The organism is Rhizobium leguminosarum (assembly GCF_002953715.1).
Classification (GTDB): Bacteria; Pseudomonadota; Alphaproteobacteria; order Rhizobiales; family Rhizobiaceae; genus Rhizobium; species Rhizobium leguminosarum_V.
Map to the genome: position 1 here is coordinate 169,467 of NZ_CP025012.1, position 225,296 is coordinate 394,762.

Consider the following 225,296-nt stretch of genomic DNA (forward strand, 5'->3'; position numbering starts at 1 on the left):
CCTTTGCCCTTGGCATCACGCTGTTCTGCATCACGCTTTGCCTCAATATCTATGCGCTCTACATCGTGCGCAAATACCGGGAGCAGTACGAATGACGGATATTGTTTCTCCCACATCAGGCGTCACCGTTTCCAAGGCGCCAGTGCGCCGCGATATCGGCATCAAGCGCCGCTACGCCGCCGAGCGCCGGTTCCAGGCCTATGGCATCGCCGCCATCACCTTCGGTCTCGTCTTCCTCTTCATCCTGCTGTGGACGGTGATCGGCAAAGGCTACACCGCCTTCCAGCAGACGGCGATTACCCTGCCGATCGAATTCTCCGAGAAGACGATCGACCCGAACAATAAGCGGGCGACCGACCCTTCGGTGCTGATCGCCGCCAACTATCCGGTTCTCCTGCGCGACGCGATCGTCAAGCAGCTGAACGTCAATGCCTCGAGCCGTCCCGATGTGCGCGATGCATCCGCCATGCTCTCCAAGGGTGCGCCGGTCCAGCTGCGCGACATGGTCGTCGCCGATCCGTCGCTCATTGGCAAGACGGTCAATGTCACGGTGCTCGCCGACGCCAATGTCGACAGCGCCAACAAGGGTCAGATCGACCTGTCGGTCGATGAGAAGAACCGCAAGGTCAACGACAAGCAGGTTGCCTGGATGAACGAGCTGAAGGCGAGCGGCGCTCTCCACAAGCAGTTCAACACCGGCCTCTTCGTCAACGGCAATTCCAGCCGTCCGGAGGCCGCGGGCCTTGGCGTCGCCCTGATCGGCTCGCTCTATCTGATGCTGATCGTGCTCGTGCTCGCTCTGCCGATCGGCGTCGCCGCCTCGATCTATCTCGAGGAGTTCGCGCCGAAGAACAAGCTGACGGACCTGATCGAGGTCAATATCAACAACCTCGCCGCGGTCCCTTCGATCGTCTACGGCCTGCTCGGTCTTTCCGTCTTCATCAACTTCATCGGCCTGCCGCGCTCGGCTTCGCTGGTCGGTGGCCTGGTGCTGACGCTGATGACCCTGCCGACCATCATCATCGCCACGCGTGCGGCACTGCGCGCCGTGCCGCCGTCGATCCGCGCCGCAGCGCTCGGCCTCGGGGCGTCGAAGATGCAGATGGTGTTCCACCACGTTCTGCCGCTCGCCATGCCCGGCATCCTCACCGGCACGATCATCGGCCTGGCGCATGCGCTCGGCGAAACCGCGCCGCTGCTCTTGATCGGCATGGTCGCCTTCGTCGCCAACGCGCCGACGACACCGCTCGATCCCTCGACGGCTCTGCCCGTACAGGTCTATATGTGGGCCAACGAGGCCGAACGTGCCTTCGTTGAGCGTACTTCGGGTGCCATCATCGTCCTGCTCCTGTTTCTGATCGTCATGAACATGGGCGCCATCCTCTTGCGTCGTCGCTTCGAGCGCCGCTGGTAAACGGAGTTAAACATCATGAATATGTTGACGGAAGCTGCAGTTGAAAAGGCGCTGGATCACAAGATGAGCAACGTCCCGTATAAGATGATCGGAAAGGATGTCTCGGTTTACTACGGCGAGAAGCGCGCGCTTTTCGATGTGAACCTGAACGTCCGCGAAAACACCGTAACCGCCCTGATCGGCCCGTCCGGCTGCGGCAAGTCGACCTTCCTGCGGAGCCTCAACCGCATGAACGACACGATCGACGGCTGCCGCGTCACCGGCAAGATTACCCTCGACACCGACGATATCTATGATCCCGATATCGACGTCGTCGAACTTCGCGCCCGCGTCGGCATGGTCTTTCAGAAGCCGAACCCGTTCCCGAAGACGATCTATGAAAACGTCTCCTACGGCCCGCGCATCCATGGCCTTGCCAAGTCGAAGGCCGATCTCGACCAGATCGTCGAGACCAGCCTGCACCGCGCCGGTCTCTGGAACGAAGTCAAGGACCGCCTGCACGAGTCCGGCACCGGCCTGTCGGGCGGTCAGCAGCAGCGCCTCTGCATTGCCCGTGCCGTCGCCGTCAGCCCTGAAGTCATCCTGATGGACGAGCCCTGCTCGGCGCTCGACCCGATCGCCACCGCCAAGGTCGAGGAGCTGATCCACGAGCTGCGCGAGAACTACACGATCGTCATCGTCACCCACTCCATGCAGCAGGCCGCGCGCGTCTCGCAGCGCACCGCCATGTTCCACCTCGGCAATCTCGTCGAGGAGAACGACACCGACAAGATGTTCACCAATCCCGACGATCCGCGCACCCAGGACTACATCATGGGTCGCTTCGGCTGATTTTGGCGTCACCAAGCCTTTCCGTTATTCGAGGATAAAGCCCCATGGCATCGACACATATTTATTCTGCCTATGATGATGATCTGAAGTTCCTGTCCAGGCGGATTTCCGAAATGGGCGGCCTGGCCGAGCAGATGGTCGCCGAAGCCGTGCGGGCGCTGGTCAACGGCGATACCGCGCTGGCGCAGAAGGTCATCTCCGACGATGTGATCCTCGATCACGCCGAACGCGAAATCGGCGACAAGGCGATCGTCACCATCGCCCGCCGCCAGCCGATGGCCGCGGACCTGCGCGAAATCATGGGTTCGATCCGCATCGCCGCCGATCTCGAACGTGTCGGCGACCTCGGCAAGAACACTGCCAAGCGCGTCATCGCCGTCCAAAGCACCGGCGTTCCCCGCAAGCTCGCCCGCGGCCTCGAGCACCTGTCCGAGCTGGCGCTCGTCCAGCTCAAGGAAGTGCTCGACGTCTACACCAATCGTTCCGCCGACAAGGCGAATGCGATCCGCGAACGCGATAACGAGATCGACGCGATGTACACCTCGCTGTTTCGCGAGCTCCTGACCTACATGATGGAAGATCCGCGCAACATCACCAGCTGCACGCATCTTCTCTTCTGCGCCAAGAACATCGAGCGCATCGGCGACCACGCTACCAACATCGCCGAGACGATCTTTTACATGACGACAGGCGCGCAGCCGGAAGGCGACCGTCCGAAGGACGACAGCGCCAATACCGTCGGCGCGGTCACCGAATAACCGCCCACACCGCCGCTTGCGTGCGCGCCCATCCGGGCGCGCAAGAGGTCGCAGCCAATTCTGATTTTGCGCAGGATGCATTGCTTAAATCACCCCCGGTTTAAGGATCATGCGCGAGGAGACCGACACGCATGATCCCGAGAGTTGCAGTTGTTGAAGACGAGGAAGCCCTCAGCGTGCTTCTTCGCTACAATCTCGAAGCGGAAGGCTTCGAGGTCGATACCATCCTTCGTGGCGACGAAGCCGAAATGCGGCTTCAGGAGCGCACGCCCGATCTGCTCATCCTCGATTGGATGCTGCCCGGCGTCTCCGGCATCGAGCTCTGCCGGCGCCTGCGCATGCGGCCGGAAACCGAGCGCCTGCCGATCATCATGCTGACGGCGCGCGGCGAGGAGAGCGAGCGCGTCCGCGGATTGTCGACGGGCGCCGACGATTATGTCGTCAAGCCCTTCTCGACCCCCGAGCTCGTTGCCCGCGTCAAGGCGATGCTGCGTCGCGCCCGTCCCGAGGTGCTGTCGACGGTGCTGAAATGCGGGGACATCGAGCTCGACCGCGAGACCCATCGCGTCCATCGCAAGACCCGCGAAGTCCGCCTCGGCCCCACCGAATTCCGCCTGCTGGAATTCCTGATGTCGTCGCCGGGCCGGGTCTTCTCCCGCTCGCAGCTTCTCGACGGCGTCTGGGGCCACGATATCTATGTCGACGAGCGCACCGTCGACGTCCATGTCGGCCGCCTGCGCAAGGCGCTGAATTTCTCCAACATGCAGGACGTCATCCGCACCGTCCGCGGCGCCGGTTATTCGATGGAAGCCTGAGGGCTGGTGGTGACAGTGTGCCGCGTTTTTGCGCCCGGTTCGGGGCGGCTCATTGGGTTGCTGCCTGCGGAGTTGAGGGTTCCATATTCCGGCACGCATCGCTGTATTTGCCCCGTACGTTCCCCCACACTCCGTCATCCTCGGCCTTGAGCCGAGGATCCATGCGGCGAGCGTTGCGAGAAAGGCGATGGCATCCGCGCAGCCCGACCTCACCACAGCGTAAGATAGAGATCGTTCCATTCGGGATTCATGGCCTCGACAAGATCGATCTTCCATTGCCGGTACCAGCGCTTCAACGATTTCTCGCGCTGGATCGCGCTACCGATATCCCAATGTTCGTCGTACCAGACGAGGCGGGTGCAGCCGTATTTCCATGCAAATCCCGGCGTCAGCCCCTCGCGGTGCTCATAGATGCGACGCTCCAGATCGGATGTCACGCCGATATAGAGCGTGCCGTTTTTCTGGTTGGTCACGATGTAAACATATCCCGCCATGCAGGCAGAGTGCTTGTGCCTGGATCCTCGGGTCGAGCCCGAGGATGACGGAGCGCGGGGGAAACTAGAGCAAAAAAACTCTGAGCACTTCCATCCGCGCATAAAAAAACGGGCCACTCGGCCCGTTTTCTGCATTCTAACGATGGTCAGCCCGCGTTCAGCTGGCCCGCGCTGCCGCCCGGCGGCGTTCATTCACCGGCTGGTAGGCGAGCTTCTGGTGATAGCTGCAATAAGGCGAATTGTCGGGGGACTCGCAGCCGCAGAAATGGAAGTCGTCCTTCAGCGGATCGCCGACCGGCCACTTGCAGGTGCGCTCGGTCAGTTCCGTCAGGCCGAGGCGGCGCGAAATCGGCACCACCACGTTGCCTCTCGGCGCGTATTCCATTTCCTCGATCGTTTCGATCTCGATCTCTTCCTTCAGCATCGTCGCGCCCTGCTGGCGGGTAACGGTGCGGGTGGTGATGCGAGAGGCGAAGTTCGGCGCGCGCGGCGCCGATGTATTGCGCTTCGGCGTTCGCGCCGCGGTGTTTGTGCCGCCGGCCTTGGCACGGCCGGGAAGGCACAGCCGGTGCACTTTGCCGATGACCGCGTTTCTGCTGACTCCGCCAAGTTGTGCCGCGATCTGGCTGGCGCTCAGTCCTTCGGCCCAAAGTTTCTTGAGTTTCTCGACCCGCTCGTCTGTCCAGTTCATGCCCTGTCTCCACCTTTTGCGTTGGTGATGGCAGAATCCCTCACCGTTGTCCCGGGAGCTCCGAAACAAGAAACGCTTGATCAATTTTGGTGACTAGTTCCGCCGCATGCAGTCTAGTAATTGATCTTTAACCTAGTGTGAGCCTGACTCCGTGACAAGAGTCGCATGAATCCGGATGAATCGAATTCGTAGTTTTCCCCAACTTGCTGCCCCTGCGTGGCATTTCTGCAATAATGCCTGTTGAAGACTGAAAATGCCGCTGTACACCTGTGCTGCATACGCTAAGGGCGCCGTTTTGTTGACATTGCAGCGCGAAAAGGAAATAGTGCCACTCGCCGCCGCAAGGCGGCATTTTTGATTTTTCGGGCCTGGTTTCCTTAGCCGGAGTCATTGCCCGGCAACTTTGATGGAGATCGCGCCATGGCTGAAGCCGCGCCGCTTTATGACACCTATTCTCGTGCCCCGCTGCGGTTCGAGCGAGGCGAGGGCGTATGGCTGATCACCGAAACTGGCGAGCGATATCTCGATTTCGGCGCCGGCGTTGCCGTCACATCCGTCGGCCACAGCAATCCGCATGTGGTCGGCGCGCTGAAGGAGCAGGCCGACAAGGTCTGGCACCTGTCGAACATCTACGAGATCCCCGGACAGGAACGTCTGGCAAAACGGCTGACGGACGCGACCTTCGCCGACAAGGTGTTCTTCACCAATTCGGGTGCCGAGGCGCTCGAATGCGCGATCAAGACGGCGCGCCGCTATCAGTTTTCCAATGGCCATCCCGAGCGCTTCCATATCATCACCTTCGAAGGCGCCTTCCACGGACGGACGCTGGCGACCATCGCCGCCGGCGGCCAGGAGAAATATCTCGAAGGCTTCGGCCCCAAGGCGCCGGGTTTCGATCAGGTGGCTTTCGGCGACATCGAAGCGGTCCGCGCCGCGATCACCGATGCCACGGCTGGAATTCTCATCGAGCCGGTGCAAGGCGAGGGCGGCGTCCGTCCTGCCACCACCGAGTTCATGAAGGCGCTCCGCCAGCTCTGCGACGACAACGGCCTGCTGTTGATCCTCGACGAGGTCCAGACCGGCGTCGGCCGCACCGGCAAGCTCTTCGCCCATGAATGGGCGGGCGTCACACCCGACATCATGGCTGTTGCCAAAGGCATCGGCGGCGGTTTCCCGCTCGGCGCCTGCCTTGCCACATCAGAGGCCGCCTCCGGCATGAAGGCCGGCACACATGGCTCGACCTATGGCGGCAATCCGCTTGCCATGGCCGTCGGCAGCGCCGTGCTCGACATCATCCTCGCCGATGGCTTCCTCCAGCATGTGCGCGACGTCGCACTGGTCTTCCGCCAGGGCCTCGCCTCGCTGAAGGATCGCTACCCCGATGTGATCGAGGATATCAGAGGCGAGGGGCTGTTGCTCGGCGTCAAGGCTGCCGTTCCCTCAGCTGAGCTGCTGCAGGCGATCCGCGCCGCCCATCTGCTCGGCGTGCCCGCCGGCGACAATGTCATCCGCCTTCTTCCGCCCCTCGTGGTCACCGCCGAGGAAGCCCGCGAGGGCCTTGCCCGCATCGAGCACGCCGCCGAGAGCATTCGCGCCTCCAAGGTCAAGAAGACGGCTTGAAGAGATTGCCGCCTTCGGGCGCAGCACAGGTAAGAAGACGATATGGCTCCTAAACATTTCCTCGATCTTTCGGCGGTCACATCAGCCGATCTCAGAACCATCATGAACGATGCGCTCGCCCGCAAGCAGGCCTTCAAGGCCGGCACGGGTGACAAGCCGCTCGCCGGCAAGATGCTGGCGATGATCTTCGAGAAGCCCTCGACGCGCACCCGCGTCTCCTTCGACGTCGGCATGCGCCAGCTCGGCGGTGAAACGCTGTTCCTCTCCGGCACCGAGATGCAGCTCGGCCGCGCCGAGACGATCGGCGACACCGCCAAGGTGCTGTCGCGTTATGTCGATGCGATCATGATCCGCACCACCGAACATTCGCGGCTGGTCGAGCTGGCCCAGCATGCGACCGTGCCTGTCATCAATGCGCTGACGGATGACACCCATCCCTGCCAGATCATGGCCGATATCATGACCTTCGAAGAGCACCGCGGCCCGATCAAGGGCAAGACCATCGCCTGGACCGGCGACGGCAACAATGTGCTGCATTCGCTGGTCGAGGGTGCCGCGCGTTTCGGCTACCGCATGAACATGGCCGTACCCCTTGGCTCCGAGCCCAAGGATCACTATCTGAACTGGGCCCGCAATGAGGGCGCCGAAATCATGCTCTGCCATGATGCCGACCGTGCGGTCGCCGGCGTCGATTGCGTGGTGACCGATACCTGGGTCTCCATGAATCAGGAACATCGGGCCCGGGGTCACAATGTCTTCCAGCCTTATCAGGTCAACGCGGCCTTGATGGCCAAAGCCGGCAATGATGCATTGTTCATGCATTGCCTGCCCGCCCATCGCGGTGAGGAAGTGACGGACGAAGTGATCGACGGTCCGCAATCCGTGGTCTTCGATGAGGCGGAAAACCGTCTTCATGCGCAGAAGTCGATTCTTGCTTGGTGCCTGGGCGCGATCTGAACCATAATCGGACGTCGCGAGTCACAGACTCGCGACCGCGTGAGCGAAGGGCACGCTGGCCCATCGCTCTGAAACTAGGAGTGAAAAGCCATGGCAGAAGCTGCAGCCGCCCTCGGCCAGTTTGATTTCGCCGGCGATGACCATGTCGTCCCCTTCCAGGTGGAAGGACTGGATGTGCGCGGCCGCGCCGTTCAGCTCGGCCCGATGCTCGATGCGATCCTCGAGCGCCATCATTATCCCGCACCCGTTGCCCGGCTGCTTGCCGAAGTCGTCGTGCTGACGGTGCTGCTCGGCACCTCGCTGAAGTTCGACGGCAAGTTCACGGTGCAGACCAAGGGCGACGGCCCGGTCGATCTTCTCGTCGCCGATTTCTCGACGCCGGAAAATGTCCGCGCCTATGCCCGTTTCGATCAGGCGCTGCTCAACAAGGCGATCGAGTCAGGCGAGACCGAGCCGGAGCAATTGCTCGGCAAGGGCGTGCTCGCCTTCACCATCGACCAGGGCAAGTTCAGCCAGCCTTACCAGGGCATCGTTCCGCTCGACGGCACCACGCTGGAAGAAATTGCCGGCGTCTATTTCCGCCAGTCGGAGCAGATCCCGACGCGCGTCCGCCTTGCCGCGGCCGAACTCTTCGACCGTGACGATGCGGGCAAGCCACGCCATCGCTGGCGGGCCGGCGGCCTCGTCGCCCAGTTCCTGCCAGAAGCGCCGGAGCGCATGCGCCAGCCGGATCTCCACGGCGGCGACGGCGACACCGGCAACCGCCCGCACGGCGAGGACGATGCCTGGGCCGAAGCGCGATCGCTGGTCGAGACCATCGACGCCGATGAACTCACCGATCCGCTTGTCGGCACCGAACGGCTGCTGTTCCGCCTGTTCCACGAGCGCGGCGTGCGCGTCTACGAACCGCGCGCCGTCTTCGACCGCTGCAGCTGCTCGCGCGACAAGATCAAAGGTGTGCTGAAAGGCTTTTCGGCCGAAGAGATCGAAGCCAGCCAGGAAAATGGCGAAATCGCCGTCACCTGCGAATTCTGCTCGACCACCTACCGCTTCGAGCCGGCCGAGCTTCAGCGGGTCGAATAGTTGACACCACCGCTGTCCGGTTGGCGCTAATGGCTGCCCCTCACCCTAACCTTGCCGGGGTCGAGCCACTGGTCTCGACCCGTCCTGCGGACCCCCGTAAAAACGGGGCGACGGGCCGTGCCCTACGAAAGGTTGGTGGGGAACGGAGAGGTCGCGACCCGTGGCTCGACCCCGGTTGGTGCCGGCAGGCGGATGAGGGGCAGGCCTCGGCAATCCCCCAGGAGCCGGGCGTCGAAGACGTCTCAGGAACGTGGCGCTGACGGAATATGACGTCTCAATTGATGCGCCTCAGTTAAGCACGCGCAGCAGCCCCGGGGAATCCAGCGAGAAGGCGGGGATGTCGACATCGAACATCTCGCCTTCGTCCGTTTCCATCTGGTAATGGCCGAACATCAGCCCGGAGGGCGTGTCGAGCGGGCAGCCGGAGGAATATTCGTAGGTGTCGCCGGGGCTGAGCCGCGGCTGCTCGCCGACGACGCCGGGACCGGTGACCTCGTCCACCTGTCCGTTCTGGTCGGTGATGTTCCAGTAACGGTTGACCAGTCGAACGGCTATGCCGGAATTGTTGCTGATGACAATCCGGTAACCCCAGACATAGCGATCGTCTTCCGGGTCGGATTGCTCCTCCAGATAGAACGGTTCGACGACAACTTCGATGTCTCTTGTGAGGGCGCGATACATGCCTTGCACCTTAGTCAAGATATGTTACCCGTATCTTATAAGAGGCCCTGTCCGTCAAGAAACGGAACAATTATCATCGCTGAAATGGCCGTGATCCGAAGGGTTTTCGGTCGTTAAGCCTAATTGTCAGTGTTAATTCCGTTTCGGAACGCCGCGGCGGGCAAACTTGTTCCGCGGTTCCGCGGGCTGATCCGGCCGAACCCTGAGCATGTCGCGCAAAAGTGTGCAGCGGTTTTGCGATAACGACATGCGTAGAAACAAAAACTAAAGCGCGAGGAGCGAATTGCGACGCGCTTTAGTGAGATCTGGGCACGGCCGAACTCCAGATGAGGTCCGGCCGCTTATCCCTAGATCAGGCGGAGACCTTGGCAAGCGCCTTCGCGAAATCCTCGATCAGGTCGTCGGTATCCTCGATGCCGGCCGAAAGGCGGACCGTACCAGGCGAGATGCCGAGTTCGGCGCGCGCCTCATCCGTCAGGTTCTTGTGCGTGGTCGTCGCCGGATGGGTGATCAGGCTCTTGCTGTCGCCGAGATTGTTGGAGATCTTGACGATATCGAGCGCATTCTGCAGCGCGAAGGCCGCATCCTTGCCGCCCTTCAGCTCGAAGGCGACCAGCGTCGAGCCGCCGGTCATCTGCTTGGCGATGATATCGGCCTGCGGATGGTCCTTGCGGCCGGGATAGATCACCTTGGCGACCTTGCCTTGATCGGCCAGGAAATCGGCGATCTTTGCCGCATTCTCGGTCTGCTGACGCACGCGCAGCGGCAGCGTCTCGATGCCCTTCAGCAACGTCCAGGCGTTGAACGGCGACATCGCCGGGCCGGTATGGCGGAAATAGTCGTGCAGGTTCTCGTCGATCCATTCCTTGTCGGAAAGGACGACGCCGCCGAGGCAGCGGCCTTGGCCGTCAATATGCTTGGTGGCGGAATAGACGACGATATGGGCGCCGAGCTCCAGGGGCTTCTGGAAGAGCGGTGTCGCAAAGACGTTGTCGACGACGACCTTGGCGCCGATCTGGTTGGCGAGCTTGGAAACGCCTGCGATATCGATCACTTCGAGCGTCGGGTTGGTCGGGCTTTCCAGGAAGAACACCTTGGTCTTCGGCGTGATCGCCTTTTCCCAGTTCGCCAGATCCCGGCCGTCGATCAGCGTGCAGTCGATGCCGTATTTCGGCGCCAGCGTCTCGACGACCCAGCGGCAGGAGCCGAACAGGGCACGCGCGGCGACGATATGATCGCCTGATTTCAGCTGGCAGAGGATCGCCGCGGTGACGGCGGCCATGCCGGAAGCGGTGGCGCGGGCGTCTTCGGCGCCTTCGAGCATGCACATGCGCTTTTCGAACATGTCGTTGGTCGGGCTGCCGTAGCGGGCATAGATGAAGCCCTCGGTCTCGCCCTTGAAGCGGGCTTCGGCCGCCTCCGACGTCTCATAGACGAACCCTTGCGTGAGATAGATTGCCTCGGACGTCTCGCCATATTGCGAACGCAGCGTGCCACCGTGGACGAGTTGGGTTGCCGGGCGCCAGGTCTTGCTCATGCCATCACCTTCACATAACAAAAAAACCGGTCGCAAAAGCAGACCGGTTTCAACCCGGTCTTTTTAGCCACTTGTTTAACGTGGCTGCAAGCCGACCGGCCAAATCACCACGGGATAATTCTGCAATACTGCTGTTAGCTGCTTGCGTCAATTCCCCGAGTTTGGTTTTGTCGGCGGCAAATGATGGATGAGGCATGATGGCTCGCGAAACGGGAATTCTGGCGGATCGCGCGATCTCCGCGCTGTTCGAAACGGAGCGTCTGATCTCCGAACGGGAGCTGGACCACGACCAGATCCAGCCGGCAAGCCTCGACCTGCGCTTGGGCGGCAAGGCTTTTCGCGTGCGCGCCAGCTTCATGCCCGGCCCCTCGCATCTGGTGTCCGACAAGCTCGACCGGCTGAGCCTGCATGTGATCGACCTGTCCGTAGGCGCGGTGCTCGAGACCGGCTGCGTCTACATCGTGCCGCTGATGGAGAGCTTAGCGCTGCCGGCCGACATGTCGGCCTCGGCCAATCCGAAGAGCTCGACCGGGCGCCTTGATATCTTCACCCGCGTCATCACCGATTACGCCCAGGAATTCGACAAGATCCCGGCAGGCTATTCCGGCCCGCTCTATCTCGAAATCAGCCCGCGCACCTTCCCGATCGTTGTGCGCCGCGGCTCGCGCCTGTCGCAGATCCGTTTCCGCGTCGGCCAGGCGCTGCTCGGCGAGCCGGAACTGTTGAAGCTGCACGAGAGCGAGACGCTGGTTGCCAGCAAGCTGCCGAACGTTTCGGGCGGCGGCATCGCCCTGTCGATCGACCTCGCCGGAGACAAGGACGGCCTGATCGGTTATCGCGGCAAACATCACACTGCCGTCGTCGACGTCGACAAGAAGGCCGAGCACGACCTCTTCGATTTCTGGGAACCGCTCCACAGCCGCGGCCGCAACGAGCTGATCCTCGATCCCGATGAGTTCTATATCCTCGTCTCGCGCGAGGCGGTGCACGTGCCGCCGGATTATGCCGCCGAGATGACCCCCTTCGATCCACTGGTCGGCGAATTCCGCGTCCATTATGCCGGCTTCTTCGATCCGGGCTTCGGCCATGCCCCTGCCGGCGGGCGCGGCAGCCGCGCCGTGCTTGAAGTGCGCAGCCACGAGGTGCCCTTCATCCTCGAAGACGGCCAGATCGTCGGCCGCCTCGTCTACGAACATATGCAGGAAAAGCCGGCAAGCCTCTACGGCTCCGGTCTCGGCTCCAACTACCAGGCTCAGGGCCTCAAACTCTCGAAGCACTTCCGCATCTGAGGCTTCCCGGCGACCGCGACTTGACAGCCGCCCCCATCTGTTGGAAATCTCGCTTCATCGCGGGTGTAGCTCAATGGTAGAGCAGCAGCTTCCCAAGCTGAATACGAGGGTTCGATTCCCTTCACCCGCTCCAATCACCCTCAGGCCAGTTGTCTAGTGACGTCCACAGACGTCCAATAAACCCATGTAAATCAGTGGCATAAAGATGCTCCAAGCCTCGCGCGCGCGTAGCGAAGTGCAACGAGGTGCAGTGACAGCCAGTAATTTTTTCGGTACAAAACTGCGGTACAAGGCTGCTAGCTTAGAGGCCAATACCGTAAATGGCGCTGACCGACGTTCAAATTAAAAATGCCAAAAAAACCGAAAAGCCCTACAAACTGCCAGATGGAAAGGGCCTCTATCTCTATGTTTCGACGGCCGGTGGTAAGTCATGGAGGATCGATTACGCCTATTTCGGTAAGCGGAAGACGCTGACGCTAGGTGCTTATCCTGCTCTCGGACTTGCTGACGCACGCAGCCGGCGAGATGAAGCCAAGAAAAAGCTGTCGGAGGGTTTAGACCCGTCACTGGCAAAAAAGCGGGAACAATTGGCTGCTAAAGCGGCGGCCGGCAACACGTTCGGGCTGATCGCCGATGAATTCATCGCTAAGCTGCGTCGTGACAAGCGAGCTGAGCCAACGATCGATAAGAACACGTGGATGTTAAAGGTTCTCGCTAAGAAGCTTTCGCCCTATCCTATAACCCAAATTTCAGCAAAAGACGTTTTGGACGTCCTCAACGTGATCGAAAAAAGTGGGCGCATAGAGAGTGCGCTCGCCACGCGTTCGGCAATAGGGCGCGTCTTCCGGTTTGGCATCGCAACCGCAAGAGCGGAAAACGACCCAACCTCGGCATTGCGAGGCGCCCTTCAGCGGCATGTGCCGGTTAGCCACCCTGCGCTCACGACACGTAAGGAGCTTGGCGGCCTTATGAGGGCAATCTACGGTTACGATGGTTGGCCGTCGCTTGTCGCAGCGTTGAAAATTCAGGCTCTCTGCTTCGCTCGGCCCGGTGAAACCCGATCAATGGAATGGTCAGAGCTTGATCTCGAAAACGCCATGTGGACAATCCCCGCCGCAAAGACAAAGATGCGCCGTGAGCACCATGTTCCCCTCTCTCGTCAAGCCATCGAGGTCATCAACCATATGAAAGACCTGTTCGGAGACAAGCCACAGGTTTTTCCATCAATGATGTCTGGAAAAACGTTGCTTTCGGAAAACTCAATGAACTCAGCTCTGCGCCGTATGGGGGTAGGGGAGGATGAGCACACAGCGCATGGCTTTCGTTCATCTGCCAGCAGCATTTTAAACGAGTCCGCCGCGTTCAGTCCGGATGCGATCGAGGCGCAGCTGGCTCACCTTGATACGCGAGAGGATGCGGCGCATCTATAACCGAGCGACATATTGGGATGAGCGCGTGAAGATGATGCAATGGTGGGCTGACATGCTCGATGAAGAGCGCACACGAACGCCCATTGCTGGGGCGAGCGGCGGTCCGACGCCTTGACGCATATCAATCGGGCATCGGCTTACTGCGGGATTCGAAGCTATTGCGGCTTCTGAAAGGGGCTACCACCCGCATTGTTTCCGCAGCGGCTTGATTTGCTCATCCATACCAGTCAAGTCGAACTCCACCGTAGAAGTGGACTCGTTGTAGCCAGTAATCTCCGCCGTCAGCGTCTTGTGCCCGAGCAGTTGTTTCACAAACGGTATAGCGGAACCGCCCGACCACAGCCCAAGCGCCTCATTATCAGTCGAGATGACGAAGGACTTGCTTTTCGCCGTCTCGGCATCAAGCCGGTACCGAATGCGCCCGTAGTTCTCAATATCGGCCATAAACGTGCCGCCAAGTGTGAAGTACAGGCTGGTCACTTTCTCTTCGCACCGAATGTTCAACAGCGCACCGTACCTGTCGGCGGTCACGGAAATATTGAAAATATCTGAATCGTCCATTTTGGACGTCTCATTTTCGACTGTCCATTTGGACATAGTGGAAGACGCCGCCGCGGGCTCCGGCTTGAAGATCTTGTCGTAACAAACCAGCCGATCACTATCGCTAGGCATCGCTGCGCATTCTTGGCCAGTGATGGCGTGCGCTGAAGTAGCGATGAGACCCAAAGAAGCAATAGTCAGTGATAGGAAAGGGGCTTTCATTAAGGATGTCCATCATCTCTGCGTCAGTAGTCTATTTTCACGCTAACGGGCCGTTGGCAACGCCTCTACCTAAGCATTCGCGGTTCCATCAGGTTTGACGGCTGCTGGTTCAATCAAGCAGTTTGTATCGAGAGTGAAGGACGCCATCGCGCATCATCCTTGGAGTTTACCAGTGCTCATGAGCGACCTGCTCATTGTAAGCTAGTGCGATACGGTCAAGCTCGATCGCGATCAGCTCATCACGGTTCAAAAAATCTTGGCGCCGCTCCTTGAAACTAGAATAAGCCTCAAGATGAGTGCGCTTTGCTGCAACCAGCATCACATCTTCAATGAGGCCAAGTTCGCCTGACATTGCTGCTAAGAATATTGCGTCAGCCCAGCACTCTATGTCGTCTTCGAGAATAAAAGTTATAGCCAGCTGAGCGCCAAAGGCATTTATAATGTCCCTTGCCGGGAGGGCGACGGCTCGGATGGAATGCAGCTGAGCCCAATCGTTGACCGTCTTCAAGCCATTGTTTTTTGCCCATTTAACAAGCGCCAACTTGAGGCGAACTTCTGCTCCCACCGACGACCCAAGTTCCGCCAGCGGCTGAAATGCTTCGGCGCTAACCTGAAGGTTTCCTGCATATAGCTCTGCGTCACCGAGACAAAAGCGCGTTCGTTCGGTTGGATCGGAGGTAAAGGCGCATTGGTATGCCCTTGCGGATGCCCTGTATCTGGCACTTCGAAAGAGAATCCCGCCAAGCTCTTTCAGGTAATAGGAGCGTGTCCAATAATCTGGTTCGGCTTTTCTTGTCGCATTAAACGCTGCCACGGCGTTGGAGCGTCTGCCTTTTGAGGCCAAGTAGTTCGCATAGGAGTAACGGAGAGCGCCCACGCCCTCGCCCCTTAACTGACATGCCGAAATTGCCGCATTGTAGAACCGATCCGCCGCTTCCCCGGTGCTGTCTTGCGGAATGATAGGGGACACAAGAACCAATCTGAACATCGTATGTCCGAACCCTTGGCTAGTGTGAAGCCCATTCAGTATTGCCAGATCGGTTCCCTCATCGGCGTTTCCATTTCGGAGAAGCGCTATTGCCGCCTTCGCCCCTAGATCGTCCCTCAAAAAAGTGCGCGTTTCATTGAGACAAAGAGTCGCCACTGCGGCAGCTTGGGGTATTTGATCTAGCGTCTCCAACAACGCCGCCAGCAGATAATAGACGCCGTTGGACAGCGCGTCGAAATCATCTTGGTCAATCTCAGCTTTGACGGAGGCGAGACGCTCGATGCTTAGCGTCACTTCTTTTTCAGCGAAAGCTAGTCGGATGGGGACACCGCGTAGGGAGCGTTGATCTATGAAGTGGAACGAAGTCGAAAGACGGCTGCAAATGCGCCCTAAGCTGATAGCGACCTTCGCGGGCATCGGATCCGGCAATAAGAGCGAAAAAGTTGTTCTTGGATCTGAGCGTTTGATAGCCCTGAGAACGGGGATCGTCCGTTCGATCTCCTTTAGCGTGTCGTCATTCCAGAGATGCTGCTCTCCAAACTTTATATTGATCGTTTCTGCATCCGGCTTGCTTTGCCCAAGAGCTTCATTCGCCCACATCCAATATGTGGTATCCTTTGGAACGCAGTAGCGCACAATCATCGCCGGTATTTCGAACGACGTGAGATAGCGCAGACGGTCTGTCTTGATCTGGACCGATTGGGCACTCGCCTCCACATCAGTTGCCTTGGACTGAACGTAGAAGACATCTCCCGTACCACTGTCATTTTCACCTAACCGTTCCGCTTCCCAATCGACGCCGTAATCCCTGTCCTTTGACCGGAGGATCCACCCCGGTTGAACTGCAAGAGTAAACTTCGCTTGAGCGAGGTCTTCAATGACATGACTTCGTGGACGGTTTGGCATCGTAAATATTCGCGGCTTCTAAGTGATTGATGGCTGGGCTTGAGGTGTTTCTTCTATTGATTGTGTGTTTTCGAAGCCGCCCCATGATGCAGGTTGCAGGAAAATGCTATTGCTATGTTCCGATCAGGCATTTGATCCACTCCGGGGGCGATTAGCGGCATCATGGCTTTCAGATCACACGAGAATAACCCGGTGGCGGAGCTGGTGGAACTCCACGCAAGTATTCACGAGACGAACGGCGACTCCTTCGAGATGAGAGCAACCCTGCTGATCAATCCAGACGAAATCGACGTTGGCGACTATACGATACGAGTCAATATCCACGAGGCTTACCTATCCGTAGACGCCTTTGGCTGTGCCGTCGATCTAAACACCAAGCACGGGAAGAGAGTGCATGCCGAGAGCGTGCCTCGCAACGTGGCCACAGAGCGCAGCCTCAAAGTCGGCGTAGGCATCACCGCCGCAACAGAGGCGGCAGCAGAGGTGTCCTTCGCGACACTTGCCGCGGCTCTGAAGGCAAATCAAAAGCACACCAATACGCGCACTACCGACGTATCCCTAAGTGAGCGGCAGGAGAAAACTACTGAGCATAGCCCCGGGTCTAAAGTTCGAGGTTACATCATCTCAAAATCGGTGCTGAGGCATTCATCTTTAAAACGCGATAAGGCGGCGTGTTGATGGAGGTCCCCGGGTGTCACGTCATAGCTCCGCGACTATCGTTCCTGCATCGCTTCCGACGCAACTTCAGCAAGGGGCGAGTAGAGATATTCGAGAATGCGCCGGCTGCCGGTCTTGACCTCGACGGTGACGGACATGCCGGGTGAGAGCGGAACCCGCGTTCCCTCGATGTCGATGCTGGCGACGTCCGGCTTGATGATGATGGGGAAGACCAGGTTCTGGACGCGCTGGGCATTGCCGACCGGGATCATGCTCTGCAGCTCCTTTGCCGGCTGGCCCTCGAGCTGCTGTGCATCCGGCTCGGGAATGGCGTCGGTCGCGACCCTGGTGACCTTGCCGTTGAGGATGCCGTAGCGGGTGAATGGGAAAGCTTCGACCTTGATGACGGCGGTTTCCCCTGGCGAGACGAAGCCGATATCCCGGTTCGGCAGATAGGCCTCGATTTCAAGAGAGGCGTCGTCCGGTACGATCCGCATCAGTTCCGCGCCTGCGGTGACCACCTGGCCGACGGTGGTGATGGCGGATGTCTGGACGACACCTTTGATCGGGCTCTTGATCGTCATCGATTCGAGCCGCTTGGCTGCCTTGACCAGTTGCTGTTCCTTCTCGTCGATCTCCCGTGATGCCTGGGCCTGCTTCTGAGCGTTGTCGGCGACGAAGGTCTTTATGGCTTTCAGGCCTTCGCTGGCAGCCGTAACGATTGCGGTCTGAGCCTCCGCCCGCTGACCGATCTGCTCGGCAAGCGTTGCCTCTTCCTTCTGCCTGATCTCGACGGCGTCGATGACGCCGGATCTCGATCCGGCGCTGAGATCGACGAGGTTGGAACGCATGGTGACGCGATCTGCAAGCGTTGCCACAAGAGCCTGCTGGGCAGCAACCATTTCTGTGTATCGCTTCAAAGCGGCGAATTGCTGATTGCGCTGGGCCGCGAGGCTATCGAGCGTCGATGCCAATTGCTCGAGATCGGAGGTGTAGAGCAGGGCCTCGCGTGCGCGGATCTCCGCCGGTATGGAACCGTCGAATTCGGGGGCGATTTCAATCCGACGCGTTCCACTCCAGAGATCGCCACGCTGCCAGGCGTTAACCTCAGCCAATGCCGCGCCGCGCCTCGTGACCTCGGCCCGCAATGCCGCGAGGCTGGTGGTCAGCGTGTTGACTTCGGCCCTGGCTTCGGTCGGGTCAAGCTCGACGAGAATGTCTCCGGCTTCCACCTTGGCGCCGTTCGAGACCGGGACCGCGGTCGTCTTGCCAACCTCGATCGATTGGATCACCTTGACGCGCCCGGTCGGCTGGATCTTGCCCTGGGCCGTCGCCACGATATCGAACGTGCCGAAATAGCTCCAAATCAGCGCGCTGGCGGTGAGCAGGCAGATGAACCAGATCAGCGCCGTGCGGATCGGTGAAGCCGGCGTTTCGAGAATTTCGAGTGCTGCCGGCAGGAACTCGTTGTCCACCCGCAATCGCTTCTGTGGCTTCGGCGGAAGCGGGGGAGGCTGCACGGTCTGGTTCATGACTGGACTGGCCCCGTCTGCAATTGCCACAGATGGACATAGAGCCCGTTCGGACGGGCAAGCAGCGTCTCGTGTGTTCCCTCTTCGACGATGCGTCCGTCCTTCATGCCGATGATGCGGTTGCAATGCCGCACGGTCGCCAGGCGATGGGCGATGATGATGACGGTGCGCCCGCGGACGATTTCGCGCATATTGGCAAGGATGATGCGCTCGCTCTCATAGTCGAGCGCGCTGGTGGCTTCATCGAGGATGAGGATCGGCGGATTGGTGGCCAGCGCACGCGCAATGGCCAGGCGCTGCCGCTGCCCGCCGGAGAGATTGGCGCCGCGCTCCTCGATCAGCGTGTCGTAGCCGCGCGGCAGCTTGGCGATGAACTCGTCGGCGCCGGACAGACGCGCCATCTGGATGGCGGCGGCCCGCGACATCGCCGGATTGACCATGCAGATATTGTCATGGATCGTCCGGTTGAACAGCATGTTCTCCTGGAGCACGACGCCGATATTCGACCGCAGCCAGGCCGGATCGACTTGGGCGATATCCTGACCGTCGACGAACACCTGGCCGTTGTTCGGGATATAGAAGCGCTGCACCAGCTTGGTCAGCGTCGACTTGCCGGAGCCGGAGGGACCGACAATGCCGATGACTTCGCCCGGCCGGATCGCAAAGGTGATGTCCTTCAGCACGTCCTGGCCATCGGGAGAATAGCGGAAGTTCACCGACTTGAAGGCGATTGCTCCCTTCGGCGGCGGCAGGCTGACGGCAACGCTCGGACGCGGCTCCTGCGGGGCGTTGAGAATATCGGACAGCCTCGCGATGGAGACCTGCACCTGCTGGAAATCCTGCCAGAGCTGCGACAGCCGCAGGATCGGCTGGGAGACCTGTCCGGCGATCATATTGAAGGCCACCAGAGCTCCGACACTCAGCTCGCCATCGATGACCGCCTGTGCGCCGAAGAGCAGCAGAGCGGCCGAGGTGATCTTGTTGACATACTGGATGGCGTTCTGACCCTTCGCCGCCAGCATGGTCGCCAGGAACGACGAGCGCACATAGGCGGCTAGCCTCTCCTCCCATTGCGCGGAGACCACCGGCTCGACTGCCGATGCCTTCAGCGTCTGGATGCCGACGACCGTCTCGACGAGCAGTTGCTGGCTGAAGGCGCCGCGCTCGAACTTCTCGTCGATGCGTTCCTTGAGGAAAGGGCGAATGAGGAAGCCAATCGCCATGTAAAAGGGAATGGAGGCGACAACGATCCAGGCGAGCTTGGAGGAATAGGAAAACAGCACGAAGATGAAGATGATGGTGAAGATCAGGTCGAGGCCGGAAAACAGGCCCTGGCCGGTCAGGAAATTGCGGATGGTTTCGAGTTCGCGGATCCTGGCGACCGTCTGCCCGGTGGCGCGGGTTTCGAAATAGCTGAGCGGCAGGTTGAGGAGATGCCGAAACAGCCGCCGGCCAAGCTCAACGTCGATGCGATTGGTCGTATGCGACAGCGCATAGGTTCTGAGATACTGCAGCACGACATCGAAGAGCCCGACGGCAGCGAGGCCGACGACGAGGACGATGAGTGTCGAATAGCTGCGATGCGCTAAAACCTTGTCGACGACGACCTGGAAGAACAGCGGCGTCACCAGCGCGAAGATCTGGATGACGAGAGAGGCGATCAGCACATGGCCGAATGCCCGCCGATACCGCCAGATCGCCGGCAGGAACCAGCGGAAGCCAAAATTCTGCTGCGAGGCGCCGGGGCCGGCAAAGCGGCGCTGGACGAGGATGAATTCGCCTGAGGTCAGAGCGAGAAGCTCGTCGGCCTCGACATTGCGGGCTGAGAAATCGATGGGATTGATCAGGCGATAACGCCCCTCGGCGGCCACACCGGCGAAGACCGCGAAAGTGCCGTCCTTCAACGAGGCAAGGGCGGGCGCCGGAAGGGTCGCCAGCCGTGCGATCTTGTCCGCACGAACGATGCGCGCCTTCAGGCCGATGATCTTGGCTGCGCGGAGCAGATCCTCGCGCGTCGCCGGCGTGGTCAGCGCAAGCTCACGACTTAGTGTTTCCGGACGCGATGCGATCCGGAAATAACCGGCAACAGCAGAGATCGCCGCCAGTCCGCTGTCGGCGATTGCTGCTTCAGCTGCTGGTGTGAGGTCGTCTCTGGTCTCCGCCTCCGCCTCCGCCGCGTCGCGGTCGGGCGCTGTCTGAATGTCTACCATGTGCGGGATCAACGAAAGGCGGATATGCCGGCGCTGCAAAGCGCCGGCATGAGGCAGGGGATCGTGTTATGCGACATTGGCCGCCTGACTGGAGCGCGAAGCAAGGATGGCGTCACCGACCAGATATTGGTTGGTGCCGTCGACGGTTTGATAGGAGCTGGTGCCGGTGATCATCGAACCATCGGCGAAGGATTGCGCCCCATCGTTGTTCGGTATCAGGTTGATCAACCGGATGCCGGCATCCGTCATCGTCTGCAGCTCGCCGGCGTCGCTGACGCCATTCTGGTTGAGGTCGCGCCAAACTCGGAACTCGCTCCAACGATCGTCGTTCCTGTCGAAGACGTTGTCGTGATTCGTGTCGAAGGCACGACGGAGACCGTCAATGTCGGAGGTCGCACTGTCGCTCCAAAGGCTGAACGCCAGCTCCCGCGCCTGGTCGATCTTTCCATCGGCGCCGGTCGTTCCGTCCGCACCAAGATCGATCGCCAGGAAGCCGTCCTGAGGACCGACCCAGGCGGTTTCATCCGCCACACCATCGCCATCCCAGTCGAAGCCCACCGATGTGGCGAGCGAGTCGAGTGGTCGAAGATCAACATGGCTGTCGGCATTCAGGTCCAGGAGGATAGGAGAATTGGCATCATATCTTTGAATGACACGCCCTTGCGCATCATACTTTTTCCACCAATCCAAGGTGCCACCCTTGTCGGAATGGTACTCGTATTCTATGCGGGTGCCGTCATCGAAATAGGTATCGCCACTGGTTTTGACGCCGTATCTGTCAAAGCGAATGATGTCTCTGGTCCACGACTTGTTATTCAGATAGTCAAAGTATTCGTAATACCACTTCTTGGCCTCATCCATTTGCGTGAATATTTGCATGGGGACGCCGGAAGATGAGTATGATGCAGTCTGGAATCTCCAATTCTGACCGTTTCCGACGTCATAAGTCGTCTTATCGGTTTGACCGCTATCGAAGGTCGTTTCCTCGTAAGTCGTCTGTCCGGCGCTATTCTGGATCACAAGATGGTATGACCAGTTTACAGCGCTCGCCCGATCCCAAGCCTCAAAGCGTTTGTCACCGTTGTCGTAATAAGTGTTCTGAGCTGTGAGTTGATTGCTGGCGTTGTAGGAATAGTCGATGCGAGACCATGCCGCCGCATTGGCGGGATCGTAACTGGCAACATAGCGTGTGCCGTCGTCATTGGCTTGATCGACCCCGACCAGCCTATTTGCAGTGTCATAAGACTGCTTGATAGTCGACCATGACAGGTTGGCGACATCATAGGCGGTCTTCGTTCCGTTGTCGGCCGTTTCAAGCTTGTAAGTCAGCTGTCCAGCCGCATTGTAGTTCTGTTGAATCTGCGACCACGCCGCAGCATTCGATGGATCGAAGCTGATCTCGATCCGCGATCCATCGTCGTAGAACTGCTTTTCCAACGTCTTCTTGCCAGCAGCGTCATATTGCTGCTCGACACTTTTCCACGTCTGCGCACTCAGCGGGTCGTAGAAAGTGACGGTTGTCAGCAAGCCGGCCTTATTTGCATTGGCGACACTCAGCTGTTTGCCGCTCGCTCCGTCATAGGTCGTCGTCACAGAGCTTCCATCAGCGGCGAAGATGGTCTCGGCGATCTTGCGGCCGGCCGAGTCCGTCGTGAGGCTGGAGACAAGCGAGCCGAGGGCGGTGACGATATTAGTGGTCGTCTGCGTCATTGCTCCGCTGGCGTTGAGATCGACCTTGGTCAGGGTGATCGACCCGTCGGCATGCGTCACCGCCGTCTCAGTATGATCGATGGTGCCGTTATTGCCAGCATCCTTCGACAGCTTGGTGATCAGGCCATCGGCGCTGGTCGAGACCGTGCCCTTTGCCGTCACCGTGCCACTGGCGTTGGTTTCGGTCACCGCCGTAACGATGGAGCCGTCGACTTGGATGGTCGACTGCATGACGGTCTCGTACACACCATTGCCGTCATAGTCGTATTTGGCGACCTTGGTGCGGCCGTCTGCTGAAGTGGTCGTCTCGATCTTGGCGGCGATCGCCTGAGTCCAGTAAACGCCGCCCGGCGTCAGGTTAGAGACAGAGCGTGCCGTCGCGTTGTTGGTGACCACGGAGACCGAGGCGCCTGTGGAATCGACGGTGACGGTTTCGAGCTGATCGGGCGTTCCGTCGCCGTTGATATCCTTCGACGTGGTCTTCACTCTACCGTCGGCAGACGTCTGGATCGTCGTCTTTGAGGCCAGGGTATTGACCGGAAGATCCGTGTCCGAGATTACCGTCGTGCTGCTTCCGTCAGCATTGGCGGTGAAGTTCGTCACCCGTTGGCGGTCGATCGTGCCATTGCCGTCGAGATCCCAGGTGGTCGTCGTCAGGCGGCCGTCGGCGGATACGACGACGGTCGACTTGTCCTTGACCGTTCCGTCGGCCTTGAAGTTGGTGGTCACCGATGTCTGGATGCCGGAATTGGCTGTCACCGTCTCCTGGCGCTGATCGACGATGCCGTCGCCATTGCCGTCGCGGTCAACGGTGACCGTCAGCTTATCGGCGCTCGTTAGGGTGACGGTCCTGCCAATCAGGGTTCCGCCGCTATCCTTCGTTTCGACGACCTCGCGAACGGCACCGTCCGCCAGGACCGTGATCGTGTCGGCAACGGTCTGGTTGGTAAAGCCCGGACGCTCCTGGCTCGATGTAACGATCAGGCCGTTCGCGCTTATCGTCGTGGTGGTCCTGGAGATCAACGAGCCATCGGACTTCTTGCTTTCCACCGTCCTGGTCTTCGTGCCGTTGACATTCAAGACCGTGACATCGGTCGCAGTCTGGCTGTAGGTGCCGGCACCCGTCGGATCGATCTGGGTGGTGACGGACAAGCCGTTGGCGCTTGACGTAACGAGGGTGCGGCTGGTGAGTGTCGTGCCGGTCAGGTTGCTAATCGTCCGCGTCGTCGAGCCGTTGGCGTTGAGGACGGTGACGTCGGTCCGGCTCTTGTCGAAGGTGGTGCCGCCGCCGGTGCCGGCCGTATCCCACTTGGTGGTAACGGTCAGGCCGTCTCCCGACACCTCCGTCAGCGTGATGCTTTTGGTGACACCGGCGACGATGTCCTTCGTCGTGGTTGCCGTGCTGCCATTGGCTTTCAGAACAGTCGTGCGGGTCGTCTTCTTGTCGACTGTAGCATTGCCGTCAGTGTCGTATTCGATGGTCTGCGTCAGGCCGTCGGCAGAGGTCGTGATAGTCTTCGAATCCTTCAGGGCGCCGTTAGCACCGAAGTCGCTGAGGGTTTGGATTGTCGAACCATTGGTTTGCTTCGTCGCGACCGATTTTTTGTCGACGATGTTATCGCCGTCGACATCGACGGTGACCGTGGTCGTAAGACCATGAGCTGCTACTGTGGCGACGGTCTTGCTTTCCAGCGTCGTCCCATCCGCCTTGAAGTAGGACAGCGTCTCCGTAGTGCCGCCATCGGCGTTGAGGACGGTGACGTCGCTCATGGAACGAACCGCATTCCCACTGCCATCGGCCCAAATGGTCGTCTTGGTCAAGCCGCTGGCGCTGACATTGGCCGTTGTGCGGGAGATCAGCACATCGTCGATGCCCGTCTTTGAGATGGTCTCGGTGCGGCTGCCGCCGGCGTTCAGCACCGTGACGTCGGTGGTAGCGAGTTCAAAGATGCCGTTACCATCGAGGTCGGAACTCAAGGTCTTCGACAGCCCGTCATCCGAGGTGGTGACGACGGCCTGGCTTTCGAGCACGTCGAGAGCCTTATATTGCTTGACTTCGTCCTTCTGCGTTCCAGCATTGTCGATGGTGATCGTTTCTACGAAGTCATCAACGCTATCGCTGTCGATCTTGGTCTTCACCGTGGTGGTTTTCTGGTCGGCGCTCACAGTGGTGATCTTCTGCGAGATCAGCGTGGCGGCGGCGTCGGTTGCCTTGACCGTTTCGGTGGTGGTGACCGATCCAAGCGGATCGAGCGGCGTCTTCTTCCAGGACAAAGTCTGGTTGACCGTGCCGTCGCCGTCCAGATCGTAGTCGGTCGATCCGGAAAGGCCGTTGAGGTTGGTCGTGACTTTGGTTGTTCCTACGAGCGACGTTCCCCGATAGTCCGATATAGTCTGGAACTGCAGCCCATAGGTGTCGAATGTCGTCACATCGGTCGTCTTGGTATCAACCACCTCGTCTGCGTTGACGTATTCGCTCGTCGTGATCGACATGGCGTTGCCGCTGGTGACGATGGTCTTCTTGTTCAGACGCGTGGCATCGCTGCTCGTCAGAGAGATCGTCTCTGTCTTGCTGCCATCGGCATTCAGTACGGTCTGGTCGCTGGTGATGCGGTCGCCGACGCCATCATGGTTCAAATCCGCCGACACGGTCGTTGTCAGACCATTGCCGCTGATGTCGGTGATTGTCGTGCTGATCGTCGATGCGTCCGCAGCGTATTGCCGCTCCCAGATGTTCACATTGCCGCTGACCGAGACCGTCTCGACCCGGCGCGTATCGGTCCTGCCGTCGCCATCCGCATCCGTCACGATGGTGGTGTTCCGGCGATCGGCGGTGACGTCCGTGACGATCTGAGCCTTGAGCGTTCCGTCGGCGCTCGTGCTCCTCACCGTTTCCTTTCGCGCACCGGTGGCGTCGAGAACGATGGTATCAGTTGTCGTATCCTCAAAGACGCCGTCGCCGTTGCCGTCGGTCTTGACGTTCTGATTCAAGCTGTTGGACGACGTGGTTGTAATAGTCTTTCCGATCGTCGCGCCATTGGCATTCTTCGACGTCACGGTTTCCGTGCGACTGCTGTCGGAATTGGTGGTGATGACATCCGTCACCACGAGATCGTTGACGGTATCGCCGTTCGCATCGACACTCGTTGTCTTCGACAGGCCGTCGGCGGATGTGAGCGTGACGGTCTTGCTGACCAGCGAACCATCGGCGTTCAGCGTGCTGACCGTATTGGTCGTCTTGCCATCGATACCCACCAAGATCTCGGTCAGTCTGTCGTTCTTGGTATCACCATTGGCATCCTCGGAGATCGTGATCTTTTTCCCGTCGAGGCTGGTCGTGGTGATCGTCTGTGACAGCAGCGTACCGGTGATGCCGGTCTTGGTACGATGCTGAACCGTCTGCGTCCGGTTGGTGGCGTCGATTACGGTAACATCGGTATCGGAGAAATCGATGACACCATCGGCGTTCACGTCGCTCGTCGTGGTCTTCGACAGTCCATTGGCGGTGGTGATCGTCGTCGTTTTCGAGCGCAGAATAGAGGATGCGTTGGTGTTGTAGGTCGAAGTGACGAGCGTCACGTCGCCTGATGCCGCCGTGGTGGATGTCGTGACAGTTTTGGTTTCGCGGGGTCCGTTACCGTCCGCATCGACCGAGACGGTGATGGTGCGGCCGTCGGCACTGGTTGACGTGTCGACTTGCGATAGAACCTTGCTGTTGGAGCTTCGATCGATCACTGTTTTGGTGCGGCTGCCGTCCGCCGCGACTGTGGTGGTCTCGGTGACGATATCGTCGTAGACCCCATTGCCGTCGCGATCGAGGCTGGTCGTCTTCACTAAGCCGTTGGCGGAGCCATTGACGACTGTTCCAAACAGGAGCGTGCCATTGACGCTGAGCTGCTGCGTAGTCGTCGTGGTCGAACCATCGGCGCTTTTGACGAAAGTCTGCTGTTGGTCGGTGATGCCGTCGCCGTCCAAGTCGAGCGTCGTCGTCACGGTCAGATGATCGGCGCTAGTCACCGTCGTGGTGCTATCCTTGAGCGATCCATCGGCATTGAAGTTGGAGACCGTCTTCGTCTGCATGCCGGCAGCATCGACGGTCAAGACATTGGTCTGAGAGCGGTCGAACGTACCGTTGCCGTCATCGTCGAATTGGGTCTGAATGCTTTTTCCATCGGCACTGGTGGTGACAATATTGCGGAAGGCCAGGCTACCGTCTTTGTTGTAGGCAAGGATCGTCTTCTCAACCGAGCTGTCGGCCTTCGTAATGGTGGTCGTCTTGACGATGTAGCCGGCATTGTCGCCCATCAACTGCGCGTCACCGACTGCTCCTGTCGTACCGTCGGTGCGGGTGAAGGTGGTCGTTCCCGTGATCGCGGAGCCGTCCTCGAAAGTCTGGCCGCTGCCCTTCGGCGTAAGGTCGATCGACGTGATCCCGAGGCTATCGAGCGTCACCAACTGGCCGTTGACATCCACCCGGAATTTCGACCATTGGGCATCGCCGGCGTCCAACTTGCCGTTGCCATTGGTGTCGAAAACATGCTTCAGCGCCTCGAGGTCGCTGGTCGCGGATGAGTCCCACTCGGTGAAGGCAAATTCGCTCGACCGGCCGATCTTGCCGTCGCCGTCAGCATCAATGACAAGAACGCCAGTGCCCTGGGCTGCCCATGCGGTGCGATGCTGGTAACCGTCACCATCGAGATCCAGGAATTTGGAGGAGGTCGACAGCACGTCGACACCCAAGCCGTTCCCGCTCAGGTCGAGCAGAATTGGCTTAAAATGAGTGTATCCTGATGCCTGGTCATCGGGGATTGAATCAGGATCATCCGCAGAATACTGATCCGAATACTCACTACTTCCAGATAAGTGGAACGTATGGCCGAATGGGTCTGTGAAACCAGGCCTGGATTCAATCTGTGGCCCGTAGTCGGGCGTGCGCTGATACCCGCCTCCTGATTTTCCATGTCCGCCGGACGAGTTTCCGGCACCACCACTGCCGTGAGGTGAACCACCGTCCCCGGAGGCTTCGCCGGAAGAAGATCGGCCACCCCACGAAGAGCTACCGTAGATATCAGATGATCCACCGCGACCAGACGATGTCGAGTAGTTGCCGCCCTCACTATACGATGAGGGGTTCCAGTAATTCCGAAAATCTGGCAGCGATGCAGGTGTAAGCGGTGCAACGGACGTCAGAGGAGCAGGCGCTGTGATTGGTGTGATCGGGTCAGTTGCCGAGATTTTTGTTGGAGAGGGGGTCGGCGTCACGAGTTGCTGGAAAGTCAGATCCACTGCAGGCCGCTGCGGCTTCTCTGGCGGTCCGTACACTGCATCATCAAGAGCATTAGTGACCCCATTACGCACCACTGACCCATACTTGTAAGAATAAACCGCGGCAGTGGCCGCACCCAGAACCCAGGTGCCTGCTAGTGCCCATCCCACAGGCGTGGCGGCAAGAAAAACAGCGGTCGCCGTTGCGGCGGCAGTCACGCCTATGCCCAGGGAAAGGCCAGCAAAATCGTCAGCAGCAATGCCAACTGCTCTCGTCCAATAATGACGTCCCTCGTAAGTAGCAAGGTCCAAGCCATTCTCGGCAAGCATAAGCGGCAACGCGACCTTCCCGAGCGCTTTGCCGACTCCGGCGAGAGCGCGAACGTCCAAGGCATACTTAGAGGCGAATGATGTGATTCCCTCAAATTTCTGGCCGAAGCCAAGTATTCTTCTCGCGTTTGCCGCCTTCTTTGTAAAATATTTATTAGTAGCTTTAGCGCCGTAGGTCGCAACTATAGAGTATGCCGACAAAGCCTTCGCTATATCTACAGTAAACTGGATAGTAGTTGCTGTGTTATTGAGCGCATCTCTAAACTGGTCATTGGAAATGCCATAAGTCTTTGGAGTGTTTTCTATGACAGAATTGTATTGATCGCCCGGGAACAGAGAATTGTATTGATCCGCCATGGTGTCCTGCCTATTTTAATTTTGCTAGAAATCGTCTTGTTAGCGCATTTATAGAAAGGGCGCTCAGTGTTAAAAAAACTACTCCATAGAGATTGGTGAAGTAGTACAGGGTGAAAACGTCATCGCTGCCGAATACAAACTCCAGAGCCCCGCACTTTGCTCCTATGCATCTTGGAGATATATTTTCGACCAACCAATCAATCACGATAACAACTGAGGCTGGCATGAGAGCCATTAGAATGAGCGCTTTCGCTGGCAGGCCGCGGTCCACCAACATGCGCGTCGAACCATCTGCGGCGCGACTCACCGCAAGCCGCACCAAAATAAACATCAATGAAACAGAAAATATTTGCGACATCACTATACTGATGAGGGATTTCGCAATAAAGAAATAGAATATCACGGATATAGAAAATATACTCAGAAACAGAGAAGAAAATGCATACACATAAAAGTCAAATTTCTTAATATAGAAATATCTAGCGTAAGCGTGCAGCCCTATCGCGGCAGTGGCAATAGGAAAATATCCTATGGTAAGTGCGAGGTCGCGCATTAATGAGCTGCTTTAGGTCTATCGCTGTTTATCTGAATCTTGTGAGGCGGACAACCGATATAGGGCAAATCAAAAATAATCAAGTACAAGTCGAAGTTTTCTTGCGGCACTCGTTGGCGACTGGTCTTTGGGATTTACACATCTGGTCGTCGCAAGAGCGCGGCTTTGCTTCATTGGCTTTAAAAATCAGCGGGGCAGTAGACAGTGCATGATAGAACAGAGCTAGTGCTTGCCGAAGCAGGCCTCGAGCCTGGATACTGCCTCACTCGCGCCCTTGAGGCTGACAACAGTGCGCTCACCCTTTGCGCCCGTAATAGCCAATTCCTTGCCGCTTGAAATCTGATCCAGCAAGTCCATCGGCAGTTGGTCAAATTCATGCCAGCCGGAGTAGTCGTTTTGGCCTCCATCGGACACATATGCGGGCTTGTCATCCACGTGCCACGTTGCTCTGGTGTCGCCCTTGAATACGCCCTCAACGAAACCAGTGGGATGCTCGCCGGGTGAGCCCATAAAGCCAACCTTAACATCACGCTTCTGAATTTCGGCGTAGCAGGTTTGTCCCCAGTCTTCCTCTCGGGTACTGAATTGCCATTGCTCCGGGGGAACCATGGCCTCGGCTTGGTCAGCCCCCTTGTTGACGACAGGCGGTGCCGAGGAGGTATCGGCGTTATTCAACGCTTCTGGTTTCAGTGGTGATGTGCTGCTCAAAGGCGCGCTGCCGCCTTGCGCAGGATCCGCTGCCATCTGACTCAGGTCGGACAGGCACTGTTCGTAAGCCTTGAAGGAGACCTGCTGCTCGAATTTTTCGAACGACGCTGGATTCCATGGCGGTTCATTGCCGTCGATAAAGTCGATCAACAAAGTCGAGCCGTACTTAGTCCGTACAAATATGAACGAGTTGGAAACCTTCGGCACTACGTCACTTCGGCAGTTGAGATTTACACGCCGACCAAGACCTAATCCCCGAAAAACCGGATCTGCTTGTACCGACGATGCGCGATGGTCACGCTCCTGTCGGACCGGATGATATAGGCTTCCTCCACGTGCCGGCGCTATTAGTCGATGAAATCATGCGGAAAGGCCGAGCGTTGCGGCCCTTGTAGCCGGCATCGGCGACGATACGGGAAAGCGTTGCAACACATTGTCCGATGCAGCGTGCCGGCTTAAGTATGCGCCCGGTCATTCCGGGGAAGAACGATGGACGGCAAATTCGAAAGTTACGATGCTGAACAGCGGGCCATGATAGATTGGTTGACCGGCCGGTCCCCCGATGCTCGTCATGCTATTGCGCAAGATCTGAACTTCGACTTCGCTGAAGATGTGTTCGAGTGGATCCTGACGCAGCCGGACTGCGATCTGGCAACTGCCGCAAGCTATTTCTGGCGGACAGAACCTTTCGACCTTCTCGAAAATTCTGCCTACAGGAGCGAAGACAGCTTGACGGTGCAGCGGCTGATAGACCGCGTCAATGCGGGTTTTTATAGCCGGTCGGAGATTTTTTATGGCGGGCAGGAGCCGCGAGAAGGCGAAGAGGTGGACAGCTCGACACTTGAAGAAGCCGAACTGCTTCGAGAGTTTGCGCACGACCATAAGGCTTCCAATCTTCCCTGGACTTTACCTGAGGCGTTAGTGCCGCCGTTTGGGCATCGCGCAGTTCGCATCTCGGATGAAGAAGATCCCGATAAATCGGAAGAGCTCGGAAAGCTCTTTGCCGGGCTCGGGACAGGTTCCGGACTAATTCCAGCAGAAGCGATGGGGGCGGATCCGCCTCCAGGAAAGATGCCGCAGCCGGCGCAACAATTCACCGTCGGAAAAAAAGCAGCAGCGTCGAGCAGGTCGCCTTTCACGCCGTTCTACCTTTACATCGCATTCGTTGCGGCGGGATGGGGATTGATCTACGTCTTCGACCCTCCCAGGCACGTATATACGGTGATGCTCTGTTGCTGTCTCGGGTTCGCCCGCGCCACGTTCACGCAAGTGCGATTTGGAATGAAAGAGAAGGCTGACAAACGAGTGCAGACAGTCTCAATGGAGAGAAGCGTGGGTAGCGCCAGGGTGAAGCCTCAAGGAATTTACATACTTGATTCAAATGGGAATTACGGCTGGGAGTTTGCAAACTGGGACAGGCTGCAGCCAGATGGCGGCGGCCTCGGCCTCAATTATAGGGGGGCTCCGTGGCCGGATAGCATGCTCGATTTGCCCCGCGGCCCGTGGCGAATACCCGACTATGTTGAAACGCCAAAGCTGATCTTTGATCCAAAGCGGAAGGTGCAAGACATTTATGCCGTGGATTATTTCCTTTTCATCTCCGACAAAATGAAGACCTTGCTTGAGGAGTTCGCTCCAAAGTCATGCGAATACCTGCTTTGCGAGACCGAGTTTTCGAACGGAAAAACCGGCCCGAGAATCTGGCTGTGCAGCGTTGTTGATTCATATCGCAAGGCGGTTGATGTCGAGAATTCCCCTTTAATTCGCGTCACTCAATGGGGCGGCTATATGATATCGGGCGGAGCTGACTGGCATTTTCTGCCTGATGTCCTCAAGGGCACGCAGCTCTTCCGCCTGGTTGAGTATGCGGGGTCAATTTTTTGCGATCAAACATTCAAGGACCTTTGCAAAGACAGAGGTATTAAAGGCACCTCTTTCCAACAGGTCGGCTTTTTACCGAAATAGGGGCCTCAAACCCCGAAAAACCGGATCGGCTTGTAACGGCGATGCGCGATGATCAGGCTTCTGTCGGGCTGGATGATGTAGGTTTCCTCCACCTGCTGGCCGTATTGATCGATGAAATCATGCGGAAAGGCGGACCAACCGGTGATTTGGTCAGTTTGGTGCGCGGCTGGCTATAGGTCATGCTTCCGGGGATGGGCTCGAGGCCCCGGCCGTCCGTTCGCCGCCTTTTGAAGGCGCTTCGTGATGTTTTATGAAAAGGGTTGCGCGCAGGCATCGGCTCCTACAAGGACACAGATGGCGCCTCGGCCGCGCGCAACCCCTAGCTTCGCCTATTTGGTCTTACTGACGCTCGTCTCAATCCTCCCCAATTGAGAACTCACGTAGTCGCCGTGGCGAAGCTTAGCGAATTCGTCGGTGGCTTGTGCCGGTGCCCTCTTGAAAACGTACCATTGACCGTCCGGTTCGCGTTTCTGATAGATCAGGCCGCCCTTCTTGCGGTGGCTGAAGCAGGTGATTACCGTCGCCGTTCCGGTCTTGGCGTGCCAGTCGGCGTTGAAGCAGAGTTTCCCCGACTCCGTGATGAACCAGCGGCCCATGCCGAAGGACGGCGAGCCATTTTCCCGCGACCAGGCGGTAAAGCGACGCGCCTTTGTGGAGAAGTAGCCGGCGCCGGCTTTCCACATCCAGGAATTCTGGTTGTAGAGCCGATAGATTTCCGCGCTGCTCATCGGCTTTGCGGTCTCGATCCCCGCAGGCTCATTGGTTCCGGCAGCGGACGCGGCCGTGGCGATGCCGCTGGTCAGGGCCGCCGCCAGGAGCATTTTTTGAAGCATGGACATGGTCAGGTTCCTTCTTGTTCAATTGATGCTTTCGCGGACGACCCGCCAGTCGGGGCGGCCATAGCCGTCCGGCCACGGATAGACTTCACGGTCGTTGAAGTAGATAACGGCGCTCAGGGCCGGGAACTGGGGATAGCGCTTCGTTACGCTCTCAGCCCAGTTTCGCACGAAGGAATCGTCGCCTTCGTAGCCGAGTTCGGCAACCATGATGGGCTTGCCGTAACCAGCGACACGGGCGTATCCGGGCGCAAGGTGCTCGGCAAACGTCTGGTCACGGCCAGTCTTGTCCCTGTCGTATTGCTCCAGGCCAAAGACCGAGAGCCCGATGAGATCGACGACATCATTGCCGGGATAAAAGGCTTGAAGCCCCTCATTGCCCTTCGGTGACCACATGTATTTGGCCGTCTTCAGGTGGACCTTGCAGACCTCCACCATCCGGCGATAGGCCTTGGCATAATCGGCGCCCTGCCAATGCGACCAGGAGAACTGGCTGTCGGTTTCGTCCATTTCCTGTCCCCAGCGAATGATGACCGGACTTTTCAGCTTGGCAGCTGTCGAGCAGACGGCGGCCATGTTCGCATCGCGCGAACCGTCCAAGATGCTGTGCAGCAGTTCCTGCGAGGTTTGGCGCCGACCGGTCGACCAGGTCCAGGGCTCGACCGAGATCAGCAGGGTGCGGCCACGCGCTTGCGCATAATCGTCGGCGAGGGCGAGCGTGCGCAGATCGACATCTTCCCAGGGCAGGAAGAGGTGTTCGATCTTCGAATCGGGCGAGGCGCCTAAATCTCCGTGCGGATCATAGGCGCCGAACGTGATCGACTCCTTAGTGACGACCGGCATTTTGGTCGGCGGCGCAATGGACGATGTCGTCATTGCAAGCGGCTGCCCTTCGGCAGAACTGCCCAGAGCGGTCGGCAGGACCGCGACTCCCGACAGCAACAGGCCGGTTAACGACAACAGGGCTATTTTGGATGGGCTATGCATTGTGTATTTCCTCCACGCTCGGCCGCACATCCGGGTGAGCGGCATCCGTTCTCAGTTGGATCTCCTCCGGATCGGAAATCCATCGTGGTTTGAAGAAGATCGTGCGCAGGGCGGTCCCGCCCCGGCCTGCACCGGAGGCGGCGTAGCGCTCTTCGAACAGCTGAAGGCGGCCGCTGCCCCAGGCGAGTGCCTCGGTCGCATCCTTTCCGCGCATGATGGTTGCAGCCCCCGGCAACGCGACAAGCGCAAGAAGCACGGTCGCCATGGCCGGACGGTAGAAACGCGGGGCCGCCGCAACCGTATTTTCCTTCGAATGACGCCCGACGATGACCAACAGCAGCGCGCAGTAGATTGCCGCGTTCAGGATGGTAAAGAAGTAACCACCCTTGGAGGCGCCGGCATCGCCGATTGCCAGGGCGGGCAATACCGCCATGAGCGCCAGCAAAGCGTAGGGCGCCAGGACACGCACCGGCAGCAGATCGACTTCGGACCGGCCTTTCGGCGTGACGCGGAAATCGACGAAGGAGCCTGTCACAAAATCGTGCACCGCAGCCAGCGTGCCGGCGAGCGCCCAGGGCCAGCGCGCGAAGAGAAAGAGCATGCATTCCCAGCTCAGGATCTTGGCGTCGTAGGGGCGGAACGAGCTGCTGGCGCGCCAGCGATAAGCCATCACCACGAGAGCGATAGAAAGCGGTGCGAAATGCGCCAGGAAATCGGGGTAGGTCACCGTCACGAAGTTCTGGCCGCGCACGAGCGCGATGATCGGCAACGCAAACATGAGCAACATGAAGAACGCAAAAAGCGGATACCAGAGTTGCGAAAAGAGGAACTGGAACTTGAGCCGAGGCGGCAGCCGGCCGACGAGGCTCGGCGAGTACCGCAACAGCACCATGACCAGGCTGCGCGACCACTGGAATTCCTGCGTCACGAGATCGCTGAAGGTTCTTGGGCCGTCACCATGGGCGATGGCATCCAGCGCATGCACACCCCGCCAGCCGCCGGCATTCATCATCAATGTCGTCGAATGGTCTTCAGCCAACTCCGGACCGAGGCCGCCGATCTGTTTGAGGGCGACGGTACGCACCGCGTAATGCGACCCTATGCACATCGGCGCCAGGCCGCCATTGTAACCGGCTTGGAGCGAGCCATGCATGCTGGCCTCGGCATAGAGCCTTCCACGTGCCGACCAGCTTTCGGAAGCGTTCTTGTCGCAAATGCTGGGGGCCGAGACATAGCCGACCTTTGGATCGGCGAACGGACGCAGCATGTGGAAGAGATAGTCGGGCGCGGGAACATGATCCGCATCGAGTTGCGCCACGAAATCGTAGCGGCTGTAGCCGTAGTGGTCGTAGAAGAAGGCGAGGTTGCCTTCCTTGCACCGCGTGCGTCGGGGCCACGACGTCCGATGATAATCGGATCGTCCCTTGCGGGTCGAGACGAGGACCCCGTGCCCGGAGCACCAGTCGAGAGTCTCGGGGGAAGGGTCTTCGTCGGCAAGCCAGGTGTCGTGTTCCACCTCCTGGGCAAGCATTGCCAGCAGGGTTTCACTGACGACCGAGAAGGGTTCCGCCGGCGCCTTGGTCACGACCATGGCCACTCGACTGCCCGCCGGCAGGCGCAAGGGACCGTTCGGTCTTGCCGCCCGATAGAAGACGACGATGAAATAGGCCGGCAGAGCGGTAACCCAGGCAAGAACGAGGCTCACCGTAATTGTGCCGAAAGCATCGACGTGATGGCGCGGCTCCAGCCACCAGATCCAGAAATAGGCGAAGGCGCAGGCCCATACGGCCGCCGAGAACAGATATTCGGCCCGCCGATGTCCGGTCAGAACCGGGACAAGAAGCGGCTCGTGGGAGGGTTCCGGAGCATGCGTCGCTTGGGTAATCGCAAGTTCGGTCACGCGCGCGCCTCCAGTCCGAAGAACGGAGCCGCCGTCCGCACGATGGTTTCGAGGTCGGAATATCGAGGCTGGAAGCAGAGCGTCTCGCGGGCCAGACTGGCGTCGGCGTAGAGGCTGGGCGGATCGCCCGGCCGGCGTGGATGGATGACGACCGGGACTTCGCACCCGGTCGTTTCCTGGATCACGCGCAGAACTTCCCTGATGGAAAAACCCCGCCCGGTGCCGAGGTTGACAGCGAGGTTTGCTCCGCCTTTGGCGAGATGGGTGAAGGCCTGAACATGGGCGCGCGCGAGATCTGCGACGTGAATATAGTCCCTTATGCAGGTCCCGTCAGGGGTATCGTAATCATCGCCGAATATTTCCAGGTGCGGAATCCGGCCGGCCGCGGCCAGCAGCGCCCGCGGAATGAGATGGGTTTCCGGAACGTGCCATTCGCCAAGCTCGCCGTCCGGATCGGCTCCACAGGCATTGAAGTAACGCAGGGCAACATACCGCAGGCCGTAGGCCGCCGCATAATCGGCGAGCATATGCTCGAAGATCAGCTTGGTCTTGCCGTAGGGGTTGATCGGAGCCTTCGGCAACGTCTCATCGATCGGCAGCACGGAGGGGACGCCGTAGACGGCACAACTCGATGAGAAGATGATGTTCTGAAGCCCCGTCTGCCGGCAGGCATCGATAAGCGACAATGCACCGCAGACATTGTTGTTGTAATATTTCGCTGGGTTTTGCACGGACTCGCCCACGTAGGCCGAGGCGGCAAAGTGGATGACGGCATCGGGAGCATATTTCTCGATGACCTCGATCAGGCATGACGTGTCGAGGACATCACCTTCGACGAAAGGGCCCCAGCGCACGGACGAACGGTTTCCGGTCGTGAGATTGTCGTAGACGACAGGCTCAATCCCCTCCGAGCGGAGGAGCTTGGCGGTGTGGCTGCCGATATAGCCGGCACCGCCCGTGACCAGGACCCGGCGCGCATCCATCAGACCGCCTCCAGTTCGCGTGCCGGACGGGTGAGAAGGCCATCGAAATAGTCGATCGTCTGACGCAGGCCGTTCGACAGGTCGATCTTCGGCCGCCAGTCGAGTTCCTGCATGGCAAGCGAAATATCGGGGCGACGCTGACGGGGATCGTCAACCGGCAGAGCGCGATGGATGATTTGCGACCGGGAACCGGTCAATCCGATCACCTGCTCGGCTAGCTCCCGGATCGTGAATTCGCCCGGATTGCCGAGATTGACAGGTCCCGTCAGCGACGACGGTGAGGCCATCATGCGGACCATGCCGCCGATGAGATCATCGACGAAACAGAACGAGCGGGTCTGCGAACCGTCGCCATATATCGTGATGTCTTGCCCCGTCAGGGCCTGAACGATGAAATTCGAGACGACGCGGCCGTCGTCCGGACGCATCCGCGGGCCGTAGGTATTGAAGATGCGGATGACCTTGATCTCGACGCCGTGCGTGTTGTGGAAGTCGAAGAACAGCGTCTCGGCGCACCGCTTGCCCTCGTCATAGCAGGAGCGCGGCCCGAACGAATTGACGTTGCCCCAGTAGCTTTCGACCTGCGGGTGGACGTTCGGGTCGCCGTAGACTTCGGAGGTGGATGCCTGAAGGATGCGTGCGCCGGTGCGCGCGGCCAGCTCCAGAAGGTTGAGGGAGCCCAGCACGCAGGTCTTTGTCGTATGGACCGGATCGGCCTGATAATGCTGGGGCGATGCCGGGCAGGCGAGGTTATAGATCTCGTCGACTTCCAGATCGAGCGGGTGGACGATATCGTGGGCGACGACATTGAAGCGATCGACTCGCTTCAGATGGACGATATTGCGCCGCATGCCGGTGGAAAAGTTGTCGAGGCAGATCACCTGGTGTCCGGCGGCCAAAAGCGTCTCGCACAGATGCGATCCGAGGAAGCCTGCACCGCCGGTGACAAGAACTCTCTTGGGAGCACGAGATATTCCGGATGGATAATTTGCATCACGAGCCGAAGTTTGCACAGAGCGCGCACGAATCCTGCCAAGATAGTTCACGACTACCTCCCGTGTTTTCAGATTTTGCTATGGGATCTTCGATCTTTACTTCGCAATCCCGCGAAACTAAGTCGTTCGATCATGCGAATATTTTATTCGTCCGGTTTTTCTTTTGGAAAGTACCGATGTTTATTTAGATACAGCTAAGGGAGGCAATTGTCGTTATCCTCACGTCCTGGAAATTATCGCTCCGTACATTTCAGTGCGAAAAGGAATATGATAAACAACTTATGGAGGTGACTTTTCGAGCACTTCCGCTTTTTCAGATGGAGTTCTGCGGAGATTTCAGCCGCAAAAACAATTGCTTTTCTCAATTTCCATGGCTCGGGTCGGGTTATGTGCTGGAGGAATTGGATGGCTACAGGGTCTGAATCCGACGATGATCCTGCCGCGGAACAGGAACGGCCGGCGCATATGGAGCGGCGGCGCTGGCCGCGTGAACCGGCCATGCGCAAGGAACGCCCACCCCATGCCTCCCCTGCACTCGTGCCGCTGCGATTCTCGACGCAGGACCTGCCACCGGCAGAACAATTCCAGGCCTGGCGGGCACATATGGCGCCGCTCGTGGATGTTCATCTGCCGGAGGGAAAATCACCGGAAGACGGGTTCCTCGCAGAGCAGATCGGCTGGCATCTCGGCGATATCCTCATCGTCCAGCAGCGCGCGCATGCCCACAGATATATCCGCGATCAGGCCATGCTTCGATCGAGCCCCATCGACCATTGGAACGTCGGCCTGCAGCGCAGCGGCCAAGCCTGGACCGAGGTCAACCGTCGTGTCACCGAGACCGGCGCCGGCGAGATACTTTTCATGTCTCTCGGCAGCCCCTATCGCGGACGGATGACCGATACCGAAGCTTTGCTCGTGTTCCTGCCGTATGAGTTGCTGGCTCGCGACGCGAGCCTTCTCCAGAGCGCCGGCAACACGGTTCTTTCGGGCAGCCACGCCGAGTTGCTCACGGGCTATCTCACGGGCCTCGAAACGAACCTCGGCAATCTGACGATAGAGGAAGTGCCCCGGATCATCCAAACCATCGGCGATATGGTCGTTGCGGGCGCCGCATCGTCCACAAGGACTGATACCGGTCAAAACCAGACCAACATGGGACTGATGGAGCGGGCGCACCGCTACATCCACGTCAATCTCCATTCGGAAAACTTGACACCGGACATGATGTGCCGCGCGTTGGGGATTTCGCGTACGCGGCTTTACCAGCTGTTTGAGGCGAACGGAGGCGTGCTCAATTATATTCGCAAGCGGCGATTGCTGCAGGCCTATGCGGATCTCAGCAATCCGGCCGACCACAGGCCGATTTCAGAAATCGCAGAAGCCGCCGGTTTCGAGGTCGCCGCCAATTTTACGCGCGCCTTCATCCACGAATTCAGGCTGAGCCCGCGTGAAATCCGAAGGACGGTGGTAACCCAACAGCGGCCGGCTCCGGCCATCCGCTCCACGCGGCGTTACGGAAAAACGATCGGTGATTGGCTGGCCCTGACGGGTTGATCTAACAAGTTTCAGGCAGATCGTCATCCCACGCCGACCAAGCCTAATCCCCGAAAAACCGGATCGGCTTGTATTGCCGATGCGCGATGATCAGGCTCCGGTCGGGCTGGATGATGTAGGTTTCCTCCACCTCCCGGCCGTACTGGTCGATGAAGTCATGCGGGAAGGCGGAGCCGGGGGGTGATTTGGTGAGCTTGCTGCGCGGCTGGCCACTATAGGTGATGCTGCCGGGGATGGGTTCGAGGCCCGGTCCGCTGTAGCTGACGGTGTTGCATCCCGCGAGAACGAGCGTGCCGACGAGGCCGATGATTGCAGGTTTCATGTCCATCCCTCCCAATGCCGTGAATAGTGTCATTCTACCCCTTGCCGGAGAGAGTTCACGACACGAATGCTCATGCCGCTCTTCAATCCTTTGGGAAGCATCCCCGGGGGACGTCGTGATCGAGCGGCCGGACGCGACATCCACCTATTGATATTAGGGTGAGAATCCCGTTCCTCCAGACGCGCCGACACATCCATTGCCGAAATCGATGCCGTCTGCTAGATCGGCATCGTCGAAAAAGGCAGGATCGGTTGAGGTAAGCCCGATCCCTTCCGTTGGAGCGTTAAGCGTTCTGGCGAAGCTCTGCTCCGTGCCATGGCACGAGAACCCGCGACGTGATCCGCATGAAGATGCGGGATCCCGGCGGCGTGCGGAGACGGCAAAAAGGCAGTCCCGGGATTTTTTCGAACGGAGACTGACATGCGCTTGAACCACCTCGATTTCCACGTACCCGATATTGCTGCCACGGCGGATTTCTTCATCCGCCATTTCGGCCTAACGCTGAAGGATATGCGCGGCCAGAACGGCCTCGCGATCCTGGAGGACGATACCGGCCTCGAAATCGTCCTCAGCCACGCAATCGCAAAATTCGGCACCGCCGATCAGGTGGAGATCGGACGCCAGACCTATCACATCGGCTTCATTCTGCCCGAAAGGGCGGATGTCGATGCGGTCCATGCCGGGCTTGCGGCTGCCGGTGCTGCGCTGTCCGGTCCGCCGGCCGCCATGCGCGGCGGCTGGCTCTTTTATTGCACGGCGCCCGGAAACATCCTCGTCGAGATCGGCTGGCGGCCGGGTTAGACGATACCCAAAAGGCAAGGGCGGCCGCAGCCGCCCTTGCCAATGCCTGTTTTGACTGGCTCAGAATTCCGTCCAGTCGGGATCCTGGCTCGGCGATGTGCTGCCGCCGGCGCCGAAGGCGTTGGCGATCTTCTGGCCGAGCGCGCGGGCCGGTGAGGCGGCCGGGCGGGCAGCACCTTCGCGGGCGACACGGATCGGGGCTGCCCTGGCTGCCGGGCGGGCGGCAGCGCGTGGTACTGCTGTGGCGATTGGCGCACTCGTGGTGAAGCCGCCGGTGCCGGTCAGCCTGAATTGGCCGAGCAGGTTGTTGAGCGCTGCCGCTTCCGTTGCCAGGTTGTGGCTGGCGGCGGTGGATTCCTCGACCATCGCTGCATTCTGCTGCGTGCCCTGGTCCATGGAATTGACGGCGGTGTTGATCTCCTGCAGTCCGATCGACTGTTCGCGGGAGGCTTCGGCGATTGCGTGGACGTGCTGGTTGATCTCCTGCACCTCTTGGACGATCGCGTCGAGTGCCTTGCCGGTTTCGCCGACCAGCGAGACGCCGGTCTGCACATGCGTGCCGGAGGTGCTGATCAGCGCCTTGATCTCCTTGGCGGCCTTGGCCGAGCGCTGGGCGAGCTCGCGCACTTCCTGGGCGACGACCGCAAAGCCCTTGCCGGCTTCGCCGGCGCGGGCCGCTTCAACGCCTGCGTTCAAGGCCAAAAGATTGGTCTGGAAGGCGATGTCGTCGATGACGCCGATGATGTTGGAGATTTCGCCTGAGGACTTCTCGATCTGCTGCATGGCGGAGACGGCCTTGCGGACGATCTCGCCCGATTTTTCAGCGCCGAGGCGTGTGCGGGCGACGAGCTGGCTCGCCTCCTCGGTACGCTTGGCGGCGTCGCGCACCGTCGTTGTGATCTCCTCCAGCGCCGCTGCCGTCTCTTCGACGGAGGCCGATTGCTGTTCCGTCCGCTGGGAAAGCTGGTCTGCGGAAGAGCGGATCTCATTGGCGCCGGCGCCGATCGCCCGGGCATTGGCGCCGACCGTATGCAGGGTTTCGTTGAGCTTCTCGACCGAGTTGTTGAAATCCTCACGCAGCGCATCGAGATGCGCGACGAAGGGTTCGTCGATATGCGAGGCGAGATCGCCGGCGGCAAGGCGGCGCAGGCCGTCACCGAGTGCGGTGACGGCGCGTTCCAGTTCGGATGCTTCACGGACCTTCTGCGCCTCGCGTTCGCGGCGCTCGCTGTCGCTGACGTTGCGGTCGGCTTCGGCGCGCGCTTCAATCCGGCCACGCTCGATCGCATTGTCGCGGAAGACCAAAACGGCCTTTGCCATCTGGCCGACTTCGTCGCCGCGGTCGAGGCCGCTGACATCGCTCGTTGTATCGCCCTCGGCAAGCCGGGTCATGCGCTGGCGCAGCCGCGTCATCGGGCCGGCGATGCCCTTCTGGGCGACGAACACGCTGAAGCCGACGGCGGCGAGAACGGCGATGCCGATCAGCACGAAACAGAAGACGATCCGCCCGTTGACGGAAGCCGAGAGCGCGTCGCCGCCATCGTTGAGCATCACCATCATCGCATCATTGTTGGCGATCATCTTCGGCGTCAGCGCATTGAGCTTGGCATTGATCAGGGCAACATTCGAAAGCGCTCCGGCGCTGTCCTTGGCTTTGCTCTGTTCGATGATCTTGTTGGACAGGGTTTCGATCTCATCGATGCCCGCCTGGATTTCATCGATCGCGGGCTTGCGGCTGGGCACCAGCGCCAGCGCCTGCTTCATGCGGTCACGCGCCTGCGGCAGCTTGCTCGGTGTGGCGAGCGCCGTCTGGAATGCTGGCGTATCGGGCTTCATGTCGGCAAGCAGGGTGACCTGCAGCACCGAGGCCACCGCCGATGCGCTGGCGCGCGCGCTCAGCATCGAAGCCTGTGCCTCGTGATCGATGAAAGCGCTATAGGCGGCGTCCGCACGGCGGAACTCGGAGATGACATAGATCAGCCCGGCCATGGTGATCAGCCCGAGCAGCGCCACGACCGATATGATTTTTGTGCGGATTTTCAGATGTTTCAGCATGGAAATGTCACCCGATTGACGGGGCGCATCGCGCGCCCGGTGCTTTTGAAATCAATTGTTGCAGAAAACGCTGCTTCAATATCGCGGTTGAGGGATTACGTTTGGGCTGACGCTTGCATCATGCGATCGGCTGGCGGGGTCCGATGTCGTCGCAACAAATAAAAGGCGATATTCTTTAATTCCGCGCTAACAGAGGGCGGCGGATGACTGTGATTTTTAGGGGCTGAATTGTCGTCCAGGTGCGTTGCCATGGCTGTCGGTCCGCGCCGGTGGCTGCCCCTCACCCTAACCCTCTCCCCGTAAAAACGGGGAGAGGGGACGTGCCCTCAGCACGACCCAGCTCACCTCCACGCATATTCCCCACCAGGCATGACTCTGATACATCTCGCCGACGCCGCAGTGCTTCGCGCTTAATCCAGAGACCAAGATCACGATGATGCAATCCAAGCCGGCATCCCTGACTCTGAAGGGTTTTTTCGCGTTCGGCCTGTTGCTGGCGACGCTTTTTTCAAGTTTTGCCGCATCCGCCCAGCAGTCGTCCCCCTCGCTGCCGCTGCTCTTCGATGCACGCGAACGTCTTGCGAGGCCCGATCTCTCCTCGCTGGTGCGCCTACGTTTCCTGACGTCGGTCGATTTCCCGCCCTTCAATTTCACCGATCAGAACGGCAAGCTCTCCGGCTTCAATGTCGATCTCGCCCGCGAAATCTGCAGCGAACTGGAGATTTCAGACAAGTGCCAGATCCAGGCGATCCCCTTCGCCGACCTCAGGGACGCGCTCGCCGCCTCGCAGGGCGATGCCGTCATCGCCGGTTTTGCCGTGACCCCGGAGCTGCGCCGGCAATTCGTCTTCTCCAGACCCTATCTGATGCTGCCGGCGCGCTTCGTGCGCAATCTCGCCGTGCCGCTCGACGGAAAGACCGCTGCCGCCCTTTCCAGCCACCCGGTCGGTGTTGTCCGGGGGACGGTGCACGAGGCGATGCTGGCCGCCTTCTTCCCGGCGATCAAGGCCGAGCCATTCGACACAAAGGACGCCCTGCTTGCGGCGCTCAGGGACCGCAAGGTCGATGCCGCCTTTGCCGATGCGCTGCAGCTTTCCTTCTGGGTCTCTTCGCCGGCCTCGGCCAAATGCTGCGCGCTGTTCGACGGCCCCTATCTCTCGGAGCATTTCCTCGGCGAGGGCATGACGATCATGCTGCGGCAGAAGGACAGCGTGCTGACATCCGCCATCGACCACGCGCTCGCCACGCTGTCGCGCAACGGCCGCCTCCAGGAAATCTATCTGCGCTACTTTCCCTACGGGCTCTATTGAAGCCGCTAAAAGACGCGGGACGCGCTCTAAAGCGCGTCGTAATCTTTCAGATTCGCTCCTCGCGCTTTAGGTCTTTGTTTTTTCGCATGTCGTTATCGCAAAACCGCTGCACAGTTTTGCGCGACATGCTTTAGCCTTCAGCCCTTGCGGAACCGGGCAATCGCGCTGCGCTCGATCGCCGCGCAGGTGAGCTTGTCGAGACCGAGCCGGTCGCGCAGCAGGCTGAGCAGCCGCAATTCCTCCGCCTTGACCGAGAGATCGGCAGATGCCACCTCGACGGCCAGCGCATAGGCTGTGTCGTAAAGTTTTGCGGGCAGGGTGTCGCGCACGGTTTCGAGAACGACGTCGAGGCCTTCCGGACCGGCAAGCAGCGAGGCGCAGTCGCGCGCTACCGCAATCAGCTTGTCGTCATCGAAATCCCGGAAAACAGGCAGGAATCCGATCAGTTGGCCGATCCTCTCCAGTTCCCTGTCGTTCATCGTGCTGTCGACGGCGGATGCCATCACCATCACGTAGATCAGCGCATCATGGGCGGAAAGCGGCTTATTCATCTCTGATTCCTTTTTCGATCAGCCGAGATTAGGAATTGGCGACAGCCATTACAAGGGATCGGCCCGATCCGGGCTGTCCGATCGCTTGCCAAGGCTGCCGGTTATTTGCGGCGCGGATCGTCGCCGTAAATGCCTTTTCTTGCCTGCCTGGCCGTCTCGGCGATCTCAGCGAGCGGCGAATTCGCCGCTGCTTCCGCCCAGCCGTTTTCGGCAAGCCATGAGCCGAGATCCTGTGTGCCGAGCCGGCAGGCAGTCGTCGCTGTTTCCTTCCATTCCGCCGTGTCGAGGTCGCAGGTGACGCTGCGGTTGCGCAACAGCAGGCGCAGCGCCGTCTTCGCCATCATGCCGCAAGGCCATTGCCGCTCCGCCGGCCCGCAAATCCTGTCGACCGGCGTCGGCACGATGCCGGCAAGCTGGAGCTTGCGCTCGCCAAAGGAGAGGATGCCGGCATTGTCGACCGCCGGCCGCGCCAGCTCCATCGCCTTTTTCGACGCCGGACTTGCCGTTTTCCCGGCTGCCGTCTCCGCTTGCAGCAGTGCATCGGCCGGTTTGGATGTCACCCCGTCGCCTGGGTCTGGAGCGGGTGGGGCCGCCGGTTCTACCGAGCGAGCAATCATTTCGGCACGGTCGTCCGACATCGCAGCGGGCTTGCCGGCCTCGGGGGCAGTATCCGCCGGTGCTGTCGCCGTCTCCTCTGCGGACGCCGTCTCTTCGCTGGCTGCGCCGCTGCCAAGCCTTGCTTCGCCCGCCATCAGCAGGCCGACCACCACTACCATCCCCGTGATACCTGTGATGAAGGCGGCAGGGCGCATGGAATATCTTCCTATTGGCTGGCCCAGATGATGCGGGCGATCCAGGCGACGTCGGAAAGCTCGAGGATACGGTTGGGATGTTCGGGATTGAGCGACATCAGCTCGATCGATCGCGGGCTCTGGCGCAGCAGCACCTTGGCCATCACCTCGCCCTCGTTTGTGCGCACGACGACGCGGTCGTTGCGGCGCACCTGCGCCCCCGGCTCGACGATCAACACATCGCCGTCGCGGTAGAGCGGCATCATGCTCTCGCCCTGCACCTCCAGTGCATAGACGCCTGATTTCTGTGCCGGCGCGGCCGGAAATTCCACCACGTCCCAGCCCTGGCCGGCCGGAAAGCCGCCATCGTCGAAGAAGCCGCCGGCGCCCGCCTGCGCGAAGCCGAGCAGCGGAATGGAGCCGCCTCGCTGGGGAAATGCGCCTTCCTGCTGTCCGGAAGAGCCGGCATCCGGCCGCATGAAGGCCATAAACTGCTCCATGCTCGCCCCTGTGGCGTCGAGCACCTTGGCGATCGATTCCGTCGAAGGCCAGCGCAGCCGCCCATCGGCGGAAAGCCGTTTCGATTTGTTGAAGGAGGTCGGGTCAAGCCCGGCGCGCCGCGCAAGTCCGGATGGCGTCAGCTCGTGCCGTTCGGCAAGCCTGTCGAGCGCTTCCCAGATCTGGTGGTGTGACAGCATGCGCGATTCCGTCGCGGCTCATTCAACGCCGCGCTCCAACCCGGCGGAATATTAACCGACCGCGCCGCCCGAGTAAAGACAGAAGAGGAATAAAATCCTGTTATCGAATGCTGCGCTCAGGCGACCATCGCCATGTTGATCTTGCCGAGCTGGATCACCGCCTGCGTCCGGCTGTCGACGTCGAGTTTCAACAGGATCGCCGAGACATGCGCCTTGATCGTCGCCTCGGAGACGCCGAGTTCGTAGGCGATCTGCTTGTTCAGCAGCCCTTCGCCAAGCATGGTCAGCACCCGGCTCTGCTGCGGCGTCAGCGTATGCAGGCGGTGGATCAGGTCGGCGACATCGGGATCCTGCTCCTGCCCGTCGCGATAGCTTTCCGGCGTGGCGATGTCGCCGGCAAGCACCGTCTGGATGCTGCGGCGAATATCCTCGATGCCGGAGGATTTCGAAATGAAGCCGGAAGCACCGAGTTCCAGCGCCCGGCGGATCGTCGTCGCGTCGTCGGTTGCCGAGACAATGACGATCGGCAGACTGGCGAATTCGGATCGCAATGCCATCAGGCCGGAAAAGCCGCTGACCCCGGGCATGGCGAGATCAAGCAGCATCAGGTCGGCATCCGCATGGTCGCCGGCCGCCCGGCGCGCGGCAGCAAAATCGCCGGCCTCGACGATCGATTGCCGGCCTTCCATGCCGATCACTGCCTGGCGCAGCGCATCGCGGAAAAGCGGATGATCGTCCGCAATGATGATGGTCTGTTCGTGCATCGAAAACTCCCTCCCAAGAGCCCGATCATGCCTTGCATGCGACGTCATCCCTCCGCGTTGCATGCCGGCTTGCTGGCACGACTATATCAGATCAGGTCTTCTGCGGAAGGGGATTGGTGTTTTCCTCAGCCTGGAACTCCTTCACCATCCCCATGAAACTCTTCATCATCCGCTCCATGATGCTGATCGAACGGTCGACCTCGGCGTCGCTCGGCAGCGCGCGCTGGGCGACATTGCCCTGTTCGAGCGCCGTCACCCGCTTTGCCAGCCGGTCGAGTTCATTCTCATAGGCCGCCCGCTCGTCGGCTGCCATCCGGCAGACGAGGGCGCCGTCCTTGTCCTGGCAGATCGACATCGCGCCGGTCTGCCGGTCGAGCCGGACGAAATGATCGCCGCTCTTCTCCAGCTGAAAGCGGCCGGCATCGGCTTCGGCCGCCGCGGCCGCCAACGGCAGGAGAAAAACGCCAAGCGTCAGAATCAAAACCTTCATCGTCTCATCCTCCGGATTTTCTGGAGCATGATGCCGAAAAGTGTGCGCGGTTTTCGGACGACATCATGCTCTAATTCTGTTCCAGCTGTCCCGTTTTTCGGCGCCGGGGCGTGGACATCGCCGCCTCTTTCCGGCAAAGCCCTCGTGACTAAGGAACAGCCCATCGTGAGGCCATGATGACCCTGACACCGACCCTTTACAAGATCGTGACGGAAACGCTTTGGCAGCAAGCCAGACAAACCGGCACTTTTCATGGCGCCGGCATCGATCTCAAGGATGGCTTCATCCATTTGTCGACGGCGGACCAGGTAAAGCAGACTGCCGCCCTGCATTTTGCCGGCCAGTCCGGCCTGCTGCTGATTGCCGTCGATGGCAGCGGCTTCAGTGACAAGCTGGTCTTCGAGCCCTCGCGCGGCGGCGATCTCTTCCCGCACCTCTACGCCGATCTGCCGCTTGCCACCGTGCTCTGGGAGGCGCCGCTGCCGCTCGACGAAGCCGGCGCCCATGTCTTCCCGGAGCTGCAGCCATGATCGACCCTTTCAAACGTCTCGCCCGCAAGGGTCTCTTCCTGTTCGATCCGGAAACGGCGCACGGCATGTCGATCGCTGCCTTGAAATCCGGCCTCGTGCCCGCCTGCCAGCTGACGCCCGATCCGCGCCTGCGCCAGACCGTTGCCGGCCTTACCTTCGAAAATCCGCTCGGCATGGCCGCCGGCTACGACAAGAATGCCGAGGTGCCGGAGGCGCTGTTGAAGCTCGGTTTCGGCTTTACCGAGATCGGCACGGTGACGCCGAAGCCGCAATCCGGCAATCCGCGCCCGCGCATCTTCCGCCTGGTGGAGGATGAAGGCGTCATCAATCGCCTCGGCTTCAACAATGAGGGCCATGACGCCGCCTTCGGGCGCCTCGCCGCGCTGAGTGGCGGTGGCATGATCGGCGTCAATATCGGCGCCAACAAGGACAGCGAGGACCGCATCGCCGACTATGTCGCCGGCATCCGCCGCTTTTATTCCGTCGCGCGCTATTTCACCGCCAACATCTCCTCACCCAACACGCCTGGCCTGCGCGACCTGCAGGGACGCGAAAGCCTTGCGGTGCTGCTGTCATCAGTGCTTGCGGCGCGTGACGAAATGGCGGCGGCATCCGGCCGGAAGATCCCGGTCTTTCTGAAGATCGCCCCTGATCTGACCGAGGAAGGCATGGACGATATCGCAGCCGAGGCGCTTTCGCATGCGCTCGATGGCCTCATCGTCTCCAACACCACGCTGTCGCGCGACGGCCTCAAGGATCAGCGCCAGGCGAAGGAGGCGGGCGGCCTTTCCGGCGTGCCGCTGTTCGAAAAGTCGACTTCCGTGCTCGCCAGGATGCGCAAGCGTGTCGGCCCGGCCCTGCCGATCATCGGCGTCGGCGGCGTCTCCTCGGCCGAGACCGCTCTGGAGAAGATCAGGGCGGGTGCCGATCTGGTCCAGCTCTATTCCTGCATGGTCTATGAAGGCCCCAGCCTGGCCGGCGATATCGTCCGCGGCCTGTCGAAACTCCTGGACCGCGAAAAGGCCGCCTCGATCCGCGACCTGCGCGACACCCGGCTGGATTATTGGGCGGCGCGGAAGGTCTGATCGGCCCGCGACCGCACCAGCATCGCCAGGAAGAAGCCGCGGAAGAGCAGGAAGGCGTTCATCGCCAGCCACAGGCCGTGATTGCCGAAGAGCGGCACGAAGACCGCGAGCATCAGGAGATAGCCGGCAAAAGATATCAGCATCCGGTTGCGCATGTCGGCCGACCACGTAGCGCCGATGAAGACCCCGTCCATCAGGAAGGCGAGCGCGCCCGTCAGGCCCGTCACCGCCGCCCAGGGCAGATAGGTTTCGGCCGCCTGCCGCACCTCGGGTGAGGTCGTCAGCACCGAGATCAGCCAAGGGCCGGCGAGGAAGAAGAAGGCGGAGCCGAGCGCTGCCAATCCGAAGGACCACAAGGTCGTCAGCTTCAGCCCGCGGTCGAAGGCCGGCCGGTAATGTGCGCCGATCGCCCGGCCGATGATCTGTTCGGCGGCATTGGCAAGCCCATCGAGATAATAGCCGGACAGCAGGAAGAAATTCATCACCACCGCATTGGCGGCAAGCGTCACCGCGCCGAAGCTGGTGCCGATCCGCGTCATGATGGTGAAGGCGCCGATCAGCACGAAGGTGCGGATCAGGATGTCGCGGTTGAGCGCGAAAAGCTCGGCCAGCCGGTGCCGGGAAAAGACCTCGGACCATGCCGGCCGCGCTGCCTTGCCGAAGCCGCGCAGCACGATGAAAAGCCCGGCGAGCGCGCCGACGGTTTCTCCGGCCATCGTTCCCCAGGCGACCCCTGCCACGCCCCAATCGAGCGTCAGGCCGAGATAGATGGAAAGCACGATATTGATGCCGTTGATGATCGCCTGCAGCAGCAGTCCGATATTGCCCTGTCCGCGCCCGAGCACGAAGCCGAGGATGGCATAGTTCGCCAGCGCTGCGGGTGCCGCCAGCATGCGGATCGAAAAATAGGTGCTGGTCGCCTCGGCGATCGCTCCTTCCGCCCCCATCAGCCTCAACCCCGCCGCCATCAGCAGCGGCGAAAGACAGAGCAGCACCAGTCCGCAGCCGAGCGCCGAAATCATTGCCCTGGAGAAGACTGCCTGCTGCTCGTGCTGGTCGCGACGGCCATAGGCCTGGGCCGTCAGGCCTGTGGTCGAAGCGCGCAGGAAGTTGAAGCTGCCGAGGATGAGATCGAAGAGCATAGCGCCGATCGCCAGCCCGGCCAGCGCTTCCGCATTGCCCATACGGCCGACCACGGCGGTGTTCGTCAGCCCAAGCAGCGGCGTCGTCATGAAGCCGAGCGTCATCGGAAGGGCGATCGACAGCACCAGCCGGTGCGTCACGTCAAAAGCAAGCGCGTTGTGATTGCTGCGTGTATCCATGCCGGCCTCGTCGCGACAGCGACACGCGTCGTTTCAGACGCGCAACAGACGCTGCATCACTTGAACTGCTGTAGGCGGAATCACCTCAGCTGGAAAGCACCATGGCCCAATAGGGCAGGTTCCTGGAAGATGCATTATGGGCGACGGCGACGCCAAGGCCGTCATAACGTCCGAGCATGTTTTCCAGGTGATGCGGCGAGTTGATCCAGGCCGTCACCACGGCATCGACGCTCTGCTGGCCGGATGCGATGTTTTCGGCCGCCGGCAGCCGGACGCCGCTCGCCTTGACGCGCGCGCCGAAACTGTCGGTCATCCCCATCAGATGCGCCATCTTGCCGGCGCTCGCCATGCGTTTCGCCTGGAACAGGGCGGCAGTACTCGCCGCCGGATCGACGGCAAGCGGCGGCAGGCCGTTCTTCGCCCTGAGCTGGTTGACGAGCGGCAGCACGCTCGCCGTCTCGTCCTCGCCGTCGGAAGGCGTCCCGGCCATCCGCGGAGTCGTGGTGCAGCCGGCGATGCCGGCGGCGAGCGCAAGTCCGGAAAGGCGCAGCAGGCCGCGCCGGGAAAGATCGATGGATGTCATGTTACCGGCGGTAGCTGAAAAGACGAAGGATGACGAAGAGCGGGATGACGATCGTTGCGCCGAGGATCAGATAGTCGCCGACGCGCCCGAGGGCCGAGAAGCCCCGGTGCCATATTTCCAGGACGAAGTCGCGGACGCCATCGATGATGCTCCAGGGCGTCAGGCCGAAGACCGTCATGACGAAACCGACGATCAGCGACACCACGATAAGCTTTATCAATGTGCGGCCGATTGAATCGCCGAGGAACCTGTTCGCCTGATCGGACATAAGCCATCTCCTGTTTGCCCTTGGAATAAGGTTGCGGCGCGGCGCCCGCAAGCCCTTTCCGGAATTGGCCGCTTCGCCTCTGAAATAGGACTTGAGTTTTTTTGTGGCCGCCGCCAAATGCGGACCGATGCATGTCGCCCGGAAGTGTGCAGCGGTTCCGGGAAAACGACATGCATAAAACAAAGAGCTACAGCATCCTTTGCGTCTCTGAAAAGACGCGCAAAGGATGCTGTAGCCAATAAGGTCCATTGATGCAGTCCCACCAGCTTTCCTCCGGCGATGTTATCGCCGACCGCCGCGCCGATTATGCTCGGATGCTCGAAGAAGGCGGCGAGCCGGAAGCGGCTGCCGAGCTGATGGAACAGGCCCTCGAGCTGGTGCCTGCCTGGGCCGCCGGCTGGTATCGCCTCGCCACCTATCGCGAAAAGGCGGGCAGGGGTGAAACCGCGATCGAGGCCTATCGCAGGACGCTTGCCCTCGATCCCGAAGACATGTTCGGCGCCGCCCTCAAGCTCGCCCTTCTCGGCGACGCGGCCACGCCTGACCTGCCGCCGAGCCGCTATGTCGAGCGCCTCTTCGACGACTATGCCGACCGTTTCGAATCAGCGCTTGTCGAAAAACTCGACTACAGCGTCCCGCAGAAACTTGCAGCGCTCGTCGCCTCCACCGGCAGGCGCTACGAGCTCGCCGTCGATCTCGGCTGCGGCACCGGCCTGCTCGGCCCGGAGATCCGGGCCAATGTCGGCCGGCTCGAAGGCTTCGACCTCTCGCAGAACATGCTGGCGAAGGCCGCCGAGAAACAGGTCTATGACAGCCTCGCCCAGGCCGATCTCGCGCTCGCGCCCGAGCTTTCCGGCGTCTTGGCGGATGCGGCGCGTCATCGCGCCGACCTGGTGACGGCAGCCGATGTGCTGATGTATCTCGGCAATCTCGAGAGCGCCTTTGCCATCGTCGGAGAACTCGCTGCATCAGGCGCCGATATCGCCTTTTCCGTCGAGGATGCAGGGGACGGCGAGGGTTTTCATCTCGCTCCGTCGCTGCGTTACGCCCATTCGGAAACCTATGTCAGGATGCTTCTTGCCCGTCACGGGCTGGAAATCCTGAAGATCGTCAAGTCGGTCATTCGCAAAGATGGCGGAAAACCGGTTTTCGGCATTCTGTTCCTTACGCGCAAGCCCGCGTGAGCGAACATTTCTTGCGATTTTTTAATAGGTCAGCATTGCTTACCTAATTCGCTTGATCGGAAGACCGAAAAACCCGATACTGCACCACATCGGCAGAGAGCCCGGCAATATTACGCCGAAGCGCTCCGGCTTCTTTCATTATGCAAAATTCCGTCGCGCCCGGGTCTTCCCAAGCGCGTTCTTGAACTCGTCTGCCGTGGAGATACTGGCGACATGACACAGATCATCAATGCCCTTGGTTTTTGGAATACGACCGCGACGCGCCACACGCCGATCGAAGACGTGCAGGGCATATTCTCCGGCAGCCTCGTTGCCGCTCTCGGCCTCTATGTGCTCGCCAGCGCCGGCCTTCTCACTGGCAGCACGGCCGGCGTCGCTTTCCTCCTGCATTATGCCTTCGGCGTCAATTTCGGGCTTGCCTTCTTCCTGCTCAACCTGCCGTTCTTCTATCTCTCCTGGAAGCGCCTCGGCATGGCCTTCACCATCAAGACCTTCATCGCCATCGGCCTGACCTCGGTGATTGCCGACGTGCAGTCGCGCTTCCTGTCCATTTCGAGCATCCATCCAGCCTGGGCGGCCCTTCTCGGCGGCCTGCTGCTCGGCTTCGGCCTGCTGGCGCTCTATCGCCACCGCGCCAGCCTCGGCGGTGTCGGCATTCTCGGTATCTACTTGCAGGAGCGGTTCGGCATCCGCGCCGGCCTCGTCCAGCTCGCCATCGATATGTGCGTGCTCGCCGCCGCCTTCTTCGTCACCACGCCGCCTGTCGTCTTTTATTCGGTTCTCGGCGCCGTCGTCCTCAACCTCTTCGTCGCCATCAATCACCGCGCTGATCGCTACATCGCGCTTTAGTTTTACGCCTGTCGTTGTCGCAAAACCGCCGCACACTTTAGCGCGACATGCTCTAACATTACCAATCGGTAAGCCATTCTAAATAAAACGTAACTTGCCTGTCATCGGTCTCGGCGCCAAACTCATCTCGCGCCGGATTTGATGAGGTGAACTATGTCAGATTTGGAAAAACTTGTGAGACGCCGTATGCAGGAAGAATACGCCAAGGGCGCTTCCGCAGAAGAAATTGCGAAAGTCGTCCGAGACCTATTCAATAGCGTCGACCTCTCTGGCAATCGGTTTGACGCCGTTGCCGTACGGGCCACCAGGGATCACGAGTGACCCGATATTCGACCGACCCGAGATTTTCGGGTCGGTTGCAAGGATGATTTCCTCTCAGCAGATATCTCAGGCGGCCTTCGCTGCTGCATCAATCGGATGCTGCGAGCGGAAGCCGACGGCAAGCCGGTTCCAGATGTTGATCGCGCCGATCGCCACCGTGATCTTTGTCATCTCTTCTTCGGAAAAATGCGCCTTCAGCGCCTCGTAGTCGGCATCCGGCGCGCCTGTTTTGGCGATACTGGTCACTGCGTCGACCCAGCCGAGCAGCGCCCGTTCGCGGGCGTCATAGACCGGCGATTCCCGCCAGACGCACATCAGGTTGATCCATTGTTCGGAGAGCCCATCATGGCGGGCTTCCTTCACATGCATGTCGACGCAATAGGCGCAGCCATTGATCTGCGAGGCGCGCAGCTTGATCAGGTGGATGAAGCGGCGCTCCAGCCCGGAGGACTGGACATATTGCTCGAGCGCGGCGACTGCCTTGTAGGCATCGGGAGCGGCTTTGGCGAAGTTGAAACGTGGTTGCATGCTCTTTCTCCTTTGTTATGGCTCAACGAGCCGTCTTGCGTTCATGGATTTCAAGGAAGGCGCAGCCTCTAGCTGCGATCGATCCGTCGTCGACGGTGGCAAGTTCGATGCCGATATCGGCCAGGCTCGTCTTGGCGAGTTCGGCGCGATAGACCCGTTCGGCTTTCAGCATCGCCGCGTTGATGGTGCAGGGCTGGGCGAACAAGCGATCGGAGACCGGGTTCGGTCCGCGCTGGCGGATTTCGGCGCAGCGGAACGCCGGTGTAGACCCCTCGACCGCGAGCACGATGTCGAGCAGCGAAATCTCCTTCGGTGCCTTTGCCAGCCGATATCCGCCCTTCGGCCCCGGTACGGTATCGAGGATGCCGGCGCCCGACAGCGCCTGCAGATGCTTCAGCAGATAACTCGTCGAAACGCCGTGGAATTCCGCCAGCGCGGCCGCCGAAAGCACGCCGCCTTCGGAGAGGCCGGAAAGCATCGCAACGCTGTGAATGGCCTGCTCGACTCCATCGCCCATCTTCATGCATCTGGCCTCCTCAATTCGTGGATAAAAAATATCCACGATTAGGCCAGCTGTCAAGAGGCGTCCTCGTTGCTTGCCACTTGCCTTTATCCTGACCCCGGATAGAAGACGGAAAAGCCGACAGGGGAACATCATGGCATCCAACGCTTTCGCAGGGCTTCTGAATTCCAGCGCCGATCGTCACTCGCTGCTGGACGACGCCCAGGGCATCGTCGCCGGCAGCATGCTCGCCGTGCTCGGCGTATCGCTTCTCTCCGGCGCGGGGCTGCTTGCCGGCGGCACGGCGGGCCTTGCCTTCCTCGCGCATTATGCGACCGGCCTGAGCTTCGGCCTCTGCTTCTTCGTCGTGAACCTGCCCTTCTATTATCTCGCCTTCCGCCGCTTGGGCCTCGCCTTCACCATCAAGACCTTCGCCGCCATCGCGCTCACCTCGGTCTTGTCGGAATTCATCTCGGGCTTCATCAGCATGGCGCATGTCGATCCTATCGCCGGCGCGCTCTTCGGCGGCCTCGTCATCGGCGCCGGCATGCTGGCGCTCTTCCGCCACCGCGCCAGCCTCGGCGGCATCGGCATTCTCGCCCTCTACATCCAGGATCGCTTCGGCTGGCGCGCCGGCTTCGTCCAGCTCGGCTTCGACGGCATCATCCTGGCGCTCTCCTTCTTCGTCGCAAGCCCCTTCATCATCGCCTGCTCGGTGCTCGGTGCGATCGTTCTCAACCTCACGATTGCCATCAACCACCGCAAGGACCGCTATATCGCCATGTGAAAAGCCGCCGCTCTTCTTTTTCCCCGGCGTTTCACTACTTTCAGGGCGTGGACCAGATCGATTCCGAAGCCCATACCCTGCTTCCTGCCACCTTTACCCGCTGGTTTGCGGAAAAGGGCTGGCGACCGCGCGCCCATCAGCTGGAACTGCTCGCCCGCGCCGAGGCCGGCGAAAGCACGCTGCTGATTGCGCCGACCGGCGCCGGCAAGACGCTCGCCGGTTTCCTGCCCTCGCTCACCGATCTCACCCGCCGCGGCCGGATCCCGCCCGGCTCCGCCTTCACCGGCATCCACACGCTCTATGTCTCGCCGCTGAAGGCACTTGCCATCGATATCGAGCGCAACCTGATGAAGCCGGTCGAGGAGATGGGCCTGCCGGTCACGATAGAAAACCGCACCGGCGATACGCCGAACGCCAAGCGCCAGCGCCAGAAGCTCAATCCGCCGGATATTCTGCTGACGACGCCCGAACAGGTCGCCCTGCTTCTGGCGAACCGGGAGGCCGAGCGCTTCTTCAAGGACCTGAAATATATCGTCCTCGACGAACTGCATTCGCTGGTCACCTCCAAGCGCGGCCATATGCTTTCGCTCGGCCTTGCCCGGCTGCGCCGCCTTGCCCCCGGTCTCCAGACGATCGGCCTTTCTGCGACCGTCGCCGAACCGATGGATCTGCAGAAATGGCTGGTCGGCCAGGAAGAGGGTAGCGAGCATCATGCCGGGCTCGTCGTCGTCGAAGGCGGCGCCAAACCCGATATCTCGATCCTGTCGACCGAAGAGCACATTCCCTGGGCCGGCCATTCCGCCCGATATGCCATTCCCGATGTCTACAACAAGCTCCTCGAACACAAGACGACGCTACTCTTCGTCAACACCCGCAGCCAGGCCGAAATGCTTTTCCAGGCGCTCTGGACGATCAATGACGACAACCTGCCAATCGCCCTCCACCACGGCTCGCTCGATGTCGCCCAGCGCCGCAAGGTCGAGGCGGCGATGGCTGAAAACCGGCTGCGCGCCGTCGTTGCCACCTCCACCCTCGATCTCGGCATTGACTGGGGCGATGTCGATCTTGTCATCCATGTCGGCGCGCCGAAGGGCGCCTCGCGTCTTGCCCAGCGCATCGGTCGTGCCAACCACCGCATGGACGAGCCCTCGAAGGCGATCCTCGTGCCCGCCAACCGTTTCGAGGTCATGGAGTGCCAGGCGGCGCTTGATGCCAATTATATCGGCGCCCAGGATACCCCGCCGGTCGGCCGCGGCGCGCTCGACGTGCTTGCCCAGCATGTGCTCGGCATGGCCTGCGCCGAACCTTTCGACATGCTGGAACTCTACGATGAGGTCACCAGCGCCTCGCCCTATGCCGATCTGAGCTGGGAGACCTTCGAGCGCATCGTCGATTTCGTCGCCACCGGCGGTTATGCGCTTCGGACCTACGAGCGTTACGCCCGCATCCGCAAGACCAAGGAGGGCCGTTGGCGCGTCTCCAATCCGGCGGTCGCCCAGCAATACCGCCTCAACCTCGGCACCATCGTCGAAAGCCCGATGCTGAATATCCGCATGGTCAAGCGCGGCGAGGGCGGCAGGATCGGCCGAGGCGGCGCTACGTTGGGCAAGGTCGAGGAATATTTCCTCGAGCAGATGTCACCGGGCGATACCTTCGTCTTCTCTGGCAAGGTGCTGCGCTTCGAGGGTATTCGCGAAAATGAGTGCCTGGCGTCGCAGGCATTTTCGCTCGATCCGAAAATCCCCTCCTATAATGGCGGCAAGTTTCCGCTGTCGACCTATCTCGCCGAGCAGGTGCGGGCGATGATCGCCGATCCCGATCGCTGGCGCCGCCTGCCGGATCAGGTGCGCGACTGGCTGTCGCTGCAGAACGACAAGTCGATGCTGCCGAAGCGCGACGAGTTCCTGATCGAAACCTTCCCGCGCGGCAGCCGCGGCTACATGGTCGCCTATCCTTTCGAAGGCCGTCTCGCCCACCAGACGCTCGGCATGCTGCTGACCCGCCGGCTGGAGCGGATAGGCGCCAAGCCGCTCGGCTTCGTCGCCACCGATTATTCGCTTGCCATCTGGGGCCTCGAGGATATGGGCCTGATGATCCGCAATGGCCGGCTCAGCCTCTCCGATCTCTTCGACGAAGACATGCTCGGCGACGATCTCGAAGCCTGGCTGGACGAATCCTTCCTGTTGAAGCGCACCTTCCGCAATTGCGCCGTCATTGCAGGCTTGATCGAGCGTCGCCATCCCGGCAAGGAAAAGAGCGGCCGCCAGATCACCGTTTCCGCCGATTTGATCTACGACGTGCTGCGCAGCCACGAGCCGGATCACATCCTCCTGCAGGCGACGCGGCAGGATGCGGCGACGGGACTTTTGGATATTGGCCGTCTTGGCGATATGCTGAGACGAATCAGGGGCCACATCACCCACCGCGCTCTCGATCATATTTCGCCGCTCGCCGTGCCGGTGATGCTGGAAATCGGACGCGAAGCGGTGCCGGGCGAGGCCCATGATGCGCTGCTCGCCGAAGCGGCGGACGATCTGATCGCCGAAGCGCTCGCTTGACGAGAATGGGACCTGATGAGAATTAGGGCCCGACGATTTAGGCCTGACGACGGTTTAGGCCCGACGACGATTTAGGAATGACGACCGTGATGAACCGCCTGGCGCTGGCGCGCGACATATCAGGACCGGCCGTGATGCCGGGCATCGAGACGTCGGTCCATGGCGTTGCCGCCATCTGCGATCCGCTCGGCGCCCTCTATCTGCCCGATGCCGGCCTGCTCGTCGTTTCCGACCTGCATCTGGAAAAGGGCGCAGCCTTCGCCCGTCGCGGTATGATGCTGCCGCCTTACGATACGCTGGCAACGCTGACCGTCCTTGCCGCCGTCATCTCGCGTTATGATCCGAAGCTCGTCATCTCGCTCGGCGATAATTTCCACGACCGCATCGGTTCGAAGCATCTGCCGGAGAATTTCCGCACGCTGATCGTCAATATGGCCCGCGGCCGCGAATGGATCTGGATCAATGGCAACCATGATCCGGATGGCATCGTCGATCTGCCGGGCACATCCGCCGACGAGATGCATTATGCCGGCCTGACCTTCCGGCACGAGCCGAAGAACGGCTTGCAGAGGGGCGAGATCGCCGGCCACCTGCATCCGTCGGCGACGGTGCGCCGCCGCGAAAAATCCGTCCGCCGCCCCTGCTTTGCCACCGATGGCGCCCGCCTGCTGATGCCGGCCTTCGGCGTCATGAGCGGCGGTCTCGACCTTCGCCACAAGGCGATGCACGGTCTTTTCGACAGGGCGTCGCTGGTCGCGCATCTGCTCGGCAGAGACCGGATCTACTCGGTGCGGTATGGGAATTTGCAGGGATAGCGCTTGTTATTCCAGGTCGGCGGGCTTTGCGGCTCTACCCAAAACCCACCTGGCACCAAGCTCAATCGCACTCCTGCAGCTGCCGCTGATACGTCCCTGCCATCCGCGCAAACTTCTGCGCCGTCTGCTGCAATTGCCCGTTCGAACGCCAGTCGCCGCGTTTGTATCCCGTCGGCCCGGAATAATAGGCGAGATAGAGATTATAGGCATCGTTCAGCGGAATGCCGGTCTCTACGCTGTTCTGGTAGTGATACCAGCCGATGAAATCGATCGCGTCGGCGAAGTTCGCCCGTCGCGCGGTCCAGTTGCCCGTCTGCGACTGATAGTGATCCCAGGTCCCGTCGAGCGCCTGCGAATAACCGTAGGCCGTCGAAGGCCGGGTCCAGGGAATGAAGCCGAACAACTTGGTGCGCGGCGGCCGCGCATAGGGCTGGAAGCCGGATTCGGTATACATCGTCGCCATCAGGATCGGCACGGGCACGCCGTATTTCTTCTCCGTCCGCTCGGCGGCACTCTGCCAGCTGGAGAAGAGCCCGTCGCGCTCGTCGAAGACGGCACAGATGTTCCTCGTCTGCTTCGGCGCCGTCGCGCAGCCGGCAAGCAGCGCGAGACCCACGGCGGTCAGAACGATACGAGTACGCATAACAAAACCTCTCGTTTCCGAGAGATTACTAACTCGTAAATGTTAAAAACCGGTTTTTAGTCGAATGCGAACTTCCCAGGCTGCTCTCTTGTGCGGCCAGGGATGGATACCCTGGCCTGACCACCGGGACGGCATCGCATCAAAATCCTTAAGCCTTGACGGGCTCGTAGCGCAGGATCACCGCGCCGCCCTCCGTCGTCGAGGACTCGATGAGCTTAAGCGGCACCTGGCCCTCCGCCTGTTTGAAAAGCGGATTGCCGCCGCCGAGGATCACCGGCACCAGGCAAACCCTGATTTCGTCGATAAGCCCCGCTTTCAGAAGGCTGTCGGCAAGCTCGGCGCTGCCGAAGATTAAGATCGTCTTGCCGTCCTCCTGTTTCAGCCTCGTCAGTTCGGGGATTGGATCGCTGACGACACGGGCATTGTTCCAGCCGGGCTCGGTCATCGTCCGCGACACGGCGATCTTGGCGATACCGTTCATATAGGCTTTGATCTCACCTTCGCCCTCGGCGGTCGGCCAGTAGGAGGCCATGCCCTCATAGGTCTTGCGGCCGAATACCAGCAGATCGCTTTCCCTGCCGAATTGTTCGGCATAGCGCTGCAATTCAGGCCCCCAGGCGAGATTGTGGAAGTCGATATCCCACGGCTTCGTGCCTTCGAAGTAACCATCGAGCGTCATCAGGTTCCAGACAACAAGCTTTCTCATTTCCATCCTCCTTCTGAATTGCCAACCAAGATAGAACCGGTTGCGTATAACAACTGGTTGAAAACTAGCTTGACTGATAGCAAAATGCAAGCGGTTTTTCGGGAGGCATGGATGCGCTGCCGCCAAAACATCCGAGCAAGCCGCTGCCGCCTGGCAGGCTCTTCGTGCCCGGGCGTCTTGCCGAGCCTATTTTCAGGACGAAATCCGCTTGAGCGCCTTGCGGCGGATCAGTCCTTGCGGAAGATCAGGCTGGCGCCCCAGCCGGTGATCACGGCGAGCAGCACGGCTGCACAGCCGTAGAGGATCGGCTGATCATGCGCCGCATCGGTGATCGTCTGTTCGATGCCGGTCTTGATAACCCGCAGCGGCAGCGATTTCTCGGTCACGAAAATGCCGCTCTTGAACAGATAGGCGCGCACGCTGTGCACCCCGTTCGGAATGTTTGCCGGCAGGCGCAGGCTCGCCTTGAAGAGGTTGGAGGAAACGAACCGCACGCCGCTCGGGTTGCGGTCGTAAAGGCCGCCGCCCTGCTGCAGTCGCCGGAAGGCCTCGCGGAACTCCCCGAGATTGCTGCCGTCGCCGACGAAGCCGACCGGCGTCAGCGGAATGTGGTCGATGCCGATCCCCTGATCGGTCAGGTCAAGCGGCGTCACGATGTCGTCGATCATGCGCGAACTCGACATCGAATAGGAGTGCGGCACCGCTTCGAAGGTCATCGAGCGGGTGTTCACCCAGATGCCGAAGACGCGTTCCTTCTTGCGCACCGTCGCATCCTCGCGCGGGCCTTCCAGCACCACGACCACGTCATATTGGCCGACGGCGAGCAGCAGCTGGTCGGTGTTCGAGAGCGCTCCGAAGATGGTCAGATCCGCGCCGTGGAAATCCGAGGTGATGGCGATTTCGCTGGTCGACGTGCCGATTTCCAGCCCTTCACGCACCGCCTCCGTTGCCTGCCCCGGCAGCCACTGCGCTCCGGCAGAGGCCGGCAGCAGGCAAAGCAATGCGATGACGAAAACAAGCAGGCGCATCAGTTGCCCGCTCCCATCACCACCGAATAGACATCGGCTGGCGTCACCACCAGCGCGATCGCAAGACGCACGCCGACGGCAAGCACCAGCAAGCCGAGCAGGGCGCGCAGCTGTTCGCCGCGCAGTTTTTGGCCGACGCGCACGCCGTATTGTGCCCCGATGACACCCGCCACCATCAGGATGAAGGCGAGCACGATGTCGACGGAAAAGTTCGTCGCCGCCTGCACGATCGTCGTATAGGCGGTCACGAAGATGATCTGGAAAAGCGAGGTGCCGACGACCACATTGGTCGGGATGCGCAGCAGATAGATCATCGCCGGCACCATGATGAACCCGCCGCCGACACCCATGATCGAGGTGAGGATGCCGATTGCAAAGCCGAGTGCCACGATCGGAATGACGCTGAGATAGATCTTCGATTTCTTGAAGCGCACCTTCAGCGGCAGCTTGTGCACCCAGTGCTGGTGGCCGGGCTTGCGCGGTGCGGGCGGCTCGTTGCGCGCTGCTCGCCGCATGGCATTGATACTTTCGAGCAGCATCAGTCCGCCGACAGTGCCGAGGAAGACGACATACATCAGCGAGATGATCAGATCGAGCTGGCCGATGGCGCGCAGCAGCGAGAAGATCCAGATGCCGACCGTCGCACCCGTAAGACCGCCGACCAGCAGCACCGTGCCGAGCTTGACGTCGAGCGAGCCGCGCCGGAAATGCGTGATCGCGCCCGATATCGACGACGCCACCACCTGGTTGGCGCCGGTCGCGACTGCGACGACGGGCGGGATGTTGTAGAAGATCAACAGCGGGGTGATGAGAAAGCCGCCGCCGACGCCGAACATTCCAGACAGGAATCCGACGGCCGCCCCCATGCCGAGAATGATGAAAATGTTCACCGACAATTCTGCGATGGGCAGATAGATTGTCACAGCCGACCCCGAATGATGACCGCTCCTGCCGGGCGGTTTCTTGTCACGTCCCCGTTCGAATGCGCACCATACTGTGAAATCGTTGCCAGAGGCTTTCGATCGGCCCCGTGATTAGCCATAGAGATTGGCGGAGAGATCGGTGGCAGAGGATTCGCCGGATGCGCGGATCGATATGTCCGGGCATAATCCGGCTTTTTTCAGGTTTTGTGACAGGCGACGGCAAAATTGGAAAAAGCCTTGCGGCATAGTGCCGCCAGGCGTTTTTCATTGCCCGGAACCAAGGGTCGAGAGGATCCCGCGTCGATGCGACGCGCCTTAGATCGCCTTGCCGGCCTGCTTGTTGCGTTCGAGCAGCGCCTTCACGGTCGCATCGGTCACCTTGCCGTCCGGCTCCTGGCCGACCGACTTCTGGAAGTTCTTGATCGCGGTCACGGTCTTCGCGCCCATTTCGCCATCCGGCACGCCGGCGTCGAAGCCGTTATTGTTAAGGATCGCCTGGATGTTGCGGACCGCCTTCTTCATGTCGACGCTCGCCGTCTTCGCGCCGGTGCCTGCCCATTCGTCGGGGATATCGATGGCGTTCGTGCGGTGGTCGACCGGCTCCGGCTTCCAGAGATCGGCCTTGCCGCGTGCCCGTTCCAGCTGGTCTGGCTTCATGGCTTTGGCCACTTCGTCGCGCTTCTGCGCCGCATCCTTGTCGCCGGCCTTGGCGGCGATCGCAAACCATTTGTAGGACTCTTCGAGATCCGCCGGAACGCCGTTGCCGCGCGCGCAGAGGATCGCCAGGTTGAACTGGCTGTCGGTGATGCCGAGGTTCGCTGCCTTGGTGAACCACGAGGCGGCCGTTGCATAATCCTGCTGGCCGAGCGCGCCGGAGGCGTAGAGGACGGCGAGATTGTGCATGGCGCTGGCATTGCCCTGGTTTGCCGCCTGCTCGTAAAAGCCCTTCGCCTTGGCGATGTCGCGTTCGACGCCGTTGCCCTTCTCGTACATGCTGCCGAGCCGGTACTGCGCAGGCGCAAAGCCTTTGTCGGCCGCAAGCTGGTACCAGCTCGCCGCCTGCTTCTGATCGACCGTCATGCCGTTGCGGCCGTCGGAATAACGCGCGCCGATTTCGAACAGCGCCAGCGCATCGCCGCCGCTCGCCGCATCGGCAAGCGATTTCGGCTGGACGGTGTCGGGAATGGTGATGGCCGCCTGCGGTGCGGGTGCGGGAACGAAGCCCGATGTTTCCTGTGCCGTGCCGGACGGAGCGGGAGGGGCAAAGGTCGCTGCCCCTTCGCCGTCAAGCGGTGTCATATCGGTCAGATGGTCGCCGCCGGCCGGTGGGGTTGCTTCCGGCTGCGCCTGTTCGGCAGCGGGCGGGACAGCTTCGGCTGCCGGAGCGGTCGTTCCGAGAGCGGCGGCATCCGGCTGGGCAGGTGTCGCTTCAGGCAAGGCCGGCGCCGGGTTTTCCGCAGCACCGGTCAGCGCCGAGACTTCGGCTGGCGGCTGCGGCGCGCGCTCGCCGCTCGTCAGCGTTCGGGCAAGCGGAAAGGCCATGATGGCAAGCAGCACGGCGCCGACCGCCAGCAGGATCGGCCGCCGGTAGCGCGAAAAGGCGCTGGTCTTGCCCGTCTTGTCAGAAGCCTTGCCGGCCTTGTCGGCGTTTGCGCCCTTCTTCTCGACCTTGACGGCTGCCTGTTTCGGATTGGCATCCACCTCCATCGCGGCCGCCTGCGCCGCACGGCGCGCAGCAGCGATATAATCGGCGCGATCGGTTTCGCCGGCAGGTTTGCCGCGTGCCGCACTCTGGCTGGCGCGAACCCGTTCAAGGATCTTCTTCACGTCAGGTGCGCCCGAGCCCGGCTCGAGCAGTTCGTTTGCCGCATCGGTCGGCACCACGTCGGTGGGATCGATCGACGGCGCGGGATCGATCATCGGGCGTTCGGTCGCCCGGCTCTCGGCTTTCTTGCCGGGCAGCAGCCGCTTGCCGAGGCTGGCGAGCATGCTGGCCTTCGCCGGGGCCTGTGCCCGTGCCGCTGTCGCAACTTCCGTCGTCCTGGTCGCGGCTTCGATGGCAATCGCGCTCGTTCCGCTCATGGCGGTGGCTTGCGCCGGGGCGGCAGGTTCGGCGGCGACCTCGGCCGTGCGGATAACAGGAGAAGCCTTCGCTGTCGGGGCAGCGGCCGGCGTCTTGTTCAGCTCCGCTTCGGCCACCATCAGCGCATAGGGATCGACATCGAAATCGACGTCGGCGACCGGCATCTGGGCGAGCGGCCGGCCGCGATCTTCCATGCCGTCGAGGCGATCGGCGATATGCACCAGCGTCTCGTGCAGCGCTTGGAAAGTCTTGTGTGTGCGTTCCTCGCTATCGCGGCTGAGATCCTCGAGGTGGCGCAGATCCTCGGCCAGCGCCGTCAGCGCTGACATGTCGGCGGCGGGCATGACACCCTGCGGACCGCCATGGCGCGAATAGGCTTCGACCACGGCCTCTGCCGCCTGGCGTGCCGCCTCGATGATATATTCATCGCTCGTCGCCATGTAATCTTCGATCGCGCCCATGCGCTGGTCGAGTTCGGGGGGTATTACAGCGCTTTCGCGCGGCGCGCTCATCAGTGCCGAAAGATTGGCGATCTGGTCTTCGAGGTTCTTCAGTGCACGCGGATCGGTCGGCGCTGCCGATGTGCTTTCCTCCAGCCGGGCGGCAATGTCGCTCAGCCGTCCTTCGAGACGCCGGAAGGCACTGTCGTCGACTACCGCGGCGGGTGCCGGTGCCTGCTGCTGATGAGCCATCTCGTCGATGCGCCGGGCAAGATGGTCGAGCCGCTGCGCCAGCACGTCGTTGACGGCGCCGTTCTCAAGCGCGTCGATCTTGCGGGAAATGTCGGAAAGCGTGCCGGTGAGGTCGGGCTGCGGCGCCGTCTCCTGCGTGCGCTCCAACAGATAGGAGAGATGTTCCAGCCGTTCGTCGAGCTGCGACGTCGCTTCCGCCTTCGTCAGCTCCTCGACGCGTCCCGTCAGCGCCTCCAGCCGCATCGCCAGCTCGTCGGCCGGATTCACGCGGCTGGCCGCATCATGGCTCATCAGGTCGATCTGATCGGCCAGCGCCGCAAGCCGGCTTTCCAACCGCTGCATCAGGCCCGGATCATTCGTAGTGGCCGTGCGCCCGCTTGCCGCGATCGCCCGGCTGATCTCGTCGAGCCGCATATCCATGGCGGCGAACTGTTCCGACATCACCCGGTCGTGCGGCTGGATCATATTGCCGAAATGCTCCATCGCCGTGGCGATCGAGATCAGCTTGTCTTCCAGCGCCCGAACGGCCGGGCTTTCACCCATGCCGCCGATATGGCGCTTGATGTCGTCGAGCCGATAGGCGAGCGAAACGAGCTCTTCCTGCAGCCCCTCGGTATCGAGCGCCGCAAGCCGGTTTTCGAAACCGTCCCAGCGGTTTTCCATATGGCGCAGCGAATCCTCGCGCGCCAGCCCGTCCATCAACGAGCGCAGCTCTTCGAAATCCTCGCGAAGGCCCGTGGCCTCCGGCGCGGCGGAACGGCCGGTCAGCTGGGTGATGCTCTGGGCAAGGCGGCCCATATCGGCGCGCATGTCGTCGGCGAAACGGCCGTCGCCGGCATTTGTCTTGATTTCGCGGAGCTCGGCGCGCAGCGCGTTCATCTCGCGGGTGACGCCCTCGGAAATGTCGCGCTTCAGGTCCTGCCGCAGATTGACGAGCGCCTGGGCGATCTCCGTCATCGTGTCGTCGCCGGCGCGGAAGGCGGGTGCCGGCACTGGGGCGGCGGCGCGCGGCGTGGGCTCACGAAGCTGCGGGGCCTGCTCGCGTGCATAGGGCCGCTCGCGGCTGGCTTCGAGTGCGCGCTGGCGTTGACGGATTTCGGCGAGCGGATCCGGCCGCGGCTCGGGCGGGGCCTTTGCGGGCGGGGGAGCGTGGGAGCCGGCATAAGGATCGCGCTCGGTCGGTGCCGTGCGCGGCCGCTGTTCGCGCCCGCTGCCCATCAGCCCTTCGATGCGCGCCTCCAGCCCTTCGATCGTGCGGTTCAGCGCATCGAGCGAGGTCCTGTCGGACTGTCGGGAAGGATTTGATCGCGATCCGTTCATCTTCTTGCTCGCTTCGACTGCTCGACCTCTCGTCAGAGCTCGATCTTTGGCTTTTCGTCTGCTGCCCGCGTCTCTACGCGGACCGGAGCGCATCATTCATAAGACGATAGTCAATTAGACTTTCCTCAAGCTGAACGATGTAGCGGCATCCTTAAGGAACGCGAGACTGGGAAAAGGAATGCGGATCGCTACTGCTCAATCCGCACCTTTCACGAAACGTGGTAAACAAGCCGTTAATGCCGATGAGAATTTTTTAACGGTTGTGTTCCAAACGCCGTTTTTGACGGCAATTGCCGTTCAATTCGTCAGATCGAATGGCCGCTCGCGCGATCAGGCCGGACGCGGATATTGCAGCTCGATTTTCACGCCCTCGGGGCCGTAGACGAAGACCTGGCCGAGATCGGTGTCGGGAATATCGTAATATTCGTAGCGATAGCCGCCAGCCTTGATGCGTTCCAGCGCCGGCCCGAATTCGTAAAGGCTGAAGGCGACATGGTTGAAGATGCCGGGCGGAAAATCGGTGCTGCGTGATGTCAGGCTGAGATGGATGACCGGGCGTTCGTCCAGATAGAGCCAGTGGCCGGGTGAGGGAAAGGGCGGCCGATAGCCTTCGCTAACGCCGAGCACGGCTTCCAGGAAGCCGATCATCTCATGCGCATCGCGGGTCTCGATGGTGACGTGGTCCAGGCGCGGCATTGGTATCCTCCCAGCCAGCGTTGACGGCAAAGTCTAGCCTGTTTGAAACCGCCGCGAAAGTTGCCGTGTTCGCCGCTAGCAGGGGGCTCAGAAGTTCTCCGTCCAGGGCCGGACTTCCACCTCCAGCGACCATGCGCTGCGGTGCTGGCGAAGCACGTCGATATAGGTCTGGGCGATCGCCTCCGGCAGCAGCGTGCCATCCGGCTTCTCCACCCGGTCCGGCCGGGTCTGCGAGCGTACCGCGCCGTCGATGACGAAATGCGCGACATGGATGCCCATCGGCCCGAGTTCGCGGGCTGCACTCTGGGCAAGGCCGCGCAGCGCGAACTTGCCCATCGCAAAGGGGGCCGATTGCGCAAAGCCCTTCACGCTTGCCGACGCGCCGGTGATGAGGATGGCGCCGCGGCCGCGCGGGATCATCCGCCGCGCTGCCTGCTGCACCACCAGGAAACCGCCGAAAGCGGTGGTCGCGATCGCCTTCTCGACCTCGGCGACATCGAGTTCGGCGAGCGGGCCGCGCTGCCGAGCGCTGGCATTGAAGATCACCACGTCAGGCCCACCGATTGCGGCGGCAGCCTCTTCGAAGAGTGCTGCGACGCTCGCCGGCTGCGAGACGTCTGTTGTAAAGGCTCTGGCGCCGGTCTCCTCGATGAGCCCTTGCAGCTTCTCGATATTGCGGGCGGCGAGCCCGACCTTGACGCCCTGCGCCGACAATTGCCGGGCAAGCGATGCGCTGATGCCGGAGCCCGCGCCGACGATAAGCGCGCTCTCATAGGGAAAGTCGGTCATGATGTCTTCCTCGATGAATCGTCCCACAGACGTAGGAAGTCCGAACGACTTGCGCTACTGCCCGGCCGAGACTCCGTTCCGTGATGGACAAGCAAGATGAGATGGCGTCTGCTCCTCTCAGCACTTCATGGCCCGCGGATTCGTGCTCTCGAATTTTTTCAAGAAAAGACGGCACAAGCGCAGAATTTGACGTTTACGCAAACGTCAATATTTTGTAAGACAGTGCCCAACGCCGGCGCGATCCGGTCAGTCGAATGGGAGGAATTTGAGAGATGCCAGTCTACAAGGCCCCGGTGAACGATACGCTCTTCGTCCTGAACGACGTGCTGGGTCTCGAACGCTACAACAATCTGCCGGGCTTTGCCGACGCGACCCCCGATATGATCGAAGCGATCCTCGGCGAGGCCGGAAGGGTTGCCGAGGAAGCTCTCTTTCCGCTGAACTATTCCGGCGATCAGGAAGGCTGCATGCGCCACAACGATGCCAGCGTGTCGACGCCGAAGGGCTTCAAGGAAGCCTATAAAGCCTATCGCGACGGTGGCTGGATCGGCCTTGCGGTGCCGGAGGAATTCGGCGGGCAGGGGCTTCCCTATACGCTGCATACCGCCGTCGGCGAATATACCTCCGCCGCCAACATGTCGCTGATGATGTATCCGGGCCTGACGCAGGGCGCGATCGCTGCGCTCCTCGTCCACGGCTCCGACGAGCAGAAGGCCACCTATCTGCCGAAGATGGTGGACGGCACCTGGTCCGGCACCATGAACCTCACCGAGCCGCATTGCGGCACCGATCTCGGCATGCTGCGCACCAAGGCGGTGCCGCAGGCTGACGGCAGCTACAAGATCTCCGGCCAGAAGATCTTCATCTCCGCCGGCGAGCACGACCTGACCGACAATATCATCCATCTGGTGCTCGCCCGCATCGAGGGTGCGCCCGAGGGCACCAAGGGCATCTCGCTCTTCATCGTTCCGAAATTCCTTGTCGGCAAGGACGGCGCGCCGGGCGCCCGCAACGCTGTCTCCTGTGGCGCAATCGAGCACAAGATGGGCATCCACGCCAACGCCACCTGCGTGATGAATTACGACGAGGCGACCGGCTTCCTGATCGGCGCGGAAAACCGCGGCCTCAATGCCATGTTCGTGATGATGAACGAGGCCCGCCTGATGGTCGGTCTGCAGGGCATCGCCATTTCCGAGATCGCCTATCAGAACGCCGCCAGCTATGCCCGTGACCGCATCCAGGGCCGCTCGCTGTCGGGGACAAAAGCGCCGGACAAGAAGGCCGATCCGATCATCGTCCATCCGGATATTCGCCGCACGCTGATGACCATCCGTGCTTTCAACGAGGGCGGCCGCGCCTTCCTGCTGTGGACCGCGCTCAAGTCTGATATCGCCCACCGCGCTAGCGACGAGAAGGAGCGCCAGACGGCCGACGATATTCTCGGCCTCGTCACCCCGATCCTCAAGGGCGTGATGACCGACAAGGGCTTCGATCATGCCGTCATGGCCCAGCAGGTCTTCGGTGGCCACGGCTATATCGAAGAACACGGCATGAGCCAGTATGTGCGCGATGCCCGCATCGCCATGATTTATGAAGGCGCCAACGGCATTCAGGCGCTCGATCTCGTCGGCCGCAAGCTCGCCTTGAACGGCGGCCGCGCCGCCATGGCCCTCTTCAAGGAGATCGGCGATTTCTGCGAGGAGAACCGCAGCAACGAAAAGCTCTCCTTCTTCACCAAGCATCTGAAGAAGGGCTTGAACGACGTCCAGGGCGCGACCATGTGGTTCATGCAGAACGCCATGGCCAAGCCCGACAATGCCGGCGCCGGCTCGACCGACTACATGCACCTCTTCGGTCTCGTCATTCTCGGGTATATGTGGGTAAAGATGGCGAAAGCCGCCGAGGATGGCCTTGCATCAGGCGATGCGGCTCGCGAGGATTACCTGAAGAACAAGATGGTCACCGCCCGCTTCTTCATGGAACGCCTGATGCCGGAAACCGCACTTCGCAAGGCCCGCATCGAAGCCGGCGCCGACACGATGATGGAACTGGCCGCCGAAGCGTTTTGAGACGAATTCCCTCTTCTGCCCAGCGGGGTCCGAAGGACGGGTCGAGACCGGTGGCTCGACCCAGGCAGAGGTGGCCCGTTGGGCAGAAGAGGGAAGAACGAAATTCACCGGCGCCGCCGCGCCGTCAGGGAGATGAGACAATGACCGAGGTTTTCATTTACGACCACGTGCGTACGCCGCGCGGCCGCGGCAAGAAGGATGGCGCCCTGCATGAGGTGCCCTCCGTCCGCCTCGCGGCAAAGACGCTGGAGGCGATCCGCGAGCGCAACGGGCTCAATACGGAAACGGTCGACGACATCATCATGGGCTGCGTCGATCCGGTCATGGATGCCGGCGCCGTCATCCCCAAGGCCGCCGCCTTCGAAGCCGGCTACTCCACCAAGGCGCCCGGCATGCAGATCTCCCGCTTCTGCGCCTCCGGCCTCGATGCCGTCAATTTCGGCGCCGGCAAGATCGCCCAAGGGGCTGACGACATCGTCATCGCGGGCGGCGTCGAAAGCATGTCCCGCGTCGGCCTCGGCATGTCCGGCGGCGCCTGGTTCATGGATCCTTCCGTGAATTTCCCGGCCTATTTCATGCCGCAGGGTGTCTCGGCCGACCTGATCGCCACCAAATACGGCTTCAGCAGAACCGATGTCGACGCTTACGCGGTCGAGAGCCAGAAGCGTGCCGCCCATGCCTGGGAAGAGGGCTGGTTCGACAAATCGGTCATCCCGGTCAAGGACCAGAACGGCCTGACGATCCTGGCAAGGGATGAACACATGCGCCCCGGCACGGATATGCAGGCGCTCGCCTCCCTCAATCCTTCCTTCCAGATGCCCGGCGAGATGGGCGGCTTCGAGGCCGTCGGCATTCAGGCCCATCCCGAGATCGAGCGTATCAACTATGTCCACCATGCCGGCAATTCCTCCGGCATCGTCGATGGCGCCAGTGTCGTCCTGCTCGGCTCCAAAACCGGCGGTGAGAGCATGGGCATAAAGCCGCGCGCCCGCATCAAGGCTTTCGCCAATATCGGCTCCGATCCGGCCCTGATGCTGACCGGGCCCGTCGACGTCACCGAGAAGCTGTTGAAACGATCAGGCATGAGCCTTTCCGACATCGACCTCTTCGAGTTGAACGAGGCCTTCGCTGCCGTGGTGCTGCGCTACATGCAGGCCTTCGACATCGACCATGACAGGATCAACGTCAATGGCGGCGCCATCGCCATGGGCCATCCGCTCGGCGCCACCGGCGCGATGATCCTCGGCACCGTGCTGGACGAGCTCGAACGCCGCGACCTCAACACCGCGCTGGTGACGCTCTGCATCGGCGCCGGCATGGGCACGGCAACGGTAATCGAAAGGGTCTGACCATGGGCTTCAACACCGGCACGATCGAAACCGAATATGCCGAGGTCACCGAGCACTGGTCGCCCCGCGTCATCGCCGATCTCAACGGCCAGAGCGTCAAGCTCGCCAAGGTCCAAGGCCAGCTCGCCTGGCATTCCCACCGCGACGAGGACGAGCTTTTCCTCATCTGGAAGGGGTCGCTTACCATCGAATATCGCGACCGCCCGCATGTGCATCTGAGCGCCGGTGATTTTCATGTCGTGCCGAGGGGCGTCGAGCATAATCCGGTTGCGCCGGAGGAATGCTGGATCGTGCTTTTCGAGCCGTCGCTGACCAAGCACACCGGCGATGTCGTCACCGAAAAGACGAAGACCTTAGACGCGCAGCGCAGCCATTTGCCGGCCTGATCGGGGAGGAAACCCAATGACCTACACCAATTTCACGCTCGAAACCGACGCCGACGGCATCGCTCTCGTCACCTGGGACATGCCCGGCAAATCGATGAACGTCTTCACCGCCGAGGTGATGGTCGAACTCGACGCCATCATCGACGCCACGACCGCTGATGCCGCCGTCAAGGGTGTCGTCTTCACCTCCGGCAAGTCCTCCTTCTCCGGCGGCGCCGATCTGTCGATGATCAAATCGATGTTCAGCTCCTATCAGGAGGAGAAGGCAAAGAGCCCGCAAACGGCCGTGCAGAACCTCTTCGGTCTGGTCGGCCGCATGAGCGGCCTGTTCCGCAAACTCGAAACATCGGGCAAGCCCTGGGTGTCCGCCATCAACGGCACCTGCATGGGCGGCGCCTTTGAACTGTCGCTCGCCTGCCACGGCCGCGTCGCCTCCAATGCCAAGAGCGTCAAGATCGCGCTGCCCGAGGTGAAGGTCGGTATCTTCCCCGGCGCCGGCGGCACGCAGCGTGTGCCGCGGCTGGCGAACGCCCAGGATGCGCTGCAGATGATGACGACGGGCCAGTCGCTGACCGGCTCCCGCGCCAAGGCGATGAACCTCGTGCATCAGGTGGTCGAGCCGGATCAGCTCATCCCCGCCGCCAAGCAGATGATCAAGGATGGCCTGAAGCCGGTCGCCCCCTGGGACGAGAAGGGCTTCAAGGCGCCGGGCGGCGGCATCTGGACGCCGGCTTCCGCCCAGCTCTGGCCGGCAGCTCCGGCAATCCTGCGCCGGGAAACATCGGGCAATTATCCGGCAGCGCTTGCCATCCTGAAATGCGTCTATGAAGGCCTGCAGGTGCCGTTCGATACGGGCCTGAAGATCGAGCAGCGTTATTTCACCGAGGTGCTGCAGACCCGCGAAGCCTTCTCGATGATCCGTTCGCTGTTCATCTCCATGCAGGAGCTCGGCAAGGGCGCCCGCCGCCCCGCCGGCCACCCCAAGACCGAGCTGAAACATGTCGGCGTCGTCGGCGCCGGCTTCATGGGCGCCTCGATCGCTTATGTCACCGCCGCCGCCGGCATTCCCGTGACGCTGATCGACCGCGACATCGACGCGGCGACCAAGGGCAAGACGGTCTCCGAAGGCCTGGTCAAGGATTCTGTCGGTAAGGGACGTCTTACGCAGGATGAAGCGGCCGCATTGCTCTCCCGCATCACGCCCTCGGCAGACTATGCCGATCTCGCCAATGCCGATCTCGTCATCGAGGCGGTCTTCGAGGATCGCGAGGTGAAGAAAGCGGTCATCGAGGCGGTCGAAGCCGTGCTGCCGGAAGGCGCGATCTTCGCCTCCAATACCTCGACCCTGCCGATCTCAGGTCTCGCCAGGAATTCGAAACGCCCGGCCGATTTCATCGGCATCCACTTCTTCTCGCCTGTCGAGAAGATGATGCTGACCGAGGTCATCCTCGGAAGCGACACCGGCGACAAGGCGCTGGCCGTCGCTCTCGACTATGTCGCAGCCATCAGGAAGACGCCGATCGTCGTCAACGACACCCGCGGCTTCTTCGTCAATCGCTGCGTGCTGCGCTACATGTCGGAAAGCTACGACATGCTGATCGAGGGCGTACCGCCTGTCATGATCGAGAATGCCGCCAAGATGGCCGGCATGCCCGTCGGTCCGCTGGCGCTGAACGACGAGGTCGCCATCGACCTCTCGCTGAAGATCCTCAAGGCCACGGTCGCCGATCTCGGCGAAAAAGCCATCGACCCCAGGCATATGGACCTCATTTCCCGCATGGTGGAAAAGGAGGGCCGCTTCGGCCGCAAGAATTCCAAGGGTTTCTACGACTATCCGCCGAAACCGGCGAAGAAGTCCCTCTGGCCCGACCTCAAGACCCTCTACCCGCAGAAGCGGGCGGACGAGGTTGACGTCAACGTCCTCAAGCAACGTTTTCTCGTCACCATCGCGCTGGAAGCCGCCCGCACCGTGGAGGAAGGCATCGTCACCGATCCGCGCGAGGCGGATGTCGGTTCGATCCTCGGATTCGGCTTCGCGCCCTATACCGGCGGGGCGCTGAGCTATATCGACGGGATGGGTGCGAAGGCTTTCGTGGAATTGGCGGAAAAGTTAGCTGGTGCTTACGGAAGTCACTTCAAGCCGACGCCGCTGTTGAAGGACATGGCCGCGAAGGGCGAGACGTTTTACGGTCGGTTCGACCCCTATGCGAAGGTGGTAAAGGCGGCTTAGGCCGCCTTTACCATCCTGCGACGGCACGACGTCAAAGAATGCTCCATCAGCCCGACCGACTTTCCCTTGCTGCGGCCTTGTCACGGACACAATTTCCGATTACATATCCGCGCATCGATCTTGCTAGATGAACTTTGAAACGGCCTCGCGTCGTTCCTGGCGAACTTCCTCCAAAATCGGTTTTCATCGCCGCTTGGCATTTATCCGAGCTGCAATCTTCTATGAACGATTCGAAAAGGATATCGTCATGAGCACAGGTACCGTAAAGTGGTTCAACGCAACCAAGGGCTTCGGCTTCATTCAGCCGGATGACGGCGCAGCCGACGTTTTCGTCCACATCTCCGCCGTTGAACGCGCTGGCATGCGCGATCTCAAGGATGGCCAGAAGCTGTCTTACGAGCTCGTCCGCGACAACAAGTCCGGCAAGATGTCGGCAGACCGCCTCCAGGCGGCCTGAGCCTTTAAGGCTTTTGAATATCATCTCCGGATCGTGACCACGGATGTACTGGCACGGTTCGTTGAGATAGCAGGGAAGGTCGGGTTAACCCGGCCTTTTTTCGTTTCTGGCCGGTTGATGCTGTGCCCTTCCCAAGAAATGCGTCCGCGACAGCGGCCACGGCACGTTCTTAAAGAATCTTTCGTTTCGCCAAGCTGAATACGTCGCTGGCGACAACAAGCCTCGCAAGACAGGTAAACCGCTCAGCCGCGGGACGTTTCATTAGTCTCCAGCATCTCCATGACCCGTGCCATCACCGCCCGCGCCGCATCGAGTTCCGCTGACGTAAACGCTGCGCCGAGCTCGTCGGCCCATCCGGCTTGCGCGATTTCGATGACGCTGAGCCGCGCCGCCCCTTCTTCGGCCAGCCGCACCAGTTTGGCGCGTTGATGCTGCGGGTTGTCGGCATAGGCGATCAGCCCTTCACCCTCCAGCACGTCCGCGAGCCGCTGCACGCCCTGGCGGGCGACGCCGAGCGCGCGGGCGATCTGCGCCACCGACATGCCGCCGCGTCGTGCCGCGGCCAGCACCTGCCAGCGCGCGCTCGTCTGTCCTGCCGGCTTTGCCAACTGGTCGCCTGCCGCAGTCAAATGGCCGGCGAGGCGAAGGGCGGTGATCGCGAAAGCGGAAAAAGCATCCCCCTCCATCGTCCGCTCCGGTCGATTTTGTTTGACAACATGTTGTCGATTTTGTATCTCATCCATAATGACAACATATTGTCATATCGGGAGACTGAAGGCAACGCCGAAGGAGGAGAGCGCCGTGAAGAAAACTTACAGAGGAAGCTGCCATTGCGGCAAAGTGCACTACGAGGTGGACATGGACCTCGAGGAGGGCACCGCCCGCTGCAATTGCTCGATCTGCGCCAAGCGGCGCTATTGGGGCGCCAACGTCAAGCCGGAAGATTTCCGGCTGATGTGCGAAGAGGCGGAAACGGCCGACTACCAGTTCAACACCAGGAGCGGTCATCACCGCTTCTGCCGCACCTGTGGTGTATCAGCCTATGGCGACGGTTATGTCGAAGCGATTGGTGGCGCCTATGTCTCGATCAACATCGCTTGCCTCGACGATATCACCCCTGAGGAACTGGCAGCACTGCCTGTCCGTTACTCCGACGGCAGGCACGATGCCTGGTGGAACGAACCGGCGGTGACGAGTTATCTCTAGGGCAATTCCAGCAAAGCTGCGCAGCAGTTTTGCTGGAATTGCGCAAACGGAAATGCATCCCTGTCGGATCCTCGTCCTCCCCTTCGTCCTCTGTCCACAACGGAGAAGGAGAACGATCGTGAAAGACGAAGCGAATGCCAGGATCGAGGAAGAGGCGATCATCGCCATGCTGATGATGCGCGCCAAGGCGCTGGGCGAAAAGAACGCCAAGGACGCGCTTTCCTACGAGACCGAGGATGAGATCGAATTTTCGCTGGCGCCGCCGCTGGTCGGCATTGGCAAGGATGAGGCGAGCCTGCAGGCCTGGTTCGATACCTGGGAAGGCCCGATCGGCGGCGATGTACGTGATGCCAAACTGACTGTCGGCGAGGATGTCGCTTTCTGGAGTGGCCTCACGCGCATGACCGGGACCAAGACAGATGGCGCCGCCGTCGATCTCTGGTTCCGCCAGACCCTCGGCCTCGTCAAGCAGGATGGCCGATGGCTGGTTGCCCACCAGCACGCCTCGGTGCCCTTCGCCATGGATGGCAGCGGCCGGGCGCTGCTCGATCTCAAGCCGTGAAGAATGTCAGGCAGCACTCCCAGCGACCTTCCGCCGGTCGGCGCGAATGCTCACCAATCCGACGCCCATCAAAAGCAGGATCGCCGTCGCATAGATATCAGTCGTCAGTGCGTAACCGGCCGATTTCGCCAGGAACCCGGCAAGGATCGCCGGCAGGCTGAAGGCGAGATAGCTCTGGACGTAGAAGGCCGACAGCAGCCCGGCCCGCTCATCCGGTTTGGCGAGCGGCATGATGGTGCCGATCGAACCGAGAAAATTGGTGCCGAAACCGGCACCGGTAAAAATCGTGCCGATCAGCAGCAACGGCACATTGGCAAGATGGACGCCGGCAACGACGGTCAGGATGCCGAGCGTCTTGGCCGACACGCCGAAAGTGAGATTGGCCGATGCCGTCTTGCTGCGCCTGAGATAGACGGCGATCGCCCCGCTCACCATCAATGCGGTGACGACGGCCCCGCCCGTCAGCGGCGCCCGGCTGCCGGTCGTGGTGGCGACCAAGGACGGGACCAGCGAGAGGTAGAAGCCGGCAAGCGTCCAGTTGGCGATGTTGATCGGCGTCACCAGCGAGAGCGGTCGCTTCACCTGCGGCGGAACGGTGACCCGCGGTATCAGCGAGCCGAGCGCGCCGGGTCGCTTGGCCCCGGTCTCGCCTATCAGCCAGATGGCGGCCGCCTGCAGCGTGAAGGCGACGAGCAGCAGCGCATAGATCAGATGCATCGGGAAGGGGCCATATTGGATCAAGGCGCTGGTGCCGACCGCACCCACCGCCATGCCGGAAAGCGGCGCGATCGAGTTGACGATCTGTCCCTTTGCCCGGTCGACATCGACGAGCGCGGCTCCGAGCGAGGCGCCGGCGATTCCTGTTGCCAACCCCTGCACGATCCGTGCTGCGATCAGCCAGCCGGGACCGCTTGCGACAACGAAGAGCGCCATGGCGACGATTTCGAGCACGAGGGCGAAAAAGATCACCGGCTTGCGGCCGAGATGATCCGAGATCGAACCGGCGGTCAACAGCGCCGCCAGCAGCGCGAAGGCGTAGACCGCAAAGATCACCGTGATCAGCACCGGCGAGACGGAAAAACTTTCCTGATAGATCCGGTAGAGCGGCGTTGGCGCCGCGGAGGCGCCGAAGAAGGTCGCGAGCGTCAGCGCATGAAAGCCGATCGAGGGGCGTGGCGAATTCTCGGTGGATTTGGCTGCGGCGAACATATATAAGCCCCTTAAAGCTAAGCCGTTGCGTTAGCTTATGTAGAGCTGGCGCCTCATAAAAGCAAATTATTTGCGTTAATAGTTCTATCAAAGATTTTGAACCAACGGTGTCAAGGGGCGAAGGTCGGGTTGCAGGCATGACGGTGAAAGAGAATCTCCGTCCGGGCGGCAGAAGCGCCCGGGTTCAGGCATCGGTGCACAAGGCAGTCCGTGAGCTGCTGGCTGAGATGAGCCGCGCCGAGGTGACGATCCCGCTGATTGCCGGCAAGGCGGGGGTAACGCCGTCGACCATCTATCGCCGCTGGGGCGACCTGCAGGAGCTTCTCGCAGATGTCGCCGTCGATCGGCTGCGGCCGGATATGCAGCCGATCGATGCCGGCAGCGGCAAGGCCGATCTCGAAGCCTGGGCCGAACAATATGCCGAGGAAATGTCCTCGGGCCCGTGCCGCGAGATGATCCGCGACGTACTGGCGGCGCAGGCGAGCGCAAATGCCTGTAAATGCGCTGAATTTACTCGCCAGCAGGTCGGTCTCATCGCCGAGAGGGCAAAGGCCCGCGGCGAGGCCTTTCCGGATGTCGAGCGCGTCATGGATCAGGTCGTGGCGCCGATCATGTACCGCATCCTGTTCGGCGATGTGCCGGATGCAGCGCGCGTGCGCGATCTCGTCTCACGCGTCATGGGCGCGGCGCTTTAAGCGTGTCTTTTACTCTGCGGCTGCGCGCTTGAGGCCGGAAATCTGGGTGATATAGGCGCGCAGCGCCGCCGGCCGCACTGGTTTGTGCTGAACGGCGATACCGTATCGCTCGGCCTCGCTGCGCACCTCCGGCGTGCGGTCGGCCGTGATCAGCAAGGCGGGAATATCGGCGCCGAACTGCCGGCGCAGATGCAGGATGGCGGCAATGCCGGTGCCGTCGCCGAGATGGTAATCGGCGATGACGATATCAGGCGGGCCCTCCTGGCCATCGAGGGCGGTGACGTCGGCGAGGCAATCCAGTACCTCGACCTCGCAGCCCCAGCCGCTGATCAAGAGCCGCATGCCTTCGAGGATCTTCGACTCATTGTCGATGCAGAGGATCTTCAACCCGTTCAGCGGCTGCCCCGGACGGTCGGTAGGCGTGATTGCCGCCGTGGCCGCGGCCGGGCGCGAGACGTCGAGCGGCATGGCAATGCGGAATTCCGTGCCCTTGCCATGCGTCGACTGCAGCTCGACCGGATGATTGAGCACGCGGGCGATGCGGTCGACGATCGAAAGGCCGAGCCCGAGGCCGGAAGCAGTCTTCGCGCCTTCGTCCAGCCGCGCGAATTCCTTGAACACCGTGCGGAATTTCGACGGCGGAATGCCGATGCCTGAATCGATGACCTGGATGATCACCTGGTTGCCGCGCCGTCGCGCCCCGACCAGCACCTTGCCGTTGATTGTGTATTTGATGGCGTTGGAAACCAGGTTCTGCACCAGCCGGCGCAGAAGATTGGGGTCGGAGCGGACTCTGAGCGACGTCGGCATGACCACCAGCTTCAGCTGCTTTTCGCGGGCGATCGGCGCGAAATCGGTCTGGATACGCTCCAGCAGGTCGGACAGCGCGACGGAGGCGAGCCGCGGCCGCATGGCGCCGGTATCGAGCCTGGATATATCCAGCACCGCCCCGAGAATGGTCTCGACCGATTCCAGCGCGGAATCGATGTTGCGCACGATCGGGCTGTTCTCGGATTGCGCCATGCGCTCGACCAGTGCCGAGGAATAGAGCCTGGCGGCATTGAGCGGCTGCAGGATATCGTGGCCGGCGGCGGCGAAAAAGCGTGTCTTGCCGATATTCGCCTCGTCGGCGGCGGCGCGTGCCTCGCCGAGTTCGCGGTTAACCCGGGTAAGCTCGGCGGTGCGTTCGGCGACGCGCTGCTCCAGCGTCTCATTCGCCTGTTTCAGCGCCTGGTCGGCACTGACGCGCTGGGTGATGTCGGTGAAGGTGGCGACGATGCCCTTGTCGGGCATCGCGTTGGAGCGCACCTCGATGATCCGCTCGCCGCCGCCGAGCACCAGCGAAAAGGGTTTGTCGAGCGTCAGGAAATGCCGCACCGTCTGGCTGAGATCGCCGGGCGCGATATCGCCGCGCTGGCTGAGCGTGGTGACGATATCGGATAGGGGAAAACCGACCTGGCCGGCACTTTCCGGCAGATCCAGCAATTGCCGGAAGCGCCGGTTCCAGATCGTCAGCCGGTTGGAACTGTCGAAGACGGCAATGCCCTGGTCCATCTGCGAAAGTGCCGTCTGCAGCATGTCCTGGTTATATTGCAGCGCCTCGCTCGCCTGATCGAGCAGCCAGGCCGTGTCTGAAGAGGCATCCTCGATCTTCTGCAGGATCAATGACAGCACCAGCCGGGCCGAGGATGAGCCGATGGCGCTGCCGAGCAGCTGTTCGCTGAAATGGATGAGCGCCATATCGGCCGGCTGCTCGTCCTCCAGCTTGCGGCCGGAGCTTTGTTCGTAGGTCGTGAAAGAACGCTGCATGCGTTCTTCGCCGAGATAGCGTGAGATCGCCGCTTTCAGATCGCCGACGCTGATGCGGGTCTTCCAGCCGCGCGTGGCAAATTGCGAGCGCGAATGCCGCTTGACGAAGATGCCGGCCTGAATGCGTTCCAGCGGCTTGGCGTTGCGGGTGAGCGAGCCGACGACGAAAAAGGCGGTGTTGAGGAGCAGGCTCATCGTTGTCGCATTGACCAGCGGATCGGCGTCGGGGGCCGTAAACAGCGTGGTCCCGGGAAAGATGAAGCCGAGCACGGCGCTCGCCACATACGAATAATCAGGCCCGCCGAGCGAGGGCAGGAACAGCAGGTAGACCCAGATGACGAAGCCGGAGGTCAGCCCGAGGATCGCGCCGCGCGCGTTTGCCCGTCGCCAGATCAGCCCGCCGAACAGCGCTGGGGCGATTTGCGCGATCGCAGCAAAGGAGAGAAGGCCGATCGAGGCAAGGCCGGCGGTGCTGTCGGTCGAACGGTAATAGGCGTAGCCGAAAAGCAGCACGGCGAAAATGGCGCTGCGGCGGATGTTGAGCAGCGTCTTGGCGAAATCGTCGCGCTGGCTGGCGCGGCCGGCGAGTTTGCGCCTGAGGAAGATCGGCATGATGATGTCGTTCGACACCATGATCGACAATGCCACGGAATCGACGATGACCATCGCCGTTGCGGCGGAGAAACCGCCGATGAAGATGATCAGCGACACGACGGGCATCTGGCCGGCAAGCGGCAGCGACAGCATGTAGAAATCGGCATTACCGGTGCCGCCGAAGGTCAGCAGCCCGCCGATCGCCACCGGCAGCACGAAGAGATTGATTGATATGAGGTAGGTGGGAAACAGGAAACCTGCGAGTTTCAGCTGTTTCGGGGTTCGGTTTTCGACAACCGTCACGTGGAATTGCCGCGGCAGCAGGATGATCGCAAAGGCCGACAAGATGATCAAGGTGATCCAGCGGCTGATCGGCGTATGGTAGCTGAGCGCCGACATGACCAGCTGATTGTCGACGGTCTTGCGCCACAGATCGGTCGGGCCGTCGAAGAGAAACCAGATGACGCAGACGCCGGCCGTCAGGAAGGCGACGAGTTTGACCACGGATTCCATCGAGACGGCGAGGATCAGGCCATCCTGATGCTCCGTCGCATCCGTATGCCGCGTGCCGAACATGATGGCAAAGCAGGCAAGCACCAGCGTTGCGACGAGCGGCAGATCAAGGAAATAGAGATTGCCGCTGCCGATGCCGTAATCGGACGGATTGACCATGGCGCTGACGGTGCTCGAGATCGCCTTGAGCTGCAGCGCGATATAGGGAATGGCGCCGATCAGCGAGATCAGGGCGACGATCGTGGCGACAGTCGGGTTCTTGCCGTAGCGGGCGGCGACAAAATCGGCAACCGAGGTGAGCTTCTCCGCCTTGGCGAGCTCGATGATGCGGCGAAGCAGCGGCATGCCGAGCGTGAAGACCAGGATGGGACCGATATAGATGCCGGCAAATTCCAACCCGCGCTGTGCCGCAAGCCCGACGCTGCCGAAATAGGTCCAGGAGGTGCAGTAGATCGCAAGGCTCAGCGCATAGACCACCGGCCATCCGCCTTCCAGCGTGCCCCGGCCGCGGTCGAGCGTAGCCGGGCTGCGGTTCTTGCGGTCGCCATAGCTGGCCACGGCGAAAAGCAGGAGCAGATAGCCGAAGGCAGACGCGAATATGACCCAGCCTGGAAGCATTGACCCTCCGCCGGCGGAAAACCCGCCGGGACCTCCCGCAACATGGATCAGCTTAAGTTATTTCAGACACTTTGAGAATTCCCGCAGGTCTAGGCCTTAAGTCAAAGACCGCACGGGGTATCCCCAAACAATTACGATTGCCGATTGATTAATTGCAATGAAGATGTAGCTAATGAAAACAATTGTATCGAAGGGAGACGGATCCGATGCTCAATGAGTTCAAGGCCTTTATCGCTCGCGGCAATGTCATGGATCTTGCGGTTGGCGTCATCATCGGCGGCGCCTTCGGCGGCATCGTCAAATCTTTGGTCGACGACCTTATCATGCCGATCGTGGGCGCCATTTTCGGCGGCTTCGATTTTTCGAATTACTTCCTCCCACTGTCGTCGGCCGTCAACGCACAGTCGCTCGCCGCCGCCCGCGAGCAGGGAGCGGTGTTTGCCTATGGCAGTTTCCTCACCGTGCTCATCAACTTCCTCATTCTCGCCTGGATCATCTTTCTGATGGTCAAGGGCGTGAACACCCTGCGTGCCCAGGTCGAGCGCCAGGAAAAGGTGGCACCGGAAGAGCTGCCAGCGCCGCCGGCAGACGTTCAGCTGCTGACGGAAATTCGCGATCTTCTCGCCACGCGCCCGACGGCTTGATCCGGGCTGGAGCCCGTCCGCTGCGGCCGGGCTCATTCATCACCAAAATCGATATGCCATCACTGGATGTCATGGGATTTGCCGGCGCAAATCCGCTATGAAGGCGGAAACCGGAGATTTGCATGTCGATCGTTAGCAGCCTCAGCCCGCGCGCCCTGGCGGCGCCCGAAAGCGGGATCGTCGAACTCGTCAACTATGCCCGTGGCCGCGAAGGCCTGCTGCCGCTCTGGGTGGGTGAGGGCGACCTGCCGACGCCTGATTTCATCAGCAGGGCGGCGATGGACGCGCTTGCTAGCGGCGAGACCTTCTACACCTGGCAGCGCGGCATTCCGGAGCTTCGCCAGGCGCTTTCCGATTATTACGACAGACATTTCGGAATCCGGCTTCCGGTCGAGCATTTCTACGTCACCGGTTCCGGCATGCAGGCGATCCAGATCGCCGTGCAGGCGCTGACCTCGCCGGGCGACGAACTGGTTTACTTGTCACCTTCCTGGCCGAACATTGCCGCCGCTCTCGAGATAGCAGGTGTGCGCTCGCTCAGTGTCGAGCTGCAGTTCGAAGGCGGCAAATGGGCGGTCGATCTGAACCGCATCGAAACCGCGATCACCCCGAAGACCAAGGGCATCTTCATCAACACGCCGTCGAACCCGACAGGCTGGACGGCAACGAAACAGGACCTTGGCGATCTCCTGGCGCTTGCCCGCAAGCACGACCTCTGGATCATGGCGGACGAAATCTACGCCCGCTACTATTTTGCCGGCGGCCGCGCCCCCTCTTTCCTCGATGTGATGGAACCGGACGACAAGATCATCTTCGTCAATTCCTTTTCGAAGAACTGGTCGATGACCGGCTGGCGCGTCGGCTGGATCGTCGCCCCGCCTGAAATGGGCCAGGTGCTCGAAAACCTCATCCAGTATTCGACATCGGGGGTGGCGCAGTTCATGCAGAAGGGCGCTGTCGCCGCCCTTGATCAAGGCGACGATTTCGTCGCTGCCAATATCGTCAAGGCGGCCCGCTCCCGCGATACTCTCTGCGATGCGCTTGTCGCCACCAACCGCGTCGAGACACTGAAACCGGATGGCGCGATCTATGCTTTCCTGAAGATCGACGGCGTCGCCGACAGCCGCAAGGCAGCGCTCGACATCGTCGACAAGACAGGCGTCGGCCTTGCTCCCGGCACCGCTTTCGGATCGGGCGGCGAACTCTTCCTGCGCGCCTGTTTCCTGCGCGACCCCACGCAGGTGGCGATCGCCGCCGAGCGCCTCTGCGACTATATCCTCAAGCTCTGAGAAGCACTGGCCGCAAGACGCGTCGTGGCGACCGAGGCGTCGATTTTGTGCCGAAATCGCCGGATCGATAAAACTCTAGCAAAGCCCGAAATCGGCCTCTAACCACGACTCCAAACATACCCGTTCAAAGGCCTTCCAAACGCCGTTCGATAAGAAAATTGGAAAGAAAAACCGGCGCCTGATGCCCCTGCTTATAAAAAACGAAAGCAGGGATGCGGGACATGGCGGTTTTGGTGACGGGCGGCGCCGGATATATCGGCAGTCACATGGTGTGGGCGCTGCTCGATGCAGGCGAGGATGTGGTCGTGCTCGATCGCCTCTCCACGGGCTTTCGCTGGGCCGTGGCGCCGGCGGCGCGTTTTTATCTCGGCGACATTGCCGATCCCGACATAGTGAAAAAGGTCTTCATCGAAAACGACATCGAGGCGATCATCCATTTCGCCGGCTCCGCCGTCGTCCCGGTTTCCGTCACCGATCCGCTCTCCTATTACGACAACAATTCCGGCAAGACCCGGGCGCTTCTGAGCGCTTCGGTCAAGGCCGGCATCCGCAACTTCGTCTTCTCCTCGACGGCGGCCGTCTACGGTCAGCAAAAGACCGACCTGCCGGTGAAGGAGACGGCCCCCCTCAATCCGGAAAACCCTTACGGCCAGTCGAAGCTGATGACCGAGTTCATGCTGCGCGATGCCGCCGCCGCCTATGATTTCAACTATGTCGCGCTTCGCTACTTCAACGTCGCCGGCGCCGACCCGCACCACCGTGCCGGCCAGTCGACCTCAGGCGCCACGCACCTCATCAAGGTCGCCTGCGAGGCAGCACTCGGCACGCGCGACAGCGTCAATGTCTACGGCATCGACTATCCCACCCATGACGGCACCGGCGTGCGCGACTACATCCATGTCAGCGATCTCACGGATGCACATCTGAAAGCGCTGCAGCACCTGCGCAGAGGCAAGGGCTCGCTCGTTGCCAATTGTGGTTATGGCAGCGGCTATTCCGTGCTCGACGTGTTGAACATGGTCACCCGCCTGCACGGGCATTCCTTCAAGATCCATATGGCGCCGCGGCGCGCCGGCGATTCGGCAAGCGTCGTCGCGGACGCTTCGCTCGCCCGGCAAGTGCTCGACTGGAAGCCCCGATACGATTCGCTGGAAACCATCGTCCAGAGCTCGCTCGATTGGGAACTGTTCCTGTCGAACAAGAGCGTCGACGACCTGCACAGCATCCACCGGGCACTGGCCGCCGCTTCGTTCTGATGCAGGAGCCTGTTTACCATCCCCGCGGCTGCGGGGGCCGCATGCCGTTACGTGAATAAGGAAAAGTCAAACTTTCTCTGGCTGGCTCTGGCCGACGGAAAGGAGAAGATGAAGAACTTTCTGGCCTCATTGCAGCTGCAAAAAGACAATCCGACGCTTCTGCTGGCGCAGTTCAGGGCCCTGTCGTCGCAGATTCCCATTCTCTATGTCCTGCTGATTATCAACGCCCTTGCGGTGGCGATCACCCACCTCAAATCCGCCCCCCTTTGGCTCTCGCTCTACATTCCTGTGACCTTGAGCGTCGTCTGCGTCTTCCGTCTCTGCTGGTGGGAGATCAGGGGCAAGGAAGATGTGACCGCCGAGCGGGCCTACAGGCTGATGAAGCTCACGATGGCTGGGGCCGGTATCCTGACCGTCGCTTTCGGCGGCTGGGCGATTGCGCTTTACCAATATGGCGATGCCTCCCAGCAGGGCCAGATCGCCTATTTCCTCGTCGTGACAGGCATTTCCTGCATCTTTTGCCTGATGCATCTGCCGATGGCGGCGGCGCTGACCACGGTCATCACCTTCTCGGCCATGGTCGCGACCTTCATGTTTTCGGGCAATCCCGTTTTCGTCGCGACTGCCGTCAGCGGTCTCTTCCTGATCCTGCCCTTCCTCCGGGTGATCAACAGCTATTTCCAGAATTTCGTCGGTCTCGTGCAATTGACCGAGGAACTGAAGCAGAAGCAGGCGGAAGCCGAGGAGCTGAACCTCGTCAACAGCCGCAATGCGCTGCATGACCAGCTGACCGGCCTTGCCAATCGCCGCAGCTTCTTTCTCTCGCTGGAAAAACGGCTGCAGAAAGATCCGTCCTCGCCGCCCGTCCTCGGCATTCTCGATCTCGATGGCTTCAAGCCGGTCAACGACGTCTTCGGCCATGCCGCCGGCGATCTCGTGCTCAAGGAGACGGCCCGCCGCTTCGTCGCGCTGGTCGGCGAAGAGGGCATCGTCTCCCGTCTCGGCGGTGATGAGTTCGGTATCATCTTTCCCTCCTTGATGACGCGCCAGGCGATCGCCGATCTCGGCCAGGCGCTCTGTGCTGCCGTCCGCGATCCCTACGAAATCCCCGACGGCTCGGTCCGCGTCTTCGGTTCCTGCGGTATCGTCTATCCCGATATCGGCGAGTACACCGCCGAGGATCTCTACGAGAAGGCGGACTTCGCCCTTTACCAGGTCAAGAGCAAGCGCAGCAGCGGCGTCGAATTCTTCTCAGCCGACCACGAGAAGATCCTGACGCAGCGCCACCTGATCGAACTCGAGCTGCAGGCGAACGACTTCGCCAAGGAATTGAAACTTGATTATCAGCCGATCGTCGAATTGCGGAGCGGCCGCGTCGTCGCTTACGAGGCGCTCGCCCGCTGGGACAGCGCCCGCTTCGGCCGCATCAGCCCCGACGCCTTCATTCCCGCTGCCGAGCGCACGGCGGTCATCGGCCGCATGACCCGCATCCTCTTCGCCAAGGCGCTCGAAGCGCTGGCGATCATTCCGCGGCATCTCAGGCTGTCTTTCAATCTCTCGGCGCGCGATATCTGCGACCACGAGACCTCGATGGCGCTGCTTGCCATGATCACCCGCTCCGGCATTGATCCCAGGCGCATCGAATTCGAGATCACCGAGACCGCGCTGCTTTCCGATTTCGACACCGCCGACCAGGTGATCACTATGCTGCGCGCTGCCGGCATCTCGATTGCGCTGGACGATTTCGGCACCGGCTATTCGAGCCTCAGCCATATCCATCGCCTCGGCTTCGACAAACTGAAGATCGACAAGTCCTTCGTGATGAACTTCGATCGTGACGCCCGTTGCATGAACATTACCCGCTCGGTCGCCAATCTCTGCCAGAATCTCGGCATTGCCTCCGTCGCCGAAGGCGTCGAAAGCGAAGAGATCGCCGAGGGATTGAAGGCGATGGGCGTTCGTCTGGCGCAGGGCTATCATTTCTCGCGGCCGCTGCCGCTGGAGCTTGCCATCGATTACGCCGCCCGATGCGAGGCGGAAGCCTCCGCCCGCAATTCGCTGTCTGCCTGAGCCGACCTTAAATCGACTGGAGCGATGCGTCATCGTCGTCTATTCATGGTCGTAATAGATGAGGTGAACCATGCAGGACGGCGAACGGCAAGACGAAGTCATTATTGAACGGCGGGGGACTGCGGGCGTCATCCGCCTCAACCGGCCGCGGGCGCTGAACAGCCTGACGTTGCCGATGATCCGCACGATTACCGCGACCCTGCACGACTTTGCCCGAGATCCCGAGGTGGTGAGCGTCGTGATGATGGGGGAGGGCGAACGCGGCTTCTGCGCCGGCGGCGATATCCGCGCCCTGCATGAAAGCGCGCGCGCCGGCGACAGTCTGGCGGCAAGCTTCTGGCGCGAGGAATTCCGCCTCAACCACATGATTGCCTCCTATCCCAAACCCTATGTCGCGCTGATGGACGGCATCACCATGGGCGGCGGCGTCGGCCTGTCGTCGCACGGCCGCCACCGCATCGTCACCGAGCGCACGCGGCTTGCCATGCCCGAAACCGGCATCGGCTATGTCCCGGATGTCGGCGCCACCTGGCTGCTGCCGCGTGGCCCCGGCGAGGGCGGTACATGGCTCGGCCTGACAGGGCTTGATATTGGTGCTGCCGACGCGATCCACGCTGGGCTTGCCGACCTTCAGATCGCGTCGTCGCGGCTCGGCCAAGTGATCGATGCTCTCTCGGGCCTGCCGCGCGGCAGTTCATCCAGCGATGTGGATGCCGTGTTGCAGGCGCTTTCGGAGCCTCAGGGAGAAAGCCGGCTCAGGCAGAACGCAGCAATGATCGATCGCGCATTCCGTTTCGACAACGTCGAGGAAATCCTGGCAGCACTCGCCGAGGAGAAGGGCGAATTTGCCGCCGAGACGCGCCGGGTGATGCTGACGCGTTCACCGACCAGTCTGAAGCTCGCTTTGCGGCTGCTCAGGGCCGGCCGCCGTAGCGCCTCGCTTGCCGAATGCCTCGGCCGTGAACTCGGCGCCTGTCTGCAGATGCTTGATAATCCCGATTTCTTCGAGGGCATCCGCGCCGCCGTCATCGACAAAGACCGCAATCCGAAATGGTCGCCGGCATCAGTCGAGGCTGTTGAAGTCGCAAGGATCGAGCATTTCCTGAAACCGGCCGAGCCGCCGCTTTCACTCTGAACGCTATCCAGTTATCGCCACATGCCGCGCATGCGGGCGCCGACATCGATGCGCACCTGCCGCGCCTGCTGCTGGGCGACGCTGCCGGATTTCACCTGCGGCCAGCTGCAGGCTTCGAAGAACTGCAGCAGCGTTGCCGGAATGAAGCGGCTGCGTGAGGCATAGACATGCCGGTCGCCCTGCGAATTCTGCCCGTAGGTGAAGAAGCGTTGCGGCACGACGAGGTCGAGACCATCCCGGGCGCGTGTCATGGCGACATAGAGCAGCCGGCGTTCCTCCTCGATTTCGGCAGTGGTGCCGACGGCCAGATCGCTCGGTATGCAGCCGTCGACGACGTTCAGCATGAAGACCTTCGTCCATTCCTGGCCTTTGGCGGAGTGGATGGTCGACAGGATGAGATAGTCTTCGTCGAGAAGCGGCACGCCCGCCTGGTCGCTGGTCGCATCCGGCGGATCGAGGGTGAGTTCGGTGAGAAAGCGCTCGCGCGAGGCATAACCGCTAGCGATCTGCTCGAGCTGCAGCAGGTCGGCCTGCCGCGTCGCTGCGTCCTCGTGCAGCCGTTCCAGATGCGGCGCGTACCACTGCCGTGCCAGGCCGATTTCCGCCGGCCAGCCGGCCTTGCCGGTCTTCAGCTCCTGCAGCATCGAAACGAACATAGTCCAGTCCTCGCCGGAGCGCGGTGGCGCGGGCATAGCGGCGAGAGCAGAAATCGGGCTGGCATCCTCGGCCATCAGGTCGAGCGTCTTCTGCGCCGTCGACGGCCCGACGCCCGGCAGGATCTGCATCAGCCGGAAGCCCGCCACCCGGTCGCGCGGGTTTTGCGCGAAGCGAAGGGCGGCCAGCATGTCCTTCACATGCGCGCTGTCGAGAAACTTCAGCCCGCCGAATTTGACGAAGGGGATGTTGCGCCGGGTCAGCTCGACTTCCAGCGGCCCGCTGTGATGCGAGGCGCGGAAGAGCACGGCCTGCTGCTTGAGCGTGAGGCCTTCCTCGCGATTGTCGAGCACCATGTCGGCGACATAGCGCGCCTGCTCGGCCTCGTCGCGCACCGTGACCAGGCGCGGCCGCTCGGACGATTGCCGTTCGGTCCAGAGGTTCTTGGTGAAGCGCTCCGAGGCGAGATCGATGACGGCGTTGGCGGCGGCGAGGATCGGCTGCGTCGAACGGTAGTTGCGGTCGAGCGTGACGATATTGGCGGCCGGGCTGAAGGCGGCGGGAAAATCGAGGATATTGCGCACCGTTGCGGCGCGGAAGGAATAGATCGACTGCGCATCGTCGCCGACGACGGTCAGCCCCTGGCCGCCGGGCTTCAGCGCCAGCAGGATCGAGGCCTGCAGCCGGTTGGTGTCCTGATATTCGTCGACCAGCACATGGTCGAAGCGGCTGCCGATATCCTCGGCAATGATAGTCTCGCCGACCATCTGCGCCCAGTAGAGTAGCAGATCGTCGTAATCGAGCACGTTCTGGCTCTGCTTGGCCTCGACATAGCTGGCGAAAAGTTCGCGCAGCTGTTTCTCCCACGTCGCGCACCAGGGAAAGACGTCGCGCAGCACGAGGTCGAGCGCGGTTTCCGAATTCACCGCCCTGGAATAGATGGCAAGGCACGTGCCCTTTGTGGGAAAACGGCTTTCCGTCTTCGAGAAACCAAGGTCGTGCCGGATCAGGTTCATCAGGTCGGCACTGTCTTCGCGGTCGTGGATGGTAAACCCAGGATCGAGACCGATCTGCTCCGCATAATCGCGCAACAGCCGGGCGCCGATGCCGTGGAAGGTGCCGGACCAGGAAAGCGCATCCGCCATGACGCCGGCATTCGAGCCAAGCACATCGCGGCAGATACGCTCGACGCGTCGCGCCATCTCGGCGGCTGCCCGGCGCGAGAAGGTCATCAGCAGGATGCGGCGGGGATCGGCGCCTTTGACGATGAGATGGGCGACCCGATGCGCCAAGGTATTCGTCTTGCCGGAGCCGGCACCGGCAATGACCAGCAGCGGCCCGGCAATATGGTTGCCGTCGATGAGCGTGCCGTGCTCGACGGCCATGCGCTGCTGCGGATTGAGCTTTTCGAGGTACATCCAGCCGTCCGGTCGGGCTCCCGCAGAATCACTGCGGAAAGATTAGATGTTCCTTGAATGTTCGCGATTGCCGTCCCTGTCAAGCGATCTGGCGCGCGAGCAACATCTCAGTCGGGGAAATCCGGGCCGATCTCGCGCCGCACCAGCTTCAGGCTGCGGTCGGGCTGAAGGATATAGGTTTCCTCCACGCGCTGGCCCGTCTCGTTGTAGAACTGGTTGTAGACGGCGCTGCCGACTGGCGACTTGGTGAGCTTCGTTCGTGGCTGGCCGCCATAGGTAATGCTGCCGGGAATAGGTTCCAGCGCCGGCGTATCGGCCGAGGAGCAGCCGGCAAGCAGTGCCCCGGCAAACAAGGCGGGCAGAAGCGCTTTCATCGTCATCATCCCTCTTTCGACTGCAGCCAGATATGGAAGCCGCGGCGCCTTTCGCCAAGGGGTGCCCATGCCACCGCGCAGGTATCGCTGTCGAACAGGCTCTTCTTTTCCGGGGGACGCAACGAAATGCGTCGCCGCGGCGTTAACAGACATCAACCAACATCAGGAAACGTTCACGGTGCTCGGCTTTCCAGCATTCACGGGGCATGGCGAGCCCGGCCGGCAGGGCCACAGCGATGCCGCGACGCGCGCCTCGGTGGAAAGCGCCCTTCATGCGGCCGGCGATATCGAAGCCGGCGAAATCACCGTCGGCATATCCGGCTCCTATGTCATCCTGGAAGGTTTCGTGTGCCGGCGTGGCGATGTCGAGCGGGCGATCGAGATCGCCGAGGGCGTCGTCGGCCGGGGCTATGTGCGTGCTCGCTTGCTGCGACGCTAATGCATGTCGCCTAAAAGTGTGCAGCGGTTTTAGGACAACGACATTCATCAATAAAAATCCGGCGCCGGTCTGCGCGCTCATCGCTTTGCGCATGAAGGGAACCAAAATGCTCTCTCGCGTGTTGAAAGGCCGGACCTAAACGCTGGAGACTCTCATGCAGTTGCTTCCTCGCCTCTGGGCAACGACCTTGATCGTGGGTTGCGGTGTCTTTGCCGGCTCCGCCCATGCCTCGCTGGAAACCGGCACGAATTATTCCGCTTTGCCGAAGGACCAGATCGCCCTCAACGAATATACCGGGGCCGTCGCCTGCCAGCCGGCAGATCCTCACTATCTCCCCTCCTTCATCCGCGCGGTGGACGGCACGATCATCGGTGTCGGTTATATCGAAGTGGAGAATGAGGGCGGCGCGGACTGCTGAAACATCCGCTTTGCTCGGACGAGGCTCGCCTGCGCTTCCGCAGAGGGTACGAGCCTCTAACCATCATCATGATGGCTGGGCATCTTCTATGAAGACACCTGTACCAGACGCAACGCCTGTTGCACCAAAACCCGGCGCGAGTTCGATGCAGGGTTAAGTAAAATTAAAGCATTGTCCCGTTCCGGCACGTTCCGTTTACGAACGAGCTGAAGCGGCCTGGAAATCCTGACCGAAGTGCAGCGCATAACCCCGAAAATCGGAATCGATTTTCGGAAAGGATTATGCGCCAGTTCAATGAAGCTTCAGCTTCGCCTCTTCGGCTGCCGCCAGAAACTCGGCTCTCGCCTCTTCCACGCTCTTGCGCCCATCGAGCGCTGCCCGGCAAGTGCTGCGGGCCTTGATATAACGAAGCCCGCGCACACTCGGCCAGAGATCCGCCAGGCACTTCAGCGCATCGAACGGACCATTGACCGTTCGCGCATCGGCATTTTCGAAACCAACCTTGACCGGGCTGTTCCATCTTTCAGTTGCCATCGACGCTCCTCCACGATTTTCGATAGAAACGAGCGCAGCATCTCCCAGTTCCTCCGGGGAGACGCCGCCATGATCACCATTCTAGCGTGATTTTCACGGTCAACAATGGTGAATCGTTGGTTGCTAATGAGGCGAAATGTCAGCTTGCGGGTGAGGTTGCGTGCGCACGCACGCCAAGAGGAATTTCTATCGGTCGCAAATAAGTTGTATAGCGCCGGCGCGCTGCCATCGCTACCATGTTGGGCAAGCTGAGGGCTCGACATGCGTTTAGATCGACAATTGATCCAGGCTGCTTTTCTCTACGGGGCGCTGGCAATGCCGGCCCTCGCCGGCGGCGCGCCGCCGCCCGCTGAAGACGCTTTCTTCGCGCGCCTCTCCATCGAGGCCATCCCAAGACTGCAGCGGGAATATTTACGGGCGACTCTGCCTCGGCACGGTGAAGGGACGGCGATCGACCTCACTACCCGTTTCATCTCGGAGAATGCGCCTCGCTGGTATATCGAAGGCATTGATGATGGAGTGTCCCCGCGACCCCACGCGCCGATTCCAGGCGAAGAAATGGTGGTAACCGGAGAACTGTTCGAACTGTGGCAGTTATCCCCGTTCATACCGTATTATCTCGAAGTAAGCGAGCTTCCCGATTGCGCTGCGTGGCTGTCCGGTTCATGCAGATGGCTGCCCCTCACCCTAACCCTCTCCCCGTAAAAACGGGGCGAGGGGACGTGCCCTGCGAGAGGTGAGCGGGGGACGGAGAGGTTGCGGCATATCCCCTTCGCCCCGTTTACGGGGAGAAGGCGGCGGCAGCCGGATGAGGGGCTGGTCTCGCCGATCTACTAAGTCGGGATGTTGCGTGTGACGTTAAATAACGCCCTCCGCCCAGTCCACACTTTTACAGCAGCGAACTGTTGTCCACTTGTCGCCCGCCTCGCTGAGGGAGGAAAGTGATTTCCCGATATCTAAGAGAAAACTGGTGCTGCCGAGTGGGATTGAACCACCGACCTCACCCTTACCAAGGGTGTGCTCTACCACTGAGCTACGGCAGCAGGACCAGTACCCGTGCGAGCCATGTGGCTCAATCGCGAGAACGGGGGGCTATTGCCACAGCTTGGCGGCCAGCGCAAGCCGCAAATTCCAACTTCGCGTCGATTGCAATGACGGGCCTTTTGGATTGGCGCGAATTCGGCTAATCCTGTCGCATGAACCAAAAGACCGAAACCGGCCAGCAGAGCCGCAAGCAAGCGATCGAAGCACAGGCAAAACTGCGCCGCGAGCGCGCCGCCGAAAAGCTCAGGGAAAATCTGGGGCGACGCAAACAGCAGGTCCGCGCCCGCCGTTCGGGCCAGGCCGACGAAACAAATGGGCTGCCCGCCGCAAAAATGGACGAATCGTAATGTTCCGTCCGTCGCGAATTGAAGCGTGTCGATAAATCCCCTAAACACCTCACTCCTTATTCCAAGGCAGAACTTTCAGGAAAGGCGGGCGCTGCCCGTAAGCGCACATGGATCGTATCAGAATCGTCGGCGGTAATGAGCTGAATGGCATCATTCCGATTTCCGGCGCCAAGAATGCCGCACTGCCGCTGATGATCGCCTCGCTTCTGACCAGCGATACGCTGACGCTCGAAAACGTGCCACATCTGGCCGATGTCGAATTGCTGATGCGCATCCTCGGCAATCACGGCGTCGATGTCGCCGTCAACGGCCGCCGCGAGCGCCAGGAAGATTCCTATTCGCGCACGATCCATTTCACCTGCCGCACCATCGTCGATACCACAGCGTCCTATGAACTGGTTTCGAAGATGCGCGCCTCCTTCTGGGTCATCGGCCCGCTGTTGGCGCGCGAAGGCCATTGCCGCGTTTCGCTGCCGGGCGGCTGTGCCATCGGCACCCGTCCCGTCGATCTCTTCATCGAAGGCCTGACGGCGCTCGGCGCGACCATGGAGATCGATGCCGGTTATATCAACGCCAAGGCCCCGGCTGGCGGCCTGATCGGCGCGCGCTACACTTTCCCGAAGGTCTCCGTCGGCGCCACCCATGTGATGATGATGGCGGCAACGCTTGCCCGCGGCACGACGGTGATCGGCAATGCCGCCCGCGAGCCTGAGGTCGTCGATCTCGCCAACTGCCTGAACGCCATGGGTGCGAAGATCACAGGCGCCGGCACGGCGACGATCACCATCGAAGGCGTCACCTCGCTCTCCGGCGCCCGCCATCGCGTGCTGCCGGATCGCATCGAGACCGGCACCTACGCCATGGCCGTCGCCATGGCCGGCGGCGACGTCGTGCTCGAGAATACCGATGTGGCGCTGCTCGAGACCGCGGTGGAAACGCTGCGCCGCGCCGGCGCGGAAATCTCGTCGACCAACAATGGCATGCGCATCAAGCGCAATGGCGCCGGCATCAAGCCGGTCGATATCGTCACCGATCCTTTCCCGGGTTTCCCGACCGATCTGCAGGCGCAGTTCATGGCGCTGATGACCCGCTCTTCCGGCGTCTCGCATGTCACCGAGACCATCTTCGAAAACCGTTTCATGCATGTGCAGGAGCTTGCCCGCCTCGGCGCCAGGATCTCGCTGTCCGGCCAGACGGCGAAGATCGAGGGTGTCGAGCGCCTGCGCGGTGCGCCCGTCATGGCGACCGATCTGCGCGCCTCCGTCTCGCTCGTCATCGCCGGCCTTGCCGCCGAGGGCGAAACCACGGTCTCCCGCGTCTATCACCTCGACCGCGGTTTCGAACGGCTCGAGGAGAAGCTGACCCGCTGCGGCGCCATCGTCGAGCGCATCAGCGAGTAAGCACCGTTCATCCCGGTTGCGTAATTGGTCGCCGCGCCTTATTTCCCTTGTCTGACGCATCGCCATTCCGGCGGTGCCCGGCCTAGGCCGGTAATGGGATGAGGCTGAATGACCGACCTGAAACTTGTTGCGCTCGATAACGAGGATCTTGCGATCATGTCCGCGCATATGCAGGACAGCGTCTTCAAGGTCGGCGACATCGACTGGTCGCCGCGCGACGCGCAGTTCGCGCTTGCCGCCAATCGTTTCGTCTGGGAAGGTGCCGAGCGCAAGCGCAAGGGTTTCGAGCGCCGCCGGGCTGCCCTGGTCTTCAAGCGCGTGCTTGCCGTCCGCTCGCTTGGCATCGATCGTGGAAAACGCGACGAGGTGCTGTCGCTGCTGGCGCTGCGCTTCGAGCAGAAGGGCGAGGGGCCTGAGGGTACGATCGAGCTGTCGCTATCCGGCACGGCCTCGATTGCGCTCGATGTCGAATGCATCGAGGTCCAACTGGCCGATATCGGCGGCGCCTGGGAGGCCTCCTCCAAGCCTCGCCACCGCTGAAATGACGCCGAAAGTTTAAATATCGCAGTTTCGAGTTGGGAAGGAATATCGGCCTTGGCAATCTGGCTGGATCAGGCATCGGAAGGTTTCGAGCAGCATTTTGCCGCCTTTCTGACGACGAAGCGTGAAGTCTCCGAGGATGTGAACATCGTCGTTCGCGCCATCATCGATGACGTGCGCGCCCGCGGCGATGTGGCGCTTGCCGAATATTCGCTGAAATTCGACGGCATCGATTACGCCACCGTCCCGATGCGCGTCACGCCTGAAGAGATCGACGCCGCCGTCGAGGCGGTGCCTTCGGAAGTGCTGGGCGCGCTGAAGCTCGCCGCACTGCGCATCGAATCCCACCATCGCCGGCAGCTGCCGAAGGACGATATCTACGAGGATGACCTCGGCGTCGGCCTCGGCTCGCGCTGGACGGCGATCGAGGCGGTCGGGCTCTATGTTCCGGGCGGCACCGCGAGTTATCCAAGCTCGGTGCTGATGAACGCCGTGCCGGCCAAGGTCGCCGGTGTCGATCGCATCGTCATCGCCGTTCCTGCCACCGGCGGCGCCGTCAATCCGGCAGTGCTTGCCGCCGCCAAGCTTGTCGGTGTCACCGAGATTTATCGTGTCGGCGGCGCCCAGGCGATCGCGGCTCTTGCCTATGGCACCGAGACGATCGCCCCGGTCGCCAAGATCACCGGTCCCGGCAATGCCTATGTCGCTGCTGCCAAGCGCCATGTCTTCGGCACCGTCGGCATCGATATGATCGCCGGTCCCTCCGAAGTGCTTGTCATTGCAGACAAGGACAACAATCCGGATTGGATCGCAGCCGACCTCTTGGCGCAGGCCGAGCACGATGTCAGTTCCCAGGCGATCCTGATCACCGACGATGCCGCATTCGGCAAGGCGGTGGAGCAGGCGGTCGAACGCCAGCTGAAGACGCTGAACCGCGCCGAGACGGCGGCGGCAAGCTGGCGCGATTTCGGCGCGGTCATCCTCGTTGCCGACCTGAAACAGGCCATTCCGCTGGCAAACCGTATCGCCGCCGAGCATCTGGAGCTCGCCGTCGTCAATCCGGACCGGCTGCTCGACGGCATCCGCAATGCCGGCGCGATCTTCATGGGCGCCCATACGCCTGAGGTCATCGGCGATTATGTCGGCGGTTCGAACCATGTGCTGCCGACGGCGCGTTCGGCGCGCTTCTCATCCGGCCTTTCGGTGCTTGATTTCGTCAAGCGCACCTCGATCCTGCGCCTCGGCCCGCAGCAGCTCCGCACCCTCGGCCCGGCGGCGATCGCCCTTGCCGTTTCCGAAGGCCTCGATGCCCATGCGCGATCGGTCGCGATCCGCCTCAACCTCGAAAGGTGAGGGCATGGCGAAGGGCGAATTCCGGCTTTGCGACGTCGTCCTTGACGATACGATCGGCCGTTCGACGCCCGATGTCGAGCATGAACGCGCGGTCGCCATCTTCGATCTGATCGAGGAGAACAGGTTCGAGCCGCTCGGCCATGTCGGCGGACCTTACCGGCTGAACATCTCGCTGGTCGATTCGAAACTGGTTTTCGCCATCACCACCGAAGAGGGTGGCGGCGTCGCCACTCATATCCTGTCGCTCACGCCCTTCCGGCGGATCGTCAAGGATTACTTCATGATCTGCGAGAGCTATTACGAAGCGATCCGTTCGTCGACGCCGAGCCGCATCGAAGCGATCGACATGGGCCGGCGCGGCATCCACAATGAAGGCTCGCAGACGCTGAAGGATAGGCTGGCCGGCAAGATAGAGGTCGATTTCGATACCGCCCGGCGCCTTTTCACGCTGGTCTGCGTGCTCTACTGGCGCGGATGACGGCAATGGAGCGCGCCGCCGATGTCGAGGAGGGAAAGCGGCCGGGCGCCATCCTTTTCATGTGCGGGATGAATGCCATCCGCTCGCCGATAGCCGAAGCGATCGCCCGTAGCATTCTGCCGGCCAATACCTATATCAGGTCTGCCGGCGTTCGCGCCGGCGAGCGCGATCCCTTCGTGGATGCCGTGCTCGATGAAATCGGGCTTTCCCTCGGGCGCCGCCAGCCGCAGACGCTGGAAGAGCTCGAGGATGATTATTTCGATCTGATCATCACGCTGTCACCGCAGGCCCATCATGCAGCACTCGAGCTGACGCGGTCGAGTGCGGTCGATGTCGTCTATTGGCCGACCATGGATCCGACGGTTGCAATCGGAACGCGCGAGCAGATTCTGGAGAGCTACCGCGAGGTCCGCGATCATCTGGCCGGCCTCATCGAAAGCCGGCTACTCAAACGAAATGGCATTGCCGCGCAATCGGCATGAAAACAAATAAAGGAAAGCCTGATCAACGAGGTTCACAAACCTGCGTTGATTGTGTAGTTTCCGCCCAAATTTTAAAGGCGCGCGCTGCGCTGCCTATTCAACCCACAGGAAGAAAACACTTATATGCCTAAAGAAGAAGTCCTCGAATTCCCGGGAATCGTCACCGAACTTCTGCCGAATGCGACGTTCCGCGTGAAGCTCGAAAACGAACACGAGATCATCGCCCACACCGCTGGCCGCATGCGCAAGAACCGCATTCGCGTTCTCGCCGGCGACAAGGTGCTTGTGGAAATGACGCCCTACGATTTGACCAAAGGCCGCATCACCTACCGTTTCAAGTAAGTTTGCCCGAAGGTCCTGCAAGGGTTCTTGCTCCCGTCTGCCGATGGTCGAGGTTCCATGGCGCTGAAATACAAGCTCATTCTGGCCTCAGGCTCGCCCCGGCGCGTCGACCTGCTCAACCAGGCCGGCATCGAGCCCTCGCGCCTGATGCCGATGGATATCGACGAGGCGCCGAAGAAATCGGAGCATCCGCGTTCGCTTGCCCGCAGGCTCTCGGCGGAAAAGGCCGAAGCCGCCCTTGCCGCCATCAAGGGCGATATCACCTGGAAGGGCAGCTATATCCTGTCTGCCGATACGGTGGTCGCCGTTGGCCGGCGCATTCTCGGCAAGGCTGAGTTCGCCGACGAGGCGCTGAGTTCGCTGCATCTCCTCTCGGGACGCAACCATATGGTCTACACCGGCGTTTGCCTGGTGACGCCGGATCGCAAGATCCGTCAGAAGATCGTCGAGACCAAGGTCCGCTTCAAGCGTCTCTCCGGTTTCGAGATCGAGAACTACCTGGCCTCCGGCCAGTGGCGCGGCAAGGCAGGCGCCTACGGCATCCAGGGCCTCGCCGGCACCTTCGTGCAGAAGATGGTGGGCTCCTACACCAATGTCGTCGGCCTGCCGCTTTATGAAACCATTCTGCTTTTGACCGGCGAAGGCTTCGATGTGCATAGCCGGTGGCCCGAGGGCTGAGCCCGACGGCCGATGCTTAAAGCGCGTCACGATCTTTCAGATCCGCGCGTCGCGCTTTAAGGCGTTGTTTATACGCATGTCGTGTCGCACACTTTTTGCGCGACATGCTTTAGGACGGACCGATATGCCTGAAGAGAAGAAAGCGGCCGCCAAGGTCGAACCGCTGCGCAAGACGCGCCCTTGCCCCGAATGCGGTAAACCTTCCCACCGCGAACACTATCCCTTCTGCTGCAACCGCTGCCGCGAGGCCGATCTCTCCCGCTGGCTGACCGGCGCCTATGCCATTCCGGTTGCCGACGACGAGACGAAGGCCGATTATCCCGATGAGGAATAATGCCTGTCGCCCAAAAGTGCGCAGCGGTTTTGGGACAACGACATGCATAAATCAAAGACTTAAAGCGCGTCGCATGAATCCGGAGTGACGCGACGCGCTTTCGAGAATTCCGCCGGCGAAGCTCTTATTTTTCCTCACGAATCCGCAAAGCCGGCAAGACCGTCAAAAAAGAGTCATTTGACGCTTGCCATGGGCGAACAAGATGCTATAACCCCGCTCGCTTCCGGGGTGAACCAAGGCCCCGCGGTTCTTTTCTTGAAAAGAACCATTGGAAGCAGGTTAGCCCAGGTAGCTCAGTTGGTAGAGCAGCGGATTGAAAATCCGCGTGTCACTGGTTCGATTCCGGTCCTGGGCACCACTTTGATTTCCTTGCATAATTAGCGAATTTGTGACCTTGGGAAAAGGCGCCTGTTTGGCGGCCGTGGTGGCGAACGCCGAACTACGCTGTTCCGAGCATATAGGCGCGCGTGTTGGGCTGCCCTCCGTGCAGACAACCGTCGTAGAAAAGCCTCACTTGAAATTGCATTTGCGCAGGGCGAGCGCATCGCGCCGCATACCGAACCTAACTATTTGCTTATAGAGATTTTTTTGATGTCAGTAGTTCGCAAGCTCCTATTCGGGCTGACGGCAGCGTTGGGCGTTGTGATTGTTGTCGGCGTTGGTTGGCTCTGGCAAGTTGCGGGCGCCTATGGGTTCAACACGATATTGCGTCGCGGCGGAACCTATTGGATCAACGTGAAGCCTGACGACGAGCGGCTATCCGCCTCCATGCAATTGGCGTTGAAGAGCCCTGTCCCAGGCGCGCAGCCGGGGTCGCTGGCCTGGCAACAGCCGGAGCCTGGCTTTGAAGTCGCGGAACTGCCGGTGCTTGCCGATGGACGCGAAGTCGACCGGATTTTTCTCAGCCGGATTGATCCGGCGCGCTTCCGCTTCGTTGTCCACAATGCACCAAAGGGTGATACGGGTATCGACGAATGGGAACATGCCCTGCCGAAGGCCGTGATGATCGTCAACGGCAGCTATTACGACACACATGGTCGTCCCGACACGCCCTTCATCAGTGAGGGTGTAGCGATGGGTCCCCAGCAGTATGATGCAAAGGCTGGTGCCTTCATTGCGGATGCAAGCTCGGCTGACATCCGTGACCTGACGCATCAAGATTGGGGAGGTGCCTTTGCCGGAGCGACGAATGCCATGGTTTCCTATCCGCTCCTGATCGGTGACGATGGCCAAACCCACGTGAACGTGAAAAGCCGCTGGCTGGCCAACCGGACCTTCTTGGGCAAGGATGGCTCCGGCCGCATTGTTATCGGCACGACGAAGGAAGCATTCTTTTCTCTCGATCGGTTGGCGGAGTTTCTCAAGGCATCGCCTTTGGATCTCGAGGTTGCCCTAAACCTCGATGGCGGCCCCATCGCATGCCGCAGCGTCCGATTGAACGGGTATAGCCAAAAGTTTTATGCTCGATGGGAGGCGCAGGTCGACGACGACAACGTCAAATTGCTGCGCTGGCCGATTTCTCAGGCCACCTGGGCCATGCCCATGGTTTTGACCGTCGAACATAAATAGCGAAAAGAATCGCAAGTCCGAGATGAGAGAACGCCGCCGGCATTCCGGTCGCGAGTGTCCCCGACAAACCCCTCTGTCAGAGGTTAGTGTCGCCCTTTCGATGTCTTCGCCAGCATCTCGCTCAGTGTTGCCGCCGAGAGCATGGATTCGGCCAAAAGCTTCTTGAGCTTCTGGTTCTCTTCCTCCAGTGCTCTCAATCTTTTGGCATGGAGACCGACATTCCCGGACTGCAAGGATTGCCACCGATAGAAGGTCGGCTCGCTGATGCCGTACCTGTGGCAAACATCTGCCACCGTCACCCCGGCTTGGTGCTCCTTCAGAATACCGGTAATCTGGTTGTCGTCGAATTTTCTCTTGCCCATCACCGCTTCAGTCCTCGCGAAATGCTCTGTTGAAACTGTCGAGGAGGGGTCTGATGGCATAGAGCGCCACGCTGCTTTTGCCCGTTTCGATCAGTGTCTGTGCGGGCATGCCCGCGACCATTTCCACATCTCTCATTTTCGCCAACCGCTCATCCGTTATACGGATCGTCGCGGCAAAGTAGGGCTGGCCGCTCCGCGCATCGATGAGACGGTCCGCCGAAACATACTCGACCCGGCCTTTCAGGAGTGGAACGCGCCGCTGATTGTATGGAAGGAGGTGAACCTGTGCTTCGAGTCCCGCACGGACGAGATTGATGTCTTCCGGCCTGACGTGGGCAGACACGACAAGGCGATCGGCGCCCGGCAGAAGATCGACCAGCGGTTCACCCGCGCCGATCACCCCACCGGCTGTGTGGACACGCAGGTTCATGATCGTTCCATCTTCGGGAGCACGGATATAGGTCCTTGAAAGCTGGTCGTCGATCGCCCGCAAGCGCTCGCGCAGTTGCATGATCCGGCTTTCCGTCTCGCGCATGCCTTGGGCGACTTCGCTCAACCGGTCGCTCTCAAGCTTTGCGAGATCGGCCTGTGATCCGCTGATCACCTGGTAGGCGCGGGAGATCTGCGCCTCCACTTCACCCTGCTGGCCGTCAAGGTCTGCCTTTTCCCGCTGGAGGTTGAGAAGCCTGCTTTTTGTTTCCAGTCCTTTGGCGTTAAGGACCGTGACCTGATCCAGTTCCTGCCGAGAGATCGAGGCTCTGTCGGCCAGCGCCGCCTTCTGCGCGCCAAGTCCGACAATTTCCTGCCGCACCTGCGCGATTTTTTCATTGGCGATCTGAATTTCCGCCTGCATGACCCCGCGACGGGCTTCGAAGATTTTCTGTTGCCCGATCAGAATCGAGCCGACCAAGGGATACTTGGCCATTGCTGCCCTGAGATTCCCAGGATAGGCGATATGGTCGCTGCCCGTCTGCTCCGCAAGCAGGCGAGCGCGGCTTCCTTCGGCGTCCCAAAGTTGCCCTTGAATGCTGTCGCGCTCCGAGCGAGACTTCGTATCGTCGAGCTCGATTACGATTTGTCCGGCCATGACCGCATCGCCGTTTTTGACGAGGATCTGTCGCACGATCCCGCCTTCCAGATGCTGAATGGTCTTGCGGCTGGATTCCGGTTCGATGACGCCCGATGCGACCGCAGCGCTTTTCAGCGGCGCCAGAACCGACCAGATCCCCAATCCGACGATGAAGACCAGGATCAACAGGTTGCCCGTCCAGACAACGCCTCTGAGCCCCGGCATGGGCGAAGGGGGGGCGGGTCCGCGCTGTTTCGCCTCGATCACCGGCAAATAGGCCGTCCGTTGCCTGGCTGTCGCCGTCGATCGTTGAGGCAATCGCTGACCCGTCCCTGACGAATCTGATAATTTCGCCCGCGCTGCGTCCAGTTGAACAAGGGTCATGGCAGCCTCCCTCCCTACGTTCCTGTTCGAGACGGTGGTTGAAGATAAGTTTCATAAATTCGCTCACTGTCGCCGACGGCAGCCACAGTCCCGTCACGCATGATGGCAATCTTGTTGGTGACCGGCAGGATCCCCATCCGGTGCGTTATGATCACGACGGTCATCCCCCTGGATTTCATGCGCTCGATTGCCGTGAACAGCATCCGTTCGCCGTCATAATCCAGGCTCGAATTCGGATCGTCGAGAACGATCAGAGACGGATTTCCATAGGCCGCCCGTGCCAGTCCCAGCTGTTGGCGCTGAGCTCGAAGGAGCAGGTTTCCACCTTCACCGATATCGGTCTCGTAACCCTGGGGCAGCCGCATGATCGCTTCGTGCAACCCAACCAGCTTCGCGGCATCGATCGCTTTGCCGGGATCTCCTCCGTCCAGCCGGCCGATCACATCCTTGATCGCTCCTCCGAAAAGTTCGATGTCTTGCGGCAGATATCCGACGTGGCGGGTTCCCCCACAAAGGCGCAGAGCCGAGATATCTACCCCGCCGAGAAGAGCATATCCGCTCGTTGCTGGCACAACGCCTGCTATGACGCGACCCAGTGTCGATTTCCCTGATCCCGACGGACCGATGAGCGCCATGCAATCGCCGGGCGCGAGGCGCAAGGTGATGCCAGTCAATATCGGCCGATCGGCGAATGGCTTGATATAGCTGACGTTATCGAGAACGAGGCCGTTGGGTTCCGGTATCGGCACCATTCGGGCATCGCAATCCGATGCAACTGCTATCAGCATTCTGTTCAAGCGACGGAAGGCACTGCGCGCAAACGTAAAGGAGCGCCATGCACCTATTGCGCCCTCGATTGGTGCAAGCCCGCGCCCGAGCAGCAGGCTCGCAACGAAGATGATCCCGGGACTGCCGCTGTTTATGAGCACCAACCATGTCGCCGATCCCATCATGAGGATCTGCGCGAGCGTGCGGATCGATTTGGAGAAACCAATAATGATCTCCGTGCGATGCATCGCGATATCCTGCGCCCTTCTGGCCATTTCCGCATCGCGATAGACGATCATCGCTGCGCCATCCTGCATGCCCATTGCCCTGATTACCTCAATGTTTTTGAGGGCGGTCGCAAATCTGAGATAGCTCATCGAAAGGGCACGATTGGCGTGGGCAAGCGGCTCTCGCGTCGCCAGTTCCGTCAGGAACGCAAACAGCAGAAGTGCAACTGCGCACAGAAGACCGATGGTCCCAAGCAGCGGATGAACGAGAAAGAGCAGGAGCAGGAATACCGGTGCCCAGGGAACGTCAAAAAAAAGCGAGCTGGCCGGTGAATCGAGAAACTGGCGTAATGCGGCCAGGTCCCGGTAGCACTCCGTGGCGGCTCCCGTATCGGCGCGAGTGGCATATTCGAATGATGCGGTAAGCACCATCGGCCGCAGCCTGTGGTCCAGCCAGCTGCCGATGCGCGAAAGAGCTGCCCTGCGCACGATATCCAGCGTGGACCCGACCACCACGGCGATGGCGATGATCATCGTCAGCATCAGGAGCGTGTCGGCGCTTCTGCTCGACAGGACCCTGTCATAGATCTGCAGGAGATAGATGGACGGCGCCAGAAGAAAGAGATTGTAGCCGCAGCTATAGAGGAAGACCAACCCGAAGGCTCCGGCACAGGCTCGGAGCGCGACAACGAGCTGTGTCTGCGGGCGCAATGGCTTTATGGAAATCGTTGTCATTATCAGCTCTCGCTGCATTTGATACTGACGAGAAGAGGCTGCTTACCTTGAGGGCCGCCGGCCGAAACCAGCGGCCCTTGAGGTCTGAGTTCACGAGCCGAGATGGTCGACGTCGATATGGCCGAAGGCGTTTATGAAGTGATCAAGAGAATTGTTCACCGTCGTCGTTTCGGGATCCGTGTGAACCAGAGCTGACGAGATATCGCCGCCTAGAGCGTTGTTCCCGTTGCCGCCGTTGCCGCCGACACCTGCGAGGATGGTGGCATGCTGATCGGCCACAAGCTGCGTATATTGTGTCGCGGTCGTAGCCGCATTCACGGAAGCCGTGTCGCCGCCGCTCGAGTTTCCTTGGCTGCCATTGGAGTGGGAATCTCCCCCCGCGCCGCCGTCGCCGCTGTTCGTGACCGCCGCCAGGAAGCCGTTTTTGGCCTGAGCAAAGCCACCGTCTCCGCCACTGCCGGCGTCCCAACCTGCCTTCTGCCAAACGTGATCGCCGTTGTGCAGATGGGTATCTGCCCCGTAGACCGTTTGGACGGGGTCTACATATGCAACCGGGTTGTAGTTGATGTTCCCATCGTTGTGGCCATCACCGCCGTTGCCGGCATTCGCGTCACCGGCATCCGGGTTGTTGAGATGAATCGTGTCGGATATCTGTGGAATAGGCATTGATGTCACTCCTTCTACTTCGTTTCGTCATTGTTACTTTTACGGCGTGGGTATCCAGCATGTCACCGCTAGCCAATACAACCGCAATCGAATAATGCCTGCGATTTAATCTGTGAACTATCTAGATATTCGGTGATGTTCCTTCGGGTATATACTTGCAGGTGACGGAACGTTATTTTGGATTAGTACGAAGTGATTTGCGGCCGGATGGCATGGGTCATGATCATGTCTGCGACCTCGTCGAAGCGACGCCGTTTTTCGAAGCAACGGCCACCCAAGCGAACCGGCTGCATTCCGGGGTTCTGATCAGGCTGCGCTTGGCGGCGGAGACCCCGCTTGGCGGTGAAACGCTGTCATGACCCGCCGCGAGAATGAGTGTGCAAGATGGAGGGCCTCTAACCCAAACGGGGATTGAGTGCTTGCAAACTCGCGCAACGGGCGCCGCGGCCCATGACAGCCAAATGGCTACAGTACTAGCCGATGAGATGTAGACGAATTGCAGGCTCTGCTTTTCCTGCGTTCAGATGCACAATGCCTGAACAATTCAGGCTGCATAGCGCCGCACGCTCGGTGGCCGTGCGGTTGACCGCGAATGGAGACGGTAATGGCGGAAACTCGTTCCTCATTGGAAGACTTGCCCAAGGCGGGCACCGATCAACACCTCGCCTCCAACTTGGCCGCGGGGCATCTGGCGCTGATGCCGACCTGGCTTCCATTGGATGTCGCTTCCGGTCCAAGCTATAATTCGGCCGGCAGCGGTGGCGATGGAATAAGCGAAGGCGTGATCAGCAGCAATTCATTGGCCGTCTTCATGCCGTCCAATGCCGCTATTGCAGGACCTCATTCGGGTGCCGACGCTTTCCAGGGCAACGATGCGCTCATCAATCAGCATCCCACCGAAATGGCGGGGATAGGCGGGAATGGTGGAAGCGGCAATGTTGCCATCGGCAGCGGCGATGGCGTCAATCATGCAGGCACCGGGGGCAATGGGCTCTTCTACGGTGGACTCGTCAGCACCGAAGTCGCGCTGTTTGCCCCCGTCAATACCGCCGTGGCGGCAGGCCCTGGCGCGACGGCGCACGCCGAGCAATCGAACAACGCAATGTTCCTGCAGGGCGCAACCCAGATCGGCGGCATGGGCGGCTCGGGCGGAGACCATAACGTCGCGGGCCATGGCCCGTCGATAAGCCCGGGAACTGCGCTCACATTGACCGGCGACTTTTATGCGGGCCATGGCGGCGATGGATATTTCGTCGGCACTATGGTCGACGTGAGTATCGCCATCTTCTCACCGATCAACATCGCCATCGGCGCCGCGGGCGGCTCGGCGGAGGCCCATCAGACAAACAATGTCATTTTCGATCAGGGCGCTGTGCAGATCGCAGGCATCGGCGGCAATGGCGGTGGCTTCAACCTGTCGTCAGACACGATTTTCACCGGCAACCATGCGGGCGGCGGTGGCGGGGTAGGATCGTCGGCCGGCAGCATGGTCGATGTCAATTTCGGCTATTTCCATCCCATCAACATTGCCGTTCCCGCCGGCGGGACGGCGGACGCCCAGCAGATCGATCATGTTCTCTATGACCAACATGCGCTCCAGTTGGCCGGCATCGCCGGCCACGGCGGAGAAGGCAACCTCACCGACGCCCATTCGGCTCTCGTAGACGACATTCTGGCCTTCATGCATACCTAGAACAGGATGATTTTAGGCCGGGTCGAAAACCGCTCACACTTTTCGGCATCGTTCTCCAAGGGATAGAATCCCAATTTGCATTGCAGAGGCTCAACTGCACGAAACCGTTCTTCGCGCGATTTTTCAAGCCATGTGTTGAATTGTTTCCTCCGCCCGGCATTCGCCTCCCTGGCCGACATGGCACCGAACGGCGGGCTCACTGAGATCCCGAACATTCCACAATGACCTCATCCCATTGTCGTCGTTTTCGGCCGCCAGGGGCCGTGACCTCCGGCCGGTATCGGGTCGGTGCCGGCGCAGTGCTGCCTGAGGGAGAACGATGCCAGCTGGTATTAATGCGTCATTAGAGCGCAGTTTCTCTAATCATAACGGGTAATCGGCGATCTTGTACTTTTGTTGCTTTTCGCATTTGTCGTTTTGCTGCCGAGTTGGTGACTTCTTTGAATTGAGATATGGAAACAAAGCCCGGCCGATCGGCAGCTCGTTATATCCAACGGCGCTTTCCGAAATGGGTCTGTCGCAGATCGGTTGCCTTTTCAGTGCCTTTGAAAGCTTTGTTGACCCGCTTGCCGTACGTGAATTCGGCGAAGGCTGGAAAGTCTGCAGCGACAAGTCGAACCAGCAGGCTCTCATGAAAAATCTCTTCAATGTGCTCTGCAATCCCAGTTATCTATCGATGATATCTTATAGACTATAAGAATTATCATGAGAGATCAGACTATTAATATCTGAAATACACTCACTTTTTATCATGACATGTAGTGAAAACAGGAATAATATAATCTGCTGTTGCGTTGCAAATATTCTGGGGGAGCACGCAAGTGTCCGATATTGCTGGAACTAGGCGCCGTACGGGGCGCAATGCACCAACTGTGATCATCATTGAGCATTCTACTTTGGCGCGCACCACCGTGGTGAAGCTTCTCGAGCGGGAACTCACCGGGTGGAACGTTATAGATTTGATCTCGACTGAGAGTCTCGATCGAGCTCTTGGATCCGAGGTGCGTTTGATTGTATTAGGTCTGGCCGGCAGAGGTGTTGAGAGCGCCAGCCTGCGTGATGATCTCGCGGCGATTGCTGCACGTTTTCCTGAGGCTCCTGTCACGTTGCTCTCAGGTACGGATGACGCCATCATAGCCCGTCAGGCGCTCAAGATGGGCATCCGCGGCCTTTTCTCGACTTCACTTCCCATTGACATTGCCCTTGCCGGTCTTCGCCTCGTTCTGGCAGGAGGAACATTTTTCCCGCAGCTATTGGGAGCTGGTACAAACGGCTCAAGCGAGCATAGTCCGGCCAGAAATGAGGCCGAAAAGAGCTTGGATGAGAGGACGCAATACTTGGCGATTGCTGAGTTCACTCCCCGGGAAGCGGATGTCCTCGCAGAGCTGCAATGCGGCTGTTCAAATAAGGTAATTGCAGGAAAACTCAATTTGTCGGGGCATACGGTAAAGATGCATTTGCAACACATAATGCGCAAGTTGCAGGCGCAGAACCGCACTGAAGTGGTTGCCCGCTTAATTCAAAGAGCCGCCGGTGGGCCTGACGTCTCGCCGAGTTAGGCGGTGTCGCCAGTACCGGGGAGCTGTCTCAACGTTGGTGGCAGCACCAAGCGTGGTAGCAAGGGCCAAAAGCAGCGCGGCCCGCGCCATGGCAGGCCGTGTATCGGCAAGGCTTTCGTTTCAACGGGTCTCATATCGTGATGCCTTGATCGGAACCGCGAGTCCGCCTGTCCGTTACCCTTTGAGAAACGGAGGATTTGGACATGCGCAAGAGAAAAGCCATCGTCGAGGCGGCGCTTGAGTCCGAGTACGAGCGCCAGGCACTGGGGATCATGAATACGGAGCAAGCTCTAAAGCTTGAGGATTCCGACGGTCTTGTCTTCAGTCATCCGGATAAAGAGGCCGGCGTAACGGATCATTTTATTGATCAGGATGAGCTGCGCCGATTGGTGAGGCGGTCAACGTCGCCGCTTCCCCGATTGCAATCGCGGGCTCGTGCCACACGCTAGTCCTGAACTTCAGGCAATCATGTAGCCGCCGTCCACCGGCATCGATATGCCGTTCACCATGGCAGCCTGATCTGAGAGCAGGAAAAGGACAACCTCGGCGATATCTGCCGGCTCGGCGAAGCGACCGACGGGAATTCGCTCCATCATCCCTGCGGCTTTCTCGGGATCGCTCCATGCCTTCACCGCCATCGGCGTCAGCGTCACCGTGGGATGGATTCCGTTCGCGCGGATGCCGTGAGGTGCAAGCTCCTTTGCCATGACACGCGTCAAGCCATCCAATCCGCCCTTCGACGCGCAATAGGCAGCGTGGTCGGGGAGGCCGACGAAGGAGGCGACCGACGAGACATTGACGATGGCGCCTTTGCGGCCCTCTTTGATCAGTGAACGAGCATATTCCTGGGCGACGATCATCGGAGCACGCGTGTTGACTGCGACAAGACGGTCGAATGCTTCCGACTGTCGTATCCAGGAACGGCTGGAGCTCGGTCGTGCCGGCGCAGTTGACGAGGAAATCGGCGGGAAGGGCAGCGATGGCAGCCTCTCTGGTCGCATCGGCATCGGCGAGGTCGACCTGTATGGCCCGGCAGCCGGATTCCCCTTGCAGCGCTTCGACGTCGGCAGCACTCCGAGTCAGGGCGACGACTTGCGCTCCCCGTTCGACGAGCATCCTCACAATTTCGCGTCCGATGCCTTTTCCGGCGCCGGTCACGATCACCGTCTTTCCTTTGAAGTCCATGGGGCGTCCTCCTACAGTCTCTGGCCTGTTTCCCGATCGAAGATATGCGCACGCCGGGGATCGATGTGGAAGTACATTGTCCGTCCGGGATCTACCTCGATGCGCTCGCGGATCAGGGCGTCGATCGGCACGCCTCCCGTGCGGCCGAAGATCAATGTCTCGGAGCCGGTGGGCTCGAACACCGATACCTCCACAGGAACGCCTTCCTCGCCGATCGTGATATGCTCTGGTCGGATGCCGTAGGTAACGGCTCTTCCTTCATCCGCATTTGTGTCTGCCATCGGCAGGGTGATGCCCTGGTCGGTGACGACGACCTTCCTGCCGTCGCGGGTGGCTATGCGGCCCTGAAGGAAGTTCATCGATGGGCTGCCGATGAAGCCGGCGACAAAAAGGTTTACCGGGAAGTCGTAGAGATCGAGAGGCTTGCCGATCTGCTCGACCCTCCCGTCGCGCATCACCACGATCTTGTTGGCCATCGTCATGGCCTCGATCTGATCGTGCGTGACGTAGACAGTGGTGGTCTTCAGCCGCTGGTGAAGCTCCTTGATTTCGACGCGCATGGTGACGCGAAGCTTGGCGTCCAGGTTCGACAATGGCTCGTCGAACAGGAAGACCTTCGGATCCCGGACGATGGCACGACCCATCGCCACGCGTTGACGCTGTCCGCCCGACAGTTGCTTCGGATAGCGGTCGAGATAACGTGTCAGGTCGAGGATCTCGGCCGCCTTGCCGACCTTCTCGTCGATCTCCGCCTTGGGACGCTTGGCCATCCTCAGCGGAAAGCCCATATTCTCGGCGACCGTCTTGTGGGGATAGAGTGCGTAGCTCTGGAACACCATCGCAATGTCACGCTCCTTTGGAGGAGCGTCGGTGACGACACGGCCGCCGATCCGGATGTCTCCGCTGCTGACCGTCTCCAGCCCGGCGATCATCCGGAGCAGGGTGGACTTGCCGCATCCGGATGGACCGACCAGCACGACGAATTCGCCATCCTCGATGTCGACGCTGACGCCGTGCATGACCTGAAGAGAGCCATATTTCTTGGTGACGTCGCTAACCTGTACGTTTGCCAATGTCGTTCCCCCTAAAGCAGCGCAGTTTGTGTCTTGATGGTGCTGACGGAATTCATCATCTCATCCCTTCCAGACGATGTAGGCGCCAAGGACTGCCGAGATCGCCGCCGCAAACCATACGGAAAGCCCAAACGGCTCGATGAACCGCATCCAGAACAGGGAGAGTGCGACCCAGATCACGATCGAGATGAAGAGCCGGTCGAACCAGTTCGTTTCGATCGGCAGAAACCCCGGCTTGGGTTCGTTATTTCCTGATTGAGACGTCATCGTTTCATCCTTTCACGGCGCCGAAGGTCAGGCCGGCGACGATGTGACGCTGCACCACCGAGAAGACGATGAGCGCCGGAACCAATGTCAGCATGGAGATCGCGGCCATGATGCCCCAGGCCGTCCCCGTGGTCGTCACATATTCCGACAAGCCGGTGGTCAGGGTCCGCGCATGGAAGTTGGTCAGCGTCGCCGCCAGCAGGTATTCGTTCCACGCAAACACCCAGGTCAGGATCAGCGTCACCGCAAGTCCGGGCCGTGCCAAAGGAAAGATGATATCATAGAGGACGGTCCATGGGCTCGCGCCGTCCATATAGGCCGCCTCGTCCAATTCCTTCGGAATGCCTTCCACGGTCGGGCGCAGCGTCCAGATGGCGAAGGGAAGGTTGAAGGAGCAATAGACCAGGATCATGCCCAGCTTGGAATCGGCGAGCGAGAAGTCGCCGATCCTGTAGACCTGCGTCAGCAGCAGGAAAAGCGGCAGCAGGAAGACCGCCGGCGGCGCCATGCGGTTGGTGATCGTCCAGAAGAAGATGCTTTCCTTGCCGGCGAGGTCGAAGCGCGTCAGGGCGTAACAGGCAAAAAAGCCGAGCGTCGTGACGAGCAGCGCATTGCCTGACGAAATGATCATCGAGTTGAGCATGTATCCGCGCAAGGTCGGATTCGTCAGCACGTCCTGGTAGTTCTTCCAGAAGAAGCTCCGCAGAATGACGTCGGGCGTCGAGAACAGGTCGAAGGGCTGCTTCACCGATATGACGAAGAGCCAGTAGATCGGGAAAAGGGTCACGAAGCTTATCAAGGTCCACAGGAGGACCGGAAGCCAGGGATTTTTGGTCTTCATCGCTTCAACCTCTCTTCACGCGGGGAGCAATCAAGCCGACGTAGAGCAGCCAGCAGACGACGATGGTGAGGTAGAGGACGATGACGGAGATCGCCGAACCGTAGCCGTAATTCGTCTTGGGGAAGACTTCCTTGAAGATATGGACGCCGATGTAGCGCGTCGATGAGCCGGGGCCGCCCCCGGTCAGCATCAGGACTTCGTCGACGGTGCGCAGCGCATCCATGAGCCTGATGAACACAGTGGCGAGCATGGCCGGGCGGATCAAGGGGAGCGTTATGTGCCAGAAGATCTGGCTCTTGCCCGCACCGTCGATCTGGGCCTGCTCGAACGGGTCTGCTGGGAGCGAGACGAGTGCGGCGATCAGCGAGAGGGTGACGAGCGGCGTCCAGTGCCAGATATCCATGATGACCGTGACGGTGAAGGCCGCGACGGCGCTCTGGCCGATGTTCAGGTCGTACCCGAACCAGCTCCTCAGAAGATAGGGAATGATGCCGATGGACGGTGTGGTCATCAGCTTCCAGACTGAGCCGACGATGATCGGCGCCATGATCAGGGGCAGAGTATGGATCGTGCGAAACACCGCTTTTCCGGGAAAGTCCTTGAGCAGCGCCTGGGCGAGGATGTAGCCGAGGACCAACTCCGACACGACCGCGAAGAAGACGAATGCCAGGGTTATGCCGAGCGATGCCAGGAACTGCGGGTCGAAGACGAGTCGCCGATAGTTGTCAGCCCAGTTGAAGACCATGCCTGGGTTGGCCGCAAACGGGTTCCATGCGTGGAAAGAGACCCAGAGGACGTAGATGAACGGAAAGATCCCGAACAGTCCAAGGATCACTATGGTCGGTGACAGCAACAGCCACCCGAGCTTCTGCGAATGCATCGCCTATCCCCCATTGAACACTATGTGGACGTCCGCTCCATCAGGGAGCGAAAGATGACGGGTCGCCGGAACGACCCGTCAGTTGGGGAGGATGTTTTATTTGCGATAGCCGAGCGAGGTGAGCTCCTCTTCGGCCTTGGCCGCCATCTGGTCGAGGCCTTCATCGGGGCCGATCTTGCCGGTCAGGATGTCGTAGAAGATGGGAGCGGTCGCTTCACGCACCTGCGCATGGAAGGGGTAGGGAGGAGCACCGGCGAAGAGCTTGCCCTCGTCCTTCAGCATCGTGTAGAAGCCGCCGAGCTTGACGTCCATCGCCTTCACCTTTGGATCGTCGAACGTTGCCTTGTTGGTGATGCGCGGTGCGGCGATCGCCCAATCGGGCTGCACTTCGTTCTGGCCGATGAATTCGAGGAAGAGCAGCGATGCTTCCTTGTTCTTGGACGTGACAGGCACGCCGAAGGCGCCGCCATCGTAGTAGCCGATATAGCCCTTTCCGGCTTTCGCGTCGTCCAGCACGCCCGGCTCGAGCGGCGGCAGAGCGAATCCGACCTGGCCGACCACCTTCGACTGCGCTGGATCGCTTGCGATCCACGCGGCATTCTCACCATAGATCAACCCCTGGGCGACGCGGCCCGCGGCGAACGTCGTTGCGGTTTCCGTCCAGGTTGACTGCGTCGATTCTGGAGGAGCGATGTCGCGCAGGTGCAGCCAATACTTCAACGCGGCCTTCGCCTTGTCGCCGTTCATCGTACCGCCGTGTTCGACCGTCGCTGCATAGTTGTTCTTGGCGTCGATGCCCCAATTGTAGACGCCGAAGGTCGGCACGATGGACTCGAAGAATTCATACCAGGACGCAGCATGGCCTGTATGTGCCTGAGCGGTCGTGCCCCAGAGCTCCATGCCGTTGTCCTTGCCGTACTTCGTGAAGAATTCGGCAATCTGGGTGTATTCCGCGTGCGTAGTCGCCGGCTTCAAGTCGTTGCCGGTTTCCTTCTTGAAGGCTTCCTTGATCTTCGGATCGTCGAAGAGGTCCTTGCGATAGAGATAGGTCTTCAGGAAAGCTTCCATCGGAACGCCGAAGAGATCGCCGCTCGTGTCCTTGAAGTAGTCGGCAAAGCTGGTGAAGTTCGCATCGTCGTAGGTCGGCGCCTTCAGATCCGGCTGGTCTTTCAGCGTCTTCGTGATGTCGACGAGGAAATTCCTGGCCAGATAGGAGTAGATGATGTCCTGCTCGATGTAGACCATGTCATAGATGCCGGTCTTGGCTTCCATGTCCTTGATGGCCTTGTCGTACATCTGATCCCAGGATGTCGTCTCGATGTCGACCTTGATGCCGGTCTTCTTTTCGAATTCCGGAGCGAGCACGTTTTTGATGTAGTTCGATGGCGGGGTGCTTTCGGTGACGCCGTGCAGTGTCACGCCCTTGAATTTAGCCCCGGCGTCGGACCAGAAGTCAGCCCAGGCCGGCGACGCGGTAGTGGCGAGGCCGAGCGTCAGCGCAAGCGCGCTAGCCTTCAAAGCATAATTCATTTTCAATCCTCCCAAATTGCAGCGAGATCATTTCGCCGGTGCATTGTGTAGGCCAAAAAAACTGCCAGCGCAACATTTGTTGTCTAAACATGCAAATCGCGGATCTATCCCATTGATTTTTGCAGAAACTAATTTCCGAGAGAGAGTGGAATGCAATGGCGAGAAGCTTAAAATATTGCATTGCAAGGTAATTTTGCAAAGCAGCAAAAAAAATTCAGCCAAAATTATTTGTTGTCTTGCCAAACTAAATGGCATAGCACTGTGCGCAGCCAAAGGCATTTTTTGGAGGAAAAGGCTATGCGTCGATTGGGTATCCATTCATTTGTATGGACAGGCGGCCAAACGCAGGAAGGGCTGGAGATGGCCCTCAACAAGACGGCCGAACACGGATATCGCACCATCGAATTTGCCTATCTGCGGCCCGAGAAATTCAATCTCGATCGATTGGCAAAGCTTGCGCAGTCGCTTGACGTGGAGATTGGCGTGACGATGGGTCTGCCGCTCGACAAGGACGTCTCGAGCGAGGATACCTCTGCGGTATCCGCTGGCAAGCAGACGCTGGCCGACGCCGTTCGGGCGGTCCGTGATATCGGCGGCAACAAGCTCGGCGGGATTCTCTATTCCGCGCACACCAAGTATAATCGCCAGCCGACGAAGAAGGGCTGGGACAACAGCGTCGCCGCGATCGCCGCGACCGCCGAGGTCGCCAGGCAGGCGAACGTCGATCTCGTCCTGGAGGTTGTCAACCGGTTCGAGACGAACCTGCTGAATACGGCGGCACAGGGACTGAAGTTCATCGCCGAGACCGGATCGGAGCATGTCCGTCTCCACCTCGACACGTTTCATATGAACATCGAGGAAGCCAATCCGGCCGCCGCCATCCGTCTGGCCGGCGACAAGATCGGCTACTTCCACATCGGCGAGAGCAATCGCGGCTATCTCGGCGACGGCGTCATCAACTTCGATCTGATCTTCGATGCCCTGCTCGACATCGACTACAAACGCGACATCGTGTTCGAAAGCTTCTCGACGACGGTCGTCGATGAAGGCCTGTCGCTCGCCTGCGCGATCTGGCGCGACACCTGGGAGGATAATGATCCGCTTGCCGCGCACGCGAAGCGCTACATCGAGCTGAAATATGACGAGGCCGAGCGTCGCCGCGCCACAAACGCGCGGCCCTGATTATCCTTCTGACAGCCTGTTCCAGTCGTGTAAGGGTTGGGCCGACTGAAGGGAATTGAAATATGAACGACACCGTCTCCATCGGAAGTTCGCCGCGCAGGATCCGACAGAACAATATCGTCGCCGCCTTGCAGACGATCTACGCCCACCGAAGCCTCAGCCGGGCCGATCTGGCCCGGAAGCTCGGGATGAATCGCTCATCTTCGGGAGAGATCGTCGCCGAACTGACGGAAGGCGGGTTCGTTCAGGAGTCGGATGAGAGCGGCAAGCAGCGTTTGGAGCATTCCCGTGCCGGTCGTCCGGGCATCATGCTCGAACTGGTCCCCGATGCCGCATTCTTCGTCGGAATCGAGATTGGCGTCGAGCATATATCGGCGGCAGTTGTCGATCTCTCCGCCGAGGTCCGGGCATGTCGGAAAATAGCGTTCGACACACCGTCTTCGACGGTGGAGGAGGCGGTTGCGCAGGGCGTCGAGCTGATTGTCAGTGCGATGGCGAAAGGGATGATCGGACGGTGCAAGGGTCTTGGCATATCGGCGCCGGCCCACATCCGGCCGGACGGAATTGTCACCCTCGCCCCCATCATCGGATGGCGAGAGGTGTCGTTGAAGGAGATTGGGCGGTCCGCCTTCCCGGCTGCGGTGCCGATCGCGGTCGAAAACGACGCCAACGCCTTTGCGATCGGTGACAGCTATCGGCACGGTGCCGCAGGCGTGACCCTGTTCCTGCTGATGGAAACGGGCGTCGGCGGCGGCATCATGATCGATGGCAAGCTATTCCGGGGCGGCCACGGTCTGGCAGGAGAAATCGGCCACACTCTGGTACCGGGAAGCGGCGGTCAGAAGTTCGAACAACTGATCGGTCGCGAGGTCCTCATCAGGCAGTATCGTGAGGCAGTTGGACGTAGTCACGCGGATCTGCAGGAATTTCTTGGCGGCGTTCGTGACCGTGTCCCGGCTGCGGTCAATATCGCCGAAACCTGGTCGCGCCATCTCGCATACGCATTGCTGCAGGCCTGTCGTCTGCTCGACCCCGACAGGATCGTGCTGGGTGGCTCTGTGGCGTCTCTCTACCCGATGGTCGCCGCCCGCGTGGCGGTCCACATGTCGGAGGGCCAGAATATACCTTTCCCCATGCCTGAGATCGTCGTGGACGATGATGCGGAGTTCGGCTCCGCCTTCGGGGCGGCATGCATGTTGCACCAGCGCTTTCTGTCCCTGGAGAGCGAGGAGTTCGGCAGCGAGGACGGTGCGCCGGTCCAATCGGCGACGAGTTGACGACAAGAACGATCGAAAGCAGGATTGCAAATGACTTCAGTACTGGCTCCGGACCAGCTTGGTCCCACGGTTTGCGTAGGGGAGATCCTCGTCGAGATCGTCGCCACGACGGTGGGAGACGGTTTTCTCGAAGCCCAGCCGCTCGTCGGTCCGTTCGCGAGCGGGGCGCCGGCGATCTTCATCTCGCAGTGCGGCCGCCTCGGCGGTAAGGCCGCGATGGTCGGCGCCGTCGGCGATGACGATTTCGGTCGGGTCAATACCGATCGCCTCAAACGCGACGGCGTCGATGTTTCGACGATCTCGATCGATCCGGACTATCCCACGGGAAGCGCCTTTGTCCGCTATCGCAAGGATGGCTCCCGGGATTTCGTCTACAACATCGCCACATCGGCAGCTGCGCGCTTCGGCTGGTCTCAAGCGGTCGGCGATCTCATCAATCGGAGCGGGCATCTTCACGTGATGGGCTCCGCTCTGTCGGTCCCCAGCGCGCGCGAAGTGATCGACAAGGCGGTCGACATCGTCAAGGCACGCGGGGGAACGCTCTCGGTGGACCCGAACATTCGCAAGGAATTGAAGCTGGACAAGGACACCGAACGGCGCTTTTCCAAGCTTGTCGCTGCCGCCGATCTGCTTCTGCCGTCCGGAGAGGAGCTTGAGCGTGCCGCAGGTGTCGAAGGCGAGGCAGAAGCGATCCGCCGCTTGTTCGAGATGGGCGTCAAGGAGATCGTGCTGAAGCGCGGAGCCGACGGCGCAACCTATTTCGGCAGGCAAGGAGACCGCATCGACGCCCCGGCATTTGTCGTTCAGGAGGTCGACCCCACGGGCGCCGGCGACTGCTTCGGCGGTGCCTATCTCACCTGCCGGCGGCTCGGAATGTCCGAGAAGGAAGCTCTGACCTATGGTTCGGCCGCTGGCGCCCGCAACGTGACGGTCCTCGGTCCGATGGAAGGTGCCGGCACTCAGCAAGAACTCGATGCGTTTATCGCTTCAACGGAAAGGCGGCCGTGATGCCGCAGCATCTCAACGAACTGGCCAGGCTGAGGATCGAAGGCCACCCCAGAGGCGTGACCTCTGTATGCTCCGCCCACCCGATCGTGCTTCGCGCCGCGCTCCGACACGGACGGCAACACGAGAGCACCGTCCTGATCGAAGCGACCTGCAACCAGGTCAACCACCTCGGCGGCTACACCGGAATGACGCCATGCGACTTCGCGTCTCTCGTCCGTAAAATAGCAGTCGAGGAGGGGTGCCCCGAAAATCTCATCCTTCTCGGCGGTGACCATCTCGGCCCCAATCCTTGGCGCGACCGTCCGGCGGAAGAGGCGATGGCCGAGGCGGAGAAGATGGTTGCCGCCTATGTCGACGCCGGATTCCGCAAGATTCACCTCGACGCCTCGATGGGCTCCAGGGGCGAGCCGGTGGCGCTCGACGACGAAACCACCGCCCATCGCGCCGCGCGGCTTGCGGCGGTCGCCGAGGCCTCGGCGAAGAAGGCCGGCGGCGCAATGCCGGTTTACGTCATCGGCACCGAAGTGCCGCCGCCAGGCGGGGCCGACCATGCCCTGACAACCATCGAACCGACGGCGGCCTCAGCGGCGCTGAAGACGATCGAAGTCCACCGCCGGATCTTTGCGGAGGCAGGACTCGGGCAAGCGTTTGGACGGGCCATCGGGCTGGTCGTTCAGCCGGGCGTCGAGTTCGGCAATCACAATGTCATTCTTTATGATCGCAGCAAGATAGACGCGCTGAAATCGGTGCTGACCGAGGAGCCGCAATTCGTGTTCGAGGCCCACTCGACGGATTATCAGGGGACCCGGCCCTTGACCGCGCTGGTGGAGGACGGGTTTCCCATTCTGAAGGTCGGTCCCGAGCTGACCTTCGTCCTGCGCGAGGCGCTCTACGCGCTGGATGCGATCGCTTCGGACCTCTTGCCCGATTACGGCCAGCGTCCGCTCTATGCGGCGATGGAAGCGCTGATGCTCGATCAGCCCGGCAACTGGAGCCGCCACTACCACGGGACAAACGCTGAGATGCGCTGGCTGCGGCACTATTCGCTATCTGACCGCATCCGCTATTATTGGGCGTCGGCTGAAGCACAAGATGCCGTCCGGCGCCTGTGCGAGGCCCTTCGAGGGCAAACCGTACCGCTGCCATTGCTTTGGCAGCATATGCCGGCCGCGCAGGGTTTCGCAGATGCACCACTCGATCCGGAACAGGTTTTGATCTGGAGGGTGACGAAGAGTCTTGCGGACTATCACGCCGCCTGCGGCGTCGGGAATAATTAGCAATCAGAATCAAGCAGGAGGAAAAATCGATGACGGAATTGAATGGGAAGATCGCGGCGGTCACCGGCGCTGCATCCGGAATAGGACTCGCTTCGACGGAGGCAATGCTCGCTGCTGGCGCGACGGTCGTGCTGGTGGATCGCGATGAGAAGGCCCTTGAGACAGTTTGTGCCCGGCTTGGCGAGCGCGCTATTCCGCTCAAGATCAACTTGCTGGATCCGGGCGAGTGTGCGGGACTGCTCGATGGCATTCTGTCGAAGACCGGAAAACTCGACATCCTGCATGCCAATGCAGGCACCTATATTGGCGGCGACCTGATGGAAACCGATCTCGATACCATCGATCGGATGCTCAATCTCAACGTCAATGTCGTCATCAAGAACGTTCGAAACGTCATTCCCCACATGATCGAACGTGGCACTGGCGACATTGTCGTCACCAGCTCCGTCGCCGGACATTCGGCGATTCCATGGGAACCGGTCTATTCGTCGTCGAAGTGGGCGATGACGTGCTTCGTCCAGACGATGCGACGCCAGCTTCTGAAAAGTGGCATTCGTGTGGGGTCGGTTTCTCCGGGGCCGGTGATCAGCGCTTTGCTTGCGGATTGGCCGGAAGAGAACCTTCGCAAGGCCAAGGAGGCCGGGGCTTTGATCGAGCCCAAGGAAGTCGCCGACGCGATCATCTTCATGCTGACCCGGCCGCGCAACGTCACCATCCGCGATATCGTGGTGCTCCCAAGCGCCTTTGACATCTGAAGGAGCCCGAGCATGAGTTACCAGGAGAAATTTCGCCTCGACGGCGAACGGGCGGTGGTCACAGGCGGAGGGCGTGCGATCGGGCTCTGCTGCACCGAGGCGCTGGCGGAGGCGGGCGCCGCCGTCGTCGTCATCGAACGCAGCGAGGCCGACGCTGAGCAAGCGCTTGCGCTGCGCGATAGAGGCTACCACGTCGAAGTCCGGGTCGGCGACGTCACCGACGCGGCCCGAATGGAGGCGATCGCAACCGAGCTTGCCGATAGCGGGCGACCGGCGACGATCCTCGTCAACAATGCCGGCATTGGCCAGAGCGGCATTCCGGCGCAGGAGCTCACCGACGCGGATTGGCTGCGCATGATGGACGTCAATGTGAATGGCGTCTTCTGGTGCTCGCGCGCCTTCGGTCGTCCCATGATTTCGATGAAACGCGGTGCCATCGTGAACCTCGGCTCGATGTCGGGGCACATCTGCAACCGGCCCCAGCCTCAGACGGCCTATAACGTCTCCAAGGCGGCAGTCCATCACCTCACACGCTCGTTGGCCGCCGAGTGGGCGCACCACGGCATCAGGGTAAACGCCGTCGCGCCCACCTATATCGAGACACCGATGGTGGTCGCCGTCGAAGCCAATCGCGAGCGTATCCCGCTCTGGCTCGCCGACACGCCGATGGGCAGGATGGGAACGCCGGAAGAGGTTGCAAGCGCCGTCCTCTTTCTCGCATCCGGCGCCGCCAGCCTGATGACCGGGGCGATCGTCAACGTCGATGCAGGTTTTACCTGCTGGTAGTCCTTCCCGGACGAGGTGCGATCGGCGCCTCGTCCACACCTGGAAAACCGGCATGGAAACGTTACCACATTATCTTGACTCGCATTCCTGCTGCGTTTATCCAAATGTGGAAACGTTGCCATATTGGGAGGAAGCTTCATGAAATCCGCGCGGTTGAACCGACTTTTCGGCGTGTCTGGAAATTGTTTTGACGTTGCCATCGATCACGGCATGTTCAATGAACGGACTTTCCTCGCCGGCATCGAGAACATGAAGACTGCCATCGAGGTGATCGCGCAAGCGGCGCCGGATGCCATTCAGCTGCCGCCGGGGACGGCACCCATGCTGCAGGCTATTCCCGGTAAGCATCGTCCGGCACTGGTGCTGCGTACCGACATCGCCAACATTTATGGCAATCCCCTGCCGTCTCAGCTGTTTTCCGAAATGATCGACAGGGCGGTGGAACAGGGCGTTGCGTTGGATGCTGCCTGTGTCGTCGTCAATCTCTTGATGCTGCCGGACCAGCCGGAAGTCTACCGCGCCTGCGTGCGCAATGTGAACAGCCTGAAACGCGAATGCGAGATCTACGGCATGCCGCTGATGGTCGAGCCGCTCGTCATGCAGGACAATTCCAAGGGCGCCTACATGGTCGATGGCACGATCGACAAGATCCTGCCACTCGTGCGCCAGGCGGCCGAACTCGGCGCCGATATCATCAAGGCCGACCCCTGCGACAATGTCGAGGAATATCACCGTGTGGTCGAAATCGCCCAAGGCCTGCCGGTGCTGGTGCGCGGCGGCGGCCGCGTTTCGGATCAGGAAATCCTGATCCGCACCAAGCAGTTGATGGAGCAGGGCGCCCGTGGCATCGTCTATGGCCGCAACGTCATCCAGCATCACAATCCCGGCGGTATGACGCGGGCCTTGATGGCAATCGTCCATGACAAGGCTTCCGTCGAGCAAGCCTCGCTGCATATTGGCTGACGCGCGTCTGGGAGGAGATGTCATGACGAAAATATTCCGCTTCGGCGTCATCGGCTGCGGTCTGATGGGGCGAGAGTTCGCGAGCGCTGCGGCGCGCTGGCTGCATCTGGCCGATGTGAAGGCACGACCGGAAATCGTCGCCGTCTGTGATACCAACGCGACGCTGCTCGACTGGTTCAGGGATCATGTGCCGACTGTTCGCCAGTTCACCGCCGACTATAAGGAGCTTCTGGCCAATCCCGAGGTCGATGCGGTCTATTGCGCAGTCCCGCATGTGCTGCACCAGCAATTCTACATCGACGTCCTGAAGGCCGGAAAGCATCTTCTCGGCGAAAAGCCCTTCGGCATGGACGCCGCGCAGAACCGGGAGATCATGGCGGTTCTTGCCGAGCATCCCCAACTCCTGGTCCGCTGCTCGTCGGAAATGCCTTTCTTCCCCGGCGCACAGAAGGTCATCGCGCTCGCAAAAAGCGGCGAGATGGGAGATATAATCGAAGTCGAGGCGGGTTTCCTGCACTCTTCGGATATCGACCGGCAGAAGCCGATCAACTGGAAGCGCATGGCCGACATCAATGGCGACTATGGCTGCATGGGTGATCTCGGCATGCATGTGCTGCACGTGCCGCTGCGCCTCGGCTGGCGCCCGACCACCCTGCATGCGCAATTGGTCAAAAAGGTCACCGAACGTCCTGACGGCAAGGGCGGCATGCTGCCCTGCACCACCTGGGACAATGCCACGATCAGCGGCCGCGTGCGCACCGGCGATCAGGATTTCCCGATGGTGCTGAAAACCTGGCGCATTGCGCCCGGCGAATCCAACACCTGGTACATCAGGGTTCTCGGCATGAAGAAAAGCGCATTCTTCAGCACGAAGTCGCCGCGCCAGTGGCAGTGGATGGATTATAATGGCGGTGCGCAGGCCTGGAGCACTGAGGATCTCGGCTATGGCTCGCTGTTTCCAGCCATAACAGGCAAGATCTTCGAATTCGGTTTTGCCGACGCCATACAGCAGATGTGGGCGGCCTTCGTCGATGAGCTTGCCGGCGGCAATGCCAACGGTTTCGGCTGCGCGACCCCGGCGGAAGCCCAGGCGCATCATGCGGTCCTGACGGCAGCCCTCAAATCCGGCCGCGAGGACGTCGTCGTACCGGTCGCGTATGGTGGGGCATCCGTCTGATGCAGCGCTCCGAGATCAACGCCGCGTTGCGGCGAGCAACCGAGACTCTCGAGCGTTGGCACTGGTCCCTGCCGGCATGGGGGTATTGGACGACGGCGGATTTTACCGCTCGTCCGGAGGCCTCAGCTTATTTGCGTGCCCATCAGCTGGGCTGGGATGTCACCGATTTCGGCTCGAACCGGTTCGCCGAATGCGGCCTCGTGCTGTTCTGCCTGCGCAATGGCATCGTTGATATCAGGGGTGAACGGACCTATGCCGAAAAGCTGCTCTTCGTTGGGGAAGGGCAGCTCACGCCGACGCACCGTCATGCGGCGAAGATGGAAGACATCATCAATCGCGCCGGCGGCGATCTCGTCATCGAATTCGCCGCAACCGATGCCGATGGCAATGTGCTGAAGGATGATGTGACGGTTCCGGTGGACGGGCTGCCGCACCGGCTCGCGGCATGGGAGCCGCTGGTTCTCCAGCCTGGCCAGAGCGTGACGATCCGCACCGGGCTTTACCACCGCTTTTACGGCAGGAAAGCGGGCGGACCTGTCCTTGTCGGCGAGGTCAGCCAGGTCAACGACGACAACAGCGATAATTTCTTTCTGGAGCCGATCGGGCGCTTTGCGGCGATCGAGGAAGACGAGCCGCCGCTAAGACCCTTGTGGAACGAAGGAGGCAGCTGATGCGAGCCGGGGCGGAGGTTCACGATCGCGACAGTCAGAAGCAGGGCGGCATCGTCTGCGCGGGAAACTTCATTGTCGATCGCGTCCACACCCTGTCCTATTGGCCCGAACAGGGCAATCTCGCGCATATCCTGCACCAGGATCTGGGCGTGGGGGGCGGGGCGGCCAATGTCGTCACCGATCTGGCTTCGCTTGGATTTCCGGGAAAGCTGGCGGCGGCGGGATGCATCGGCGCGGATCAGGATGGAGAAATCGTCAAGGCCCGCCTTGCACTTGCCGGCGTCGATGTCGGCGGGCTGACGGCGCTCTCCGACCGGGTGACGGCGCATACGCATGTCATGAATGTGCCCGGCCAGAACCGGACCTTCTTCTATCATGGCGGCGCCAACGATGCCGTCACGGATGAGCTTGTCTCACCAGCAGCCTTTGCCAAGGCCGGCTATCGGCTATTCTATCTCGGCTACCTCATGCTGTTGCCGGGTCTCGATCGAATAGGTCCCGACGGTCGTTCGGGAGCGTCGCGCCTGCTGGAAGCGGCGCGCCGCGCGGGGCTTAGGACCTGCGTGGATTTCGTATCGAGCGAAGACCCGGAATTTGCGGCCAAAGTCGGCGTCGCTCTGCCCTTCTGCGATTATCTGATCATCAACGAGATGGAGGCGGGTCGGGCAACCGGCGTTACCGTTCGCGATGCGAAGGGAGATTTGATCGAGGCGGGGCTTTTGGAAGCGGGCGAGAGCCTGCTTGCCGCAGGCGTCACCAAAGGTGCGATCATCCATGCGCCGGAAATCTGTTTCTGGTTTGCATCAGGCGCTTCCCCGATCATGACGCGGTCGCGACCCGTCGATCCCAATGATATCGTCAGCACGGTCGGCGCAGGAGACGCCTTCTGTGCCGCCGTGCTCTACGGCCTGCATGAGAACTGGCCGGTCGAGCATATCTGCGCCGTCGCCCATGCTGCGGCTGCGCGTTGCCTCGCGGGTGCGACGGCCACCGACGGCATCCCCGACATGTCTGTCCTCCTTCGGGAGGCGAAGGAGACGAACCCGGAATCCGCTTAGCCCATTGGCGTCGTCTCAGCAGTGGGCGGCGCCGATCACCATCCAGTCAGAATGGAGGAGCACACATGAAGCTATTCGTTACGGCAGCCGCGACCGGGGAGGCAGTGTGATGACATATACCGAAACGGCGCGGCTCTCCGGCAAGGTGGCATTGGTCACAGGAGGAGCGAGCGGCATCGGCAAGGCGGTCTGCGAACGCTTCGCCGCCGAAGGCGCCAGGGTCATCGTCGCGGATCTCAACGGTGAACGATGCGCACGGGTGGCGGAAGCGATCGGCTCTGATGCCTGGGGTGTAGCGCTTGATGTGACCAGCCAGGACAGCATCGAAGAAGCTGCCCGCTTCACCATCGCCACCGCCGGCAAGATCGACATCCTGGTCAATGCCGCAGGCATTTACGAGGTCGAGTCCATTCTGGAAATATCCCGGGAGCGGACCGCTAGGGTATTTCAGGTCAATATCGAAGGCCTGATCTTCATGACGCAGGCCGTTGCCCGGCACATGGTGGAGAGAGGGGAAGGTGGACGCATCATCAACTTCTCGTCCCAGGCTGGGCGTCGGGGCGAAGGACCGGCCGTGGCTTACTGCGCTTCCAAGGCGGCCGTCATCAGCATCACGCAAAGCTGCGCCCTGGAGCTGATCCGTTATGGCATCAACGTCAACGCCATCGCTCCCGGTGTCGTCGATACGCCGATGTGGGACGTCGTCGATGCAAAACTCGGCAGCCGGGAAGGTTTGAAACCCGGTGACGTCAAGCGCCGCGTGGCCGCCGCCGTCCCGGCCGGACGATTTGGCGCCCCCCAAGAACAGGCCGCCATGGCCGCCTTCCTGGCCGGGCCTGATGCAGCATACATCGTGGCGCAGTGCTACAATGTCGACGGCGGCAATGTCATGAGCTGAGTGCTTGAGCCGTGTCCGGGATGGTCGATGCCAGGGGGCGGACGTGTCATGAGCACAATCACTTGAGTTTTGGAGGAGTGAAATGAGGGCTGTACGCTTGGAGTCGATCGGGTGTTTGACCATGCGCAGCGTTGAGAAACCGGTTGCCGGGCCAGGCGAGCTGCTTGTCCGGATTGCAGTGGCCGGCATCTGCGGTTCCGATCGCCACATGTACAAGGGCGAGTATCCGACAGCGATCCCCGTGACGCTGGGCCACGAATTCTGCGGCATAGTCGAAGCGATCGGCGATACCGTCACCCGCTTTACCGGCGGTGAACTGGTGACGGTGGACCCGAATATTGCCTGCGGCACCTGTCGGGCCTGCACGCAGGCGCGGCCGAACTTGTGCGAGAGCTTGACCGCCATCGGCGTGACACGGGATGGCGGCTTTGCCGAATATGTGGCGGTGCCGCAGGCCCAGGCCTTCATGCTGCCGGCTGACCTTAATCCCGTTCACGGCGCCTTCAGTGAACCGCTGGCCTGCTGCATCCACGCCATCGACAGGGCAAAGATTCGTCCGGGCGACAGCGTCGCGATCCTCGGCGGGGGCGTGATCGGCCTGCTCATGGTGCAACTGGCCCGCCTGGCTGGGGCAGGCGAGATCATTTTGATTACGCGCCAGCTATCGAGGCGCCAAACCGCTCTGCGCCTGGGAGCCACCCACGCCTTCGACCCGATCTCTTCGGATACAATCGCTTCCGTTCGAGAGGTCACCAAAGGCGGGACCGACGTGGTCATCGAGTGCGCCGGCGTCAGCGACACGCTTCAAACCGGTCTGAAAATGGCGCGGCGCGGTGGTACCTTCGTGCTTTTCGGGGTGACGCCAGCGGGTGTCGAGGTGCCGGTTCTGCCCTTTGATCTGCTCGTGAACGAAGTCGATATCAGGCCGGCCTACCTCAACCCCTTCACCCATTCGCGCGCCGCGGCAATGGTCGCGAGCGGGGTGTTGGAACTGGACGCATTGGTCACCAAAACCATCGGTCTCGAGGAGGTCGCCGACGTGGTGGGCAACACGCCGTTGCCAGGCGAGATCAAGGTCATCGTCCGGCCCTAGCTTGGCCGCGCCCAGCTCCACCTGCCGGGCCTCTCTGATCCGCACCACCTGCTCAGCGGCGGACGGGGCCGGTGGAATCGCGCTCGATCAGCGTGACCGGCACTTTTACGATCGCGCCTTGTCGGGGTTCGTCTCCCGTTTGGTGCTCGTCGATCAGCGCTTCCAGCAGCCGTGCTGCCTGCTGCCCGACGTCGCGGATCGGCTGCGCGACCGTTGTCAGCCGTGGAAAGACGTAGGCTGCCTCCGGCAGGTCGTCAAAGCCCACGACCGAATAGTCGCTCGGAACGGAAAATCCGCGATCCTGGATGGCATGGATTGCGGCAATCGCCGAAACGTCGGTCGTGCCGATGATCGCGGTGACCTCAGGTCGAGACGCCAACAACTCTCGCGCCAGCCGGTAGGTCTCTGCAAAGCTGTGCTCTTCCGCCATCGCCACGACGGCCGGCGCGACGCCATCTTTCGCCATTTCCGCGGTGATGCCCTGAAGGCGAAGCTGGATGGGCTGGCTATGTCCCGGCGCGCCGACGATGGCGATTGCCCGGTGGCCGAGGTCGATCAGATGGCGCGCCATCAGCCGTCCACCTTCCTCGTGATCGGCCATGACAGCGTCGTTGGCGATGCCGCTCAGCTCGCGGTCAATGGCGATGATCGGAATGTGAGCGTCCCGCAGCACCCCGAAATGCTCGATGCTGCCGAAGGCGCTTGCCACGATGACGCCGTCGACGCGCTGGGCGAGCAGCATCGAGATGTAGCGCACCTCATGGTCCATATTTTCCGCCGTGCTGCAGATCAGCGTCTGATAGCCGTGCTGAAACAGTTCCTGTTCGATGGCATGCGCCAGGATGCCGAAGAAAGGCACTTCAATCGATGGCAGCATCAGTCCGATCATCCGGCTTGGTGCACCGCGTAGCATACGTGCACCTTTGCTGGGCGTGTAGTTCAGCGTTCGGATAGCCGCCTCGACCCGCTCCCTGAGCTCAGGCGAGGCATAGCCGCTGTTGTTGAGCACGCGCGAAACCGAAGAGACTGACGTTCCTGCAAGTTTGGCGATATGTCTGATGCTGGTCGTCACGTGCTCGCATTTCTTTCTCTACGCCGCCGCGCGTCTTTTCAGACGCGCATGGGACGCTAGCACAGGAGCGGTCGAACATTCATCAGACGGACCGCTGAAGTTCACTTTCATTTCACCATCCACTAGATCACTAGCGGGACGCCGCATCAAGCACGCGCCGCAAGTGCGGGCTCCCGTCCATGCCTCAGCCAAGACATGTCCACATACCGAATATTTTGGCGATCACTTTCCCATTTTCGCGTCGTAGCTGCCCATGGAGAGTTTTTTGCTCGTCAGAAAAATCAATAAAGTCGAAGAAAACGCTTTCATTTTGTTCGATATTTCCAAGGAAGAAGACGTCCTTTCGGACGACCGGCCCCTTGCGGGGAAACCAATTTTCCAAGGCGCGATCGGCCAATGCCTGATACTCGGCAAAGTAAAATAGTCCTGCGCCGTTGAACTCCTGCGAGGCGCTGGGATCAAACCGAAAGGTTCGGAGCGCTTTGTTGGTGGGGACCGGAAACCCGAAATGCGTCCCTAACCGCCCATTCCGGATGTCTGCAGCATTCTGGGCGAGAAGGCTGGGCTGGAACCGCTGTCCCTGTGGCTCAGGCAACGTCACGCGGGCAATCGAGTGATTGTTGCCTTTGATCGTTCTGTGAACGAAGGTTGAGATGAGTTCGACCGCGCCGACACTTCGTCCGTGGACAGACAACTCGTGTCGGGTCGAAGTCCGGGTTCGCGAGACTGCGGACAATCTCGAATGAATGGTCAAAATGTTGTTCGCCTGCACGACGTCGAAACATGCATCCGTCAATGACGTTGCACAGATCGCGGCATAGGCCTCCTCTCCATCGGCCGTTCTGAAATCCGCATTGTCGAGCCCGAGATGACAGGCGAGCATCAGCCAGTGACGATGGCCGAGTTCTTTCATCAGCCAGGTCTCAGACAGCCCGTTTCCATTCAGATGGGGCATGCCCAGCAGTATATGCGGATCAAGGGCACGTTCCATCAGGTCGCGTGCCGAAGGTCCTGTGGGCGGAAAATCGAGAAGGGCCGCGCTCATGATCAGGCGCTGACCGATTGCTGGAGAGACGATGTCTGTACCGAACGTCGAGCTGCGAGATGCCCGACCACATGTTCGGCATCCCTGCCGACGCTGAGGAACCGGCCCGAGCCCCAGGTCCAGAGCCAGGGAAGTCCCAGCACGTAGACGCCATCGACGGCGGTGACGCCGCGGCGATGAACAGGATAGGCGTTGCCGTCGAAGATCGGCAGGCCGACGAAGGACCAATCCGGGCTGAATCCCGTGGCCCAGATGACCGAGGTGATCCCCTCCGCCTTCAGGTCGAGTTCGGCAATCTCTGCCTCAGGCTCCCAGACAGGGACATAAAGGGATCCGGCCGGAGCATCGACACTCTTTTCGGCGATATGCCGGTCAATCAGGGCATTGATGCCGTTATAGACACGGTCGGCGCCGTCGAGATTGGCCTTCAGGTTCGGCTCGAACTGCATCCGGCCGGCGGCGACGCCGGACATGCGGCCGTATAACGCCATGCCCTCCAGCGCGAACTTGCGCAGATCGATATCGCGTCCGCCGTCGCGTCCTGTCAGGTAATGGTTGGTGTCGTGCTTCTTCTTCGTCATGCCATCATGTTCGACCGTGATGTCGTACTGGCCGATATCGGAAAGCCAGTCGACCACATCGCGACCGCGATAGAAACGGGCGCAACGCGGCGCGGTGCCGGTGACGAGATGCACCTTGCGGCCGGCAAGATGCAGATCCTCTGCAATCTGGCAGCCGGATTGGCCGGAACCGACCACAATGACACCGCCGTCCGGCAGTTGCTCGGCATTGCGGTAGGCCGCGGTGTGGATCTGCATGATGTTCTCGGGCAGGCGCTCGGCCGCACGCGGAATGGCCGGATCTGCGTAGAGGCTGGTGGCGATCACCACGGCATCGGCGGTCACCGCGCCAGCCGAGGTCTCGAGCCGGAAGAGACCGCCATGCTTTTCGAGCGACGTCACGCTGGTTTGCTCGAAGATCGGAGCATCGACCTTCTTCACGAAGCGATCGACATAGGCGAGTATCTCGTCCTTGATCATGAAACCGTGCGGATCCGTGCCGTCATAGGGATGGTCCGGAAGCTGGCATTGCCAGTTCGGCGTCACCAGGCAGAAGGCGTCCCAGCGTTCGTTCTTCCATTTATGCGCAACGGTCTTCTTCTCGAAGACCACGTGATCAATGCCGTGTCTCTTCAGATAGTGAGAGGCCGAGAGCCCGGCCTGGCCGCCGCCGACGACAACCGCACTGTAATGGCTCTTGAGGAATGGTGTGGTCATGATGAGTCCTTTCAAAGGATGAAGCTTTCGCAGCGGACTTCGGCCGCTGCGTCGGTGAGATAGGGAGTGGCGGCCTGTTCGATGCGCGACAGCTGACCGAGCGCCAGCGAGCAGGGATAGCCGTATTTCGCCTTGACCCTGTCGCTGGCGATGGTCAGTGCCGCGCGGCTGCGATCAAGAAAGTCGGACAGCGGATAGCTTTGGCCTTCGGCGAAATAGTCCTTGATCACCAGGGAGGGCGAGTAACAGGTCTCCTTGCGGCCATCCGGCCAGGCAATGACGAACCGCATTTCAGGCATGGTCGGGCTCCAGCAGCGTGTGATAGCGGGCAGGATGGGCTGTTGCGGTTTGGTGCCAGCCATGGCGGGCGGCAACCGCGAGACCACGGGGAATGATCTGCTCGCGGATCGGTGCGACCAGCGCCAGCGCCATGCCTTCGGCAATCGAGACCGGATGATGCGGATCGCACCAGATCGCATCGCCGGGACCCAGATATTCGGTGAAGGGCGCAATCGAGGATGTCACGACCGGAATGCCGCTGGCCATGGCTTCCAGAACGACGAGGCCGAAGCCCTCCTTGAGCGAGGGAAACACCAGCGCATCTGCCAACCGGTAGAGGCTCGGCATGTCGGCATCCGCGATCGCGCCGGTCATATGCACCGCTGCGGCGTCCCGACCGAGGCAGGCCAGGCAAGAACGGAACTCCTCCTGATAGTCGCCATGGTCCAGGAGAGAGGCGCCGCCGGCAATGACAAGCTGGGCATCCGCCCGGATGGCGCGGACCTGACGAAAGGCTTCGAGAATACCAAGGGTGTTCTTTCGCGCCTCGATGCCGCCGACACTGAGGAAGATCGGCCCGCTTCCCAGCTGCAGCCTGTCGCGCAGAGCGACCTGCTCCCCGCCCCAGGCAGGCGAGAAGCGGTTGGTGTCGACGCCATTGCCGACTACCACCGCATCAATGCCGCGATCATCTCTCAGCTTGTCCCGCCAGAGGCGGCTGACAGCGAAGAAGATACCGGCCGCGTCGATCGCGCGATCCTGCAAAGCCATCAGGCGCGGATCGGCGAACTGGTCGATGTGGTGGACAGTGCGGGCAAAATTCGGGATCAGGCCCTCCAGCTTGAGGGTTGCCAGCGCATTGCCGGAAATGCCGTCATGGGCGTGGAACAGGTCGAAGCCGTTGGTTCCGGTTCTCCGGAAATAGTCGACATAATCGGCAATCCGCTGCTCGACCATTTGCGTCATGTCCGCGGGTGCCTGCGGCACGGCAATGCAGGCGGTGCCGCAGGAGGGTTGACGAAAGAAGCCCGCCCCCTTGGCATCGGGCGCATGCAGGACCACCTCATGGCCAAGCGAGGTCAGCGCTTCCGAGAGCTGCATGGCATGAACCACGCCGCCACGCGGATTGGTGGAATGGGTCAGCATGGCAATGCGTAGCGTTCGGTGCGGCGGGAGGCTCATGCGGCGACATCCTGCCGGCCGAGCTGCAGCAGGGGTGTTTCGGCATGATTGCGCACCACTGCACGGCTCTCGCCATCGACCAGTGCGACCTCGCCACCTGCCACGACTGCGCCGATGACCGCAGCGCTGATGCCGCGCGCGGTGAAGCGGGTGACGACATCGGCCGCCTGTTCCGGCGCGACCGAGAGCAGATAGCCGAAGCTCGGAAAGGTGACGAGCCAGCGGTCGAGGCTCACACCGGCGGGCAGGGGAATGGCGGTGACGTCGATATCGATGCCGACATGCGAACATTCGGCCAGCATGATGGCCGTGCCGATGATGCCGCCCTGGCTGATATCCTTCGCAGACAGCGCGAGCCCCGCCTCGGCGATCTCGGGCAGCAGCTCGAGGTCGCCGCGCAGGCGCGCCGGCGCGGCATCGGTGGCGGCTTCCCAGTTGTTGAAGGGTTCGCGGTAGCGGCCGCGATGGTCGATCGTCGCAACCAGCACATCGCCCGGCTTTGCATCGAAGCTCGTCAGCAGCGTCTTGGCACGACCGAGAATGGCGACCGACAATTGGCCGCGTTCGGTGCGGATATTGGTGTGCCCGCCGACGATCGGCACGCCAAAAGCGCTGGATGCCGCCCGCATTCCTTCGAGAACGGGTGTCGCGCCAGTCTCGCCATTGGCCCAGACGGCATCAACCACGGCGATTGGCCGGCCGCCCATGGCAGCGACGTCGGAGATATTGACCATGACGCCGCACCAGCCGGCGAACCAGGGGTCGGCGGCGACGAACTCGTTCATGAACCCTTCGATGGCAAAAAGCAGATAACCGTCGCCATCGGGCAGCGCGGCGCAATCGTCGCCGACGGCAATCTGCTGCCCCTGCAGGCCGAGCCTTGCCGCGATCGTGCCGATATCCTGCTTGGCGGCGATGCCGCTGCTGGCCGAAAGTTTTGCCGCCAGGCTCTTGATGTCGATCGCGACCATCCTCACGCCGCCTTTCTGGAAAGGGCGGTGAAGCCAGCCTCGGGTGTGGCGCAGGGCGGATAATAAGCAAGGTCGGCCTTCATCCTGAGATGCGGCTTGCCGTAGACCTCGAACTCCTCGATCACATCCCAGTGCAGCCTGCGGAACAGCAAACCGTTCTGCACCTGCACATTGGCGAGGAACGTGTGGCATCCGATCGCATTGGCGGAGGACACGGCGAGCTTGATCAGGGTCGCCCCCAGGGCGCCGATCTTGCGGAAATCCGGATGGACCGCCAGCCGCGAGCCCCACCAGAGACCGGGTTCCGCCTGATGGATGCGCACCGTTCCGACCAGCTGGTCAGCGGCAATGCCGAGCATGGAGAGAGCCACGATCGGGATGGCGTGATCGTCGATCGCGTCGCGGTCATCGCCTTCGAAGATCCGCTGTTCCTCGCAGAAGACGGCACGGCGCAGCGCATGCGCTTGGCTGCGTTCCCAGGCGGAGGTCGCGAACTTCACCTGGAATTCGCTCGAGCGATAGGGAGCAAAGGCTTCGAGCATCATTTGGTGAGCATCCTTTCATAGGTGGAAAGGGCGGAGCAGGCGCCGCATTTGCCGCAGCCGGCCTTGATGTCGACGGCCTTCAAGCCGCTGGCGACGAGCATCCTGGACAAGGGTCCGAGGATCGAGTGCATGAAGTCGGGCCTCGGCGCCGGGTGGCTTTCGAGCGGCGTGCCGGAGATCGGTACGAAGGGCACGACGAAGGGATAGACACCCAGCGCAACCAGCTTTTCGCAGATGTCCAGAATGGCTTCACGGCTGTCGCCGAGCCCCGCCAGAATATAGGTCGAGACCTGGCCGCGCCCGAAGACCTCCACTGCAGCCTTGAACGAGGCCATGTATTTGGTGATCGAGACCTGCGCCTTGCCCGGCATGATGCGGGCACGGACCTCCGGCGTCACGGCCTCCAGATGCATGCCCAGGGCATCGACGCCGGCCTCCTTCATCCGGGTGAACCATAGATCGTCTTCCGGCGGCTCGCATTGCGCCTGGATGGGAATATTGACGGCCGCCTTGATCGCCCGGGCGCTGTCGGCGAGGATCGCAGCACCGCGGTCGTCGCCCTTCGGCGTGCCGGTCGTCATCACCATATGTTTGACGCCGTCCAATTCGACGGCGGCCTTGGCGACTTCCGCGAGCTGCTCTGGCGTCTTGTGGGCGATGGTACGGCCGGCTGCCAGCGATTGGCCGATGGCGCAGAACTGACAGGTCTTGGTGCGGCTCTGATAGCGGATGCAGGTCTGCAGCACGGTGGTAGCGAGCACGTCCTTGCCGTGCAGAACGGCGATCTGCGAATAGGGAATGCCGTCGACGGTCGAGCGCTCGTAGAAGCGCGGGCGTAGCGGAAAGGAAACCTCGCCCAGCACCGTGCCATCCCGGCTGATACGGCTGCGGCCCATCTCGTCCGGCTTTTCCACCAGATAGGGGCTCTCGAACGCAGGTGCTGAGTGAACCGGCACCATCACCGTCATGCCGTCAATGGTCAGTGCCTTGTGGTCGGAAGGTCCAGCACCACCGCGGCGGCTTTCATGTCCGGCTTTGGGGTCAACGAGCCGGGCTCCGTAGGACTGCAATTCGTTGATCAGAATCTCGGTCGGCAGACGTGTCGTATTCTCCATCGGAAAGGGTCCTTGCTTCGGCTGTGGGGAGGGATGGCTGGGTGGTGGTGACCATCGGCGCCGTGGCGCGGCCATCCATGACAAGATGCAGCAGCTCGGGTCGGGCATAATGGCCGACCGAATCCATCATCCGCTTGCGTTTGACGATCAGGCTCATGTCGAGATCGGCGATCAGGATGCCTTCGCCTTCCGTCAGCGGCGGCACGACATGTTTGCCTTCGGGCGAGATGATCGCGGTCATGCAGCCGCCGCGCAGGGCCTTCTGCAGGCCAGCGTCCGACGTGATGGAGGCGATCTGCTCGTCGGCCAGCCAGCCTGTGGCATTGACCACGAAACAACCGCTTTCCAGCGCATGGTGGCGGATGGTGACCTCCATCTGGTCAGCAAAAATCGGCCCGACCATGGAGCCCGGAAACTGGGCGATATGGATGTCCTCGTGCTGTGCCATCAGGGCGTAGCGGGCCAGAGGATTGTAATGCTCCCAGCAGGCCAGCGCCCCCAGGCGTCCGACGGCGCTGTCGACCACCTTCAGGCCGGAGGCGTCGCCCTGGCCCCAGATCATCCGCTCGTGGAATGTCGGGGTGATCTTGCGACGCTTGAGGATGAGCGTGCCATCGGCATCAAACAGCAGCTGGGCATTATAGAGCGATCCGTGGTCGCGCTCGTTGACGCCAAGCGCCACGACGATGCCATGCTCGCGGGCGGCGGCCGAGACGGCATCGGTGGAGGCACTCGGCACCGTGACGGCTTCCTCGTAAAGTCGCACGTGCTCCTTGCCCGAGAGAACAGGCGGCAGCACGAAAGAAAAATAGGGATACCAGGGGACGAAGGTTTCGGGAAAGACGATCAGCTCGGCGCCTTTGGCTGCCGCTTCACGAATTGCATCCAGCACGCGGGCCAGTGTTTTCTCGCGCGAGGTCAGATCCGGCGCGATCTGCGCGGCGGCAACCCGGACGCTCGGTTTTTTCTCCATGACGAAATCCTCGATTGACGGGTGGGGAGGCGGAGCGCCAAGGCTCCGCCCTTATTCTTTGGGACGCTTGCTGCTCAGAGCGTCCAGGTATCAAGGATGAAGGCGCCGTCGCGGCGATGGATCAGGATCAGGTCGAGAACGTCGAGCGGACTGATCGGCGTGATGCCGGGGATCAGCGCGCCTTCGCCATGGCCGTAAAGCGCCTGAAGGGCAAAACGGCAGGCATAGACCTTGCCGCCTTCTTCCATGAACTTGACGATCTGGTTGTTGAAATTCAGATGGCCGGGAAAGGCCTCCGCGCCGAGCGTCGGAAAACCGCGCTGGACACCGAGTGTGACGCCCGGGCCGTAGAGAAGGATCGATGTCTCGAAACCTTTCCGCTTCAGGCGTGTCGCCTGCAGCAGGTTGACGAATCCGATCGATCCTTCGAAGGCCACGGTATGGAAGGTGACGAGAGCTTTTTCGCCATCGCCGGCCTGTACGTCCTCAAAAACCTTGTCCTCGTAATCGACAAGAAAGTCGCCTTTTTGATTGGCTGGCTTGGTCACTGCGGGCATGGATGGCTCCTTGATTGAAATCCGATCCCCATCCGGGGAGCATCCATCAAATTGCAAGCACCATGCCAGATTGATTATGCACAAATAGCAGTCAAATATACCAATTATACATTCATTTATGCAATCAATTTCCAGAATGAAAATCTTAGAGCTGATTTTCTGTGCGACAGAATGCAAAAATCGAATGCACGATAGCCCAAATCAGATGCATTCAATTGGGCGTCAATCGTTGGGACGAGCCATGCTGTTTGTGCAACACGAGCCTCTGGCACCTGTTTATGCCGGACCTTGGGAAGTGGCTGCCTAGACTCGCGGCCGCTTTCTGGTGCCGGCCGCAATGGCAATGGATGCGGCTCTCCGAAAGATCTAGCTATATTGAATGCAATCAATTAATGCAGTTGGATGTATATGTGGGCCCGTTCGCAGGACGGCCAACGGCGTAAGCCGCCAATTCCGTCGACGGCGGAGGAAGAAGGCGAAAGAGGATGCTCGGATTCCGTTGTCGCCGATCGCGGCCGTGTCGCTCTTCCCAGGAAACAGGAGAAAACTATGAGTAATAAACCGACGATCATTCTGGTGCATGGCTTTTGGGGTGGAGCCGCACATTGGAGCAAGGTCATACTCGCGGGGGTGTGAGAATAAGCGCACCCCTGCTTTCACGCCTTGCATGCTCCGGCTTCGAGCACATGTGCGCCACAACGAAACCGTTCGGATGTCTGGCTATCCGGCATTGATCGACATGGTTCACCTTGAAAGCTACAGGATAGACCCGATCGATAGCAGCACGTTGAGCGGACACTGATGAACGACACAGTCCTCCTTTTTCACGGCATTGCCCGGACGAAAAAAAGCATGGAGAAGCTCGCCAGCTTCCTGTCCGGCCACGGTTATCGGGTTGTGAATGTCGGTTACCCCTCCACCAGGTTTTCGCTCAGCGACCTCGTGGACATCATTCGACCTGAGATCGACGACGCCGTGAAGAAAGCAGGCGATGGCCGGGTCCATTTCGTCGGTTATTCGATGGGTGGGCTGGTCATCCGCGCTTTTCTCAGGAGCTATCGTCCAGCCAACCTGGGGAGAGTGGTGATGGTCGGAACGCCGAACAACGGCAGTCAGATTGCCGATTTCCTCAAGAGCTGGCCGCTATACAGGAAGGTCTATGGACCGGCAGGACAGCAGCTGATTACCGATCAAACCGCCATGACCGAGCTGTTCGGCACGGTCGATTACGAACTTGGCATCATCGCCGGGAACCGCACCATTGATCCGGTCTCTTCGCTTATCATCGGCCTCAGGGTTCCGAATGATGGGAAGGTTTCGGTGGAGAGCACGCGCCTTGACGGCGCGGCAGCACATATCGTCATTCCGGCAAACCACACGTTCTTGCCCGTCAGCAAGACGATGTGGAGCCAAGCCTTGTCGTTTCTGAAAGATGGGCGGTTTACAAGCTGACACGATGTGCTGTCAGCTTCGCTTGGTCTTCGAGATCGCTTGAACAGTGCTCTCATCACTGAACGACGAGGGCCTGCTTAACTTTTGAAATCAAAAGGCGGGAGCCGTCAGCGGTGAAATGCCCGTAGTCGAATTGGATAGGGTCTCCGCTTTTTGTCCACACCACACAGTCTGGGTCGCACATTGTCTTATAGGTGGAGATATATATTGCTCCGCTTCCGGCCAATGCGTCTCGAATGTCCAGACCGATGTGTTGCCGAGGCACCAGATGATCGGCGGCGTTAAATGGTTGCCTCTCGTAGAGACTGTGAGCGAGCAACCGCGGTAGGGAAGATTTATATTCTGCCACTGGTCCGAAGATGACGATCTTTTTGGCGAACGGTGATAGGTAATCCACCGTCTTCCTGATGAGTTTCACGTCATCTTTTGTCCAGCGTCCAGCCAACACGAGAACATCCACCTGATGGCTCGGCAAAAACTCCTTGAACATGTAGTTCATGAGTTCGATGCAGCGTTCTTCGCCTTCGGCGTCGAGAGTAGGACGACATCCTGATGCATTCGCTTGAATGACATTGGCCTCCGAAAGCGCCCTTAGCCCAGGATAAAGATGAGCGGCGTGACTATCACCGACGAGCGCTATGTTCTGCTGACTCTTTGATAGAGCCAAACAGGCATCACGATCGTATTTTTCGATACCGTCGTTTGACGTGAGGAAGCATTGTCCACTGCGAAAGGCTTCTGAAGGGTCGTAGTCAGCAAATTCCGCCACCCGTTCAACGGCCGGGTTGTCCTCTTTCATTTGATCGGCGGCGAGTTGCCCGACAAATGCCAGCATTGCTACGGATGCGATTGATGCAGCACCAGCGGCCACGGACACGAGTGGTCGGTATCGCATTGTTCGGAATGGCGTTTCGACAAATCGCCATGAAACATATGCGACGATGAAGCTCAAAGCGATCGGCACCAATTGCCAGCCATGCTCCCAGGCCCGGTACTGGTTCGAAAACACCCAAATCGGCCAATGCCACAGATAGAGGGAGTACGAGATCAAGCCTATGGAAGTGGCGATCCTCAATGATAGAAGCTTGCTGACAAGCGTACTTGGACCTGCCCAGATGATCAGCGCCGTGCCGGCGGTCGCGGGCAACGCCATCAATCCGGGAAACTCGGACGTCTTTGATAGCAGCAGTGCGCTGAGGCAGATCAGCAAAGCTCCGATCGCCGAAAGCACATCGTTGACCCGCGTATCAGCGAATTTCGTCAAAACCGGTCCTGCGATGATAGAGCCTACGAGCAGTTCCCAGGCGCGATACTGCACAAGATAAAAGGCTGCGGAGCGATTGATCGGAACAGTGATAATGGAAGCAATGATGCTGACCGCGAAAAGTCCCGCTATGGCCATCCCGGTTGCCCTGCGCCCATATCGGCTTGCTAACATCACGATCAGCGGAAAAAAAACGTAGAACTGCTCTTCGACCGACAACGACCATGTGTGCAGGACTGGATTGAATTCCGAGGAATCATCGAAATATCCAGTTGTAAAATAGAAGTAAGCATTTGAAGCGAAAAGCGCGGAGGAAGTCACGGACTTAAAGACCCGCAAGCTTTCGTCAGGTAGCATCGTAAAATAAGAAGCCGCCATCACAAAAGCATACATGACCACGACGGCGGGAAGAATTCGTTTTGCTCGGCGACTATAAAAGTTGCCGATCGAGAATCGGCCAACTCCCACGTCAGCAAGAATGATTTTCGTAATCAGGTATCCTGATATCACGAAGAAAATGTCCACCCCGATAAATCCGCCCGGGAGAATGCGGTCAAATCCACAGTGATAAAGAATCACAAAAATTACGGCTACGGCACGCAGGCCGTCGATATCTTGACGATGCGCAATCATTTTGGGCCTCGATATTTGGCCTCCCAGGATTTCGTACCGTGAGACCGTTTAATATGCAACCAGCATCAGCGTAAAATGAAAACTACTCGCCTCAGGCGGGCTTCTGCCCATAACGAGAGACGACCTCGAGAGTCAGCGTAGGGGGCCGCAAGGTCATCGGTGTTTTCGGGGTCTTGCTTGTTTTACCAGTCGTCCGATGAAGCCGGCGAGAAGGAGAGCGATCTCCATCCGCTTCTCATTTCGACAGTGATTCGACTAAAGTGCACATTTTACAGCTGCCTTTCAACGGTTCTACAACTCAGGTCATGAGCCTGACGGGCGAGTTAACATTGACTGCTGAAACGCAGCGCGGCATTGCCAGGAGGCTTGCAGGCCAAATTGGGCGAACGTGTGTCCAACACAGTGCTGGCAAGCGCTCCCAGGTCAGAGCGCGCAGCTGGACCGACACAGTTTCAGCCGATGTGGCCGGGACGTCAGGGGTCTATTTCATGGATTTCTCAGCGGTCGTTCAGGTTAAGATAATTTCCGATATTCAAACATCCGCCACACGACCCCTCATTATTACGAGCTGTAACCGTATCGAATGGAGATCCGATGCCCGCCATCTTGCGAAAGAAAATTCACGGTGCATCCACACGGGGACAGATCATCGACGGCGCTGCGGACATCGGCGTCGCCTATCAGGTGTTTTCCGATACGGTGGTCGAAGACGTGGTCGTCAAGAATTCTCCCCGCGGCTTCAAATTTCACAATGGCAGGAATCTCGTCGTAAGGCGCTGCGAGACCGAGCATGTGAAGGGCGACGGCATTTACCTTACGATGACGTCGGACGTGTTGCTGGAGAACAACCGTGTTGGCCCGGCGCCCGGCCAGGGGGCGGATTGTTGCCAATTCGCCTACGAAAACGATGACCGCAATGTGAGCTCCAATGTCGTGATCCGGGGCAACCTTTTTCTTCAGTCACCGACCAGCACATCGAACAAAGGGGCGCTGGTTTGCGGCAGAACTCGACAATACCTTGTTGAATACAATTTCATCGGGGGAAAAAATTTCTCCTTTTCATCGATCGGGGACAATGCCGTCGTACGTAGTAACGTCATGCGCGACGGGAAGATGAACGATTATTCTTTCGGCTATGGAGTTGGCGATCAAGTCAGCCACGCCGGCCACCATGTTTATGACAACAGGATCGAGAACAGCAATCGTGGCGTGAGTTTGAGCGGTTACTCGGACCAAAGTCTGGCATTTCGCAAAGACATGGACATCCACGATAACGTGATCAGCGAATGTGAGATCGGGTTTTTCGCCAATCGGCCATGGTCTGGAAGCTTTCGACGCAACATATTCCTGCGGTGCAAGCAGGACATCGTTCTCAAAGGAAACGGCAAAGCGACTGCGGGGGAAATCGACGGCAACTATCTCAACGACGGCAGCTTTCTGAACGTCACGCCGCCGCCGCTTCGCATCAAGCCCGACGGAAAGGCCTTCGTTTCCTCCGGCGAATGGACATCCGAGCCCGACGAAATCCGCATCCAGTGGCGTGACAAGGGGGTCGACATATCAGGCGCCAACCGGCCTTCCATTGCGATCGAACCTGGCATGGAATTGTCATGCGTCTTGCTGGCCCGCAAGGAGCAGAATTGGATGCTGGCGATCGCTGAGACTGCCTATGACAACTTCACACCTCGCGCGTGGCAAGAAAACATGCTGCCTTGGCAGAAGCGCTATATCTCGACCTAAGGGGCGTATTTCCTGGCCATGCAGAGACCAGGCGATACGCGACCATCAAGCCTCACGCGGTTTCCGGTTTGCCAACAACCTCGGACGCAGTTCGGAGAGTGCGATCACAGTGTGTGGCCAGAGAATGAACGGTGCGAGCATCATCCCTGCCTCTGTCATGGATCCAAGCATGATCAGGATGATGATAACGATTTCCTTCCGTCTGGCGCCTGATTGCTCTTGACCGGATTCGACGATAGTCATCTTCCTGAACAGACGAGTCACCAAAAACAATACCCACGCACAAACACCGGGAATGCCGATATTGAGGGCAAGTTCGAGATATGTGTTGTGAGTCGACCGGGCGTCGAACGTCACCTTGACATATTCCTCCATGACGTCTGGCTGACGGAACATCGCAAAGCCATAGCCAGTTATGGGCCTATCCCATATCAGCGGAAACAGCTGTTCCCAGATGTTGGTGCGACCCGAGAAAGTAAGGTCTTTGCCGAAAGCTTCGGCAATGGCAGAGGCCACACCTAAATAAATGAAACTGGCGGCAAAACCCACAAGAAGAAACAACAGAACGACGACAAATGAGCGAAAAAGGCGATTTGGATAGACGTGGATAATCCGGATAGCATACAGCATGACACTTCCGAACATCGTCAACACAACCGCTGTCGAGGATTTTGTCGCTACAATCAAAGCGAGCAGACAAAGCATCGCGGCCCATCGTACAAGTGTGCTGTAACGAAGTCGGTCTAGCTTCTGCGTCGACAACAGACAAACAAAGCTGACTGAGCAAAATTGTCCCAATGTATTCTTGTGGTAAAACGCTCCCTTTACCATGCCGGCATAGCTGCCGCGCATGATTGCAAATTGCGGGAAAGCGGCAGTATAGAGAACGTTGATAAATGCGGTCGCGATCGCAAAACGCCCCAGGATGCGAAATGCTTCCACGTTGCCATAGCGCGCGCGATAAAGAAGCGGTGGGACCGCAAGAACGATGACGGCGGCCAATCCCTTTAAAGATGCACCTTTGTCAATCGAGAAGACGATTGATGTCAGACAGGAAATGGCAACGACCCCGATGAGCGGTGAAATCCTTGAAAAGGTTCTTATGAATTGCCGTTGTTCCAACAGAAAATACAAACCGGACAATGGGATAAGGCTGTAAAGCATTAGCTTCATCGGAAGCGGGTCTACCGACGCGCCATCATCGAAATTTGCAGGCAGGCCGTACCACATGCCGGTCGCCCGCCAAAGCGCCGCATAAAATGCGACAGTGAGAACCAGCTTCGCCAGCACGTCCCTTCTGACGCGCCATCTGGAAGCAGTCCGCCGACGGTGGCTGCCTTGATAATAGTCTCGTGCTATTGACGCGTCTTGTATCGCCATTAAGAGCTCTTCTATCTCATGTTCGGGGATGTTCCTATTCGAAATAGGACTGAGCCAAAATCACAATTTACCTCTGTTAGACTCTGTATGCGACATTGAAATCATCGACACTGGTTTCTGACTACAACCCATCACAAATCGATACGGTTCGGTTGGTTGGCCACTCCCACAATCCAAAACAGCCGACATGTAGCTCTTCTTGCAGTGTATGGTTGGCGTTAAATTCATGAACCAGATCAATAACTTATTGCCTCAATTTCTGCTTGGGCCGCCATATGGGCGCCACTCTAAGCCATATTATTCGTCGAATCCAGTTTGCTAAACATTCCAATATGTCGCGCCAACTGGTCCCAGCCACCCTGTCACGCGCTCGCGGCTGCGCAACGCCACTATTATGTTATGTGGGCCGCGCGCGCCGGGAGCTTGGGTGTTGTCGCCAATCGAAACCTCATTCAGCTCGCGGAACCAAAGCCCGAACCCGCCGTTGATTGCCATGCCCAACCGTGTCCGGGAGACAGGACAGACATGGCACGTCAGACATTCTGGAAAGGCTATCTCAAGCTCTCGCTCGTCACTGCCGCCGTCTCGCTGACGCCGGCGACGACCGAAAGCAACAAGGTCCGTTTCCACGTCCTCAATCGCCAGACGAAGAACCGCGTCGAAAGCCGCTATGTCGACAGCGTCACCCACAAACCGGTGGCCGAGCGGGACCAGGTAAAGGGCTATCCGCGCGGCGAGGACGATTATGTCCTTCTCGAAGACGAGGAGATAGAGGAAGTCGGGCTCGAAAGCACCCGCACCATCGAGATCGACAGCTTCGTGCCGCGCGGCTCGATCGATTGGATCTGGTACGACAAGCCGCATTTTCTGGCGCCCGAAGACAAGGTCGGGGTGGAAGCCTTCTGCGTCATCCGCGAGGCGATGAAGGCGAATGATGTCGTCGGTATCGCCCGGCTTGTCCTTTATCGTCGCGAGCGTGCCGTGCTGCTGGAGCCGCAAGGCAAAGGCATCGTTCTCTGGACCCTGCGCTACGGCGACGAGGTGCGTGATCCCATAGCCGAACTCGACGATAAGGCCGAGATCGACAGCAAGCTGCTGACGCTGATGACGCAACTGGTGAAGGAAGAGACGAAGGATTGGAGCCCGGCCATGGTGCAGGACCCGATCCAGAAACGCCTGAAGTCGATGATCCGCGGCAAGCAGAAGAGCCTGAAGAAGGCGGCGCCCGCGGAAAAACCCGCACCGGTGAAATCGACCGGCAACGTCATCAATATCATGGATGCGCTGAAGAAGAGCCTGGCCGCGGAAGGCGGACGCAAGCCCCGCTAGAGCCATTCCAGGAAAAGTGCGAAGCGGGTTTCCGTTCGGAATTGCGTCAATGAAAGATCGGAGCGGAACGAAGCATCCGGTCCTCTATCGCTTCTTCTTCTCCAGCGCTTTCGCCGCCGCGAAAAACCCATCCCAGGGATCTCTCGGCAAGGCATCGAGCCGTGTCGGCGTATTGTCCACCGTGAAATAGCCCGGTCCGATGTCGGCGGTGAGCTCACCCCATTCCAGCGGCATCGACACGGCAGCGCCCGGTCTTGCCCGCGTCGAATAGGGTGCGACCGCCGTATTGCCGCGGCCGTTGCGGAGATAGTCGATGAAGATCCTCCCCTTGCGCTTGGCCTTCGTCGCCGTCGCGAGATAGAGGTCGGGATCGTCGGATGACATGCTGTCGGCAAGCCATTTGGCAAAGCTCTTCACCTCGACCCAGCTGGCCTTGGGCTCAAGCGGCGTTACCACATGCAGTCCCTTGCCACCTGAGGTCTTGACGAAAGCGGCGAGACCTTCGGCCTCCAGCCGTTCCTTCAATTCGTAAGCCGCGGCGATCACATTCACCCACTCCACATCCTCGCCGGGATCGAGGTCCATGGTGATCATGTCGGGCTTTTCCCAATTGTCGGTCGTCGCACCCCAGGGGTGAATTTCAAGGACCGCCGATTGCACCAGCGCCACGACACCGTCGAAATCGGTAATGCGCAGCAGCTTCTCTCCTTGCTTGTCCTTTGGATCGGTTATCTCGCCGATATGCGGATTCATGCCCTTCCAGGCATGCTTCTGGAAGAACCGCTGCCGGCCATTGATGCCGTCGGGCAGGCGCAGCAGCGCCAACGGCCGGTTGACGACATAGGGCGCCATCAAGCGCCAGACCTGGGCGTAGTAATTCGCCAGCCCTTCCTTGGTGACACCCTCGTCCGGCCAGTAGATGCGGTCGGGATGGGTAAGCGCCACCGCCGATTTCGGCAGGGCTCGGGCTGTGGTCTTTTCCGTTTCGCGTGTCACGTCCCTCGCGGGCTTGTCCTCACGCAGGCCGCGAAAGGCGGCATGGCGCAGATTGCCGTCGGCCGACCAGGCGCGAAATTCCACCTCGCCGACCAGCTGCGGCTTGACATAGATCAGCCCGCGCCGCTCCTCTGTCGTCAGCTTGTCGTCGAATGAACTTTCGTTCTGCGTCAGCTTTGACAGTCTCTCATGGAGCATCTGTGCCGTTGCTACCGTATAGCCGGTACCGACGCGGCCGACATGTTTGAGTTCGCCGTTTTGGTAATAACCCATTGCCAGCGAGCCGATCGCATTCTTCATCGACGTCGACGGCACATAGCCGCCGATGACGAATTCCTGCCGATGCGAGCATTTCGATTTGATCCACTCGCCCTTTCGCCCCGACGTGTATTTGCTGTCGCGCTGCTTGGAGATCACCCCTTCTAGGCTGAGCCGGCAGGCATGGTCGAGTACCAATCCGCCGCTCTCGTTGAAATGTACGCTGTAGCGCAGCTTGCCGTTATCGTCAGGCAGGAGGGTCTCGAGCAGATGCTTGCGATCGAGGACAGTCACATCAAGCAGGCTGTGGCCGTCGAGATGGAGAAGATCAAAAGCATAGAAGACAAAGCGGTCATAGCGACCCTCGCTCAGGTCGTGCTGAAGGGCGGAGAAATCCGAGGCGCCGGTATCGCGCTCGACGACGATTTCGCCGTCGATCACCGCCGATCGCACCGGCAGGGCGGCGAAGGCATCGAGCACGTCCTTGCCGAATTTTGCCGTCCAGTCGAGCCCGCTGCGGGTCAACATCTTGACCTCGCCGTCCTCGATCCTGACCTGCAAGCGATAGCCGTCGAACTTGATCTCATGGATCCAGCGATCACCCGCCGGCGGCTTCGGCTTCAGCTTGGCAAGTGCCGGCTCGATGAAGTCGGGCATCGCACCCTTGCGCGCGCCCTTCGGCCAGTGGCGTACCCGGGGTGTTGCGGCTTTTATGGTCCGCGCCGGCCTTTCGACGACAACCGCCTTGCCGTTCTTCGCTTTGGAATTCCAGGTCGCATCCGGGCTTTTCGCCACCTCTTCGAGTTGTCGGCCTGTTTTGGCCGATTCCGGCCGCTCATCGAGGATGTCGCCATCGTGGCGCGCCTCGGCGTCGTCCCCCTTGATCAGCAGCCAGTTCTCGCGCTTTTCACCGGGCCGGCCGTGCATGCGCACCAGATGCCAGCGGCCTTTCAGCTTCTCTCCGTCCAGTTCGAATTCCATATGGCCTTTGCGATAGGCCTTGTGAACATCGCCATGCGGCGTCCAGGTGCCGCGATCCCAGACGATGACGGTGCCGCCGCCATATTGTCCCTTCGGGATGATGCCCTCGAAATCGCCATAGGAGAGCGGGTGATCCTCGACATGCACGGCAAGCCGCTTGTCCTCCGGGTTGAGGCTCGGTCCCTTCGTCACCGCCCAGCTCTTCAGCACCCCATCCATCTCCAGCCGGAAATCATAGTGCAGCCGGGTCGCATCGTGCTTCTGGATGACGAAGCTGTTGCCGCTGCTGCGGCCCTCTTGTCCGCGCGGCTCCGGGGTGAGCTTGAAATTGCGTTTCGCCTGATAGGTTTCGAGAGCCATCTCAGCTTGCCTTCTTGCCGCGGCTGTCGCTGCGCGCCGGCGCCTTCTTCTTTGCGGGAGCCTTGCCGCTCATCTTGGCACTCTGGCGCAGCGCCTCCATCAGGTCGACGACCTTGCGTTCCGGGGCCTGTTTCTTCTTCGGTGGCGCCCGGCCTTCGATCTTCGCCTTCACCAGCTCGACGAGGGCAGCCTCGTAGCGATCCTGGTATTCGCTCGGTTCGAAGCTGCCTTGCTTGGTGCCAATGATATGACCCGCAAGCTCGATCATTTCCTTGTCGAACTTGATGTCGGGGATATCCTTGAAAACCGTATCGGCAGAACGCACCTCGTGGTCGAAATTCAGCATCGTCGCGACGATGTAGCCGTCATGCGGACGGATCAGCAGCGTCCGGATGCGCCGGAAAAGCACGGCTTCGGCCAGAGCCGCGACCCTGCCGTCACGCATGCCCCTGGCGATCAGCGCCAGCGCCTCCTCGTCATGTTCGTCCACAGGCGCGAGATAGTAAGGGCGGTCGAAATACAGCTTGTCGATGTCGTCGAAGGCGATGAAAGCCTTGATATTGAGGACCTTGTCGCTTTCCGGCATGATTTCGGCGATCTCGTCGCCCTCGATGACGATGTAGTCGCCATTCTCCATCTGGTAGCCCTTGACCTGGTCGCCCCGCTCGACCGGTTTACCGGTCTCGCTGTCGACGAATTGTCGTTCCACCCGGTGGCCGGTCCTGCGGTTGATAATGTTGAAGGAGACGCGGTCGGAGGAGGAAACGGCGGTGTAGAGCCCGACGGCGCAGGCAAGGTCGCCCACCTTCAGATGACCCTTCCAGCTTGCCCGAGCGGCCATTCCATCCTCCGTCGCAAATCAGAGCCGGCTGCCGCTCTTGTCGGTTTCGAGTTCCTGAAATGCCCAGCCGCGGCCGTCGGGCGCGGGATAGGCGAGCAGCGCATCGCCATTGCCGATCTTCTGGCGCGATGCGGCGTCCTTGGCATGGACAATCGCTTCATCAGCTGTCGCATAGGTTTCCGAAAGTGTGTCGCCGAGCTTATAGGCCCAGCCATTGTCATGCGGCACGACCTGATAGGTGATATCGGCCATCTCGGATCTCCTCTTCTCAACTAAATAGGGTGCATGATCTCGTCGGCTAGTTCCGCTTTGGTTTGCGCCGTTCATCGAGCGCAATGATCTTCTCTAGCGATGCGATATCCTCGCTGGTGACGACGGGAACCGGATCGGCAGCGATGGCTTCCAGCACCGCCTGGGAGACGGCGCCATTTCGGATCGCCCATTCCAACGTTTCGCGGGTTTCCCGTTCGGCCCTCAGCTGCGCATAGAGCGCAACGATCAGCCGATCGCGCGCATCCATCCGCCGGCCTTGGTTATCCATGCTGCGGACGTCAGGCATCGCAATCCACCTTTGTCACTGATTTCGTTCAGGTGTATTCAACTGATGACGGATGGAAAGGTTCCGAACCCAGGGGCGGCGTTTGCCATTGCCGCCTCGGGCGGAAATCACCATCTGCAAGATATTCGCAAGAGGATTTAAACATGGCCGATCTCAAGGCTCGTCCCCGCCCGACCGGTGCCACCGCCGTTCTCGGCCGTACCGGTTTCCCGCACGTCACCTCCGCCACCAAGGGCGAGATCGATATCGTCACCGCGCCGTCGCAGCCGGGTTTCAATCCGCTCGATCTGCTCTATTCCTCGCTCTCGGCCTGCCTGGTGCTGAGTGCCCGGATCGCCGCCAGCCAGATGGGCATTCTCGACAAGATCAGCGAGATCACTGCCGACGTCACCGGCGAGAAGGCGACGGAAGGCCTTTCGCGCGTCGCCAAGTTCAACATCGCCTTTTCGATCAAGGGCGATATCGACGAGGAGACCCGGCAGAAAATCGCCCATGCCGCCGAAGACGAGATCTGCACGGTGAGCAACACCATCCGCGGCAATCCCGAGTTCTCGACGACGATATCGGGGTAATTCTGTATCTCCATAATAATTATAGACAATCGAAAGCGGAGGATTGCGTGGCCGATGCCCGGCTTCTATGCTCGGGCATCAAAAGCAACGATCCCGGCCATCATGCAGCCCAAGCCTCTCCCGACGTCTGAACAACCCGTCGTTGCCATCATCGGCGGCGGTGTCTCCGGCGCCGGTGTCGCCTATCATCTCGCGCGCGCCAACTGCGGCGAGCGCCCTGCCATCGTGGTCTTCGAGCCGCGCGCCGAGCTCGGCCGTGGCCTTGCCTATGACACGGCCGATCCGGCCCATCGCATCAATGTTCCTGCCGCCAAGATGAGTCTGCAGCCCGGCGACCTGGGCGAATTCCAGGCCTGGATCGCAGCCCGCGATGCCGTCGCCGACGACCCTGAGGCCAGGCAGCCCGAGGGCCTGCTCTTCCCCCGGCGTCGGCTCTTCGGCGATTATGTCGCCTCCCTGCTGACGCCGCTGCTGGAAGACGGTAGCGTGCGTCATTGCCGCGCCACAGTGGCGGGTGTCGAGCGCCGTGCCGGCCGCTGGTCGATCCTCGACGACAAAGGCGGCGTGACGGAGGCCGACATCGTCGCAATCGCCACCAGCCATCCGCCGCCGGCAGCCCCCGGCCGACTTGCGACCCGGCTTGCTGCCCATCCCCGTTTCGTCGGCGATACCACCAAGCCGGGCGCGCTCGACGTGATCCGCCCGCAGGACCGGGTGTTGGTCATCGGCAACGGCCTGACGGCCGCCGACGTCATCGCCTCGCTGGCTGAGCGCGGGCATGACGGTCCGGTGACCGCGATCTCGCGCCGCGGTCTGCGGTCTCGCGGCCATCCGCTGGTACCGCAGGAGCTCTTCGGCGATTTCGTCTCCACTGCAGCCCATTCCGCCGTGTCGCTGCTGAGAGGGATCCGCACAGCCATAAAAGCGGCAAGCGCGCAGGGCATAAGCTGGCATGGGGTGATCGACCAGGTGCGGGCGCAGGGATACGATCTCTGGCAGGCGCTGCCGGTTGCCGAACGACGCCGTCTCGTCCGCCATCTGCGTCCCTATTGGGATGTGCACCGTTTCCGTATCGCCCCGCAGGTCGAGGCCGTGCTCGACGCGGCGATTGCCAGGGGCCGCCTCGATATCCTGGCCGGCTCGGTTGCCGATGCGCGCATCGAGGGCGAGCTCATTCTTTGCACCCTGCAACCGCGTCATCAGCGCCAGCCGTTGGAGCGACGCTATGACGCCGTCGTCGTCACCACCGGCCCGGCGCATGGCGGCATTCTCGAAACCCAGCCCTGGCTCACGGCACTTTCGGCAAGCGGCCACCTGTCGCTCGATCCGACCGGCCTTGGCCTTTCCTGTAACCAGCGTTCGGAGGCGATCGGCCCGTCCGGACATGCAGATCCTTCGCTGCTGATCTCCGGCCCGTTGGCACGCGGCACCTTCGGCGAGCTGATGGGACTGCCGCAGGTGACCGAGCATGCCTTCTTCATCGCCGCCGAGATCGCCGAAAAGCTGCGGACCAGCGCGACGAATAGGCATCCTGCCTGATTTTCCACCAATATGTCGTTCTTCGACTGTCCCCGGTGATCGACTTCTGATAGTCCCTCGGCCACCAACTTTCGCCGGCCCGGCATTTGGGCGACCAGAAATATCGAGACCATGTCGCAGGTTGCCTCCACCCTTTCCGAAGCCTCGCCTTCCAATCGTTTCGCCCTCGCGGCGCTCCTTCTGGGCGGGGCGGCGATCGGCGGCTCGCCGATCTTCGTCAGACTGTCCGAGGTCGGACCGATGGCGACGGCCTTCTGGCGCGTGGCGCTGGCGCTGATCCCGATCCTCATCGTCTCGCTGCTGAAGAAGGATGCGGGGCCGAAGCCGCAAAGCCTTTCCGACTATGGCATGCTGATTCTGCCCGGCGTTATGTTGGCGCTCGACCTCGGCGCCTGGCACCTTTCGCTCACCATGACGTCGGTCGCCAATGCGACGCTGCTGGCCAACCTCGCACCGGTTTTCGTCACGCTGATCGCCTTCCTCTTCTTCAGCGTGAGGATCAGTCGCATCTTCCTGTTCGGGCTTGTCCTGGCGCTATCAGGCGTCGTCATTCTGAAGGGAGGACCGGCAGCCGTCGGCAACGGCGACCTCAGCGGCGATGGCATCGCGATGATCGCCGCCTTCTTCTATGCCTGCTACATCCTGGCGATCGGCAGGCTGCGCAGCCGGTTCGATACGATCCGCATCATGTTGTGGAGCACGGCCTGCGCTGCCGTCTGCATCTTTCCGATCGGCCTGGTCTACGAGGGCCATATGCTGCCCACGACCGTCTACGGCTGGTCGATCGTTTTCGGCCTGGCCTTTATCAGCCATGCCGGCGGACAGGTGGCGATCACCTATGCGCTGGCCTATCTGCCACCGGCCTTTTCCTCCCTGACGCTGCTGTTGCAGCCGGTCGTTGCGGCGATCCTCGCCTGGGCGTTGCTCAACGAGGCGATCGGGACGGTGCAGGCGCTCGGCGGCGCCGTCGTGCTTGCCGGCATCATGGTTGCACGCCGCGGCTGATCGTCAGCGATTTTCCTGCAGCAGCCATTTCTGGATGATCGGAATGTCGGCATCGCCGAGATCGTGGCCGCCGGGGATGACGTCGGAATCGACGGTGGCACCTGAACTCTTCAGCCTCTCCTCCAACTCGCTCGCATATTTGCCGTAGGCATCCGTCTTGCCGCTGATGACGAGCAGGTCCGTGCCTTTCAGATCGGCATGCGGATAGTCGCTGAGCACAGGCATGGAGCGCAGTAGCACGGCCTTGTGAACCAGGTTCGGGTGCAGGTAGAGCAGCGAGTTCAAAAGGTTGGCGCCATTGGAATAACCGACATAGACGACCTTCTGAGGATCGAGCCCGTAGGATTTGACGGCGCCCTCGATGAAGGCCGCGAAGGCCTCCGCCTCGGTCTTGATGTCGTTCTGGTCGAAGGAGAAGGGGGTAATGCGCTTGTACCAGCGCGGAAACCCTTCCTCCGTCGCCCGGCCGCGCACGCCGAGTAGCGTCGCCCGCGGCGCCGCCTTGTTCAGGAGCGGCATCAGCGTCGTCTCGTTGCCGCCGGAGCCGTGCAGCAGCACGAAGACGCTGCCGTCGGGGTCGGGGGGCGTATAGAAGCGATGGACGAATGGCAGCTCGCGATAATTGATGCGCGGCTGACCGGGCATTGAAAATTGCGGCAGCATCACCTTCAGGTCATGGAGATTGGTGATGGCTTCGGGTGGCGCGAAGAGCTTGCCCCCGAGGGCGGCGTGCTCTTCGTCCACGGTCATGCCCGGCTTGTCGGTCGCGAGTTCCACCAGCGTGCCGCCGGGCTCGCGGGCGTAGAGCGAGCGGAAATATTTGCGGTCGTGCATGTTGGTCGGCGACGCGTCGGTCGCCTCCAGCGCCTTGCGCACCGAAAGCAGCGTCTCTTCGTCGGCGGCGCGGAAGGCGACGTGATCGACCGTGCCGGTGCCCGGCGCACCGGACCAGAAGCCCCGCGCATCGCGCACGTCGATAATGTCGCCGGACTGCGACACCAACCTGTCGATCGTGCCGCGGCTGGCCTGGAAACGGTAACCGAAATGGCTCTCAAGGAAGCTGCGGCTTTCTGCGGGCTTCTCCGTCAGCATGGTGGCGCCGCGCACCCGCTGGACGGCATGCTCGACCGGGATTGAGGCGCCGTCCCAGGCAGCCGGCGATACCAAGTTCTTTGCGCCTGCGAGCTTGAGGATGATGTTGTCAGGGTCCTTCAGCCGCAGGACAGGCTCACCGAATTCGTCGGCCGGTCCCTCCGAGCGCACGCCGAAGCTCATGGCGCGCGTCAGCCAGTAGCCGATGCTGGCGGGGTCGATCGACAGCGATATTTCGCTGATCTGGCCATAGCCGGCCCGGCCGGGCGCGCCATCTTCCCAGGCGAGGAAGGTGAGGAGAGACCCCGGCGTCCCTGCCGCATCGCCATAAAAGAGATGAAGTTGCGTCGCGTCCTCGTAACCGGCTGTCTGCTTGACGAGCCGCATGCCGAGAAATCCCGCGTAGAAGTCCACGTTCGTCTGCACCTTTCGGGTGACGGCCGTGACGTGATGTATGCCTGATACCATCGAAAGCAGTCCTGATTGAAGCGGCGTCGTCAGGAGCGCGAGTATGAGAGCTGCGAAGGTCATACCGTTGCCAATGACGCTCGCTTAGTTTTGTTCCGCACAAAGCGCAAGCGAATCGCCGCGCTGCAACAACTCCAAATGTTCGACATCTTCGAGCGCCTCTTCCAGTTGCTGCAGGGTCGGCGGCTTGACCATATAGGCGCGCGCGCCGAGATTTCTGGCCCGCCGCATGTCGCTCTCGTCGCTTGACGTACTGAGAATGCAGACGGGAATTTGCTTGAGGCGGACGTCGGCTGAAAGCGCATGCAGCACCTCGAAGCCGTCCATGATCGGCATGTTGATGTCGAGCAGCATCAGGTCGATCTGCGGCACATCGGCGATGCCGGCGCGTTCTTCGAGCAGCCGCATCGCCTCACGTCCGTTGGTGGCGACATGCAGGTTGAAATTCACCTTCTCCCGCCGCATCAGCTTGATCTTCAGAATCTGGATGTCGGCCGGGCTGTCTTCCACCAGCAGCACTTCGGCGAGCCTGCCCGAACCTTCGCCTGGCTGCTCCGCCGGCCTGGCGCTGTGCGGGCTGGCCGATGCGGCAGGCGGCGTGGACCTCGCCTCGGCGAGCGGCACTTCGAGAATGAAGGTGGCGCCCGGCCCATTTTCTGCCTCGCACCAGATCGAGCCGCCATGCATCTGTGCGATGCGGCGGCAGATGGCAAGGCCGAGCCCGGTGCCTTCGATGCCGCGGCCGACGAGGCGCTTGAACGGCTGGAAGATCAGCTCGCGATGTTCTGGATCGATGCCGGGCCCGTTGTCACGCACGGTGAGGCGGCAGATATCGCCCTGTGCTTCGCCGGTGATGCTGATCTCCGGAACCTTCTGCTCGCAATAGCGGATGGCATTCGACACCAGGTTTTGCAGGAGTTGGGTCAGCAGCGTTGCATCGCCCATGACCTCCGGCAGCGCCCCGCGGATGATGACGGCTCCGCGGCTTTCGGTCTGCTGACGCAGATTGTCTTCCACCTGGTCGAGCACATCAGATAGCGAGACCGGCCTGAGCTCCAGCCCGCCGTAGGCCTCGAGCTTGGTGAAACCCGAGACCTTGACGATCAGGTCTTCCATATGGTCGGCGGCGCTGAGCACGTAATCGAGCAATTCCCGGTCTTCGGTCGGAAGCGCGGCAGAACCGTGCAGGATGCGGCTGAAGGATTTGATCGTCCGGAGCGGCTCCTTCAGATCATGGGCCATCGCGCGGGTGAAGATCTCAAGCGATTGTCGCTTCTGCTCCAGCTTGGCTTCCAGCATGCCGTGCATGATGGCGTTCTGGATGCAGCGATGCAGTGTTTCAGGCGAAAGCGAATCCTTTGTCAGATAGTCGCGGGCCCCGCTCTTCATTACTTCGACGGCCACGGTTTCGTTGCCCTGGCCGGTCAGCATGATGACGTTGGCGGCGGGGTCATCCTCGAGGATATCGGCAAGAACGCCGAGCCCGTCGCGCCCCGGCAGCGAATAGTCGAGCAGGATGCAGTCCGGCCGTTTCCGGCCGTTCAGTGCAAGGCCCTCTTCGCCCGTCTCCGCCTCGACGACGGTATAGGCGGTGCTGGAAACGCGGCCCAATATGCGGCGATAGACCTCGCGATCGTCGATGTTGTCGTCGATGATGAGAATGGAGCAGTGTTCCGCCAATCTGTCAGTCCTCGAGCGGCAGGATCGCGATTTCGAACCAGTATTCCTTCAGCCGCTGGATCGCAGCGAAGAGCCCGTCGAGATCGACCGGCTTCTGCACATAGGTATTGGCGCCGAGCGCATAGCAGCCTTCAATGTCACGTTCGTCGTCGGAGGTCGTGAGGATCACCACCGGGATCTTGCGCCAGCCGGCATTCGACTTGATCGCCTCTAGCGTCTTGCGGCCGTCAAGGCCCGGCATGTTGAGATCGAGCAGGATCAGTCCCGGTTTCGGCACCATCGAGGCGAGCATGTCGAGTGCTTCCTGACCGGAGGCCGCCCAGCGGATCGAGTTGCGCAGGTTGGTGCGTTTGAAGGCGCGCATCGTCGCTTCGAAATCGTCTTCGCTGTCCTCGACGATCAGGATCGGTTGCGTGTCACGCTGCTGCATTTTGCCCCTCGCGCTTTTTTCCCAGGGTGAAATAGAATGTTGTGCCGGTGCCGACCTCGGATTCCAGCCAGATATCGCCATTGTGCCGCGCGATGATCTTGCGGACGAAGGTAAGGCCTGCTCCGGTCCCGTCGTCGGAATCCTGCGACTTTTCCAGCCGCTTGAAAATGCGGAAAATATCCTCGTGGAATTCCTGCGGAATGCCCTTGCCGTTATCCTTAACGAAAAACACGTTGCGGGCAACCGTGCCGTCCTTGCCGACGAACCGATCGAGGTAACCGATCGAGACGAGCGGCGCCGGCTTGTCGGTGTATTTGATCGCATTGGTAATGAGATTGCGGAACACTTCGGTCAGCCGCGGCGCGTCGCAGACCACCTCCGGCAGCCGGCCGTCGATGATGACCTTGGCGTGCCGCTCCTCCAGCAACAGCTCCATCGTCGCGACGACATCCTTGACGATCAGGCCGATATCGGTGCGTTTGACCGCCAGCTGCTGGCGCCCGAGGCGGGAGAAATAAAGAAGGTCGTTGACCAGTTTCTCCATGCGCTGGCTGAGACGCACGAGCCGGTTCAGCCGGCGCACGCCGTCTTCGTCGAGCTTGTCTTCATAGTCCTCCAGGAGAAAGCGGGAGTGGTTGTGCAGGCCGCGCAGCGGCTCCTTGAGATCATGCGAGGCGATATAGGCGAATTCATCGAGGTCGTGGTTGCTGCGCTCGAGCTCGGCCGTATAGGCCTCGAGCTGGGAAAGCGTCGTTTTCATCCGTTCTTCCTGCCGGACGCGCTCGCTGATGTCGCGCACGATACCGACGAAGGTCTTTGTATGGCCGGTGACGACGGCGCTGATGGAAAGATCGATCGGAAAGACGATGCCGTTCTTGCGTCGTCCGGAGACCATGCGCGTCGTGCCGATGATGCGCTCCTCGCCGGTCTGCCGGTAATGGGCGAGATAGCCGTCGTGCTCGGAATGGTAGGGTTCGGGCATCAGCATCTTGATGTTCCGGCCGATCGTCTCCTGCGGGGAGTAACCGAACATGCTTTCAGCCGCCGGATTGAAATTCTTGATCGTTCCACGCTCGTCGATGACGACGACGGCATCAGGGGTGCCACGCACCAGCGCGCCGAAGCGGACGCGCTCGCTTTCCAGGTGATGGGTGTTGCGCATGAAATAGTAGACGAGGAGCGCGATCAGCCAGAGCGTGGCAGCTGTAATAGTGCGGTTGGCGATCTCCTGCCAGAACGCCGCCTCATTGTGCCTGACGGCGAAAAAGCCGAGCATCAACAGCACGGTGCAGGCAAAGGCGAAGAAAAGCGGCGCATTTCTGTTGCCGAACCAGAGGGCCGTTAGCACCAGCGGCACATAGAGAATGCCGTTGGCGACGCCCAGCGGCGTATAGAGATCGACGAGAAGGCCGGTGAAACAGACCGCAGCCGGGATCCAGAGCGGGATCTGCGCCCGGTTTGCCGGCTGCATCCACCAGGAGCGGGCGAGAAGCCCCGAGCCGAAGATCACAATGCCGATCGCCGTATGCAGCGCCATCGCCGCATAGGGACCCCAGCGGTAACCCTGTTCGGCATCGGTGACATAGCCGGCCAGCGCGATCATGCCGAGCGTGATAACGACATAGCTCGTCAGTTCCTGCACCACCTGACTTTTCTTCTCCACGTGGAGCGAGAGCAGCAGCGAAAGATTGGCGATCAGGAAGACCAACGCCGTGTTCGGCCCCATGCCACCGCCGATCTTGGCGATGAAATCGGGCGGAACCAGGAAACGCGTGATCAACACGTCGACATTGTGAAAAGTCCGCCCGATCGTGACGATTTCCACGAGCCGGGCCGCAGCGATCGCCGCCGCAAGCCCTGCCGTGATCGTTGCCGTTGCGCGAAAACGGCGGGCCGCCTGTGTCGAGGCGGCAAGCCCCGCGCCGGAAAGCACGAAGCAGAGCGCGGTGTTGAAGGCCATCGACGGAAAGCCGGGAACCAGCGAAATGACAATCTCGACCTGCAGCAGCCAGCCGGCAAGGGCAGTCACGCCGAGAAGGAACATCAGGCAGCCGACCGCAATCGCAAAGGCACGGTAGTGCCGCCTTGGCTGATCCTGCAGGTCCACGTTGCCCTGATCCTGCACCCGTGTGTCCTCCTTCGGTTCGCGCGGCCATCTTTTCCGAAATCGAGGAATACTCAATAGGCAAGGCGGGGCGGTGCCACGCTTTTTGCGAAATGATCGGCGATAAGGTATATCGAATTTCAGTGGAACCGCGATATGGTGATGTCGAAGGACAGCGAGGTTCATTCGCACAATATCCAAATTACGGTGTTAGATGACCACCCTATTTTATGTCGACGACAGCAAGGATGACCTCTTCTATCTCGACTATATCTGCCGAAAGCAGCAGATCGACGTCGATCTATTCTGTTTCTCCACAGCCGAGATGGCGTTGGGGGCGCTGGAGACGCGCGCGGCGGAAGGCAAGACCCCACCAGACTTGCTGGTCGCCGATCTCTACATGCCACTCGATAGCGGCATCGGCATGATCACTCGGTTGCGCCTGGATGATCGTTTCAAGGCGATGCGGCTTGCTATCTGCAGCGGATCGGATGCTGCCGAGGACCGCGCGCGCTCACTCGATGCCGGCGCCGATGTCTATCTGGAAAAGCCAATTGACCTTGCCACGATCATTCTCAATCTTGAGATGTAGAAAACGGCGAAAGCCGGGTGACCTATTCCCTCTCATTCGTCCAAGCCATATGACGAACCGCAATTGACAAGGTCGAGGACGCATCACAAGATGCAACCGGAGCGAAGAATATGGAACGCAAAATAAGCGCTGAGAGAACCGATCAACCCGCGTTCGCCGCCACGAACATCAGCCAACCCCTTAGCTGAATGGGTCTATCGGCTCTCTCGCGCTTACGTCTGGCACTGCCTTCCCGCATTCATGGATGTTGAATGCAGGAAGAATACGATACCCAGGTAAGAACTACTGCCCCTCAGTAAAATCTGCCCGTGCATCACCTGTTGTTGAGATAATTGATGATTTCCGCCTTACATATCGAAAGTCCCCGTTTTCGATATCTCTCATCAACCGTCTCGCAATTTTTGTAGCTCTTCGCGTTTAAGACGTATATCCCAAGATTTCGGGATTAGAGGTATTGGCGGGAGGAGAGGAAGAGTGGGAATGAGCAATGCCCCGGCAATTCCGTTTCATGCCGGACCGGAGCTTAGCCGGGCGATCAACCGCACCGATTTTTTCCGTCTGCTGAAGTCGGCGGCGCAGCATTACAACTTCGACAATTTCGCACTGGCCCGCATTTCAGAGGCTTCGGCCCCTTTCGGTGAACGCGATGTCGTCATCACCAATGTCGCCGAACGGCGTGTCGGCCTTTTCGTCACGACGTTGAAGGAAGCGCTCGGGACCGTCCGGGCAAAGACCGCCCAGTTCCTGGCAACGCCGGTCCATGGCAGGAGCGTACAGCCGGAAGTTTATCCGTCCGATCTTGTTTTCAACGAATTCCTGAGCGGCGTCTTTCTCTTCATCCCGCTGTTTACGCCGGAAGGGCGGCGATATTGCCTCGTGCTCAGCGGCGAGCGTCAGGAGCCGGATCAGAGCGAGATCGCCGACATACTTCTCGACGCCATGCGCATTTTCGACAAGCTCTACGAGGAAATCCTGACGCCGGAAATGTCCGGACGGCTGACGCAGCGCGAATCGGAAATCGTCAAATGGACGAGCGAAGGCAAGACGTCGGCTGAGATCGCCATCATTCTCGGTCTCTCCGAACATACGGTCAATTCGCACATCACCGCGGCCGCGCGCAAACTTGACGCTGTCAACCGCGTTCATATGGTGGCGATCGCCTTGAGGAATGGTTTGGTTTCGTGAAGTTGGTTTCGGGATTGGGGAAATGAGACGATGATCACCGAAACGGGCCGAAGGAACACCGTCAAAGTTCTTTTTGTCGATGACGAATTCATCGAATTCCGTGCGCTCAAGAAGAAGATCGCCGATCTTTCCGAGCCCGCTGTCGAGGTCGAATATTCGCCATCGATCGGTGACGCGCTGGACAAGATCCGCTTGGCGCGCTTCGATCTCATCCTGCTCGACAACCGCCTGCTGCCCAATGCAGATTTCCGCGAAACGGTGCCGGAGCTGCGCGGCATCGGTTATACCGGCCCGATCGGCGTCGTCTCGACCGATATATCGGGCGGCTATTTCCAGGAATTCCCGGATTACGGCGTCGATTTCCGTATCGGCAAGGACGAAATCGATGCGCAGGCGCTGCAGCACATCATCCGCGAATATGTGACCTATGACGTCCCGGACTTCTGGAAGGACGATTACAGCATCTAACCATCAAGCGATGGGAAGGCGGATGATGAATCGGCTGCCGCTTTCATCCGAATGTTCGAGGCTGATATCGCCGCCAAGCGCCGTCAGAAATTCGCGCGCTGTCGTCAGTCCGAGACCGGCGCCCTGCACTGCTCCCGCCTTCGGCAATTTCCAGAACGGCTCGAATATCCGCTCCCGATAAGCGGGATCGATGCCCGTCCCATTGTCGGAAATCCGGATGAACCAGTCCGTCCCCTCGCGCTCCGCGGCAATGGCGACATGCGGCGACGCTTCGCTGCGATAGGTGAGGGCATTGGTCAAAAGGTGCCGCAGCACCAGACCGAGGAGGGCAGGGTCGGTACGGATGGAGGGCAGGCCATCGCTTTCAAGCGTCGCCTCACGGACCGCCGTCTCATCGGTCAGTTCGCCCCAGACATTTTCGGACAGCGCCTGCAGATCGACCTCTTCGGGCGTCACCTGAGGTGTGCCGCCGGCAAGGCTCATCAATGCCTTGGTGAGACGCTGTGCCGTCTGCGCCTTTTCCATGATCATCCGGAGGCTCTGAAGCTGTTCGCCATCGAGCGTCTCCTCGAGATCGTCGAGCAGCAGCTCGGCATACATGGCGATATGGCGGAGCGGCGATTGCAGGTCGTGCGAGGCGGTTGCGAGAAAACGCTTGATGCGCTCCTCGCTGTCTCCGGCAACGGTGGTTTCCGGCGGTCTTGTCGGGTTGGATGACATCTGGCGGCTTCCCCGATCTCAATTGCAGCGCCGCGCGTCTTTTCAAACGCGCTAAGGACGCTGTAACACTTTGAATTGGCACATAATGCAGCAGCCGACAATAGAAAGAGGGCGCCGGCTCTGCAACCGGCGCCCTCTTCAAGGATGCGTTAAAAACGGAATAGAGCGCCGCGCGTCTTTTGAGACGCGCAAAGGACGCTCTATCACTTTGAATTGCGCATAATCCTTTCCGAAAATCGATTCCGATTTTCGTTATGCGCTAGCTCGCGGACTTGCGCGGGCGACCCTGTTCCGGCGGGATGATCTCGACGGCCGTATCGGCTGCCAGTGCCTTGGCATGGCGGCGGCGCCAGTCGCCCAGGAAGAGCAGGATCGGTGCTGCGATGAAGATCGACGAGGCGCCGGCCACGAGAATGCCGAAGACCATCGGGATCGCGAAGCTCGAGACGGCACTACCGCCCCAGATCGCCATCGGCACCAGGGCGAGGAAAGCCGTCGCATTGGTGTAGAGGCTTCGCGCCAAAGTCTCGTTGATCGACTTGTCGATGATCTCGCGCAGCGGCATCGACTTATAGAGCCGCATGTTTTCGCGCATACGGTCATAGACGACGACCTTGTCGTTCACGGAGTAACCGACGAGCGTCAGAATGGCGGCGATCGCCGTCAGATTGAAGTCGAGGCCGGTGATCGCGAAGAAGCCGATTGCCTTGGTGACGTCGAGCACCAGCGTGACGATGGCGCCGACGGCAAACGGCCATTCGAACCGTACCCAGATATAGATGAGCATCGCGAAGCTTGCGATCACGACCGACAGGATACCGGCCCAGGCAAGCTCGCCGCTGACCTTCGGCCCGATGACGTCGGTGCCCTCGATGGTGGCGGTCGGATCGATCTTGGCGACTTCGGCCTTCAGCTTGGTCACCGCTGCCGTCTGTGCCTCTTCACCGCCTTCCTGCCGCTGGGCACGAACGAGAATGCTGTTCTTGTCGCCGAAGGACTGCAGCGAGATTTCGCCGAGACCAAGCGTGTTCAGGCCTTCACGGAACGTCGCGAGATCGGCCGGGCCGGTGGTCCTGACGGCCATCTGGATGCCGCCGCGGAAATCGACGCCGTAGTTGAGGCCGGGATGAATGAAGAGCACGACCGAGGCGATCGAAAGCAGCGCTGAAACGGTGATGCCGAAGAAGCGCGCCTTCATGAACTGGATGTGCTTGTCATAGGGGCTGAACGGGATCAACGGCCGGATGTTCAGCACCTTGAGCTTGCTGCGGCGGGTGATCTCGATCATCGCGACACGCACGAAGGCGACGGAGGTGAACATCGAGATGATCAGGCCGAGCGCCATGGTCACGGCAAAGCCGCGAACCGGTCCGGAGCCGAAAAAGAACAGGATGGCCGCAGCGATCAGCGCCGTCATGTTGCCGTCGATAATGGTCGAATAGGCACGGCGGAAGCCGGTGTCGATGGCGGCGAAGGCGCTCCTGCCCTTGCGCGTTTCTTCGCGGATGCGCTCGTTGATGAGAACGTTGGCGTCGACCGCAAGGCCGATGCCGAGAACGATACCGGCAATGCCCGGCAGCGTCAGCGTCGCGCCAACCAGCGTCAGGGCCGAGAAGGTCAGGATCGTATGGATCAACAGCGCGATATTCGCCAGGAAGCCCCAGGTGCCATAGAGAACGAAGATGAAGACTGCGACGAGCACAAAGCCGACGATGCCGGAATAAATGCCCATTTTGATGGCGTCGGCTCCGAGGTCGGCGCCGACGGTGCGCTCTTCGATGACAGTCAGCTTGGCGGGCAGGGCGCCGGCGCGCAACATGGCGGCCAGCGTCGTGGCGCTATCGGCCGAGAAACTGCCGGAGATCTGGCCGGAACCGCCGGTGATCGGCTCGCGGATAACAGGCGCGCTCAGCACCTTGTCGTCAAGGACGATGGCGAAGGGATTGCCGACATTCTGGCGGGTGATCTCGGCAAAGCGGCTGGCGCCGGCGCTGTCGAAGCGGAAGCTGACGATCGGCTCATGCGTGTTCGGGTCGAAGCCGACGCGGGCATCCGAAAGGCGGTCGCCGGAGATTTCGACGCGGTCGAGGACCGGATAGGACCTTCCTTCATCGTCCTTCAGCATGGTCACGCCAGGTCCGGGCGCATTGTTCGGCGCCAGCATGTGGAACGACATCTTTGCGGTGGAGCCGAGAAGTTCGCGCAGGCGTGACGGATCCTGCGCGCCCGGAAGCTGGACGAGCACGCGGTTGGCGCCGATGCGCTGGATGGTCGGCTCGGAGACGCCCACTTGGTCGACGCGCTGGCGGATGACTTCGAGGCTCTGCTGGACGGCATTGTCGACGTTGGCGGAGATGCCGGCCGGCGAGAAGCCGACGGTGATGGTGGCGCCGTTCGCGGTGACGGCCAGATCGGACTGGCCGGCGCTGAGGCCGGTGCTGATCGGATTGGCGAGCGTCTTGAGTTCGGTGACGGCGGCATCGCTCTGCGAGGCATCGGCGAGCGTCACGACGATCTGGTTCTGGCTGCGGACCACGGCTTTCGGCTGGATACCCTTTTCGCGCAGCACGCGGCGCGCGTCCTGCAGCAGCGATTGCAGCCGCTCCTTGGTCAGGTCGGCTTCGTCGACTTCCAGAACGAGGTGCGAGCCGCCGCGAAGGTCGAGGCCGAGCGACACCTGCTCATGCGGCAGCCAGGCCGGCACGCGCTGGAGGACGGATTGCGGCAGGACGTTCGGCAGGGCGATCAATAGGCCGAGTAGGATGATCACCGTATAGGTGAACACCAGCCATGGTGAAGTACGCATGTTGTATTCCTTGATATCGAGGGCCGGCGCTCGGGCGCTGGCGGCATGTCGTCAATGTCGGAAGCGCCGATCGGCGCGAGCGTCAGGCAGCGACCGGCGGTGCGCGCGGCTGATGGGTCCTGGAGACTGCGGCGTGAAGCGAAGCTTCGAATGCCGGAAAAGCGGCTGATATGTTCCAGCCGGCGAAATTAAGGGCCGGAGCGGCGGCAAGGGCAGGCGATCCGGCGTCATGTGCCGTCTGCTTCGGCGCAAGCTTGCGCTCCGTGGCAAGCAGCCCACGCACGGTATCGCGCGCAGTCAGCTGCGGCGGCTGCGGATCTCGACCGGAAGAGGAAAGCGTATTGACGGCAGCGGCCGGCGAGATGACGAGATTGCCGCCGAAAAGCAGGCCGAGATAGGCAAGGATGGCGACGAGGAGAGAAGCGGCGATACGGCTCGTCAGACGGTGCTGGTCCAGCTCCATCTTCTCCGTCCCGGCGATGTCAATCCCGTATCGGCTCAAACGCGCGCCAATCTCTCATTCTCTTTCCGGCGGAGGGTCATCCGTCGACATAATTGTATCAGGCCCATGCCCGTCTTCATAGGGCACACTCTCATGATGCACTTGGGCGAGCCGGTCAACCATGCCAAGCGCGATTTCACGCTCGCCCATGATGACGGTATCGGCGCCATAGTGCTTCAGCTCATCGACCTCGGCGTCGGAATGGGCGCGGGCGACGATGAGGATCGACGGATTGACGCTGCGGGCCTGCTCGGCGATGCGGCAGGCCTCGAAGGCGTTGGGGATGGCGATGGCAATGCTGCGGGCGCCGGAAAGATTGGCAAGGTCGAGCGTTTCCCGCATCACCGCATTGCCCGCCAGGGTTTCGATACCCTGCATCTTCAGCTCGCCGATGCGCTTGTCGGAGTCCTCGATGACGAGAAAAGGTGTGGCTGACGACCTGAGATTCTGTCCGACGATGCTGCCAACCCGCCCGTAGCCGACGAGAATGGCGTGGCCGCTGAGAGCGGTCGGGTGCACCTCGTCGTCTCCAGACGGCATCGCCTCCTGCGCTGCTATCGCATCTGCAGCGGGAGCAGGGTCCGCCACGACGTCTTCGCGCTTTGCACCATCCAGCAGCGGCCGCATGCGGTCGCAGAGGAAAAACAGCAGCGGATTGAGGATGATCGAGATGATGGCGCCGGCAAGAATCAGATCGCGGCCCTCCTCCGGCAGCAGCCCGAGTTCGACGCCGAGGGCGGCGAGGATGAAGGAGAATTCGCCGATCTGGCCGAGGCTGGCCGAAATCGTCAGCGCCGTGCCGAGCGGCTTCTTGAAGGCGAGCACGATCAGGAGCGCGGCGACGGACTTGCCGATGACGATGATGAAGATGGTGGCAAGGATCGGCAGCGGCTTGTCGATCAGGATATTCGGATCGAACAGCATGCCGACCGAGACGAAGAACAGCACGGCGAAGGCGTCGCGCAGCGGCAGGCTTTCCTGTGCGGCGCGATGGCTGAGCTCGCTTTCGGCAAGCACCATGCCGGCAAAGAAGGCGCCGAGCGCCAGCGACACGCCGAAGAGCTTCGCCGCTCCGAAGGCGACGCCGAGCGCGATCGCCAGGACGCCCAGCCGGAAGAGCTCGCGCGAACCGGTATGAGCGATGCGGTGCATCGTCCATGGAATGAGCTTGCGGCCGAAGACCAGCATCAGCGCCACGAACAGCGCCACCTTTACCAGCGTCATGGCGATCATGCCGCCGATGCCGAGATCGAGGTCGAACAGGCGACTGAGCGCGGCCGAGAGCGGCTCGACGGGAGCGTGACCCTCGCCGCCGATGCTGGCGGCGGCCGGGATCAGCACCAGCGCCAGCACCATGGCGAGATCCTCGACGATCAGCCAGCCGACGGCGATCCTGCCGCGCTCCGTCTCGACGAGGCGCCGCTCCTGCAGCGCTTTCAACAGCACCACGGTGGAGGCGACCGAAAGCGCCAGGCCGAAGACCAGGCTGCCGCCGGTCGGCCAGCCCATGAAGGAGCCAAGCCCCCAGCCGAGCAGTGTCGCAAAGGCGATCTGCACGATCGCGCCGGGCACGGCGATGCCACGCACCGATAGCAGGTCTTTCAGGGAGAAGTGCAGCCCGACGCCGAACATCAGCAGGATGACGCCGATTTCGGCCAGCTCCGGCGCAAGGTTCTGATCCGCTACATAACCTGGCGTATGTGGCCCCACAAGCACGCCGGCGATGAGATAACCGACCAGCGGCGGCATCCGCAGCCGATGGGCGAAGGCGCCGAAGATGAAAGCCAGCACGAGGCCGCCGACGATTGTCGAAATCAAGGGCGTATCGTGTGGCATTGCTGTCTCCCGATCTGGAAATCCCGTTCGTAATATGACATATATGGTCTATATCGACCAATATGGGCAACTTGAAATCATGGGTCAAGGCGCAAGAGAAACAATTCTCACTCCCCCTCTCTGTCGCGCGGCGCGCGGCCTGCTCGACTGGACTCAGACCGATCTTGCCGAGAGGGCTGCCGTCTCGCGCAGCACCATCCGCGATTATGAAGGCCGGCACCACGACATCCACCGCGCGACGGAGGCGCAACTGCGCCTCGCCTTCGAGGAGGGCGGCGTCAAATTTGTGGAGATTGAAGGGGCGGGCACCGGCCTTTGCCTGCCTGATCCAGCCGGCTAAACCGGCTCAGGGCGCCAGGCAGGCGGCGGAGACCTTGTAGATGTGGAGCGCCTTGCCCTTGTAGTTGCCTTCCGTCGGCTGCCAGTTCTTCAGCACCTCGGGCGTCTCGGCGGCGCAGGTGAAGGGCCCGTCCGTCAGGAAAAGCACCTTGCCGGTGGTGTCGGCAGGCAGAGCGAATTCCTGCTCGTAATAGCTCTCCGGAAGGCCCGCGGGCGCTCGCGCATAGATCCTGTAGGATGCATCGCGGAGCGTATAGAAAAGATCGGCGACCATGTCGCGATTGTCGGTGACGATGATGTCGGTGCCGGCCTGAGCGGCGAGTGCGGCGGCCTCGCGGCTGACCTCGGCGCGGCCGAGATAGCGCTTCATCAGCTCGTCCCCGTTCGGCAGCAGCAACTGATGCGGAAAGATCGTCGCCAACGGGAAGAGCATGCTGGCGATGCCGTTAATGGTCAGCGACAACCTAAGCCCCTTCGGCCACAGCCGGTAAAGCAGCCAGACGGCAAGGATGGTCCCGGCGACATAGGCAGTCACCGCCCAGTTGGCGTAGGCCTTGGCGACCGTTGCCTGTAGCGTGATGAGCACCACCACCGGCATCGACAGCCAGACCAGTATCTTTTCCCGATCATCGCTCCTGCCCTTGATCATCCGATAGACCGCCCAGAGCATTGCGAAGAAGATGATCGGCCCGACGACGCCGAATTGGGCGGAGAAGAATTCAAGCCCGCGACGGACATTGATACCGAGTTCGCTCCAATGGGCGATATCCTGCGTATGCCGCACCGTCGTATTGTCGTGCTGCAGGTTCCACCACAGGTTCGGCAAGGCGACGACCGCCGCGACCGCGACCGCGATGATGAAATCCCGGATGGCGATGCGTGCCGCTGGAATGAGGAGGAGGGCAAGCGCGCCGCCCGGAACGACGAACAGCACGGCATATTTCGTCAGGAAGGCGAGGCCGACGCTAAGCCCCATGACGAGCGCCAGCCCGACCGAGCGTCGCTGCGTCAGGCCGAAATAGGCAAGCAGCGCGATCGCGATGAAGAATAGCAGGATCACGTCGGTCGAGAAGAACACCGAAGAAAGCGCGACGCCGGGGAGCGTGATGTAGGTGGCGCCCGTCCAGCCTTCGATTTCCGGCCCGACGAAACGTTTTGCCATCTTCATCAGCACGACTGCCGCCGCCATGTGGATCAGCGGTCCGAGCAGCCTGATCCAATAGATGGCGTTGGAGCCGGAAAGCTCGGTCATCGCCCGGATCACCCAGGCAATCATCGGCGGCTTGGAATAATAGCCGAGATCGAGATTCTGTGACCAGAACCAGTACTGCGCCTCGTCGACGAAAAGGTCCGTCGCATCGAAATTGAGCGTGACGACACGCCAGAGCGTGAAGCCAAGAACGATGAGGAGACCAGATCTGGGGGACATGAACCGATAGTTCCGCTGACATGAAAGGCGCGAGTGCGATACACCAAAGGTGCCGGACTGCCAACGGGGAAGGGTGGGTCTAAAGCATGTCGCGCAAAACTGTGCAGCGCTTTTGCAATAACGACATGCGTAAAAACAAAGAGCTAAGGCGCGAGGAGCATATCTGAAAGATCGCGCCGCGCTTTAGAATACCCGAAGCGCGCGGAGATCGCGGTTTGCAGCGAGAAAATCGAGACGGGCGACGGCGGCAAGCAACGTCATTGCAATCAAGCAGGAACCCAATCCGAGAACAATCATTGCTCTGTCCTTGTCGACGTCATGTCTTGGTTATCGACCGGCATATAACACGGAGCTTGCGTGTGCCTTGTAGCAGCCATGCAACTCCGCAGCAGTATTTTCTGTGAACGGCCTTGAATTGCTTCAAAAGCCTGCACCGCGAAAGGCTTATTAACCTTCAAGCAAGGAATTAACCATAAACATTGGGTTACACGTCGGAATGGGAAGATGCACTCGTTCCCACCAGGCATGACGCCGTCCCGCCGTACCGGGTTGATCCGGTATCCATCTCTTCAGACAGCTCCGAAACATAGCTGATCAGGGGGCTTCGATCCGCCGGTTGTAACCGGTGGTGAGGACCGTCTCCACGCTTCGCGTTCATCGGATGCTGCAAAAGTTTTTGGCCGGGCCTTCGCCCGGAAAGTGGTTGGGGACAGGCGTTGAGGCAGGATATGCCATCAGATCAGGCTCGTGGCGCGCAGGCAGGCAGCTTGCGCGACCGTCTGCGCTTTGCCGGCCTCGATGCCGACCAGTGCGAGTTGGTGCGCCGCAACCGGCCGGTCCTCGAAGCACATCTGAAGGCGGGCCTCAGGGATCTCTTCCACAGGTTCCAGTCATTCCCCGACGCCTCGCGCAATTTCGAGAGCGAGCGCCAGGTCGACCGCCTGCACGATCTGCAGTCCTCGCATTGGGACGTGCTGACCGATGCACGGTTCGACAGCCTCTATGCCGAGCGCGTCAAGGTTCTCTCCGATACCGAAAGCAAGATGGGCCTCGACCCGCGCTGGCACGTCGCCGGCCATGGCGTCATGCTGGAGCATGTCGTTTCCGGTCTCGCCGAGGAGATCGCCGGCCGTCCGCTTCTGCCGTCGGCCAAGCGCCGCACCCGCGAAATCTCCGACCTGATGACGGCGATCATCCGCATCGTCATGGTCGATGTGGAAATTGCCGTCTCGCTCCGCTTCAACGCGCTGCGCGCCGGGGAGCAGCGCGCGCTTGCCGAGCAGCGCGCCGACAACGAGGCCGAGATCATCAGGATCTTCGGCGATGTCATCGACGGTCTTTCCGCACGCGACCTGACGCGACGCGCGCCCGTCGACGGCGCCTATGCCGGGATCGCCGCCGCGCTGAACGGCGCGTTGGATGGCCTCCAGGCCGAGTTCACCGCCATCACCGAGCGCACGGTCAAGGCCGAAGCGGCGACGGGCTCGCTTGCCGGTCTGTCGCGGCAGTTCGCCGGCACGGCTTCCGGCCAGGCCGATCGGTTGCAGCTTTCCGCCGCTGCCCTTGCCGGCATTGCTGGCAGTGTGCGCGATGGTGCCGCCGACAGCCGCGCTGCCGAACAGGCGGCCGCCACGACGCGCGCAGCCGTTGAGGAAAGCGGTGAGGTCGTCGGTCGCGCGATCACCGCCATGGCCGATATCGAACAGTCGGCCGAAAAGATCGGCCAGATCATCGGCGCGATCGACGAGATCGCCTTCCAGACCAATCTTCTGGCGCTGAATGCCGGTATCGAGGCCGCTCGCGCCGGCGATTCCGGCCGCGGTTTTGCCGTCGTCGCCCAGGAAGTTCGCGCCCTTGCCCAGCGCTCGGCCGAAGCCGCCCGCGAGATCAAGACGCTGGTGACGACGACCAAGGCGCAGGTCGACGCCGGCGTGCAGATGGTCGGCCGCACACAGGATTCGATCGGCAGCATTGTGCGTCAGGTCACCGACATCAACGCCGCCATCGCCGGCATCGCCACCCGAACCGGCGAACATGCCGCCAGCCTCGACAGCGTGACATCAGACGTCAAGGGCCTGGGTGGCGAAGTGGCGGATAGCGCCGGCCTTGCGGAACGCTCCGCTGAAGGCGCCGACCACCTCCACACCGTCATTCTCGAGCTCGGCCAGACGATTCGCGAATTCCGCATCGCCCGCGAAAACGCCACTGCCGGGCGTCAAGCACCGGTTCGCGTGACACCGCAGCGCGCCATCGAGGTCACTGCCCGTCCGGCACTGGCCGTGGACGAATACGAAAATGACGATTTTGGCCTTCCACAGCCCTTCGCAAGCGTCGGAGGTGGGCGGAATGTTTACTAACCTATCGGATGATTGCCTCAGCTCGTCTTTTCGGGCCGGGGATAAGGGGACAAGGAAAAGCTGATGGCAGCAAAGAAGAGTGGCAAGACGCTGGATTTGACAGCGGTGCTCGACCTCAACGAGGCTTCCGCCTTGCGCGATAAACTCCTCTCTCTCCGGGGTAGCGGTCTTTCGATAGACGCTTCCGGCGTCGAACGGATCGGTGCTCTTTGCGCCCAGGTTCTGATGTCCGCCGAGAAGACCTGGGAGCAGGACAAGCAGCCGTTCACCTTCTCCAAGGTGTCCGACGCATTTCAGAAAACGATGCAGCTGGTTGGCGTCAATATTGACCACCTGCTTGCCAAGGAGATTCGGCAATGAAGAAAAAAGTGCTCACCGTGGATGATTCCCGCACCATCCGAAACATGCTTCTCGTGACGCTGAACAATGCCGGCTTCGAGACGATCCAGGCGGAAGACGGCATCGAGGGCCTCGAGGTTCTCGAAGAGTCCAATCCTGACGTCATCGTGACCGACATCAACATGCCGCGCCTCGACGGTTTCGGCTTCATCGAAGGTGTCCGCCGCAACGAGAAATATCGGGCGATCCCGATCCTGGTCCTGACCACCGAAAGCGACGCGGAAAAGAAGAACCGCGCCCGCCAGGCCGGTGCCACGGGCTGGATCGTCAAGCCCTTCGACCCGGCCAAGCTGATCGATGCCATTGAGCGTGTAACCGCTTAAACCCAGGATTTGCTCCTATGGATATGAACGAAATCAAAGAGATCTTTTTCCAGGAGTGCGAGGAGCAGCTCGCCGAGCTGGAATCCGGTCTTCTGAAAATGAATGATGGCGATCGCGATCCGGAAACCGTCAATGCGGTGTTCCGTGCCGTGCATTCGATCAAGGGTGGCGCCGGCGCCTTCGGCCTTGACGATCTGGTAGCCTTCGCCCATGTTTTCGAGACCACTCTCGATTGCGTTCGATCCAACAAGCTTGAGCCGAACCAGGATGTCCTGAAGGTGATGCTGAAGTCGGCCGACGTGCTCGCCGACCTGACGAACGCCGCACGCGACGGCGGCAGCGTCGATGAAAGCCGCAGCCGCGGCCTCGTCAAGGAACTCGAGGCGTTGGCCAACGGCGAATTGCCGTCTCCCTCGGCATCGACCGAAGCGCCGGCGCCGAAGGCCGCCGCAAAGGCTGCTCCGGCCGCTCCGGCGCCGACCCCCAAGCCGACGGACGACAGCGGCTTCCAGCCAGTCCCCTTTTCCTTCGACGATTTTGGCGGCGAGGGCGATGCGGGCGGCATGCCGGCCTATGAAGTCATCTTCAAGCCACGCTATGAACTCTATTCCAAGGGCAATGACGCCACCCTGCTGCTGCGCGACCTCTCGCGCCTCGGCGAAATGACCATCTATTGCAATACGGATGAGTTGCCGGGCCTCGAGGAACTCGATCCGGAAGGCGCCTATTTTTTCTGGAACGTCACGATCAAGACGGACAAGGGCGAAGACGCCATTCGCACCGTCTTCGAATTCGCCGAGTGGGATTGCGAACTGACGGTAAAGCCGGTCGAAGAAGCAAGGGCCGACGCGACGAGCAACGACGAACTGCCGATGGTGCCGGTTCCCTTCGATCTGTCGATCCTGGATGAGACAGGCGCAACGGAAGAGGTTTCCGCCTCAGACGCGCGGGCCGAAGAGACGGCCGCAGCCGTTGCCGCCGCCGAAACTGCCTCCAACGTCACGCAGATGGCCGCAGCCGCCGCCCGTGTCGAGAAGAAGGAATCGGCAGCCGCCGCAGCGGCCGCGGCAAGTGCTGCCGCCCAGAACAATGCCGCCGGTGCCGGCCAGACGATCCGCGTCGATCTCGACCGTGTCGACCGCCTGATCAACCTCGTTGGCGAGTTGGTCATCAACCAGGCGATGCTGTCGCAGAGCGTCATCGAGAACGACACGACCGGCACCTCGTCGATCAATATGGGCCTCGAGGAGCTGCAGCAGCTCACCCGCGAGATCCAGGACTCGGTCATGGCGATCCGCGCGCAGCCGGTGAAGCCGGTGTTCCAGCGCATGTCGCGTATCGTCCGCGAAATCGCCGACATGACCGGCAAGTCGATCCGCCTCATCACTGAAGGTGAAAACACCGAAGTCGACAAGACGGTCATCGACAAACTCGCCGAGCCGCTGACCCACATGATCCGCAACGCCGTCGACCACGGCATCGAAACGCCCGAAAAGCGCGCAGCTGCCGGCAAGAACACCGAAGGCACGGTCCGCCTCACCGCCAAGCATCGTTCGGGACGCATCCTGATCGAGCTTGCCGACGACGGCGCCGGCATCAACCGCGAGAAGGTCCGCCAGAAGGCGATCGACAACGACCTCATCCCGGCCGATTCCAACCTGTCGGACGAGGAAATCGACAACCTGATCTTCCTGCCGGGCTTCTCGACGGCCGACAAGATCTCCGACATCTCCGGCCGCGGCGTCGGCATGGACGTCGTCAAGCGCTCGATCCAGGCGCTCGGCGGCCGCATCAACATCACCTCGAAGCCGGGCCACGGTTCGGTCTTCACCATGAGCCTGCCGCTGACGCTCGCCGTCCTCGACGGCATGGTGGTCACAGTCGCCGGCCAGACGCTGGTCGTGCCGCTGACCGCGATCGTCGAAACCCTGCAGCCGGAAGCTGCCGCGATCCATTCCTTCGGTGCCAACCACCGGCTGATTTCGATCCGCAACAGCTTCTGCCCGCTGGTCGATGTCGGCCGCATCCTGAACTTCCGCGCCACCCAGGCCAATCCGGTCGAGGGCGTGGCGCTTCTGGTGGAATCCGAAGGCGGCGGCCAGCGCGCCCTGATGGTCGACGCCATCCAGGGTCAGCGCCAGGTCGTCATCAAGAGCCTTGAAGCGAACTACACCCACGTGCCGGGCATTGCCGCCGCCACAATCCTCGGTGACGGCCGCGTGGCTCTCATCCTTGATGTCGACGCGGTTGTCGGCGCCTCGCGCGGCCAGTCGCTCAAAGCGGAAATGTCGTTAGCAGCGGTGGGCTAAGGGAATGTCGTACACTGTAAAAAATCTGAACGAGGGGGATCGCGAGCTGATCGCGTTCCGCATCGGGGATCAGGAATTTTGCGTGAACATCATGTCGGTTCGCGAAATCCGCGGCTGGACCCCGGCGACCGCGATGCCGCATTCGCCTGGCTATATGCTGGGTGTCATCAACCTGCGCGGCGCGGTGCTGCCGATCATCGATCTTGCGGCCCGGCTCGGCATGAAGCCGGCCGATCCGACTGCCCGTCATGTCATCATCGTCGCCCAGGTCCGGCGTAAGGTCGTCGGCCTGCTGGTCGACGCCGTTTCGGATATCCTGACGGTGACCGACGAAACCATCCAGCCGACGCCCGAGATCTCCTCCGAACTCGAGCGTCAATTTGCCCGCGGCATTCTCGCCATCGAGAAGCGAATGATCTGCCTGATCGAACTCGAATCCCTCTTTCCAGAGACCGAAAGCGAAGCCGCATGAGTGTAATGGGCGCAAAAGATCAGAGACAGGGATCCGACGAGGTCCTGGCGAGCGGAGAATATCCGCTGACGCGCCGCGACCTCACCGAGATCGCCGCGATGATCTATTCGGATGCCGGCATCTTCCTCAACGAGACGAAGGCGTCGCTGGTCTATTCGCGTCTATCGAAGCATATCCGCAATCTCGGTCTGTCCGGCTTTCGGGAATATTGCGACCTCGTCGCTTCGCCGGCGGGTGCTGCGCCGCGCCGCGAGATGCTTTCGCACCTGACGACCAATTTTACCCGCTTCTTCCGCGAGAACCACCATTTCGACCACCTGCGCGACCATGTCCTGCCGGAGCTTCTGCAGCGGGCGAGATCGGGCGGCAGGGTGCGCATCTGGTCGGCTGCCTCCTCCGATGGGCAGGAACCCTATTCGATCGCGCTGACGGTGCTGTCGCTGATGCCGAATGTCGCGGACTACGACTTCAAGATCCTGGCAACCGACATCGATCCGAAGATTCTCGCGATCGCCCGGGCCGGCGCCTATGACGAGAGCGCGCTTGAAACCGTGTCGCCTGCCATGCGCAAGCAATGGTTCAGCGAAGTCGAGATACAGGGCCGCAGGAAGTTCCAGGTCGACGACCGCGTGAAGCGGCTGATCACCTACAACGAGCTGAACCTGATGGCGCAATGGCCGTTCAAGGGCAAGTTCGACGTCATCTTCTGCCGCAACGTCGTCATCTATTTCGACGAGCCGACGCAGATGAAGATCTGGCAGCGTTTCGCCGGTCTGCTGCCGGAAGGCGGGCATCTCTATATCGGCCATTCCGAGCGTGTTTCGGGTGAGGCAAAACACGTCTTCGACAATATCGGCATCACGACCTATCGCTATACGGCCAAAGGTCACGGGAGGAAGGCATGAGCGCTCCGGCAAGAGTTCTCGTTGTTGACGACTCCCCGACGATGCGGGGCCTGATCACCGCCGTGCTCAGTTCCGACCCCGAGGTCAACGTCATCGGCCAGGCAGGCGATGCGCTGGAAGCGCGCGAGGCGATCAAGCGGCTGAACCCCGACGTCGTGACGCTCGACATCGAGATGCCGAACATGAACGGTCTCGATTTCCTCGAAAAGATCATGACGCTGCGTCCGATGCCGGTGATCATGGTATCCACAATGACCCATCGCGGCGCCGAGGCGACGCTTGCGGCGCTGGAGATCGGCGCGTTCGACTGCGTCGGCAAGCCGGGGCCGGGCGAACTCAGGCCGTTTGGCGACCTCGCCGAGAAGGTCAAGGCCGCCGCGCGCACGCAACGCCAGTATTCCCAGCCTGTTGCCGCCGTCGCGCCGCCACCCTCGGTCGCCGATTTCCGCGTCGGCCGCAAGATCGTCGCGATCGGCTCGTCGACCGGCGGCGTCGAGGCACTGATTGCAGTGCTGCAGAAATTTCCGGCGAATTGCCCGCCGACCGTCATCACCCAGCATATGCCGCCGACCTTCACCAAGAGCTTTGCCGAACGGCTGAACCGCCTCTGTGCGCCGGTGGTGCAGGAAGCGACCGATGGTGCCCGTCTCGAAATTGGCAAGATCTATCTGGCGCCCGGCGGCGAGCGTCACCTCCAGGTCAGCAGCGCCTCGGCACCGTGCTGCCGTCTCATTGACCGCGCGCCGGTCAATGGTCACCGCCCCTCGGTCGACGTACTTTTCGATTCGGTCGCGGAACTGGCGGGCCGCAATGCCGTCGGCGTGATTTTGACCGGAATGGGCCGCGATGGTGCCGCCGGATTGTTGAAAATGCGCCACGCCGGCGCCAGAACGCTCGGCCAGAACGAAAAAACCTGTGTCGTTTACGGAATGCCAAGGGTTGCTCACGAACTTGGCGCCGTTGAGCAGCAGCTGCCGCTGTCTGCCATCGGTGAAGAAATATTGAAAATGACAGCCGCCCGAAAGGAAGGGACCGAATAAATGTCGCTCGCGGAGAAAATCAAAGTTCTGATCGTCGACGATCAGGTAACGAGCCGGTTGCTGCTCAGCGATGCGCTGACCCAGCTCGGTTTCAAGCAGATCACCTCGGCTGGTGACGGTGAGCAGGGCATGAAGATCATGGCCGAGCAGCCGCACCACCTGGTGATCTCGGACTTCAACATGCCGAAGATGGATGGCATCGGCTTCCTTCAGGCGGTGCGCACCAACCCGAACACCAAGAAGGCGGCCTTCATCATCCTGACCGCCCAGGGTGACCGCGCACTGGTGCAGAAGGCGGCCCAGCTCGGCGCCAACAACGTGCTCGCCAAGCCGTTCACGATCGAGAAGATGAAAGCGGCCATCGAAGCCGTGTTTGGAGCCCTGAAATGATCACTGAGGGGGCAGCCCGCCGCGTGCACATCATTCAGGGCGAGTACAAGGTTCTGAGCGATCCGAATGCGGTCCTCTCGACCATTCTCGGTTCGTGCGTGGCTGCGTGCCTCAGAGATCCTGTCGCCGGTGTCGGCGGCATGAACCACTTTCTGCTGCCCGGTTCGGCGACGTCGCCGACTTCAGGTGGCGATGCCACCCGGTACGGCGTGCATCTGATGGAACTGCTGATCAACGGCCTCCTGAAGCAGGGCGCCCGGCGCGACCGGCTGGAAGCAAAAATCTTCGGCGGCGCGAAGACGATCTCGACATTCTCCAATGTCGGTGAGCAGAACGCGGCCTTCGCCGTGCAGTTCCTGAGGGATGAAGGCATTCCGGTGGTCGGTTCCTCGACCGGTGGAGAGCATGGACGCAAGCTTGAATATTGGCCGGTCTCCGGTCGTGCCCGGCAATACCCCCTGACCGGCGCCGAAACGCAGAGAACCGTCGCTCTCGAGCAGCGTCCCGCCGCTCCGCAGAAGCCCGTCGAAACCAGTATCGAATTTTTTTGATGGCGAGGATTTTCATATGACATTTAACCCGGTGATGGAGCCGCCTGCGCCTGTTGAAGCGTTGAGCGACATCCTGATGCGCATCGTGTCCGAACTGCACGATGTCGCCTACCTCATCGAGCGTATCGAGCCGCAGCTTCTCGAAATCGGCGGCGCCGAAATCCTGAATTCGCCGGATGCCATGAAGGTCATGCAGGGCATTGATCTGGCCGTGCAGAAATCGCGCGGCCTTGCCGAATTTATCGATACCATCACCGGCGAAATCCCGCACGGCTGGGCAGTCGACGTCGCAACCGCGCTCAGCCTCGTCAAGCTGGCAGAGATGCAGAAGGCTTTGGGCGGTGCCACACGCCACGGCCATTCCCAGCCATTGAGCAAGGCAGCCGGCGACTTCGATTTCTTCTAAAGCGCGTCGCAATCTTCCAGATTCGTGCCTTGCGCTTTAGGCCCATTTTGCGCATGTCGTTTCGCAAAACCGCTGCACACTTTTGCGCGACATGCTTTGGAACCTTTTCGACCTTTCCCTTCTCCACGAAACGCTCGCACAAGTTTCGCCGACTATTCGTCTGATGAGGCAATAAGCCTGCTTTGTCTTTGACGGATCGTGCGAGAACAGAATGAATCTGTTAAATCAATTAGTTCAGATATTTAAGAACTTCGGCGCCTTGGGCCGAACGCGCCTGATGATTCTTGGAGGCGTCGGTGCTGTCTCTATCGCAATCGTCCTTGCGGCCGCCCTTTTCGTCAATAAGCCGGCACAGGAAACGCTCTATGTCGGTCTGGACTCGCCGGATCTCAACCAGATCAGCATGGCGCTTGCCGAAGCCAACATCAATTTCCAGGTCGGCACGGACGGCACCAGCATCAGCGTCCCCGCGGGGATGACGGGCAAGGCCCGCTTGATGCTTGCCGAGCGCGGCCTGCCGAACAGCGCCAATGCCGGTTACGAACTCTTCGACAATGTCGGCTCTCTCGGCCTGACCTCCTTCATGCAGGAGGTGACGCGGGTTCGGGCGCTGGAAGGCGAAATCGCCCGCACCATCCAGTCGATCTCGGGTATAACAGCCGCGCGCGTCCATATCGTCATGCCGGAGGTCGGAAACTTCCGGAAGGCGGAGCAGAAACCGACTGCTTCCGTTATGATTCGCGCCAGCGCGACCACCGGGCGCAGCGCAGCGACCTCGATCCGCCACCTCGTCGCCTCGGCTGTGCCGGGGCTTGACGTCGATGACGTGACCATCCTCGATTCCGCCGGCCAGCTGCTCGCTTCCGGCGATGAGGCGAGCAACAGCTCGCTGAACCGCTCGCTCAACATCGTCCAGAACGTTCAGCAGGAAGTCGAATCCAACATCGACAAGGCGCTGGCACCCTTCCTCGGCATGGACAACTTCCGCTCCAGCGTCACTGCCGATCTCAACACGGACGCCCAGCAGATCCAGGAAACGACCTACGATCCCGAATCCAAGGTCGAACGCTCGGTTCGCTCGACGAAGGAAGCCCAGCAGTCGCAACAGAAGCAGTCCGATAGCGCGACGACGGTCGAGCAGAACATTCCGCAGGCGGCCCCCGAGGCCGGCGGATCCGCCGGGCCCGAATCGCAGGACAAATCCGACAAGCGCGAAGAACAGACCAACTACGAAATCAACAGCAAGACGACGGCGACGACCCGCAACAGCTATAAGGTCGAGAAGCTTTCGATCGCTGTGGTGGTCAACAAGGGCCGCATCGCCAAGATGGTCGGAGAACCCGCCGACCAGACCAAGGTCGATGCCTATCTTGCCGAAATGCAGAAGATCGTCGCTTCGGCGGCCGGCATCGACGCCAAGCGCGGCGATGTCGTCACCGTCACGGCCATGGACTTCCTCGAAAACCAGCTGCTTGAAGACGCCACCGGTGGCGTCCGCGTCATGGACATGCTGAGCCGCAACCTTGCCGGCATCATCAACTCGCTCGCCTTTGTCGCCGTCGCCTTCGTGGTGGTCTGGATGGGTCTGCGGCCTCTGGTGCGCAGCGTCAGCGGCAACGGCAGCTCCGCGGCTTTCGGCGACGCCACGCCGGAAGCGGCCGGCCTCGAGCTTCCGGACTTCGCGCCTGCATCAGGAGCCGCCGGTGGCGCACTCATGGACGGCTTCGGGTCCGATTTCGGCTTCGACAGTACCGAGGACCTGCTCAGCCTCGGCGACGACGATGGAAACTTCAATCGACGCGTCAAGGAAGGCCCGGAACGCAAGCTTTCCCGCATGGTCGAAATCAACGAGGAACGCGCCGCGAAAATCCTCAGGAAATGGGCGATCGACGACGCAGCGTAAAGCAAAGGCCGGGCAACCGGCCTTTTTTCATGTCGGTACCGAAGCCTGATTCCCCAACCGCTGTTTGCTGAAAAGCCGTGACTGGAGATGCGAGAGACCCGGCATGGCAATCAGGGTCGGGAATTTGAATAAGACAATAGACCCGACCAATGAAATGCGGCCGTAGCGCGATATGATGATGCGGGCTCGCGTAAAACGCGAAGCAAGTTGCGATACCGCCAGAATCACCTTAGCCTCCTTATATCTTGAAGGCTGGAACGAGTGATCGAATCAGTGCATTGGCGACAGCGAAAGTAAATCCCTAGAAGTCGGAGATGGTGATTTGCATCGGCTGGCTTACCCTTAGGTGATTCGAAATGGGATTCGAGCGGGACTTGAATTGAATCCCTTACAGAAAAATTGCTGTTGCACCGAGTTCGATCGTTTCTCAGCCGCAGGACGTTGCCAATGGATATGAATGTAATTCAGGCGAGCAAAGGCGAGAGACAGATGGCGAATTTCGCGAGTGCGGTGGTGCCGGATCTGTTGCCGCGCGATCAGCTGCTCCAGCGCCTCCACGGTGTCACCAGCAGCGGCAGGTTGCAGTCCGGTCTGCGCGCACTGACGGACTACGTGGGTGCTTCGCACTACCTTCTGGCGCGCTGTGATCTCCTCCAGGAAAGTGGCCTCGATTTCATCGTTTCGTCTGATTGGCCCTTCGACCTGGTCAGGGACATCGCCAATGATCTGGTTCGCGGCTATGCCCGTTCGACCGAGCTGGAAAGATGCATGCAGGTCTTCCAGCCGAATTTTGCTCTTCTGCCTGACAGTGCCGAAGTTCCGGACGGCGCCAGCCGCCAATATTGTTCGGTGACCTTCAATGTCGGCCGGTCGCGGCTGGCTCTGATGTTCCTGTTCGGCGAGGGGTTCATTCTTTCGCCGGAGCGGCTGCGCGATGTCGGCCTGCTTGCAGGTTATGTCGCGAGCTTCCTTCGCTGCGGCGGGACGAGGGTCGATCGCGATTTCGAATTGACGGACCGGGAACTGGAATGCCTGTTCTGGATCGCCGAGGGCAAGACCAGTGACGAGATCGCGATGATCCTCGGAATTTCCCGCAATACCATCAACAACTACATCACCAGCGTGATGCGCAAGACGGCGACCAAGACCCGGTCCGAGGCCATTGCTTTCGCCGTCCGGAATAATCTCGTATAGGGGGATCTATGGGGCACCCATCAGGCAGGACGATGAGCAGCGCTGAGCAGCTGCGCATGGTGCGTGTGAGCAGGATTTCCAGCCGGTCCGATCTTTTTCCGCGGCTGATCGCGATGCAGAAGCTCGCCGATGCGCAAGGATTCGCGATCTTCCGCGTCAGCGGTTCGGGCCTTCCGGCAAAGCAGCGGCTTGTCTGCGAGCTTGAGAACTGGGGACCGTCCAATGCCGGTTTCGGCAAGGCCTTCACGGACGCCTATGGCGATATTCTTCTCGACCATATCGACAAATCGCTGCTGCCGCTTTCATGGGCCGGCGGTTACGACCGTGCGGCACCCGGTCCGGCGGACTTCGCGCCGTTCATGACCCGGCTGCAGGACGGTATTCTGCCTTTCTCCGGACTTGCCTTTCCGGTGCGGCTCGGCGCCGTCGGCAATGGTTTCATCCTTTTTACCGGCGATGAGATCGATCCCTCGAGCGATACCATCGTCGAGCTGCACGGTCGCTGCTGCCATATCATGATGGATCTACTCTCGCTCGACGAACGCCGCACGGCCGCCGCCGAGGCGCTCAGCGAACGCGAGATCGCCTGTCTGCAGCTTGCCGGCGACGGCCGCATCAGCGAAGAGATTGCCGACAAGCTCGGCCTGTCGGTGCACACCGTGAACGCCTATCTCGGCTCGGCGACCATCAAGCTCGATTCCGTCAACCGTATCCAGGCGATCGCTAAGGCGATCCGGCTCGGTTATATCAGCTGAACCCGCAGTCCTTTACAGCGTCCCTTGCGCGTTTTTTCAGACGCGCAAGGGACGCTGTAACGCTTTGAATTTTTGTCCAAGGCGAATGAAAGCTCGGTTGTCGTGAAAGAAGTCAGCCGGCCAGCGCTTGAGGCGGCTGGTTCACGCTGTAACGTGCTTCCCGAAGGCTCTTTTTGAGGAAGATGGTGTTCTCGTCAGGATCGGCCGAGGGATCCTGGAAAGCGATATGATTGATCTCAATGCCGGCGTGATCTTCGGCAAGGGTGAGCTGCGCGTAGACGGTGACGCCGCGCGGCTTGATTTCCAGGTCGAGAACGACTTCGGGCTTGCCGCCCCACTCCAGCGTATAATTGCCGCCCAGGCCGAAATTCACCGTGCCCGGATGAAAGAAAAGCTCCGCCGCCGAAGCGACGAGATCGGAAAGATTGCCGTAATACTCGAAGCGCAGCAGTGAAATAAGGTCAGAAGCATCCAGAAGGCGCAGTTCAGTGGCGACCGGGCTGATCGCGTCTGCTAGGATCTTTTCACGCTGGGTAGAGTGGGGGCATTTTTTCATTCGGCTTATCTGACCCGTTTGTTCTTGGCGTCTGCAGCGTAGACCCGGTGAATGAGCTCCGCAACCGCCTTATAGAAGACTGACGGGATGACACTATCGATCGAGACTTGCGCAAACATGGAGCGCGCAAGCGGCGGATCCTCGAACACCGGTATGCCGTTCTTCTCGGCAATCTCCCTGATTTTGAGCGCAATAAGGTCCTGACCCTTGGCCAGCACCACCGGCGCATCGTTCTCTTCACGCGCGTAACGCAGCGCCACCGCATAGTGTGTCGGGTTTGCAATCACCAGCGTCGCCCGGTGCACGTTGGCGATCATGCGCCGGCGCGCGCGGTCGCGCATCAGCGACCGCTGCCGGCTCTTGACCAAGGGGTCGCCCTGCGCCTGCTTGTTTTCTTCCTTCACCTCGTGCCGTGTCATCTTCAGCTCGGTGAACCAATGATGGCGCGTCCAGAAAAGATCGGCGATTGCCACGATCGCGGTGGCGATCAGCATGACGATGATGATCTTGCGCATCGCCGCCATCATTCGCACGAGAATCGTCTGCGGATCGGAGAACATCGCGTCGATCGAGCCGAAATATTCGCTCCTGAGCACGAAGAACAGGATCACCCCAACGACGACGACCTTGAACAGCGATTTTCCGAATTCGACCAGGCCGGGCACGCTGAACAGCCGTGACCAGCCTTTGATCGGCGAGATACGCGAGGCCTGCGGGCGGATGCGTTCAAGCACCAGTGTCGGCAGATTCTGGAAGACGGAGGAGGCGATGCCGAACACCATAAACAGGATGAAGGCGGGCGCCAGCAGCGCCGCACTTGCCCAGCCGAGCTGCCCAAACAGCGCAAGCACATCCGGCCCCGTCTCGATCTTCCATTGGTCGGGCTGTTCGAAGATGTCGCGCAGCGTTTCACTCATGCGTCCGACGCTGTCGGGAAGGAAGAATACGAGGTAAATGAAGGTCGCGAGGATCGTCGCAAAGATCGAAAGTTCGCGCGAAGACGGCACGTTGCCCTTTTCCGCGGCATCGCTTTGCTTTTTTGCGGTTGGGGCTTCTGTTTTGCTGTCCTTGTCATCGTCTGCCAAGTCGCCGCCCTCCGTCAAAGAAATAGGCCGCAGCTAATGCACGTCGCCCAAAAGCGTGCAGCGGTTTTGGGATAACGACATGCATCAAAACAAAAATCTAAAGCGCGTCGCAGGAACCGAGTTCTGTGCGACGCGCTTTAGAGCGCGGTCTATTGCTGGAAGGGTAGTCGCCTGTGGCACGGCGATCAACAGCCGCCTTTCGGCATGCCGTATTTGTCAACAGTCTCGACGTGTTAGGCGGCCGCCGAAGCGTCGCCTTCCTTTTCCTTGAGCTCGATCTGGCCGGAATTGGCCAGGCGAATCGCTTCCTGCGCCACGGCGCGGCGGGCAATCGCGATCTCGCGCGGATTGACGCCGCCCATGCCGCTCTGCAGATCCGATTCGATCATGCGGCGTTGGCGTGGGCTGATGGCAGAGAGAACCGATTCGCGAATCTCGGGGGGCGACCCGCGCAGCGCGACGGTGAGCACATCCGTCGAGATATCGTTGAGCAGCATGACGCGGCTGCGCTGCGGCATGTACATGAGGTCCTCGAACAGGAAGATCTTCGGGCGAACCTTGTTGACCGACTCGCGGCTGATCGATTCGAGCGAGCTGAGCAGCGTGTCGACCTGCGGCTTGTCGAGCTCGTTCATGAGATCGGCGACCTTCGTCGAGCCGGCTGCATTGCGCTCTGCCTCGACCTCGGCAAGCAGCGTCATGACCTGGTTTTCGATGATCTGCGCAGCCTTCGGGCTGACGGCCTTCATGTTGACCGTTCTGTTCATGATGTCGGCGCGGCGGTTGTCGGGAAGCTGCAGCAACACCTTGGCGCCGAAGGAGGAGGGCATCATCGAAAGAATATAGGCGACGGTCTGTGGATGTTCGCGCAGCAGGAACTGTGCGACGAATGTCGGCTCCGCCTCGCTGAGGCGATCCCAGATCGAGGTTTCGTAAGCCTGGAATGCGGTGCGGCGGCCGAGCAGGCTGTCGACCTCGTCGGGCGTCAGGCCTTCTTCCAGAATGGCCTCGATCGCCTTGGCGTTGTCCATCAGCCCGGCACCCTCGGTGAAGAGGTCTTCGAACTCGGAGACGAGCAACAGCAGCTCGTCCGGCGGAATGGCGCGCAGCGACTGGGCGGATGAGATAATGGTCTGCAGTTCGGCCTGGGTGAAATATTTCAACAGCCGGCCGGCGACTCCCTTTCCCATAGCGAGAAGAACAGCCGCTGCCTTTTCAGCCTGGGTCAACGGTTTCCCGGCTAGCGCGCCGCCGAAATCGTCAAAGTCCATCATGGTCTAACCTCTCCGTCCCACACAGGGATCAGGCTTTTTTCGTACTCAAAACTTCTATCAGTTTCACACCGAATCGCGTGTCGTCGTTATCAAGCACCGTAATTTCGCCGCGGGCAATCCTGCGGCCATTCACCATGATCTCGACCGGTTCGCCGATCTTCTTGTCGAGGGCGATCGTCGCCCCTTCATTGAGGTTCATCAGGCCGGAGACCTGCATGCGGCTGGTGCCGAGCATGATCTGGACGTCGATCGGGATGTCCATGATCAGGTCGAAGTTGGAATTCAAAGCGCTGCCGAGCGGGGCCGGCGACGCCTCGAAAGAGGAACTGCTGCCGAAATCCATGCCGGCCGCCGGGCTGGCATCGCCGCCGCCGAAGTCGCCGCCGAAATCGTCGCTGCCAAAGGGGGTTTCCGAAGTCTCGCCGCCAAAGGCCGCCAGGTCCGTTCCTGCTGCGAAGGGGTCGCTCTGCAGGTCGTCGCCAAACTGCGACAGGTCGCCATCGGCATCCTGCTTCAGCACGCCGCGCAGATCGTCGATCGCCTGGTCGAGATCCGCTTCGCTGCCCGGAAGATCCAGGGATAGGTCGCTGTTCTGCTGTGTTTTCTTCGTAGCCATGAAATCACTATTCCAGTTGAAACTTGCCTCAAACTGCCTTTGCAGCCCAAAAGCCAGAGAACCGATTAATTCATTAAATGACGGATGAGTTCATCATCCGAGTTCATCGTATCCTTGACGCGGACCATGTAGTTTTCGCCTGAACGCCCGAACTCGCACACATACAATTCCTTGCTGTTGGCGCTGACCTCGACACGCACGTCGCCGTGGTCGCGGAACGGAATGACGTCGCCGACCATCAGCTTCGATATCGTGCGCAACGTCAGGTCCTGCAGCCTGATCTTGGCCTCGAGCGTGACATGTGAGCGGCGGACCTGATCGCCGAGCTGTTCGGTCCATTCCGCTGAGTTGCTGCTGGCCTGGCGTTTCGGCTTCGGCGGCGTCACCTTGGTCTTGAGCAGTGCCGTCTGCGGAACGATCAACGAAAATTCCGAAACGATGCCGGCAAGCGTGATCGACATGTTGATGGCGGCCGCGAATTCATCCGGACGATCCTCCTGCGGCCGGGCGCGCATGTCATGGGCGTGCGGGGCCGAAAGGCTCGGTTCGAAACCGCCCGGCGCGTTGACGGCCGAGCGCAGCACCTTGGCGATCTTGTCGAAGACCATGACCGCCAGATCGAGCTCGATGATCGACAGCAGCCGGTCGGCCGGTTCCTCGATCGTATCGGCGGTGGCGCCGAGCAGATGCTCCATCAGCGTGATGACGAAGCCGTTGCCGCAGGCAAGCGTAATGTTCTGCGACCAGTTGCGCAGCGTCGCATCGACCAGTGTGACGTTCGCGCTCAGGTCTTCGATGAGGTGGTTCTTGTAGCCGATCTCGCAGCCGAGATAGTTGACCGTCACGTCGAGGCCGGTCTCGCTTTTGATGACGTCGGGAAAGAATTCGCTGTAGATTTCCCCGAAGGAGCTGCAGATCTTGGCGACCCTGCCTCTGTCGCCAAGCCCGCCTGTCAGCTTGGCGAGGAGGGCAGGATCCATTGCCGGTTTGTCGTGCGAAGCATTGCTCATAGTCATTTAAGCCGCCTTGTTTTCGCCACCTGGGTTCATCATTTCCTGCTCGACCGCATCGATGGACGGACGCTCGTAAGCCGAGATCGTCTTGCGACCGTATTCCAGAGCGACCTGCGGTACCGAGCCGTTCATATAGGCAAGCAGCGTCTGCTTGACGATGACGTAGAGGCGGTGCTGCTTGTTGCGCACGACCTTGATCTGGGAGACCAGCGGCGAGCAGACGCAGTAGGACAAGAGAATGCCGAGGAAGGTGCCGACGAGCGCCGAGCCGATCAGGTGGCCGAGCACTTCAGGCGAATCGTTGATGTGGGCCATCGCCTTGATGACGCCGAGGACGGCCGCGACGATGCCGATCGCCGGGAAGGAATCGCTCATGATCTGGATCGAGTGGTAGGGCTTCATCTTGTCGTGCATGATGGTGTTGAGCTCTTCGTCCATCAGCGCCTCGATCTCGTGGCTGCGAGCGTTGCCGATGATGATCAGGCGGACGTAGTCGCAGATGAACGCCGTCAGCTCCTTGTTCTTCAGAACCGTCGGAGCCGACTGGAAGATCGTCGATTCGGCCGGATTGTCGATATGGGCTTCGATTTCGTTTCGCGACTTGGTGCGCAGGTCGCGCATCAGCGAATAGAGCACGCCGAGCGTATCGAGATAGTTGCGTTCCTTCGGCACGGCGTGCCTGAAGGCTTCGCTGAGCGCCTTGCCGGAGTCCTTCACCACCTTCATCGGGTTCGCCATGATGAAGCTGCCGAGGCCGGCGCCACCGATGATGAGGAATTCGAAGGGCTGGAACAGCGCGTCCACTTCGCCGCCCATGGCCATGAAGCTGCCGACGATACAGCCGCAAGTCACTATAAATCCGATAATGATATTCATCGTCAGCCCAATCTGAACGTTGCTTTTCTTTAAGACGGATAGGGTTTCTGCCTTGCGTGAGGCTGATGAAAGGCCCGATCGCGAGGCATTTCGGCGTGCCAGCTTCGCGCAAGCATCTGCCGTCAGTCTAAAGGAGACGAATGGGTGCCCGTGCCCGTTTCTGAGATGCCGCCTCAGCGAAATCCCGGCCGAACCACATGAGACGACGCCCGGCTTTTCGTCCCGTTCATCGCCAATGCTTGGAGCTTACCGACATGCAATCCGGTCTTTATGTTTCTCTGTCGTCGCAGATGGCCCTCGAAAAGCGTCTGAACACCATCGCAGACAACATGGCGAACGTGAATACGACCGGTTTTCGCGCCACCGAGGTGAAGTTCGACGAGATGGTGGCGAATACCAAGAACAAGCTGAACACCAAGGTCGCCTTCGTTTCCCAGGGCAACGACTATCTGAACGAGGGAAACGGCGAACTGCAGCACACCGGCAACATGCTCGATTTCGCCATCAAGGGTGATGCCTGGTTTTCGCTCGATACGCCGGCCGGCCGCGTCCTGACGAGGGATGGTCGCTTCACGATCAAGGAAACCGGCGAACTTGTTTCGATCCGGGGATATCCGGTTCTCGACGCTGGCGGTGCCCCGATCCAGCTCAACACCAAGGGCGGCGAGCCTTCCGTCGGCACCGACGGCATCATCTATCAGGGCGGTCGCCAGGTCGGCTCCCTCGGCCTGTTCGAGGCCGATATCAGCAGGGGTTACTTGCGCTACGAAAATAGCGGCATCATGACCACCGACCAGCCGCGCGCCGTCGTCGACCGCTTCAATGTCGGTGTCGAGCAGGGTTATCTCGAAAACTCCAACGTCAACGCCATGCGCGAGATCACCCAGCTGATCGAAGTCAACCGCGCCTTCGAAAGTGTCTCGTCGCTGATGCGTGACAGCGAAGATTCCTTCAAGGAAGCCGTCCAGACACTTGGGGGCAGCCGCTAATGCATGTCGCCCAAAAGTGTCCGGCGGTTTTGGGAGGACGACATGCACAAGAACAAAGACCAAAAATACGTCGCATGCAGCAAGCTGCACGCGACGTATTTTAAGTTGAAAGTTAAAGCATGAACACCACGCTACTGTCTGAGGACGGCCTTTCCCCGAAGCTGGCGCATCTGGCGGGCCTCGTCGACCGATACGCATCGCCGGAGTTCGCGGTTGCCCATGGCGGTCGCGTGCAGACCATCGCCGCCGGCCACTACACGGTTCACGGTCTCTCCCGCCATGTTCGTCTCGGCGAGTTCGTGGCCCATAAATCGGCGACCGGCATCCATCTCGGCGAAGTCGTGCGCGTCGAACCGGAACTGATCTATGTCTGCCCGATCGAACCCGGCGAGCCGATCGGCATCCACGATACCGTCATCCGCAAGGGCGCCTTCCGTATTTCACCGTCTGACAGCTGGTGTGGGCGCACCGTCAACTCGCTCGGTGAGCCGATCGACGGGCTGGGTCCGATGACCGAGGGGCTCGATCGCCGCTCGATCTCCAATACCGCGCCGCCCTCGATGACCCGCAAGCGTGTCGAGACCGGCTTCAAGACCGGCGTGCGCGCGATCGACATCTTCTCACCGCTCTGCCTGGGGCAGCGCCTCGGTATCTTCGCCGGCTCCGGTGTGGGCAAGTCGACGCTTCTGTCCATGCTCGCCCGCGCTGATGCTTTCGACAAGGTTGTCATTGCGCTCGTCGGCGAACGCGGCCGCGAGGTGCGCGAATTCATCGAGGATACGCTCGGCAGCAATATGAGGAAGGCGATCGCCGTCGTCGCAACCAGCGACGAGAGCCCGATGCTTCGCAAGATGGCGCCGCTGACGGCCGTCACCATTGCCGAACATTTCCGCGACAAGGGCGAGAACGTCCTCTTCATCGTCGACAGCGTCACGCGTTTCGCCCATGCGATCCGCGAGGTGGCGACCGCCTCTGGCGAGCCGCCGATCGCGCGCGGCTATCCCGCTTCCGTCTTCACCGAGCTGCCACGCCTGCTGGAACGCGCCGGCCCCGGCCCCGAGGGCGCCGGAACCATCACGGCGATCATCTCGATCCTCGTCGACGGCGACAATCACAACGACCCGATTGCCGATTCGACGCGCGGCATCCTCGACGGTCATATCGTCCTGCAGCGCAGTCTTGCCGAAGAAGGGCGTTATCCTCCGATCGATCCGCTCGCCTCGATCTCGCGTCTTGCCCGCAAGGCCTGGACGCCGGACCAGGAAAAGCTGGTGTCGCGGCTGAAGGTGCTGATTCACCGCTTCGAGGAGACGCGCGACCTGCGCCTGATCGGCGGTTACCGCCAGGGTGCAGATCCCGATCTCGACATGGCGGTCAAGCAGGTGCCGATCATTTACGACGTCCTGAAACAGTCTCCGGGCGACCGCGACTCGCCCGATGCCTTTGCCGATCTCGCCGGCGCGCTCAAGGCTGCAGCCGGCATGGGCAATCAGGGCGGACCCATCCAGAGGAGATAGACGTGACTGAATTCGACGACGAACGCATCGCTTCCCTGAAGCAGCGCAAGAAAACCGTCATCCTGGATCGGCTGCTGACCTTCACCGGCCTGGCGCTTGCCGGCGCCTCCGCTTTCTTCCCCTGGTACGTGTTCTTCAACGCGGACAAGTTCGGCATCAATGTTGCGACCAGCAGCAATTCGCGCGAACTGCCGGATTGGCCGGCGCGCAACGTCTTCAGCGTCTCGCCGCTTGCCATGGTCAACAAGAACGAGGGGGACAAGAAGGTCCCGCCGATCGATCCGCTGACGACCGCAACGGTGTCCGATCTCGGCAAGGAGCGCGATGGCGGCCCCATATTGGAGGATCAACCTTTCCCCGGCAAATCATCCTTCCGCCTGCTGCATGTTTCCAACGGCCGGGCGCTGATCGAGGATCCCTCCGGCATGTATGTGGTGCGCATCGGCTCGATCCTGCCCGATGAAAGCCGCCTTGCGACACTCGAGCAGCGCGACGGCAAATGGGTGATCGTCACCTCCAAGGGCGAGACCTACCAGAACAACTGAACCTGGCCGCAAACCCAGGCAACAGGGGCTCCGCCGCGAACCGGCCGGAGCCCCTGTTCTTTTGCCCCTGTTCTGTTGATGGCGGCGGCGTTCGCACAAAAGCCTCTCGAAGCCTGAATTCCCGTAAGTCCCACGCAAGATTACCGCACTACGTTCGGGACAGTAAAAACGGAGAGTTTCATGCAACCAATCCAACTTTTCGACTTGGCTTCGCGACAGGCGGAATGGCTGACGATTCGTCAGCAGGTTGTTGCCGGCAACATCGCGAATGCCAATACCCCGAAGTTCCACGCCAAGGACGTCACGCCCTTTGACGCTGTGCTCGACAAGTCCGACATCGCCATGGCGCGCACCAATCCGGCGCATCTCAGCGGCAACGATTTCAGCAACAGCGGCGATATCGACGTCAAGGACGCTGCACTCGACCAGGAAATCGGCGTCCAGGAATCCGGCAATACGGTCGGTTTGGCCGAGGAGCTGTCCAAGTCGGGCGATATCAAGCGCCAATACGATCTGAACACCTCGCTGGTCAGCTCCTTCAACCGCATGATGTTGATGACCGTCAGAAGGTAAAGTCATGGATCCGCTTTCAGCAGCAATGAAAATCGCCGGCTCCGGGCTCGAAGCGCAGTCGACGCGCCTGCGCATCGTCTCGGAAAACATTGCCAATGCTCGCTCGACCGGCGACACGCCCGGCGCCGAGCCCTATCGGCGCAAGACGATTACCTTCGGCCAGCAGATGGATCGCGCCAGCGGCGTCGAGACGGTCGGCGTCAAGAAGGTCGGCGTCGACGAAGGTGACTTCAGCACGGAATTCGATCCGAGCAACCCGGCTGCGGACCAGAAGGGCGTCGTCAAGCTGCCGAACGTCAACATCCTGGTCGAGATGGCCGACATGCGCGAAGCCAACCGCTCGTATGACGCCAATCTGCAGACCATCAAACAGACCCGCGATCTCATCTCCTCCACGATCGATCTCCTGAAGAGCCAATAATCATGATCAGCAGCGTCCAGAATGTCAGCAACCTTTCGATGACCCGTGCGCTCGGCGCCGTCGACACCGAAAATTCCGCCTCGTCGTCTGCCGCCACCATGCCGGGCGCCGCCGGTGCGGCCAATGGCATGAGCTTCGCCTCGGTCATGGGCAACATGGCGAGCGACGCGGTCAGCAGCCTGAAGGGTGCGGAAAGCATGTCCTTTGCCGGTATCAAGGGCACGGCGTCGACGCGTGAAGTCGTCGATTCCATGCTCCAGGCCGAGCAGACGCTGCAGACCGCGATTGCCATCCGCGACAAGGTCGTCTCGGCCTTTCTCGAAGTCACCAAGATGCAGATGTAACTGATTTGAGGACGAACACATGAGAGCGCTCGCCATCGCAGCAACGGGCATGGATGCCCAGCAGACCAATCTGGAAGTCATCGCGAACAACATCGCAAACATCAATACGACGGGTTTCAAGCGCGCTCGCGCCGAATTCTCGGATCTTCTCTACCAGACCGAACGTGCCAAGGGTGTCGCCAACCGCGCCAACCAGGCCGTCGTTCCGGAAGGTGCCAATATCGGCCTCGGCGTCCAGACCTCGGCGGTCCGCAACCTGCATCTCCAGGGCGAACTGACCCAGACCGGCAATGATCTCGACGTGGCGCTGATCGGCAAGGGCTTCTTCCAGATCCAATCGACCGACGGTACGACGCTCTACAGCCGCGCCGGCGCCTTCAACAAGAACGACCAGGGCCAGCTCGTCACCATCGACGGCTACGAGGTCCTTCCCGGCATCACCATTCCAACGGGCTCGACAGAGCTTACGATCAGCCGCTCCGGCCAGGTTTCGGCCAAGCTGCCGGGTGCGACGGATGCGACCGTGCTCGGTCAATTGACGCTTGCCGACTTCGTCAACGAGGCGGGTCTCCAGCCGCTCGGCGACAATCTCTTCCAGGAAACGCCTGCCTCCGGCGAAGCCGTCATCGGCAATCCCGATGAGGAAGGTTTCGCCTACATGAAGCAGGGTTATCTGGAATCTTCGAACGTCGACCCGGTGAAGGAAATCACCGAGCTGATCTCGGCCCAGCGCGCTTACGAAATGAATTCCAAGGTGATCACCACCGCTGATGAAATGGCCTCCATCGTCAGCAAGAACCTGAAGTAAGGGAAGGGCCGAAACATGATGTTTTGCCGGGCAGGACACATCTCAGGATGGGTGGCGGCAGCCACGATCGCAGTCGCGGGCATTGTTTTGCCCGCGAACGCGGATGCCGGCATGGGTTATGCCGTCGTCCCGACCACGATCATCTACCCCGGCGACACACTGTCGGCCAGCCAGCTTCAGGAGGTCGAGGTCACCAACCCCAACCTCGCCGGCGATTATGCCAAATCCCTTTCGCAGGTCGAAGGCATGGTTTCCAAGCGCACGCTGTTGCCGGGCCGCACGATCTCGGTTTCGGCCCTGCGCGAGGCCTATACGGTGACCCGTGGCTCCTCGATCCGCCTGGTCTTCTCGCTCGGGGCGATGACGATCTCCGCCGCCGGCACGCCGCTCGAAGACGGCGCGACCGGGCAGGTCGTCCGCGCGCGCAATATGGATTCCGGCGTCATCGTCAGCGGCACGGTGCTTGCGGACGGCACGGTCCATGTGAGGGCAAAATGAAATTGTTCTTCCGTTTGTTTACTCTTGTCGCGGTTCTCGCCATGAGTTTGGCTGATGTCGCGCCCGCCTGGGCGCTGACCTCCCGCATCAAGGACATTGCCTCCCTTCAGGCCGGCCGCGATAACCAGCTGATCGGTTATGGCCTCATCGTCGGCCTCCAGGGGACCGGCGACGGCTTCCGGTCCTCGCCCTTCACCGAGCAGTCGATGCGCGCGATGCTGCAGAATCTCGGCATCTCGACGCAGGGCGGCCAGTCTAACGCCAAGAACACCGCGGCCGTGATGGTCACCGCCAACCTGCCCCCTTTCGCAAGCCCCGGCAGCCGTATCGACGTGACGGTGAGCTCGCTCGGCGATGCGACGTCGCTGCGCGGCGGAACGCTCGTCATGACCTCGCTTTCCGGCGCCGACGGCCAGATCTATGCCGTCGCGCAGGGTGCCGCCATCGTTTCCGGTTTTCAGGCGCAGGGCCAGGCGGCGACCGTCACCGAAGGCGTCACCACCGCCGGCCGCGTGCCCGGCGGCGCGATCATCGAGCGCGAACTGCCGTCCCGCTTCAAGGATTCTGTCAATCTCGTCCTGCAACTGCGCAACCCCGACTTCTCGACGGCGATCCGTATCGCCGACATCGTCAACGGTTATGCCTCGGCGCGCTTCGGCGGCCCGGTTGCCGAAGCCAAGGATTCGCAGGAAGTCGTGATCCAGAAGCCGCGCACGGCCGATCTCACCAGACTGATGGCCGATATCGAGAATCTCATCGTCGAGACCGATACGCCGGCCAAGGTGGTCATCAACGAACGCACCGGGACGATTGTCATCGGCTCGGACGTCCGCGTCTCGCCGGTCGCCGTCAGCTACGGCACCCTGACGGTTCAGGTCACCGAGACGCCGCAGATCATCCAGCCCGAACCCTTCTCGCGCGGCGTAACCGCCGTCCAGCCGCAGACCGATATCGCCGCGGAGCAGACCGGCGGGCGCGTCGCGATCATCGATGGTCCCGACCTCAGGACCCTTGTCGCCGGGCTCAACAATATCGGCGTGAAACCGGATGGTATTATCGCCATTCTCCAGGGCATCAAATCGGCAGGCGCCCTGCAGGCGGAGCTTGTGCTGCAATGATCAAGATCATCAACCCTGACATGACGGTCCTGCAATTGCTGCGCCGGCTGGCGCTGCCGGCCGCGGGCCTCGTCCTTCTGTCGATCCCCGGCGCCTTCGCGCAGGAACATGCGCCGGCCGGCGACATCACGTCCCAGGACGAGATCAAGCAGTTCTGTACCAACATTGCCGAGCCCGCCCGCGACCAGCGTTATCTCCTGCAGAAGCAGGAACTGGAAAAGCTTCGCGCCGACATCGACGCCCGCATGGCGGAAATGGACAAGCGCAAGGCCGAATACCAGGACTGGCTGAAGCGGCGTGACGATTTCCTGAGGCAGGCGGAAGCCGGCCTCACCGAGATCTACAAGAAGATGAAGCCGGATGCGGCCGCGCTCCAGTTGCAAGACATGAAGATCGAGGTGGCCTCCGCCGTGATCATGCGGCTCGGCCCGCGTCAGTCGAGCCTCATCCTCAACGAGATGGACCCGCAGAAGGCCGCTGTCATCGCCAGCGTCATTGCCAGTGCGTCCGATCCCAATACGTCGAAGGATCCTTCATGAATATGCGTTTCCCGGCCGCGATCGCCGCCCTCGCACTCCTTGCAGGTTGCCAGTCTCCGACGGCGGTCAGCGAGATCGGCCGCGCGCCCGCCATGAGCCCGATCGGAAGCGGTCTTGCCTACGGCCAGACGCCGCAGATGGCGCTTTATCCGAAGCAGCCGCGCGCCGTGGCCCAGGGCTATTCGCTGTGGAGCGATTCGCAGGCCGCCCTCTTCAAGGATGCGCGCGCGCTCAACGTCGGCGACATCCTGACCGTCGACATCCAGATCAACGACAAGGCCTCCTTCGACAACGAGACCAACCGCAGCCGCACGAATTCGAGCGGCATGAACTGGGACGTCAACGCCCAGATCTTCGGCTGGACGCCCGAGTCCAAGACCGACCTGACCTATGGTTCCGATACCAGCACCGACGGCAAGGGCAAGATCGAGCGCACCGACAAGCTCACTCTTCTAGTCGCCGCCGTCGTCACCGGCATTCTCGAGAACGGCAACCTCGTCATATCGGGCTCTCAGGAAGTCCGCCTGAACCAGGAACTGCGCATCCTGAACGTTGCTGGTATCGTTCGTCCGCAGGACGTCAATGCCGAAAACCAGATCTCCTACGACAAGATCGCCGAAGCCCGCATCTCCTACGGTGGCCGCGGCCGCCTGATGGAAGTGCAGCAGCCTCCGCGCGGCCAGCAGGCCGTCGATCTTTTCTCGCCGCTTTGAGGCTGAACGACGATGGCAGAGCCAGACGCAAGCGCAGGTCAACCGAACAAGAAATCCGGCTCGCTGATGACGATCATCGGCATCGCCGTCCTGACCCTGCTCGGCGCCGGCGGCGGCTGGGCGGTCGGCACGATTGTCGCGCCCAACATCAAGGGTGCCAAGGAGGTCGAGCAGGCCAAGGATGCCGAGGCCAAGAAGAAGGCCGAGGAAGGTCTGGCGCGCATCTCGACCGAGGCCAACAACGTCGTCCAGCTCGAGCCGATCACCTCGAACCTTGCCTACCCCTCAGAAAACTGGGTACGACTCGAAGTCGCGCTGCTGTTCAACGGGCCGCCGGATGTCAAGGTTTCCGAGGATATTCACCAGGATATCCTCGCCTATATCAGAACCGTTTCCCTTCAGCAGATCGAGGGGCCGCGCGGCTTTCAATATCTCAAGGATGACATACAGGAACGTGTTGACCTTCGCTCGCAAGGGCGGGTATCGAAGGTCATGTTCAGGACATTTGTCATCGAATGATTCGTCTTATAGTTTTCCTTGTCGCCATGATGGCGGTACCGGAACTGGCGGTGGCACAGCAGCTGCCGACTGACTTGTTGAACGTGCCGGTCGATGGCTCCGTCGCCGCCTGGATCATCCGCACATTCGGCCTGCTGACCATTCTTTCGGTCGCGCCTGGCATCCTGATCATGGTGACGAGCTTCCCGCGCTTCATCATCGCCTTCTCGATCCTGCGCTCAGGGATGGGCCTCTCCTCGACGCCTTCCAACATGATCCTTTTGTCGCTGTCGCTGTTCATGACCTTCTATGTCATGTCGCCGACCTTCGATCAGGCCTGGCAGAACGGCGTGCAGCCGCTGCTTGCCAATCAGATCAACGAGACCGAGGCGGTCCAGCGTATCGGCGAACCCTTCCGCACTTTCATGGCGGCCAATACCCGCGACAAGGATCTGGCGCTCTTCGTCGATCTGGCGCGCGAACGCGGACAGAATATCCAGACGACCAATCCGATCGACTACCGCGTGCTGATCCCGGCCTTCATGATTTCCGAGATTCGCCGTGGCTTCGAAATCGGCTTCCTCGTCGTGCTGCCATTCCTCGTCATCGACCTCATCGTTGCCACAATCACCATGGCGATGGGCATGATGATGCTGCCGCCGACCTCGATCTCGCTGCCTTTTAAGATTCTCTTCTTCGTGCTGATCGACGGCTGGAACCTGCTCGTCGGCAGCCTGGTGCGCTCGTTCAACTGACCGGCTGCCGCTGCTTGATATTCGCCAATAAGAAAACCCGCCGGATCGCTCCGGCGGGTTTCTAATTGTGCAGCCATCCCAAAGTGCTGCAGCGCCCGTTGCGCGTCTGAAACGACGCGCAACGTACTGCGGATCGAAAGCCTCACTCGGCCGCGAACGGCGCCGTGCGCGGCGGCAGCGCCGGAATGTCCATGTGATCGGGTGCAAGACCCTGCTTGGCACGCTCGGCCATGATTTCATAGGCCTGCTCCAGATGGACGCAGAACCGTTCGGCATCGAAGAGCGGCGCGATATAGCGCTTCTCCTTGAGATGCGCCTTGTATTCCGCGATCCGTCCGGGATTCTCAGCCAGTTCGACGGCAAGATCCTCATAGGCCTGCAGGTCGGCTGCAACGAGTTCGGGTAGGTCGATGGCCCTGAGCAGGCTCTCGCTGACGCGTGAGGCGAAGTTGGTGCCCTTGACGGTCAGGACCGGCAGACCGCCCCAGAGCTGCTCCGAGGTGGTCGTGTGGCCGTTGACGGGGAAGGTATCGATGCCGATGTCGGCCGCCTGCTGACGGTCGATGTGCTCTTCGTAGGGCGCGCGCGGGCAGAAGATGATCCGCTTGGCGGAGATCCCCGCCGCCTGGAATTGCTTCAAGAGGTTCGCCTGGTTGCGCGGCGTGTTCGCCATCAGCCAGAGCACGCTGTTCGGCGCGCGCTTGAGAATGCGGCACCAGCTTTCGATCGTCTCCGGCGTGATCTTGCGGTTGCCGTTGAAGGACGCGAAGATGAAGGCGTCTTCTGGCAGGCCGAGCTGCTCGCGGGTGACAGGGCGTGGCTTCGGGCGATGCATCGGGTCGTTCGGCTGATAGCTCTCCGGCAGCCGGCAGAATTTCTCGTGGTAAAAGGGCTTGGCCACCTCGGGCAATACCGAATGGTCGCCGATGACGTAGTCGAGGTCGATATTGACCGTGCTGCCGGGGAAACCGAGCCAGCCGACATGCACCGGCGCCAGCGGCAAATTGAAGGCCGACGCGCGGCTGCCCGAAGTATGGCCCTTCAGGTCGACCATGATGTCGATATTATGCTCGCGTACCGCTGCCAACATCCCCTGGTCGGAGAAGCCGTGAACGGTGACGACCCGACCCCAGCGGCTGCGGTCGGTATTGTTGTGCTTGAGGTACTCAGGGCCTGTATGGCAGAAGAGCGTCACCTCGAACCGGTCCTTGTCGTGCAGTTCGAGGATGCGCTGCAAGAGCTTCATCGTCGCGTGGCGATCCCAGAAGTCCGATGACATGTAGCCGATCCGGATCTTGTCCGACCAGCTGTGCGGCTGGTTGCGGCGGAGGGCCACCCGTTCCGGATTGAGAGGCGTGGTGCCGATCGTCGCATACCGGTTGAAATCCTCGTTGCCGCACCAGTGCAGATGATAGAACGGGTTATCCTTGCGCAGGATCTCGAGATCGCCCTTTGCGAGTGAGGCATCGATTACCGCCTGGTGTTTGCTTGCCTCTTCGAACTCATTGAATTCGCGGGCGAAAACCAGATGCAGGAAGCGGAATGCGAGATTGCCTGGAAACCGCTTGAAGAGGTTGCGCGAGAGGCTCTGGTTGGTTGCGTCGTTCAGATCGTCGCTCAGAAGCAGGGCTGCCAGGCGCATATGATCGGGATTGGCACTCTGCGACAGCACCGTCTTGAACGGGCGGATGATATCGCGCTGCTGCCGCTTCAGATAGATCGCGGTGATGATGAAGGCGAGTTCCGGGTCTTCCTGCGCCTTGCTGAGGTTTCGCATGGCGATCAGCAGAGCATCGTCCTCGTTGCCGGTCTCATAGTGCAGCTTGGCCGCCTGTTTCTGGTATTCGTAGGAGTTCGGTCCTTCGCAGTTGCCGGCCAGGCCATAGGCTTTCGCGGCATCGGCCTTGAAGCCGAGCTGCACGAGGTTCTTGGCCAGCAGCGCATAGGTCTTGGCGTCTTGCTGAATATCCATCAGCTGATTGAGCGTTGCCAAGGACTGTGTGTAGCGGCCCATCTGGTAATCCTTGGATGCCGCAGAGAACGAAACTTTGCTGTTCAAAACCCAACTCCGTGAAGGAAATGTTCTGGCGTCGACCGCCGAGGCACGGACAGGCCGTCCTCCGCAAAACGAGCGGATCGGTCCGATGGTGCTATCCCGGCGCCTGCCACCTTGGCATTCGAAGCTTGCTTGAAACCGGTGCGCTTGATGAACCTCTGTTTTCGCGGGGAAACGCCGACTTTTGCCTAGGAAAAACGCTTGGTTTTCAAGGGAATTAGAATGCAAAGGAATATATTCAGCAAGCATTAACTATGCCCTGCGAGGAGCCGGCTGGGGCCCTGTATTTTTAAGGAGTTGGCAAGCATTGGCTGCGAGATTGCCCTGGACATGACGGGTTTGGGCCAAACAAAAAAGGCGCCGAGTAGCATGAAGCTGGTCCGTCATCGCCGGTACTATAGTCCGGTATGTCCTCCTTTTTGTATCTAGTTTTCCAGGGGACAGACTTATGACAAGCATTAACACGAATACTTCCGCGCAGGCCGCTCTCCAGACGCTGCGCAGCGTCAACCAGAACCTCAACAGCACGCAGAACCACGTTTCGTCGGGTTACCGCGTTGAAAAGGCTTCTGACAACGCTGCTTACTGGTCGATCGCAACGACCATGCGCTCGGACAACAAGGCACTTTCCGCCGTTTCCGACGCTCTCGGCATGGGTGCTGCCAAGGTCGACACCGCCTACACGGCCATGGACAGCGCCATCGACGTCGTCGGCGACATCAAGGCGAAGCTCGTTGCCGCCACTGAAAACGGCGTCGACAAGGCCAAGGTCCAGGAAGAAATCAGCCAGCTGCAGGAGCAATTGAAGAGCATCGCTCAGTCGGCTTCCTTCAACGGCGAAAACTGGGTTGCCGGCGCTGACGGTACCAAGAGCGTCGTTTCCTCGTTCGTCCGCGACGGCTCCAACGCCGTTTCGGTTACCACGACCGATTATGTTCTCGACGACGGCTCCGCGGGCAACGTTCTGTTCGGCATGAGCGGCGGCTCGGTCGAAACCTCCACGGGTATCCTCGGCACTTCGAGTGGCGCGACCGGCTCGATCTATGCGATGGACATCACCAACTTCACCGCCGGCCAGATCCAGTCGGCTCTGACCAACGTTGAAGCGGCTCTGAAGTCCATGACCAGCGCCGGCGCCGCTCTCGGTTCGCTCTCCAAGCGCATCGACAACCAGGACGATTTCGTCAACGCTCTCAGCGACTCGATCGACTCCGGCATCGGCCGCCTCGTTGACGCCAACATGGAAGAAGAGTCCTCCAAGCTCAGCGCCCTGCAGACCCAGCAGCAGCTGGCGATCCAGTCGCTGTCGATCGCGAATTCCTCTTCGCAGAACATCCTGTCGCTCTTCCGCTAAGACCGGTCGGTACAAGGTTTCCAGGTTTCGCGGCCGGGTCATTCCCGGCCGCGAAATGTTTTAACATAAGGTTAACGAAAACCTTCCTAAGTATCAGATATTTTTACGCTATTTCCATTTTGAATTTAGCTTTCCTTAACCATCTTCGTGTTTTCTAGGCCCATCGAAACGGCGAGTTAACCTTAACGGATTGGTTAACAGGCATGATGCTGATCGCTGTGGGCCGGACCCAAAATCCGGAATGTCCCTTCTTAAAAATCTGCCAACAAGGGGCAAGCAAACTATGACGAGCATCAACACCAATAACGCTGCAATGGCAGCCCTCCAGACTCTCCGTGGCATCAACCAGGGTCTCCAGGAAACCCAGGCTCACGTTTCGTCCGGCTATCGCGTCGGCAAGGCTTCCGACAACGCTGCTTACTGGTCGATCGCAACGACCATGCGTTCGGACAACAAGGCACTTTCCGCCGTTTCCGACGCTCTCGGCCTCGGCGCCGCCAAGGTTGACACCGCTTACTCCGCCATGGACAGCGCCATCGACGTCGTCGGTGATATCAAGGCCAAGCTGGTTGCCGCCACTGAAAACGGCGTCGATAAGGCCAAGGTCCAGGAAGAAATCAGCCAGCTGCAGCAGCAGCTGATGAGCATCGCTCAGTCGGCTTCCTTCTCCGGTGAAAACTGGGTTGCCGGCGCTGACGGCACCAAGAACGTTGTTGCCTCGTTCGTCCGCGACGGCTCCAACGCCGTTTCGGTCGTGATGACCGACTATATTCTCGACGACAGCTCCACGGGCAACGTTCTGTTCGGCATGAGCGGCGGCTCGGTCGAAACCTCCACGGGCATCCTCGGCAGTTCGAATGGTGCGACCGGTTCTGTCTACGCAATGGACATCACCAACTTCACCCTCGGCGAAATCCAGTCGGCTCTGACCAACGTTGAAGCGGCTCTGAAGTCCATGACCAGCGCCGGCGCTCAGCTCGGTTCGATCTCCAAGCGCATCGAGCTGCAGGAGAATTTCGTGTCCGCTCTCAGCGACTCGATCGACTCCGGTGTTGGCCGTCTCGTGGATGCCAACATGGAAGAAGAGTCCTCCAAGCTCAGCGCCCTGCAGACCCAGCAGCAGCTGGCGGTCCAGTCGCTGTCGATTGCGAACTCCTCTTCGCAGACCATCCTCACGCTGTTCCGCGGCTAATAGCCCTCGGAAATATCGGCCCGCCGGTCTCCGGCGGGCATCTCGGAATCGAGCCGCGCTTCGATGGAGCGCGGCTTTTTTATTTCCGTTAACGGTTGATTAACCATAATGCTGTCTTCTGCGGTCAACGAGACGGCGGGTTAACCAAATTTAAGAACCGGTTAACAGGCATGAGGCTGGTCCCCGTTCCCGGTAGCTTTCCGGAATGTCCCTTTTTTCCATCTGCCAACAAGGGGCAATCATTTCATGACCAGCATTTTGACAAACGTCGCGGCGATGGCCGCTCTTCAGACACTCCGCGGAATCAACGACAGCCTTGAGACGACGCAGAACCACGTATCGTCGGGTTACCGCGTCGAAAAGGCAGCCGATAACGCCGCCTATTGGTCGATCGCAACGACCATGCGTTCGGACAACAAGGCACTTTCCGCCGTTTCCGACGCTCTCGGCCTCGGCGCCGCCAAGGTCGACACCGCTTACTCTGCCATGGACAGCGCCATCGACATCATCAGCGAAATCAAGGCGAAGATCGTTGCCGCGACCGAAAAGGGCGTCGACAAGACCAAGATTCAGGAAGAAATCGGCCAGCTGCAGCAGCAGCTCCTGAGCATCGCGCAATCGGCTTCCTTCTCCGGTGAAAACTGGGTTGCCGGCGCTGACGGCACCAAGAGCGTCGTTTCCACCTTCGTCCGCGACGGTAACGGCAACGTCTCGGTCAAGACAACGGACTACATTCTGAACTCGGCCTCCACGGGCAACGTCCTCTTCGGCATGACCTCGACTGGCACGATCGAGACGAGCTCCGGCATTCTCGGCACATCATCCGGTACGATCGGCTCGATCTACTCGATGGATATCAGCACGTTCGGCTCACCTGAGATCGCCATGGCCCTGACGTCAATCGAGGCCGGCCTGGATGCGATGACCAAGGCTGCATCGCAGCTCGGCTCGATTTCCACGCGCATCGATCTGCAGGAAAACTTCGTCAGCGCGCTCAGCGACTCGATCGACTCGGGCGTCGGCCGCCTCGTCGATGCCGACATGGAAGAGGAATCGAGCAAGCTGACGGCGCTGCAAACGCAGCAGCAGCTGGCCATCCAGTCGCTGTCGATCGCCAACTCCAGCGCTCAGAACATCCTCACGCTGTTCCGCAGCTAAATCTGGCGCTGAAGCTGGACCGAATCTTGCGCCATCGTCTGGCAGCAAACGCAAAGCCTCCCGGACCGCGCCCGAAATGGCGCGGTTCTTTCTTTTATATCAATGCCTTGGTCGGCATTGCGATCGCCGCGCCAGCCTCAGTGCTGCGCTCTTGCCCAACAGGTTGGTATCGAGTTAACTTCGCCTCGAGTTGATTTGCTTTTGCGACACGCCGGTAGAAATTCTGCCGGAGGCATGACGCCACTTCAGTCGCCGCCGGCAATCCGGCCTGCCCTTTCACCCCGATTCCGAGACCTGTCGATGACCGTTAAGATTACCAGCGCGGCCGCGGTGAATGCGCTTGCGGTGCTGCGCAGCATCAACAAAGAAGCCAACCAGACCCAACAGCAGGTGTCCTCGGGATATCGTATCGAGACGGCCGCCGACGATGCGTCCTACTGGTCGGTCGCGACCGTCATGCGTTCGGACAGCACCAATCTCGGAACGATCGGAGATGCGCTCGGTCTCGGCGCTGCCAAGGTGGATGCGACCTACACGGCGATGGACTCGGCGATCGATCTCATCGGCCAGATTCGCGCCAAGCTGGTTTCGGCAAGAGAACCAGGCGCCGACAAGGACAAGATCAACGCCGAGATCAGCGAATACAAGGAACAGTTGCAGACGGTCGTCGAATCGACGTCGTTTGCGGGTGAAAACTGGCTGTTGAACGGCGATGCCGCGGCGCCGCCGACATGGCAGGTGATCTCTGGTTTCGTGCGCGCTCCGACCGGCGAATATCAGGCTCAGACCATCGATTTCCCATCCTCGCAGACCATCCTCATCGACAAGAACAATGCGAGCGGCGGCCTGCTGACCAAGTCGGTCGATGCCAATGCGATCAATAACAGCGGCGCGACGTCGCGGAACTATTATCTGCTGAACGCCAACTCCACCACGCCGGCGACAGGTACGGAAATTGCGATTGGCAAGAACACGACCGATGCACAACTCACCGACATGCTTGACGTCACCGACGCGCTGCTTTCCTCGCTGACGACGTCGGCCGCGTCCATCGGCGTGATGAAGACGCGCATCGACGATCAGATCGACTATACCGCCGATCTGTCCGATTCGATCGACAAGAGCGTCGGTGCGCTCGTCGATACCGACATGGACGAGGCTTCGATCCGGCAGAAGGCGATCGAAACCCAGAAGCAGATGGCCGTCGAAGCGATCTCGATCCTCAACACGGCCGCAAGCAAGATCCTGATCCTGCTGGAATAGGGGCGGGCGCGATCACGGGTGGCGGCGGCGCCATTCATCCTCGCGCAAGTTTGACTTCCTAGTTTCCGGCATGAAGGCATCGTCCGAATCCGTGCCGGCGCAAGGTCAGGCCCTTGCCCGTTTCGAAGGGGATGCCGGCGCACAACGTCACTTTGAGCGGGGGCGGGCATGCTGCATGCCTCCCGAATGCTGGATGGTTTTTTATGAGCATTGCGCTTTCCCGGTATTTGAAGGATTTCGGTGAACCGGAATCGTCAGCGCCGATCCTCGACATGGATGATTTCGGCGGCGACGCTTTCCCCGAAATGCCGAGCGAACCGGCGATCGATATCGAGGCGGAGCGCCGCGAAGCCTATGCGGAAGGTCATGCCGCAGCGACCGCGGAATTGACTGACAAATACGAACTCGAGGCGCGGACGCTGGCGGAGGTCCATGCGCGTGAACTCGAGGAACTGAAGCTGCGTTACGAAGTCGAGGCGGCGGCGGTCATTGCATCCCGCATCCGCGATATTGCCGAAGAGGTCGCTCAGCTGGTCAGCGCCGGCGCTGCCGTCGCCATCGCGCCTGTAATGACCGAAGCGCTTGCCGCCAAGGCTGCCGAAAGCCTCGCCGCCCTGCTGCGCGACGCGATCCTCGAAGGCGCGGCCGGAGCGGTCGTCGTCAGGGGGCCGACCCGGCTTTTCGATATATTGAAGGCCGAGCTCGGCGAACATGCCGGGGCGGTTCGCCACATTGAGACCGACGATATCGATCTTGCCGTCGAAATCGGTGATTCCGTCATCGTCACCCGTATGTCCGCCTGGGCAGCCAGCTTGAAGAAAGTTCTCGAATGAGCGAAGGCGAAAACCACCACCACGGCAAGAACGAGATCATCATCGTCAAGAGGCATGGCGGCGGTGATCACGATGGCGCCCATGGCGGTGCGTGGAAAATTGCCTATGCCGACTTCATGACGGCGATGATGGCGTTCTTCCTGGTCATGTGGCTGGTCAATGCCGCCAACGAGGAGACCAAGGCCTCGGTCGCGACCTATTTCAATCCGATCAAACTCTCCGACGAAAAGCCGACAGAGAAGGGCCTGAAGAAGCCCGTCGACAACGCCGAGGGCGAGGAGAAGCAGGAGAAGTCGAAACAGAAGGAAGAAGATCCGAACGACGGCAAGGCTGCAGCCGATGGTGACGACCAGACATCGACATCAGGCGACCAAACCAATTATTCCGAGGCCGATTTCTTCGAAAATCCGTATTCGGTTCTGGCCGAAATCGCGCAGGAAGTCGGCCAGCAGGCCAATGTCAGCGCCAAGGGCGACGGCGGTGCCGCCGATTCCGGCCCCGCCACCGGCGCCGATGGCGGCGAGGCCTATCGTGATCCCTTCGATCCGGATTTTTGGACGAAACAGGTCGAGGTCACGACGGCCGGCAAGACGCTGCCGCCCGGCAAGAGCGACCAGCAGGCGGCCGAGAGCGAGACAACCGAGATCGCCAAGGTCGAGGATATGAAGCCTATACCGCTGACCACCGATCAGAAGGCCGCCAAGGAAACCAAAGAAACTAAGGAAACCAAGGGCGCGGTCGAAGCCAAGGACGGCAAGGCGCCGGCCGGCAAGTCGCCTGAGGACAAGAAGGCCGAAGCTCAGAAAGACGCCGATCATCAAAAGGATGCGGACAAGAGCGCCGCCGAGACCGAGCAGCAGCAGAAGGAAGCAGAGCAACTGCAGGCACAGATCGCCCAGCAGATCGGCGGCGTTGCCGGCAAGCTCGCCGAAGGTCTGACCGTGACGGCGTCCGAGGGCGGATTGCTGGTCAGCATCTCCGACCAGACCGACGATTCGATGTTCAATATCGGTTCTGCGGTTCCGCGCCAGGAGATGGTGCTCGCCATGGAAAAAATCGGGGCGATCCTGAAGGAGAGGGGTGGTGCGGTCGCCATCCGCGGCCACACGGACGGGCGCCAGTATAAGGGCACGCAGAACGAGAACTGGCGGCTTTCGATGGATCGCGCCCAGAGCGCCTACTACATGCTTGTGCGCGGCGGGCTCGACGAGAAGCGCATCTCGCAGGTCTCTGGCTTCGCCGACCGTCGGCTGAAGCTGCCGTCTGACCCGTTCAACGCGACCAACCGCCGGATCGAGATTCTGGTGCAGGCGGATCAAGGATAGTCCAATGGCGCGTCGGCAGCATCGCTACTTCGGATTTGTGGCTCTTGGCCTGGCGATGTTTTCGCCGGCCGCAGGCAACGCACAGGATCCGGATGATCTCGCGCCGTACAAGATGCTGCGGTCGCTGCAATTCGTGCAGGATTCCGTCGTCAGCGGCGATCATTCGGCCGGCGAGATGCAGCGCTTCATGCTGGGCACGATCGACGAGCGGTTGCGCACGGTCGATCCTTCGACGTTCGACGACGACCGCAATGTCGACGCAGCGCTGATCTACGCGATGAGCGGCGGCAATCCCCAGACACTCGAATATCTGATCGCCCACGACGTCAACGGCTATTTCGACAACCGCGTCACGGATGTGCTGCGCAAATATCTGAGCGGCAAGGGGCTGCTCGTCGCCAAGACGCTGGAGGAAACGGCCAGGGAATATCGCGACAAGAAGATCGGCCCCTATCTTGCGTTGATCGGCGGCAACGTGTTGATCGCGACCAAACCGACAGACGCGCTGGATCTCTACGACCAGGCGCGGCTTGCAGCACCCGGTACGATCGTCGAGGAGGCGGCATTGCGCCGCTCCGTTGCCATCTGCGTCGACAAGGGAATGCTCGACAAGGGAATGGCCTATTCGCAGCGTTATGTCAGACGCTTCCTGCATTCGCCCTATGCCAGCCAGTTCGCCGATCTTTTCGTCACGCTCGTCGTCGGCCACGATCACGACGTAAAACCGCAGGACGTCGTCGACATCCTCTCCTTCATGGACGCTCCGCGCCAGCGCGAGGTCTATCTGCGCATCGCCCGCGCCGCCGCGATATCAGGCAAGCCGGAGCTGGCGCGCATGGCGGTCGGACGTGTGCAGTCGCTTGGCGCCGGCACCGACAATGCCTTCGGCTCGCTCGCGGATTTCTATGGCGGCATGGCCGGCCTTCCCACAGAGGATATCGACCGGGCGGCGAAGAATGTCAGCGGCATCGACGGTAACACACTTTCGCCGCGGGATCAGGCACTGCAGGAGGCGGCGCGATCCGTTGCCGAGCAGATCCTGCGTGCTCCCGACCCGGCAAGCCTGACGCAAGCCTCCAATCCTAACACTGATCATCAAGAAATCACTTCTGAAAAGGCTGTGGCAATAGCCACGCAATCGGGAGCGCCAGGCGCGCTTCCCGAGCCTGTTCCGGGAGGTGTGGCATCGACTGGCCAGGGCCAGGATACCGACCCCTCATTCAACGCATTTGTGACGACCAATCGATCCAAGCTCGACGAGATCGACGGTCTTCTGGCGCAGGAAGGCAACGAACAATGATGGATATGAGCGTCTCGGGCGGAGCCCCCGGTGCGGAGTCCGCCGCGATTGCGAAATCTGCGCGACCGGCCGGAAAAGACGATGCCGCCGGCCAAAAGAACGGCTTCTCCGATGCGCTGGCCAAGGCAAGCAACGGTACCGCCAATGACGAGGCCGACGACGCGCAGCCGGATCAGGGCGTGGTTGTCGATGCCGGCGCCGACAAAGTGGCGCAGACGATCCGCGGCCGCAGCGCAAAGCCATTGATCGATCTTAGCGACGCCGCGCTGAAGGCGCAGGCTGATGTTCAGCCGGAAACGATCGTCAGTGTCGAAAAGGCCGCAGCAAAACCAGCAAAGGCTGAAGTCAAAATGCCGGCCGGTCTCGCCTTGGGCAAGCTCGATCCGAAGGACCGTTCCGCAGATGAGGTCGCTCCGACCGCCAAGGGTGTCAAGCACGCCAAGGGCGACGCATTGGAAACCGATACGGACAAGACCAGCGATGACGATGACGGCGGCATTTCGGATGTTCTCGGCTTGCTGAAGCAGGAACCTGCCGACGGTGCAGTGACTTTGCCGGCGGCGGCAGCCGCGCATCACGTGTCCGCCAAGGCCGACGAGGCTGGAACCAGCGACAAGAAACTCGACGGTATCGACGCCAAGATGGGCGGCCATGCGTCCGACGCCCTGGCGGCGGTCAGCAGCAACATCGAGAGCGGCAAGGCGGATGACATCAAGGTTCCCGGAGCGGAGAATGCCGAAGCCACCGATGGCAAGACATTCAGGATCAGCCGCGCCGACGGCCGCGGCGTGTCGATGGATGTCCACATCGGCACCGATCAGGCCGGAGCGAAGGATGGCTCGAAGAAAGCCGATGTCGAAAACGTTTCGGTGCTCGAATCGCGCCGCTATATCGGCCTGATGCAGAATTCGAATTCCGCCGCCGTGACCGCTGCTCTCTCCGGCGATTCCGAATGGGCGCGCGCCATGGAGCCGAGCTCGGCGCTCTCCAACGCAGCCGAATGGACGAGCACCGGCAAGGTGGTCAATACGCTGAAGATCCAGATGAACCCGCTCGACCTCGGTCTGGTGACGGCGACCATGCGCCTGTCCGGCGACGCCCTGAACGTCGATCTCAAGGTCGAGACCGGGGCGGCTTACCGTCAAATGAAGGAAGATCACGGCAAGATTCTCGAAGCTCTGCGCAGCCAGGGTTACGCGGTCGAAAACGTCACCATCAGCATGGCGCCGGTCGAGCGTCCCGACGCCGGCAACCAGGCGGGCAGCCAGGCCTCCCAGCAGCAGTCGCTCCCTCAGCAGGGGCGGGGCGGCGAGGCGCGCGAGCGCCACAATCAGACGGCACAGCGGACGGACGGAGGCTTCAATGGCGCGGGTGAGACTGGTATTGAAGACGCTCGTGCTGGCAGCAGCAGCGGCACTGGCGGCGTTTACCTCTGAGGCATCAGCCTCTACCGGCGCCTGCGAGCGCGAGATCCAGTCGGCAGCGGCCAAATACGGTATCCCGGAAGGCATCCTCTATTCGGTCGGTCTGACGGAGACCGGCCGCAAGGGCTCGCTCTATCCCTATGCCATGAACGTCGAAGGCAAAGCGATCTTTCCGCCCTCGGAGCAGGACGCGATGAGGCAGTTCGATGTCGCCCGCAACAGCGGCGCGAAGCTCATCGACATCGGCTGCATGCAGATCAACCACTACTTTCACGGCGAGAATTTCCGCTCCGCCGAGGAGATGTTCGATCCGCATCGCAACGTGGAGTATGCTGCGAAATTCCTCCGCAACCTGCATGACCGTCATGAGACGTGGACAATGGCGGTAGCCAGATACCATGCCGGACCCAACAACAATCCGGCACAGAAGCAATATGTCTGCCGCGTCATCGCCAATCTGGTCGCCACCGGCTACGGCAAGTGGACTCCCAATGCGAGTAACTTTTGTCAAAATTGATTCAACCAAAGATGGAAGAGGCGTATTGTGACGAAACTGTGTCACAATATGGCAGGAATCCGGCATGAATCCCGTGCGCAAGCCATATTTAACCGACCGTTAACTTTTCCACGAAATTTTGGTGTGCGTAATCAGGCATACCCACTAGATATAGATCAAATCGCTACCCAGATCTTAATCAATTATTAGTTTCTGCCATTAACTTTAACGAGTTGTCGCCGATTCGTGCGATTCGTACCCATAGATCATCGAAGTGCCACACTGATTCGGAGGCGGACGAATGATCGTAGTGGTTGATGAGCGTGAGCTCGTGAAAGATGGATACACATCTCTGTTCGGGCGTGAGGGCATTCCCTCCACCGGCTTTGATCCAGCGGAATTCGGCGAGTGGGTACAGACCGCCGCCGATTCCGATATAGCTGCAGTCGAGGCCTTTCTGATCGGTCAGGGCCAGCGCAACTTCGAACTGCCCCGGGCGATCCGGGATCGGTCGATGGCGCCGGTGATTGCGGTCAGCGACCAGCACTCGCTCGAAAACACCCTTGCGCTGTTCGATTGCGGCGTCGACGACGTGGTGCGCAAACCGGTGCACCCCCGCGAGATCCTCGCAAGGGCGGCTGCGATCCGGCGCCGGCTGAAGGCGATCACCAATTACACCGAGATCGGCGGGATCCGCGTCTTCTCGGATGGCCGTGACCCCGAGATCAACGGCGAAGTCTTCGCGCTTCCCCGGCGCGAGCGCCGCATCCTCGAATATTTGATCGCCAATCGCGGTCGCCGGGTCACCAAGACCCAGATCTTCAACGCCATCTACGGCATCTTCGATGAAGAGGTCGAGGAGAACGTCGTCGAAAGCCACATCTCGAAGCTGCGCAAGAAGCTGCGCAAAAAGCTCGGCGTCGACCCGGTCGATTCCAAGCGCTTCCTTGGCTACTGCATTGATTGGGCCTGATTTTCTCGGCCGGGCGGCGGCGCCCGGCTGAACCTCAAAGTTGGCCTCGCAACTCGCCATGACAGACAGCTTCACGCAAGGCCCGACAAATACTCTCGTGCATAACAGGTAGAACGAGGTTTTCAGATGAGCATTTTCGGCAGCATGAAGACGGCAGTATCGGGGATGAACGCGCAGGCCAACCGCCTCAGCACCGTCGCCGACAACATCGCCAACGTTAACACCACCGGCTACAAGTCAGTCTCGACGAGCTTCTCGTCGCTGGTTCTGCCTTCCTCGGGCGGCAATTACAATTCCGGCGGCGTTCAGTCCTCGGTCCGCCAGTCTGTCTCCGACCAGGGCGATATTTCCTACACCACCTCGAGCACTGACCTTGCGATCTCGGGCGACGGCTTCTTCATCGTCCAGGGAGCGGATGGCACGCCGGTTCTGACCCGCGCCGGCGACTTCCAGAAAGACGACGAAGGTAACCTCGTCAACGCCGCCGGCTTCATGCTGATGGGCTACTCCTACGACTCCGGCTCTCCTGCTGTTGTCGTCAACGGCTTCGATGGCCTCGTTCCCGTCAATGTCAACCAGGAAGGGCTGACCGCCATCGCCTCGACATCCGGGGTCTTCAAGGGCAATCTCGATTCCGGCGCCAATGTCGTTGCGGCCGCTGCGACGCGGCCGAGCGCCAACCCCGCCACGCCGACAGCCGACACCAAGAAGTTCTCGATGGTCGCCTACGACACTCTCGGCAACAAGGTGATGTACGACTTCTACTTCACCAAGACATCGGTCGCGGCAGCGCCGCCGCCGGTACCTCCCGCCGTTAACAGCAGCTGGGAGGTTTCGATCTACCGCAACGCCGATGCGGCGGTAGGCGGCACGACTTCCTTCCCCTACACAACCGCCGGCGGCGATGTCGGCTTGGGAACGCTCAACTTCGACGCCAACGGCAAGATGGTCTCGGGCGGCGCCGTCAACATCGTCGATCCGGTGACCGGCCAGACGATCAACATGGATCTCACCGGCTTCACCCAACTTGGCGCCGATTTTGCCGGCACCGGTACGCCGAACGGCCAGGCCGCAAGCCCGGTCAAGGACGTCACGATCGATGGCGACGGCATCGTCTACGCCAAGTACGAGGATGGCACGAACAAGCCCCTCTACCGTATCCCACTCGCCAACGTCGCGAGCCCCGACAAGCTGACGCTGCAGAGCGGCAACGTCTACAGCGCCAACGGTCAGTCCGGCGTCACCGTTACCGGCTTCCCGCAGACCAACGGTCTCGGCACGATCAAGTCAGGCGCCCTCGAAGGCTCGAACGTCGACCTCGCCGGTGAACTGACCGAGATGATCGAATCGCAGCGCAGCTATACCGCCAATTCCAAGGTCTTCCAGACGGGGTCCGACATTATGGACGTCCTCGTCAACCTCAAGAGATAAGCAAGGTACCGGGTAAGCCATGTCGCTCACATCCGCACTTAATACCGCACAGAGCATATTCAACAATACCGGCACGCAAAGCAGTGTCGTATCGAACAATATCTCGAATGCGGGCAACAAAGATTACGTGCGCCGGCAGGCGATGCTTACCACGTCCTTGAATGGCGCGCAGGTCGTCAAGATAGACCGGGCGCAGGAAGATGCCCTGCTGCGCCAATATCTGAAGACATCCTCTCAGGACAGCGCCCAGCAGGCGTTGCTCGGCGGTCTCGAGGACCTGAAGTCGATCGTGGGTGGCAACGACTACGAAACGTCGCCATCTACCTATCTCGGCGTTTTCCAGCAGAAGCTTCAGGCCTTCCGCACGGCGCCGGGCAGCACCGTCGCCGCCCAGGGCGCCATCACCGCCGCCCAGGATGTCGCCAACTCGCTGAACAATGCCTCGCAATCCGTTCAGGACGTCCGCGCCACAGCCGACAAGCAGATCGCCACCGACGTCGATAAGCTGAATTCGCTTCTCAGCGACTTCGAGAAGGCCAACAATGCGGTGAAGACCGCCACGGCCTCGGGTGCGGATGCATCCGGCGCCCTTGACGAGCGAGAGAAGGCTCTCAAGCAGATTTCGCAGATCGTCGGCGTCAACGCAACGACGCGCGACAATAACGACATGGTGCTGAGCACGTCTGACGGGACGATCCTCTTCGAGACGGTCCCGCGCACCGTGACGTTCAAGTCTCAGGATATCTATACCGCCACCACTGTCGGCAATTCGGTCTATGTCGACGGTGTGGCACTTCCGCGTGGCAGCGGGTCGACGACGACGGCGCAGGGAAGCCTCCAGTCGCTTCTCCAGGTCCGCGACGAGATCGCCCCGAATTTCCAGAAGCAGCTCGACGAAGTCGCCCGCGGCCTGGTCTCGCTCTTCAAGGAGCAGAACACGGCAGCCGGCCCGGCCTATGTGCCCGGCCTCTTCACCTGGAGCGGCGGCACGGTCGATACCGGCGGCACCGCGGTTGCCGGCATGGCGTCGACCATCACCGTCAGCAGCCGCGTCATTACCTCGCAGGGCGGCGATCCGATGCGCCTGCGCGATGGCGGTGTCAACGCCAACGGCGTCGTCAACAATCCTACCCACCTCAGCGGCTATACGACGGACCTCGATCGTCTCTATACCGCCTTGGGCTCCGACATCGATTTCGATCCGGCGGCGGGACCGGCGGTCGGCTTCGACGCCACGACCGGCATCGATTCGAACGTCAGCATCATGGAATACGCCACGAATTCCCTCGGCTGGCTGGAGCAGTACCGCAGCAACGCCACGACGGCGGCGGAGAACACCTCGGCGGCGTTGTCGCGTTCCGACGAAGCCTATTCCAACGAGACCGGCGTCAACCTCGACGAGGAGCTGACGCTGCTCCTCGACATAGAGCAGTCCTACAAGGCGGCGACCAAGATCCTGAACGCCGTTGACGAAATGTTGAAGTCATTGCTGGATATTGCGAGTTAAGCCATGAAGAGCTCATTTATTTCAAGTTCGGCCATTCAGAACGCGATGCGGTTGACGATCCGTCAGGCGCAGAACCAGATGACGAAGGCGACGATGGAAGCGACGACGGGAGTCTATGCCGATATCGGTGTCTCGCTCGGCGGCAACGCCGCCAGGAGCGTGGACTTCAGCCGCGAGGTCGACAGGATAGACTCGATCAAATCAAGCAATTCGCTTGTCACCGCGCGCATGGAATCCTCGCAGCTCGGCCTTTCCAAGATGAAGGACGTCGGCGACGGCCTCGTTTCGAAGCTGACGGCGCTCCAGGGCAGCCACGATCCCGGCAGCATCACCGTCGCCATCCAGTCCGCCACCAGCGCCCTGTCCACCATGATGGACACGGCCAATACCATGGTGAACGGCGAATATCTGTTCTCGGGCATCAACACCGACGTGCAGCCGCTGACCGACAAGACGACCGCGACGAGCGCAGCCATTGTCACGCAGTTGAACACCTATGCAACGGGCCTCGGCAAGCCGGTCAGTGCTCTGACCGGCGCCGAAATGAGCACTTTCATCACCACGACGGTGGAGCCGATGTTCAACCAGGCCAACTGGACCAATGCGACGACCGGCTGGTCGCAGGCATCGAGCCAGAACATGACGAGCCGCATCAGCAACTCGGAAGTGATCGAATCCTCGACCAACGCCAATTCCGAGGGCATGCGTTACTTCGCGCTCGCCTCGGTGATGACCTCAGCGCTGTTGGGCCAGAACCTCAGCAGCGATGCGATGAGCACGGTGTCCAAGCAGGCGATCAGCTATACGACGAAGGCGACCAGTGGCCTCGTGACGCAGGCAAGCCAGCTCGGCCTTTCCCAGGAGCGCGTCAAGAAGTCCAACGACGCACTCGACGCCCAGTCGAACATCATCAAGAACAAGCTCGTCGATCTCCAGGGTGTCGATCCTTACGAAGCCTCGACCCTCGTCAAGACTTTGGAAACGCAGCTTGAAACCGCCTACACGATCGTCTCGAAGATCCAGCAGTTGAGTCTTGTAAACTACCTTTGATGAGCAAAGGCGCGCAATAAAGAAGGATGCATGAATGTATCAGTTCTCATATGCCGAAGTCATGCAGGACTCGGTGGCAGACGCGAAAGAGCGGGAATGGCAGGTTCTTGACCGATCCATAGACCTTCTGTCGTTGGCGCGCGAAAAGGAAAAGTACGGCCGCGAAGCCATTGAAGCCCTGTTTTATACACGCCGGGTGTGGATCAGCTTCATCGAGGATCTGAAACATCCCGACAACCAGCTGGAGATCGAGCTCAGGGCCAACCTCATCTCGATCGCGATCTGGATACTCAAGGAATGCGACAGGATCAGAAAACGTCAGTCTAATAACTACCAGGGCATCATCGACGTTACCACCATCATCAGGGATGGACTTAAATGAAAAGTACACTTCGCATTTCTCTGAAAGCCGGAGAAAGAATCTTCATCAACGGCGCCGTCCTGCGCGTCGACCGCAAGGTCGCGCTGGAATTCCTGAATGATGTGACGTTCCTTCTCGAAAACCACGTCCTCCAGCCGGAGGGCGCCACCACGCCCCTGCGCCAGCTCTATTTCATCGCGCAGATGATCCTCATCAATCCCGAGGGCAAGGACCATTCGACGGCGATGTTCCGCAAGTCGATTACCATGCTGCTCTCCTGCTTCAAGAACGAGGAGATCCTCGCCGAACTGAAGCGCATTGATGCGCTCGTCTCGACGGGCCGCGCCTTCGATGCGTTGAAGGCGATCCGTGGCCTCTACACGATCGAAGACAGTATCCTCAACAACCACGAAATGCCGCCGACAATGGTCGAGCAGATTCGCAGGGAGATTGCACCATGGCGGTAGATGCCACATCGAGCGTGAGCACGACGAGCACTTCGAGCTCGACGAACTCGGCCCAGCAGAAGGCGACGCTGAATTACGACAACTTCCTTCAGCTGCTCATCGCGCAGATGAAGAACCAGGATCCGACCGATCCGGTCGACGCCAGCGAGCAGATGTCGCAGCTGGCGAGCTTCTCGCAGGTCGAACAGACGATCCAGACCAACACCAAGCTGGACACGCTGCTCGCAAGCTCGAGCCTCACCCAGGCCAGCAGCTACGTCGGCAAATACATGGAAAGCGCCGACGGCAAGGTCAAAGGCACCATCGAATCCGTCAAGGTTTATTCCGACGGAATCATAGCGACGACCACGGATGGCGGTAATATACTCGTGCAGGCGGGAATCACTGTTGCCGACAAGGCTCCTAGCAGCGATACCTGATACGACAACGCCGTGCGCCTTAGCTGCGCCGATGCGTCGAGTAGTGATACCAACCAATGGCGGTCCGGCCGCAGCGGGGCTGCTTCAAGGCGATATGAGGTTGCCTTCGGATGAATGAAGCTGATGCATTGGATCTGTTCCAGGCGGCGATCTGGACCGTCCTGATTGCCGCGGGTCCCGCCGTCATCGTTGCGATGGCAGTGGGTCTCATCATTGCCTTGATCCAGGCGCTGACCCAGGTGCAGGAAGCGACGCTGACCTTCGTGCCGAAGATCGTCGCGGTGCTGATCACGGTCGGTGTCACCGCACCTTTCGCCGGCTCGCAGATCTCCATTTTCACCAATCTGGTCTTCTCGCGCATCCAGTCCGGCTTCTAGAGCAATTCCAGCAAAAGTGCACAGCGGCTTTGCCAGGCAAAGCGCGAAGCTTTTTGCCGGGGATTGCGTAGAAACAAAAGGTTAGAGCGGTTCGACGCTTCCATGAAAAGCTGAACCGCTCTGAGCCACCTTCGCGCAAGCTTCGCCATTTAACTCTCGATCCGAATTGGGCGGGCCGCATGTCCGCCTCCTCTCATGAAGAGACGGAATCGTCATGGCGCAACCACCTGCACTCCCCCTTCCAAAAGTCGCCCCGAGCCTGCGCGATGTCGGTTTTGCCCTTGGCATCATCGGCATCATCTGCATTCTCTTCCTGCCGATCCCGCCGTTCCTGATCGATATGGGACTGGCCTTCTCGATCGCCTTCTCGGTGCTGATCCTGATGGTCTCGCTGTGGATCCAGAAACCGCTCGATTTCTCGTCTTTCCCGACCATCCTGCTGATCGCGACGATGACCCGGCTGGCGCTGAACATCGCGACGACACGCGTCATCCTGTCCCACGGTAACGAAGGCCATGAAGCAGCGGGCGGCGTCATCGCCGGTTTCGCAAGCCTGGTGATGTCCGGCGACTTCGTCATCGGTCTGATCGTCTTCCTGATCCTCATCACCATCAACTTCATCGTCATCACCAAGGGCGCCACGCGTATCGCCGAAGTCGGCGCGCGTTTCACCCTGGATGCCATCCCCGGCAAGCAGATGTCGATCGACGCCGACCTCTCGGCCGGCATCATTGACGAAAAGGAAGCCCAGCGCCGGCGCAAGGAACTCGAGGAGGAAAGCTCCTTCTTCGGTGCGATGGACGGTGCGTCGAAGTTCGTGCGCGGCGATGCCGTCGCCGGCCTCATCATCACCTGCATCAACGTCTTCGGCGGCATCATCATCGGCTACTTCCGCCACGGCATGCCGATCGGCGAAGCGGCCGACGTCTTCGTCAAGCTCTCCGTCGGCGACGGCCTCGTCTCGCAGATGCCGGCCCTCATCGTTTCGCTCGCCGCCGGCCTCCTCGTCTCTCGCGGCGGCACCGTCGGCTCCACCGACCAGGCGGTCGTCAACCAGTTGAGCGGGTATCCCCGTGCGCTTTCCGTCTCGGCCGTGCTGATGTTCGTCCTGGCCCTGATGCCGGGCCTGCCGTTTGTCCCCTTCGTGGTCCTCGGCGGTCTTCTCGCCTTCGGTGCCTGGTTCATCCCGCGCCAGGTCGAAGCTGAAAACAAGCTTCGCCGCGAGCAGGAAGAAAAGAAGGTCGTCCAGAACAAGGAGCTGGAAAAGGATTCGGTCAAGTCGGTGCTGCGCACCTCGGAGATCGAGCTCGCACTCGGCAAGATGGTCTCGACGCGCCTGCTCGGCGCCCACCAGGAGCTCGCCTTCCGTGTCGGCAAGATGCGCAAGAAGTTCGCCACGCAATACGGTTTCGTCGTGCCCGAGATCAAGGTGACCGACGATATCGCCATCGCCGAGAAGTCCTATCAGATCCGCATCCACGGCACGACGGTCGCCTCCAACCTGCTGCGCGTCGGCGAAGTCCTCGTCGTGACCGGCGCCGGCCGCCGGCCGAGTATTCCCGGCGACGAAATCCGTGAACCCGCTTTCGGTATGCCTGCCGTCTCGATCCTCGAAAACTTCGCCGACGATCTGAAACGCGAGGGCTTCCAACCGATCGACAACGTCTCCGTCGTGCTGACCCATATGAGCGAGGTCATCCGCAACAACCTGCCGCAGCTTCTGTCCTACAAGGACGTGAAGGTGCTGATCGACCGGCTCGATCCCGAATACAAGAAGCTTGCCGACGAGATCTGCTCGTCGCACATGTCCTATTCGGGCCTGCAGGCGGTGCTCAAGCTGCTGCTTGCCGAACGCGTCTCGATCCGCAACCTGCACCTCATTCTCGAAGCGGTGGCCGAGCTCGCCCCGCATGTCAGGAAGACCGAGCAGATCGTCGAGCACGTCCGCATCCGCATGGCCCAGCAGCTCTGCGGCGACCTCGCCGACAACGGCGTGCTGCGTGTGCTGCGGCTGGGCAGCAAATGGGATCTCGCTTTCCACCAGGCGCTGAAGCGCGACGCCAAGGGCGAGGTGATCGAATTCGACATCGATCCGCGCAGCCTGGAAGAGTTCAGCGAGCAGGCCACCAAAGTTATCCGTGAGTTCATGGATCGCGGCCTGCCATTCGCCCTTGTCACGTCGCCGGAAACACGCTCCTATGTGCGCATGATCATCGAACGGCTGTTCGCCACGCTCCCGGTCCTGTCGCATGTCGAACTGGCCAAGGGCATCGAGATAAAGATTTTGGGCTCTATTTCATGATAACAGACCCGCAAGGGACCGTTCTCGCGCTGTTTCTGGTTTTCTGCCGGATCGGTGGCTGTGTGCTGGCTCTTCCGGGTTTTTCCTCGGCGCGCGTACCCGACCAGCTGCGCGTCTTCATCGCCGGCGCGCTCTCGATCGCCGTCATGCCGCTGCTCTGGGACACTGTCTACCCGGCCGTCCACACAAGTTCGGGAACCTATATCGGCCTGATCTTCAGCGAATCGCTGATCGGCGTGATGTACGGCATGCTGGCGAGGATCTACACGATCGGCATGCAGTTCGCCGCGACGATCATCGCGATGATGGTCGGCTACACCCAGCCGGGTTCGGCCGACATCCTCGAAGACACGCCGGAGACCAGCCTTTCCGGCTTCATTACCTTTGCCGGCATCATGATTCTCTTCATCATGGATTTCCATCACATCGTCTTCCGCGCGTTGATCGATTCCTACACGACCATGCCCTTCGGCGGCCTGATGCAGATGCGCGCGACGCTGATCTCCTTTACCGACACGCTGGAACAGACCACCTACATCATGCTGCGGCTGTCGAGCCCGTTTCTGATCTACGGCATGATCTTCAACGTCTCGATCGGCTTCATCAACAAGCTGGCGCCGCAGATCCCCGTTTACTTCATCTCCACGCCCTATCTGTTGATGGGCGGGCTCTTCCTGATCTATTTCTCGATTGCAGCGATGGTCAGCCAGTTCGGCCAGTCCTTCGGCTCGATCTATATCGGGCGGTGAGGCGATGATCGAAAAGAAGCGATCCCAGAAGCTCAAGCGACTGCTCTCGGTGCAGCGCCATATCGAACGAATGGCCGAGAACGACCTGGCCGAAACCAGCCGTCAGCGTGTCGAGGTCAATACGGCGATGGACGACGTCATCCTCGCGCTCGGCTCGATGGACCCCGTCCACCACGCCTTCTCGCAGAATTACGCCGACCGATTCGGCAGGCTCACCATCAAGGACCAGCAGCTGACCGGCATGCAGCAGGTCCACGAGATGCGGCTGGCCCGCGAGCGCGCCAAGGGCGACCGCTTTGAAGAGGGCATGCAGGAAGCCCTCGACGCCGAGCGCCGCGAGGCCGATGACAACGCCGTCTACGATGTCATCGATCAGCAATTCGCAACGCCAGCCTCCAGCAAGCTTCAAAAACCATAGTCGTTACGATCTTAAATTCAGAGGATTGTAACGTGGCTATTTCGCCCCCCAGTGATCTGGTCCTGGACGTTGTCAAAGCTGCCGACCCCATGGAGGTTCAGGCAGCCCAGGAAAAGTTGAAGGCAAATCGTGCGGCCTTTGCCGCAACGAGCCTCGCCGAGAATGGCAAGGGCTTCTCCAATACGGTCGACGTTCTCGACCATATCGGGCAGAAGAGCGGCCTCTCCAACATCCAGAACCGCACCAAGGCCGAGGAAGTTCCGGAAAGCTACCGGAAGTTCGAGGCCATGGTCCTGCAGAATTTCGTCAAGTCCATGCTGCCGAGCGAAAGCGAAGATGTCTACGGCAAGGGCGCGACCGGCGATATCTGGAAAGGCATGATGGCCGAACAGCTCGGCAACACCATGGCCAAGGGTGACGGCATCGGCATTGCCAAGCAGATGTACAGCGAGCAGCTGCGCCGGCAGGAAGGTAAGATCGTCAATGCCTCGACCGATGACGATGACCGCAACACCGCGCTCAGCATGATCGACGACTTCCAGCGCAAGACCTTTGGCACGCCGACCGCCGAAGCCAAGTCCGATAGAACAGGATGATTTTAGGCCCGTTGGCCTGAAATCTGAATCCTGTTCTCAATTAAAGAGTTAGAGCGTGATGTCGTCCGAAAACCGCGCACACTTTTCGGCATCATGCTCTCAGCGACGCATAACCGGGGGTACAATGGAAATAGTTTCGAACGAATACAGGATCAAATCCGTTCTCGGACGCCTCGAAATGATCATCGACAATGAGAACACCCGGATCGGCAACGATCCGCAGTTCGATCTCAAGGTCTCCAATGCGCATAAGAGCCGCTGCCTCTACGAGCTGTCGATGCTTTTCCGCGATACCGATCCGGCCGAGCTTGCCGCTGCCCATCTCGATCAGCTGCACGGCCTGAAGAAGAAACTGGTTCTCAATGCCCGTCGCGTCGAGGCGCATCTCGAAGCGGTTCGCGCCGTGGCCGACCTCCTGAAGAACGCAGTTCAGGATGCCGATGCCGACGGCACCTATTCCCAGGAACAATTCGCCGCGCGTGGAAACTGATGATCAAGCTCGTCCTCACCGGTGTCTGGGTTTGCGCCATCACCTTGGCATCGGTCTATTTCTCGGTGTACCTGGCGACCGCGCCGGCGCCGGCGGCAACGGATTCCAAGCAGAGCGCGCTGGAACTGGTGAAGGGCGAAACGATCACGGTACCGATCATCGGTAACGGTGCGATCACCGGTTACTTCCTCGGCCGCGTTTCGTTCATGATGAACAAGGACATGCTGAAAGGCGTGACGTTGCCGCTGAGCGAGATGACGACGGACGAGCTTTTCAGCCTGCTCGTCGGCAACAAGATGGTCGATATCGCCCATATCAAATCCTTCGATCCGAAGGCCTTCCGCGAGGAAATCAAGAAGGGCATGAACGAGCGTTTGGGTGGCGAATACGTCGCCGACGTGATGCTGGAGCAGCTCGACTATCTCTCCAAGGAAGAGGTCAAGGAAAGCTCCGCCGGTCAGCCAAAGAAGGTCGGCACACCCGTCAAGATCGTCGAGACTGTACCGGCCGGTGAAGCCCCGGCGCCAGCGGCCCACTAAGGACTATCATATCATTGATGACAAACGGCGCCCGAGGGCGCCGTTTGTCGTTGGGGCGCGTGGTTAATAAACCACTTATGCGAGCATGGAAATTCAAGGAATTTTCCTAAGGGTTGTTTGAAACCGTCCTGTTATATCAGGTGTCACAGCTTGGCATGCGCCGCTTATCCGGGATCGGAGCGACGCCGTCCCGGCGGGACGCGACCGGTCCTTTTGAGACCTCCGGTGCGGAAATATGGGCTTGTTTTCCGGGATGTCGGGCGCATGCAGCACCCTCGGCAGGAGGTAGGAATGAATCTGATTGCAAACTTCGCGGTGCTCGCATCGCGGCGGACGATCTTCGATCTGCCGGTCTGCGATCTCGGCTGGGACGACGCCCTCGTTTTCATCAACGAGCTGGCCTCCATCCCCGTCGGCCAGACCGTGGTTTGTTTCGTCAACGCCCACAACATGCTGACCACGCTGCGCGACGACGAATATTATCGGATCATGTCGCATAATCTGGTGCTGCCGGATGGCATCGGCCTCAACATCGCATCGCAGATCGCCCATGGTTCGCCGTTTCCGGCCAATCTGAACGGCACCGATTTCGTGCCGGCCTTCCTGACCTTCATGGAGGCCCCGCGCCGTATCGGCCTCATCGGCGGCAAGCGTTCGGTCGTCGAGGCGGCGGCGGAAAATTTCCGCAGACATACGCCCTGGCACGAATTCGTCGTCGTTTCCGACGGTTACTTCGACAAGGTCGATCCCACTGATGTCATCGAGGAGCTCGAGCGCCAGAGGGTCGATATCCTGATCGTCGGCATGGGAACGCCGCTGCAGGAGAAGTGGGTTCACGATCATATTCGCGCCGATCATGCGCGTCTGGTGCTGACGGTGGGCGCTCTCTTCGACTTCGTCTCCGGCGCCGTCCCACGCGCGCCGAGGACGGTGCGGATGATGCGCCTGGAATGGGCCTATCGCCTGCTGCAGGAGCCGGCGCGCCTGTGGCGCCGTTACGTCATCGGCATCCCTGTCTTCCTCTTCCATGTCCTGCGCTACCGCTTCCGCCGGCGCGAAAGGATCCTCAGCCATCCGGAAGAGCACGGCAGCGCGCTGCAGCCGCAGTCGGATCGCAAGAAGGCGAGCTGACCTACAGCGCCGCGCGTCTTTTGAGACGCGCAACGGACGCTGCAGCACTTTAAATTGCCGCATAATTCTGTCCTTAAATCGTTTCCGATTTGAGGAATTATGCTTAGTTCTTACCTGCTGCGGTTAACCATTTCTTTGCCATGAATATTTAAAGTGGCTTAATCATCTGCGTCCGTGCGGATGAGCGAACTCGGCCATCATGTGCATGAGATGTGGCGCAAATGTACGATATCAGGGCCAGAAACAGCTTCCAGGATCGCGCAGCCGCAGGGCCGCGTCCCCATGAAAATTCCTACGAGGCGCCCCGGTCGAGCCGGCCGGATATCGCGCCGCCCGAGGCCGAATTGCTGCGCGCCATCGGCCGGGTGCTGGAGGAGCAGCGCGCAAGAGCGGCGCGCACCGCACCGCTGGTCGATCGCATCGAAACCATCCTCGGCAACCGCCTCCGGGCCGCCAACGACGTCGGCCACCCGTTTCTTCAGGAGCCGGCGGGCGATGAAGAGCTGAGCGTTCCGGCCGACGAGCCGATGATCTCACCGGAACCGCTGGCCGCGATCCGTGAAGAACCCGCCGAGCCCCGGCCGGTGCCGCGCCGCCGCGTCGACGGCATTGGTCTTGCGACGATGGTCGCGGCCGCGACGATCATCGGGGCGGGCCTGCCGGCGCTGATGCCGGCATCGCCGGCCCTTTACCGCGCCGAAACGACGCTTTCCGTGAAGGCGGATCCCGCAAGCCGCGCTGCTTTCACCCAGGCTGCTGCGAAAGGGCTGCTGTCGGCGCGTACGGTTGCTTCGACGGTCGCCGCCTTGAAACTCGATCATGATCCCGAATTTGCCGGCGCCAGCGCCAATGCGCTCGGCGTCGCGCTCGATCTTCTGTCGGCGACCGGTGCTGCTGCCGATCCGGCCTCGCGCGCCGAGGCGACGCTGAAGCATGCGGTCGAGATTCTGCCCGATGCCGCGACAGGGACGATCCTCGTCAGGGTGACGACCGGCGACAGCGGCAAATCCATGCGCATCGCCGTAAGGCTTGCAGAAGCGCTTTCCGCAACAGACGGACCCGGCGGCAACGCCGAAACCGATGCCGCCTTGCGCAAAACCTATGACGAGGCGAAGACGGAGCTTGCCGCCTTCACGGAAAAGAGCGGCGAGGGCAATGTCAAGGTGGCGATCGATCTTCGCCGCCAGCTCGACCAGCTCGATGCCGATCTGAAAGCGGCCGACCAGAATATTCTTGCCGCCAAGGCGCAGACCGACCGGCTGAAGGCAGCAAAACTTGCCGAGGTGCTCGATGGTTCGTTGCCCTCCGATATGCTCTCGCCGGCGCTGCAGGACTGGCGCGACAAATATGCCGTCGCCAGGACAGCACTTGCGCAGCTTTCCGCCGAGCTTGGCCCGCGCCATCCGCGCCTATTGCAGCAGCAGGCCGAAACTGATGGTCTGAAGGAGAATATGGGCAAGGAGCTTGCCCGTCTTGCCCAGACCGCCAACCTCGCCGCCAAGGCCGCCGTCGATGCGCGCAAGGGCCTCAATGACCGCCGCAACACGCTGATCGCGCAGAGCCGGGACACCGGCGTCGATTTGTCACGTCTGACCGAGCTGCGCGAAAAAGCCAATGCCGCGCGCTCACGCCTCGACGAAGCAACGTCCGCGGCGGGAGCGGCCGCCGACGGTCGCATCGTTCTCCTGAAGCCGCCGCTGGCGACGGCGGTACCGGCAACGGATGGCCGGATCGGTCGCTCGCTAATGGGCGCAGCCGCGGGCCTTGCGGTCGGTCTTGCCGCGGCTTTCATGCTGCGCCTGCGTCGGCCCGTCGCCGATCCCGCAGGTGAGAAAATGCCGGTATCCCTGCCGCAGACCCCACTGCCGCCGACGTTGGCGCAGGACCCCGCCCCGGTCGACGAAATGGAGGTGCTGTGCTCCGAGATCTCCGGCCTGCGCGACCGGCTTCGTCTTCATGCGCTCGAAGCGCGGCAGCCGCGGCGTTAAACAAACATTTCCTTGCATTTTTGATATTGCATTGCCGCTTTCCGACAGGATAGGGCGTTAGCGGGCATTTGACGCTCGTCAACTATCCATAGATTGACGTGAAACAGGGCGGAGAGACGCGTGACGACAGTAATCGACGGCAAGAACGTAGCTGCATCGGTCATTCAGACAGTCAAGAGTGCGACGGCAGCGCTGGAAAAAAGCAGCGGCGTCACCACCGGCCTTGCGGTCGTCATCGTCGGCGACGATCCGGCAAGCCACGCCTACGTCGGCTCCAAGGGCCGCATGGCCAAGGAGTGCGGCTTCAAGTCCGTTCAGCACACGCTGCCGGCCGAAACGAAGCAGGAGGATCTGGCAGCTCTCGTCGCCACCCTCAACGCCGATCCGTCGATCCACGGCATTCTGGTGCAACTGCCCTTGCCGAAGCCGCTCGACAGCGAGGCGATCATCCAGTCGATCCTGCCGGAAAAGGATGTCGATGGCTTGAGCGTCGTCAATGCCGGCAAGCTCGCCACCGGCGACCTGAAGACCGGACTGGTCTCCTGCACCCCGGCCGGCGCCATGGTTTTCGTCCGCCGCACCCATGGCGAGGATCTCTCCGGCCTCAACGCCGTCGTCATCGGCCGCTCCAACCTGTTCGGCAAGCCGATGGCGCAATTGCTGCTCAACGCCAATGCGACGGTGACGATTGCGCATTCCAGGACCAAGAATCTCGCCGAGGTCTGCCGCAACGCCGATATCTTGGTGGCCGCCGTCGGCCGGCCGGAGATGGTCAGGGCCGATTGGGTGAAGCCCGGTGCGACGGTCATCGACGTCGGCATCAATCGGGTGCCAGCCCCTGAAAGAGGCGAGGGCAAGACCCGGCTCGTCGGCGACGTCGCCTTCGAAGAGGTCTCGGCGGTTGCCAGCACCATCACTCCAGTTCCCGGCGGCGTCGGGCCGATGACCATCGCCATGCTGATGGCGAACACCGTCATTGCCGCCCACCGTACCGCGGGGCAGACACCGCCGCAGTTTTGAACCAGGAAAGGCTCTATTCCTGGGGAACGGGACCGGTTGAGGCCCTGACGATCAGTTCGGTCTTCCAGAGCTCCTGGTCGGGGAAGGGGCCGGCCTGCTTCACCGTGCCGATCAGCCGCTGCGCGATGCGAACGCCCGCGGCGCGCAATGACGAGCGCGTCGTTGTCAGCGGCACGGAAAAGCTTTCCGGTTTCAGCAGCGGCAGCACGTCGTCATGGGCAATCAGCGAGATATCCTCGCCGAGCCGCAATCCGGCCTGGTTGACCGCGCGGATCGCGCCGAGCGCCAGCACCGTGCTGGAGCAGAGGATCGCCGTCGGCCGCTCCGGCAATTGCAGGAAGTGTTCCATTGCCAGCAGGCCTTGTTCGTCTGTCATCAGCGCGTGGCTCATGCAACCCTCATCGAGCGTGAGCCCGCGCTCGGCAAGGGCTGATATGACGCCGTTCCTCCTGCGAATGGAGAAATCGAGATGCATCGGTCCGTTCATCAGCGCAAAGCGCGTATGGCCGAGCTGCAGCAAGAGCCGCGTCGCATCGTAGAAGGCGCCTTCATTGTCGATGTCGAGATAGGGATAGTCCGGCTCCGAACCGAAGGAGCGGCCGTGCACGACATAGGGCATGGAGAGCGATTTCAGCATGGCGAGCCGCGGATCGTGGCCGCGCATATAGGCGACGAACAGGGCATCGACATTGCCGCTGATGGCAAGACGGCGCAGCGCCGCCACCTCGTCATCCGGGTCGGCCGGCATGATCACGAAGTGGAAGTCGTGGCGTACGGCCTCTTCGCCGAGCCCGGCCAGGAATTCGCCGAAATGCACGTCGGACTGGTGGCCGGGCGCCGTCGGCATGACGAGGCCGATCGAGCCTGCCTTGCCGGTCGCAAGCCGCTGCGCCGCCTTGTTCGGCCGGTACCCGGTTTCCTTGACAGCCTGGAGCACACGCTCCCGGGTCGCCTCGTTGACCTCGGGATAACCGTTCAGCGCTCGGCTCACCGTCGTCTGCGACAGCCCCAGCAATTCCGATAGCTGTTTGAGATTCACCTGCTATGCTTCCTCCCGGCCCGCCCGTCAGCCGTCTTGAAAAGGCTTGCCGCCTCCCAGTGGCATCCAAAGCGCTTTCAATTATGTATCATCTGGCGCGCTTGACTCAAGAAAAATCGTTCCATATTTCCCGATAGACGCTGCTGCGCTGCGATATCTAGCATGTCCACAGCGGGTTTTCGCGAATTGACTTGACTCCATTCCACCGAAAGTGAAATGAGTTGGCTGTCAAAGCGCTTTGAAATTTCTTTTGGAGGGAATTCGGCGCGGTTGGGATTGTGATGGGAGGTTGATCACATGAAAAAGTCATTTTTGATGGGCGTTGCCGTGGCAGCGCTTTTTGCCGGTACTGCGTCTGCAGCCGATCTGAAATTTGCCCCGGGACAGGATTCCAAGTTCAACTGGAAGAGCTATGACGAGTTCAAGGCTGCGCATGCCGATCTGAAGGGCCAGCCGCTGACGATCTTCGGGCCGTGGCGCGGCGAGGACGAGGCGTTCTTCCAGAGCGTTCTTGCCTATTTCACCGAAGCCACCGGCATCGATGTCAAATACTCCTCTTCCGAAAACTACGAACAGCAGATCGTCATCGATACGCAGGCAGGCTCGCCGCCGAATATCGCCGTTCTGCCGCAGCCGGGCCTCCTGGCCGATCTCGCCAGCAAGGGCTTCCTGACGCCGCTCGGCGACGACAACTCCAAGTGGATCAAGGACAATTACGGCGCCGGCGACAGCTGGGTCGGTTACGGCACCTACAAGGGCAAGGACGGCAAGGAAGCCTTCTACGCCTTCCCGTATAAGGCCGACGTGAAATCGCTGGTCTGGTATGTTCCGGAGAACTTCGAGGAAGCCGGCTACAAGATCCCGACGACCATGGAAGAACTGCATGCCCTGACCGACCAGATCGTCAAGGATGGCGGCGTTCCCTGGTGCATCGGTCTCGGTTCCGGCGGCGCCACCGGCTGGCCGGCGACCGACTGGGTCGAGGACATCATGCTGCGCATGCAGCCTCCGGAAGCCTATGACAAGTGGACGACCAACGAGCTGAAGTTCACCGATCCGGCCGTCGTTGCCGCGATCGACGAGTTCGGCAAGTTCGCCAAGAACGCGAAATACGTCGATGGCGGCGTCGCAGCCGTGGCCTCGACCGATTTCCGCGACAGCCCGAAGGGCCTCTTCGCGGTTCCGCCGAAGTGCTACATGCACCATCAGGCCTCGTTCATTCCGTCCTTCTTCCCTGAGGGCACGAAGCTCGGCCAGGATGCCGACTTCTTCTACATGCCGACCTTTGCGTCGCATCCCGAACTCGGCAAGCCGGTTCTCGGCGCCGGCACGCTCGTCTCGATCGCCAAGGACTCCAAGACGGCCCGCGCCTTCATCGACTTCCTGAAGACCCCGATCGCGCATGAGGTGTGGATGGCGCAGTCGAGCTTCCTGACGCCGTATAAGGGCGTCAGCACCGAGGCCTATGCCAACCCGCAGATGAAGAAGGAGGGCGAGATCCTGACTTCCGCCACCACCTTCCGCTTCGACGGTTCCGACCTGATGCCGGGCAAGATCGGCGCCGGCGCCTTCTGGACGGGCATGGTCGATTTCGTCGGCGGCAAGTCCGCTGAAGAGGCTGCTGGCGAAATCCAGAGCGCCTGGGACGGCATCAAGTAATCTTTCAAAATTATGCCGCCGGCTTGCCGGCGGCGTGGCTTGCATGACTGGCCGGGCTCGCAAAGAGCCCGGCCATCGCAGGATATATTGTGATTGGGCAATACAAAAAGATTGACGATGACCGGCGCTGATCCGTCAGCATAAAAACCGGTCGTGATAAGATCAGGGGAAGCAGGGGAGGGACGAAATGCTGTTGCAGATAGTGTCCGCTTTAAGCGTCGTGGTCGTCGCCGTTGTCGCGTGCTCGGCCTATTTCTATTTTTCGAACAAGATCCTGGATCTCGCTCTGCCGGTGAAGGATGGCGACATCCGCGCCGCATCGCGCAATCTCAACCGCCGTGCGCTCGTCCGGCCGTGGTTGTTCATCGGCCCGGCGCTCTTCCTGCTTATCGTCTATCTCGTCTATCCGGTCGTTGCGACCTTCATCCTTTCCTTCTACGACCGCGCCGGTCTGCAGTTCGTCGGCCTCGCCAATTACAAATGGGCGCTCGGCGACCGCGAATTCCGCCAGTCGATCTTCAACAACATCCTCTGGCTCGCCGTCGTGCCGGCCGCCTGCACCTTCTTCGGCCTCGTCATCGCCGTGATGACCGATCGCATCTGGTGGGGCAATATCGCCAAGAGCATCGTCTTCATGCCGATGGCGATCTCCTTCGTCGGCGCCTCGGTCATCTGGAAATTCATCTATGAATATCGCGGCGGCAACGACGTCCAGATCGGCCTGCTGAACGCCATCGTCCAGACTTTCGGCGGAACGCCCGAGGTGTGGATCTCCATTCCCTTCTGGAACAACTTCTTCCTGATGGTCATCCTGATCTGGATCCAGACCGGTTTTGCCATGGTCATCCTGTCGGCCGCTCTTCGCGGCATCCCAGAGGAGACGATCGAAGCCGCCGTCATCGACGGCGCCAATGGCTGGCAGATCTTCTGGCGCATCATGGTGCCGCAGGTCTGGGGTTCCATCGCCGTCGTCTGGACGACGATCACCATCCTCGTCCTCAAGGTCTTCGACATCGTGCTGACCATGACCAACGGCCAGTGGCAGACGATGGTGCTGGCGAACCTGATGTTCGACTGGATGTTCCGCGGCGGCGGCGATTCCGGCCGAAGTGCGGTCATCGCCATCATCATCATGCTCGCCGTCACGCCGATCATGGTCTGGAACGTGCGCCGCGCCAATCGCGAACTGAAGGGCCACTGAGATGACCGCTATCGGAAGCTACTTCAAGATTGGCCCCGCCCGCCTCTTCGTTCACGCAGCCGTTCTGCTGATCGTCATCGTCTGGCTGATCCCGACGCTCGGCATCTTCGTCAGCGCGCTGCGCGACAAGGACCAGATCGTCGTCTCCGGCTGGTGGACGGCCTTCGTCGGCTCGACTCAGACGGCCGCGGTCCGCCTCGGTACACCCGACCAGCAAAAGCAGGAAGGTGCGACCTACGTCATCTCGGGCAATGTGTTGGAAGGCCAGACCGGCCGGGCGGTGAAGGCCTTCGGCAACCGCATACAGCAGCCGGCCGCCTTCAAAGCCGGTGAGACCGCCGATCTCGGCGACGGTGAAACCCTGCAGATCAACAGCGACGGCAGTTATCGCTATGTGAAGAACGCCGCCTTCTCGCCCGACGAACGCCCGAAGCGCATCTATGCGTCCGTCTCCGCACCGCCGGAATTCACCATGCAGAACTATAATACGGTTCTGACCGGCGAGGGCATCGGCCAGTCCTTCATCAACTCGCTGACCGTGACGATCCCGGCGACGATCATCCCGATCCTGATTGCCGCTTTCGCCGCCTACGCCCTGAGCTGGATGGAGTTTCCCGGCCGCGGGCTGATGATTGCGCTCGTCGTCGGCCTGATCGTCGTGCCGCTGCAGATGTCGCTGATCCCGCTGTTGCGCCTCTATAACGAGGTCGGCAACCTGCTCGGCCAACCGTCGAAGACCTATCCCGGCATCTGGCTGGCTCACACCGCTTTCGGCATGCCGCTCGCCATCTATCTCTTGCGGGCCTATATCGCCGGCCTGCCGAAGGAGATCATCGAATCCGCCCGCGTCGACGGCGCAAGCGATTTCGAGATCTTCGTCCGCATCGTTTTACCTCTGTCCTTCCCGGCACTCGCCTCCTTCGCCATCTTCCAGTTCCTGTGGGTGTGGAACGACCTGCTCGTCGCCATGGTCTTCCTCGGCACCGACAAGGATCACATCGTGCTGACCGGCAGCCTGAACGCGCTGCTCGGCTCGCGCGGCGGCAATTGGGAGATTTTGACGGCGTCAGCCTTCGTCACCATCATCGTGCCGCTGCTCGTCTTCTTCGGGCTGCAGCGTTACCTGGTGCGCGGTCTGCTGGCGGGTTCGGTCAAGGGAGGCTGACCATTCCCGAACGTGACTTCAAACA

Annotated in this window: 212 protein-coding genes, 3 tRNA genes, 3 pseudogenes and 1 riboswitch (1 of these 219 only partly in view); of the genes and pseudogenes, 132 read left to right on the plus strand and 86 right to left on the minus strand. The window is 60.7% G+C overall.

Features of this window, described 5'->3' with window-relative positions:
• The 5 genes from pstC to phoB form a co-directional block, all read left to right on the plus strand.
• Positions 1 to 95, plus strand: the 3' end of a protein-coding gene (pstC, locus tag CUJ84_RS00895) for a phosphate ABC transporter permease subunit PstC (protein ID WP_105004843.1). Its footprint begins 1,387 nt before the window's first position; 95 of the gene's 1,482 nt are visible here — the last part of the coding sequence; the start codon falls outside the window, past its left edge; its stop codon occupies positions 93 to 95.
• Positions 92 to 1,414 (plus strand): phosphate ABC transporter permease PstA, encoded by a 1,323-nt coding sequence (pstA, locus tag CUJ84_RS00900; RefSeq protein WP_105004844.1) that lies wholly within the window; start codon positions 92 to 94, stop codon positions 1,412 to 1,414. Before pstC ends, pstA begins: the two co-directional genes overlap by 4 nt.
• A gap of 15 nt (positions 1,415 to 1,429) precedes the next feature.
• Entirely contained in the window at positions 1,430 to 2,245 is an 816-nt protein-coding gene (gene pstB / locus CUJ84_RS00905; protein ID WP_105004845.1) for a phosphate ABC transporter ATP-binding protein PstB, read from the plus strand.
• A 44-nt stretch (positions 2,246 to 2,289) separates the two neighbouring features.
• Positions 2,290 to 3,003 (plus strand): phosphate signaling complex protein PhoU, encoded by a 714-nt coding sequence (phoU, locus tag CUJ84_RS00910; RefSeq protein WP_024321049.1) that lies wholly within the window; start codon positions 2,290 to 2,292, stop codon positions 3,001 to 3,003.
• A 131-nt stretch (positions 3,004 to 3,134) separates the two neighbouring features.
• Entirely contained in the window at positions 3,135 to 3,818 is a 684-nt protein-coding gene (gene phoB / locus CUJ84_RS00915) for a phosphate regulon transcriptional regulator PhoB (protein WP_003545181.1), read from the plus strand.
• A 209-nt stretch (positions 3,819 to 4,027) separates the two neighbouring features.
• Here phoB and CUJ84_RS00920 read toward each other — a convergent pair whose 3' ends face one another.
• Positions 4,028 to 4,312: a GIY-YIG nuclease family protein gene (locus CUJ84_RS00920; protein ID WP_105004820.1), complete on the minus strand. Its 285-nt coding sequence runs from the start codon at positions 4,310 to 4,312 to the stop codon at positions 4,028 to 4,030.
• 157 nt (positions 4,313 to 4,469) lie between these two features.
• Positions 4,470 to 5,003, minus strand: coding sequence for a GcrA family cell cycle regulator (locus CUJ84_RS00925; protein WP_105004846.1), 534 nt, complete (start codon positions 5,001 to 5,003; stop codon positions 4,470 to 4,472).
• 420 nt (positions 5,004 to 5,423) lie between these two features.
• Here CUJ84_RS00925 and CUJ84_RS00930 point away from each other — a divergent pair, with 420 nt between their 5' ends.
• The 3 genes from CUJ84_RS00930 (at position 5,424) to CUJ84_RS00940 (ending at position 8,663) form a co-directional block, all read left to right on the plus strand.
• Entirely contained in the window at positions 5,424 to 6,623 is a 1,200-nt protein-coding gene (locus tag CUJ84_RS00930; RefSeq protein WP_105004847.1) for an aspartate aminotransferase family protein, read from the plus strand.
• 42 nt (positions 6,624 to 6,665) lie between these two features.
• The gene (gene argF / locus CUJ84_RS00935) at positions 6,666 to 7,580 is read left to right on the plus strand and encodes an ornithine carbamoyltransferase (protein ID WP_105004848.1); all 915 of its coding nucleotides are present in this window, start codon (positions 6,666 to 6,668) and stop codon (positions 7,578 to 7,580) included.
• A 90-nt stretch (positions 7,581 to 7,670) separates the two neighbouring features.
• Positions 7,671 to 8,663, plus strand: a complete 993-nt coding sequence (locus tag CUJ84_RS00940) for an Hsp33 family molecular chaperone (protein WP_105004849.1) — start codon at positions 7,671 to 7,673, stop codon at positions 8,661 to 8,663.
• A gap of 288 nt (positions 8,664 to 8,951) precedes the next feature.
• On the opposite strand, the gene apaG is transcribed toward CUJ84_RS00940, so the two are convergent.
• Positions 8,952 to 9,344: a Co2+/Mg2+ efflux protein ApaG gene (gene apaG, locus CUJ84_RS00945; protein ID WP_026170930.1), complete on the minus strand. Its 393-nt coding sequence runs from the start codon at positions 9,342 to 9,344 to the stop codon at positions 8,952 to 8,954.
• Between the two features lie 352 nt (positions 9,345 to 9,696).
• Positions 9,697 to 10,881, minus strand: a complete 1,185-nt coding sequence (locus CUJ84_RS00950; RefSeq protein ID WP_105004850.1) for an O-succinylhomoserine sulfhydrylase — start codon at positions 10,879 to 10,881, stop codon at positions 9,697 to 9,699.
• 42 nt (positions 10,882 to 10,923) lie between these two features.
• A riboswitch (SAM riboswitch) is annotated at positions 10,924 to 11,002 on the minus strand.
• Positions 11,003 to 11,075: 73 nt separating this feature from the next.
• Here CUJ84_RS00950 and CUJ84_RS00955 point away from each other — a divergent pair.
• The 3 genes from CUJ84_RS00955 (at position 11,076) to CUJ84_RS00965 (ending at position 13,600) form a co-directional block, all read left to right on the plus strand.
• Positions 11,076 to 12,170, plus strand: a complete 1,095-nt coding sequence (locus tag CUJ84_RS00955) for a 2'-deoxycytidine 5'-triphosphate deaminase (RefSeq protein ID WP_163862024.1) — start codon at positions 11,076 to 11,078, stop codon at positions 12,168 to 12,170.
• 59 nt (positions 12,171 to 12,229) lie between these two features.
• Positions 12,230 to 12,303: transfer RNA gene (locus CUJ84_RS00960), tRNA-Gly, on the plus strand.
• Positions 12,304 to 12,490: 187 nt separating this feature from the next.
• Entirely contained in the window at positions 12,491 to 13,600 is a 1,110-nt protein-coding gene (locus tag CUJ84_RS00965) for a tyrosine-type recombinase/integrase (protein WP_245457508.1), read from the plus strand.
• Positions 13,601 to 13,777: 177 nt separating this feature from the next.
• Here CUJ84_RS00965 and CUJ84_RS00970 read toward each other — a convergent pair whose 3' ends face one another.
• Positions 13,778 to 14,362, minus strand: a complete 585-nt coding sequence (locus tag CUJ84_RS00970; RefSeq protein ID WP_105004851.1) for a type VI secretion system-associated protein TagO — start codon at positions 14,360 to 14,362, stop codon at positions 13,778 to 13,780.
• A gap of 166 nt (positions 14,363 to 14,528) precedes the next feature.
• Positions 14,529 to 16,256, minus strand: coding sequence for a DUF4365 domain-containing protein (locus CUJ84_RS00975; protein WP_105004852.1), 1,728 nt, complete (start codon positions 16,254 to 16,256; stop codon positions 14,529 to 14,531).
• 162 nt (positions 16,257 to 16,418) lie between these two features.
• Between CUJ84_RS00975 and CUJ84_RS00980 the strand changes: the two genes are divergently transcribed.
• Positions 16,419 to 16,934, plus strand: coding sequence for a hypothetical protein (locus tag CUJ84_RS00980; protein WP_158686887.1), 516 nt, complete (start codon positions 16,419 to 16,421; stop codon positions 16,932 to 16,934).
• Positions 16,935 to 16,969: 35 nt separating this feature from the next.
• On the opposite strand, the gene CUJ84_RS00985 is transcribed toward CUJ84_RS00980, so the two are convergent.
• The 5 genes from CUJ84_RS00985 to CUJ84_RS01005 all read right to left on the minus strand — a co-directional run bounded on the left by CUJ84_RS00985 (position 16,970) and on the right by CUJ84_RS01005 (position 29,785).
• Positions 16,970 to 18,445 carry an HlyD family type I secretion periplasmic adaptor subunit gene (locus CUJ84_RS00985; protein WP_105004854.1) on the minus strand — a complete coding sequence of 492 codons (1,476 nt, stop codon included), beginning with the start codon at positions 18,443 to 18,445 and terminating at the stop codon, positions 16,970 to 16,972.
• Complete coding sequence (locus CUJ84_RS00990) at positions 18,442 to 20,655, minus strand: type I secretion system permease/ATPase (RefSeq protein WP_105004855.1); 2,214 nt, start codon at positions 20,653 to 20,655, stop codon at positions 18,442 to 18,444. Before CUJ84_RS00990 ends, CUJ84_RS00985 begins: the two co-directional genes overlap by 4 nt.
• A 66-nt stretch (positions 20,656 to 20,721) precedes the next feature.
• Complete coding sequence (locus tag CUJ84_RS00995) at positions 20,722 to 27,105, minus strand: hypothetical protein (RefSeq protein ID WP_245457509.1); 6,384 nt, start codon at positions 27,103 to 27,105, stop codon at positions 20,722 to 20,724.
• Between the two features lie 1,222 nt (positions 27,106 to 28,327).
• Entirely contained in the window at positions 28,328 to 28,870 is a 543-nt protein-coding gene (locus CUJ84_RS01000) for a hypothetical protein (protein WP_105004856.1), read from the minus strand.
• Between the two features lie 222 nt (positions 28,871 to 29,092).
• Positions 29,093 to 29,785 (minus strand): hypothetical protein, encoded by a 693-nt coding sequence (locus tag CUJ84_RS01005; RefSeq protein ID WP_105004857.1) that lies wholly within the window; start codon positions 29,783 to 29,785, stop codon positions 29,093 to 29,095.
• A gap of 282 nt (positions 29,786 to 30,067) precedes the next feature.
• Between CUJ84_RS01005 and CUJ84_RS38595 the strand changes: the two genes are divergently transcribed.
• Positions 30,068 to 31,543, plus strand: coding sequence for a DUF4274 domain-containing protein (locus CUJ84_RS38595; RefSeq protein WP_245457510.1), 1,476 nt, complete (start codon positions 30,068 to 30,070; stop codon positions 31,541 to 31,543).
• A 5-nt stretch (positions 31,544 to 31,548) separates the two neighbouring features.
• Here the strand turns inward: CUJ84_RS38595 and CUJ84_RS01020 are convergent.
• The 6 genes and pseudogenes from CUJ84_RS01020 to CUJ84_RS01045 form a co-directional block, all read right to left on the minus strand.
• Positions 31,549 to 31,817, minus strand: a pseudogene (locus CUJ84_RS01020) (hypothetical protein).
• Positions 31,818 to 31,872: 55 nt separating this feature from the next.
• Positions 31,873 to 32,382 (minus strand): DUF995 domain-containing protein, encoded by a 510-nt coding sequence (locus CUJ84_RS01025; protein ID WP_105004858.1) that lies wholly within the window; start codon positions 32,380 to 32,382, stop codon positions 31,873 to 31,875.
• A gap of 18 nt (positions 32,383 to 32,400) precedes the next feature.
• Positions 32,401 to 33,339: a glycoside hydrolase family 26 protein gene (locus CUJ84_RS01030; RefSeq protein ID WP_105004859.1), complete on the minus strand. Its 939-nt coding sequence runs from the start codon at positions 33,337 to 33,339 to the stop codon at positions 32,401 to 32,403.
• 19 nt (positions 33,340 to 33,358) lie between these two features.
• Positions 33,359 to 35,266, minus strand: a complete 1,908-nt coding sequence (locus tag CUJ84_RS01035) for a glycosyltransferase family 2 protein (RefSeq protein ID WP_105004860.1) — start codon at positions 35,264 to 35,266, stop codon at positions 33,359 to 33,361.
• The gene (galE, locus tag CUJ84_RS01040; RefSeq protein ID WP_105004861.1) at positions 35,263 to 36,249 is read right to left on the minus strand and encodes a UDP-glucose 4-epimerase GalE; all 987 of its coding nucleotides are present in this window, start codon (positions 36,247 to 36,249) and stop codon (positions 35,263 to 35,265) included. Before galE (CUJ84_RS01040) ends, CUJ84_RS01035 begins: the two co-directional genes overlap by 4 nt.
• Positions 36,249 to 37,295: a UDP-glucuronic acid decarboxylase family protein gene (locus tag CUJ84_RS01045; protein ID WP_105004862.1), complete on the minus strand. Its 1,047-nt coding sequence runs from the start codon at positions 37,293 to 37,295 to the stop codon at positions 36,249 to 36,251. Before CUJ84_RS01045 ends, galE (CUJ84_RS01040) begins: the two co-directional genes overlap by 1 nt.
• Before the next feature lie 354 nt (positions 37,296 to 37,649).
• Between CUJ84_RS01045 and CUJ84_RS01050 the strand changes: the two genes are divergently transcribed.
• Positions 37,650 to 38,798 (plus strand): helix-turn-helix domain-containing protein, encoded by a 1,149-nt coding sequence (locus CUJ84_RS01050; protein WP_105004863.1) that lies wholly within the window; start codon positions 37,650 to 37,652, stop codon positions 38,796 to 38,798.
• A gap of 43 nt (positions 38,799 to 38,841) precedes the next feature.
• On the opposite strand, the gene CUJ84_RS01055 is transcribed toward CUJ84_RS01050, so the two are convergent.
• A complete protein-coding gene (locus tag CUJ84_RS01055; RefSeq protein WP_012755938.1) occupies positions 38,842 to 39,120 on the minus strand; it encodes a hypothetical protein in 279 nt (92 codons plus the stop codon).
• Positions 39,121 to 39,540: 420 nt separating this feature from the next.
• On the opposite strand from CUJ84_RS01055, the gene CUJ84_RS01060 reads away from it, so the two are divergent.
• Positions 39,541 to 39,921 (plus strand): VOC family protein, encoded by a 381-nt coding sequence (locus tag CUJ84_RS01060; protein WP_105004864.1) that lies wholly within the window; start codon positions 39,541 to 39,543, stop codon positions 39,919 to 39,921.
• Between the two features lie 60 nt (positions 39,922 to 39,981).
• On the opposite strand, the gene CUJ84_RS01065 is transcribed toward CUJ84_RS01060, so the two are convergent.
• The gene (locus CUJ84_RS01065) at positions 39,982 to 41,976 is read right to left on the minus strand and encodes a methyl-accepting chemotaxis protein (RefSeq protein ID WP_105004865.1); all 1,995 of its coding nucleotides are present in this window, start codon (positions 41,974 to 41,976) and stop codon (positions 39,982 to 39,984) included.
• Positions 41,977 to 42,409: 433 nt separating this feature from the next.
• Between CUJ84_RS01065 and CUJ84_RS01070 the strand changes: the two genes are divergently transcribed.
• The gene (locus CUJ84_RS01070) at positions 42,410 to 43,285 is read left to right on the plus strand and encodes a transporter substrate-binding domain-containing protein (RefSeq protein WP_105004866.1); all 876 of its coding nucleotides are present in this window, start codon (positions 42,410 to 42,412) and stop codon (positions 43,283 to 43,285) included.
• A gap of 137 nt (positions 43,286 to 43,422) precedes the next feature.
• Here the strand turns inward: CUJ84_RS01070 and CUJ84_RS01075 are convergent, their stop codons facing one another.
• The 5 genes from CUJ84_RS01075 to CUJ84_RS01095 form a co-directional block, all read right to left on the minus strand.
• Complete coding sequence (locus CUJ84_RS01075) at positions 43,423 to 43,836, minus strand: tellurite resistance TerB family protein (RefSeq protein ID WP_018072434.1); 414 nt, start codon at positions 43,834 to 43,836, stop codon at positions 43,423 to 43,425.
• A gap of 101 nt (positions 43,837 to 43,937) precedes the next feature.
• Positions 43,938 to 44,648: a thermonuclease family protein gene (locus CUJ84_RS01080; RefSeq protein WP_105004867.1), complete on the minus strand. Its 711-nt coding sequence runs from the start codon at positions 44,646 to 44,648 to the stop codon at positions 43,938 to 43,940.
• A gap of 11 nt (positions 44,649 to 44,659) precedes the next feature.
• Positions 44,660 to 45,325, minus strand: coding sequence for a S24 family peptidase (locus CUJ84_RS01085; protein WP_105004868.1), 666 nt, complete (start codon positions 45,323 to 45,325; stop codon positions 44,660 to 44,662).
• A gap of 116 nt (positions 45,326 to 45,441) precedes the next feature.
• Positions 45,442 to 46,089: a response regulator gene (locus tag CUJ84_RS01090; RefSeq protein ID WP_105004869.1), complete on the minus strand. Its 648-nt coding sequence runs from the start codon at positions 46,087 to 46,089 to the stop codon at positions 45,442 to 45,444.
• A gap of 91 nt (positions 46,090 to 46,180) precedes the next feature.
• Entirely contained in the window at positions 46,181 to 46,579 is a 399-nt protein-coding gene (locus CUJ84_RS01095; RefSeq protein WP_105004870.1) for a hypothetical protein, read from the minus strand.
• A gap of 176 nt (positions 46,580 to 46,755) precedes the next feature.
• Between CUJ84_RS01095 and CUJ84_RS01100 the strand changes: the two genes are divergently transcribed.
• Both CUJ84_RS01100 and CUJ84_RS01105 read left to right on the plus strand, forming a co-directional pair.
• Positions 46,756 to 47,109 (plus strand): DUF952 domain-containing protein, encoded by a 354-nt coding sequence (locus tag CUJ84_RS01100; protein ID WP_105008060.1) that lies wholly within the window; start codon positions 46,756 to 46,758, stop codon positions 47,107 to 47,109.
• Positions 47,106 to 48,194, plus strand: coding sequence for a quinone-dependent dihydroorotate dehydrogenase (locus CUJ84_RS01105; RefSeq protein ID WP_105004871.1), 1,089 nt, complete (start codon positions 47,106 to 47,108; stop codon positions 48,192 to 48,194). Before CUJ84_RS01100 ends, CUJ84_RS01105 begins: the two co-directional genes overlap by 4 nt.
• Here CUJ84_RS01105 and CUJ84_RS01110 read toward each other — a convergent pair.
• The 3 genes from CUJ84_RS01110 to CUJ84_RS01120 form a co-directional block, all read right to left on the minus strand.
• On the minus strand, positions 48,170 to 49,516 hold the full coding sequence (locus CUJ84_RS01110; protein WP_105004872.1) for an MATE family efflux transporter: 1,347 nt from the start codon (positions 49,514 to 49,516) through the stop codon (positions 48,170 to 48,172). The genes CUJ84_RS01105 and CUJ84_RS01110 overlap by 25 nt on opposite strands.
• Positions 49,517 to 49,601: 85 nt before the next feature.
• Positions 49,602 to 50,099, minus strand: a complete 498-nt coding sequence (locus CUJ84_RS01115) for a CAP domain-containing protein (RefSeq protein ID WP_105004873.1) — start codon at positions 50,097 to 50,099, stop codon at positions 49,602 to 49,604.
• Position 50,100: 1 nt separating this feature from the next.
• On the minus strand, positions 50,101 to 50,367 hold the full coding sequence (locus tag CUJ84_RS01120; protein WP_105004874.1) for a DUF6460 domain-containing protein: 267 nt from the start codon (positions 50,365 to 50,367) through the stop codon (positions 50,101 to 50,103).
• Positions 50,368 to 50,618: 251 nt separating this feature from the next.
• Between CUJ84_RS01120 and CUJ84_RS01125 the strand changes: the two genes are divergently transcribed.
• Both CUJ84_RS01125 and CUJ84_RS01130 read left to right on the plus strand, forming a co-directional pair.
• Positions 50,619 to 51,551 (plus strand): class I SAM-dependent DNA methyltransferase, encoded by a 933-nt coding sequence (locus tag CUJ84_RS01125; RefSeq protein ID WP_105004875.1) that lies wholly within the window; start codon positions 50,619 to 50,621, stop codon positions 51,549 to 51,551.
• A 213-nt stretch (positions 51,552 to 51,764) separates the two neighbouring features.
• Positions 51,765 to 52,400, plus strand: coding sequence for a YitT family protein (locus tag CUJ84_RS01130; protein ID WP_027686092.1), 636 nt, complete (start codon positions 51,765 to 51,767; stop codon positions 52,398 to 52,400).
• Positions 52,401 to 52,787: 387 nt separating this feature from the next.
• On the opposite strand, the gene CUJ84_RS01135 is transcribed toward CUJ84_RS01130, so the two are convergent.
• A complete protein-coding gene (locus CUJ84_RS01135; protein ID WP_105004876.1) occupies positions 52,788 to 53,249 on the minus strand; it encodes a carboxymuconolactone decarboxylase family protein in 462 nt (153 codons plus the stop codon).
• Between the two features lie 22 nt (positions 53,250 to 53,271).
• Positions 53,272 to 53,772, minus strand: coding sequence for an RrF2 family transcriptional regulator (locus CUJ84_RS01140; RefSeq protein ID WP_105004877.1), 501 nt, complete (start codon positions 53,770 to 53,772; stop codon positions 53,272 to 53,274).
• Positions 53,773 to 53,905: 133 nt separating this feature from the next.
• On the opposite strand from CUJ84_RS01140, the gene CUJ84_RS01145 reads away from it, so the two are divergent.
• The 3 genes from CUJ84_RS01145 (at position 53,906) to pdeM (ending at position 57,911) form a co-directional block, all read left to right on the plus strand.
• Positions 53,906 to 54,538: a YitT family protein gene (locus tag CUJ84_RS01145; RefSeq protein WP_105004878.1), complete on the plus strand. Its 633-nt coding sequence runs from the start codon at positions 53,906 to 53,908 to the stop codon at positions 54,536 to 54,538.
• A 47-nt stretch (positions 54,539 to 54,585) separates the two neighbouring features.
• Positions 54,586 to 57,096 (plus strand): ligase-associated DNA damage response DEXH box helicase, encoded by a 2,511-nt coding sequence (locus tag CUJ84_RS01150; protein ID WP_105004879.1) that lies wholly within the window; start codon positions 54,586 to 54,588, stop codon positions 57,094 to 57,096.
• 89 nt (positions 57,097 to 57,185) lie between these two features.
• Complete coding sequence (gene pdeM / locus CUJ84_RS01155; protein ID WP_105004880.1) at positions 57,186 to 57,911, plus strand: ligase-associated DNA damage response endonuclease PdeM; 726 nt, start codon at positions 57,186 to 57,188, stop codon at positions 57,909 to 57,911.
• A 61-nt stretch (positions 57,912 to 57,972) separates the two neighbouring features.
• On the opposite strand, the gene CUJ84_RS01160 is transcribed toward pdeM, so the two are convergent.
• The 7 genes from CUJ84_RS01160 to CUJ84_RS01190 all read right to left on the minus strand — a co-directional run bounded on the left by CUJ84_RS01160 (position 57,973) and on the right by CUJ84_RS01190 (position 66,791).
• A complete protein-coding gene (locus CUJ84_RS01160) occupies positions 57,973 to 58,554 on the minus strand; it encodes a transglycosylase SLT domain-containing protein (protein ID WP_003545252.1) in 582 nt (193 codons plus the stop codon).
• Between the two features lie 148 nt (positions 58,555 to 58,702).
• Positions 58,703 to 59,260, minus strand: coding sequence for a dihydrofolate reductase family protein (locus CUJ84_RS01165; protein WP_105004881.1), 558 nt, complete (start codon positions 59,258 to 59,260; stop codon positions 58,703 to 58,705).
• 227 nt (positions 59,261 to 59,487) lie between these two features.
• Positions 59,488 to 60,288 carry a TIGR02186 family protein gene (locus tag CUJ84_RS01170; protein ID WP_105004882.1) on the minus strand — a complete coding sequence of 267 codons (801 nt, stop codon included), beginning with the start codon at positions 60,286 to 60,288 and terminating at the stop codon, positions 59,488 to 59,490.
• Positions 60,288 to 61,211, minus strand: coding sequence for a sulfite exporter TauE/SafE family protein (locus CUJ84_RS01175; RefSeq protein WP_003556284.1), 924 nt, complete (start codon positions 61,209 to 61,211; stop codon positions 60,288 to 60,290). Before CUJ84_RS01175 ends, CUJ84_RS01170 begins: the two co-directional genes overlap by 1 nt.
• 315 nt (positions 61,212 to 61,526) lie before the next feature.
• Complete coding sequence (locus CUJ84_RS01180; protein WP_105004883.1) at positions 61,527 to 65,306, minus strand: peptidoglycan-binding protein; 3,780 nt, start codon at positions 65,304 to 65,306, stop codon at positions 61,527 to 61,529.
• A 330-nt stretch (positions 65,307 to 65,636) separates the two neighbouring features.
• On the minus strand, positions 65,637 to 66,002 hold the full coding sequence (locus CUJ84_RS01185; protein WP_105004884.1) for a VOC family protein: 366 nt from the start codon (positions 66,000 to 66,002) through the stop codon (positions 65,637 to 65,639).
• An 87-nt stretch (positions 66,003 to 66,089) separates the two neighbouring features.
• Positions 66,090 to 66,791, minus strand: a complete 702-nt coding sequence (locus CUJ84_RS01190) for an SDR family NAD(P)-dependent oxidoreductase (protein WP_105004885.1) — start codon at positions 66,789 to 66,791, stop codon at positions 66,090 to 66,092.
• A gap of 272 nt (positions 66,792 to 67,063) precedes the next feature.
• Here CUJ84_RS01190 and CUJ84_RS01195 point away from each other — a divergent pair, with 272 nt between their 5' ends.
• From CUJ84_RS01195 to CUJ84_RS01215, 5 genes are all read left to right on the plus strand, one after another.
• Positions 67,064 to 68,860: an acyl-CoA dehydrogenase C-terminal domain-containing protein gene (locus CUJ84_RS01195; protein ID WP_105004886.1), complete on the plus strand. Its 1,797-nt coding sequence runs from the start codon at positions 67,064 to 67,066 to the stop codon at positions 68,858 to 68,860.
• A gap of 140 nt (positions 68,861 to 69,000) precedes the next feature.
• Entirely contained in the window at positions 69,001 to 70,209 is a 1,209-nt protein-coding gene (locus tag CUJ84_RS01200) for an acetyl-CoA C-acetyltransferase (RefSeq protein WP_105004887.1), read from the plus strand.
• 2 nt (positions 70,210 to 70,211) lie between these two features.
• On the plus strand, positions 70,212 to 70,595 hold the full coding sequence (locus CUJ84_RS01205) for a cupin domain-containing protein (RefSeq protein ID WP_024321009.1): 384 nt from the start codon (positions 70,212 to 70,214) through the stop codon (positions 70,593 to 70,595).
• A 16-nt stretch (positions 70,596 to 70,611) separates the two neighbouring features.
• Positions 70,612 to 72,825, plus strand: a complete 2,214-nt coding sequence (locus CUJ84_RS01210; protein ID WP_105004888.1) for a 3-hydroxyacyl-CoA dehydrogenase NAD-binding domain-containing protein — start codon at positions 70,612 to 70,614, stop codon at positions 72,823 to 72,825.
• A 247-nt stretch (positions 72,826 to 73,072) separates the two neighbouring features.
• Positions 73,073 to 73,282 carry a cold-shock protein gene (locus CUJ84_RS01215; RefSeq protein ID WP_003545273.1) on the plus strand — a complete coding sequence of 70 codons (210 nt, stop codon included), beginning with the start codon at positions 73,073 to 73,075 and terminating at the stop codon, positions 73,280 to 73,282.
• 242 nt (positions 73,283 to 73,524) lie between these two features.
• Here the strand turns inward: CUJ84_RS01215 and CUJ84_RS01220 are convergent, their stop codons facing one another.
• Positions 73,525 to 74,025, minus strand: a complete 501-nt coding sequence (locus CUJ84_RS01220; protein ID WP_105004889.1) for a MarR family winged helix-turn-helix transcriptional regulator — start codon at positions 74,023 to 74,025, stop codon at positions 73,525 to 73,527.
• A 58-nt stretch (positions 74,026 to 74,083) separates the two neighbouring features.
• On the opposite strand from CUJ84_RS01220, the gene CUJ84_RS01225 reads away from it, so the two are divergent.
• Together CUJ84_RS01225 and CUJ84_RS01230 are read left to right on the plus strand one after the other, a co-directional pair.
• The gene (locus tag CUJ84_RS01225; protein WP_105004890.1) at positions 74,084 to 74,488 is read left to right on the plus strand and encodes a GFA family protein; all 405 of its coding nucleotides are present in this window, start codon (positions 74,084 to 74,086) and stop codon (positions 74,486 to 74,488) included.
• Positions 74,489 to 74,606: 118 nt separating this feature from the next.
• Entirely contained in the window at positions 74,607 to 75,050 is a 444-nt protein-coding gene (locus CUJ84_RS01230) for a YybH family protein (RefSeq protein WP_105004891.1), read from the plus strand.
• Positions 75,051 to 75,056: 6 nt separating this feature from the next.
• Here CUJ84_RS01230 and CUJ84_RS01235 read toward each other — a convergent pair whose 3' ends face one another.
• Positions 75,057 to 76,259, minus strand: a complete 1,203-nt coding sequence (locus CUJ84_RS01235; RefSeq protein WP_105004892.1) for an MFS transporter — start codon at positions 76,257 to 76,259, stop codon at positions 75,057 to 75,059.
• A gap of 137 nt (positions 76,260 to 76,396) precedes the next feature.
• Here CUJ84_RS01235 and CUJ84_RS01240 point away from each other — a divergent pair, with 137 nt between their 5' ends.
• Positions 76,397 to 76,954, plus strand: a complete 558-nt coding sequence (locus tag CUJ84_RS01240; protein ID WP_105004893.1) for a TetR/AcrR family transcriptional regulator — start codon at positions 76,397 to 76,399, stop codon at positions 76,952 to 76,954.
• Positions 76,955 to 76,963: 9 nt separating this feature from the next.
• Here the strand turns inward: CUJ84_RS01240 and CUJ84_RS01245 are convergent, their stop codons facing one another.
• Positions 76,964 to 80,488 carry a PAS domain-containing hybrid sensor histidine kinase/response regulator gene (locus tag CUJ84_RS01245; protein ID WP_105004894.1) on the minus strand — a complete coding sequence of 1,175 codons (3,525 nt, stop codon included), beginning with the start codon at positions 80,486 to 80,488 and terminating at the stop codon, positions 76,964 to 76,966.
• Between the two features lie 206 nt (positions 80,489 to 80,694).
• Here CUJ84_RS01245 and mscL point away from each other — a divergent pair, with 206 nt between their 5' ends.
• The 5 genes from mscL to CUJ84_RS01270 all read left to right on the plus strand — a co-directional run bounded on the left by mscL (position 80,695) and on the right by CUJ84_RS01270 (position 86,882).
• Positions 80,695 to 81,132: a large conductance mechanosensitive channel protein MscL gene (mscL, locus tag CUJ84_RS01250; RefSeq protein ID WP_012755977.1), complete on the plus strand. Its 438-nt coding sequence runs from the start codon at positions 80,695 to 80,697 to the stop codon at positions 81,130 to 81,132.
• 122 nt (positions 81,133 to 81,254) lie between these two features.
• Positions 81,255 to 82,421: a pyridoxal phosphate-dependent aminotransferase gene (locus CUJ84_RS01255; RefSeq protein WP_105004895.1), complete on the plus strand. Its 1,167-nt coding sequence runs from the start codon at positions 81,255 to 81,257 to the stop codon at positions 82,419 to 82,421.
• 221 nt (positions 82,422 to 82,642) lie between these two features.
• Positions 82,643 to 83,677, plus strand: a complete 1,035-nt coding sequence (gene galE / locus CUJ84_RS01260; protein ID WP_105008061.1) for a UDP-glucose 4-epimerase GalE — start codon at positions 82,643 to 82,645, stop codon at positions 83,675 to 83,677.
• Between the two features lie 108 nt (positions 83,678 to 83,785).
• Positions 83,786 to 85,747, plus strand: a complete 1,962-nt coding sequence (locus CUJ84_RS01265) for a putative bifunctional diguanylate cyclase/phosphodiesterase (protein ID WP_105004896.1) — start codon at positions 83,786 to 83,788, stop codon at positions 85,745 to 85,747.
• 70 nt (positions 85,748 to 85,817) lie between these two features.
• The gene (locus tag CUJ84_RS01270; RefSeq protein WP_105004897.1) at positions 85,818 to 86,882 is read left to right on the plus strand and encodes an enoyl-CoA hydratase/isomerase family protein; all 1,065 of its coding nucleotides are present in this window, start codon (positions 85,818 to 85,820) and stop codon (positions 86,880 to 86,882) included.
• A gap of 11 nt (positions 86,883 to 86,893) precedes the next feature.
• Here CUJ84_RS01270 and CUJ84_RS01275 read toward each other — a convergent pair whose 3' ends face one another.
• Entirely contained in the window at positions 86,894 to 88,954 is a 2,061-nt protein-coding gene (locus tag CUJ84_RS01275; RefSeq protein WP_105004898.1) for an ATP-dependent helicase, read from the minus strand.
• 107 nt (positions 88,955 to 89,061) lie between these two features.
• Positions 89,062 to 89,328 carry a membrane protein gene (locus CUJ84_RS01280; RefSeq protein ID WP_027686065.1) on the minus strand — a complete coding sequence of 89 codons (267 nt, stop codon included), beginning with the start codon at positions 89,326 to 89,328 and terminating at the stop codon, positions 89,062 to 89,064.
• Positions 89,329 to 89,506: 178 nt separating this feature from the next.
• On the opposite strand from CUJ84_RS01280, the gene CUJ84_RS01285 reads away from it, so the two are divergent.
• Together CUJ84_RS01285 and CUJ84_RS01290 are read left to right on the plus strand one after the other, a co-directional pair.
• Positions 89,507 to 89,767 (plus strand): BON domain-containing protein, encoded by a 261-nt coding sequence (locus tag CUJ84_RS01285; protein WP_105004899.1) that lies wholly within the window; start codon positions 89,507 to 89,509, stop codon positions 89,765 to 89,767.
• Between the two features lie 154 nt (positions 89,768 to 89,921).
• Complete coding sequence (locus CUJ84_RS01290; RefSeq protein ID WP_105004900.1) at positions 89,922 to 90,185, plus strand: hypothetical protein; 264 nt, start codon at positions 89,922 to 89,924, stop codon at positions 90,183 to 90,185.
• 291 nt (positions 90,186 to 90,476) lie between these two features.
• On the opposite strand, the gene CUJ84_RS01295 is transcribed toward CUJ84_RS01290, so the two are convergent.
• Complete coding sequence (locus CUJ84_RS01295; protein WP_018244702.1) at positions 90,477 to 90,719, minus strand: DUF982 domain-containing protein; 243 nt, start codon at positions 90,717 to 90,719, stop codon at positions 90,477 to 90,479.
• A gap of 261 nt (positions 90,720 to 90,980) precedes the next feature.
• On the opposite strand from CUJ84_RS01295, the gene CUJ84_RS01300 reads away from it, so the two are divergent.
• Entirely contained in the window at positions 90,981 to 91,424 is a 444-nt protein-coding gene (locus CUJ84_RS01300) for a hypothetical protein (RefSeq protein WP_105004901.1), read from the plus strand.
• Positions 91,425 to 91,687: 263 nt separating this feature from the next.
• On the opposite strand, the gene CUJ84_RS01305 is transcribed toward CUJ84_RS01300, so the two are convergent.
• Positions 91,688 to 91,762: transfer RNA gene (locus CUJ84_RS01305), tRNA-Thr, on the minus strand.
• A 153-nt stretch (positions 91,763 to 91,915) separates the two neighbouring features.
• On the opposite strand from CUJ84_RS01305, the gene CUJ84_RS01310 reads away from it, so the two are divergent.
• From CUJ84_RS01310 to CUJ84_RS01360, 11 genes are all read left to right on the plus strand, one after another.
• Positions 91,916 to 92,110 (plus strand): hypothetical protein, encoded by a 195-nt coding sequence (locus CUJ84_RS01310; protein ID WP_105004902.1) that lies wholly within the window; start codon positions 91,916 to 91,918, stop codon positions 92,108 to 92,110.
• Positions 92,111 to 92,217: 107 nt separating this feature from the next.
• Complete coding sequence (murA, locus tag CUJ84_RS01315; protein ID WP_105004903.1) at positions 92,218 to 93,510, plus strand: UDP-N-acetylglucosamine 1-carboxyvinyltransferase; 1,293 nt, start codon at positions 92,218 to 92,220, stop codon at positions 93,508 to 93,510.
• A 108-nt stretch (positions 93,511 to 93,618) separates the two neighbouring features.
• Entirely contained in the window at positions 93,619 to 94,050 is a 432-nt protein-coding gene (locus tag CUJ84_RS01320) for a DUF2948 family protein (RefSeq protein ID WP_012755989.1), read from the plus strand.
• A 54-nt stretch (positions 94,051 to 94,104) separates the two neighbouring features.
• Positions 94,105 to 95,403 (plus strand): histidinol dehydrogenase, encoded by a 1,299-nt coding sequence (hisD, locus tag CUJ84_RS01325; protein WP_105004904.1) that lies wholly within the window; start codon positions 94,105 to 94,107, stop codon positions 95,401 to 95,403.
• A gap of 4 nt (positions 95,404 to 95,407) precedes the next feature.
• Positions 95,408 to 95,881 carry a UPF0262 family protein gene (locus tag CUJ84_RS01330; RefSeq protein ID WP_018493697.1) on the plus strand — a complete coding sequence of 158 codons (474 nt, stop codon included), beginning with the start codon at positions 95,408 to 95,410 and terminating at the stop codon, positions 95,879 to 95,881.
• Positions 95,878 to 96,363 carry a low molecular weight phosphatase family protein gene (locus tag CUJ84_RS01335; protein ID WP_017992883.1) on the plus strand — a complete coding sequence of 162 codons (486 nt, stop codon included), beginning with the start codon at positions 95,878 to 95,880 and terminating at the stop codon, positions 96,361 to 96,363. Before CUJ84_RS01330 ends, CUJ84_RS01335 begins: the two co-directional genes overlap by 4 nt.
• A gap of 123 nt (positions 96,364 to 96,486) precedes the next feature.
• The gene (gene infA, locus CUJ84_RS01340) at positions 96,487 to 96,705 is read left to right on the plus strand and encodes a translation initiation factor IF-1 (protein WP_003545338.1); all 219 of its coding nucleotides are present in this window, start codon (positions 96,487 to 96,489) and stop codon (positions 96,703 to 96,705) included.
• A 57-nt stretch (positions 96,706 to 96,762) separates the two neighbouring features.
• The gene (locus CUJ84_RS01345) at positions 96,763 to 97,383 is read left to right on the plus strand and encodes a Maf-like protein (RefSeq protein WP_012755992.1); all 621 of its coding nucleotides are present in this window, start codon (positions 96,763 to 96,765) and stop codon (positions 97,381 to 97,383) included.
• A gap of 124 nt (positions 97,384 to 97,507) precedes the next feature.
• The gene (yacG, locus tag CUJ84_RS01350) at positions 97,508 to 97,717 is read left to right on the plus strand and encodes a DNA gyrase inhibitor YacG (RefSeq protein ID WP_105004905.1); all 210 of its coding nucleotides are present in this window, start codon (positions 97,508 to 97,510) and stop codon (positions 97,715 to 97,717) included.
• A 282-nt stretch (positions 97,718 to 97,999) separates the two neighbouring features.
• A tRNA-Phe gene (locus CUJ84_RS01355) sits at positions 98,000 to 98,075 on the plus strand.
• 233 nt (positions 98,076 to 98,308) lie between these two features.
• Complete coding sequence (locus CUJ84_RS01360) at positions 98,309 to 99,286, plus strand: phosphodiester glycosidase family protein (protein WP_105004906.1); 978 nt, start codon at positions 98,309 to 98,311, stop codon at positions 99,284 to 99,286.
• Positions 99,287 to 99,369: 83 nt separating this feature from the next.
• Here the strand turns inward: CUJ84_RS01360 and CUJ84_RS01365 are convergent, their stop codons facing one another.
• The 4 genes from CUJ84_RS01365 to CUJ84_RS01380 all read right to left on the minus strand — a co-directional run bounded on the left by CUJ84_RS01365 (position 99,370) and on the right by CUJ84_RS01380 (position 103,497).
• A complete protein-coding gene (locus CUJ84_RS01365; protein WP_018244711.1) occupies positions 99,370 to 99,648 on the minus strand; it encodes an IS3 family transposase in 279 nt (92 codons plus the stop codon).
• A 7-nt stretch (positions 99,649 to 99,655) separates the two neighbouring features.
• Complete coding sequence (locus CUJ84_RS01370; RefSeq protein WP_105004907.1) at positions 99,656 to 101,101, minus strand: HlyD family type I secretion periplasmic adaptor subunit; 1,446 nt, start codon at positions 101,099 to 101,101, stop codon at positions 99,656 to 99,658.
• Between the two features lie 14 nt (positions 101,102 to 101,115).
• Positions 101,116 to 102,831 carry a type I secretion system permease/ATPase gene (locus CUJ84_RS01375; RefSeq protein ID WP_105004908.1) on the minus strand — a complete coding sequence of 572 codons (1,716 nt, stop codon included), beginning with the start codon at positions 102,829 to 102,831 and terminating at the stop codon, positions 101,116 to 101,118.
• Positions 102,832 to 102,921: 90 nt separating this feature from the next.
• The gene (locus CUJ84_RS01380; protein ID WP_105004909.1) at positions 102,922 to 103,497 is read right to left on the minus strand and encodes a PE-PGRS family protein; all 576 of its coding nucleotides are present in this window, start codon (positions 103,495 to 103,497) and stop codon (positions 102,922 to 102,924) included.
• A gap of 155 nt (positions 103,498 to 103,652) precedes the next feature.
• On the opposite strand from CUJ84_RS01380, the gene CUJ84_RS37815 reads away from it, so the two are divergent.
• The 4 genes from CUJ84_RS37815 (at position 103,653) to CUJ84_RS01405 (ending at position 107,198) form a co-directional block, all read left to right on the plus strand.
• On the plus strand, positions 103,653 to 103,856 hold the full coding sequence (locus CUJ84_RS37815) for a hypothetical protein (RefSeq protein WP_158686888.1): 204 nt from the start codon (positions 103,653 to 103,655) through the stop codon (positions 103,854 to 103,856).
• A gap of 245 nt (positions 103,857 to 104,101) precedes the next feature.
• The gene (locus CUJ84_RS01385; protein ID WP_105004910.1) at positions 104,102 to 105,190 is read left to right on the plus strand and encodes a hypothetical protein; all 1,089 of its coding nucleotides are present in this window, start codon (positions 104,102 to 104,104) and stop codon (positions 105,188 to 105,190) included.
• 794 nt (positions 105,191 to 105,984) lie between these two features.
• Positions 105,985 to 106,749 carry a response regulator transcription factor gene (locus tag CUJ84_RS01400; RefSeq protein WP_105004913.1) on the plus strand — a complete coding sequence of 255 codons (765 nt, stop codon included), beginning with the start codon at positions 105,985 to 105,987 and terminating at the stop codon, positions 106,747 to 106,749.
• Positions 106,750 to 106,952: 203 nt separating this feature from the next.
• Entirely contained in the window at positions 106,953 to 107,198 is a 246-nt protein-coding gene (locus CUJ84_RS01405) for a hypothetical protein (RefSeq protein WP_105004914.1), read from the plus strand.
• Positions 107,199 to 107,207: 9 nt separating this feature from the next.
• Here the strand turns inward: CUJ84_RS01405 and CUJ84_RS01410 are convergent.
• The 6 genes and pseudogenes from CUJ84_RS01410 to CUJ84_RS01435 form a co-directional block, all read right to left on the minus strand.
• A pseudogene (locus CUJ84_RS01410) lies at positions 107,208 to 107,934 on the minus strand (SDR family oxidoreductase).
• Between the two features lie 11 nt (positions 107,935 to 107,945).
• A complete protein-coding gene (locus CUJ84_RS01415) occupies positions 107,946 to 109,007 on the minus strand; it encodes an ABC transporter ATP-binding protein (RefSeq protein ID WP_105004915.1) in 1,062 nt (353 codons plus the stop codon).
• Between the two features lie 60 nt (positions 109,008 to 109,067).
• On the minus strand, positions 109,068 to 109,274 hold the full coding sequence (locus CUJ84_RS01420) for a DUF2160 family membrane protein (protein WP_018447078.1): 207 nt from the start codon (positions 109,272 to 109,274) through the stop codon (positions 109,068 to 109,070).
• A 4-nt stretch (positions 109,275 to 109,278) separates the two neighbouring features.
• Positions 109,279 to 110,115 (minus strand): carbohydrate ABC transporter permease, encoded by an 837-nt coding sequence (locus tag CUJ84_RS01425; RefSeq protein WP_027686046.1) that lies wholly within the window; start codon positions 110,113 to 110,115, stop codon positions 109,279 to 109,281.
• A 4-nt stretch (positions 110,116 to 110,119) separates the two neighbouring features.
• Positions 110,120 to 110,995 carry a carbohydrate ABC transporter permease gene (locus tag CUJ84_RS01430; RefSeq protein WP_105004916.1) on the minus strand — a complete coding sequence of 292 codons (876 nt, stop codon included), beginning with the start codon at positions 110,993 to 110,995 and terminating at the stop codon, positions 110,120 to 110,122.
• Positions 110,996 to 111,091: 96 nt separating this feature from the next.
• The gene (locus tag CUJ84_RS01435) at positions 111,092 to 112,525 is read right to left on the minus strand and encodes an extracellular solute-binding protein (protein ID WP_042954421.1); all 1,434 of its coding nucleotides are present in this window, start codon (positions 112,523 to 112,525) and stop codon (positions 111,092 to 111,094) included.
• A 297-nt stretch (positions 112,526 to 112,822) separates the two neighbouring features.
• Here CUJ84_RS01435 and CUJ84_RS01440 point away from each other — a divergent pair, with 297 nt between their 5' ends.
• From CUJ84_RS01440 to CUJ84_RS01495, 12 genes are all read left to right on the plus strand, one after another.
• Positions 112,823 to 113,707: a sugar phosphate isomerase/epimerase family protein gene (locus CUJ84_RS01440; protein ID WP_105004917.1), complete on the plus strand. Its 885-nt coding sequence runs from the start codon at positions 112,823 to 112,825 to the stop codon at positions 113,705 to 113,707.
• Positions 113,708 to 113,769: 62 nt separating this feature from the next.
• Positions 113,770 to 114,984 (plus strand): ROK family transcriptional regulator, encoded by a 1,215-nt coding sequence (locus CUJ84_RS01445; RefSeq protein WP_105004918.1) that lies wholly within the window; start codon positions 113,770 to 113,772, stop codon positions 114,982 to 114,984.
• Positions 114,985 to 115,014: 30 nt separating this feature from the next.
• Positions 115,015 to 115,992 carry a tagatose kinase gene (locus CUJ84_RS01450; protein WP_105004919.1) on the plus strand — a complete coding sequence of 326 codons (978 nt, stop codon included), beginning with the start codon at positions 115,015 to 115,017 and terminating at the stop codon, positions 115,990 to 115,992.
• A complete protein-coding gene (locus tag CUJ84_RS01455; protein WP_105004920.1) occupies positions 115,992 to 117,269 on the plus strand; it encodes a D-tagatose-bisphosphate aldolase, class II, non-catalytic subunit in 1,278 nt (425 codons plus the stop codon). Before CUJ84_RS01450 ends, CUJ84_RS01455 begins: the two co-directional genes overlap by 1 nt.
• A 29-nt stretch (positions 117,270 to 117,298) precedes the next feature.
• Positions 117,299 to 118,024: an SDR family oxidoreductase gene (locus CUJ84_RS01460; protein ID WP_105004921.1), complete on the plus strand. Its 726-nt coding sequence runs from the start codon at positions 117,299 to 117,301 to the stop codon at positions 118,022 to 118,024.
• A gap of 12 nt (positions 118,025 to 118,036) precedes the next feature.
• Entirely contained in the window at positions 118,037 to 118,810 is a 774-nt protein-coding gene (locus tag CUJ84_RS01465) for an SDR family NAD(P)-dependent oxidoreductase (protein WP_105004922.1), read from the plus strand.
• Between the two features lie 138 nt (positions 118,811 to 118,948).
• A complete protein-coding gene (locus CUJ84_RS01470) occupies positions 118,949 to 119,773 on the plus strand; it encodes a class I fructose-bisphosphate aldolase (protein WP_105004923.1) in 825 nt (274 codons plus the stop codon).
• Positions 119,774 to 119,795: 22 nt separating this feature from the next.
• Positions 119,796 to 120,950 carry a Gfo/Idh/MocA family protein gene (locus CUJ84_RS01475; RefSeq protein ID WP_105004924.1) on the plus strand — a complete coding sequence of 385 codons (1,155 nt, stop codon included), beginning with the start codon at positions 119,796 to 119,798 and terminating at the stop codon, positions 120,948 to 120,950.
• Positions 120,950 to 121,621 (plus strand): D-lyxose/D-mannose family sugar isomerase, encoded by a 672-nt coding sequence (locus tag CUJ84_RS01480; RefSeq protein WP_105004925.1) that lies wholly within the window; start codon positions 120,950 to 120,952, stop codon positions 121,619 to 121,621. The genes CUJ84_RS01475 and CUJ84_RS01480 overlap by 1 nt, the downstream gene beginning before the upstream one ends.
• Positions 121,621 to 122,679, plus strand: a complete 1,059-nt coding sequence (locus CUJ84_RS01485; RefSeq protein WP_105004926.1) for a carbohydrate kinase family protein — start codon at positions 121,621 to 121,623, stop codon at positions 122,677 to 122,679. The genes CUJ84_RS01480 and CUJ84_RS01485 overlap by 1 nt, the downstream gene beginning before the upstream one ends.
• A gap of 109 nt (positions 122,680 to 122,788) precedes the next feature.
• Entirely contained in the window at positions 122,789 to 123,577 is a 789-nt protein-coding gene (locus tag CUJ84_RS01490) for an L-iditol 2-dehydrogenase (RefSeq protein WP_105004927.1), read from the plus strand.
• An 82-nt stretch (positions 123,578 to 123,659) separates the two neighbouring features.
• Positions 123,660 to 124,670 carry a zinc-dependent alcohol dehydrogenase family protein gene (locus tag CUJ84_RS01495; RefSeq protein ID WP_105004928.1) on the plus strand — a complete coding sequence of 337 codons (1,011 nt, stop codon included), beginning with the start codon at positions 123,660 to 123,662 and terminating at the stop codon, positions 124,668 to 124,670.
• A 52-nt stretch (positions 124,671 to 124,722) separates the two neighbouring features.
• On the opposite strand, the gene CUJ84_RS01500 is transcribed toward CUJ84_RS01495, so the two are convergent.
• The 10 genes from CUJ84_RS01500 to CUJ84_RS01545 form a co-directional block, all read right to left on the minus strand.
• Complete coding sequence (locus CUJ84_RS01500) at positions 124,723 to 125,742, minus strand: LacI family DNA-binding transcriptional regulator (protein WP_105004929.1); 1,020 nt, start codon at positions 125,740 to 125,742, stop codon at positions 124,723 to 124,725.
• Positions 125,743 to 125,926: 184 nt separating this feature from the next.
• The gene (locus CUJ84_RS01505) at positions 125,927 to 126,787 is read right to left on the minus strand and encodes a Pnap_2097 family protein (protein WP_105004930.1); all 861 of its coding nucleotides are present in this window, start codon (positions 126,785 to 126,787) and stop codon (positions 125,927 to 125,929) included.
• A gap of 2 nt (positions 126,788 to 126,789) precedes the next feature.
• Positions 126,790 to 128,064 (minus strand): MSMEG_0569 family flavin-dependent oxidoreductase, encoded by a 1,275-nt coding sequence (locus CUJ84_RS01510; protein ID WP_105004931.1) that lies wholly within the window; start codon positions 128,062 to 128,064, stop codon positions 126,790 to 126,792.
• An 11-nt stretch (positions 128,065 to 128,075) separates the two neighbouring features.
• Positions 128,076 to 128,363 carry an MSMEG_0570 family nitrogen starvation response protein gene (locus CUJ84_RS01515; protein ID WP_029874008.1) on the minus strand — a complete coding sequence of 96 codons (288 nt, stop codon included), beginning with the start codon at positions 128,361 to 128,363 and terminating at the stop codon, positions 128,076 to 128,078.
• Complete coding sequence (locus tag CUJ84_RS01520) at positions 128,356 to 129,525, minus strand: MSMEG_0565 family glycosyltransferase (RefSeq protein WP_105004932.1); 1,170 nt, start codon at positions 129,523 to 129,525, stop codon at positions 128,356 to 128,358. Before CUJ84_RS01520 ends, CUJ84_RS01515 begins: the two co-directional genes overlap by 8 nt.
• Positions 129,522 to 130,496: a sll0787 family AIR synthase-like protein gene (locus CUJ84_RS01525; RefSeq protein WP_105004933.1), complete on the minus strand. Its 975-nt coding sequence runs from the start codon at positions 130,494 to 130,496 to the stop codon at positions 129,522 to 129,524. The genes CUJ84_RS01520 and CUJ84_RS01525 overlap by 4 nt, the downstream gene beginning before the upstream one ends.
• 2 nt (positions 130,497 to 130,498) lie before the next feature.
• Positions 130,499 to 131,041: an MSMEG_0567/Sll0786 family nitrogen starvation N-acetyltransferase gene (locus CUJ84_RS01530; RefSeq protein WP_105004934.1), complete on the minus strand. Its 543-nt coding sequence runs from the start codon at positions 131,039 to 131,041 to the stop codon at positions 130,499 to 130,501.
• The gene (locus tag CUJ84_RS01535) at positions 131,038 to 132,156 is read right to left on the minus strand and encodes an MSMEG_0568 family radical SAM protein (protein ID WP_105004935.1); all 1,119 of its coding nucleotides are present in this window, start codon (positions 132,154 to 132,156) and stop codon (positions 131,038 to 131,040) included. Before CUJ84_RS01535 ends, CUJ84_RS01530 begins: the two co-directional genes overlap by 4 nt.
• Entirely contained in the window at positions 132,083 to 133,129 is a 1,047-nt protein-coding gene (locus CUJ84_RS01540) for a Nit6803 family nitrilase (RefSeq protein WP_105004936.1), read from the minus strand. Before CUJ84_RS01540 ends, CUJ84_RS01535 begins: the two co-directional genes overlap by 74 nt.
• A 74-nt stretch (positions 133,130 to 133,203) precedes the next feature.
• Complete coding sequence (locus CUJ84_RS01545; protein ID WP_105004937.1) at positions 133,204 to 133,686, minus strand: MSMEG_0572/Sll0783 family nitrogen starvation response protein; 483 nt, start codon at positions 133,684 to 133,686, stop codon at positions 133,204 to 133,206.
• Positions 133,687 to 134,235: 549 nt separating this feature from the next.
• Here CUJ84_RS01545 and CUJ84_RS38600 point away from each other — a divergent pair.
• Both CUJ84_RS38600 and CUJ84_RS01555 read left to right on the plus strand, forming a co-directional pair.
• Positions 134,236 to 134,310 (plus strand): annotated as a pseudogene (locus CUJ84_RS38600) (alpha/beta hydrolase); the annotation flags it as partial.
• Between the two features lie 177 nt (positions 134,311 to 134,487).
• A complete protein-coding gene (locus tag CUJ84_RS01555; RefSeq protein ID WP_105004938.1) occupies positions 134,488 to 135,138 on the plus strand; it encodes an esterase/lipase family protein in 651 nt (216 codons plus the stop codon).
• A gap of 55 nt (positions 135,139 to 135,193) precedes the next feature.
• On the opposite strand, the gene CUJ84_RS01560 is transcribed toward CUJ84_RS01555, so the two are convergent.
• Positions 135,194 to 137,035 carry an acyltransferase family protein gene (locus CUJ84_RS01560; protein WP_105004939.1) on the minus strand — a complete coding sequence of 614 codons (1,842 nt, stop codon included), beginning with the start codon at positions 137,033 to 137,035 and terminating at the stop codon, positions 135,194 to 135,196.
• Between the two features lie 594 nt (positions 137,036 to 137,629).
• Here CUJ84_RS01560 and CUJ84_RS01565 point away from each other — a divergent pair.
• Positions 137,630 to 138,775, plus strand: a complete 1,146-nt coding sequence (locus tag CUJ84_RS01565; protein WP_105004940.1) for a right-handed parallel beta-helix repeat-containing protein — start codon at positions 137,630 to 137,632, stop codon at positions 138,773 to 138,775.
• A 45-nt stretch (positions 138,776 to 138,820) separates the two neighbouring features.
• On the opposite strand, the gene CUJ84_RS01570 is transcribed toward CUJ84_RS01565, so the two are convergent.
• The gene (locus tag CUJ84_RS01570; protein ID WP_105004941.1) at positions 138,821 to 140,155 is read right to left on the minus strand and encodes an O-antigen ligase family protein; all 1,335 of its coding nucleotides are present in this window, start codon (positions 140,153 to 140,155) and stop codon (positions 138,821 to 138,823) included.
• Between the two features lie 525 nt (positions 140,156 to 140,680).
• On the opposite strand from CUJ84_RS01570, the gene CUJ84_RS01575 reads away from it, so the two are divergent.
• Positions 140,681 to 141,484 carry a Ku protein gene (locus CUJ84_RS01575; protein WP_105004942.1) on the plus strand — a complete coding sequence of 268 codons (804 nt, stop codon included), beginning with the start codon at positions 140,681 to 140,683 and terminating at the stop codon, positions 141,482 to 141,484.
• 84 nt (positions 141,485 to 141,568) lie between these two features.
• On the opposite strand, the gene ligD is transcribed toward CUJ84_RS01575, so the two are convergent.
• The 4 genes from ligD to CUJ84_RS01595 are packed head-to-tail and all read right to left on the minus strand — an operon-like array spanning position 141,569 to position 145,479.
• A complete protein-coding gene (gene ligD / locus CUJ84_RS01580) occupies positions 141,569 to 144,079 on the minus strand; it encodes a DNA ligase D (protein WP_105004943.1) in 2,511 nt (836 codons plus the stop codon).
• Between the two features lies 1 nt (position 144,080).
• Complete coding sequence (locus CUJ84_RS01585) at positions 144,081 to 144,920, minus strand: Ku protein (protein WP_105004944.1); 840 nt, start codon at positions 144,918 to 144,920, stop codon at positions 144,081 to 144,083.
• Between the two features lie 18 nt (positions 144,921 to 144,938).
• A complete protein-coding gene (locus CUJ84_RS01590; protein WP_018244775.1) occupies positions 144,939 to 145,172 on the minus strand; it encodes a DUF2188 domain-containing protein in 234 nt (77 codons plus the stop codon).
• A 46-nt stretch (positions 145,173 to 145,218) separates the two neighbouring features.
• Complete coding sequence (locus CUJ84_RS01595; RefSeq protein WP_105004945.1) at positions 145,219 to 145,479, minus strand: hypothetical protein; 261 nt, start codon at positions 145,477 to 145,479, stop codon at positions 145,219 to 145,221.
• A gap of 143 nt (positions 145,480 to 145,622) precedes the next feature.
• Between CUJ84_RS01595 and CUJ84_RS01600 the strand changes: the two genes are divergently transcribed.
• From CUJ84_RS01600 to CUJ84_RS01610, 3 genes are all read left to right on the plus strand, one after another.
• Complete coding sequence (locus CUJ84_RS01600) at positions 145,623 to 146,051, plus strand: OsmC family protein (RefSeq protein ID WP_027686015.1); 429 nt, start codon at positions 145,623 to 145,625, stop codon at positions 146,049 to 146,051.
• A gap of 54 nt (positions 146,052 to 146,105) precedes the next feature.
• Entirely contained in the window at positions 146,106 to 147,590 is a 1,485-nt protein-coding gene (locus CUJ84_RS01605; protein WP_105004946.1) for an FAD/NAD(P)-binding protein, read from the plus strand.
• 111 nt (positions 147,591 to 147,701) lie between these two features.
• Positions 147,702 to 148,595 (plus strand): DMT family transporter, encoded by an 894-nt coding sequence (locus tag CUJ84_RS01610; protein ID WP_105004947.1) that lies wholly within the window; start codon positions 147,702 to 147,704, stop codon positions 148,593 to 148,595.
• A 3-nt stretch (positions 148,596 to 148,598) separates the two neighbouring features.
• On the opposite strand, the gene CUJ84_RS01615 is transcribed toward CUJ84_RS01610, so the two are convergent.
• From CUJ84_RS01615 to CUJ84_RS01630, 4 genes are read right to left on the minus strand one after another with little or no spacing between them, the layout of a single operon-like run.
• The gene (locus CUJ84_RS01615) at positions 148,599 to 150,218 is read right to left on the minus strand and encodes a VOC family protein (protein WP_199788758.1); all 1,620 of its coding nucleotides are present in this window, start codon (positions 150,216 to 150,218) and stop codon (positions 148,599 to 148,601) included.
• Positions 150,219 to 150,239: 21 nt separating this feature from the next.
• Positions 150,240 to 151,835 carry a response regulator gene (locus CUJ84_RS01620; protein ID WP_105004948.1) on the minus strand — a complete coding sequence of 532 codons (1,596 nt, stop codon included), beginning with the start codon at positions 151,833 to 151,835 and terminating at the stop codon, positions 150,240 to 150,242.
• Between the two features lie 4 nt (positions 151,836 to 151,839).
• Entirely contained in the window at positions 151,840 to 152,265 is a 426-nt protein-coding gene (locus CUJ84_RS01625; protein WP_018244782.1) for a response regulator, read from the minus strand.
• Complete coding sequence (locus tag CUJ84_RS01630) at positions 152,252 to 154,555, minus strand: sensor histidine kinase (RefSeq protein ID WP_199788759.1); 2,304 nt, start codon at positions 154,553 to 154,555, stop codon at positions 152,252 to 152,254. The genes CUJ84_RS01625 and CUJ84_RS01630 overlap by 14 nt, the downstream gene beginning before the upstream one ends.
• 28 nt (positions 154,556 to 154,583) lie before the next feature.
• Here CUJ84_RS01630 and CUJ84_RS01635 point away from each other — a divergent pair, with 28 nt between their 5' ends.
• The 3 genes from CUJ84_RS01635 (at position 154,584) to CUJ84_RS01645 (ending at position 156,614) form a co-directional block, all read left to right on the plus strand.
• Entirely contained in the window at positions 154,584 to 154,961 is a 378-nt protein-coding gene (locus CUJ84_RS01635) for a response regulator (RefSeq protein WP_105004950.1), read from the plus strand.
• A gap of 480 nt (positions 154,962 to 155,441) precedes the next feature.
• Positions 155,442 to 156,146, plus strand: coding sequence for a response regulator transcription factor (locus tag CUJ84_RS01640; protein ID WP_105004951.1), 705 nt, complete (start codon positions 155,442 to 155,444; stop codon positions 156,144 to 156,146).
• Between the two features lie 30 nt (positions 156,147 to 156,176).
• Positions 156,177 to 156,614: a response regulator gene (locus CUJ84_RS01645; protein ID WP_027686007.1), complete on the plus strand. Its 438-nt coding sequence runs from the start codon at positions 156,177 to 156,179 to the stop codon at positions 156,612 to 156,614.
• A gap of 3 nt (positions 156,615 to 156,617) precedes the next feature.
• Here CUJ84_RS01645 and CUJ84_RS01650 read toward each other — a convergent pair whose 3' ends face one another.
• The 4 genes from CUJ84_RS01650 to ybaL all read right to left on the minus strand — a co-directional run bounded on the left by CUJ84_RS01650 (position 156,618) and on the right by ybaL (position 162,478).
• The gene (locus tag CUJ84_RS01650; protein ID WP_105004952.1) at positions 156,618 to 157,334 is read right to left on the minus strand and encodes a sensor histidine kinase; all 717 of its coding nucleotides are present in this window, start codon (positions 157,332 to 157,334) and stop codon (positions 156,618 to 156,620) included.
• Positions 157,335 to 157,593: 259 nt separating this feature from the next.
• Entirely contained in the window at positions 157,594 to 160,140 is a 2,547-nt protein-coding gene (gene secD / locus CUJ84_RS01655) for a protein translocase subunit SecD (protein ID WP_105004953.1), read from the minus strand.
• Positions 160,141 to 160,222: 82 nt separating this feature from the next.
• A complete protein-coding gene (locus CUJ84_RS01660; RefSeq protein ID WP_027686004.1) occupies positions 160,223 to 160,603 on the minus strand; it encodes a hypothetical protein in 381 nt (126 codons plus the stop codon).
• Positions 160,604 to 160,657: 54 nt separating this feature from the next.
• A complete protein-coding gene (ybaL, locus tag CUJ84_RS01665) occupies positions 160,658 to 162,478 on the minus strand; it encodes a YbaL family putative K(+) efflux transporter (protein ID WP_105004954.1) in 1,821 nt (606 codons plus the stop codon).
• Between the two features lie 34 nt (positions 162,479 to 162,512).
• Here ybaL and CUJ84_RS01670 point away from each other — a divergent pair, with 34 nt between their 5' ends.
• A complete protein-coding gene (locus tag CUJ84_RS01670; RefSeq protein WP_018244791.1) occupies positions 162,513 to 162,818 on the plus strand; it encodes a helix-turn-helix transcriptional regulator in 306 nt (101 codons plus the stop codon).
• A 6-nt stretch (positions 162,819 to 162,824) separates the two neighbouring features.
• On the opposite strand, the gene CUJ84_RS01675 is transcribed toward CUJ84_RS01670, so the two are convergent.
• A complete protein-coding gene (locus CUJ84_RS01675; protein WP_105004955.1) occupies positions 162,825 to 164,246 on the minus strand; it encodes an ArnT family glycosyltransferase in 1,422 nt (473 codons plus the stop codon).
• A gap of 728 nt (positions 164,247 to 164,974) precedes the next feature.
• Between CUJ84_RS01675 and CUJ84_RS01680 the strand changes: the two genes are divergently transcribed.
• The 13 genes from CUJ84_RS01680 to visR all read left to right on the plus strand — a co-directional run bounded on the left by CUJ84_RS01680 (position 164,975) and on the right by visR (position 177,250).
• On the plus strand, positions 164,975 to 166,603 hold the full coding sequence (locus CUJ84_RS01680; RefSeq protein ID WP_105004956.1) for a globin-coupled sensor protein: 1,629 nt from the start codon (positions 164,975 to 164,977) through the stop codon (positions 166,601 to 166,603).
• Positions 166,604 to 166,666: 63 nt separating this feature from the next.
• Positions 166,667 to 166,963 carry an STAS domain-containing protein gene (locus tag CUJ84_RS01685; protein ID WP_003545491.1) on the plus strand — a complete coding sequence of 99 codons (297 nt, stop codon included), beginning with the start codon at positions 166,667 to 166,669 and terminating at the stop codon, positions 166,961 to 166,963.
• Positions 166,960 to 167,325: a chemotaxis response regulator CheY1 gene (cheY1, locus tag CUJ84_RS01690; protein WP_003545492.1), complete on the plus strand. Its 366-nt coding sequence runs from the start codon at positions 166,960 to 166,962 to the stop codon at positions 167,323 to 167,325. The genes CUJ84_RS01685 and cheY1 overlap by 4 nt, the downstream gene beginning before the upstream one ends.
• Before the next feature lie 17 nt (positions 167,326 to 167,342).
• Entirely contained in the window at positions 167,343 to 169,634 is a 2,292-nt protein-coding gene (locus CUJ84_RS01695) for a chemotaxis protein CheA (RefSeq protein ID WP_105004957.1), read from the plus strand.
• 4 nt (positions 169,635 to 169,638) lie between these two features.
• On the plus strand, positions 169,639 to 170,106 hold the full coding sequence (locus tag CUJ84_RS01700) for a chemotaxis protein CheW (protein ID WP_012756045.1): 468 nt from the start codon (positions 169,639 to 169,641) through the stop codon (positions 170,104 to 170,106).
• A complete protein-coding gene (gene cheR, locus CUJ84_RS01705; RefSeq protein ID WP_105004958.1) occupies positions 170,103 to 171,011 on the plus strand; it encodes a protein-glutamate O-methyltransferase CheR in 909 nt (302 codons plus the stop codon). The genes CUJ84_RS01700 and cheR overlap by 4 nt, the downstream gene beginning before the upstream one ends.
• Entirely contained in the window at positions 171,008 to 172,051 is a 1,044-nt protein-coding gene (gene cheB, locus CUJ84_RS01710) for a protein-glutamate O-methylesterase CheB (protein ID WP_105004959.1), read from the plus strand. The genes cheR and cheB overlap by 4 nt, the downstream gene beginning before the upstream one ends.
• A complete protein-coding gene (locus CUJ84_RS01715; protein WP_003545503.1) occupies positions 172,052 to 172,441 on the plus strand; it encodes a response regulator in 390 nt (129 codons plus the stop codon).
• Entirely contained in the window at positions 172,438 to 172,992 is a 555-nt protein-coding gene (gene cheD, locus CUJ84_RS01720) for a chemoreceptor glutamine deamidase CheD (RefSeq protein ID WP_018244796.1), read from the plus strand. The genes CUJ84_RS01715 and cheD overlap by 4 nt, the downstream gene beginning before the upstream one ends.
• Positions 172,993 to 173,008: 16 nt before the next feature.
• Entirely contained in the window at positions 173,009 to 173,398 is a 390-nt protein-coding gene (gene cheT, locus CUJ84_RS01725; RefSeq protein WP_018072555.1) for a chemotaxis protein CheT, read from the plus strand.
• A 211-nt stretch (positions 173,399 to 173,609) separates the two neighbouring features.
• Positions 173,610 to 175,301: a flagellar basal-body MS-ring/collar protein FliF gene (fliF, locus tag CUJ84_RS01730; protein ID WP_018244797.1), complete on the plus strand. Its 1,692-nt coding sequence runs from the start codon at positions 173,610 to 173,612 to the stop codon at positions 175,299 to 175,301.
• Between the two features lie 447 nt (positions 175,302 to 175,748).
• On the plus strand, positions 175,749 to 176,495 hold the full coding sequence (gene visN, locus CUJ84_RS01735) for a transcriptional regulator VisN (protein WP_105004960.1): 747 nt from the start codon (positions 175,749 to 175,751) through the stop codon (positions 176,493 to 176,495).
• Between the two features lie 8 nt (positions 176,496 to 176,503).
• A complete protein-coding gene (gene visR / locus CUJ84_RS01740; RefSeq protein WP_105004961.1) occupies positions 176,504 to 177,250 on the plus strand; it encodes a transcriptional regulator VisR in 747 nt (248 codons plus the stop codon).
• 112 nt (positions 177,251 to 177,362) lie between these two features.
• On the opposite strand, the gene CUJ84_RS01745 is transcribed toward visR, so the two are convergent.
• From CUJ84_RS01745 to motA, 6 genes are all read right to left on the minus strand, one after another.
• Positions 177,363 to 177,806, minus strand: coding sequence for a hypothetical protein (locus CUJ84_RS01745; RefSeq protein WP_018072559.1), 444 nt, complete (start codon positions 177,804 to 177,806; stop codon positions 177,363 to 177,365).
• Between the two features lie 5 nt (positions 177,807 to 177,811).
• Positions 177,812 to 178,891, minus strand: a complete 1,080-nt coding sequence (gene flhB, locus CUJ84_RS01750) for a flagellar biosynthesis protein FlhB (protein WP_027685994.1) — start codon at positions 178,889 to 178,891, stop codon at positions 177,812 to 177,814.
• A 233-nt stretch (positions 178,892 to 179,124) separates the two neighbouring features.
• Complete coding sequence (gene fliG, locus CUJ84_RS01760; RefSeq protein ID WP_003545520.1) at positions 179,125 to 180,165, minus strand: flagellar motor switch protein FliG; 1,041 nt, start codon at positions 180,163 to 180,165, stop codon at positions 179,125 to 179,127.
• 28 nt (positions 180,166 to 180,193) lie between these two features.
• A complete protein-coding gene (gene fliN / locus CUJ84_RS01765) occupies positions 180,194 to 180,781 on the minus strand; it encodes a flagellar motor switch protein FliN (RefSeq protein ID WP_018244803.1) in 588 nt (195 codons plus the stop codon).
• Between the two features lie 65 nt (positions 180,782 to 180,846).
• A complete protein-coding gene (locus CUJ84_RS01770; RefSeq protein ID WP_018072562.1) occupies positions 180,847 to 181,797 on the minus strand; it encodes a FliM/FliN family flagellar motor switch protein in 951 nt (316 codons plus the stop codon).
• Positions 181,798 to 182,670, minus strand: a complete 873-nt coding sequence (gene motA, locus CUJ84_RS01775) for a flagellar motor stator protein MotA (RefSeq protein WP_003556508.1) — start codon at positions 182,668 to 182,670, stop codon at positions 181,798 to 181,800.
• A gap of 254 nt (positions 182,671 to 182,924) precedes the next feature.
• Between motA and flgF the strand changes: the two genes are divergently transcribed.
• The 13 genes from flgF (at position 182,925) to fliP (ending at position 191,988) form a co-directional block, all read left to right on the plus strand.
• Positions 182,925 to 183,659, plus strand: a complete 735-nt coding sequence (flgF, locus tag CUJ84_RS01780; RefSeq protein WP_027685993.1) for a flagellar basal-body rod protein FlgF — start codon at positions 182,925 to 182,927, stop codon at positions 183,657 to 183,659.
• Positions 183,660 to 183,778: 119 nt separating this feature from the next.
• Positions 183,779 to 185,176 (plus strand): flagellar protein export ATPase FliI, encoded by a 1,398-nt coding sequence (gene fliI, locus CUJ84_RS01785; RefSeq protein ID WP_105004962.1) that lies wholly within the window; start codon positions 183,779 to 183,781, stop codon positions 185,174 to 185,176.
• A gap of 2 nt (positions 185,177 to 185,178) precedes the next feature.
• Complete coding sequence (locus CUJ84_RS01790; protein WP_105004963.1) at positions 185,179 to 185,721, plus strand: flagellar protein; 543 nt, start codon at positions 185,179 to 185,181, stop codon at positions 185,719 to 185,721.
• A gap of 180 nt (positions 185,722 to 185,901) precedes the next feature.
• Positions 185,902 to 186,294 (plus strand): flagellar basal body rod protein FlgB, encoded by a 393-nt coding sequence (gene flgB / locus CUJ84_RS01795; RefSeq protein WP_027685990.1) that lies wholly within the window; start codon positions 185,902 to 185,904, stop codon positions 186,292 to 186,294.
• A 4-nt stretch (positions 186,295 to 186,298) separates the two neighbouring features.
• On the plus strand, positions 186,299 to 186,715 hold the full coding sequence (flgC, locus tag CUJ84_RS01800) for a flagellar basal body rod protein FlgC (protein ID WP_027685989.1): 417 nt from the start codon (positions 186,299 to 186,301) through the stop codon (positions 186,713 to 186,715).
• Between the two features lie 2 nt (positions 186,716 to 186,717).
• Positions 186,718 to 187,059 carry a flagellar hook-basal body complex protein FliE gene (locus CUJ84_RS01805; protein ID WP_027685988.1) on the plus strand — a complete coding sequence of 114 codons (342 nt, stop codon included), beginning with the start codon at positions 186,718 to 186,720 and terminating at the stop codon, positions 187,057 to 187,059.
• Between the two features lie 19 nt (positions 187,060 to 187,078).
• The gene (gene flgG / locus CUJ84_RS01810) at positions 187,079 to 187,867 is read left to right on the plus strand and encodes a flagellar basal-body rod protein FlgG (protein ID WP_018072568.1); all 789 of its coding nucleotides are present in this window, start codon (positions 187,079 to 187,081) and stop codon (positions 187,865 to 187,867) included.
• Between the two features lie 15 nt (positions 187,868 to 187,882).
• A complete protein-coding gene (gene flgA / locus CUJ84_RS01815; RefSeq protein WP_105004964.1) occupies positions 187,883 to 188,365 on the plus strand; it encodes a flagellar basal body P-ring formation chaperone FlgA in 483 nt (160 codons plus the stop codon).
• Positions 188,362 to 189,483 carry a flagellar basal body P-ring protein FlgI gene (locus CUJ84_RS01820; protein ID WP_105004965.1) on the plus strand — a complete coding sequence of 374 codons (1,122 nt, stop codon included), beginning with the start codon at positions 188,362 to 188,364 and terminating at the stop codon, positions 189,481 to 189,483. Before flgA ends, CUJ84_RS01820 begins: the two co-directional genes overlap by 4 nt.
• Positions 189,480 to 190,022: a MotE family protein gene (locus CUJ84_RS01825; RefSeq protein ID WP_027685985.1), complete on the plus strand. Its 543-nt coding sequence runs from the start codon at positions 189,480 to 189,482 to the stop codon at positions 190,020 to 190,022. Before CUJ84_RS01820 ends, CUJ84_RS01825 begins: the two co-directional genes overlap by 4 nt.
• Entirely contained in the window at positions 190,019 to 190,735 is a 717-nt protein-coding gene (flgH, locus tag CUJ84_RS01830) for a flagellar basal body L-ring protein FlgH (protein WP_017958993.1), read from the plus strand. Before CUJ84_RS01825 ends, flgH begins: the two co-directional genes overlap by 4 nt.
• 12 nt (positions 190,736 to 190,747) lie before the next feature.
• On the plus strand, positions 190,748 to 191,254 hold the full coding sequence (locus CUJ84_RS01835) for a flagellar basal body-associated FliL family protein (protein WP_105004966.1): 507 nt from the start codon (positions 190,748 to 190,750) through the stop codon (positions 191,252 to 191,254).
• On the plus strand, positions 191,251 to 191,988 hold the full coding sequence (gene fliP / locus CUJ84_RS01840; RefSeq protein WP_105004967.1) for a flagellar type III secretion system pore protein FliP: 738 nt from the start codon (positions 191,251 to 191,253) through the stop codon (positions 191,986 to 191,988). Before CUJ84_RS01835 ends, fliP begins: the two co-directional genes overlap by 4 nt.
• A 142-nt stretch (positions 191,989 to 192,130) precedes the next feature.
• On the opposite strand, the gene CUJ84_RS01845 is transcribed toward fliP, so the two are convergent.
• On the minus strand, positions 192,131 to 194,047 hold the full coding sequence (locus CUJ84_RS01845) for a glycosyl transferase (protein WP_105004968.1): 1,917 nt from the start codon (positions 194,045 to 194,047) through the stop codon (positions 192,131 to 192,133).
• A gap of 445 nt (positions 194,048 to 194,492) precedes the next feature.
• Between CUJ84_RS01845 and CUJ84_RS01855 the strand changes: the two genes are divergently transcribed.
• The 26 genes from CUJ84_RS01855 to folD all read left to right on the plus strand — a co-directional run bounded on the left by CUJ84_RS01855 (position 194,493) and on the right by folD (position 220,207).
• On the plus strand, positions 194,493 to 195,398 hold the full coding sequence (locus tag CUJ84_RS01855) for a flagellin (RefSeq protein WP_027685981.1): 906 nt from the start codon (positions 194,493 to 194,495) through the stop codon (positions 195,396 to 195,398).
• 283 nt (positions 195,399 to 195,681) lie between these two features.
• Entirely contained in the window at positions 195,682 to 196,590 is a 909-nt protein-coding gene (locus tag CUJ84_RS01860; protein WP_027685980.1) for a flagellin, read from the plus strand.
• A gap of 246 nt (positions 196,591 to 196,836) precedes the next feature.
• On the plus strand, positions 196,837 to 197,748 hold the full coding sequence (locus tag CUJ84_RS01865; RefSeq protein ID WP_027685979.1) for a flagellin: 912 nt from the start codon (positions 196,837 to 196,839) through the stop codon (positions 197,746 to 197,748).
• Between the two features lie 300 nt (positions 197,749 to 198,048).
• Positions 198,049 to 199,011 (plus strand): flagellin, encoded by a 963-nt coding sequence (locus tag CUJ84_RS01870; RefSeq protein WP_105004969.1) that lies wholly within the window; start codon positions 198,049 to 198,051, stop codon positions 199,009 to 199,011.
• A 203-nt stretch (positions 199,012 to 199,214) separates the two neighbouring features.
• A complete protein-coding gene (locus CUJ84_RS01875; protein WP_105004970.1) occupies positions 199,215 to 199,844 on the plus strand; it encodes a hypothetical protein in 630 nt (209 codons plus the stop codon).
• Positions 199,841 to 201,169 carry a MotB family protein gene (locus CUJ84_RS01880; protein WP_105004971.1) on the plus strand — a complete coding sequence of 443 codons (1,329 nt, stop codon included), beginning with the start codon at positions 199,841 to 199,843 and terminating at the stop codon, positions 201,167 to 201,169. Before CUJ84_RS01875 ends, CUJ84_RS01880 begins: the two co-directional genes overlap by 4 nt.
• 4 nt (positions 201,170 to 201,173) lie before the next feature.
• A complete protein-coding gene (gene motC / locus CUJ84_RS01885; protein WP_105004972.1) occupies positions 201,174 to 202,469 on the plus strand; it encodes a chemotaxis protein MotC in 1,296 nt (431 codons plus the stop codon).
• Positions 202,466 to 203,905 (plus strand): flagellar hook-length control protein FliK, encoded by a 1,440-nt coding sequence (locus CUJ84_RS01890; protein ID WP_105004973.1) that lies wholly within the window; start codon positions 202,466 to 202,468, stop codon positions 203,903 to 203,905. Before motC ends, CUJ84_RS01890 begins: the two co-directional genes overlap by 4 nt.
• Positions 203,853 to 204,410 (plus strand): lytic transglycosylase domain-containing protein, encoded by a 558-nt coding sequence (locus CUJ84_RS01895; RefSeq protein WP_020397572.1) that lies wholly within the window; start codon positions 203,853 to 203,855, stop codon positions 204,408 to 204,410. Before CUJ84_RS01890 ends, CUJ84_RS01895 begins: the two co-directional genes overlap by 53 nt.
• Before the next feature lie 280 nt (positions 204,411 to 204,690).
• Positions 204,691 to 205,362, plus strand: coding sequence for a transcriptional activator Rem (gene rem / locus CUJ84_RS01900; RefSeq protein ID WP_003545558.1), 672 nt, complete (start codon positions 204,691 to 204,693; stop codon positions 205,360 to 205,362).
• A gap of 126 nt (positions 205,363 to 205,488) precedes the next feature.
• Complete coding sequence (locus CUJ84_RS01905; protein WP_105004974.1) at positions 205,489 to 206,793, plus strand: flagellar hook protein FlgE; 1,305 nt, start codon at positions 205,489 to 205,491, stop codon at positions 206,791 to 206,793.
• 19 nt (positions 206,794 to 206,812) lie between these two features.
• Positions 206,813 to 208,300 (plus strand): flagellar hook-associated protein FlgK, encoded by a 1,488-nt coding sequence (gene flgK, locus CUJ84_RS01910; protein WP_105004975.1) that lies wholly within the window; start codon positions 206,813 to 206,815, stop codon positions 208,298 to 208,300.
• A 3-nt stretch (positions 208,301 to 208,303) separates the two neighbouring features.
• Positions 208,304 to 209,350 carry a flagellar hook-associated family protein gene (locus CUJ84_RS01915; RefSeq protein WP_105004976.1) on the plus strand — a complete coding sequence of 349 codons (1,047 nt, stop codon included), beginning with the start codon at positions 208,304 to 208,306 and terminating at the stop codon, positions 209,348 to 209,350.
• 34 nt (positions 209,351 to 209,384) lie between these two features.
• Positions 209,385 to 209,732: a flagellar biosynthesis regulator FlaF gene (gene flaF / locus CUJ84_RS01920; RefSeq protein WP_003545562.1), complete on the plus strand. Its 348-nt coding sequence runs from the start codon at positions 209,385 to 209,387 to the stop codon at positions 209,730 to 209,732.
• A complete protein-coding gene (gene flbT, locus CUJ84_RS01925; protein WP_018244830.1) occupies positions 209,729 to 210,178 on the plus strand; it encodes a flagellar biosynthesis repressor FlbT in 450 nt (149 codons plus the stop codon). The genes flaF and flbT overlap by 4 nt, the downstream gene beginning before the upstream one ends.
• Positions 210,169 to 210,597, plus strand: a complete 429-nt coding sequence (gene flgD, locus CUJ84_RS01930) for a flagellar hook assembly protein FlgD (protein ID WP_027685969.1) — start codon at positions 210,169 to 210,171, stop codon at positions 210,595 to 210,597. The genes flbT and flgD overlap by 10 nt, the downstream gene beginning before the upstream one ends.
• A 110-nt stretch (positions 210,598 to 210,707) precedes the next feature.
• Positions 210,708 to 210,974 carry a flagellar biosynthesis protein FliQ gene (gene fliQ / locus CUJ84_RS01935; RefSeq protein ID WP_017967052.1) on the plus strand — a complete coding sequence of 89 codons (267 nt, stop codon included), beginning with the start codon at positions 210,708 to 210,710 and terminating at the stop codon, positions 210,972 to 210,974.
• Positions 210,975 to 211,188: 214 nt separating this feature from the next.
• Positions 211,189 to 213,276: a flagellar biosynthesis protein FlhA gene (gene flhA / locus CUJ84_RS01940; RefSeq protein ID WP_018445802.1), complete on the plus strand. Its 2,088-nt coding sequence runs from the start codon at positions 211,189 to 211,191 to the stop codon at positions 213,274 to 213,276.
• Positions 213,273 to 214,025 (plus strand): flagellar biosynthetic protein FliR, encoded by a 753-nt coding sequence (fliR, locus tag CUJ84_RS01945; protein WP_105004977.1) that lies wholly within the window; start codon positions 213,273 to 213,275, stop codon positions 214,023 to 214,025. Before flhA ends, fliR begins: the two co-directional genes overlap by 4 nt.
• Positions 214,026 to 214,029: 4 nt before the next feature.
• Positions 214,030 to 214,443 (plus strand): hypothetical protein, encoded by a 414-nt coding sequence (locus CUJ84_RS01950; RefSeq protein WP_105004978.1) that lies wholly within the window; start codon positions 214,030 to 214,032, stop codon positions 214,441 to 214,443.
• A gap of 32 nt (positions 214,444 to 214,475) precedes the next feature.
• Positions 214,476 to 215,039, plus strand: coding sequence for a rod-binding protein (locus CUJ84_RS01955; protein ID WP_105004979.1), 564 nt, complete (start codon positions 214,476 to 214,478; stop codon positions 215,037 to 215,039).
• A gap of 124 nt (positions 215,040 to 215,163) precedes the next feature.
• Positions 215,164 to 215,529: a hypothetical protein gene (locus tag CUJ84_RS01960; RefSeq protein ID WP_003556590.1), complete on the plus strand. Its 366-nt coding sequence runs from the start codon at positions 215,164 to 215,166 to the stop codon at positions 215,527 to 215,529.
• Complete coding sequence (locus tag CUJ84_RS01965; protein WP_105004980.1) at positions 215,529 to 216,068, plus strand: hypothetical protein; 540 nt, start codon at positions 215,529 to 215,531, stop codon at positions 216,066 to 216,068. Before CUJ84_RS01960 ends, CUJ84_RS01965 begins: the two co-directional genes overlap by 1 nt.
• A gap of 291 nt (positions 216,069 to 216,359) precedes the next feature.
• Positions 216,360 to 217,199, plus strand: a complete 840-nt coding sequence (locus CUJ84_RS01970; RefSeq protein ID WP_105004981.1) for a WecB/TagA/CpsF family glycosyltransferase — start codon at positions 216,360 to 216,362, stop codon at positions 217,197 to 217,199.
• A gap of 221 nt (positions 217,200 to 217,420) precedes the next feature.
• Positions 217,421 to 219,187: a succinoglycan biosynthesis protein exop gene (locus CUJ84_RS01980; protein WP_105004983.1), complete on the plus strand. Its 1,767-nt coding sequence runs from the start codon at positions 217,421 to 217,423 to the stop codon at positions 219,185 to 219,187.
• Between the two features lie 120 nt (positions 219,188 to 219,307).
• Positions 219,308 to 220,207 (plus strand): bifunctional methylenetetrahydrofolate dehydrogenase/methenyltetrahydrofolate cyclohydrolase FolD, encoded by a 900-nt coding sequence (gene folD, locus CUJ84_RS01985; RefSeq protein ID WP_027666411.1) that lies wholly within the window; start codon positions 219,308 to 219,310, stop codon positions 220,205 to 220,207.
• Between the two features lie 13 nt (positions 220,208 to 220,220).
• Here the strand turns inward: folD and CUJ84_RS01990 are convergent, their stop codons facing one another.
• Entirely contained in the window at positions 220,221 to 221,246 is a 1,026-nt protein-coding gene (locus CUJ84_RS01990) for a LacI family DNA-binding transcriptional regulator (protein ID WP_105004984.1), read from the minus strand.
• A 297-nt stretch (positions 221,247 to 221,543) separates the two neighbouring features.
• On the opposite strand from CUJ84_RS01990, the gene CUJ84_RS01995 reads away from it, so the two are divergent.
• From CUJ84_RS01995 to CUJ84_RS02005, 3 genes are all read left to right on the plus strand, one after another.
• Positions 221,544 to 222,905 carry an ABC transporter substrate-binding protein gene (locus CUJ84_RS01995; RefSeq protein WP_105004985.1) on the plus strand — a complete coding sequence of 454 codons (1,362 nt, stop codon included), beginning with the start codon at positions 221,544 to 221,546 and terminating at the stop codon, positions 222,903 to 222,905.
• A gap of 187 nt (positions 222,906 to 223,092) precedes the next feature.
• On the plus strand, positions 223,093 to 224,106 hold the full coding sequence (locus CUJ84_RS02000; RefSeq protein ID WP_105004986.1) for a carbohydrate ABC transporter permease: 1,014 nt from the start codon (positions 223,093 to 223,095) through the stop codon (positions 224,104 to 224,106).
• A 1-nt stretch (position 224,107) separates the two neighbouring features.
• A complete protein-coding gene (locus tag CUJ84_RS02005; RefSeq protein WP_105004987.1) occupies positions 224,108 to 225,271 on the plus strand; it encodes a carbohydrate ABC transporter permease in 1,164 nt (387 codons plus the stop codon).
• Positions 225,272 to 225,296: the final 25 nt, after the last annotated feature.

What these genes read in the sequence shown, in the direction of transcription:
- pstA (WP_105004844.1), top strand. Translation starts at nt 92, where the DNA reads ATGACGGATATTGTTTCTCCCACATCAGGCGTCACCGTTTCCAAGGCG.
- pstB (WP_105004845.1), top strand. Translation starts at nt 1,430, where the DNA reads ATGAATATGTTGACGGAAGCTGCAGTTGAAAAGGCGCTGGATCACAAG.
- phoU (WP_024321049.1), top strand. Translation starts at nt 2,290, where the DNA reads ATGGCATCGACACATATTTATTCTGCCTATGATGATGATCTGAAGTTC.
- phoB (WP_003545181.1), top strand. Translation starts at nt 3,135, where the DNA reads ATGATCCCGAGAGTTGCAGTTGTTGAAGACGAGGAAGCCCTCAGCGTG.
- CUJ84_RS00920 (WP_105004820.1), bottom strand. Translation starts at nt 4,312, where the DNA reads ATGGCGGGATATGTTTACATCGTGACCAACCAGAAAAACGGCACGCTC.
- CUJ84_RS00925 (WP_105004846.1), bottom strand. Translation starts at nt 5,003, where the DNA reads ATGAACTGGACAGACGAGCGGGTCGAGAAACTCAAGAAACTTTGGGCC.
- CUJ84_RS00930 (WP_105004847.1), top strand. Translation starts at nt 5,424, where the DNA reads ATGGCTGAAGCCGCGCCGCTTTATGACACCTATTCTCGTGCCCCGCTG.
- argF (WP_105004848.1), top strand. Translation starts at nt 6,666, where the DNA reads ATGGCTCCTAAACATTTCCTCGATCTTTCGGCGGTCACATCAGCCGAT.
- CUJ84_RS00940 (WP_105004849.1), top strand. Translation starts at nt 7,671, where the DNA reads ATGGCAGAAGCTGCAGCCGCCCTCGGCCAGTTTGATTTCGCCGGCGAT.
- apaG (WP_026170930.1), bottom strand. Translation starts at nt 9,344, where the DNA reads ATGTATCGCGCCCTCACAAGAGACATCGAAGTTGTCGTCGAACCGTTC.
- CUJ84_RS00950 (WP_105004850.1), bottom strand. Translation starts at nt 10,881, where the DNA reads ATGAGCAAGACCTGGCGCCCGGCAACCCAACTCGTCCACGGTGGCACG.
- CUJ84_RS00955 (WP_163862024.1), top strand. Translation starts at nt 11,076, where the DNA reads ATGATGGCTCGCGAAACGGGAATTCTGGCGGATCGCGCGATCTCCGCG.
- CUJ84_RS00965 (WP_245457508.1), top strand. Translation starts at nt 12,491, where the DNA reads ATGGCGCTGACCGACGTTCAAATTAAAAATGCCAAAAAAACCGAAAAG.
- CUJ84_RS00970 (WP_105004851.1), bottom strand. Translation starts at nt 14,362, where the DNA reads ATGAAAGCCCCTTTCCTATCACTGACTATTGCTTCTTTGGGTCTCATC.
- CUJ84_RS00975 (WP_105004852.1), bottom strand. Translation starts at nt 16,256, where the DNA reads ATGCCAAACCGTCCACGAAGTCATGTCATTGAAGACCTCGCTCAAGCG.
- CUJ84_RS00980 (WP_158686887.1), top strand. Translation starts at nt 16,419, where the DNA reads ATGGCTTTCAGATCACACGAGAATAACCCGGTGGCGGAGCTGGTGGAA.
- CUJ84_RS00985 (WP_105004854.1), bottom strand. Translation starts at nt 18,445, where the DNA reads ATGAACCAGACCGTGCAGCCTCCCCCGCTTCCGCCGAAGCCACAGAAG.
- CUJ84_RS00990 (WP_105004855.1), bottom strand. Translation starts at nt 20,655, where the DNA reads ATGGTAGACATTCAGACAGCGCCCGACCGCGACGCGGCGGAGGCGGAG.
- CUJ84_RS01000 (WP_105004856.1), bottom strand. Translation starts at nt 28,870, where the DNA reads ATGCGCGACCTCGCACTTACCATAGGATATTTTCCTATTGCCACTGCC.
- CUJ84_RS38595 (WP_245457510.1), top strand. Translation starts at nt 30,068, where the DNA reads ATGGACGGCAAATTCGAAAGTTACGATGCTGAACAGCGGGCCATGATA.
- CUJ84_RS01025 (WP_105004858.1), bottom strand. Translation starts at nt 32,382, where the DNA reads ATGTCCATGCTTCAAAAAATGCTCCTGGCGGCGGCCCTGACCAGCGGC.
- galE (WP_105004861.1), bottom strand. Translation starts at nt 36,249, where the DNA reads ATGGATGCGCGCCGGGTCCTGGTCACGGGCGGTGCCGGCTATATCGGC.
- CUJ84_RS01050 (WP_105004863.1), top strand. Translation starts at nt 37,650, where the DNA reads ATGGCTACAGGGTCTGAATCCGACGATGATCCTGCCGCGGAACAGGAA.
- CUJ84_RS01055 (WP_012755938.1), bottom strand. Translation starts at nt 39,120, where the DNA reads ATGAAACCTGCAATCATCGGCCTCGTCGGCACGCTCGTTCTCGCGGGA.
- CUJ84_RS01060 (WP_105004864.1), top strand. Translation starts at nt 39,541, where the DNA reads ATGCGCTTGAACCACCTCGATTTCCACGTACCCGATATTGCTGCCACG.
- CUJ84_RS01065 (WP_105004865.1), bottom strand. Translation starts at nt 41,976, where the DNA reads ATGCTGAAACATCTGAAAATCCGCACAAAAATCATATCGGTCGTGGCG.
- CUJ84_RS01070 (WP_105004866.1), top strand. Translation starts at nt 42,410, where the DNA reads ATGATGCAATCCAAGCCGGCATCCCTGACTCTGAAGGGTTTTTTCGCG.
- CUJ84_RS01075 (WP_018072434.1), bottom strand. Translation starts at nt 43,836, where the DNA reads ATGAATAAGCCGCTTTCCGCCCATGATGCGCTGATCTACGTGATGGTG.
- CUJ84_RS01080 (WP_105004867.1), bottom strand. Translation starts at nt 44,648, where the DNA reads ATGCGCCCTGCCGCCTTCATCACAGGTATCACGGGGATGGTAGTGGTG.
- CUJ84_RS01085 (WP_105004868.1), bottom strand. Translation starts at nt 45,325, where the DNA reads ATGCTGTCACACCACCAGATCTGGGAAGCGCTCGACAGGCTTGCCGAA.
- CUJ84_RS01090 (WP_105004869.1), bottom strand. Translation starts at nt 46,089, where the DNA reads ATGCACGAACAGACCATCATCATTGCGGACGATCATCCGCTTTTCCGC.
- CUJ84_RS01095 (WP_105004870.1), bottom strand. Translation starts at nt 46,579, where the DNA reads ATGAAGGTTTTGATTCTGACGCTTGGCGTTTTTCTCCTGCCGTTGGCG.
- CUJ84_RS01100 (WP_105008060.1), top strand. Translation starts at nt 46,756, where the DNA reads ATGACCCTGACACCGACCCTTTACAAGATCGTGACGGAAACGCTTTGG.
- CUJ84_RS01105 (WP_105004871.1), top strand. Translation starts at nt 47,106, where the DNA reads ATGATCGACCCTTTCAAACGTCTCGCCCGCAAGGGTCTCTTCCTGTTC.
- CUJ84_RS01110 (WP_105004872.1), bottom strand. Translation starts at nt 49,516, where the DNA reads ATGGATACACGCAGCAATCACAACGCGCTTGCTTTTGACGTGACGCAC.
- CUJ84_RS01115 (WP_105004873.1), bottom strand. Translation starts at nt 50,099, where the DNA reads ATGACATCCATCGATCTTTCCCGGCGCGGCCTGCTGCGCCTTTCCGGA.
- CUJ84_RS01120 (WP_105004874.1), bottom strand. Translation starts at nt 50,367, where the DNA reads ATGTCCGATCAGGCGAACAGGTTCCTCGGCGATTCAATCGGCCGCACA.
- CUJ84_RS01125 (WP_105004875.1), top strand. Translation starts at nt 50,619, where the DNA reads ATGCAGTCCCACCAGCTTTCCTCCGGCGATGTTATCGCCGACCGCCGC.
- CUJ84_RS01130 (WP_027686092.1), top strand. Translation starts at nt 51,765, where the DNA reads ATGACACAGATCATCAATGCCCTTGGTTTTTGGAATACGACCGCGACG.
- CUJ84_RS01135 (WP_105004876.1), bottom strand. Translation starts at nt 53,249, where the DNA reads ATGCAACCACGTTTCAACTTCGCCAAAGCCGCTCCCGATGCCTACAAG.
- CUJ84_RS01140 (WP_105004877.1), bottom strand. Translation starts at nt 53,772, where the DNA reads ATGAAGATGGGCGATGGAGTCGAGCAGGCCATTCACAGCGTTGCGATG.
- CUJ84_RS01145 (WP_105004878.1), top strand. Translation starts at nt 53,906, where the DNA reads ATGGCATCCAACGCTTTCGCAGGGCTTCTGAATTCCAGCGCCGATCGT.
- pdeM (WP_105004880.1), top strand. Translation starts at nt 57,186, where the DNA reads ATGAACCGCCTGGCGCTGGCGCGCGACATATCAGGACCGGCCGTGATG.
- CUJ84_RS01160 (WP_003545252.1), bottom strand. Translation starts at nt 58,554, where the DNA reads ATGCGTACTCGTATCGTTCTGACCGCCGTGGGTCTCGCGCTGCTTGCC.
- CUJ84_RS01165 (WP_105004881.1), bottom strand. Translation starts at nt 59,260, where the DNA reads ATGAGAAAGCTTGTTGTCTGGAACCTGATGACGCTCGATGGTTACTTC.
- CUJ84_RS01170 (WP_105004882.1), bottom strand. Translation starts at nt 60,288, where the DNA reads ATGCGCCTGCTTGTTTTCGTCATCGCATTGCTTTGCCTGCTGCCGGCC.
- CUJ84_RS01180 (WP_105004883.1), bottom strand. Translation starts at nt 65,306, where the DNA reads ATGAACGGATCGCGATCAAATCCTTCCCGACAGTCCGACAGGACCTCG.
- CUJ84_RS01185 (WP_105004884.1), bottom strand. Translation starts at nt 66,002, where the DNA reads ATGCCGCGCCTGGACCACGTCACCATCGAGACCCGCGATGCGCATGAG.
- CUJ84_RS01190 (WP_105004885.1), bottom strand. Translation starts at nt 66,791, where the DNA reads ATGACCGACTTTCCCTATGAGAGCGCGCTTATCGTCGGCGCGGGCTCC.
- CUJ84_RS01195 (WP_105004886.1), top strand. Translation starts at nt 67,064, where the DNA reads ATGCCAGTCTACAAGGCCCCGGTGAACGATACGCTCTTCGTCCTGAAC.
- CUJ84_RS01200 (WP_105004887.1), top strand. Translation starts at nt 69,001, where the DNA reads ATGACCGAGGTTTTCATTTACGACCACGTGCGTACGCCGCGCGGCCGC.
- CUJ84_RS01205 (WP_024321009.1), top strand. Translation starts at nt 70,212, where the DNA reads ATGGGCTTCAACACCGGCACGATCGAAACCGAATATGCCGAGGTCACC.
- CUJ84_RS01210 (WP_105004888.1), top strand. Translation starts at nt 70,612, where the DNA reads ATGACCTACACCAATTTCACGCTCGAAACCGACGCCGACGGCATCGCT.
- CUJ84_RS01215 (WP_003545273.1), top strand. Translation starts at nt 73,073, where the DNA reads ATGAGCACAGGTACCGTAAAGTGGTTCAACGCAACCAAGGGCTTCGGC.
- CUJ84_RS01220 (WP_105004889.1), bottom strand. Translation starts at nt 74,025, where the DNA reads ATGGATGAGATACAAAATCGACAACATGTTGTCAAACAAAATCGACCG.
- CUJ84_RS01235 (WP_105004892.1), bottom strand. Translation starts at nt 76,259, where the DNA reads ATGTTCGCCGCAGCCAAATCCACCGAGAATTCGCCACGCCCCTCGATC.
- CUJ84_RS01240 (WP_105004893.1), top strand. Translation starts at nt 76,397, where the DNA reads ATGACGGTGAAAGAGAATCTCCGTCCGGGCGGCAGAAGCGCCCGGGTT.
- CUJ84_RS01245 (WP_105004894.1), bottom strand. Translation starts at nt 80,488, where the DNA reads ATGCTTCCAGGCTGGGTCATATTCGCGTCTGCCTTCGGCTATCTGCTC.
- mscL (WP_012755977.1), top strand. Translation starts at nt 80,695, where the DNA reads ATGCTCAATGAGTTCAAGGCCTTTATCGCTCGCGGCAATGTCATGGAT.
- CUJ84_RS01255 (WP_105004895.1), top strand. Translation starts at nt 81,255, where the DNA reads ATGTCGATCGTTAGCAGCCTCAGCCCGCGCGCCCTGGCGGCGCCCGAA.
- galE (WP_105008061.1), top strand. Translation starts at nt 82,643, where the DNA reads ATGGCGGTTTTGGTGACGGGCGGCGCCGGATATATCGGCAGTCACATG.
- CUJ84_RS01265 (WP_105004896.1), top strand. Translation starts at nt 83,786, where the DNA reads ATGAAGAACTTTCTGGCCTCATTGCAGCTGCAAAAAGACAATCCGACG.
- CUJ84_RS01270 (WP_105004897.1), top strand. Translation starts at nt 85,818, where the DNA reads ATGCAGGACGGCGAACGGCAAGACGAAGTCATTATTGAACGGCGGGGG.
- CUJ84_RS01275 (WP_105004898.1), bottom strand. Translation starts at nt 88,954, where the DNA reads ATGTACCTCGAAAAGCTCAATCCGCAGCAGCGCATGGCCGTCGAGCAC.
- CUJ84_RS01280 (WP_027686065.1), bottom strand. Translation starts at nt 89,328, where the DNA reads ATGAAAGCGCTTCTGCCCGCCTTGTTTGCCGGGGCACTGCTTGCCGGC.
- CUJ84_RS01290 (WP_105004900.1), top strand. Translation starts at nt 89,922, where the DNA reads ATGCAGTTGCTTCCTCGCCTCTGGGCAACGACCTTGATCGTGGGTTGC.
- CUJ84_RS01295 (WP_018244702.1), bottom strand. Translation starts at nt 90,719, where the DNA reads ATGGCAACTGAAAGATGGAACAGCCCGGTCAAGGTTGGTTTCGAAAAT.
- CUJ84_RS01300 (WP_105004901.1), top strand. Translation starts at nt 90,981, where the DNA reads ATGCGTTTAGATCGACAATTGATCCAGGCTGCTTTTCTCTACGGGGCG.
- CUJ84_RS01310 (WP_105004902.1), top strand. Translation starts at nt 91,916, where the DNA reads ATGAACCAAAAGACCGAAACCGGCCAGCAGAGCCGCAAGCAAGCGATC.
- murA (WP_105004903.1), top strand. Translation starts at nt 92,218, where the DNA reads ATGGATCGTATCAGAATCGTCGGCGGTAATGAGCTGAATGGCATCATT.
- CUJ84_RS01320 (WP_012755989.1), top strand. Translation starts at nt 93,619, where the DNA reads ATGACCGACCTGAAACTTGTTGCGCTCGATAACGAGGATCTTGCGATC.
- CUJ84_RS01330 (WP_018493697.1), top strand. Translation starts at nt 95,408, where the DNA reads ATGGCGAAGGGCGAATTCCGGCTTTGCGACGTCGTCCTTGACGATACG.
- CUJ84_RS01335 (WP_017992883.1), top strand. Translation starts at nt 95,878, where the DNA reads ATGACGGCAATGGAGCGCGCCGCCGATGTCGAGGAGGGAAAGCGGCCG.
- infA (WP_003545338.1), top strand. Translation starts at nt 96,487, where the DNA reads ATGCCTAAAGAAGAAGTCCTCGAATTCCCGGGAATCGTCACCGAACTT.
- CUJ84_RS01345 (WP_012755992.1), top strand. Translation starts at nt 96,763, where the DNA reads ATGGCGCTGAAATACAAGCTCATTCTGGCCTCAGGCTCGCCCCGGCGC.
- yacG (WP_105004905.1), top strand. Translation starts at nt 97,508, where the DNA reads ATGCCTGAAGAGAAGAAAGCGGCCGCCAAGGTCGAACCGCTGCGCAAG.
- CUJ84_RS01360 (WP_105004906.1), top strand. Translation starts at nt 98,309, where the DNA reads ATGTCAGTAGTTCGCAAGCTCCTATTCGGGCTGACGGCAGCGTTGGGC.
- CUJ84_RS01365 (WP_018244711.1), bottom strand. Translation starts at nt 99,648, where the DNA reads ATGGGCAAGAGAAAATTCGACGACAACCAGATTACCGGTATTCTGAAG.
- CUJ84_RS01370 (WP_105004907.1), bottom strand. Translation starts at nt 101,101, where the DNA reads ATGACCCTTGTTCAACTGGACGCAGCGCGGGCGAAATTATCAGATTCG.
- CUJ84_RS01375 (WP_105004908.1), bottom strand. Translation starts at nt 102,831, where the DNA reads ATGACAACGATTTCCATAAAGCCATTGCGCCCGCAGACACAGCTCGTT.
- CUJ84_RS01380 (WP_105004909.1), bottom strand. Translation starts at nt 103,497, where the DNA reads ATGCCTATTCCACAGATATCCGACACGATTCATCTCAACAACCCGGAT.
- CUJ84_RS01385 (WP_105004910.1), top strand. Translation starts at nt 104,102, where the DNA reads ATGGCGGAAACTCGTTCCTCATTGGAAGACTTGCCCAAGGCGGGCACC.
- CUJ84_RS01405 (WP_105004914.1), top strand. Translation starts at nt 106,953, where the DNA reads ATGCGCAAGAGAAAAGCCATCGTCGAGGCGGCGCTTGAGTCCGAGTAC.
- CUJ84_RS01420 (WP_018447078.1), bottom strand. Translation starts at nt 109,274, where the DNA reads ATGACGTCTCAATCAGGAAATAACGAACCCAAGCCGGGGTTTCTGCCG.
- CUJ84_RS01425 (WP_027686046.1), bottom strand. Translation starts at nt 110,115, where the DNA reads ATGAAGACCAAAAATCCCTGGCTTCCGGTCCTCCTGTGGACCTTGATA.
- CUJ84_RS01430 (WP_105004916.1), bottom strand. Translation starts at nt 110,995, where the DNA reads ATGCATTCGCAGAAGCTCGGGTGGCTGTTGCTGTCACCGACCATAGTG.
- CUJ84_RS01435 (WP_042954421.1), bottom strand. Translation starts at nt 112,525, where the DNA reads ATGAATTATGCTTTGAAGGCTAGCGCGCTTGCGCTGACGCTCGGCCTC.
- CUJ84_RS01440 (WP_105004917.1), top strand. Translation starts at nt 112,823, where the DNA reads ATGCGTCGATTGGGTATCCATTCATTTGTATGGACAGGCGGCCAAACG.
- CUJ84_RS01445 (WP_105004918.1), top strand. Translation starts at nt 113,770, where the DNA reads ATGAACGACACCGTCTCCATCGGAAGTTCGCCGCGCAGGATCCGACAG.
- CUJ84_RS01450 (WP_105004919.1), top strand. Translation starts at nt 115,015, where the DNA reads ATGACTTCAGTACTGGCTCCGGACCAGCTTGGTCCCACGGTTTGCGTA.
- CUJ84_RS01455 (WP_105004920.1), top strand. Translation starts at nt 115,992, where the DNA reads ATGCCGCAGCATCTCAACGAACTGGCCAGGCTGAGGATCGAAGGCCAC.
- CUJ84_RS01460 (WP_105004921.1), top strand. Translation starts at nt 117,299, where the DNA reads ATGACGGAATTGAATGGGAAGATCGCGGCGGTCACCGGCGCTGCATCC.
- CUJ84_RS01465 (WP_105004922.1), top strand. Translation starts at nt 118,037, where the DNA reads ATGAGTTACCAGGAGAAATTTCGCCTCGACGGCGAACGGGCGGTGGTC.
- CUJ84_RS01470 (WP_105004923.1), top strand. Translation starts at nt 118,949, where the DNA reads ATGAAATCCGCGCGGTTGAACCGACTTTTCGGCGTGTCTGGAAATTGT.
- CUJ84_RS01475 (WP_105004924.1), top strand. Translation starts at nt 119,796, where the DNA reads ATGACGAAAATATTCCGCTTCGGCGTCATCGGCTGCGGTCTGATGGGG.
- CUJ84_RS01480 (WP_105004925.1), top strand. Translation starts at nt 120,950, where the DNA reads ATGCAGCGCTCCGAGATCAACGCCGCGTTGCGGCGAGCAACCGAGACT.
- CUJ84_RS01485 (WP_105004926.1), top strand. Translation starts at nt 121,621, where the DNA reads ATGCGAGCCGGGGCGGAGGTTCACGATCGCGACAGTCAGAAGCAGGGC.
- CUJ84_RS01490 (WP_105004927.1), top strand. Translation starts at nt 122,789, where the DNA reads ATGACATATACCGAAACGGCGCGGCTCTCCGGCAAGGTGGCATTGGTC.
- CUJ84_RS01495 (WP_105004928.1), top strand. Translation starts at nt 123,660, where the DNA reads ATGAGGGCTGTACGCTTGGAGTCGATCGGGTGTTTGACCATGCGCAGC.
- CUJ84_RS01505 (WP_105004930.1), bottom strand. Translation starts at nt 126,787, where the DNA reads ATGAGCGCGGCCCTTCTCGATTTTCCGCCCACAGGACCTTCGGCACGC.
- CUJ84_RS01510 (WP_105004931.1), bottom strand. Translation starts at nt 128,064, where the DNA reads ATGACCACACCATTCCTCAAGAGCCATTACAGTGCGGTTGTCGTCGGC.
- CUJ84_RS01515 (WP_029874008.1), bottom strand. Translation starts at nt 128,363, where the DNA reads ATGCCTGAAATGCGGTTCGTCATTGCCTGGCCGGATGGCCGCAAGGAG.
- CUJ84_RS01520 (WP_105004932.1), bottom strand. Translation starts at nt 129,525, where the DNA reads ATGAGCCTCCCGCCGCACCGAACGCTACGCATTGCCATGCTGACCCAT.
- CUJ84_RS01525 (WP_105004933.1), bottom strand. Translation starts at nt 130,496, where the DNA reads ATGGTCGCGATCGACATCAAGAGCCTGGCGGCAAAACTTTCGGCCAGC.
- CUJ84_RS01530 (WP_105004934.1), bottom strand. Translation starts at nt 131,041, where the DNA reads ATGATGCTCGAAGCCTTTGCTCCCTATCGCTCGAGCGAATTCCAGGTG.
- CUJ84_RS01535 (WP_105004935.1), bottom strand. Translation starts at nt 132,156, where the DNA reads ATGGAGAATACGACACGTCTGCCGACCGAGATTCTGATCAACGAATTG.
- CUJ84_RS01540 (WP_105004936.1), bottom strand. Translation starts at nt 133,129, where the DNA reads ATGGAGAAAAAACCGAGCGTCCGGGTTGCCGCCGCGCAGATCGCGCCG.
- CUJ84_RS01545 (WP_105004937.1), bottom strand. Translation starts at nt 133,686, where the DNA reads ATGCCCGCAGTGACCAAGCCAGCCAATCAAAAAGGCGACTTTCTTGTC.
- CUJ84_RS01555 (WP_105004938.1), top strand. Translation starts at nt 134,488, where the DNA reads ATGAACGACACAGTCCTCCTTTTTCACGGCATTGCCCGGACGAAAAAA.
- CUJ84_RS01560 (WP_105004939.1), bottom strand. Translation starts at nt 137,035, where the DNA reads ATGATTGCGCATCGTCAAGATATCGACGGCCTGCGTGCCGTAGCCGTA.
- CUJ84_RS01565 (WP_105004940.1), top strand. Translation starts at nt 137,630, where the DNA reads ATGCCCGCCATCTTGCGAAAGAAAATTCACGGTGCATCCACACGGGGA.
- CUJ84_RS01570 (WP_105004941.1), bottom strand. Translation starts at nt 140,155, where the DNA reads ATGGCGATACAAGACGCGTCAATAGCACGAGACTATTATCAAGGCAGC.
- CUJ84_RS01575 (WP_105004942.1), top strand. Translation starts at nt 140,681, where the DNA reads ATGGCACGTCAGACATTCTGGAAAGGCTATCTCAAGCTCTCGCTCGTC.
- ligD (WP_105004943.1), bottom strand. Translation starts at nt 144,079, where the DNA reads ATGGCTCTCGAAACCTATCAGGCGAAACGCAATTTCAAGCTCACCCCG.
- CUJ84_RS01585 (WP_105004944.1), bottom strand. Translation starts at nt 144,920, where the DNA reads ATGGCCGCTCGGGCAAGCTGGAAGGGTCATCTGAAGGTGGGCGACCTT.
- CUJ84_RS01590 (WP_018244775.1), bottom strand. Translation starts at nt 145,172, where the DNA reads ATGGCCGATATCACCTATCAGGTCGTGCCGCATGACAATGGCTGGGCC.
- CUJ84_RS01595 (WP_105004945.1), bottom strand. Translation starts at nt 145,479, where the DNA reads ATGCCTGACGTCCGCAGCATGGATAACCAAGGCCGGCGGATGGATGCG.
- CUJ84_RS01600 (WP_027686015.1), top strand. Translation starts at nt 145,623, where the DNA reads ATGGCCGATCTCAAGGCTCGTCCCCGCCCGACCGGTGCCACCGCCGTT.
- CUJ84_RS01605 (WP_105004946.1), top strand. Translation starts at nt 146,106, where the DNA reads ATGCCCGGCTTCTATGCTCGGGCATCAAAAGCAACGATCCCGGCCATC.
- CUJ84_RS01610 (WP_105004947.1), top strand. Translation starts at nt 147,702, where the DNA reads ATGTCGCAGGTTGCCTCCACCCTTTCCGAAGCCTCGCCTTCCAATCGT.
- CUJ84_RS01615 (WP_199788758.1), bottom strand. Translation starts at nt 150,218, where the DNA reads ATGACCTTCGCAGCTCTCATACTCGCGCTCCTGACGACGCCGCTTCAA.
- CUJ84_RS01625 (WP_018244782.1), bottom strand. Translation starts at nt 152,265, where the DNA reads ATGCAGCAGCGTGACACGCAACCGATCCTGATCGTCGAGGACAGCGAA.
- CUJ84_RS01630 (WP_199788759.1), bottom strand. Translation starts at nt 154,555, where the DNA reads ATGAACCTCGCTGTCCTTCGACATCACCATATCGCGGTTCCACTGAAA.
- CUJ84_RS01635 (WP_105004950.1), top strand. Translation starts at nt 154,584, where the DNA reads ATGACCACCCTATTTTATGTCGACGACAGCAAGGATGACCTCTTCTAT.
- CUJ84_RS01640 (WP_105004951.1), top strand. Translation starts at nt 155,442, where the DNA reads ATGAGCAATGCCCCGGCAATTCCGTTTCATGCCGGACCGGAGCTTAGC.
- CUJ84_RS01645 (WP_027686007.1), top strand. Translation starts at nt 156,177, where the DNA reads ATGATCACCGAAACGGGCCGAAGGAACACCGTCAAAGTTCTTTTTGTC.
- CUJ84_RS01650 (WP_105004952.1), bottom strand. Translation starts at nt 157,334, where the DNA reads ATGTCATCCAACCCGACAAGACCGCCGGAAACCACCGTTGCCGGAGAC.
- secD (WP_105004953.1), bottom strand. Translation starts at nt 160,140, where the DNA reads ATGCGTACTTCACCATGGCTGGTGTTCACCTATACGGTGATCATCCTA.
- CUJ84_RS01660 (WP_027686004.1), bottom strand. Translation starts at nt 160,603, where the DNA reads ATGGAGCTGGACCAGCACCGTCTGACGAGCCGTATCGCCGCTTCTCTC.
- ybaL (WP_105004954.1), bottom strand. Translation starts at nt 162,478, where the DNA reads ATGCCACACGATACGCCCTTGATTTCGACAATCGTCGGCGGCCTCGTG.
- CUJ84_RS01670 (WP_018244791.1), top strand. Translation starts at nt 162,513, where the DNA reads ATGACATATATGGTCTATATCGACCAATATGGGCAACTTGAAATCATG.
- CUJ84_RS01675 (WP_105004955.1), bottom strand. Translation starts at nt 164,246, where the DNA reads ATGTCCCCCAGATCTGGTCTCCTCATCGTTCTTGGCTTCACGCTCTGG.
- CUJ84_RS01680 (WP_105004956.1), top strand. Translation starts at nt 164,975, where the DNA reads ATGCCATCAGATCAGGCTCGTGGCGCGCAGGCAGGCAGCTTGCGCGAC.
- CUJ84_RS01685 (WP_003545491.1), top strand. Translation starts at nt 166,667, where the DNA reads ATGGCAGCAAAGAAGAGTGGCAAGACGCTGGATTTGACAGCGGTGCTC.
- cheY1 (WP_003545492.1), top strand. Translation starts at nt 166,960, where the DNA reads ATGAAGAAAAAAGTGCTCACCGTGGATGATTCCCGCACCATCCGAAAC.
- CUJ84_RS01695 (WP_105004957.1), top strand. Translation starts at nt 167,343, where the DNA reads ATGGATATGAACGAAATCAAAGAGATCTTTTTCCAGGAGTGCGAGGAG.
- CUJ84_RS01700 (WP_012756045.1), top strand. Translation starts at nt 169,639, where the DNA reads ATGTCGTACACTGTAAAAAATCTGAACGAGGGGGATCGCGAGCTGATC.
- cheR (WP_105004958.1), top strand. Translation starts at nt 170,103, where the DNA reads ATGAGTGTAATGGGCGCAAAAGATCAGAGACAGGGATCCGACGAGGTC.
- cheB (WP_105004959.1), top strand. Translation starts at nt 171,008, where the DNA reads ATGAGCGCTCCGGCAAGAGTTCTCGTTGTTGACGACTCCCCGACGATG.
- CUJ84_RS01715 (WP_003545503.1), top strand. Translation starts at nt 172,052, where the DNA reads ATGTCGCTCGCGGAGAAAATCAAAGTTCTGATCGTCGACGATCAGGTA.
- cheD (WP_018244796.1), top strand. Translation starts at nt 172,438, where the DNA reads ATGATCACTGAGGGGGCAGCCCGCCGCGTGCACATCATTCAGGGCGAG.
- cheT (WP_018072555.1), top strand. Translation starts at nt 173,009, where the DNA reads ATGACATTTAACCCGGTGATGGAGCCGCCTGCGCCTGTTGAAGCGTTG.
- fliF (WP_018244797.1), top strand. Translation starts at nt 173,610, where the DNA reads ATGAATCTGTTAAATCAATTAGTTCAGATATTTAAGAACTTCGGCGCC.
- visN (WP_105004960.1), top strand. Translation starts at nt 175,749, where the DNA reads ATGGATATGAATGTAATTCAGGCGAGCAAAGGCGAGAGACAGATGGCG.
- visR (WP_105004961.1), top strand. Translation starts at nt 176,504, where the DNA reads ATGGGGCACCCATCAGGCAGGACGATGAGCAGCGCTGAGCAGCTGCGC.
- CUJ84_RS01745 (WP_018072559.1), bottom strand. Translation starts at nt 177,806, where the DNA reads ATGAAAAAATGCCCCCACTCTACCCAGCGTGAAAAGATCCTAGCAGAC.
- fliG (WP_003545520.1), bottom strand. Translation starts at nt 180,165, where the DNA reads ATGATGGACTTTGACGATTTCGGCGGCGCGCTAGCCGGGAAACCGTTG.
- fliN (WP_018244803.1), bottom strand. Translation starts at nt 180,781, where the DNA reads ATGGCTACGAAGAAAACACAGCAGAACAGCGACCTATCCCTGGATCTT.
- CUJ84_RS01770 (WP_018072562.1), bottom strand. Translation starts at nt 181,797, where the DNA reads ATGACTATGAGCAATGCTTCGCACGACAAACCGGCAATGGATCCTGCC.
- motA (WP_003556508.1), bottom strand. Translation starts at nt 182,670, where the DNA reads ATGAATATCATTATCGGATTTATAGTGACTTGCGGCTGTATCGTCGGC.
- flgF (WP_027685993.1), top strand. Translation starts at nt 182,925, where the DNA reads ATGCAATCCGGTCTTTATGTTTCTCTGTCGTCGCAGATGGCCCTCGAA.
- fliI (WP_105004962.1), top strand. Translation starts at nt 183,779, where the DNA reads ATGAACACCACGCTACTGTCTGAGGACGGCCTTTCCCCGAAGCTGGCG.
- flgB (WP_027685990.1), top strand. Translation starts at nt 185,902, where the DNA reads ATGCAACCAATCCAACTTTTCGACTTGGCTTCGCGACAGGCGGAATGG.
- flgC (WP_027685989.1), top strand. Translation starts at nt 186,299, where the DNA reads ATGGATCCGCTTTCAGCAGCAATGAAAATCGCCGGCTCCGGGCTCGAA.
- CUJ84_RS01805 (WP_027685988.1), top strand. Translation starts at nt 186,718, where the DNA reads ATGATCAGCAGCGTCCAGAATGTCAGCAACCTTTCGATGACCCGTGCG.
- flgG (WP_018072568.1), top strand. Translation starts at nt 187,079, where the DNA reads ATGAGAGCGCTCGCCATCGCAGCAACGGGCATGGATGCCCAGCAGACC.
- flgA (WP_105004964.1), top strand. Translation starts at nt 187,883, where the DNA reads ATGATGTTTTGCCGGGCAGGACACATCTCAGGATGGGTGGCGGCAGCC.
- CUJ84_RS01820 (WP_105004965.1), top strand. Translation starts at nt 188,362, where the DNA reads ATGAAATTGTTCTTCCGTTTGTTTACTCTTGTCGCGGTTCTCGCCATG.
- CUJ84_RS01825 (WP_027685985.1), top strand. Translation starts at nt 189,480, where the DNA reads ATGATCAAGATCATCAACCCTGACATGACGGTCCTGCAATTGCTGCGC.
- flgH (WP_017958993.1), top strand. Translation starts at nt 190,019, where the DNA reads ATGAATATGCGTTTCCCGGCCGCGATCGCCGCCCTCGCACTCCTTGCA.
- CUJ84_RS01835 (WP_105004966.1), top strand. Translation starts at nt 190,748, where the DNA reads ATGGCAGAGCCAGACGCAAGCGCAGGTCAACCGAACAAGAAATCCGGC.
- fliP (WP_105004967.1), top strand. Translation starts at nt 191,251, where the DNA reads ATGATTCGTCTTATAGTTTTCCTTGTCGCCATGATGGCGGTACCGGAA.
- CUJ84_RS01855 (WP_027685981.1), top strand. Translation starts at nt 194,493, where the DNA reads ATGACAAGCATTAACACGAATACTTCCGCGCAGGCCGCTCTCCAGACG.
- CUJ84_RS01860 (WP_027685980.1), top strand. Translation starts at nt 195,682, where the DNA reads ATGACGAGCATCAACACCAATAACGCTGCAATGGCAGCCCTCCAGACT.
- CUJ84_RS01865 (WP_027685979.1), top strand. Translation starts at nt 196,837, where the DNA reads ATGACCAGCATTTTGACAAACGTCGCGGCGATGGCCGCTCTTCAGACA.
- CUJ84_RS01870 (WP_105004969.1), top strand. Translation starts at nt 198,049, where the DNA reads ATGACCGTTAAGATTACCAGCGCGGCCGCGGTGAATGCGCTTGCGGTG.
- CUJ84_RS01875 (WP_105004970.1), top strand. Translation starts at nt 199,215, where the DNA reads ATGAGCATTGCGCTTTCCCGGTATTTGAAGGATTTCGGTGAACCGGAA.
- CUJ84_RS01880 (WP_105004971.1), top strand. Translation starts at nt 199,841, where the DNA reads ATGAGCGAAGGCGAAAACCACCACCACGGCAAGAACGAGATCATCATC.
- motC (WP_105004972.1), top strand. Translation starts at nt 201,174, where the DNA reads ATGGCGCGTCGGCAGCATCGCTACTTCGGATTTGTGGCTCTTGGCCTG.
- CUJ84_RS01890 (WP_105004973.1), top strand. Translation starts at nt 202,466, where the DNA reads ATGATGGATATGAGCGTCTCGGGCGGAGCCCCCGGTGCGGAGTCCGCC.
- rem (WP_003545558.1), top strand. Translation starts at nt 204,691, where the DNA reads ATGATCGTAGTGGTTGATGAGCGTGAGCTCGTGAAAGATGGATACACA.
- CUJ84_RS01905 (WP_105004974.1), top strand. Translation starts at nt 205,489, where the DNA reads ATGAGCATTTTCGGCAGCATGAAGACGGCAGTATCGGGGATGAACGCG.
- flgK (WP_105004975.1), top strand. Translation starts at nt 206,813, where the DNA reads ATGTCGCTCACATCCGCACTTAATACCGCACAGAGCATATTCAACAAT.
- CUJ84_RS01915 (WP_105004976.1), top strand. Translation starts at nt 208,304, where the DNA reads ATGAAGAGCTCATTTATTTCAAGTTCGGCCATTCAGAACGCGATGCGG.
- flaF (WP_003545562.1), top strand. Translation starts at nt 209,385, where the DNA reads ATGTATCAGTTCTCATATGCCGAAGTCATGCAGGACTCGGTGGCAGAC.
- flbT (WP_018244830.1), top strand. Translation starts at nt 209,729, where the DNA reads ATGAAAAGTACACTTCGCATTTCTCTGAAAGCCGGAGAAAGAATCTTC.
- flgD (WP_027685969.1), top strand. Translation starts at nt 210,169, where the DNA reads ATGGCGGTAGATGCCACATCGAGCGTGAGCACGACGAGCACTTCGAGC.
- fliQ (WP_017967052.1), top strand. Translation starts at nt 210,708, where the DNA reads ATGAATGAAGCTGATGCATTGGATCTGTTCCAGGCGGCGATCTGGACC.
- flhA (WP_018445802.1), top strand. Translation starts at nt 211,189, where the DNA reads ATGGCGCAACCACCTGCACTCCCCCTTCCAAAAGTCGCCCCGAGCCTG.
- fliR (WP_105004977.1), top strand. Translation starts at nt 213,273, where the DNA reads ATGATAACAGACCCGCAAGGGACCGTTCTCGCGCTGTTTCTGGTTTTC.
- CUJ84_RS01950 (WP_105004978.1), top strand. Translation starts at nt 214,030, where the DNA reads ATGATCGAAAAGAAGCGATCCCAGAAGCTCAAGCGACTGCTCTCGGTG.
- CUJ84_RS01960 (WP_003556590.1), top strand. Translation starts at nt 215,164, where the DNA reads ATGGAAATAGTTTCGAACGAATACAGGATCAAATCCGTTCTCGGACGC.
- CUJ84_RS01965 (WP_105004980.1), top strand. Translation starts at nt 215,529, where the DNA reads ATGATCAAGCTCGTCCTCACCGGTGTCTGGGTTTGCGCCATCACCTTG.
- CUJ84_RS01970 (WP_105004981.1), top strand. Translation starts at nt 216,360, where the DNA reads ATGAATCTGATTGCAAACTTCGCGGTGCTCGCATCGCGGCGGACGATC.
- CUJ84_RS01980 (WP_105004983.1), top strand. Translation starts at nt 217,421, where the DNA reads ATGTACGATATCAGGGCCAGAAACAGCTTCCAGGATCGCGCAGCCGCA.
- CUJ84_RS01995 (WP_105004985.1), top strand. Translation starts at nt 221,544, where the DNA reads ATGAAAAAGTCATTTTTGATGGGCGTTGCCGTGGCAGCGCTTTTTGCC.
- CUJ84_RS02000 (WP_105004986.1), top strand. Translation starts at nt 223,093, where the DNA reads ATGCTGTTGCAGATAGTGTCCGCTTTAAGCGTCGTGGTCGTCGCCGTT.
- CUJ84_RS02005 (WP_105004987.1), top strand. Translation starts at nt 224,108, where the DNA reads ATGACCGCTATCGGAAGCTACTTCAAGATTGGCCCCGCCCGCCTCTTC.